This window comes from Vibrio sp. SCSIO 43153 (genome assembly GCF_023716625.1).
Lineage (GTDB): Bacteria > Pseudomonadota > Gammaproteobacteria > Enterobacterales > Vibrionaceae > Vibrio > Vibrio rotiferianus.
In genome coordinates this window covers 921,013-1,151,698 of the sequence record NZ_CP071855.1, presented here as the reverse complement: position 1 = coordinate 1,151,698, position 230,686 = coordinate 921,013, and the positions used below count along the sequence as shown (strand labels likewise).

Below are 230,686 nucleotides of genomic sequence, written 5' to 3'. Positions count from 1 at the left end.
AATGGCTGACATTTCTTACGAATACACTCCAAGCTCAGTTGATGGTTCGTTTTTACCCTCACCGAAACACGACCGACGAAACGATGATCGCAAGCATTGTAGAAGCACAAGATAAGCAGGTTGCGAAGACACTTTTAGCTATTGATAGGCAGCTTGAAAATAACCCGTATTTAGTCTGTGAAAAACTGACTGCATGTGATTATTTTCTCTTTATGCTAGCCGGCTGGTGCATCCCTTTAGAATTTGAGCCTTCCAAATACCCTCACCTTTTAGGCTATTTAATCCGCTTATCAAAAAATGCCTCTATTCAAGCAGCCTATAAGAAAGAAGGCCTCGATATTCCTCGATTTATGTACCCCAAGTACAGCTAGCTAGAGTAGAAATACATAAAAATAACAGAAGTTTAAAATACCCAAAGGTTGGAAAAGAGAATATAAAGAACTTTAGCTATAAATAAATCAGATATGATTTCAGCATTTGGAGTATTGTTGTTTAATAGCTAAATATTTGATATTTATCTTCAAGCAAAAAGTTGCCCCAAGTTGGTATTTTTTGTAATTTACGAGCAAATTTTTGCCCTGTTTTTTTGTATGTTAGACTGCACCTTTTAATTTCCCACTTAGACTTGAGATTTAAACATGCCAGTAGCTAATTTTAAAGGTGACTTTTGCAACATAAATTCATTTACGCCAAGCTCTCAGACACTTGACGGTATTAAAGAAATGAATAGAATCATTGATGTTACAAAAACACTTGAATCAGTTCTTCTTTCGATACCTGCCTTTCAGATATTTGCCTCTAGAGGAGCGAGTGGTTCTTTTATTTATAACGGGATGGCTACCGCTACTTCCGCAGGGTACAACATAACTACTTATAATTGGAAAGAATTTTCACAGGCTTTTAATGGTGTTGGCGAAGCTAGTAAAAGACAATTACATCAAACAGCAGAATTAATGGCGTATAGCTCAAGTGGAAAAGATTACGAGTTTTGGAGGTGCGTAGCTAATGCGATCTACTAGTTTCTTCTTCTTCATAGCCCTGATACAGCCCCAAATTACACACGCTGTCACATGGGAAGAGTCTCTTAAGCTTCATGTAACGAAAGCCTACGTATCTCTAGACAGAAAGATTGCAATATGTCGAGAGAACAAAAAGCCATTAAAAAAAATAGCTGATGATTGGTTCATCAACATGCCCAAAAATGAAAAGCTCGCTGCTGCTACGTATATACAATACTTAGCAGACAGGGATTGTTGGGGAGCTGAACTGTTAGCGTATGAATCAGCACTCCTTGCCTACAGTGCCGAAGTTGAAGACAAAACACTCTTAGAATCCTGGCTTTACTTATCCAAAGTACCGAAAAATATCGCTTTGAAAGATAGTTTTGAAAATATGGATGTGTCGAAACTTATATCTTGGTATCAATCGCAAGGTGGCGTTTCTCCTTTTGACTTCCAAGCTTTTCTAATGCAGTACTCTGAATTTCAAAGCCAATATTAGTACAGCAAGTCCAGCTAATAAGCTGGACTTTAAACATCTAAAATGCCCACTTACTGACCATATAGATTAATTAGTATTTGCCTTTTGGCGAATTACTACTGCTTAAGAATCTACTACAGTTCACTCTTAAATTATCTTTACAGTCAAAATCACTACTCGCCAAGAAGTAGTGATCCGCATCAGAGTTTAGATGTTCTGAGAAATTCTTGCTGGGCATTCCAAAAAAACTCTACTGGCTAGATGATAGGAGAAATAGCAAGTGATCATTCTCTCTTTGTCAGGCCCAGTTGGGGATAGATGAGGCTTACCATCAACTCTTAGATTCCAGCGGAACGAACAAACGCCTGTCCTACTGATAATGAGATAAAGAGATTTTTTAGAAGATAGCCTTTGATTCGATAACATGTGCTAGCTACAGTGTGGGCTAGCGTTATCTCAATAAGCCTTAAAAACGAAAAAAGGCCTGATAAATCAGACCTCTTAGAATGTGGCGGTGAGTGAGAGATTCGAACTCTCGATACGTTGCCGTATACACACTTTCCAGGCGTGCTCCTTCAGCCACTCGGACAACTCACCAAATCAAATTGTGGTTAGCATCATTGGCTAACGAGGCGCTAATTTAATGATTATGTGCCTGATGGTCAAGGCTAAACATGAAAAAAAGCGCCCTTTTGCGTTTGTTTGCTCACTATCTAGCTAAATTGTGCAAAACAGGGACAATTAGGCCTCTTGATAGTAGCCAGGAACGCGGAACCAACGACGGCACTGGTCTAAGAAGTAACCGTAAAGTACGCCCATACCACAAGACACAACCGCATTACTCGCTACTGCTGTAATGATTTGATCAGTAGAAGCGCCTACCGCGAATAAGATGCCAGCATAGACTGGTGATTGGAATAATACGTAGGCTACCAAGTCAGAGACATTCTTCATAAATGATGAAGGTGAAAGCTTGTTACCTTGGCGCAATACCCAATCACGGAACATACCATAAGGCCACGCAATCGCGATATTGACAGGAATAGACAATGTACGTGATGCCAGAGACTGCTCGAACGTCATTCCCGAGATCAAAATCTCGATGATCATCCCAGTGATAAAACAAAAAACCACCATAGCGAAAGTATCTGCTGCTGCATTACGAATACAGAATGGTCCACGAGCCTTCATTACAACCTCTAAAATCAAACACCAATTTAAGTGACATCTATAAAATCTTTCACTACATCAAAAGCGACATAGCAGTTCATATCGCCATTAGAGCACAACAATTGCAGTTTATGATCTCGTTTTTAAAATATAGAGGTAAATTAATGACTACTTTCAAAACCCAAAGTAGTCAAAATCACTAAAAACAGGAACTCTGGCCAAAAAACCGCACCAAAATGGAGTTAAATAACGTAATTTAATTACTTAATAAGAACTTAGATGAGGAAAAACACAAGAAAAGTAGTTGTTAATATGGCAGGTGAGCGGAAAAAAGATCGCCTCATGCTGCTTAGCATGAGGAAATCAGGATAATCACTATAAAGCGGGCATCCTTGTGTCTTACAGGTCTGCTAACAATACGGTTAAGCTGTCTATATCTTCTTGCTTGGGTGGCTGCGCTTGCGACAAGTAGGACTCGATACTTTCCGCTAATTCTGCGAGCTGTAGCTGCAAGCTCTGAGGAACAGAAGCATGAATCCTTGCCAGTGTTTGGCTAGCTCCCTCTAAATCACTGTCTTCTAGCGCAACGTAAAACTCAAGCAACAAAGACTCCGTGTTTAGTGGTTTTTCTGAAGATTGAATGCCTTCAGGGTGATATTGATAAAGCCGTTGAGAGTGACGATATAGCGCGTCGTCCAGTTCTGATTCAACAATAGGTTTCGCGATAATATGATCAGCGCCTACCCCCATCATTCTTTCTTGAGTTTCTTTGAACACATCTGCGGTACATCCAAAAATCAGCACCGACTTAGAAACGGATTGAGAGTTCCTAATGACAGATATTGCGCCAATACCATCAAGAACTGGCATATGGTTGTCCATTAAAATTAAGTCGAACTGTTGCTTCAGCGTAATATCGACTGCCTGCTGACCATTTTCTACAGCGGTACATTCGAAGCCTTTATCTTTTAAGAAGCTTTCCATGATAATGGTGTTCGTTCGATTATCTTCAACAATAAGGGCTCTAAGCCCCTCACAGTTGATTTTGTGTCGATTTGTCGTTTCAAGTTTACCGGGCTCACAGGACTCAAGCTTCAACTCAACGGTGAATTTGGTACCGACACCTTCCCTGCTCTGTACATAGACCCCACCTCCCATATGTTCAGCAATCTGTTTCACTATCGCTAAACCAAGGCCAGTACCACCATAGCGACGAGTTGTGGAAGATTCTGCTTGCTCGAATGGACGGAAGATCCTCGCTTGTGCATCGGATGAAATACCAATACCTGTATCTTTTACGCTGATGATCAGCTTGTTGGCGCCATCATCCTGCTTTTCGTCAAGTTCAACTTCCACATACCCGGAGTCGGTGAATTTCACTGCATTATTCAACAAGTTAAACAGAACTTGCCTTAATCGCGCTTTGTCATTGTTGTACCAACGACCATGAGGCAGGTTTGAGGTAATTTTGAACTGTAAGCCTTTTTCGGCGCAAAGTGTGTGGTAAACACTATTGATACTGCCCAGAATGGATTCTATCGGGAATGGTGTGTGCTCAAGTTCAATATGACCTTGCTCTATTTTCGAGTAATCCAAAATCTCGTTGAGCAGTGTCATCATATGATCACCAGAATCGTAAAGCGTATTGAGGTGCTTACGCTGCTCATCATTTAACGGCGTTTTAAGCAGGATTTGAGCGGTACCCAAAACACCGTTCATTGGTGTACGAATCTCGTGGGATAAGGTGGCCAAAAAAGCGGTTTTAGCGTTGGTTGACGCTTGTGCTTTCACGCGCTCTCGCTCTAGGTAAACCGTTTTTTCATTAAACTTACTGATCAGGTGACCAATCTCGTCATCACTTTCATAGTTGATATCGATAATGCCGCCTGTTTTAGAATCATCGACCTTTTGAGCAATTCGCACAATTGGTTCCACAACATACCGATTAAGCAAGTAATAGCCGACTAATACGCAAAGAAGTAGAAATGGAATAATCCCGCGTTCCACACTCATTACTTGTTCAAACACCTGATCCGCCACTTTCACTTTGGCGTTAACAACATCAAGCTGCCAGTTGAACTCACCAAAATCGAGCTCACTGATATAGATATTTTTGGATAGATTGAAGTTGTGCTCAACGATCACCTGCTCATCCGCGTCACGGATCACGACTCCCAAAGAGTACTGATTGGTGTGTTCACGGATAAATTGGAATAACGCTTCCAAAGAGAGGTCGACAGTCGCTACGCCTGCAAACTCACCATTGCGATAGTAAGGCGAAGAAGCCGTAATCATCTGTACTTGTGTAAACGTATCGATATATACGCTTGACCAGCTCACAGCCCCTGCTGGTGCTCCTGCCACAGATTGATACCACGGCTCATTGTCATACCCTCCGGTTTGAGGGTTATTGTAAGATTGGATTTGGTCGAGACCACCTGCATTGTTTTTATTGAAAAATAGACTGGTGTAACGCCATTCTTCATTGTCTAAGAATGGTTTAGGCCACAGCCCTCCGCTGACAATAATGTCATCGCTAACGGCAAGTAGTTGAGGAATGGTATCTACCAGACTGACTTGGTGTGAGCCTGTCTGACCGAGGCCGACTAAGCTTTGCACCAACCCAATAGAGCTAGTGAGAGGCTGCTCAATTTGTGAAGCGAGTAATTGAGTTCTTAAATCTAGATTTTGTTCGAGTTTGGAACGGACAGGAGGCTCCACCACTAAATAGGCCACACTACCAATAGTTGCGATGAAGAACCCCAAATACACTGTTAATGCGAGGATACTTTTCTTTCTTAACGAGGAGCGTATTTCCATAGCAGTTAACGAATCCATCCCTAATATCGATTTATCTAAAATTGATTGGTAAGATGTTCGCAATCAACCAGTCCATTAACAAATGGTATTCTATTTTGAAACTACAAGACATCCTTTCTCTTCCAGAACTTGATGGAAAACTACTAAACCTAGCGAAAACTCAAGGCTTCGTAACAGCAATGGCATCTGCGCCGAATGTTCTGAACCCTCAAGAATGGCTACCATTCCTGTGGGGTGGTGAAGAGACCGCACCTTTCTCTGATGGAGAGCAGCTAGAACAGTACATCGATGAGATTGTTCAAATGTGGAACCAAACTCGTCCTGCTTTATTGGAAGGCAGTTGGCAATGGCCTGAAGGCTGCGCTCTGGACGAAGGTGAAATCGTGACGGAAGCAACTCGTGATTTCTGTGAGGGTGTTCTTCAGGGGTGGCAGTTGGCTCGTGATGATTGGGAAACCTTAATGCCAGAAGATAGTGAAGACAGCGCATTACTTGGCGGTGTGCTGCTATCTCTAACCATGCTTTACGATCCAGAAACAACTATCACAACTCTTGCAGAACAAGGCATGGAAGGCTTAGAGCAATTTGAAGAGATCTTCAATGCGATGCCAGTAATGCTTTCTGGCCTAACGCAACGTGGCGTCACATTGGCAGAACAAGAGTAATCATAATTTATTAAAGCCACTGACTCTCAGTGGCTTATTCTATCAATTCATCTCTCCTCATTTCCTTTCTCAAACCCGCAGCAAAAACATTCGAACAATCCATTGGTGTCACCATTTTATAAAAACAACATTACAATTCCTTAATTTCTTTGTTAGTATCCGCGCCGAATTTAGTTAATTGAATGTTGCAATGCACACAGTAAGAAATCAGCATATAAAACAAAAAGTAATGGCAGTTTATGTCATTGCTGCTTTGCTGTTTCAGATTTACCTGTTGGCAACCGTAGCACTTAACCCATCACAAGTTCATAACAACAACTGGTTATCTGAAGCTCAGGATGAAAAAGTCCTACTCTGTACTGCAAAAGGCTTTAAGTGGGTCGACATTAAAGAGCTTATCGCCGACAACGCCATGTCTATTTCACCGGATAGTGAGATTCACGATCCATTAAAGTTCAGTTGCCCTTTACTGGATGTGTGCCAGTTCGTTATCGCTATCATGGCGATGATTCTAGCGGCTATCATTCTTTGGCTTAGTCGCGTTACTCCGCGCTTTAATACCGATTTACCTATTCAGTGCCAGCAAAAGCTTTACCTTGCTCTCGCGCCAAAACAATCCCCACCTCAGACTTTCCTTGCTTAATTCGACGATCCTACGTCGATAAAAATAATTCAAATAACAACACACCTAAGTAGCCTCGAAATGCTTGGGTATCAATGACCGCGTTTAACCAAAACAGCGGCACAAATTCGCACGTACTTTTTTTGGAATTCAAATCTGACTTGCGAAAATAATTAGAAAGGAAAGTCTATGTTCAACCGTATTTCAACTGCAAAGCCTCTATTTACCACAATCAGTTGCGGGTTACTCGCCGCATGTGGTGGCGGTTCTGACTCTAACTCAACGACAACCCCAGAAACCTCACTACAAAATGTCACGCTTGAATTTAAAGCTCGTGTTGGTCAACAAGACATTCAGTGTCAACTGATGGAAAATGCAATTGCAGGCACTGCCAATACAAACCCAGAGTTTAAAGATGTCCGTATGTACCTTTCTGAAGTCGAGTTACTTGACAACAATGGCGTAGCAACCCCTCTTGAGCTGATTCAAGATGGCAAATGGCAATACAAAAACGTTGCACTGTTAGACTTTGAAACTGGCTCGGACAGCTGTGCAAATGGTAATGCAGCACTTAACCATCAAATCAAAGGTCAAATACCCCAAGGTAACTATACTGGGGTTCGCTTTACCTTAGGCGTTCCTGCCGCGCTCAACCACTACGGGATTGACGGCGACGACGCTATCTCACCATTGGATGTAATGGGCATGAACTGGAGCTGGCAAAACGGGCATAAGCATCTGCGTATGGATGTGAATGGTTGGAATATTCATTTGGGAACCACAGGCTGTGAAGTCGTGGATGCGACACAGGAAACCATCGATTGTGCCTCGTCTCGTCCAAATCGACCAATCTACCAATTTGATGACTTCGACGCCGCAACCAATGTGATTGTGTTCGATTATCAGCGCCTAGTCGCTAACAACGACATTACCTTTAATACCCCAAATACGCCTCCTGGTTGTATGTCGTCTAGCACAGACCCTGATTGCCAAGGCATCTATGACAACTTAGGTCTAGATTTGGAGACCGGCGAATGCACTGCTGGTAACTGTAGTAGCTCTCAAGCTTGGGTTTCAGTGGAGTAATTGTTATGTCAGTAAACCAGAAGTGCGGTTTGCTGGCATCGCTCACGATTTTTGCCATCGTAGGCTGTGACAGCGAATCGGATTACACCGTGATACCACCCAACGCCGAAAATGAATTTGGCTTTGACTTTCAAACGGGCTCACTTCCACCACCTAAAGAGCCAGCAGATAACCCTGCGACAGAGGAAAAGTTTCAACTTGGACGCCATCTTTTTTATGACAAGAAACTTTCTGGCAACCAAACCATGTCGTGCGAATCTTGTCACCAACAAGCGTTAGCATTCTCAGACGGTGTAAAAGTGCCAACGGGCTCGACAGGAGAAGTGTTGCACCGCAACTCACAAACGCTCACTAACATCGCTTATAACGCTTCTTACACTTGGGCAAACCCCATCTTGAAAGAGATCGAACAGCAATTGGTGATCCCTTTATTTGGTGAGTTCCCTGTCGAGATGGGCATTAATGATGCGAACCGAGAAGAGATATTGAACCGATTCCGTCGTGAAACGGCTTATCAAAATATGTTCAATGCGGCTTTTCCCAACGAGCAAGACGCTGTCACGTTTCCTAATGTGATCAAAGCGCTTGCCGTCTTCAACCGAGCCTTGATCTCTAAAGACTCAGATTTTGATCGCGGCACCATGAGCAGCTCAGCGATGCGTGGTCAGGATCTGTTTAACAGCGAGAAAATGGAATGTTTCCATTGCCATAATGGCTTCAATTTTAGCGACTCAACCTTACATGATGACTCTGTATTTGTCTCACGCCCTTTCTTTAACACAGGGCTTTACAACATTGATGGCAAAGGCAGCTATCCCATTGCAGACAATGGCTTGTTCACCGTCACTCAAGATCCAAAAGACAAAGGGAAATTTCGTCCACCCACGCTGAGAAATATCGCCTACACCGCGCCTTATATGCATGACGGTAGTATCGCCACACTCGGCGAAGTGTTGGATTTCTACGCCAATGGTGGTCGCAACATCACTTCTGGTGAGCATCAAGGGGATGGCAGAAAGAACCCAAATAAGAGTGAATTTGTCAAAGGCTTCACCCTCAGTGCACGAGAGAAACAAGACATGCTGATGTTTTTACATGCTCTGAGTGATGAGACATTTATCTCTAACCCTCGCTATGCGAATCCGTTTACTCAAGAGGATAAGTCATGAAGCAAGTGCTAATTACTATGGGTAGCTTGCTGGTGACGCTCCCTTTACAGGCCAAGCAAGCTCAAACTGATTGGCTCGATGAGGTCGATATACAGTCAAACCTTTTTGCTCAAGTTGGCTACTATCAGACCGACAGAGAAACGGCATACTCAATTCCCGGTGTGGTGACGGATGCAAAAGCCTTTCACTACGAAGAAGGATTGCAGCTGATGCATGGCGAGCTTGGGTTCTTGGCAAGCCTAGATAACGTTCTAGCGGCAAAACTTATCATTGGTAGTCACCATGGCGAGTCTATAGAACTTGAAGAACTATGGCTGCAACCCCACCTGCATCAAGATTGGACACTACGCATAGGTCGTCAACTCAGCCCAATAGGGTTATATAACGGTGTTCACGAACACGACTGGCGTTTTCTTGATGCTTCACTAACCCAGCAAGCGTTTCTTGGTAGTCAATACAGCGATGATAGTGTTCAGTTGACCTTTGCTCAAAACCGTTACGACACCACTATTTGGCTTGGTCGTGGCAGCGAGTACCCTGCCCGATACGATAGTAGCTCCGCTTCGCCTGCCGCCTTTGGTTTGACTGCCAATTGGTATCAACTGAGAGCGGATTACCAACTGCAAGTGATGGCAAGTGCGGCTTATTTTAACGCGACTTCGCGAAAGCAAGCGGAAAATGATGGTCACAGTCATGCTCACACCGCCTCTAGCAACTTAACCTATGACGGTGATACTACCCTGTTGACCTTCGGCGCCGATCTAAAGTGGAACAACTTAAACTGGCAAGTGGAATGGATGGGCCAAAGGCTAAATGCCACTCTAACGGATTCACAGCAAATTCGAACTGAGCTAGATGCATTTCAACACGGTGTGTCTACACAGTTAAGTTGGCAGTACCAAAATATTGAGATGGGCGCACGTTATGACTGGTTAATAACAGACAATGAGGTAACCAAAACCAACGCTGAATTCGAACAGGTTTTAGATGCTAAAGGTCATGCTCCACAGCGTATCAGCGCTATTGCTAACTGGCACTTTGCTATGCATCAACTTTTGAGATTTCAAACCAACTACGAATCCATTCTTCAAACCAAGCAAACTGCATTTTGGCTCGTCTACCAAGGCAACCTCACTTGGTAAACCAACAACAATTAACGGAAATAATTATGAAAAAAGCGCTAAAAATCATCTCCCTATTTTTATCTGTTTGTCTCATCGCACCCGTGAGTGCTCATGAATATGCAAAGGATAGTATTCAAATAGATCATCCTTGGAGTCGAGAAGCCCCACCGAATGCGACCGTGATTGCTGGTTTCTTCCAACTAAAAAATGGTTCAAGCAAAGATGACTTCTTGATCGGTGCTTCTACCCCGATTGCCGAACGTGTGGAAATACACACCCACGAAATGAGCGACGGAATGATGATGATGAAAAAAATTGACAGCGTTCGAGTTGGCACAATGAAGACCGTGATGTTCCAACCAGGTGGCTATCACCTGATGATTTTCGATCCTAAGCAGTCCTACCAAAAGGGGGAACGATTTCCGATGACGCTGCAATTTAAACATGCCGGAACGATCGAGGTTGAGTTAGCAGTAGAAGCAAATAGCCACGTACATAGCCACTGATGAATCGTAGTTAATCACTGTCCTAAGCCTCTCATACTCGAGAGGCTTAGTTTTTGCGAAACAAATATTATGAGCAAACCAAGCCAACGCTACCACTCAAAGAATAATATGAGGAACATAGCGCGCCATATCTTGAGTCACTAAACTGCTGTCTTCTCGAATCGAGATCCCTGCTGCTTTGTCATTCACGAGCCAACTTCCAATCAAAGTATGGCTTGAGCCAAATTTCGGTAGCGGATGATATTGTTGAATGATGTTTTGGTTCGATTCGTATGGACCCGGCGTTTTCACTAATCGCTGACCATTTTTGACAATCTCAATGTTGGCACCTTCGCGAGAAAACAAAGGCTTAATAACGTAGTCTTTTAAACTAGCCGCTTTTGGATCATTGGCAAAATACGCGGGTAAAAGATTCGGATGATTTGGAAACCTCTCCCAAAGCAAGGGCAACAACGCTTTGTTAGACAGAATCGATTTCCACATTGGCTCTAACCAGTTCACACTCGATGTTGCGAGATACTGGCTGTATTCCTCTTCGAACATAAACTCCCACGGGTAGAGTTTGAACATCCAGCGAATCGCTCTGCCATCAGCATCCACAAATTGCCCATCTTGTGTCACACCAATATCTTCAACAAAAACAAAAGCGGTTGCTAACCCAGCCTCCCTTGCGCAGTCTTCTAGGTATTGCACCGTACCTTTGTCTTCTTCGGTGTATTTGCAACAACTAAAATGCAGCGTTTGACCCGGCTGCAATTTGGCAATGTCAGCAAAGCGTTCAATCAGAAAGTCCTGCAGAATATTAAACTGATCCGCACTTTGGTGAATACGCCCTTTATTGACAACATCCTCTAACCACACCCACTGCCAAAAGCCAGTCTCAAACAATGACGTTGGTGTGTCTGCGTTGTTTTCTAATAACTTTGCAGGAGAGGAGCCGTTGTAAGCAAAGTCCATCCTTGAATAGAGAGAAGGCTCTCTTCGTTGCCAAGAGGAAGCGACTTGTGACCACATTGCTTCGGGAATCGCACACTGTGTCAGTAACTGCTCACTTCGTACAACCTGATCGACGATTTCAAGACACATTTGATGAAGCTCTTCCGTTGGGTCTTCAATGTCTTTCTCTATCTGCTCAAGGGTAAATTGATAGTAAGCACTCTCATCCCAATACGGTTGGTCGTACATAGAATGGAAGCCAAAACCAAACTGGCGTGCCAATTCACGCCAGTTTTCTCTTTCTTGTATTTCTCGTCGAAACATTTCAGTTAACCGCCGCGACTGACTGACACAGCTTTACCAAAGCCACCGCGAGACATCGCACGACCAATCGTACCGCCGCCGCGCTTATTTAGGCTACTGGTAGCAACCTTAGTGGATTGATTGCGATAAGAGCCGTAAAACTGCCCTGCACCGTTGTAATACTTCGATTTATAACGATACATCGGCTCTGAGTAATAACTTTTGTTGTAACCCTTAAGCCCACTCACCGCGCGACTGAAGAAGTAACCACCAACAAATGGGACATATGAGTGATGACGAGAACTGTAGTAACAATCATCCTCGTAAAAGTCATTTTCGCACTCATATTTGTTGTTGTAGCGCGGCGCATTTTCTTCTGCACGCGCCATTGCTTCTTGGTAGGCGATGTCACACTGCTCACTGAATTCAGGCGCGGCAGATTTACACTCGTCAGCATCGACGTAGATATAGCCTTCCGTTTCTGATTCTTGAGTTGCGAGGAAAAAAATCCCACCGAAAGCAACGAATGGAATGATTCGCCCGACCTTAAAACTCTTGTCCATTGAGGAGCGTTTCACATTGGAACTGCGTTTCATCGAACCTCCTAGTAGGTCATGCAGGCTGCGTTAAGCACACCGACAGATACAGAGACGGCAGCTAAAACAATGCCTGCTGGTACTTCATCATTCTCAATACGCTCCGATACTTTCGGCAGCAGAATAAAACGCACAATACCGAACGCAATTATCTGTGCCAGCATCGCAACGATGCCCCACACCATAAAATCTACAATATTGACTGAGTTGGTTGCAGCACCCGCAATAGCGAGGCAGTAGCCAAGGAACGCCCCACTTAATGCGACTGCCGCCGCAGTATTTTTCTCTTCTTTGATCAGATGCCATTCATCGTACGGTGTCAGTTTTACATAGACGAATTTGAACGCCAGTACGAAAACGATCGAAACGGAGAAGTAGAGAAGAAAGTTAGGGAACCCCGCCAACAGGTCGGCAATCATATGCATTATTTATCCTTGTTCATGTCAGTCCAAGCGAAGTCATCAATTCGCTCGTCGGCAATATAAAACAGCTTAGTGCTTGGCGGCACTTGGGCATTTAAGTCTGGGTTGAGTTCAATCCCGTCGCCGAGATCGAATGCGATCAACGTTGCTTGGTGATGCTTCTTGATAAATCCGAAAATCTTTTCCACGCTGGTCGTCGGTTGCTCTTGTGGGTAAATCACTGAGTACTGCGTCATACCTCGTGTAGAAGCAAGTAATTCTTGGTGTAACGCGCTTGAACCTGGATCCACTGCAGCTTTGGCAAGCATCTCTGCGCCTACCGCTGGAATGCACTCTGCCTTAGGGCAATGCTGACTGAGCAATCGTCCCAACGCTTCATCTTTAAAGTAGGCGAGCAAGTGTGCATCAGGGTTGACCGAAGCACAATACAAGGCGGCCGAGAGAGTAATATCATCGCTAAGATTATCAACAATAATACAGTTAGCTCCGGTAATGTTGGCATTCTTCATCTCTTGCGCATCGGTGTAACTGTTCACCTTAATAAAACCAATTTCACCCGGTAATGGGTTTTCAATATCTGAACGACTGCATAACACGATTGGGCGTTTGCCCTCTTCTTCATGCTGTAACATGCGGATAAGGTGCATAGTGCGTGCGCCATTCCAACCCAGTAATACGATATGGTTTTCCACTCTTACTCTCCGTTTACCCAGTATGCCTGCTCGCCAATAGTCAATCGCCCCGCCTGCAACTCGTCCCAAAATGGCAGCAAATAAGCTCAAACCGCCAGGGATAATAAATAACACCACTACCCACTTACCCATATCACTTGAGGGTGATAAGTCGCCATAGCCAACCGTTGAAGCGGTCACCATGAGGTAGTAAATGAAGTTTGAGAAGTTATCGGTCAGTGCATGCTCTCCTGCAAGAGCCAGCAACAACCACGAGATGGCAATGTAGGCGCCACTAATGACGAGAAGATTTCGGTTGCTCAACTTAAAAAGATGGGTACTTAGCCACTTTTTCAGTACTAGCCATACAGCCATAAGTTTCCGATTCCTTTCTGATTGCTATAACTAAATACTAACCTATTGATTGTAAGAAATAAAAAAACCAGCCACATTCGGCTGGTTTTTGCGATTTGTCTTAGCAAGCTTTTGCCTAAACAGGACTGAACAACTAAGCGTTGCCTTTTACTTGCATGTTTAGTTGCTCTGCGAAGTCCAACATGCGGTTCAACGGGATGAGTGATTTCACACGCAGTGCTTCATCAACGAAGATTTCGTGCTCTGCACCACCTTCACTCAGTGCCTTTTCAATCGCTTTAAGACCGTTCATCGCCATCCATGGGCAATGTGCACAGCTGCGACACGTCGCGCCCGCACCTGCTGTTGGCGCTTCTATCAATTCTTTTTCCGGCACTAGCTGCTGCATCTTAAAGAAGATACCTTTGTCAGTAGCGACGATCATTTGCTGATGAGGTAACTCTTTCGCCGCTTTAATTAGCTGGCTAGTCGAACCAACTGCATCTGCAAGCTCAACCACACTTGCTGGTGACTCTGGGTGAACTAGGATTGCCGCATCTGGGTATACGCTCCTCATCTTGCGTAGTGCATCTGCAGAGAACTCGTCGTGAACCACACACTCACCTTGCCATAGCAACATGTCGGCGCCAGTTTTGTTCGCAATGTAAGAACCTAAGTGACGGTCAGGGCCCCAGATGATTGGTTTATCTTCCGCGTCTAGGTGCTCAACGATTTCAAGAGCAATACTAGAAGTCACAACCCAATCTGCGCGTGCTTTTACTGCCGCAGAAGTATTTGCGTATACCACTACCGTGTGGTCAGGGTGAGCGTCACAGAACTCGCTGAACTTGTCCGCCGGGCAACCAAGGTCAAGCGAACATTCCGCTTCTAGCGTTGGCATTAGAATGCGTTTTTCAGGCGTTAGGATCTTTGCTGATTCACCCATAAAGCGAACACCACCGATGATCAGTGTGCTTGCAGGGTGGCGGTTACCAAATTTCGCCATTTCTAGCGAGTCACCAACAAAACCGCCGGTTTCTTCAGCTAAAGCTTGAATTTCAGGGTCGGTGTAGTAGTGCGCGATTAATACCGCGTCCTTCTCCTTAAGCAGCTTTTTGATTCGCGCGATGTAATCGGCTTTTTCTTCTTGGCTTAATGGGATTGGTTTTGGTGGGAATGGGTAAACTGTATCGATTTTATCTAATATGTGGCTCATTGCTCTTGCTCTACGCAACTTCCTTTAATCCGAGTATTGTAACCTTGTTGATTTTCAAAAACCAACCCGTAACAGGAATTTGTAGCAGTCTAGCCGTATATCTTTGTTATACCTTGAAAAGAGCGAGCAAAGAAAAAGGGAGCTAGGCTCCCTTTTGACTTTGTTTACTTCAGCTTAGAGCTTGCGACTTTCGCCGAAGCACTGCCTGGATACTCATCCACAACTTGCTGATAGTATTTTTTCGCCTGCGCAGCATTGTTGTTACGCTCAGCGATATCACCTAGCTTAACCAATGCGTCTGCACGCTTGTTAGATTCTTTGTAAGAAACAACCGCCGCAAAACTCTTCACCGCTTCTTTGTCCTGCTTCTTAGCAAAGTACAGCTGACCTAGCCAGTAGTGTGAGTTCGCTGAATAGGTAGAATCAGGATAATCTTTCTGGAACTGCTGGAAAGCTGCAATCGCGCCGGTGTAGTCACGTTTTTTAAGGATAAGGTCAACCGCATTTTGATACGCGGTTTGCTCATCTACGTTAGAACTGTACTTACCACCTGTTTCAGCTGACTTTTTCTCTGCCGCAGCTGGAGCCGCTTTCATTTCACCACGAATACGATCAAGCTCTACAAACAACTCTCGCTGTCTCTTAAGCATTTGCTGCATTTCATAGCTGTTGCGCTCTAACTCACCACGAAGATCACTGATTTCCTGAGACATCTGATCAATCTGTCCCTGCATTTGTACTTGAACGCGATTGCGATTTTGTAGCAAACGCTCTAGACGTTCGATATCAGTTTCTGGACCCGAGCGAGTCTGTGATGCGGTCGATGAGGTGCTGTTGAGGTCTGATACTGGAGCTGGTGCAGCGAACGCGAAGTTCGCTGCACTTGCCAGTAACGTAAGCGTAACAGCGCGCTTAGTGTTACTGAACATGAGGTTTACCTCAGATTAGTACACTAGAACCGCACGACGGTTCTTAGCGTAAACTTCTTCAGATTGACCTAGAAGAAGTGGTTTTTCTTCACCGTAAGAAACGATAGAGATTTGATCTGCTTGTACACCTAGTGCTTGTAGGTAGTTAGCAACTGCTTGAGCACGACGCTCGCCTAGAGCGATGTTGTACTCAGGAGTGCCGCGCTCGTCTGCGTGACCTTCAACCGTTACTTTAAGCGCAGGGTTCTTGCTTAGGTAAGCAGCGTGAGCAGCTAACATCTCTTCGTAATCACCAGCGATTGTTGAGTTATCAAACGCGAAGTAGATTGTTTGAGTTTCACGTAGTGCTTGCTCTTTTAGCTCTTGCTCTGTTAGCTGACCATTTGGGTCAATTGGAGTTACTACTGTAGTCTCCGCAGAGTTGTTAGTTTCTGCGCCAGTGTTAGAAGCAGCGTCGTCACTAGAACTACACGCTGTAACAGCCATTACAGGAAGTGCGATTAGTAGTCCTTTTAGAACCTTGTTAAGTTGCATCTTATTTTCCTTCATTAATCAAACTTATTGCTACAAAAACGGAGACCATGCGGGAGCTCTGACACGCCCATTTGTTGCCGGTAATCTAGCTTTAAATCGACCATCAATAGACACCATCGACAGTACATTTTTCTTGTTGTAAATCGAGCTGTAAATCACCATGCCACCATTTGGGGCAATGCTCGGTGACTCATCAAGTAGGGTTTTAGTAAGTACTTGCAATGAACCAGTTTCCAAATCTTGCTTAGCCAGATTAAAGCCTGAATTGCTTCGATTCACCATAATAAGGAATCGGCCATCAGGAGTAATTTGACCACCCAAGTTTTGACTACCTTGCCACGTCAGACGATTAATTGAACTATCGCCCAAATTTACTTGATAAATCTGTGGTTTACCACCCCTATCCGACGTAAAAATCAACGATTTTCCATCCGGATGCCAGAATGGTTCTGTATTATTTGATCTGCCACGCGTAATTTGTGTCAGCTTGCGAGTTTTTAGGTCTAAAGTGTAGACCTGTAACGATCCCGTCTTAGACAACACTAACGCCAGCTTATTGCCATCCGGTGAGAATCTTGGCGCACCATTATGACGAGGGTATGACGTAACCTTCTCACGCTCACCCGTATAAATATTCATAATGAAGATTTCAGCTTGGCCGTTCTGGAAGCTTACGTATGCTAGTTTTTGACCATCAGGCGACCAAGCTGGTGACATCAACGGCTGCTTTGAACGAAGGACTAATCGCTCGTTAAAACCATCATAATCAGCGACTCGAAGCTGGTAAGGGAAGCGATCTTTATCATTCACCACCACGTACGCAATGCGCGTCATAAACGCACCGCGTTCACCCGTCAATTGCTCGTATACCAAATCGGAGATACGGTGAGCGTATTCACGCATTCGTGGGGCTTCAACCGTTGCAACCTTGTTGAACAGTACATGATCCTTAGACAGAACAAGTTCACCATCTTCACCAAGCGCTCGACTTTGCCCACCGGTCAACTGACCACGAACTACGTCAACTAGCTGGTAGTTGATAACAAAATTGCCTTGCGCATTTTGAGTAATGCTACCTGTTAACAGAGCATCAACGCCAAGACTGGTCCAAGCATCAAAGTTAACCTCAGATTCGTTAAAAGGCGTTTGAGGCATCTTGTTGGTAGGGATCGGGCTAAATTTACCACTACGCTGAAGGTCTGATGCGATAACAGCAGAAACATCTGTCGGCAGTGGTTGGCTTCCTTCCCATTTAAAGGGAACAACAGCAATTGGTCGTGCTGAATCAATACCATCAGTAATGACCAGCTCTAATGCAGCGTGAGCCACGTTCGTTATACTGCCAAGCAGTACAAACATTCCTAGTAAAAGGCGTTTAATCACGTCTTATTCCTTCTAGTCTAAAGCAACGGTTAAGTTGATATCTTTAAGTCTTTCGTTCACAGAAGCTTCGGTAGATTTTGGGAAAGTACCCACTTGAGCGATCGCACTTTTTGCAGCGGCGCACACCCTTGAATCTCCACCAAGGACCGTAACTCCTGAAACCATCATATCTGTCCCTGTCGGAATGAGTTTGATGTTTACCCTACACTCCTTTCCCAACAGGTAATCATCCTTAATCAGCCTTTGCTGTATGTTTTGAGTATAGATTGAAGACATACGCGCCAATTCATCATCAACGAACTGGTTTCGAGCTGCAGTATTCTGACTCGCTTCACTTTCTAACCCCGAGAAGATATCGTCAAGCGCAGCTTCTTGCTCTTTACGTTCACGCTCTAATCGCTCAAGACGCTCTTTTTCTTTACGCGCTTTTTCAGCTGCCTCTTTGGCTGCCTTTTCTTTAGCAATGCGCTCTTGTTCCGCTTTCGCTGCCGCTTCACGTTCGCGTCGAGCCTTTTCTTCCGCTTCTTTCGCGGCCTTCTCACGCGCTACACGCTCTTGCTCGGCCTTAGCGATTGCTGCTTCTTTGGCGATACGCTCCTGCTCAGCTTTTCGAACGGCCTCTTCTTTGGCCTTACGCTCTTTCTCCGCTTTTGCAGCTTGCTCTTTCTCTTTGCGAGTGCGTTCTTCTTCTGCCTTGCGTTCTTGTTCTTTCTTCTTACGAGCCGCTTCGGCTTCACGAGCTGCTTTGGCGTCTTTCGCCTGCTGTTCTTTCAGCTTGCGAATCTGTTCTTCTTCAGCTTTGCGGTTTTTTTCAAGCTGCTCAGCTTCTCGTCGTAACTTATCAAGACGATCTTGCTCTTTCTTCGCGGCTTTTTCGCGCTGCTGACGAATCTCTTTCGCCTGCTGCTGAACAAGTTTTGGATCAATCACCACCGCCTGAACCATTTGCCCTGTTGGCTCGGGTTTGGACATGGTGAAATCCGTCCCCCAAAGCAACGCCACGACTAACAGCGCATGCAAACCCACCGATATCGCTATCGGTTTGGTATATTCTTTGGCTTTTTTCTTGTTATCTTTCATAGATCTTCGATGTCTATTCCCTGATATCAGTCATCAGACCAACTTTTGGAATACCAGCACGACTTAGCTCATCAAGCAGAATTACTACGTCTGCGTAAGGCGTTGCCGCATCACCACCAACCGCAACTGGCGAATCCGGTTTGATTTCACGCTCCGCTTTTACTCGAACAATGACATCTTGCAGAGATAGACCGCGCTGGACTTCTTCATCATTCACGCTCAGTCCTAAATTACCGTCACGATCGATTTCAATGATGATGAAACTACTGTCAGTGTCACCCGCCAACTCTTGCATCGATTCTGCGGTTGACGTTTTTGGAAGATCAACGTCAACCCCTTGAGTAACAAAGGGCGCTGTTGCCATGAAAATAATCAACAACACGAGCATTACGTCTATATAAGGAACGACGTTGATCTCTGCTGTCATTTTACGCTTTTTAGGTTGATAGCCCGCCATCGACTATTCCTTATCCGAGCCATCTCTGCCTGCCATTGCTTGACGATGCAGGATACTGTGGAATTCTTCAGAGAAAGTCGCGTATGTGTGCTCAAGCTTACTCACTTTATTGCTTAGACGGTTGTACGCCATTACCGCTGGAATCGCCGCAAACAGACCCATTGCGGTTGCAATCAAAGCTTCAGCAATACCTGGTGCTACCATAGAAAGCGTCGCTTGTTTTACTTCACCCAAAGCAATAAAGGCATGCATGATGCCCCAAACCGTACCAAATAGGCCGATGTATGGGCTAATAGAACCGACTGTCGCAAGGAAAGGCAGGCTTGTTTCTAGCTCATCGACTTCACGAGCTACAGAAACACGCATCGCTCGGCCAGTGCCTTCCATGATGTAAGCAGGAGAGTTAGCGTTGCTCTTACGTAGTCGAGCAAACTCAGTGAAACCTGCGTAAAAGATTTCTTCTGTACCGCCAATCTCGTCTTTACGAGCTTTTACTTTCTGGTATAGCTGTGAAAGATCGGTACCAGACCAAAATTTGTCTTCAAACGACTCAGCGTCTTTTGATGCTTGAGATAATACTTTGCTGCGCTTAATGATCATCGCCCATGACGCAATTGACATGCCTAACAGGGTCAACATCACAAGCTTTACCAACAGACTGGCCTGAAGAAAGAGATCTAAAATGGAAATATCAGCAGTCACTATTTGTTAGCTCCGAATTGATAAAAGATGGGATAGCTATTGGTTTCATTTTCTTATTATCGATACATGCTACCTTAACAATTGTCTTGCACAATGTTTTGCCTTCATCATTGACTAATTCTTGACAGAATTGCAGAGATGCACGTTTTATTTCTGACACTCGGGTAAGAACGGTCAAATGCTCGTCCAGTCTCGCCCCTTGGTTGAAATCGATATCCATGTGTCGGACAACAAAGCCAATGTTTTGTTCCAATAACACATGCTGAGAAATGCCTTTTGCACGCAACATCTCAGTGCGTGCACGTTCAAAGAATTTTAAATAATTAGAGTGATATACAACGCCACCCGCATCGGTATCTTCGTAATACACGGTGATCGGCCAGCGGAAGGGATTTGATGTGCCTTGCAAGGGAGTACCAGTAATTTCAATTCTTTAAAGCAATTACTATAACTGAAGCGGCAGTAATTGGTACTGAACGAAGGGAATATTTTTGAATTTTGTAGAAAAAATAAAAGCCAGACAATAAGTCTGGCTTTTATTTCGATGATTTAATAACCGACTTTATTTCAGAACGTAACGCTTACATGAAATACAGTGCAGTTAGATAACTTAAGATAGCAAGTGAGAAATAAGGACTGAACAACACTTGCCAGTACCAGTTTCTCGGTTTGAAACCTACCCCATATACCATGCTGGAGCATAATGCCCAAATCAGCGCTGGTGCAATAAATGCGTTAAAGCCACCAATCTCTCGATGATACGCATTTGGGTCCCACATCACCAATCCAACATGCATAAAGCCGAGGATTAAGGCCAAGACTCTCAACAGAGTCTTGTCCATTGGTTCGTGAAGTTTTGCTACCTTGTCAGCGAGATTACTCACTGTCTTTATCCATCATTTCAGTATGCTCTAACCAAAGAGCATTGATGATACCGAATGCACAAGCAAGTAGTACACCTAGAATCCATGCGAAATACCACATAGTGATCGCTCCTTAGTAAAGTGAGTTTTTGTTTTCTTCAATAAACTTGTCATCCAAGCGACCGAACATCTTGTAGTAAGTCCAAGACGTGTAAGCCAGGATGATTGGAACCATAACAAACGCAACGCCTGTCATTAGGTTCAACGTCAGCTCAGATGAAGTTGCATCCCACATTGTCAGACTTTGGTTTGGCATTAGGTCTGAAGGCATTACGAATGGGAACATTGCAAAACCAGCAGTGAAGATAACACCAGCATTACCAAGGCTTGACGTTAGGAATGCAATACCACACTTCTCTAGGCGAGATGCTAATACCGCTAGAAGTGGCATTGCAACACCCAGTACAGGTGCAGCCCATAGCAGTGGGTAAGCTTCGAAGTTGTTCATCCAAGCACCAGCTTCACGGATAACCTCTTTGTTTAGAGGGTTAGAAGCTGCTGCTGTGTCGATACCACCTACGATTACGTAACCTTCGATGCTTTGGATCCAGAAACCCGCTACTACAAATGCAACCACTGTTAGTAGACCAGTTAGCTGAGCTACGTTACGAGCACGAGTATGTACTTCGCCAGTTGTCTTCATTTGAAGCCAAGTTGCACCTTGCATTAGGATCATAAACAAGCTCACTAGACCACATAGCAGAGCAAATGGGTTTAGTAGACCAAAGAATGAACCATGGTACGTTGGCATTAGGAAATCGTTCAATTGGAATGGTACGCCTTGTAGAAGGTTACCAAACGCAACACCGAAGATGATTGGTGGAACGAAGCCACTGATTGAGATACAGATATCCCAAGTGTTGCGCCACTTTTTATCTTCAATCTTTGAACGGTAATCGAGACCGATTGGACGTAGCCAAAGTGCCGCTAGGGTAACGATCATCGCTAGGTAGAAACCAGAGAACGATGTTGCGTAAACCAAAGGCCAAGCTGCGAACAATGCACCACCAGCGGTGATAAGCCAAACTTGGTTACCATCCCAGTGCGGAGCGATTGAGTTAATCATTACACGACGTTGAGTGTCGTTTTTACCGATAATAGGTACAAGCGCGCCTACACCCATATCGAAACCATCAGTAATTGCAAAACCAACTAGTAGAACACCGATCAGTACCCACCAGATGAATCGCAAGATTTCGTAATCAAACATCTTGTTGTCTCCTTGCCTTACGCTTCTACTTGGCGGCTAACTTTGTCTTCAACAGAGTCAGCATTCTGCTCGAAGTGGTAGCGACCAGTTTTCAGGCTGCTTGGACCTTTACGAGCGAATTTCACCATTAGGTATACTTCTGCAATTAAGAACGCAGTGTATAGCGCTAGGATTGCAAATAGTGAAGTCCAGATTTCACCAGCGGTTAATGCTGACGCTGCTACGTGTACTGGTAGGATTTCACCAACAGCCCACGGTTGACGACCGTATTCTGCAACAAACCAACCAGCTTCAATCGCAATCCAAGGTAGAGGGATGCTGAATAGCGCAGCTTTAAGAATCCATTGTTTCTGCTCAATTTTCTGACGACATGTCTGAACGAATGCAGCACCAAAGACGAATAGCATGATGAAGCCACACGCAACCATGATACGGAACGACCAGAATAGCGGCCACACTGTCGGGATAGAGTCATCCGCAGCAGCTTGGATTTGGTCTTCTGTCGCATCAACGACGTTGTCTGTGTAGCGCTTCAGAAGTAGACCGTAACCTAGATCACCTTTCACTTCGTCAAACGCAGTCATGTTTGCTTCAGATTTGTCACCTGCACGCAGTTTTTCAAGCAATTCGTACGCATACATACCCGTGCGGATGCGGTCAACGTGCTCCTCACGCAGATCATGTAGGCCTGTTACTTGCTCGTCAAATGAACGAGTCGCGATAATACCCATTACGTAAGGGATCTTGATTGCGTAATCAGTGTTCATCGTTTCTTGGTTTGGAAGACCAAACAGTGTAAATGCCGCAGGCGCTGGCTCTGTGTGCCATTCTGCTTCAACTGCTGCAAGTTTCACTTTTTGTACTTCACCAAGCTCGTAACCAGATTCATCACCTAGCACGATAGTAGACAGGATTGCTGCCATACCGAATGAAGCTGCAATCGCGAATGAACGACGAGCAAATGCGATGTCACGACCTTTGATTAGGTAGTATGAGCTGATACCCAACACGAACATTGCACCACACGTGTAGCCAGATGCTACTGTGTGTACAAACTTAACTTGCGCTACAGGGTTTAGTACAACTTCTGCAAAGCTCACCATTTCCATACGCATTGTTTCGAAGTTGAATTCTGCACCAACTGGGTTTTGCATCCAGCCGTTTGCGATAAGAATCCAAAGTGCAGAGAAGTTAGAACCAAGCGCAACCAGCCAGGTTACTGCTAAGTGTTGACGTTTTGATAGACGATCCCACCCGAAGAAGAATAGACCAACAAAAGTTGACTCCAGGAAGAACGCAACCAGTGCTTCGATCGCCAGTGGCGCACCGAAAATGTCACCCACGTAGTGCGAGTAGTAAGACCAGTTCGTACCAAACTGGAACTCCATGGTTAGGCCGGTAGCCACACCAAGTGCAAAGTTAATACCGAACAGCTTACCCCAGAACTTGGTCATGTCCTTATAGATTTGCTTGTTCGTCATTACGTACATTGATTCCATAATGGCCAAAAGGAAGGCCATACCAAGAGTCAATGGTACGAATAGGAAGTGATACATCGCTGTCAGTGCAAACTGCAACCGCGACAGATCAACTACGTCAATCATGATAACTCCTATGTGTCGGCTGAATGACACTCTCTACATATTGCATTCCATACACAAGTGTTATTCACACTTGAAAGATGTTGAATTATCACAGCATCTTGTTGCAAAAATGTGCTTCATTGGTTAGTTAATTGTTAAGCATCAGCTAATATAGCTAGGGCTAATATTACTTCTAAAAACAGATTGTTTCAAAAGGTTTATGGTGGGATTCCGCTTTGATGTATATCAATGTTTCATCTGTGAATTTGCACAAAAATCCATCACATTGATCCAGATCAACCAATATTCGATGAGTATGTTAACGGGAGGTAATCAGGAGAGTTTTGTCAGAGTTAGGTAAGAACATAGTATTAACAATCTATAAAATGCTCTTACCTAAAAAGTATTAGTTGGGATTTGATAAATGAGACTCTCATCACTCTTGGTGAAATATCAAGCGTACATTTGTCAAATATGGAATCTTACTTTTCAATTCCAAAATGCAGATAAGCACGATCGGTGGCAATTCTCCCACGCGGGGTGCGTTGTAAATAGCCTTGTTGGATTAGATATGGTTCAAGAACGTCTTCGATGGTGTCTTTCTCTTCACCAATCGCCGCCGCCATGTTGTCCAAACCGACAGGACCACCGCCAAATTTCTCCATGATCGCTAATAGCAGCTTACGGTCCATATAATCGAAACCTTCAGCATCCACATCGAGCATGTTCAAGGCTTTGTCTGCCGTTCCTGCACAAATATGCCCATTGCCTTTAACTTCGGCATAGTCACGAACGCGGCGTAGCAGGCGGTTAGCGATACGAGGTGTACCACGAGCACGGCGAGCAACTTCCAACGCCCCTTCCGATTCCATCGACAGCCCTAAGCAATCCGCACTACGCTGAACGATATCTTGCAAGTCTTTCACTTTATAATACTCAAGGCGTTGCGTAATACCGAAGCGATCACGAAGTGGCGAAGTCAAAGAACCAGCGCGCGTCGTTGCACCAATCAAAGTGAAAGGTGGCAAATCTATTTTGATAGAACGCGCTGCAGGACCTTCACCAATCATGATGTCTAACTGGTAGTCTTCCATTGCTGGATACAACACCTCTTCAACCATTGGGCTTAAGCGGTGGATCTCGTCAATGAACAGCACGTCGTTTTCTTCTAAGTTGGTCAACAGCGCTGCTAAGTCCCCTGCTTTTTCAAGCACAGGGCCAGATGTGGTGCGAATGTTCACTTCCATCTCATTGGCAACGATGTTCGCAAGCGTGGTTTTACCCAAACCTGGAGGACCAAAAATCAAAAGGTGGTCGAGCGCTTCATTTCGCAGCTGCGCGGCTTTGATGAAAATCTCCATCTGATCACGCACGTGATCCTGACCTTGGTAATCCGCCAGCTTCTTAGGACGAATCGCGCGGTCGATGACGTCTTCTTCACGAAACGAAGGATTTTCTGGCGCGATTAAACGATCGGCTTCAATCATATTGTTCCCTTGGACTTTCCGTTACACCATCGATTTTAGTGCTTCACGGATCAGTTGCTCACTGGTCATATCCGGTTTAGCGATCTGAGAAACCACTTTCGACGCTTGAGTCGGCTTGTAGCCTAGAGCAAGAAGCGCACTGATTGCTTCTTCTTCTGCGTTGTTAGAAGCCGCAGAACCAGCGTCTGCAGGTGCAGCATCGGTAAACGGCGTAAAGAGATCGCCAGCGCCCCAACCTTTCAGGCGGTCTTTCATTTCAACTACGAGGCGTTCTGCCGTCTTCTTACCCACACCCGGAAGTTTTACAAGCGTTGAAATGTCTTCACGCTCTACGCAAGAAACGAATTGGCTTGCCGTCATGCCAGAAAGGATACCTAGACCTAGCTTAGGACCAACACCGTTCGCTTTAATCACTTCACGGAAAAGTGCACGCTCTTTTACTGTGTTGAAACCGTAAAGCAATTGCGCGTCTTCACGCACAACAAAGTGAGTATAAATAATGGCTTCTTCGCCGACATTTGGCAGTTCGTAGAAGCAGCTCATTGGCATCTGAACTTCATAACCAATGCCATTAACTTCAATTAAAACTTCAGGTGGTTGCTTTTCAAGCAGAGTGCCGCGAAGACGTCCAATCACTATAAATACTCTTTGGAAATGAATTTGCGACAGGATAATAAAGAACTGGATAGACATCCAGTTCTTTATGCAGTGGGTTTAGATTTTTGAGACAACTTGATCAAGCTGTTGAGTAAGGTTACGCACTGCGACTACTTGGCCGTTCAGTTCAGCACCGTATTGCGCTACCGTCTCAGCGATGGTTTTGGTGTTAACTACGCCATTGGCGACCTCACTGCTCGCTTCATCCAACTCTTTGAGTGCCGTCATTTGTGTTGCCATGAGACTGGACAGGCTCTGTACATCATGAGAAATAGTGGTCACTTGCTGAATAATGGTGTTCATACGCTCGGTACTTGACGTCACAACACTTTGACCATGCTTTACTTCTTGCTCACTGCGATCAAGTAAGTTGCGAATCTCAACCGCGGACTCACTGCTCTTAGCAGAAAGATCGCGTACTTGGTCGGCAACGACCGCAAAGCCCCTACCTTGCTCACCGGCTCTCGCCGCTTCAATCGCCGCATTGAGTGCCAATAGATTGGTTTGTTCCGCGACCGACGTAATTAAGTCTGCCACTTTCATGATGTCTTCATGGCTGCTGATTATTTGGCTGATAGCTTGGGTGGAGTCTTCAAGCAACTCAGAGCTTTTCTCTGCCTGTTGGTGAACCTCTTCACTTTTCTCACGCAGCTCTTCAACGAACTTGCCCGACTCTTCAATCCCCGTCGCCATATGATGCACTTGCTGGCTCATCTGCTCTGCCGCGCTGGCTTGGGATTCACTGTTTACATTAAGTGCATTCACTTGAACATCTAACTGAGAAGATTGTTTATCGAGCACTTGGGAAACTTGCTTGAGCTCAGTCGAATTCTTATTTGCTTGCTCTAGTACCTCGGCCAAACGCAACTCCCCTTCTGTTGCCTTTTGCGCCACCAACTCACTCTCTGCTTTGGCTTTCTCTGCACTTTCAATCGCAATATCTCGCTGCTTGGCAGTAAAAGCTTGTGCAATACAAATCACCACCAGTGGTAGCACAGTACCCGACCATATCTCTACACGCTGCGCAGATTCAGACAACACGAGTTGAGGGAAACTAACACCAGACACATGCTGGAATGTCATGAACGCAGAAACCGCTATCACTAACGCGCTCCAAGAGATCGCTATGATGCGAGTGCCAGATAAGAAGAAAGCGACAACTAACAGAGGAACCCAATAGGTTTGCGTAGAATCAACCACACCACCACTTTGGTAAATGATATTGAGCGCGTGTACCGACATGCCGACAAAGCCAAGATTAAGCGACAATGCCGGTTGCTTGAACCACTTCAGGCTGAAAGCGGATACCAGTTCGAGTGCAATTAAGAGTACTGAGGTGAAGATTAAGCTTTCATGTCCATGTTTGGACCATTTGATCAGGCTGTAGATCCCGACGAGAAAAGCGATGAAAGTGAATAGAGAAAGGATGTCAGCTTGACGTTGTTGTGTTCTTGTCCATTGAGTTTGGCGCGGCATAAATGTACTGCGCCACAGCGTGGCTGGATTCATGTTCAATCTTCCTTGATTGATTTCTTATTAGACCTCTGACCACTATAGTTTTGTAACATTTTATCAACAAATCTAATCCTTAAATCTGTCTGAGATGTCTCATTTTTAATAATACAATTAACGGTAACGACCTTTTCTTGCACTGGTCGCTTTACCAGCGAGCGCCACCAGCGTCTTATTGGTATTGGCATGACAAATGGCGACGCCTAGCGCATCGGCAGCATCGGCTTGAGGCTTGGCTGGCAACTTAAGCATGTGTTGAACCATATGCTGTACCTGCACTTTGTCCGCACCACCCGTACCTACTACCGCCTGCTTGATCAGACGCGCAGCATACTCGTACACCGGAAGATCGGCATTTACCGCCGCTACAATCGCACTGCCACGAGCCTGACCAAGCTTTAGTGCAGAATCGGCGTTCTTTGACATAAAGACTTGCTCAATCGCAAACACATCTGGTTGAAACTGGGTGATGATTTCCGTTACACCTGCGTAGATTTGCTTGAGTCGACCTGGCAGCTCTTTTTCAGAAGTACGAATACAGCCGCTGCCTAGATATTGCAGATGACGACCTTGTTGGCGAATCACGCCATAACCAGTAATGCGAGAGCCTGGGTCAATGCCCAAAATAATTGACATGAAGAGTCCTAATCAATAACTCACTGTAAGTATTAGAATATATGTCATTAAAACAAAAACTCCCGCAGGTGCGGGAGTTTTTTCTTTAATTGTTGTGCGCTTATTCTGCGTCTTTTTCTTTCGCAACTGTTACTGCAATCGCTAGCTCTTCTAGAGCCGCTGGGTTTGCAAGGCTTGGTGCGTCTGTTAGTAGACACGCCGCCGCAGTTGTTTTAGGGAACGCGATAACATCACGGATGTTCTCTGTACCACATAGCAGCATTACTAGACGGTCTAGACCGAATGCAAGACCAGCATGCGGAGGCGTACCGAATTTCAGAGCGTCCAGTAGGAAACCGAATTTCAGTTGTTGCTCTTCAGCATTGATACCTAGGATATCGAATACTGCAGCTTGCATTTCTGCGTTGTGAATACGTACAGAACCACCGCCTACTTCGTAGCCGTTTAGAACCATGTCGTATGCGTTTGAGTTCGCCGCTGCTGGGTTCGCTTTTAGCTCTTCCGCAGTCACACCTAGAGGTGATGTGAATGGGTGGTGCATTGCGTGCAGGTTGCCTTCGTCGTCTTCTTCGAACATTGGGAAGTCAACAACCCATAGAGGAGCCCAAGTGCCTTCTTTCGTTAGCTCTAGGTCTTTACCAAGTTTAAGACGAAGTGCGCCTAGTGCTTCAGCAACGATGTTTGCTTTATCTGCGCCGAATAGGATGATGTCGCCAGATTCCGCTTGAGTGCGATCTAGAATACCGTTGATCACGTCTTCGCTTAGGAATTTAGCTACTGGAGATTGGATACCTTCCATGCCAGCTGCACGGTCGTTAACCTTCATCCATGCAAGACCTTTCGCACCGTAGATACCTACGAATTCTGCGTAGCCATCGATTTGCTTACGAGTAAGCTCAGCACCACCTGGTACACGGATAACTGCAACGCGACCTTTCTCGTCGTTTGCTGGGCCAGAGAATACTTTGAACTCAACGTCTTTCACTAGGTCAGCGACGTCTACTAGCTCTAGTGGGTTACGTAGGTCTGGCTTGTCAGAACCGAAACGACGAATCGCTTCGCTGAACGGCATTACTGGGAATTCACCTAGATCAACGTTCAGTAGCTCTTGCCACATTTCACGAACCATTTTCTCAGTCGTTGCACGAACTTGATCAGCCGTCATGAATGACGTTTCGATATCGATCTGAGTGAATTCTGGTTGACGGTCAGCACGCAAGTCTTCATCACGGAAACACTTAACGATTTGGTAGTAACGGTCAAAACCAGACATCATTAGAAGCTGTTTGAATAGCTGTGGAGACTGAGGAAGCGCGTAGAAGCTGCCTTTGTGAACACGGCTAGGTACTAGGTAGTCACGAGCGCCTTCTGGTGTCGCTTTTGTTAGTACTGGTGTTTCGATATCTAGGAAGCCGTTGTCATCTAGGAAACGACGAACAAAGCTAGACGCTTTAGCTCGTAGCTTGATGCGGTCGCTCATTTCTGGACGACGTAGATCTAGGTAACGGTACTTCAGACGTTGCTCTTCAGAGTTCTTTTGGTTGAAGTCTAGAGGCAGAACGTCAGAACGGTTGATGATTTCAAGACCTGTTGCAAGGATCTCAACTTCACCTGTTGCCATGTCTTTGTTTACTTGGCTTTCTGGACGAACGCGAACTTCACCAGTTAGCTTGATACAGAATTCATTACGAAGTGTGTTAGCCACTTCATACGCATCTGCCATGTCTGGATCAACAACTACCTGAACGATACCTTCACGATCTCGCATATCGATAAAAATAAGACCGCCTAAATCACGACGACGGTTAACCCAGCCGCAAAGTTCTACAGTTTGTCCTGCAAGGGACTTGTTCAGGTGACCACAGTAATGGGTACGCATAATGAAATTCCCAATCTCTCAAATATTGTTAACTACGCTCTGTCAGCCTCATTGCCGAGCAGAGTAAAGATCCATTTATACGCTGAAAGCCTATGAAAATCGACTACTCAACATACAATTAAGTGTGTTTTATCATTCATTGGTGGTTTTTAGTACAACAAATGTTCAAAAGCGCACCAAAGCGAAAAAATTGGGGGGGATTATAGCGTGAAATTACCCATTTCAGCAAAACTCTCGTAAAGTGGACTCAGGAAAAAACGTAAAGCAGAGATATGGATAATTTACCCCTTCGACTTGGATTGACCATGTGGTCGCACAACCAGTGGCAGCAAAGCTTTTATGGCAGTGGCACCAAACCCGCAGAGCGACTTGAAAAGTACGCGCAGGTGTTCCACACCGTAGAAGGCAACACCACCTTTTACGCCACACCGACGCTCAACACGGTGCAAAACTGGAAAGCCGCGACTCACGACGATTTCAAATTCACCTTTAAGTTGCCAAAAGCCATTACTCACGAACAGATGCTCAGAGGTTGCGACGAGCAGTTACGTGACTTTATGACGATCATGGAACCGCTTCATGAACGTGTTGGACAATGGACGATTCAGCTCCCTGCGGCATTTGGTCCAGAACACCTCGATAGATTAAAGAAGTTCTGTGCCAGCTTTCCGCCGAATTTCCCGCTTGGGGTGGAAGTTCGTCACATGGCGTTTTTCTCCAAAGGTGAAGAAGAACGTGCGTTGAATCAGTGGCTGTTAGAGAGCGGCATTGACCGAATTATTATGGACAGCCGCCCTGTATTCGCCGCGCAGCCGACGACTGAAGCGGTAATCGATGCCCACCAGAAAAAGCCTCGCGTTCCGGTTCATGCAATCGCAACCGCCAAGCACCCGATGATTCGTTTTATCGGTCATCCAGACATGGACGACAACCTGCGCTTTTTCGAACCTTGGTTAAAGAAGCTGCCGATGTGGATTGAACAAGGCATTCAACCGTACTTGATGATTCACACGCCAGATAACGTCTTAGCACCAGAACTGGCTGAAAAGCTATATAAGCAGCTACAACTTAAGCTCTCACTGCCAAATTTGTCTGTATTTCCTGCCAACGATGGCAACTCGCAAATACAAATGTTTTAGACAAGCTTATAATTAAGCAAATGACAGAGGCGCGAATTTCCCATAAAATACGCGCCTTTTTTGATGCCTGATGTTTCAGGCGGCTTGTATGCAGAGATTTGGTTATGAACCCTAAGAGCAATCCAGATACTATTTTTTCGGCTCCAATCGATAAAATTGGGGATTTCACGTTCGATGAACGCGTAGCGGAAGTTTTCCCTGACATGATTCAACGATCGGTGCCGGGTTACAGCAACATCATTTCTGCAATTGGTATGTTGGCAGAGCGTTTTGTTAAGCCTCACTCAAACATCTATGACCTAGGTTGTTCTTTGGGTGCTGCTACGCTTTCGATGCGCCGTCATATCAAACAAGAAGGTTGCCAAATCATTGCAGTGGACAACTCTCCTGCGATGGTTGAGCGCTGTAAGCTTCACGTCAACGCGTACCGCAGTGATACGCCAGTTGATGTGGTAGAGGCAGACATTCGTAATATCGAAATCGAAAATGCGTCAGTTGTGGTGTTGAACTTCACGCTACAGTTCCTTTCTCCAGAAGATCGCTATGCGCTACTAGAAAAAATCTACGCGGGCCTGCGCCCAGGCGGTATTTTGATTCTGTCGGAAAAGTTCGTGTTTGAAGATGAAGTATCCAACGAGCTGTTGATTGACCTTCACCACGACTTTAAACGTGCGAATGGCTACAGCGAACTAGAAATCAGCCAAAAACGCAGCGCGATTGAAAACGTGATGCGTCCTGATTCAAAGAAAGACCACAAAGAGCGTTTCGCAGAAATTGGTTTCTCAAGCTACGACGTTTGGTTCCAATGCTTTAACTTCGGTTCGATGTTTGCGATTAAATAAGCTTCGCGACACAGTTCGCTCTCATTAGGACGTCATCCTCAAGAGCGAGGAACGAGTGAGTTGGGATCCCTTATCAAAAACGATAAAAACCGAGATTCCCTATCACGTTCGTCCCTCACTGTAGGGAATGACACATTTAACTTTTACCCAGGGTCTGCTGACTCCATAAACTCAGTGAAAAACTATGTTTAATTTTGCTAATTTTTATCAGTTAATCGCTCAAGACACTCGTCTTCAGCCGTGGCTAAACGTATTACCTCAACAGTTAACAGATTGGCAAAATGCTGAGCATGGTGACTTTGGTCGCTGGCTAAAAGCACTGAACAAGATCCCACAAGGTGCACCAAACCAAGTGGACATCAAAAATTCAGTGACCATCAGCAACGATACGCCTTTCCATGAAGGTGAGCTTAAAAAGCTTGAGAGCCTACTGCGTACGTTCCACCCTTGGCGCAAAGGTCCGTACACAGTGCACGGTATTCATATTGATACCGAGTGGCGCAGTGACTGGAAATGGGATCGCGTTCTTCCTCATATCTCACCACTGAAAAACCGCAGCGTACTCGATGTGGGTTGTGGTAACGGTTACCACATGTGGCGCATGCTGGGTGAAGGTGCACGCTTAACGGTTGGTATCGACCCTTCTCATCTGTTCCTTATTCAATTCGAAGCCATTCGCAAGCTAATGGGTGATGATCAACGTGCGCACCTATTGCCACTAGGTATTGAGCAGCTACCTAAGCTAGAAGCGTTCGACACCGTATTTAGCATGGGCGTGCTTTACCACCGTCGTTCGCCACTGGATCACTTGGTACAGCTAAAAGACCAGTTGGTATCAGGTGGTGAACTTGTCCTAGAGACGCTAGTAATCGAAGGCGATGAGAACGCGGTATTGGTTCCGACGTCTCGCTACGCGCAAATGCGTAATGTGTACTTCTTCCCTTCTGCGAAAGCACTGAAAGTGTGGCTAGAGTTGGTTGGCTTTAAAGATGTACGTATTGTGGATGAGAACGTGACCTCGGTTGGCGAGCAGCGCACAACAGACTGGATGACGCATAACTCTCTACCGGATTACCTTGATCCAAACGACCCTAGCAAAACAGTTGAAGGTTACCCTGCCCCTCGCCGTGCGGTACTTGTGGCAACTAAGCCATAATTAACTGAGATTTCTGACATTGTCTTAACTCACTCCCTCCGTTAAGACATTAACCTCTTTTCAATTCCAGTTAAGGATGCATATCGCATCCTTAATTTTTTGCTATTTGTCGCTATTCCTCACTATATAAGACAATCGAAAAGATTCTTACTTGTGAGCCTTTAGCGATATACGCTAAACTCTTAAAAAACAAACAACTTAATCCAGCCCCAAGGTTTTCAATGTTTATACGATTGACTCCGATTGTTGTAGTTGCGCTACTATCCGGATGTACGCTTACCAAAGGTGAACAGTACCACCAAGAAACATTAGCGGCCATCCAAGCCTCAGAGACCAACTTTAACAACAAAATTAGTAATTTAGAGCTTCAACTTAGTAACCAGTCTGACTATATAGAAAGCCTAGAGGGTCAAGTTGACAAGTTAGAAGGTGAACTTTCCAGCTTTCGCAAAGAAGCGATGGATGAAGTAAGAAAGCCAAAAGATCCGATCATCGTCCAAGCACCAGCTCCAATTCAAGCTACACCAACTCATGACATCGTCCTTGGTTCTATTGAACGCGTTACGATTGATTCCATTAAACAAACCTTCGATGCGCGTGTTGACACTGGAGCAGCCACGTCTTCACTGAATGCCGTTGATATCGAAGAATTCGAAAGAAACGGAAAAAACTGGGTTCGTTTCCACCTAGAAGACAGCACTAAGTCAAAAGACGAGCAGCAAGCTTGGATTGAAGCACCTATCATCCGTTACGTAAAAATCCGTCAAGCGACCACTGAAGAATTAGAACGACGCGCAGTTGTAGAACTTTGGGTGCGCGTTGGAAAAATTCATGAAAAAGCGCAATTTACGTTGGCAGATCGCTCTCAAATGAACCATCCTGTGTTACTAGGTAGAGAGTTTATGCGTGACATCGCACTTGTTGATGTGAGCCGTAAATACATCCAAACACAAGAAGATAAAAAATAATAAGGTAGATTATGACGTCAAAAATACCGTTTTATCTGTCTGTCATCTTATTGGTGGCAGCAGGTATCGCTTTGAGTGTTTTCAGACACCAAAATTACGGCGTTCCTTGGACTCCAGGAGAAACACGCCAAATTTGGGATGTCGAGGCTCGAATCGAGTTCAATGCCAATGGTAATGAAGTTAAAGCTTCGTTAGCTGCACCTCATACTCAAAACGGCTACACACTTATTGGTGAATCCGCCTCATCTCCAGGCTACGGCGTATCATACGTTAATACAGATTCTGGTCGTCGAGCTGAGTGGTCGATTCGTCAAGCGACGGGGCCACAAACTATCTACTATAAAGCACAGTTTCTTGTTGACCCACAAGCGAAAGTGACTCCTATTCCACCAACAGGTGATATTGTCCCTCCTACGTTATCGGCACCACAGCAGGCAGCGGCCAACGCACTGATCGAAAGAGCAATGAGCCGTTCCGCAGACAATGTTACGTTCGCTCGTGAACTGATCAAAACATTAAACGATCCTGACAGTCAAAACGCTGCGTTAATCCTCAATGATTTTGACCGAACTGATGCTCTACACAAAATGTTACTCAGCGCTGGAGTGCAGAGTAAAATTGTTGGCGTTATTGAGCTAGAAGATGGGCGCCGTCGCCAAGCTATTCAACAAATGGTTCAAGTGTGGTCTGGAGAGGAGTGGGTTCTGTTCTCACCAAACTCCGAGCAAGCGGCAGCACAGCCTAACCTTCTAGTATGGGATGAATCCAACGTCTCGCTGCTTGATCTCATTGGTGGTCAAAATAGCCAAGTCCACTTCTCGATGATCAAACAAGAAGTGACTGCACAACAAGCAACTAACAACAAAGTCGAAGCAGACGGTCTACTCAACCTATCGATTCATAGCTTACCTCTTGAAGAACAAGCGATGTTTAAGACCATCATGCTGATTCCAATTGGTGCGCTTATCGTTGTGTTCCTACGTGTGATTATCGGCCTTAAAACATCCGGTACCTTCATGCCCGTCCTTATCGCAGTAGCGTTTGTACAAACGCAGCTTGTGACTGGTATTGTTGGCTTCCTATTGATTGTTGGTACAGGTCTCATAATCCGAAGTTACCTCTCGAGGCTAAACTTACTTCTGGTAGCCCGGATATCCGCAGTAATCATCACCGTAATCATGATTATCTCCGTGTTCACGGTTGTGGCCTTTAAGATTGGTCTGACAGAAGGCTTAACCATTACCTTCTTCCCAATGATCATTTTGTCATGGACTATCGAACGTATGTCGATTCTATGGGAAGAGGAAGGTGCGAAAGAAGTTGCCCTTCAAGGTGGCGGTTCACTCCTAACTGCGGTACTGGTTTACTTGGCAATGACTAACACCTACATCCAGCACCTAACGTTTAACTTTATCGGCCTACAGCTTATTGTACTGGCTGGCATTCTACTACTAGGTACATACACAGGTTACCGTCTAACTGAGTTACGTCGCTTTAAACCACTAGCGGAGGACTAAACGATGTTTGAACGTTTTACTTCGCCAGCCAAGCTTCGCCATAAAGGTATTATGGGGATGAACAAACGCAACCATAGTTACATTGGTCGCTACAATGATCGTTCCAAATACCCATTGGTTGATGACAAGCTGAAAACCAAAATTATTGCAGAAGCCGCAGGGGCAACTGTCCCTGCCCTGATTGGCGTGATCCACAACCAAGCAGAAGTAAAGACCATTCATAAGATGGTCGAAAAATGGCCTGGCTTTGTTATCAAGCCCGCACAAGGCAGTGGTGGTAAAGGTATTTTGGTCATTACGTCGCATAAAGACGGTGTATATACCAAACCATCCGGTGCTACCTGCAATAAAGAAGAGGTGGAGCGTCACATTAGTAACGCCCTAGCAGGCCTTTTCTCTCTTGGTGGTAAGAACGATGTAGCCGTAGTTGAGAACTTGATTAAGTTTGATGACTGTTTTGATGGTTTCAGTTATGAAGGTGTGCCAGACGTACGAATCATCGTGTTCAAAGGCTACCCTGTGATGGCAATGATGCGTTGCTCTACAGCAGCTTCTGATGGCAAAGCTAACCTTCACCAAGGTGCGGTTGGCGTTGGTATCGACATCGCGACAGGCAAAGCCATTCGTGCGGTACAGTTTGACCAACCCGTCACTCACCACCCAGATACTGGGAAAGACTTGTCTACACTGCAAGTGCCTCACTGGGAGCGTTTACTAGAACTTGCTTCCAGCGCGTGGGAGATGACTGGACTGGGATATATGGGTACCGATATGGTTTTGGACAAAGAAGAAGGTCCAATGGTGTTGGAGCTAAATGCTCGCCCAGGCTTGGCCATCCAAATAGCAAACGGTGCTGGTCTGCTTCCTCGTCTAAGACACATCGAAAATCTAGGCACTCCTGCCGAGTACCCAAAACCTAAAGAGCGAGTGGCCTATGCCGCAGAGCAGTTTGGGGTTAAATCTCAATTCTAACTAAGAGCCAGCCTGAGAGCTGGCTCTTTTTTTTACTAACTCTCTCAGTAACCCTTACAAAGCAAATGAGCTTATTTGCACACTTTTACTTTGTTAAATGATCAAGCTAACATTTTAGTCATTAATCATTTCTTTTTACCCTCGAAATTTGTCTATGATTATAGCTCCCCTAACTCAACTCAGAGAGGTTGGGCAATGCATACGACAAATGCAGATAATAATAATACCATCCCTGAGAATGACGATATTGATGAGCAGCTTCAACGTTTGTCAGAAATCTCATTCCAAGCACTTAATGAACTCGCTGAAATGATCGAAAAAGGAAAAGATTATTCAGACGAGTAGCACTTTGCTGCCATGCAATAAAATAAGCCGAGCCTGTTGCCCTACAGACTCGGCTTAATTCGTTTTACAAATACAAAAACGCCCGCGTTTCTTGCGGGCGTTTTATTAGCTTCGGAGTTTAGGACTCAAACTCTTCAATCATCTCTTGTGCTTCGGTCTTAGGCTTGTCCGTTTGACCAAAACCACGCAGACCCACTACGTGTACGTGCTCGTGGTCTTTAAACACCTTACGTACCAGTTTGTAAGTCGTACCTTTCTCTGGGCTGATGTTTTCTGGTGCCGCGATAAGAAGCTGCATATCCAGACGGTCACACAATTCGAACAATGTCGCGATCGATTTCGCATCCAGACGCGCTGCTTCATCCAAGAAGAGCAGACGACAAGGCACAATGTCTTTGCTGCGTAGACGACGAGATTCTTCTTCCCAGCTTTGCACTACCATCAGTAGGATTGACTGACCAGTACCGATCGCTTCACCTGTTGATAGCGCGCCAGACTCAGCCTGTAGCCAACCATCTGTACCACGGTTCACTTCTACACTTAGCTCTAGGTAGTTACGGTAATCCAGTAGCTCTTCACCCAGAACCTGAGGAGAACGTTGACCCATATCGATGTGTGGGTTCACACGTTGGAACAGTTTCGCCATTGCTTCAGAGAAGGTAAAGCGAGTCGATTCAAACAGATCTTTATGCTGCTCTTGTTGTGTCGCTAGACCGTTCAGTAGCACTTCGTGACTTTCGCGGATCTTCACATTTAGACGTACGCCCTTCACCTGACCGAACGAGATGTTCGACAAACCTTGGTTCAGCATACGAATACGGTTTTGCTCACGCTGAATCGTCTTCTTGATGATGCTCGCTACTGACTCAGAGCTGATCGCTAGGCGGTTTTCACGTTGCGTTAGCTCTTCCGTTAGACGCGCTAGCTCTACTTCCATCTCCTCGATTGCTTCCACTGGATCATCAGTACGGATGATATCCTGACGAATACGCTCACGAAGGTGTTGGTACACAGCAATGTAGAACAGAACTTTACGCTCTGGTCGTGCGTTGTCTTCTGATAGACGCAGCGCATCACGTAGGTCGTCATTGTTCGCAACCGCCAGACGCAGCGCACCCAATGATTTATCCGACATTGAACGCAGTTCATCCGCTGACATGTAAGCCAGTTCACGTTTGTGTAGACGACGCTCAACATCGTTCTCGCGCGCCAGACGAAGTACCGAGCACCAGCCGGCTTTCGCTGCAACCACGAAGGTACGCAGCTCAACGTATTCTTTCTGAACTTTCTTCAGACGTTTCGCCAAGCCTTTCATCTCTAGTTCAGTAGAGGTGATTGTGCGCTCGTATTCGCTCTTACGGCTACGAGACGTGTGTAGTCGCTCATGCAGTTCATCACGACGACGCATTGCACGCTCTTCTGCACCTTCGTCCGCGTTAACGCCAAACTCTTGAAGTTCTTGTTTGAACTCTTGAACCGTTTCCAGTTTCGCTTGGTGCGAACTCTTCAATGATGCCAATACTTGGTTGTATTGGTTCATTTGGCCTTGCGACTGTTTCAACTCTTCACGAGAGCGGGTACGCATTTGTTCAGCTTGAACCAGTTTTGCTTTTAGCTGCTCGCTCAGTTCGCTACTCTTGTTCAGTAGATCTACTGAATCTGCGTAAGCAAAGTAGTGGCGACGTTCAACGAGATCTGAGAGTGCAAAGATTTGCTTCTTAAGATCTTGTAGCTGTTCGTCTGCCGCTTTGTATTCTGCTTCTAGCGCATCGAATTGCTCTGGATCAGCATCTAGAGCAACCGCCACTCTTTCTAGTTCCGCCACTGCTTTCGCGTGGTTGGTTAGGAACGCTTTTGCTTCTGAAAGTTGAGCGATTTTCTCTTCCAACTCATCAAAGCGCGCTTGCAGCGACTCATCTTCAATCAACGCCATGTTTGGTGCTAGCTTGTCTAGAGAAGACAACGCTTGCTTGCTGGTTTGCAGTTGAGAACGTTGCTGCTGCTCTTTTGCATCCAGATCAGCCAGTACGCGAGCAATTTGGTTACGCTTGTCGCGAATGGTTGCCAATGCTTGCTCTGGGTCAGCTTCGAATGCTACTTGAATGTGGCTTGCCACAAACTGGTTGAACGCTTGGTACAGACGCTGCATTTTTTGCGAATCGAATGCTGCTTTCGCGTGCTTCTCAACCACTTCCTCACGTTCGTTACGTAGTAGCTCTAAACGCTGCTCACGTGCTGCACGACCAAACAATGGGATTTCAGGCAAACGAGAGTAACGCATTTGGCGATCGTTCATACGAACGCAAACCGCACCTTCTAGCTCTTCAGCGTCGAATGAGCTGTCATCAAAGGCATCGATGTCACCTTCAATGATGTACAAGTCTTCTGGACAGTCGTCTAGCTCTACCAGTTTCTCTTCGATACCAGAGAGGTCAGAAACAACGATAGCGTGACGAGCCGGACCGTACATCGCACTGAAGTAAGGCGCGTCATCAATTGTGATGTCATCGTAGATCTCAGACAGCAATACGCCGCCTAGAGTATCTGCCAAACCTTTCAGGCGAGGGTCGTTTGAACCACCAGGAGAAGCAAGACGCTCAATCTCAGTGTCAAGTTGGCTGCGACGCTCTGCCAGTTTGTCTTTTGCCAGAGAAAGGGTCTTCTCTTGTTCAAGCACCACTTGCATTTGGCTCATGACTGACTGGCTATCTTCTAGCTCAGCGCCACTTTGTTCACGCAATTTTTCTAGCGCATCGTTCGCCGCAATCCAAGTTGGAGCAATGGCTTCTAGCTTGTTGATTTCCGCAGCTGCATCTTGCTCTAGACGACGCTGTTCGCTGCGTTGCTCACGCACGTCTTCCTGCGTCATTTCTAGCGAGTCGATTTGCATCGCGTGACGTTCACGTTCTTGTTCAAACGTGATTTCGTCAGTCAGTTCAACATGGAATTGCTTTTGGTATTCATTCACTAGCTCGCGCGCTTGACGTTGCTGGTTAAGGCTACGGTCAAGGTCACGGTGCTGTGCACGCCATTGCTGTTCGTTTTGCGCAACTTGCTTAGATTCACGCGCTTTCGCAATTGCGGTTTTCGCATGTTCAGACGCGTCTTTACGCTCAACTTGACCAACGATGCTCTGTACCAGTTTAAGCGCCGTTTCGAACTGCTCTGCTGCTGCAGAAGACATATCCAGTTTGTGCTTAACCGATAGCAACGCATTGGTGCTTTCAGATTCTTTGCTCTTAAGCTCAGAGACAAGCGCTTGTGCCGATTCTGCCGTTAGGCTGTCATCGCCAAGTAGTTGCTTCGCTTTTTCCAGCGCTTGAACCGCTTGTTGGTATTGAAGTGCACGAGTTTGCTGAACGTCGAGTGCTTGTTGGTAGTCCGCCAGTTGCGTCTTAAGGCTATCCACCTCTTCTTCTGCAACGGTCGCTTGCTCTTCTACCATCATCACGCGTTCTTGCGCTTCTTCCACTACCATCATCTGTTCTTCAAGACGCTCACTTAGCTCTTCAAGATCTTCTTGGTAGCGTTCGATCTTCTCTTGCTGGCGCAGTGCGTTTTGCACCAGTTGCAAGTGATCCGAAGCCGCTTGGTAATCTTGCTCTAGAGCAGATTCCGACTCGATCAGTAGCTCTAGCTCTTCTTGAACGCGGTTAAGCAGGTTGTTTTGCTCAACAAGAGTTTCACGAGAGCCAAATAGCTCTGAACGCAGTGACAGCGTTTTATCCAGCTTGTTACGACGATCGTTCGCGTGACGCATGTAGTCCGCAGCCACGTAGTTGGTCGACTCAGTGATCAAGTGTTTGAACAAGTCACGGTCTGCTTGCGTGGTTTTGATCGCTTCTAGCGTCATGCGGTTTTCACGCAGTGCTGATTCCATATCTTGGAACGCTTTCTTCACGCCGCCGTTTTGTGGCAGAAGGTAGTCACGTAGCGAGCGTGTAATCGCACTTGAGATACCACCGTAAAGCGATGCTTCGATCAGGCGGTAGAATTTAGAACGGTCACCAGAGTTACGCAGTTTCTTCGGAATCACACCGAATTCAAACATTTGTGCGTGGTAATCCACGATAGAAGAGAACGCTTTGAATTGAACACCTTCAAATTCTGCGATCGATTCTTTTACTTCGTTGATTTGACGTACACGAGCTTGAGTCGCTGATACGCTTTCAATCAAGATATCCGTTGGTTTCACATGGCTTGGAAGACCTTGGATAACAAACGGTTTGATGTCTACTTTCTTATCACGACCCGCAACTTGCTGCAGTTTTACTGCGAACAATAGGCGTTGGTTACGTGAGTTCACCACGTCTAGCGCCGCATAACATGCGCCCGGCTGTAGCTTACCGTACAGACCTTTGTCGCGAGACGATTGGCTGCTGCCTGCTTCTGTGGTGTTACGGAAGTGCAGTAGCGTTTGGTCAGGAATCAATGCGGTGATGAACGCCGCCATTGTGGTTGATTTACCTGCACCGTTACCACCTGATAGCGTGGTGACGAGACCATCGATGTCAAACGTACGGGCAAAGAAGCCGTTCCAGTTGACCATGGTCAGCGATTGGTATTTACCGCGTTCAATCATGCTCATGCTTCACCCTCTTCTGTTGTTTCTTCTTGGGCTTGGTCGTCTTGCTCTTCTTCAGACAATAGGCTGCCTTGGCTTGGCTCTTTGGTGTGCACTACCGCTTCACCATCACGGATCAGACGCAGCTGCGCTTCACGCATGTCATCGCCAATACGTACATCGGCACCAAAACGGAATACCGCTTCACTGATGCTGAATTTACCGGTTTCACCGATGTTGATGATCATGCCTAGGCGACGCAGACGACGAAGTGACGTACGTACTTTTTCAAACAGCTTTTCTTTATCAAGGTCAGAACCAGTCGCACGGTTCGTCACTAGCTTCATCAGCTTGTTTTCATCTGCTAGAGCAAGCAGTTCGTCGTACAGCTCTTGGTTAGTGAAGATGCCTTCATGCGCAAGACGCTCTGGGCTTAGGTAAAGGAAACACAGTACCTTACCCACCAGCATATCCAGCTCAGAAAGCACACTACGACCAATCAGAGACGTTGAACGTGGACGCAGGTAGAAGAAGCCTTCTGGCGCTTTCACCAATTCGGTGTTGTAGCGCTGGTAAAAAGAAGAAAGCTCAAGTTCGAAGTCTGACAACAACGCGTGGTTGTCCAGGTCTTCACTTGAGATATGACGCCCTGCTCGAAGCATGCTATCTAGCGCTGGGAACAGAGGGTTAGAAATTGCTTTTGCCAGATTCTCTGACATGTATTCATTAGTATCGGTCGATAACATTCGCTTGTACCTTTGCCCCAAATTCGTTGATTGCTTTCCAGTCTGGCTGAACGGCTTGGTAGTCGGATTCGGAATATCCCATACGTACCGCCTGATCAACGACAATGCGAGCTAAATCAAAGTGATGAGTGTGAGGGTGTTGTGCAAGGTAATCTCGCAGTACCACGCTCAAGTCAATTGGCACGCCTTGGTCTTTATGCGCTTTCAGCATGTCACCAATACGCTCTGCCAACTCATCATTGACTTGTTGAAACTCTTCGTATTCCACTTCCAACGGAACTTGACCTGTTACCTCGTCATCACGCAGCACTAGGGCTTCGTCACGAAGGTCAGAAAGCCTTTCTGCATCTGCATAAGTCAGATACCAAGGCGAATCAAAGTAGTCTTTAACGGACTGACGCAGACGCGAGCTAAACGCTCGGTTCTTATCCATATCGATAGCGGTACGGATGAACTTGTGCACGTGTCGGTCGTAACCAATCCAAAGGTCGATCGCTTGCTGGCCCCAGCTTGTGATTCGGTCCAGCTTCATCTGCAGACCAAACAAGGCTTCTTCAATAAACTCAAGCTCAGGGTCACCATAGACAATCTCTTGGATATCTAGGATCTGAGTTTGCAGTTCATCACTGGCAGCTTGCAGCGTATCTTGAAGTTCACGCAACGTGCTGGATGTTTCTGACAGAAGCGCTTCACAGTTGTTGATTGCTTCACGCCAGTCTTTGTTAAGCAAGTCAGCAATCTGTTGTTTCACAGATTGTTGCTGCTCATCCATCACACGTTGGTTGAGGTCAATTTGATCGAAGATTTCGCCTACAGAATATTTCAAGATCCCGTATACGTTCTTCTTCCAGTGGCCTGGAGTGCCACCCTTTTGTGCTGCTTCAATCGCTTTCGCCATTTCGTCCGCTACCATGGATAGCTGGATAGAAAGACGCAGTTTCGAGAACTCACGATGACGCACGTAGTAGTCAGTAATTCCTACCGCTAATGGCGATAAGCGATAAATGCTCGCTCCGTCAGTAATTTCACTGACAAAACGGCTCATAAGACGCTGCTTAACCATCTCATTGATGGCATTGTTTGCGCGGAAAGCCGAAGCTTCGCCCGTCTCATCAAATAGTCGAGTGACGATGGCAAATGCGTCGTGCAATTCACCTTCACCCAATTCTTCATCGAACCTTTCATTACTTAATACAGCGATAGCAATCAAAAATGCCAGTCGCTCAGTGGTCAGGTTCAACGAGAAATCGTGCTGCTTTACCCAGCCAACCAACTCATCGATTGGTTGCTCTGCAGCATTGAGAGTCATCTCACTCATCGTTATTCCTGTTTATCGTTCTTCTTAGCCCACACATGAATATAGCGGCCTAATGAGAGGTATGGCTCTTGTCGACAAAGTTGCTTTTCTAGCGCCAACACATCTTCAAACTCGTAATCGCCCATGTATTCCATATTGCCTATGTAATCACTGAATGAACGAATACCAGATTTTCCACAAATACTAAAACCAGAATCTTCTATCCATTGATAGACCTCTTCAGGTTTTAGACCTTTCTGTGGCTGTAGTTTAAATCTTTTCCGATGAGGCATGCCGTCTAAAACATGAGGAATGTTGCCACAAACCACATTTTTATAGACTAAGCCGTGGTGGTTATAGAACATAACCGAAGCGATGCCCCCCGGCTTGACCTGTTCCAAAACGGTTTCGAGTGCGGTTTTCGGGTCTACCAACCACTCCATCACTGCGTGGAACATGACAAGGTCCACCTGCGCTTCCATATGTTCACCAATGGATTGGACAGGCGAATGAATCAGGCGATACTGCTCAAGCAAACCGTTTTTTTCAATATCCTGCTTTGCTAGTTGCAGCATTTCCGAAGATAGATCACATAAAGCAACGTGATGTCCGAGCTTAGCAAGCTTTTGCGACATTTGTGCTAAGCCACCACCTGCATCAAGTACCTGCAGGGCTTGCTGGTCAGCCTCTAATTCACTTAGAATCTGTAGAAAATCTTCCCATACAATGATTTGGCGGATCTCACCTTTATCGGATCCGTAAATATTTTTTGCAAATTTGTGGGCGATATCGTCGAAATTACGGTCTTCTGTCACGTCTACTGGGTTATCATATCGGATTGTGCCGCTATTCTGGCACAAGAAAAGCAGGAATAAAGAGGGTCTCCCTCATTTTTATAATCAATTGATGTTTTTTCGGACTATTTAAGTATGTTTGAGCTGAAAAAAGTAATATCAGCCTTGCTCATGCCCTTACCGGCCTTACTGCTGATTGGTCTATTTGGCCTATTTTTAATTAGTTTTACCAGCAAACGTAAAACTGGTTGTTTCATTGTTCTATTCACTTTTGCTGGCATTTTCCTTGCCTCATTTCAACCTATTTCGACCAAGCTGCTCATGCCATTGGAACGCGAATACAAAGCGTTCTTACCCGTGTCAGAATCGGTCGATTATGTGATGGTTTTAGGAGCTGGCCATGTGGTCGATGACGAAATACCACCTACCTCACAACTGAGTCGTGCTGCTTTAATGAGACTCACTGAAGGTATACGTATTCTTCGTATGTATCCAGGTGCAAAACTCATTTTGTCAGGCTACGCTGGAGGGTCAGAACTCAGCCATGCCCGTATGATGGCTAACGTAGCCCTTTCGCTTGGTGTGGCAAAATCTGACATCATCTTGCTTGAAGATGCGAAAGATACCTGGGAGGAAGCAAGGCAAGCAGCGGCATTCGTAAAACAGAAAGATATTGTGCTAGTGACTTCAGCAAGCCATATGAAGCGCGCAATGTACGAGTTTCGTGCAGCAGGGATTAAGCCCATCCCAGCGCCAACCAACTTCTTGGCTGTTGCCGATATCAACCAACCTTGGCATCGGTATGCTCCAAAAGCACAGTACCTAGAACAAACGGAACGATACTGGCACGAAACACTGGGTATTATCTGGCAGCACCTACGCGACAATATTGGCCAGGCGCCAGTCGAAGAAGCGAATTAAGCCGGCTTCAAAACTAAACCAACAGGCACAAAAAAGGAGAGCATTGCTCTCCTTTTTCTTTAACGCGTTGATTTAAGTCAGCAGACTCTAGTCACCTGCGAACATGTAGCCTTCACCATGAACGGTCACAAAGATTTGTGGGTTCTTTGGGTCAAACTCCATCTTAGCGCGCATACGTCGAATCAGAACGTCGATAGTACGGTCGTTTGGCGCATCCACTCGGTGGCTGATCATATTCAAAATACGTTCGCGGCTTAATACCTGATTTGGGTATGAAGACAAGGCAACTAACAGCTCATACTCTGCTTTCGTTAGTTTCACTGGCTCACCATTGCGACTTAGAGCACGACGCTGAATATCAAACGTCCACTCACCGAAGCGCACTATGTGTTCTTCATTCGTATCATTTGCTGCTTTTTGTGAACCGTTACGAGCCGCTGAGATACGCCACAGCAAGTTTTTAACGCGAACCAATAATTCCCTTAGTTCAAAAGGCTTTGTTACATAATCGTCTGCGCCCATTTCTAAGCCCACGATTTTGTCAATGCTATCCGTGCGTCCTGTCACTAATATGATGCCGATATCTGATTGGCTGCGTAATTCACGCGTAAGCATAAGGCCATCTTCACCCGGCAGGTTAATATCCAGCATGATCAAATCTACATCGCCTTCTTGAAGCACTTCGCGCATTTCAGCACCGCTTTCTGCTTCACTAACTTTGTAACCTTCATTTTGGAAATAGCCCGCAAGCTTACTGCGAGTTACAACATCATCTTCTACGACTAATACGTGATAGCTCATTTACACCACTTTCTGTCTTTTTTATCTTCCAAGACGTATTCTATTCATAACTAGTAACATATCTAGTAATAGTTACAATAAAAAGCAAGATTTTGTGGATTTATTGATGCAAAACAAGCTTATTTGCCGCCATTCATAAACATGCATATTTCCCAATAAACCATAACAATTATAGTTACTGCTATTCATTTTAATTGTTTACACTTAGGGGATAACTATTTGGGAGCAAAAAAATGCAAGAAGTGAAAGCTTTTAACGAAAAACGAGCTGAGATTTATTGGTGGTTTTCTAGCCTGTTCGCAAAAGAGCTAACAGACAAGGAGCTGGAATCTTATCATAGTGTTGAAATTCGAAGCTTTTTAGCTGGTTTGGGTGAAAATGAAACACTCAAACCATCGGTTGATACCCTTGTTGATGCGCTTAATCGCCTACAAGATCGTGAAGATGCTCAGTTAGAGCTAGCTGCGGACTTCTGTGAACTTTTTCTTAAAACAGAAAAGCACGGTGCGCTACCTTATGCCTCAATGTACATCGGTGAATCTGGTTTATTAAACGATAAACCAGCAGAAGAGATGGAAAAGCTGATGGCAGACTTTGGTGTGCAAGTTGACGAAAATCTAAAAGAGCCTGCGGATCATTTAGCAGTCGAGTTAGATTTTTTAGGCAATATGATTATCCGCTCAAATGAACTCGAGCAAGAAAAACACATGGAAGATGCGTTCGAAAAGCAAAATGAGTTCATCCAGCAACACCTTTTGACATGGCTACCTCAGTTTGCCGCTAAATGTAAGCAATTCGATGAATTTGGCTTCTATGTTAGTGTCGCGCAACTATTAATTGCATTTTGTAAACTGGACAGCACCTACCTTCTTGGTGAATAATTGCCGCCTATTTTGGGGAGTCTGTCATTCAGACTCCCTATTTTATTCGTTTGTTTTTAATCTGGCGCAGAGAAATACAATCCATTTAGCCGTTAAACTGTGACCTCCGAGGCACAAAACAACCACCTAAAACATTGCCAGCTTGCCCGCATCAGTCTAAAATGTGAGCGCAAACGATTAAATATGATTTATATGTAAACCGCTGAAATAAAGCGGTTTTTGTGTTTTCTTAACAGGATTGCTGACCAATTCCTCACTTAGTATAAGAAAGGAATATGAGACTCAGCGATAAATGTTGCTACAAACCTTTTTATACCGATTTCGGAACAACCGCTGCCAAATATCTCAGCAATGCCCCTATTCGCAGTTGCTCGGTTTGCGCAAGACCCTAAGCGTATGGTTGTCTTCACTACGGTATTTACAGTAGCTCGATACAGGACATCATTTATGGCCACTATTAAAGACGTTGCTCGCTTAGCCGGCGTTTCTACCACTACGGTTTCGCACGTAATTAATAAAACTCGCTTTGTTGCAGAAGCAACTCAAGAAAAAGTAATGAAAGCGGTGGATGAACTTAATTACGCACCAAGTGCCGTTGCGCGCAGTTTAAAGTGCAACTCAACTCGTACCATCGGTATGCTAGTAACTCAATCTACCAACCTGTTCTTCTCTGAAGTGATCGATGGTGTTGAGAGCTACTGTTACCGTCAAGGTTACACTCTTATCCTATGTAACACGGGCGGTATTTACGAGAAGCAACGTGACTACATCCGCATGCTCGCTGAAAAGCGTGTAGATGGCATTCTAGTAATGTGTTCTGACCTGACGGAAGAACTAAAAGAGATGCTTGATCGTCACTCAGACATACCTAAAGTTGTGATGGACTGGGGTCCAGAAAGCTCACAAGCAGACAAGATCATTGATAACTCAGAAGAAGGCGGTTACATCGCGACAAAATATCTGATCGACAATGGTCACACAGACATCGCGTGTTTAAGCGGTCACTTCGAAAAAGCTGCGTGCCAAGAGCGTATTGCGGGTTATCGCCGTGCAATGGCAGAAGCAAACCTTGCGGTTAACGAAGATTGGATTCTTGAAGGCAACTTTGAGTGTGATACCGCTGTGCTAGCGGCAGATAACATTACTGCAATGGAAAAACGCCCTACTGCAGTTTTCTGTTTCAATGACACTATGGCACTTGGCTTGATGAGCCGCCTTCAGCAGAACGGCATCAAGGTACCAGATGATGTTTCTGTTATCGGCTATGACAACATTGAGCTGGCAGAGTACTTCTCACCACCACTAACGACTATCCACCAACCAAAACGTCGTGTGGGTAAAAACGCGTTTGAGATTCTACTAGAGCGTATCAAAGATAAAGAACACGAAAAACGAGTGTTTGAAATGCAGCCAGAGATCGTGATTAGAAATACGGTTAGAAAGCTCAAGTAGTCTCTAGGTAGTACTCGTTTGCTCATCATAAAAGCACCCACATGGGTGCTTTTTTATTTCACAATTCATCCGCGGCAACGAGTTTGTATGTAAAACTTTTCATACTTGTTATTTCTTCGTGTATTCAACTCTCTAGCACTGACCTTTTTCGGGTAGACCACTTTGTTAATTTATGAAACTTAACTCACGAAAAAATAATTATTAATTGAACCGAGATCACATTTATAAGCGCAAAATGTGATATTAGTCCAATATAGCAAGTATGCTCTCAGTGTCACGCACAGGGCAAACCACTCTAAAGGGTGGGACGCAAAGCTTCCGGCCTAAACTATCGCATGAGATAGCATGGTAGCGGGGTTACCGATGGCAAGTATGCATATGACGAGTTTACCCTTTAATGACATTGTGTCTGCATGCGTTTGCTAATCTCTCGGACCTGATTTTTGGTGGCGTAATTTAAATTACACCGAGATAACACATCATGGATAAACCGATACTCAAAGACTCTATGAAGCTTTTTGAGGTGCTTGGTACGATCAAGTCACGCTCAATGTTTGGCGGCTTTGGCCTTTTTGCTGATGAAACAATGTTTGCATTAGTCGTTAACAACCAGCTTCATATCAGAGCAGATAAAAAGACATCTTCAGACTTTGAAACTCAGGGACTTAAACCTTACGTATACAAGAAGCGTGGATTTCCTGTTGTTACTAAGTACTACGCCGTTTCACCAGACCTTTGGGATACACCACAACACTTAGTGGAAGTAGCCAAAAGTTCACTCGAAACTGCAAAGCTTGAAAAAGAACAGCAAGCCAGTTCTAAACCAACGCGTTTAAAAGACCTACCGAATCTTAGACTAGCGACAGAGAGAATGCTTAAAAAAGCTGGTATTGACTCTGTCACTCAGCTCGAAGAACAAGGTGCGCTAAACGCCTATAAAGCGATCCAGGAAACGCATACCGCTTCTGTAAGCATCGAGTTACTGTGGGCCCTTGAAGGCGCTATTAACGGTACTCATTGGAGCGTTGTTCCTCAGTCTCGCCGAGAAGAGCTAATTAACCACCTCTCATAATACAAGTTTGAGCTCCAGGTATTCATAAACCGCAGTTTTACACTGCGGTTTTTTTTTTGAAATTTTTTCTCACTCCATTCTGTCTTATTATCTAAGAAGCAGAAATGGAATGATAGATATGAATAAGAAACTGATTTTAGGACTGATCCTACTCGCGACGATTATCTTTTTAGGTGTGAATTTTGGTCAATATCTAACCCTAGAAAATGCCAAGGCGCAGCAAGAGGCGTTGAATGCTTTTATTAGCCAAAACTTCGTATTTGCTGCAGCAACGTATTTCTTTGCGTATATAGCTATCACCGCTTTCTCCATTCCCGGAGCTGCCGTAGTAACGCTTCTGGGTGCTGCTCTATTTGGTTTCTGGACCAGTCTCTTATTGGTTTCTTTTGCCAGCACTATTGGTGCGACCATTGCTTTCCTTAGCAGCCGTTACTTACTGCGAGAGTGGGTACAAGGCAAGTTTGGTAATAAGCTAGGTGCGATAAACGAAGGCGTTGAGAAAGACGGCTCGTTTTATCTCTTCTCACTACGTCTTATTCCCGTCTTCCCATTTTTCCTTATCAACTTGCTGATGGGTTTGACACCAATGACCATTGCACGATTCTACCTCACTAGCCAAGTTGGTATGTTGCCAGGTACAGCAGTTTATCTGAACGCTGGTACTCAATTAGCCACCATAGATAGTCTTTCTGGCATTGTGTCACCCACCGTACTTGCGTCATTTGCCTTACTTGGTTTGTTTCCAATCATTGCCAAATGGGTTATGAGTAAGATTCGCCCAACTCAAGTTCAGCAAAATGGAAACGCTCAATGAAAATCTTCATAGCGAGAAACCCAGCTGAAGCTCACATAGTCTGTGAGCTTCTCAAGACCGAGAAAATTGGCTGTGAAGTTCGAGGTGAAGGAATGTTTGGGCTAAAGGGAGAATTGCCGTTTGGTGACGATACAGACCCCTATATTTGGCTTTTACACCCAGAGCAACAGTTAAAAGCTGCTGCTATTGTTGAAGATTACCAAAAACAAGCAAATCAGACTTATCGAGATTGGCGGTGTCCAAAATGTTCAGAGATAAATGAGGGGCAGTTTGGTGCGTGTTGGCAATGCGGGTATCAAATCGGGGAGCAGTGATATATCCCCTATTTTTTCTATTGCTTTGACCTAGCGTTGCGTTAAGCAGCTAAACTTTGCTGCTTAATGAACTCGATGGAATGTTGGTTAAAATCATCTGGTCTTTCTACATTGCATACGTGGCCACAATCGGGGATTTCGCGTAATACACTCTGCTTATGCACTGCGACCATCTCCTTAACTGGCTTGATGAACATATAGTCCCGATCACCCATTAAATACAGCGTCGGAATCGGGAGTTCACGATCCTTAAAATATTTCATCAACGGGTTAACGTCTGCGGCCAAGATAAACCATCGCTTGAACTCTTTTTGGCACAACTTTTTCGCTTCACGGATAAATAGATGACGCGACTCACGCTGATTTTTCTGTGGCATCACAATATAGGCAAACAACTTATACAGCCACATGTAAGGCAAAATGTGTTTGCCTAAATTACCCAATTTCACCAGAATTTGTGAACGCGTGTTCAAACGTGTCACCGCACCACCAAGCACCATAGAACGAACACGCTCAGAAGCAAGCTCCGCGAGGTTACGGACGATGATCGTTCCAAGTGACATACCAACAAAATGTGCAGATTGGATTTTCAAGTGATCCAACACTTTTAGAATGTCTTGCGTTACCTCCGTAAAGGTGTAGCGACTTGTCATCAATTCTTTGATTAACTGGTTTGACTTTCCATGTCCTCGAAGGTCAATTAAGAGCAAATTAAAATGTTCTTTATAAGCCTTAAGTTGCTTGAACCATATTGAAGAACTGCCACCAGCACCATGCACGAAAACGACCCACTCATTACTGGTAGGGTGTAAATAGGTTTTATGGAATAGAAGTGGCTGAGTCATTTATCAGTCTGGAAAACGTTCTGTATAAAAAGAGTGAGTAAATCGTACCACACTCTATAAGGGCAAGGTAATAAAGGCACCTCATTCGGTGCCTTTAGTTACATTTTTTAAAAATTTTGCGTTAATTTAACGCAGACCTATACAACTGCAAATATTCTTCTGCGGCTTTATGCCAGCAGAAATCCCTTTGCATCGCATGAAGCTGAACACGCTTTACTTCGTTCGGACTCTGTGCGTAGAGCAATAGAGCTCTTAGCATAGTCAGCAGCAATGCTTGCGGTGTCGGCTCATAGAACACAAAACCTGTGGCTTCTTCAATGTCCACATCGTAGTCATTAACGCTATCTTTCAAGCCACCAACCCCACGAACGATAGGCAAGGTGCCATAAGCCATACTGTAGATCTGATTCAAACCACAAGGTTCAAACTCTGAAGGCATCAGGAAGAAATCAGAACCAGCCTCAACAAGGTGTGCGAGTTCATTATCGTATGCTTCCACAAAAACAAACTTATTTGCAAACTGCGCTGCGACTTCTTTCAATTGAGCGGCAAGAATAGGGTCTCCCGTTCCCACCACCACGACTTGAACATCGTGTTTCAGAAAGTCTGCCAATACTGGTAGCAAATAATGCACACCCTTTTGCTGCGTTAGGCGGCACACCATACCAAACATCGCGCAATCTGACGCACCAAGCCCCAACTTATCTTGTAGGGCTTTCTTACAGGTATTCTTACCACGCACCATACTTTGCCGATTCGCTTTGTAGTTCAGTGGTAAACTAGGATCTGTTTCCGGATTCCATGCACTGTAATCGCAGCCATTTAGAATGCCCACTAAATCATCAGCACGTTGTTGAAACTCCCATGCCATGCCATGGCTACCGAGTTCAGTCTTAAGCTCTTCTGCATAAGTCGGACTTACTGCATTGATTTTATCTGCGTTCATCACGCCTGCTTTGAGCATGGTGATGTGTGTCGCACTTACCGCTGCGTCTGATACGTTTCGACTATGAAATTCAGGGAGGCACTGAACATCATCGTAACTAAATACCCCTTTAAATACCGCATTATGAATCGAGATTACACTGCGAGTATTTGCAAAAAAGGCGTCGTCGCCATAACGATGTTTGAGTAGGAATGGAACTAAGCCCGTATGCCAATCATTAGCGTGTACGATGTCTGGTTGAAAGCCTAGCTTTGGTAACATATCAAGGCAAGCAGCACTAAAAAATGCAAAACGTTCGCCATTGTCTGAATAAGCTTGGTTATTCTCCGCATACATAGAAGGACGATTGAAATACGGCGGACAATCAATTAAGTAAACCAGATTGTCCCCAAGCATCAGTTTTAGAACTCGATAAGCAGTATGAGGCCAACTCGTTAGTTCTGTCTCTAGAACCGTCTCAGCTTCTGACAGTTGCTCTATACCGGTATAAGCTGGAATAGAAATTCGTACATCTTGCTGAAGATTTTGAAGGGCTTCCGGCAGTGCCTTGGCTACATCAGCCAAGCCACCACTTTTAATCAGTCCTTCGACTTCAGACGCTACAAACAGAACAGACAAATTGTTAGTAGCCAACACGTGCTCCTTTTGGAATTACAACAATGCCATCATCTGACACATGGTAGTGTTTCTTATCTTCTTGTAGATTTACCCCAATTTGTGTACCTGGAGCAATATCTGCGTCTTTGTCGACAATCACGCGACGAAGCACACAACCTTCCCCGACTTTCACATCGCCCAACAAAATACACTGGCTAATGTCACACGCTGAAGCAATGTTGCTGCGGAATCCAAGTACTGACTTTTCAATACGTGAACCACGCACGTAGCTGCCGTTACATACCAAGCTGTCGATGATCTGCACTCGACCATTAACAGAGTCAGTAAAGGTCGCCGGTGGCAATGGTGGGTAATAAGTATGCAGTGGCCACTTTCGGTTGTATAGAGAGAACGGAGCGTCTTTCTCGAGAAGATCCATATGAGCTTGCCAGTACGCATCAATCGTACCTACATCGCGCCAGTAAACTTCTTCTTTCTCGCCAGTGATGCGGTTAGTACTGAAGTCATAAACAAACACATCGCCACGTGGGAACATCTTAGGAATGATGTCTTTGCCAAAATCATGCGTTGAAGCTTCATTGTCAGCATCTTCAATCAGTTCAGCGAACAAGGTCTGAGCTTCGAATACATAGTTCCCCATAGATACAAGTGCATGCTCTGGATCACCTGGGATAGATTTCGGACTTTCTGGTTTTTCTTCAAAACCGATCATACGCCCTTCCGCATCCACTTCTATCACTCCAAACTGGGATGCTTCCGAAAGTGGCATACGTAATGCGGAAACCGTTAACGAAGCTTCTTTCTCTTCGTGGAAAGCCAACATCTGTTTGATGTCCATTTTATAGATATGATCTGAACCAAAAATACATACCTGATCAGGCTCAGCCAACTCCATAAAACGCAGGTTTTGGTAGATAGCATCTGCTGTACCTTCATACCAACGCTTACCCGTACGCATCTGGGCAGGGATCGGGTCAATAAAACGATCTGTGATGCCATTGATGTTCCATCCCTTTTTCATGTGATGGAATAAAGATTGAGATTTAAATTGAGTAAGGACGTAAATGCGCATCAAATCCGCATTCACGAAGTTGTTCAAAGCGAAATCAATAAGTCGGTAACTTCCGCCAAAAGGGACCGAAGGTTTACTGCGGGATTCCGTTAAAGGCCTCAGACGAGAGCCTTCACCGCCAGCAAGAATCATTCCCAAAACACCAGCCATTCGTTGTTCTCCATATAGTTATAGCTTGGATTTCCATATCCACTCGATCATGATAAGCCTCAGGGGTAATCGAGCGGATACCTTATAGTATCTACTCCACCAACTCTAACCGTGAGTTAGCGAGCAAAATTAAGCTATTGTGCTTTCCTTTCTACTGCCGTATTTATTCGGTTTGTTTTTATACTAATTGGCAGCAATCGGTTGCACTTATTAGGTATTAAATTATCGAATTGGAATTAAATTACAATTTTAAATATGCCATTCTGTGTCGCGTACAGAGGTTACTTGCTCAAGACGATAATTCGGTCACACTAAGCAACGCAATCGTTTACATCATGAAAACAATTTACACACAGCAAGCGTACAAATAGGTGTGTTTAATAAAAATACGGCGTCTTGATGAAAGCTCTATGACAATCAAAAATTGAAGGGTTTTGAAAATAAAAAAGGCAGCTTGTTAGCTGCCTTTGTCGTTATAGAATCGAATTACTTCGCTTTTTTACGCTTATCAGTGATATCCCACTTGCCTTCGTTATAAAGAGCGGTCCACCCACTTGGTTTTCCGTTTTCTTCAGAACGCACATAGTTCTCCTTAGTTTTACGACTAAATCGAACTACAGCTGGGCGACCATCCGGATCTTCCTGCGGTGCTGTTGCTAAATATTTGAACTTTTCAGGCAAACGTTCTTCAAAACGCGCCAGTTCAGATACCAGCGGAGCACGAGTTTCACGTGATTTAGGGAAGTTACTTGCTGCCATAAACAGGCCAGAAGCACCATCACGTAGAACAAAGTACGCATCTGAGTTTTCGCATGGCAGTTCAGGGAAATGAACTGGATCTTCTTTCGGAGGCGCAACTTCGCCATTCTTCAGAATCTTACGAGTGTTCTTACACGTCTCACTCGTACAGTCCATGTATTTACCAAAGCGACCGTTCTTAAGCACCATGTCAGAGCCACACTTGTCACACTCAACAACTGGGCCATCATAGCCTTTCACTTTGAACTCGCCGTGTTCAACGATGTAGCCTTCACAGTTCGGGTTGTTACCACAAACGTGCATCTTACGCTTATCGTCGATCAGGTACGCATCCATCGCCGTTTCACAGATAGGACAACGCTTCTTCGCGCGCAGCGCTGCAGTTTCTACATCTTCTTCTAGAACATTGATGATGCCATCTTCATCACCCAAGTTAATCGTTGTCTTACAACGCTCTTTAGGTGGTAATGCATAACCAGAACAGCCCAGGAATACACCCGTAGATGCAGTACGGATACCCATTGGACGGCTACAAGTCGGACACTCGATGTCTGTCATCACGATGTGATTCAGCTTCATGCCGCCTTCGTTTTCGTCCTGTTCCGCTTTCTCAAGATCGCCAGTGAAGTCGGTGAAGAAGTTGTCTAGGACATCTTTCCACATCACATCGCCTTCTGCGATTTGGTCAAGCTTCTGTTCCATACGAGCTGTGAAGTCGTAGTTCATTAGGTCGTTAAAGCTGTCATCTAGGCGGTCTGTAACGATCTCGCCCATCTTCTCTGCGTAGAAACGACGCTGCTCAACTTTCACATAGCCGCGATCTTGGATCGTAGAGATGATAGAAGCGTAAGTTGAAGGACGACCAATGCCGCGCTTCTCAAGCTCTTTAACCAATGCCGCTTCTGTAAAACGTGCAGGTGGCTTAGTAAAGTGCTGTTTAGGCTCTAGTGACTCTAGGTCTAGCTTTTCGCCTAACTGAACGGCTGGAAGAATCGTATCTTCGTTTTTACCCATTGGGCGTTGTACGCGAGTCCAACCGTCAAACTTGAGGATACGGCCTTTCGCTTTTAGCGTGTATTCTGCCGCCTTCACACTGATTGTCGTTGAATCGTATTCTGCTGGCGTCATTTGACAGGCAACGAACTGATTCCAGATCAATGAATAAAGTTTGTGTGCGTCCGCATCAACACCTTGTAGGTCTTCTGATTTCACAGAAACATCTGAAGGACGAATCGCTTCGTGCGCTTCTTGTGCGCCCTCTTTGCTACCGTACGTTAGCGGTTTAGCAGGAAGGTACTTGTCTCCATACTCAGAGCCGATGAATCCACGAACCGCATCTACTGCTTCCGCACTCAAGTTGGTTGAGTCGGTACGCATATAGGTGATGTAACCCGCTTCATACAAACGCTGCGCGAGCATCATTGTCTTCTTAACGCCGTAGCCAAGACGAGTACTTGCCGCTTGTTGCAGTGTTGAAGTGATGTACGGTGCAGACGGCTTACTCTTTGTTGGGCGGTCTTCACGCTTACAAACTTCGTAGCTCGCTTTTTCCAGTACTGAAAGCGCTGCTTTGGTCTCTGTCTCGTTGACTGGCTTAAACGCAACGCCATCTTTTTGCGCAACAAGAAGTTTGAATGCAGTCTTGTCTTTAGTGTGCGTATTTGCGTTGATATCCCAGAATTCTTCTGGAATAAAAGCATTAATCTCACGTTCGCGCTCAACCAACAGCTTCACCGCTACCGACTGTACACGACCAGCAGACAGACCACGTGCCACTTTCTTCCATAGCAATGGCGAAACCATGAAACCAACAACGCGGTCCATGAATCGACGTGCTTGCTGTGCGTTAACACCATCCATATTTAGCTCACCAGGTGTTTGGAAAGCTTGTTGGATTGCATTCTTAGTAATCTCGTTAAAAACTACGCGTTTGTATCGCTCTTCATCGCCGCCGATGATCTCACGAAGGTGCCATGCGATTGCTTCCCCCTCGCGGTCCAAATCGGTTGCGAGATAGACGTGGTCAGCATCTTTGGCTAATTTTTGCAGTTCGCTTACAACTTTTTCTTTACCTGGAAGGATTTGGTAGTTCGCTTCCCAGTCATGATATGGGTTAATCCCCATTTTTTTGATCAAAGCTTTACGGTCTTTTTCTTTTTTGACTCGCGCTTTTTCTTCTGGGCTCATTCCTTTTGTAGAAATTGCCGCGGCTTTTTTCTCACCAGTGCTTTGACCGGCCGTAGGGAGATCACGCACGTGACCAACACTAGACTTAACAATAAAGTCTTTACCAAGGTACTTGTTTATCGTCTTTGCCTTGGCTGGTGACTCCACTATAACGAGTGATTTACCCATAACTGACTCTAACGTCCTTCATAATAATGCGGGTTAAAACTCCCAAAGGAAGCTACCCGCATAATGTTCTATTTCATTGCTTCTTTTTTTACTATTGTGCGAGATGAAAAGAAGATCAACTGCTTTTTTGAAATTCAGATCCGATTGGTTGACAATTCATCGCCTTTATACTTTGACAAGTCAGGGTTCTGCAAAAGGTCTTGAGCGGCATATACTAAGCAGGCAAAGTTTCCTCTCGCTAGTCGAATTCAATAAATTTTGTCTCTCATCACAAAATAATTTGTCATAAGCGATTAGAACGTAACCTTAAGTTATGGCAATGAAATATTGGCTATTTGCAGATGAGAATCGCTTCGCTACTCCCTCTATATTAACGTGCGATGTTCGTAAAACACGCAATCACAGTTTTTAGCCTGCAAACCTAAGACAATTGAGGGTATACTGCGCCCCATCAAGTTTCATTGAATGACGAGAGTGCTATGTCTGACAGAAAACACATTGAAGAATTTGACCTTCTTTTGATTGCAAACCAAATTATCCAAGAGCACGATGACTTTATCGAAGGGATGCGTGCAACAAGTGTTGAAGAAAAAGACGATGTTTTGGTATTTAAAGGTGAATATTTCTTGGATGAGAAAGGCCTACCGACACCGAAGACAACCGCGGTATTCAACATGTTTAAATACCTAGCGCATCATCTTTCTAAAGAATTCACATTGAATAAATAATTAAAATTCAATAAAAAAGCCAGAGCACTCACTCTGGCTTTTCTCTTTCAATACGATTAATTAACAGCTCAATGCTTTCAATTTATCGAAGTAGTCTGGGAATGTCTTTGACGTACACTTAGGATCGTTAATCGTCACCGGCGTATCACTTAGCGCCACCAGCGAAAAGCACATCGCCATGCGGTGATCATCGTAGGTATCAATCGCAGCATGCGTAAGCTGTGATACTGGCTTCACGATGATGTAATCTTCACCCTCTTCCACCTCTGCGCCAACTTTACGAAGCTCTGTCGCCATTGCAGATAAACGGTCAGTCTCTTTTACACGCCAGTTGTATACATTACGAATAGCGGTAGTGCCTTCAGCAAACAGCGCAGTCGTCGCAATGGTCATTGCCGCATCTGGGATATGGTTGTAATCCATATCGATGCCTTTCAATTGGCCAACACGAGAAATGACGTAATCATCGCCCCATTCGATTTCTGCACCCATTTTTTCAAGCGCATCAGCGAATTGAATATCACCCTGAATACTATTTTTACCAATACCAGTGACTTTAACTTCACCACCTTTGATCGCTGCGGCAGCCAAGAAGTAAGAAGCCGATGACGCATCACCTTCCACCAAGAAATCACCCGGAGCGACATATTGCTGGCCAGCAGGAATCACGAATTCTTGGTAATCATTGTTGATCACTTCCACACCAAACTGCTTCATGATGTGCAACGTGATATCGATGTAAGGTTTAGAAACCAACTCACCTTCGATATTGATACGAATTTCACCTTCAGCCAACGGTGCTGACATAAGAAATGCGGTAAGGAATTGGCTAGAGATTGAACCATCAATAGATACAGAGCCAGACTTAAGTCCCGTTCCTATGATTTTTAGTGGTGGATAATTTTCACTCTCTAGGTAAGTTACATCTGCACCCGCTGCTTTCAACGCAGTAACTAGATGACCAATTGGGCGTTCTTTCATGCGAGGCTCGCCGGTAAGAACATACTCACCTTCACCTAAACATAGAGCAGCTGCAAGTGGACGCATCGCTGTACCTGCATTGCCTAGAAAAAGCTCAACTGGTTCAGAAACAGAAAAAGGTCGGCCAAGACCTTCTACGACACATTCCGTTTTGTCTTCAGACAATTTGTATTGAACGCCAAGCTTAGTCAGCGCGTTCAACATATGACGAATATCATCGCTGTCGAGAAGGTTGGTCAAACGAGTGGTGCCTTTTGCTAGTGCAGCAAGAAGCAAAGCTCGGTTGGAAACGCTTTTTGACCCAGGAAGGTTCACTTCCCCTTGAATTTTATTGATAGGTTGTAACGTTAGGCTTTCCATTAAAAGTTGATAATCCTTTGTGCTCTCAACTTAACCGTTTTTGAGAGCTAAACAATTCTTCGTAAATTCAGACTAACGAAAAAACCGCCACAAAACCAGAGCAAACCTAAGCTATTTTTTGAATAATTAATCAGCCTTGCTTTTGTAACGCAAACGTTGGCTTAATAGGCAATGTCGACTCTAACGCCATCATCAAAGTACAAGATTCGAACATCATCACCTCGGGAAAACAACATAGTATTATCAACGTCTTGTATTACGTTGATAAGTTTGTTGCCATCAACCTTGATCAGCAGTTCTACCAACTTGTATTCCACGGTATATTCGTAATTGCCGCGATTTCTGACTACCGCAGCGCCAGCAAGCGCACCAACTGCAGTCGCTACTTCTTTGCCCGTACCACCACCAAATTGGTTACCAACTAAACCACCGATGGTAGCTCCGAGCAATGTTTCCCAGCCGGTACTTTGTGACTGTTTTATCTCTTGCTGCGTTATGTATCGCACAGAATCAACTTTACCATACACGACTTGATTCACGGGTTTTGCTACATTTCTTTCATAAGCTGCATTGGCGAAAAATGGCAAAAACAGTATGATCCATGCCCATCGTTTTATATTAAATATTACTCCGCTCATAATAAGCTCCTATAGGCTCTGATGTTGGTAATTTTATCTTTATGGCTATCTATCTAACTGAACTTGGTGATTCGCTCTCATTTCCATCACCTTACGAAGCATTGAGCGATCCAAACGGTTTGCTCGCTTTTGGTGGTGACCTGAATCCTGAACGTATTCTTAATGGCTACCATCAAGGTATTTTCCCTTGGTATGGTCCCGGAGAGCCGATTCTTTGGTGGAGCCCATCACCGCGCGCTGTATTTGCTCCTTTGACATTTAAGCCTTCCAAAAGCTTAAAAAAGTTTCAGCGTAAACAACAGTATAAAGTAACATTAAACAACGCAACTGAACGCGTCATTCAGCTATGCTCTTCAACTCGCCCAGCAGAAGAAACTTGGCTCAATGAAGAGATGCAAACTTCATATATTGAGCTAGCAAAACGCGGCCATTGCCACTCTGTAGAAGTATGGCACGATGAGAAATTAATTGGCGGTTTATACGGTATTAGCGTAGGGCAACTTTTTTGTGGTGAATCAATGTTCAGCCTTAAAGACAACGCCTCCAAAATTGCATTGTGGTATTTATGCGAACATTTGGCGTCAAACCAGGGTCAATTGATCGATTGCCAGGTAATGAACCCGCATCTTAAGTCACTTGGAGCAATTGAAATTGAACGTGACGAGTTCGTCCAAAAACTACTATCTTTAAGAGACAAGAAAACCAATCTGGGAACATTCGAACCACAAACTCTTCAAGGCGTCGTATCATGAGCACGGATCTGCAACAAATTCGTATCGGTTTAACGAACAATCATCCATGCAGCTACTTACCAGAGCGTGAAGAGCGCGTGGCCGTTGCGCTTGATGCTAGTCTACACAACGAACAGAACTATCAGATTTTGATGGCCAATGGGTTCCGTCGCAGCGGTGACACGATTTATAAACCTCATTGTGAAAACTGTAATGCTTGCCAGCCCATTCGTATTGCAGTGCAGGATTTTGTCGCCTCAAAGAGTCAAAAGCGGTTACTCAAGAAAGGCCAAACTTTTTATTGGGAAATGAAAAGTAAACTCGACGATGGTTGGTTTGAGCTCTACAGCCATTACATTTGCCAAAGGCACAAAAATGGAACCATGTACCCCCCAAAAGAAGATGAGTTTGAACGATTTGCTCAAACGACATGGTTAACCACTGGGTTCCTTCATATTTATGACGAAAGTCATCGCTTATTAGCCGTTGCTGTTACCGATATAATGGAGCATTGTGCAAGCGCATTTTATACCTTCTTTGATCCTGACTTTCCTTTATCTCTTGGTACATTAGCCGTACTGTTTCAATTGGAGTACTGTCAAAAACAGAGTAAAGATTGGTTATATTTGGGCTATCAGATCGATGAATGTCCAGCGATGAACTACAAAACTCGCTTTCAACGACACCAAAGGCTAGTAAATCAGCGTTGGCAAGGGTAGAATACGCTCCAACTTTACATAATTACTGTTTAGCGGCAAAATAAGCGCGCTAATACCGCCTAATTTCTAAAGAGGATTAAATGGCTAAAGAAGACGTAATTGAGATGCAAGGCACTGTGCTTGACACTCTACCAAACACTATGTTCCGCGTTGAACTTGAAAACGGTCACGTTGTGACTGCACACATCTCTGGCAAGATGCGTAAGAACTACATCCGTATTCTTACTGGTGATAAAGTAACTGTAGAGATGACTCCATACGACCTATCTAAAGGCCGCATCGTCTTCCGCGCTCGTTAATCATAGATTTTCGGATGCAAATAAAAAACGGAGCTTATTGCTCCGTTTTTTAGTTAATGCTAAAGCAATTCAGCCAGTTCCTTTGTGAGTTGCAATACCGGCCTGTTACCGACATCATAGTTACCTGCTGTCGCGACAATTACCGCATTTTTACTTGGTAGCATCATAATGTATTGCTCACCAATGCCTACCGCGGCAACAGCGTTATTGACATTTGATACTTGCCAAAAATGCAGACCGTACCCCATTTCATAGCCAGTAAATTGGCTCAATCTCAATTCATCAAACCACTTGTTGCCAACAACTCGTTTGCCCGCATATTCACCTTTATGCAGCCACATAAGACCAAATTTACCCATATCAGTTGAGGTTAAGCGTAAGCCCCAATCTGCCCCAGGCTCTCCACTTCCTAATTGAGTTAACCATTGATACTGAACAATACCGAGAGGAGAAAATAGCTTCTCTTTCATTACCTTTGTAAAAGGCTTTTCATAGACTTTCTCAATCACCTTAGAAAGCCCAATGGTTGAGAGCCCGCTATAGGCAAAGCGAGTTCCAGGTTCAAAAGAGAGAGGTGTAGACAAAAACTGCTCAAGCAAGTTTTTGGCATTATAGTGCCGAGCAAAAATATTGCCCTGCTTGTACGGAGAGCTCAATTCATCCAACGCAAAGCCAGTCGACATATTCATCACGTCTCGAAGTGTGATGTTCAGCTTCTTATCTCGATCGCTAGCTTGATATTCAGGAAAAAAGCTAAAAATTGGTACATCTAAGCTTTCTATTTTACCTTCATCAATCGCAATGAAGATAAGGGTGGCTACAAACGACTTGGTTACTGAGTGAACATTATGAAGGACATCGCGACCTACGGCTAAGTTAGCGGTGTGGTAATTACCATTTCTTCCGCTTCCCTCTCGATAAAGTTCGAGTACTAAACGATCATTCTGCCAGACTAACAAACTATGGATGTTTGCCGCTTTACCTCGTTCTATGCGAGCGACTATAGGCTCAAAAACTGCGGTATTTTTCTCTATATGCAAATGACTATTGTCACAAGCAACCAACAGCAAGCACAGCACGATTAATAGTCGTTTCATTGAATTGACGCTCCAGTCCATATCCTACCCATGACTAAAACAGAATTGGTTTGCGACGTCAGCGTGCTATAAGAATAAAAAAAAAGCGTGCGACTCGTCGCACGCTTTTACCAGGACTAACTGATAATGTTAGTGAAGCGCAGCTTCTTTCTCGCTCAAGTACTCAAACTTAAGCTCGTCTTTCACTAGTGTCACCTTCACTGTACCACCGTCAACCAATGAGCCGAACAGAAGTTCATTCGCCAAAGGTTTCTTAAGCTGCTCTTGGATAACACGTCCCATTGGGCGAGCCCCCATCGCTTTGTCGTAACCTTTGTGCGCTAACCAATGACGAGCATCTTGTGATACTTCCATCGATACGCCACGAGCATCCAATTGAACTTGAAGCTCCACGATGAACTTATCAACTACTTGATGGATAACTGCTTCATCCAAGCTATTAAACCAGATGATGTTATCTAGACGGTTACGGAACTCTGGTGTGAACACTTTCTTGATTTCCGCCATCGCGTCATGGCTGTTATCTTGTTGGATAAGACCAATCGATTTTTTCTCAGTTTCAGCCACACCTGCGTTGGTTGTCATCACAAGAATAACATTACGGAAGTCTGCTTTACGGCCGTTGTTATCTGTCAGCGTGCCGTTATCCATCACTTGAAGTAGCAAGTTAAAGATATCTGGGTGCGCTTTTTCGATTTCATCAAGCAGAACGACTGAATGAGGGTGCTTAAGCACAGCATCGGTCAACAGACCACCTTGGTCATAGCCTACGTAACCAGGAGGCGCACCAATCAAGCGGCTTACTGAGTGACGCTCACCGTACTCAGACATATCAAAGCGCAGTAGTTCAATACCAAGTAGTTTTGAAAGCTGAACGGTGACTTCTGTTTTACCAACACCAGTAGGACCAGCAAACAGGAATGAACCTACAGGCTTGTTATCTACACCAAGCCCTGCACGCGACAGTTTAATCGCTTCAGAGAGTGCATCAATCGCGTTGTCTTGACCGAATACCAACATCTTCATCTTGTCATCAAGATTCTTCAGAATGTCTTTATCAGAAGACGACACTGATTTTTCCGGAATGCGCGCCATCTTAGCAACCATCGATTCGATGTCTGCAACGCCAACGGTCTTCTTACGACGACTTGCTGGTGCTAGGCGGCTGCGAGCACCCGCTTCATCGATCACGTCGATAGCTTTGTCTGGTAGATGGCGTTCATTAATGTATTTCGCCGATAGCTCTACTGCTGCGCGCAACGCTTTGTTGGTGTAACGCACTTCATGGTGAGCTTCGTACTTAGGTTTCAAACCAATCAAGATCTTCGTCGTATCATCCAAAGAAGGCTCTACTACATCGATCTTTTGGAAACGACGCGACAATGCACGCTCTTTCTCAAAGATGTTGCTGTACTCTTGGTACGTCGTTGAACCGATACAACGCAACTTACCGCTGCTTAGCAGAGGCTTAATCAGATTAGCAGCATCGACTTGACCACCAGAAGCTGCACCCGCACCGATGATGGTATGAATTTCATCGATGAACAGAATCGCGTCTTCTTCTTTTTCAAGCTGCTTCAAAACAGATTTAAAGCGTTTCTCAAAATCACCACGGTATTTAGTACCAGCCAGTAGGGAGCCGATATCTAAGGAATAAATCACGCTATTTTGAATCACTTCAGGCACTTGGCCTTCCACAATTCTCCACGCAAGACCTTCCGCGATAGCCGTTTTACCTACGCCAGCTTCACCCACAAGTAATGGGTTATTCTTACGACGACGGCACAGTACTTGGATCGTGCGTTCTAGCTCTTTGTCACGACCAATCAATGGGTCGATATTACCTGCTTTCGCAACTTGGTTTAGGTTAGTTGCAAAGCTTTCCAGACGCTCTTCTGGGTTGGTTTCTTCAGGTGCTTCTGAGCCAAACGAATCAGACGAAGAAGAATCTTCACTTGAGCCCGATGCTTTAGTGATGCCGTGAGAGATAAAGTTAACAATGTCCAAACGAGAAATGTCGTTCTTTTTGAGCAGATAAGCTGCGTGAGATTCTTGCTCACTGAAAATGGCAACGAGGACGTTTGCCCCTGTTACTTCGCTGCGACCAGACGACTGAACATGGAAGACGGCGCGTTGAAGTACACGCTGGAAACTCAATGTCGGCTGGGTTTCGCGCGTCTCATCACTTTCTGGGATGAGCGGCGTTGTTTGGTCGATAAAAATATCGAGTTCATTTCGCAAAGCATCAAGGTCCGCTTTGCAGGCTAGAAGGGCTTCCTTAGCTGCATCATTTTCCAATAATGCAAGTAGGAGGTGTTCGACAGTCATGAACTCGTGGCGTTTATCACGTGCACGAGCGAATGCACCGTTAAGGCTTGACTCTAGTTCTTTATTTAGCATAAGTACCTCCCGAAAGAACAACTTGGGTTGCTCGAGCAAGTCTTCTTATTACGCTTGCTCCATAGTACATAGTAGCGGATGCTCATTTTCCCTTGAGTACATCGTCACTTGCGCTACTTTTGTTTCGGCAATTTCTGCGCTAAAAGTTCCGCAGACTGCCTTTCCTTCATAGTGAACCTTGAGCATAATTTGCGTCGCTTTGTCGATATCATGTGAAAAGAAACGCTCAAGTATCTCTATGACGAAATCCATAGGGGTATAATCATCATTATTTAGTACAACGTTATACAGCTTAGGAGGCTGAATTTTTGTACTTTCTTTCTCCAGAAGATCGGAGTCTGGAGTTACCCATTCAAAATTTTTACTCATGGCTATCTAAAAGTTATCGTATCAAAGGGTTGATGGTTTTACCTGCTTCGCAACAGACTACCATAAGCATACCGTGCGGTGTAGTGAGATAAGGCACCTAAATGCACTTTGATTGATAAAATTTTTCTCTTACATAGAGCCTAATCCACCAGTTCACTCGCTGCAAATAAAAGATTTTCTGATACGGACAAAAGTCGATTATTAAACCAGCAACTGAGTACTTTTCGTTGGTGGAATTTATCCCCCTCTCTAGTAAAAGGCAGAGATCACATTTACTCCACGAGCACCCTCTTAATTTCACTATTTATGCAGTTTCAACTCTTACCACACATTTTTCTAATATAAGCCTTGTGGATAGTATCTTTTACCACTCTTAATCACACTTATAGACCGATACTCTAATTCTCAGATTATATTGACAAAAGACATTGCAAAATTGTTAATCTCAAAAGTGATTTGTTTTCAAATATGTTGTTTTTTGTACATATTTGCTATTGACTGTCTCACCTCTTTGACTACAGTGGAATGTGTTGATGCATATTTTTTCAGTGGTGTTGTAGCTGGAGGCTTACTGCTTCGCTGAGAGTTTGCGCAACAATGACGTGTATTAGCATTATTGCTAAGAGAAGTACTTTGGCTAAAGGTATGGCCGAAGTGAAGAACAACATCAGTAAAAAATGCATGAGGGATGTAAACGCATGGCTACAGGTACAGTAAAGTGGTTTAACAATGCCAAAGGATTTGGGTTTATCTGTTCGGATCAAGAAGAGGGAGACATATTCGCCCACTACTCTACTATCCAAATGGACGGTTATCGTACACTGAAAGCAGGCCAACAAGTCTCATACGAGGTTGAAAAAGGTCCAAAAGGTTCACACGCAAGCAGCGTAGTACCAATAGAAGACCTAGCCAAATAAATAAAGCGCTGTCGGAAAGACAAACCATTTGCTCTCGTCAAAGCACAACATAACTTGCTTTTATGAAGAGAAAAATAAACCCGCTTAAAGCGGGTTTATTGTTTTTATCAGTCTTTGACACGCGCTACCTAAGTAGCGCGTACAGAGTTACTTGTTGATAATAGCGTTCAACGTCGCGCTTGGACGCATCAATGTCGATGCTAGAGCGTCATCCAGAGAGTAGTAACCACCTAACTCTCCTTTTACACCCTGGGCATTGTTTAGCTCAGAAACAATCGCGTCTTCTTGCTCTGCCAACGCTTTTGCTACTGGTGCAAACTCTGCCGCAAGATCGGCGTCGACCGCTTGCTCAGCCAAAGCTTTCGCCCAGTACGATGCCAAGTAGTAATGGCTACCGCGGTTATCTAACTCACCAACTTTGCGAGAAGGTGATTTGTTTTCATCGAGGAACTCACCTGTCGCTTTATCAAGTGCGTCGGCCAGAACTTGAGCTTTTGCATTGCCAGCAACTGTACTTAGATGCTCAAGAGACGCAGCAAGTGCAAGGAACTCACCTAGAGAATCCCAACGCAAGTGGTTCTCTTTCTCTACCTGTTGAACGTGTTTAGGAGCTGAACCGCCCGCACCTGTTTCGAATAGGCCGCCACCATTCATAAGTGGAACGATAGACAGCATCTTCGCAGATGTACCTAGCTCTAAGATTGGGAACAAATCAGTTAGGTAGTCGCGAAGTACGTTACCTGTTACCGAGATTGTATCTAGACCTTCTTTGATACGCTCTAGAGAGAATTTACATGCATCGATTGGTGCAAGGATCTTAATTTCTAGACCTGAAGTGTCGTGTGCAGGAAGGTATGCATTTACTTTCTTGATAAGCTCTGCATCGTGAGCACGCGCTTCATCAAGCCAGAACACAGCCGGTGCACCCGAAGCACGAGCGCGAGTTACAGCAAGTTTCACCCAATCTTGGATCGGCGCATCTTTGACCTGACACATACGGAAGATGTCACCTTCTTCTACAGCTTGCTCAAGAAGAACTGCACCAGAAGCATCTACAACGCGTACAGTACCTGCTGCATCTAGAATGAATGTTTTATCGTGTGAACCGTATTCTTCGGCCTTCTGAGCCATTAGGCCTACGTTTGGAACGCTACCCATTGTTGTTGGGTCAAACGCGCCGTGCTCTTTACAGAAGTCGATAACCGCTTGGTAAATACCTGCATAGCTACGATCTGGAATCATTGCTTTGGTATCTTTCTGCTTACCGTCTGGTCCCCACATTTGGCCAGAAGCACGTAGCATTGCAGGCATAGAAGCATCAACAATGATATCGCTTGGTACGTGTAGGTTAGTAATACCACGATCTGAATCCACCATCGCTAGTGCTGGTTGCGTTTCGTATACCGCAAGAATAGCCGCTTCGATTTCTGCTTTTTGTTCCGCAGGTAGCGCATCGATCTTCGCATATACGTCACCGATACCGTTGTTTACATCAACGCCTAGCTCTTCAAACAGCTTGCCGTATTTCGCAAATACGTCTTTGTAGTAAACCTTAACTGCGTGGCCGAAGATAACTGGATCCGACACCTTCATCATGGTCGCTTTCATATGCAGAGAAAGCAGGACGTCTTGTTGTTTTGCTTCTGCAATTTCTTTCTCGAAGAACTCAACAAGCGCTTTCTTGTTCATTACTGAACAATCGATCACTTCTTTGTCTTGCAGAGGGAATGCTGATTTAAGTTCTTTTACCGAACCATCAGCAGCAACAAATTCGATTTTTACGTCAGTCGCACCAGAAACAGTTGTCGACTTTTCACTACCGAAGAAATCGTTGTCCGCCATGCTTGAGACATGAGATTGGGAATCAGCTGACCATGCACCCATTGAGTGTGGATTCTTCTTCGCGTAATTCTTTACTGAAAGTGGCGCACGACGGTCTGAGTTACCTTCGCGTAGAACTGGGTTAACCGCACTACCTTTGATTTTGTCGTAAGTCGCTTTAATCGCTTCTTCTTCGTAAGTGCTCGGTTCTTCTGGGTAGTTTGGTAGTTCGTAGCCTTTTGCTTGTAGCTCTTTAATAGCCGCTTTTAACTGTGGAATAGACGCAGAAATGTTTGGAAGCTTGATGATGTTTGCTTCTGGTGTTTTTGCCAACTCACCAAGTTCTGTTAGCGCGTCACCGATGCGCTGCTCTTCTTTTAAATGCTCTGGGAAGTTAGCGATAATACGACCCGCTAACGAAATATCACGTGTATCTACATTAATGCCAGACGATGCGGTAAACGATTGAATGATTGGTAGTAATGAATAGGTTGCTAACGCCGGGGCTTCATCAGTGATTGTGTAGATAATTGTAGGTTTTTCTGTAGGCATGAAATTTCCCTATTTTTTACTCAACTAAGCTGAACAACTCAGCAACTGAGTTTGTTGAATTGACGCATTGCTAAACGTTAGTAGTGCATTTCTCCTCACCAACGCGACATGCGGTTTGCACTCTTTTTTATAGTTTGAAGCTCTATGGCTCTCTATCCATGAGTACACTTTGTGCCAAGTTTACTTTTATGCTGTGCTTATGTAGGAACACCGCCCTAAAAGCAACTTGGCTATATCATTAAACAAATAACACTAAATAGTCTATTATTCTGTGCGCTTTTGTTAGTTTTAGGCGCGCAAATGATAGCCGATCAGAAGAAAACTTAAAACTTTCAAACACAGTTCATTTACATTTTTGCAAGGTAGTTAACATGTCATCTCGCACGGGTCATGAGAAAGGTCGCCGCAGCAACCAATCTAAATCAAGCCATTTTAAACGCTCAAGTAAGCCAAACCATTCAAATGGACCAGCTAAAAATAGGCCAGGCCGCACAACCCGATCCTCAAAACCCGCGAGGCAACGCATTGCACCTGAAGATCGTAAAGTGATTATCTTCAACAAGCCATATGACACGTTAAGCCAGTTTACTGATGGGGATGGTCGCAAAACCTTAGCGGATTACATCCCAGTGAAAGATGTATACGCTGCAGGGCGATTGGATAGAGACAGTGAAGGTCTGATGGTGCTAACAAACGATGGCATCTTGCAGGCTAAGTTAACGCAGCCTCAATCGAAATCACCAAAAACCTATTGGGTACAGGTAGACGGTGCGCCTCAAGAAGAAGACTTAGAGAAGCTACGAAAGGGAGTGGAACTGAGAGACGGCATGACGTTACCTGCAAAAGTTGAAGTGATGCCTGAGCCAGCGATCTGGGACAGAACCCCACCCGTCCGGTTTAGAGCAAATATCCCCACGACTTGGTTATCCATTACCATCATTGAGGGTCGAAACCGTCAAGTTAGGCGTATGACAGCGCATATCGGCTTCCCAACGCTGCGTTTAGTTCGTTACTCAATGGGCGATATACAGCTTAATGATTTAACACCCGGAGAGTGGAAAGAAATCAAACTCTAACTTCAAACCTCAAAAAACATAAAAGCAGGCATTAGCCTGCTTTTTTAGCTTTTACTACTACAAATAACGATTATTGTTGAGCGACCCACTTCTTAAATGTTTCTTTTTCTTGTGGCGTTGCTTTGTTATACATCGTCTTTAAAAGATCAACCATTTGGCTGTCTTGAGTTGTGTGTTTCTGGCTACTCTTAATTTCCTGAGCTTTAGGCTCTATTTCGCTTACCGCTTGTTGGTGTTGGTTAACTGTCACGTAAGTAACCGCGACACTAGCAAGACCACCAGCGATATTGTAGTTGCGTGCCTCTTGAGAATAGTTACGACCGATTTGAACGCCATCAGATTCTAATACGTCTTCAACCAAATCAATTAGCTGCCCTTTAGAATCAAGTAACTGCCACGCCAACGGAGAAATGTTTGTTTGTGCTTGTCGATAAGTTTTGAATTTAGGTAACTCGAACGTTAGTTCTTCATCTGTTGCATCGAATTTGGCTATGATGACGTCACCATAAACGCCTTTAATGTCATCACCGATTTCAAACTCTGGCTGATATTTGAAAACAATCTGGTTTGTTCCGTCCGGGAGCTCCATCGTTTTCTCACCTGAAAATAAGCCGCCCTCTAACTTTGGCTTCTCCATATTTACAGACAATAATTTCACATCCTCAGGCACTACCAGAGTTGTCGCAGCGTACAGGTTTGCACTTGCAAACAAAGACAATACCATTGCTGCTTTTAGTGATAACTGCATAGACTTATATTCCTTATCTTCAATAAAAAAGACCCAGCATAAAGCTGGGTCTTACAATATCAAACTGGGTTTTGATTACCAGTAGAAACGTGCACCAACACCGAAGTCAGTCTTAGAATCTGTTGCTACAGTCGCTTTACCAGCTTCTAGCTTATCACCATCGAAGTTGTAACCAGCTTCAGCGAATACGCGAGCCCACTTAGAGAACTTGTATTCAACGCCAGCGTAAAACTTAGATTGGTCGCCGTCTTTCTTACCAGCTTTGTCAGAAGAAGATGCTACTAGCTCGTAACCAGAGTAAAGAGTTGTTTTAGGAGCAACTGCGAACATACCCGCTAGAGAAAGAGCGTGAGAGTCGATTGTTTCGCTTGCAGCTTTGTCATCGTTCTCGTTGTAGTAGTATGTTGCACCTAGAGTGTGTTCACCTAGAGCGTACTCAGCAGTTACTTCGAAAGATAGGTTTTCGCTGTTGTTGCCTTTAGAAGCGATCTTGTTCTCAGAAGATAGAACACCCGCGTGCATAGATAGGTCACCGAAAGACTTACCTACGAATACTTCGCGAACTTCTTCGTTCTTGTCATTTTCGCCTAGTGCGTAACCAGCTTTTAGCCAGAATGCATCGTTTTCGAATGCGTATTTGATTTGAGAAGAGTTGTTCCAAGCGTGTCCGTAAAGAAGTGCAGAACCGCCGAAGAAGTATGAGTAATCAGCACCGTAAACGTCATCCGCGAAAGTACCTTCTTTACCGAAGCGGATAGTACCCATTTCACCCATGTCGAAACCGATGATGTGACGACGAACGTATACTGTATCGTCTGTACGCTCGCTTGAGTTTTCTTCAGCGCCGTAGTTGTCACCTAGACCTACACCTAGCTCAACTTCACCTAGAACTTTTAGGCTGTCGTTTACAACGTAAACGCCGTTAACACCCATACGTGAAGAGCTAGTGTTTAGCTCAGCTGTGTGGTCGTTGCTATCTAGGAATAAAAGAGTTGGACGTAGTTGACCGTAAAAATCAACAGAACCGCCTTCAGCTTTGTATACTTCAGCTGCGTTTACTGAAGTTGCAGACGCAACTACAGCTAGAGCTAATAGAGTCTTTTTCATAATTAATCCACTGCCTTTTCTTAGTTTGGGATATCCTTGTCCGATTCCCTTTTTTTATTTTCGAAACCACTTGTTATCGAAGCGTAACAATGTTGGTTTACAAAATCTGGGCACTAGAGTGCAAAAGATTATTCTGCCTGTCAAATTTTCTAAATATCCACATCAAAAAACAAAAATACACTTTAAAAACAATAACTTGATTTTTTATATTTAAATTATTCGATGAAGTTCTAAACAATCGACTTGATTTTTATTAATTTATCTAACCATCAATAACCAGCCTTAAGTTTTGATAACCAATATAAAAAACCATTAATTTAGAATAAAATGCTACTGAAAAGGTATTTTTGAAGTTTTATATATTTCATTCCATGAAATTATTTTCATTTGAATTAGGTTCAATATTTTTTTGTGAACAAGATCTACATTCCATACAAAAGCATTCCATTTTGTGAACTACTGTACAGCTAGTGAAGTGTGCTACTATGCGCCACCAACGCATTTGAGGCCCGTATGCTAACCAGTAACATTCAAAAGTCGATTCGAAACAGCTATCAGAACTTACAAGCTCAACTGGACAACTTTGTGCCACGTCGAGCACAAAACTATCTAGTCGCTGAGATTGCAAAAACGCTATGCGGGCAATACCACAAATCAAATCGTATGCTAATTGCTGAAGCTGGTACTGGGATCGGGAAATCTCTATCTTACTTAATGGCGGCGATTCCCGTTGCGGTATATAACAACCGTAAAGTAGTTATATCGACTGCAACTGTGGCTTTACAAGAACAGTTAGTGAATAAAGACCTCCCTCTTTTCCGCCGAATTACAGATCGAGAGTTCTCTTTTATTCTGGCAAAAGGTCGTCAGCGCTACTGCTGCGCAGAGAAACTTGCAACAGCGAGCGGCGTTGATGGTGGCCAACTCGCCATGTTCGAGACTAAACCAAAAAAGAAAGACATCGATCTTCTGGAGACCATGTATCGTTCTCTTGCTCAAGGTAAGTGGGATGGCGACCGTGATTCTTGGCCAAAGCCAATAGATGATCGTCTATGGCAGCTTATTGTGAGTGATAAGCACAGCTGTAATAATAGCTTACCTGCCCATCGCAACTGCCCTTTTCAGAAAGCTAGAGCAGAGTTAGACAAGAATGATGTCATCATTGCCAACCATTCATTAGTGATGGCTGATGCAGACTTAGGCGGTGGCGTGATTCTCCCTGAGCCTGAAAACACGATTTATGTGTTTGACGAGGCCCACCACCTACCCCATGTAGCTCGCGACCATGCATCCGCATCTGCGAGCTTGAAAGGTGCGGCAGCTTGGCTAGAGAAGCTCAACCAATCGACCAGTAAGTTTTCATCCTTAGCTGATGAGAAGCGTGTCGCCCGTTTTCGCAATGATTTACAGGAATCGGTGCAAGAGCTCATCCCTGCACTGAGCCAACTAACCAAACAGTTCGATCCTGCACAGTTCGAAGAAAACATTTATCGCTTTGAACATGGCGAGCTGCCCACTTGGTTAGAAAATCAATCTAAAGATCTTAAGCAACTAAGTAAGAAAGCGAATCAAAGTGTGGCTAAGATCGCCGATCTTATAGCTGAGCGAGTGAAAGATGGTGAACTTTCATCAAGGTTAGCAGAACCAGCCCTCGCTGAATTAGGTTTTTATATTCAGCGCTTGGAAAACCTAGCACAGGTGTGGAACCTAATGGCAGAGCCCACCCGCGACAAAGGCGCTCCTCTGGCTCGATGGCTAGAAAAACACCCAGACCAAGAAGGCGATTATATTGTTAGTGTTTCGCCACTGGAGATTGGCTGGCAACTCGATCAACAAATCTGGAGCCGCTGCATTGGTGCAGTCCTTGTATCAGCAACGATGCGCGCACTAAACTCCTTCCATTACTTCTGTCATCAAGTAGGTGTCGATGCGAAACCTGAGTCAGGAACTCAATTTTTAGCATTAGCTTCTCCGTTCGACTATCAAAACCAAGCCGAGCTTTTGATTCCAGCGATGAAGTATGAGCCTCAAGCGCCGCAATTTACCGAATATCTTATTGAAATTTTGCCTAAGTATTTAGAAGACAACAAAGCAAACTTAGTATTATTCTCCTCTTATTGGCAAATGAACCAAGTAGCGGATGCGTTAAGTTCAGATTGCATAAAACGGGGCTGGGCACTACAAGTTCAAGGCGAAAGTTCACGCACAGAAATTCTAAAAAAACATAAAAAGCTCGTAGATCAGCAGAAAACTAGCATTCTTTTTGGTACAGGAAGCTTCTCGGAAGGTCTTGATTTACCGGGAGAGCTACTAGAAAACCTCATCATTACTAAGATTCCATTTGGTGTCCCTACTTCTCCGGTAGAACAAGCACACTCGGAATACATAGAGAAGAAAGGAGGGAATCCGTTTATGCAGATCACCGTGCCTGACGCGAGCAAAAAGCTGATTCAAAGTGTTGGTCGTTTACTGCGCAAAGAACGCGATTCTGGTAGAGTGACCATCCTTGATAGACGCTTAGTAACAAAACGCTACGGGCAAGCTTTAATTGACTCGCTTCCGCCGTTTAAACGCAAGATCGAATATTAGAAGAATAACTATTTATGGAAATGATTGAGCCAACCATGTTGTTGGTGCTGGCGCTCGTCGCTTTTGTTGCTGGATTTATTGATGCTGTAGCCGGTGGTGGTGGCATGTTAACCGTACCTGCTTTGCTATCGTTAGGCCTTCCGCCACATATTGCATTAGGTACCAACAAGTTAGCCGCATCTTTTGCTTCTTCCACTGCCGCTTTTACCTATTATAGAAAGCGCTTGTTCAAACCACAGTGCTGGGGACGAGCGTTTGTAGCAACACTCATTGGTGCTACATTAGGAACGCTGTTTGTTGATGCTATTAGTACAGAGTGGTTAGAGAAGGTTTTACCTCTAATTATTCTTGCGGCCGCCATGTACACCGTATTCCACAAAACACCGCAATCAACACATCAAAGCCCAACCCCTGAACCTTGCCCTATGCTCAATAAAAAGCAGTATATGCAAGGTTTTACGATCGGCTTCTATGATGGATTAGCAGGGCCTGGTACAGGCGCGTTTTGGACGGTAAGTTCGATGGCTCTTTATCGACTGAACATCTTGCTTGCGTCAGGCTTAGCCAAAGCAATGAACTTTACTAGCAACTTTACTTCTCTTATCACTTTTGCAGTTTTAGGTCATATCAACTGGGTACTGGGCTTAACCATGGGGGTCTGTTTAATGGCGGGCGCTTTTGTTGGTGCGCATTCCGCGATTCGATTTGGCTCTAAATTCATTCGCCCCGTATTTGTTACCGTAGTAAGTGTATTAGCAATTAAACTTGCTTATGACGCGTGGTTTGTGGGATTAGCATGAACATTAAACAACTTTCTGAAAACTTAGAACAGATGTCTAACCAAGCAGCGGCACTTGATCGCCAACGCGGTGAGCATCATGTCCCTCTCTTTGATGAACGTTTGTTCCACTGCCGTTCTCGGTTATTGGTTCCTTGTGTTAAAGAAGCAACTGCAACACTTGATTCTATTGTCCGTGAACAGAAAGAAGAAAAACTCACAGCACTTCGTGCAGAGTACCTGACCGAAAGACTTGTCGCTCAAATAACAGCTATTCAACGCGAAATTTCTACGACCAAAATCCGTAAAGGTGAAATCAAACACAGCAGCCATTTCAGAAAACCAATTAACGTTCTCTACCAAGAACTGGCTCAGCACCAAGAATGGGCTCGTCGTTTACGCGAAATGGTATTAGAAAAAGAACGGGCCGTCGAAATGGCACCAAGCTTTGCAAGGGCTGAAGCTCAGAAAGTCTTATTAGCAACAGAACAACGACTACAACGTTGCGAAGCTGCACTTCTTAAATTGGAAAACCAAATTACTCATAGGGAAAAAAACCAGTAATGCCTGAACAACCAAAATCCCCTCTTGATGACGCGCCAGCGGAGATCAAACTTGCTGTGGATTTGATTTACTTATTAGAAACCAATGAGATCGATCCAGAAACAGCGTTGAAAGCGATTAAGATTGTGCAAAGCGATTTGGAAAATAAGCTTAAAGCTGAATAAAGCGTTATCTGGAAACAAACACTTAAACACAATAAAGGGGAGCATCAATGCTCCCCTTTATATTGCGCGGACAAAAGTGGCTTAAAAGCCATTAGACTTGGAACTGCGCCATCAACGCTTGTTGTTGGTCAGACAACGATTCCATCTCTGAACCAGCACTCTCTGATGATTGAGCCTGATTGAGGATCTCGCTGCTAAGGTCTCGGATATTCGCTACACTTTGATTCACTTCATTTGATACCGATTGCTGCTCTTCGGCCGCTCTGACGATCTGACTGTTCATGTCATTGATAGCAGCAATAGACTCAAAAATACTTTGCAACTCTTCTACTGCCATATGGACTTGTTCAGCTGAAGATTGTGCTTTTTGATTACCCTCTGTAATAGCTCCCACTACCGCCTGTGTTCCAGTTTGGACACTAGCGATCACATCTCGAATTTCCCCTACAGAGCTTTGAGTACGACTTGCTAAATTTCGAACCTCATCCGCAACCACGGCAAAACCTCTACCTTGTTCACCTGCTCGTGCGGCTTCGATAGCAGCATTAAGCGCTAATAAATTGGTTTGCTCAGAGATGCCCTCAATGACCGTCAGAATTTCTGTAATGCTCGCATTGTTATTTGCCAACTCTTCCACCACAGGAACGGCTTTCATCATAGTAGAAAGCAGCGCTTGCATTTGTTGCTCAGACGCTTGAATCACTTGCTGCCCTCTCTCGGCTGATTTGCTTGCTGCTGAAGCTGCATTCACCGCAACTTCCGCATTTTGCACCACCAGCGCCGCGGTTTGCGTCATCTCTTCAGCGGCAGTGGCAACGAGATCAACCTCTTTGAATTGTGCATCACTACTGCTTCTTGTCGCCGCAACCACCAGCTTCGCATGTTCGGTTTTTCCCGCCATTTGTCGTGAAGTGTCAACCACTTGTTTTATCGTGCTCTGTAATCGCGCTAAAAATTGGTTAAATGCGTTTGATAACTGGCCAATTTCGTCCTGTGATTGCACATTCAAACGTTGGGTTAGATCCCCTTCTCCCGTTGCAATGTCTTCCAAGCGAAGCACGACTTCCCTAATTGGCCTTACAATGGTTTTTGCCAATAACGCTGTCGTGGCTAAGCCAATTAGTACTAGAACAACACCGACACTAACCTCGATGATGATCCCTTCTTCCATATTCGTCGTGATCAAGGTATCTAGCATGTCTGCATCAGCCAATACGGCCGAACGCGGCATTTCAAAGATCACCCCCCAAGTCTGGTTAGCAACTTGAATAGGAGAGAAAACCGTCATCCACTCACCTGAAGCGTTCCACTCTACTGCAGCTTCTCCCCCAAACAAGAAATCGGTTAGCTTATCATTGGATAGGTTTGAACTAACAAAAGGTTGACCAATGGTATTTGCTGAATCATCCGACGCGAGTAACGTGCCATCAAGGCTGATCATTGACACGCTTCCGACTCCTGCAAACAAACTTTGATCAGAATTGGTCGCAATCTTCGCCAGCTGATCCAAACGAAGTTCGATCCCTAAGAAGCCGATAGGAACGCCTTCCACAATTAAAGGAATAGAAATGGAAGTCGTGAGGAAACTGCCAGTATCATTGCTGTTCAATCGAGGTGAAGCAACACACGTTTGGCCAGAAGAAATAGGACAATAAAAACGTTCAGCGTTCTCATTCTGATTCAGCACTTTCTCACTGAGAGTCTTGGCGAGCACATTTTCGCCATTGTTTGCCTTTGACCAATAAGTTGCAAATCGTCCCGCTTCATTAGAACCTACATAGTCGGCACTTTTATAGTTTGAGTCTTCACTGTCTAGCATGTCCGGATTAAACACCAAGTACGCAGCTTGTATCGCATCAAAACGCAAAACTGCCTGTCGAATCATTTCATTCAGAGCTGACCGAAGATCTTCACTCGCACCAAAATTCTCCTCTGAATTAGATTTGAAGAATAACGCGTTCGCAGCCAACATTTCGGCTCTATATGTCGCTTCATTGAGGTACTCAGACACTTCCGTCGCATTCAATAGCGCACGGGTTTGTAAAAGTTGTTCCGACTTTTCAACAACAGACGCACTGCTCTCTTGTTGCAACAATTTTTGGTTGCCGAGCGCGTTGTAAACTGAAAAGCCAATCAAAGATAAAGAAGTAACAAGCAGGCAAAGCCCGGAAAGTAACGTGATTTTCCACTGCACAGATAGGGTTCGCATACAACATCCTTATTCAAGCAAACTCATTTTTGAGACTCATTAAACCATACGCAGGGACAATAGCAATTACATATTTAACAATTCCTTAAACTTAATTTGATTACATGAGAACCGTTTTCAGCTCGGCTTTGCGATGGTAACATCATGCTCAAACACGCCCTCTCAGAAGGATAAAAAATGAAAGTAATTAGCTTTAACATCAATGGACTTCGTGCGCGTCTGCATCAACTACAAGCGCTTATCGACAAGCATCAGCCAGACGTTATTGGCCTTCAAGAAATCAAAGTACACGACGAAGCTTTTCCAATCGAAGATGTCGAAGCGATGGGTTACAAAGTTTACTTTCACGGCCAGAAAGCGCACTACGGTGTGGCTATGCTATGTAAACAAGAGCCAATCAGCGTTCAAAAAGGTTTCCCAACCGACAATGAAGAACATCAAAAACGCATGATCATGGCGACATTTGAAGATGAGCATGGAGAAAAGGTAACGGTTCTAAATGGTTACTTCCCGCAAGGCGACAACATTGCTCACGAAACCAAGTACCCATACAAACGTCAGTTCTACAAAGATTTGATGACTTATCTAAACGATCATCACTCTAACGATGAACAATTGATTGTCATGGGTGACATTAACATCAGCCCAATTGACGCGGATATCGGCATTGGCGAACCAAACCGTAAACGTTGGTTGAAGACAGGTAAATGTTCTTTCCAACCAGAAGAACGTGAATGGTTGCAAACGTTGTTAGATTGGGGTTTCGAGGATACTTTCCGCAACTTGCATCCAGAAGTCAATGACCGTTTTTCATGGTTTGATTACCGCTCTCGTGGTTTTGATGACAACCGTGGCCTTCGCATTGACGTTATCCTAGCAACACCATCACTTGCGAAGAAATGCGTTGAATCGGACATTGATTACGAACTACGTGGTATTGAGAAACCGTCTGATCACGCACCGATCTGGTCGACATTCGAATAGTTCTAGGTTTTCTCCAAATCGAAAAGTCTTTAAATTGAAAAAGAGCGCCAATAGGCGCTCTTTTTGCTTGTTAGCTGTCTAAGGATTTAGCTCAACGGTCTTAGATATGCCAAGAAGCGCTTCTCTGCCATTTTAAAGCACCACAAAATGATGAAGGTCAGTGCCATATAGAATAATCCCGCAGTCAAGAATGACTCAAATGGTGCGTAATAACGAGAATTCACCAAACGAGCAGCCCCTGTCAGGTCCATAATGGTAATAATACCTGCAACCGCACTACCGTGGAGCATGAAGATGACTTCATTAGAGTAAGCTGGCAGTGCACGACGCAATGCACTTGGCAGAATAATGCGGCGATAAGTCATAAACTTGCTCATACCGTATGCTTTAGCGGCTTCCACTTCACCTTTAGGCAAACCATTAATTGCCCCACGAATAATTTCCGCCGTATAGGCTGATGTATTCAGTACGAAAGCCACTAGCGCACAGAACCAAGCGTTTTCCCATAGTGTGTCTTTCACCGGGAAGAATTGGTCCATACCGTAATAGATAAGGTAGAGCTGCACAAGCAAAGGAGTTCCACGGAAAAAGTAGATAAATGCCCATGATGGTAAACTCAAGGCGTAGTTTGTGCTATTACGTGCAACTGCGAGAGGGATCGACACACACAGACCAATCACCAGCGCTAAAGCAACAAGCCATACCGTTGTCCACAGCCCATCAAGGTAGACCGGGAAACTTTCAACGATCAATGAAAAATCCATGGTTTACCTCGCGTGAATACTGAATTTTCGTTCAACCAGCTTAAGTAAACCTGTTGAAACACTAGTAAAGAACAAAAAGATGATCGCAACCGCCATATAAAACGTGAATGGCATTTTGGTTGTACCCGCCGCCAACGAGCTCATGCGTACCATATCTTCCAAACCAATGATGGATACTAATGCCGTCGTTTTCAGTAGAACTAACCAGTTATTACCAAAACCTGGTAAGGCATGTCGAATCATCTGAGGTAATAAGATTCTGCGAAACGACATCACCGGGCCCATGCCATAAGCTTTTGCCGCCTCTAATTCGCCTTTGTCTACGGCCATGATCGCGCCACGAAACGTCTCAGCCATGTAAGCGCCAAAGATAAATCCAATAGTCAGCACGCCAGCAATAAAAGGACTGACATCAATATAATCCGGCAAGTAAGAAGTCCACTCATGGTTAGGATCACTGGCAGTAAACCAATCATTGAGTGTCTCATTTATCGAATAAAGACTGTTATTTAATAGAATTTGACCACCGAAGAAGATCAGCATCATCAGAACTAAATCCGGAATGCCACGAATGATGGTGGTGTAAAGTGTCGCAATAGCCCTCGCCCACTTGTATGGTGCTAGTTTTGCCAACGCCCCAAGCATACCGAGAATGACAGCTAACAGCAGAGAAAGTACCGCGACTTCGATAGTTACTAAAGCCCCTTTTAAGATCGAGGCTTCATATCCTTGTAGATCCAGCATAGGTGAGTTCCTAATCCCTAAACTCAAAAGATCGACCGTTGGCTACTTCTAGGAACAAGCCAACGATCGCTTAGTTACAGCTTACTCGCCGTAAACATCGTAGTTGAAGTATTTACCTGCAATTTCTTGGTAAACACCTTTTTCACGTAATGACAAGATAGCAGCATCTAGTTTCTTAGTTAGGTCTTTATCTTGCTTGCGAACCGCAATACCAAAGCCATCACCGAACCACTTAGGATCCGTCAGAGAAGGTCCAACGAATTCGTAAGCGTCGCCACCCGCTTTGTTTAGTACACCTTCTTCTAGTGCCGAAGCATCACCAAGTACTGCTGCGACACGACCGTTTGCAAGATCTAGGTAGGCTTCGTCGAATGATCCGTAACGAACGATATCAACTTTATCGCCATAGTTATCTGTCAGGTATTTATCGTGAGTAGTTGCGCGTTGAACGGCAATCTTTTGACCATCGAGGTTGTCAAAATCTAGATTTGCACCTTTCTTAGCAATAAATTTGTTTGGAATCAGAGCATATTTACCTGTGAAGTCCACTTTCTTCTTACGCTCTTCAGTGATCGACATTGCAGCGATGATCGCATCATATTTGCGAGCGAGTAGAGAAGGAATGATGCCATCCCAATCCTGAGCAACAATCTTACACTTTACTTTCATTTCTTCACAAAGTGCGTTTGCCATATCAACATCAAAGCCTTTCAAAGAACCATCAGTTTCTGTCCAGCTAAATGGAGGGTATGCACCTTCAATACCGAAGCGGACCGTTTTCCATTCCTTTGCTTGAGCTACACCAGATACCGCAGTAGCAGCAAGCGTCGCTGCTAATAACCACTTTTTCATTTCCATACTCCTGTGATTGTTATTTTGTATCGTTTTGTTTGCTTTGTTTATGTGGTGTGAACCACGATAGATTAGTAGATCGATGAAATAAATTGCTGTAATCGTTCTGAATCTGGGTTTGTAAATAGCTTAGCTGGATCTCCCTGTTCTTCCACCAAGCCTTGATGTAAAAACATCACATGGTTAGATACATCGCGTGCAAATGCCATTTCGTGGGTTACAACGAGCATAGTTCGACCTTCATCGGCCAAATCTCTCATTACACCCAAAACTTCACCGACCAACTCTGGGTCAAGAGCAGAAGTCGGTTCATCAAACAACATGACTTCTGGATCAACGGCAAGTGCACGAGCAATCGCCGCGCGTTGTTGCTGACCTCCGGAAAGATGCCCAGGGTAATAGTCTTTACGCTCGTACAACCCTACCTTCTTCAGCAGTAGCTCCGCGTTTTCAATCGCTTGCGCTTTAGGTACACCAAGTACGTGAACTGGTGCTTCAATCACATTTTCTAGAACGGTTAAATGGGACCAAAGGTTGAAGCCTTGGAAAACCATCGCTAAGCGAGAGCGAATACGTTGTACTTGTTTTTCGTTGGCAGGAACGGACTCCCCTGCTCGATTGTATTTCATCTGAATAAGCTCACCGTTTACCCAAATTTCACCGGCAGTTGGAGTTTCAAGAAGGTTGATACATCTGAGGAAGGTACTCTTACCGGAACCAGAAGAGCCAATGATAGAGATAACATCCCCTTTATGTGCGGCAAGTGAAATACCTTTTAGTACTTCATTCTGGCCAAATGTTTTGTGCAGGTCTTTTATATCTAGCGCTGGTACATCATTCATTGCGCTTTACTCCCTGTGTAATGTCACTGCTTAGAGGGACTCCGCCCTCCTTATTTGGGAACAAATTATCACCACACAAAAAAACATGCAACAAGTTATTAACTTTACCACCCAAGAGTAAGGCAACACAATATAAGCATATATATTCAAAATAAGGCACAATACCCTACATTAAGTGCATTAATAGTTTTTTGAAACATCTTTAGTCGTTAAAAATATGTTTCACTCCATTTCGTTATTTACTTCTAGAATGAGCCCCCAATCAGTCTAATTTTATGCAACTTGTGTAATCAAATTACATCAATAAAAACCAGCTCATTCGCATATTGGACACTTTCTGTAGTTTTCTTTCACATCTATTCTTAAAGTGATCTAAATCAATCACCCCAAAGGGCTATCTTGTTAGACTCCGCCTCAATGATGAGGAATTTTTTGTGCCTCAACACAACAGGTTATTAGCTATGCTTAGGCACGAGGTATACGTGCAACAAAATCCTAATAATAGCTAGCATAGGAAGTACCGCAGGACGCGGATTTTAAAATTCAATTCAGAATTAATAACTTTTTAAACATATGAGGAATCTATGTCAGACGCAGTAAATAAAGCGCACTCTGATTCAGATATTGAGACAAAGAGCTACAAAGAGCTTCATCGTCCATCTTCTGAGTTCGCAAGCCGTTCAGACTACCTAGACCACGAACTGCAAATCATGAAGCCACGTCGCTTTGGCTTGAACTTGCCAGGTCGTGATTTCCGCTTTGAGCTTGAAGACCTTGTTCCAGCACTGGCTGGTACTATCGGTATTATCGCAATGTACTCTGCGGTAATGATGTCTTGGGCTGAAGGCCTTACTGCAGCATGGGACCACGTAAACTTAGGCAAGGATTTTGCAATCGAAGTTGCGCGTGTAGAAATGCTTATCCCTGCACTCCTTTTCTGTGTACTTGCTTCTGGTTTTATTAACCCTAAAGCCAACCTTGCGGGTAACCACGGCCCAATGATCCCTCTTATTGGTACCATCGCTCTAGCTGGTGCTCACCCTCTTGCATTGGCAATTTTAATCGGTGTATTCGGTCTTTTATTGAGTGCCTTGAAAGGCGGCTCTAAACTGGTGAACCTCACCTCAGAAGGTACGGCTGGTGGCTTGCTTATCTTTTTAGGCTTAACGGGTACCATGAGCCAGATCACTTCGATTCAAGATTGGGCAGTTGGCCTACAATCTTCTACCGTTGAAGCTGGCAGCATGGGCTACGTTGGTCTTATTGTACTGGCAGTCACTATCGCGCTATACGCATTCCTTGCAAAAGTGAACAAGCGTTGGCTAGCAATCCCAGTGTGTGCTTTCACTGGCCTTGCAATCGCTTTAGTACTAGGTGCCGGTTTCGATATTAAGTTCGTAACTGAAACAGGTCTTCCTAACCTAAACCCTGTTTACTGGTGGGGCAGCACTGAAGAAGGTTGGATGCTAGGTCTTCCTAACATGGAACACTTCATCGCATCGCTACCATTTGCAATCCTTGCTGTAGCTATGTGGTCTCCTGACTTCCTAGGTCACCGTATCTTCCAAGAACTGAACTACCCTAAAAAGACTGAAAAAGTACTGATGGACGTTGATGACACAATGACAATGTGTTCTATCCGCCAAATGGTAGGTACAGCAGTAGGTGGTGGTAACATCACTTCATCTTGGGGTACTTACATGATCCCAGCAGCGATCGCGAAACGCCCTATCCCTGGTGGTGCTATCCTTCTTGGTCTTCTAGTAATGATCATCGCAATCCTTGGTTTCCCAATGGATATCGCGGTATGGCCACCAGTAATGCGTGTTGCTCTTCTTGTAGGTGTATCTCTACCTCTACTTGAAGCAGGTATGCAAATGGTGAAAGACTCAAAAGATTCTCAAGCAGCAGGTATCTGTATCTTTGGTTCAGCAGTTGTTAACCCAGTTCTAGCTTGGGCACTGACGATGCTTCTAGACAACAACGGTCTAATTGGTGATAAAGAGCGTGCATCTCGCCTATCATTTGTCGACAAGATTGTGATCCCTGTAGGTGTACTTGTTATCTGTTTAGTCGCTATGCTTGCAGTAGGTATGCTAGAAGGACAATATGGCATTAAAGCTTGGCTATAATGACATTCGTTCAAAAATTGTGTGGGTAGCGCTTGTCGCTACCCAATTTTTATCGAGATTTTTTAGTATTTATTGATTTAGTTTAAGGTTTGCAAAATTTTTTTAGTGTAGCCTTGAATTGTGGTTGGGAAGAACCCACATTGTTAGCAGTGACAATATTTATAGTTTTATGACCCACATTTTCTTATTTAAGACTATACATATTGTTATTCATTAAGAGTGTACTGTTCTCCATCTAACAGTGGAGATAGCTGGCTCAACGGCGAACCAGTACGTATTTTTTTCTACTACAAAGGTAGGTATGTCATGGCAGAGCAATTTGCTAAAGCTTGGGAAGGTTTTGCTGCAGGCGACTGGCAAAACGAAGTAAACGTTCGTGATTTCATTCAGAAGAACTACACTCCGTACGAAGGCGACGAATCTTTCCTAGTTTCTGAAGGTACTGAAGCGACTAACAAGCTTTGGGCTAAGGTAATGGAAGGTATCAAACAAGAGAACGCGACTCACGCTCCTGTTGATTTCGATACTTCAGTTATCTCTACCATCACTGCTCACGATGCAGGCTACATCGAAAAAGACCTAGAAACTATCGTAGGTCTACAAACTGAAGCTCCTCTTAAGCGTGCAATCATCCCTAACGGTGGTATCCGTATGGTTGAAGGTTCTTGCAAAGCTTACGATCGCGAGCTTGACCCACAAGTTAAGAAAATCTTCACAGAATACCGTAAAACGCACAACGCTGGCGTATTCGATATCTACACTCCAGATATCCTAGCATGTCGTAAATCAGGCGTTCTAACTGGTCTTCCAGATGCGTACGGTCGTGGTCGTATTATCGGTGACTACCGTCGTGTTGCTCTATACGGTATCGACCGTCTAATGCAAGACAAGCTAGCTCAATTCAAGTCTCTACAAGAGCGTTTTGAGAACGGTGAAGATCTACAGATGACTATGCAGCTTCGCGAAGAGATTGCTGAGCAGCACCGTGCACTTGGTCAAATGAAAGTTATGGCTGCTAAATACGGCTGTGACATCTCTCGTCCAGCTGAAACTGCACAAGAAGCTATCCAGTGGACTTACTTCGGTTACCTAGCAGCTGTTAAATCTCAAAACGGCGCAGCAATGTCTCTAGGTCGTACTTCTACTTTCCTAGATATCTACATCGAACGTGATATCGCTGAAGGTAAGATCACTGAAGTTGACGCACAGGAAATGATCGACCACTTCGTAATGAAACTACGTATGGTTCGCTTCCTACGTACTCCTGAGTACGATGATCTATTCTCTGGCGACCCAATCTGGGCAACAGAGTCTATGGGTGGTATGGGTCTTGACGGTCGTACGCTAGTTACGCGTTCAAACTTCCGTTTCCTAAACTCTCTATACACAATGGGTCCTTCTCCAGAGCCAAACATCACTGTTCTTTGGTCTGAGCAACTACCTGAAGGCTTCAAGAAGTTCTGTGCGAAAGTATCTATCGATACTTCATCAATCCAGTACGAGAACGACGATCTAATGCGTCCAGACTTCGAGTCTGATGACTACGCAATCGCATGTTGTGTATCTCCAATGATCATTGGTAAGCACATGCAGTTCTTCGGCGCTCGCGCTAACCTAGCTAAGACTCTTCTATACGTTATCAACGGCGGTGTGGATGAGAAACTGAAGATCCAAGTTGGTCCTCAAATGCCTAAGATCACTGACGAAGTTCTAGACTTCGACGATGTTTGGGGCAAACTAGACCACTTCATGGATTGGCTAGCTAAGCAGTACGTGACTGCACTAAACAGCATTCACTTCATGCACGACAAGTACAGCTACGAAGCTGCACTAATGGCTCTACATGACCGTGACGTTCGTCGTACTATGGCTTGTGGTATCGCTGGTCTATCTGTTGCTGCTGACTCACTATCTGCAATCAAATTCGCGAAAGTTAAACCAGTTCGTGACGAAGATGGCGTAGCAATCGACTTCGAAATCGAAGGCGACTACCCTAAATTCGGTAACAACGATGCTCGCGTAGATGATATCGCTTGTGAACTTGTTGAAGTATTCATGAACAAGATTCGTCAGCTTAAGACTTACCGTGATGCAATCCCAACTCAGTCTATCCTAACTATCACTTCAAACGTGGTATACGGTAAGAAGACTGGTAACACGCCTGACGGTCGTCGCGCAGGTGCTCCTTTCGCACCAGGTGCTAACCCAATGCACGGTCGTGACGAAAAAGGTGCTGTAGCGTCTCTAACGTCTGTAGGTAAACTACCGTTTGCTCACGCTAAAGATGGTATCTCTTACACGTTCTCTATCGTACCTAACGCTCTAGGTAAAGATGAAAGTTCACAACGCGCTAACCTAGCTGGTCTAATGGATGGTTACTTCCACCACGAATCTGGCATTGAAGGTGGTCAACACCTTAACGTGAACGTACTTAACCGCGAAACTCTAGAAGACGCTGTTAAGCACCCAGAGAAATACCCTCAGCTAACAATCCGTGTATCTGGTTACGCTGTACGCTTCAACTCTCTAACTGCAGAGCAACAAGCTGACGTAATCGCACGTACATTCACTGAGTCTCTATAAGACTCATTGAAGTAGCACTTTGAGTGATAACTGAAAGGCTGACGCAGCAATGCGTCAGCCTTTTTTATTATCTTGGTTCGAAGTTGTGACCCACCCTGAGATTTTCTAGCATAACTTGAGTATGATGCGGAAAATCCTCACAAAAATGCCTATGAAACTTAATAAATATATCATTGTGGCTTTGATAGCTTCTCCTGCCTTCGCTTCTTCTAAATCCACAGTTTCCTTCACGCTAGATAACGACGGAATATTTGGTGTGGACCAAGACTATACCAACGGTCTATTCCTCTCGTACGCTACCGAAAAGCTGCGTGAAGACTCAGAGTGGAAGTGGCTCACACTAAATGACAACAGCCAAAATAACGTAGACAAGATTGAAATCGTGCTCGGCCACAAAATGTATACTCCAAGTGACATTGAAGCTGACTACCCTCTCATTAATGATCGCCCTTACGCCGGTTACTTGCATACTGAAATCAACTATATCTCACTCACCCCTGACCAAGCGGTTCGCTATAACTTTACTATTGGCGCAACAGGTGAAAGCTCACTGTCTGAGAAAGCACAACAAATCGTTCACGGCATTACAGGCTCAACAGATCCTCAAGGCTGGGAGTATCAAATCGATGACGAAATTGCTTTTAGCGTTGGCTACCGTGCATTCAACAAACTGATGCGCAGTGAAGGTGAAAGCACACAGTGGGAGATCACCAATGTAAACGACATTAACGCAGGTAATTTCCGCAGCGATGTATCTCAAGGTGTAATGTTCCGTTGGGGCACAAACCTAGGCAACAGCATTGGCGCCGCGAATATCAGTGTTGAAAGCCCATTCCACGCAAGTATGCTGGCCAAAAGCACCTCTAGCTGGTTCTTGTTTACCGGATTCGAAGGTCGCTACCGTTTCAATGACATTACCATTGAAGGTGACCGTTCTGCTCTTCCAGAGCCCTCTGAACAATATGATGTAACGTTACAGAACTGGCAAGCTAGCGCGGTTGCTGGCGCGACTTGGTACAATCAAAACTATGGCGCAAGCTTAACGTTCACGGTAAAAACACCTGATTACAAAGAAGCTCAAACCGACGTTTATGGCACCGGTTCTCTCTCCTTATTCGCCTTCTTCTAAATAAAACTCTAGATGCGGCGTGAGTGCATTCTTTCGCCGCTTTCTTTCCCCACTATATAGCTATCGAAAGCCCTCTTAGACTGTTTTAACCCTTCAATTTGTAATAAAATAACGGTCAGAATTTATTAAAAATGAGAGCAAAAGATGTCAACAACTGGTCGTATTCACTCATTTGAGTCATGTGGTACCGTAGACGGACCTGGTATTCGTTTTATCGTCTTCTTGCAAGGTTGCTTAATGCGCTGTAAGTATTGCCATAACCGTGATACATGGGATACTCATGATGGTAAAGAAGTGACGGTTGATGAAATTATTTCTGAAGCAAAAACCTACCGTCATTTCATGAACGCATCAGGTGGTGGCATTACTTGCTCTGGTGGCGAAGCAATGCTTCAACCAGAGTTCGTGCGTGATTTCTTCCGAGCTGCTCAAGCCGAAGGGATCCACACGTGTTTGGATACAAACGGCTACATTCGCAAGCATACTGACGTTATCGATGAAGTACTGGATGCAACAGACTTAGTCATGCTTGACCTAAAACACATGAAAGATGAGATCCACCAAGATTTTATCGGTGTGTCTAACCGTCGTGTTTTAGACTTTGCTCGTTACCTACATAAGATTGGTCAAAAGACTTGGATTCGTTATGTAGTGGTTCCTGGCTACACAGACGAACCAGAAGCAGCACACATGCTGGGCGAGTTCATTAAAGATATGGACAATATTGAGAAGGTAGAGCTTCTTCCTTACCACAAACTTGGTGCACATAAATGGGAAGCGCTTGGTGTTGAATATCCGCTTGAGGGTGTAAATCCACCATCAAAAGAGACAATGGATGAAATCCAGTCAATCCTTTCCCAATATCACGCAAATGTGAAATACTAAGTCATATCAGGTTATTGAATAGATTAAAAATACCAGCAACTTGCTGGTATTTTTTTACCTATATGTCGGCATATGTGTCGTACAAACTAGTCGAACTAACTAACAGATTTTGTGCGCTATCCAACTCATGTTAGACGTATTAGGGATATTAAACAGTAAGTAAAGTTCACTGGAAAAGCGTTGGGACAACACATGGATTGGTTTAATTTCGTTTCGGTCATCATTATTTGCTGGGTCGCTGTCGTTTATTGTTTACCCGATTGGCGAAAAGTCATTTGGCCTAAAATGGAACAAGAAAAGCCATTTCAACACTTAGTCTTTGCAACTCTCTTCATTCTAAGTGTTTTATGGTCTGCGCAAGCAGGCATAAAGGAAGGCCTACAGATACATTTTCTCGCTCTCACCACACTCACCATGATGTATGGCTGGCGCATGGCATTTTTGCTCTGTATTCCTGCCATGTTTATTAATCACCTGATTCATGACATACCACTATTGATGTTACCGAGTACGCTGGTACTTTCAGCATTGGCGCCAATACTAATTAGCTACTTCATTTTTCTACTTAGCTATCAATACCTTCCTCGAAACATATTTGTCTTCATCTTTGTCGCTGGTTTTTTCAATGGCGCTCTTACTGGCAGTCTCCACCTACTGATAAACTCTTTTTATCATCTTTCTATGGGTCATTACGAGTGGCAAACTATCCAGCACAATTATTTCATTTTTGTCCCACTGCTTGCCTTCCCTGAAGGGCTTCTCAACGGAATGTCACTGGCTGTGTTGACGGTTTTCAAACCTGAATGGCTTAGGGTATTCTCAGACCGAGATTACATATACAACCATTACCATAAATAAGCTGTAATCACTCGTTAATACGGTGTTTGTAAACTGGCTAGATTCGATAATTCTTGCCATTTTTCATATTAAATATGTGTTGAGATCATGTTTCACCTTCGTCCGAAACGTTAACCTAAGCACATTAAAAATGTATTAGATTATTTAGTGAGGTCACCATGGAAATGTCAAACGCTCAACGTTTGATCCTATCAAACCAGTACAACCTAATGTCTCAGCTTGACCCTAACAACGCGGCTAAATACAAGCGTCTACAAATGATTGTGGAGCGTGGTTACGAGCTACAGATGCGCGAGTTGAACAAAGATTTTGGCTGCATAACTGAAACTGAATGTCGTGAAATCATCGACATCATGGAGATGTACCATGCAATGCAAGAGTCGCACAAAATGCTGGATGATGAAGAGCGCAGTAATGTAGATCAACGTCGTCTTCAATTTCTTGGCTTTGATATCGCAACGGAAGCACAACAAGTGCATTACGTACGCTTCCTAGTGGATTCAGAAGGACTTTACCCTCAATTTGATAAAGCAGATCATCACTTCAATAGCCAAATGCCAATGCTAGAAAAGTACCGCCGTATGTTAAAAACATGGCGTAACTGCCCTCGTCAATACCACTTATGTGCAAACGAATTGGCGCAAATTTTTAACGCCTAGTACAAAGGGGGGAGTTCCCCCCTTATCTTTTCTTAACCTTTTTATTTCCTTAAAAAGAATAAGTGACACCAACATTTGCAGAGGTATGAATACCGCTTTCAATCAAAGGGCTCTTCTCTATGTTTCCTTCATAGTTTGTGTACCTCACCCCTCCTGTCACGCGTAAATGGTTGGTCAAATTCATAAAACCTGATAATCCGATAAAGTACTGACCGTCCCAGCCAGCATTAAACTCAGAAATCGTAGATCCCACAGCCTGCGCTCTTACTGCTTCTTCTTTACTTACGCCATATAAGTGCTCATTGAGCCGTGAACTGTTATAGGCATAACCTACTGAAGGAATGACCGTCCATCCTCTCTGTCTAATTGGCAGTCGCCATGCAGCTTCTGCATACAATCCATTGTGAACAAAACCAACATCGCTCCCAACTGTGGCTTCGAGTAACCCTGCCAGCGTAATAAGTTGATAACTAACCCCGCCCAAAACCGTTGATTTTCTCTTATCCATCTGTTGGATTCCGACATCACCTGAATCCTGAGGCTTCAAAGTGCGAGGGTCATAAACCAATCGGAAAATAATATTTTGCGCGGATCTTACCGGGAAAAGTCGATATCCGGCACTAAAACCACGCATAAAAAATCGGTCACTTTCATAGCCAATAACTGGAATAACTATCTGGTTTGATGGTGTATCTTGATAGACAGCAGGTGAGTATGATGCAGCCGCACCAAATGACCACTGAGACGCTTGTGCCCATCCGGAACTAGCCAATAAGAACCAAATACAACCAATCGATAACCTTTTAACCATACCACCCTCAAAAATACATTCACATTACCAATGCAAGGTTACCGCACGACGTACATAAAATCAATTTACGCTTTTGCTACAAAAATGTTCAGCCTTCAATCACAAAATCAACCAAGTGCTCGTTCTATGACTAACTACTAGTCAATGTATTGTTTTTGTCTTGCCGCTCTCATTGATCTAGTGAATAGACATTCATCGTGTTCGTGATTCAAGTGTCAATTTTGCAATAAATTCATAATTGTTAAGCAAAATTGGAAATCCCCGACTAGGCTTAGAAGGAGAAAGGGAGTGATTGAAAGGTACTTATCCATCGTTCTCAGTTGTTGTGAAATTTGTCCATAAAGCAAAGTCTTTGGTGTTGTTTAGCTGACCTAGAGTACAAACCAAACGTGATAATAGGACGTATAAGCTCATACAACGAAGAGCATACTGAAGGTGGGTAAGCCTGCGTCAACGTTCGTCGGTAGACTGACTAGTTAAAGGGGAAAGCGACATGAGTATTTTCGACCACTATCAATCAAGATATGAAGCTGCAAAAGATGAAGAGATGTCGTTACAGGATTTCTTAGCCCTGTGTAAAGACGACAAAAGCGCTTACGCTAATGCTGCAGAACGCCTGCTTTTGGCTATCGGAGAGCCAGAAGTCATTGATACTGCCCAAGATCCAAGATTGAGCCGTATCTTCTCTAACCGTGTCATCTCGCGTTATGAAACCTTCAAAGACTTCTATGGCATGGAAGATGCGATTGAGCAGATTGTTTCTTATCTCAAACATGCTGCACAAGGTCTGGAAGAACGCAAACAAATCCTATACCTACTCGGCCCTGTCGGTGGTGGTAAGTCATCTCTTGCCGAAAAACTGAAAGCATTGATGGAAAAAATGCCTATTTATGTTTTGAGCGCAAATGGCGAACGAAGCCCAGTAAACGACCATCCATTCTGTCTATTTAATCCAGTTGAAGATGGGGAGATTCTGAAAAAAGAATATGGTATTGAACATCGGTACTTGCGGTCAATCATGTCTCCTTGGGCTGCGAAGCGTTTACACGACTTTGGCGGGGACATCACCAAGTTTAAAGTACTCAAGGTGCGTCCATCCATCTTGGATCAAGTTGGTATCGCAAAAACCGAACCGGGTGATGAAAACAATCAAGACATTTCGTCCCTAGTTGGTAAGGTCGATATTCGTCAGTTAGAGCATTACTCACAAGATGACCCAGATGCCTACAGCTACTCTGGCGCGCTATGTAAAGCGAACCAAGGCTTAATGGAGTTCGTTGAGATGTTCAAGGCGCCAATCAAGGTGCTACACCCACTCTTGACTGCGACTCAGGAAGGCAACTTCAACGGAACTGAAGGTCTATCGGCGATTCCATTCGACGGTATGATTCTGGCGCACTCAAATGAATCTGAGTGGCAAACCTTCCGCAATAACAAGAACAACGAAGCGTTCTTGGACCGTGTTTACATTGTGAAAGTGCCTTACTGTCTACGAGTGTCGGAAGAAGTGAAGATCTACCAGAAACTGCTTGAAAACAGTGAACTGTCTAAAGCACCTTGTTCACCAAGCACACTCGAAACTCTTGCTCAATTCAGTATTCTTTCACGACTGAAAGACCCTGAAAACTCATCCATCTTCTCGAAAATGCGTGTATACGATGGCGAAACGCTGAAAGACACCGATCCAAAAGCGAAGAGTTATCAAGAATACCGTGACTATGCAGGTGTTGATGAAGGAATGAACGGTCTATCAACCCGTTTTGCATTTAAGATCTTGTCTCGCGTATTCAACTTCGACCAAACAGAAGTAGCAGCGAACCCTGTTCACCTATTCTATGTAATTGAACAGCAAGTAGAGCGTGAGCAATTCCCTTCTGAAATTGCTGAGAAATACCTTGAATTCTTGAAGGGCTATCTAGTACCTCGTTATGTAGAGTTCATTGGTAAAGAAGTTCAGACTGCATACCTCGAGTCCTACTCTGAGTATGGTCAAAACATCTTCGACCGCTACGTCACTTATGCCGACTTTTGGATTCAAGACCAAGAGTACCGTGACCCAGAAACTGGTCAGCTATTCGACCGAGCATCTTTAAACGCAGAACTAGAGAAGATCGAGAAAACGGCTGGCATCTCTAACCCTAAAGATTTCCGAAATGAAATCGTCAACTTTGTGCTTCGTGCGAAAGCCAATAACAATGGTCAAAACCCAGTTTGGACCAGCTACGAAAAACTGCGTACGGTAATCGAGAAAAAAATGTTCTCCAATACTGAAGAGCTACTTCCGGTTATCTCGTTCAATGCGAAAACCTCTTCTGAAGATCAGAAGAAGCACGACGACTTTGTCGCTCGCATGATGGAAAAAGGCTATACCGAGAAACAGGTTCGCCTACTTTCTGAGTGGTACCTACGAGTACGTAAGTCATCCTAACTAGTTTGAGTTAGGTCGCTTGTGAAACATGAAGAGGGCTATTTCATGGCGCAATTTATAGACCGAAGGCTCAATGGCAAAAACAAGAGCGCTGTTAATCGACAGCGCTTCTTGAAGCGTCATAGAGAGCAGATTAAAGAGTCGGTAGCTGACGCAGTGAATCGACGCTCGATCACGAACACGGAAACGGGCGAAGACGTCTCTATACCGCACAAAGACATCAATGAACCTATGTTTCATCAGGGTAAAGGAGGCGTGCGCGACCGCGTACACCCTGGTAACGACCAATTTATCACTGGTGACAAGATCGAACGCCCGAAAGGCGGTGGCCAAGGCGGCGGTGCTGGTGAAGGCAATGCCAGCCCTGACGGCGAAGGCCAAGATGAGTTCGTTTTTCAAATTTCAAAAGATGAATACCTCGATATCTTGTTTGAAGATTTAGAGCTACCGAATCTTGAGAAAAACCAAATTGCCAAAATCACAGAATGGAAAACACACCGAGCTGGTTATCAAACGGCAGGTATTCCATCCAACATTGCCGTTGTTCGTTCACTGCAACAGTCGTTGGCACGTCGCACCGCCATGACAGCAGGTAAGAAACGCCTTCTTCATGAATTAGAAGAAGAGCTTGTCCGAATCAAAAACATCGAGCCAGCTCAACAGCTTGAAGAAAATCGTCTTAAGAAAGAAATTGAGGATCTGCGCAAGAAAATAGAAAGCGTACCCTTCATTGACACTTTCGACTTACGTTTTAAGAACTATGAGAAACGCCCTGTTCCGTCGAGCCAAGCAGTGATGTTCTGTCTGATGGATGTGTCCGGTTCTATGGACCAAGCCACCAAAGATATTGCAAAGCGCTTCTACGTGCTTCTGTACCTGTTCTTAACACGTACCTACGAGAACGTTGAAGTCGTCTTCATTCGTCACCACACCCAAGCGAAAGAAGTCGATGAGCACGAGTTCTTCTATTCGCAAGAAACGGGGGGCACGATTGTTTCGAGCGCGCTCAAGTTGATGAACGAGATCATCCAAGACCGCTATCCCGTGGGCCAATGGAACATCTATGCTGCCCAGGCATCTGACGGTGATAACTGGGCTGATGACTCGCCTCGTTGCCGTGATTTACTTGTGAATAAATTGCTTCCGAATTGTCAGTATTACTCATACATTGAAATCACACGACGCTCGCACCAAACGCTGTGGCATGAATATGAAAAACTTTCAGAAGAATTTCCAAACTTCGCCATGAAAAATATCCGCTCTGTGGAGGATATCTTCCCAGTCTTTCGTGAACTATTCAAAAAAGAAACGGCGTAAGGAGGTGGGCAATGAACACTGCAACAACAAACCTTTCGGGGAAAGCCTTGAAGAAGCGCAGAGAGAATATGCTGCCAGATGGTCCAGACTGGACCTTTGAGCTGCTTGAGCGTTACCACAAAGAGATCAAGCGTGTCGCGGAGCATTACCGTCTCGATACCTACCCTAACCAAATTGAGGTGATTACCTCAGAGCAAATGATGGACGCATACTCAAGTATCGGTATGCCCATCAACTACAATCACTGGTCGTTTGGTAAAAAGTTCATACAAACAGAGCAGAACTATAAGCACGGTCAGATGGGGTTGGCTTACGAGATCGTCATTAACTCCAACCCATGTATTGCCTACTTGATGGAAGAGAACACCATCACCATGCAGGCGCTTGTTATCGCTCACGCATGTTATGGGCACAACTCGTTCTTTAAAGGCAATTACCTGTTCCAAACTTGGACCGATGCAAGTTCGATCATTGATTATCTTCTGTTCGCAAAGAATTATATTGCGGAATGTGAAGAGCGATATGGCGTGCACGAAGTCGAACAATTGCTCGATTCTTGCCATGCACTCATGAACTTTGGTGTAGACCGCTACAAACGTCCGGAAAAGATTTCGATCAATGAGGAGAAAGCTCGCCAGGAAGAGCGTGAAGCTTACCTGCAATCTCAGGTTAACGAACTTTGGCGTACAGTGCCACAATCCAAAACCAAAGAAGAAGACATGAAGGTCCGCTTCCCTAGTGAACCCCAAGAGAACCTGCTCTACTTCTTTGAAAAACACGCTCCATTGCTTGAGCCTTGGCAACGTGAGATTGTTCGTATCGTGCGTAAGGTAAGCCAATACTTTTATCCACAGAAACAAACTCAAGTAATGAACGAAGGCTGGGCAACGTTCTGGCACTATACCATTCTCAATCATCTCTATGATGAAGGTTTGGTTTCTGAGAGGTTCATTCTCGAGTTTCTACACAGCCATACAAGCGTGGTCGCACAACCGCCATACAATAGCCCTTACTTCAACGGTATCAACCCTTATGCACTTGGTTTTGCGATGTTTCGAGATATCAAACGCATCTGTGAAGAGCCGACAGACGAAGACAAAGAGTGGTTCCCAGAATTGGCAGGAACAGACTGGTTAGATGCGGTTCACTTTGCCATGCATAACTTTAAGGACGAGAGCTTTATTAGCCAATACTTGTCACCGAAGCTCATGCGCGACTTTAAGCTCTTTGCGATTAATGATGATGACCGGAAAAACTTCATCGAAGTTGCCGCTATTCATGATGAAATGGGTTACAAACGCATTAGGGAAACCCTCGCTGCGCAATATAACTTGGCAAATCTGGAGCCCAATATTCAAGTCTTTAACGTTGACGTTCGTGGTGATCGCTCTTTAACACTGCAATATATTCCTCACAACCGAATTCCTCTTGATAGCAGTTATGACGAGGTATTAAAGCATGTTTATCGCTTATGGGGCTTTGACGTAATTCTCGAGGAAGTGAAAGACACCGGACACAGAGAGATCCTCTCAACTTGTCCAAAACGGAATCAGTACGATACCAATATCTAACCTATACGACATCTAAGCTAACATACCGACAAAAAAGGCTCCTCGATGAGGAGCCTTTCTAATTTGGAAAACAATACCGAGCTTATTGTGCTTGCTTAGCAACAATGGCGCATACCGCTTCTAAATCTTCTGGAGTATCCACACCGGCTGCTGGTGCTTCTTTTGCGACCTCAACGTGAATCTTTTCGCCATACCAAAGCACGCGAAGCTGCTCCAGACACTCAATCTGCTCAAGTGCACTTGGTTGCCAATTCACGTAAGTATTAATGAAACCCGCTCGGTAAGCGTAGATACCGATGTGGCGCATCAATGGGTTCGCGATCGTTTTGTCTTGTTTAGCAAAGTTGTCACGATCCCACGGAATCGTTGCTCGGCTAAAGTACATAGCATAGCCACGCTCATCCGCCACTACTTTTACCGCATTCGGGTTGAAGACTTCTTCTTCCGATTCGATCTCAACCGCAAGCGTTGCCATTGGCGCATCACAACCCGCTAAGTTGTCAGCCACTTGACGAATAATAGACGGTGGAATCAATGGCTCATCACCCTGAACGTTAACCACAATGTGGTCTGCAGGGATCGCCATCTTTTCTACCACTTCTGCTAGTCGCTCAGTACCAGACTCGTGGTTTGGCGAGGTCATACAAACTTTACCACCAAACTGCTCTACCGCTACAGATACGCGCTCATCATCCGTCGCGATAATCACATCTTCAGCACCCGCCTGTAGCGCTTGCTCATAGACCCACTGGATCATTGGCTTACCACCAATGTCCGCCAATGGCTTACCGGGTAACCGGCTCGACGCGTAGCGCGCAGGAATGACAACCGTAAAAGACATTAGCGTCCCTCATCCATGCTCATGGTTCGTGCTTCTGGCTCAAGCAGAACAGGAATACCTTCTTTGATTGGGTAAGCAAGGCGATCCAGTTTGCAGATCAACTCTTGATTATCTTTATCGTACGTCAGCTTACCTTTGCACACAGGGCAAGCTACAATCTCAAGCAGACGGTGATCCATAAGTCGCTTTAACCTCTTTTATTCGATTTAAAATTCGTTCTGCATCGTTTGATTCAAACTGTGCAGAAACGGGCAGATACCACCAATTGTCTTGCGCATAACTGTCGCATTTGACGGCATCTTTTTCTGTCATAATCACATTGGCTCCTTGTTGAGCCAATGCTTGTAATTCTTGCTGGTCAAAGTCTTGATGATCGGCAAAGCCTTTCGTCACTTTGACGTCTGCATTCATTGCATTAAGTGTATTAAAAAATCGTGGTGGATGCCCTATCCCCGCAAACGCAACGAGATCACGTAATTCACTGACCTCAACTTGTTGTTTTGTCTTCAGGTTTATCGCCTTTGATGGCGCTAAAGACATTGGCATTTCGCCTTGCTGAGCTTGACCGCCATTCGTGATGATAAAGTCGACTTCAGCAAGACGCTCTACCCCTTCACGAAGTGGACCAAGTGGAATAAGGCTTTCATTGCCAAAGCGGCGATTACCATCAACGATAACTAACTCGATATCTCGATCTAGAGCGTAATGCTGGAGGCCATCGTCAGTAATAATGATATCAACGCCAGTTTCAAGCAATGCTTTCACCGCATTGGCACGAACCGGGTCTACGGCGACAGGTGCACCAGTGCGGCGATAAATCAGCTTCGGCTCATCACCACAGTGTTTCGCTGGTGTATTGTCATCCAGAATGAGCGGATAATGCGGTGCTTTTGCACCATAGCCTCGAGATACCACTCCCGGTTTAAAACCAAGCTGTTGCAATTGCTCCACCAGCCACACTACAACAGGCGTTTTGCCATTACCACCAGCTGTAATATTTCCAACAACGACGACAGGTACAGGCGCTTTATACGCTCGCTTTTTACCGGATTGGTATTGCTGACGTTTAGACTTGCTAATCGCTCCAAACAACAGACTCAGTGGCCACAACAGTGGCCACAGCAGGTATTTTAGGGGATGGTTTTCGAACCAGATTTTTTCAACCACAGCGCTTAAGCACCAAATTGGATTCGATGAAGCTGAGCGTATGCTCCGTCTTTAGCAATCAAATCAGCATGGTTACCACGTTCAACGATCGCACCTTCATCCACCACTAGGATTTCATCAGCATTCTCAATCGTTGACAGTCGGTGTGCAATCACCAATACAGTTTTGTCTTTCTGTAGTTCATCCAGAGCAGATTGGATTGCACGTTCAGACTCGGTATCTAGAGCAGACGTTGCCTCATCAAGAATCAGAACTGGCGCGTCACGTAATAAAGCTCGAGCAATGGCTACACGTTGACGCTGACCACCGGAAAGGCTTGCACCGTTCTCACCAATCATGGTGTCCAAGCCGTTTTCCATTTTGCTGATAAATTCCATTGCATGGGCAAGCTTGGCTGCTTTTTCAATATCTTCACGAGTGTATTGCTCTTCCGTCGCATACGCGATGTTGTTTGCAATCGTATCGTTGAACAAATGCACGTTTTGAGAAACCAGAGCAAACTGCTCACGTAAATTTTTTAGTTCATAGTCACGAATGTCATGGTCATCAAGTGTTATAGAACCACCGCTAACGTCGTAGAAACGATTGAACAAATTCGCAATGGTACTCTTACCTGAGCCAGAACGACCAACCAAAGCCACCGTCTTACCACGGGGAATATCAAAGCTCACGTTGTCAAGCGCTGGTTTTTCCGCACCTTCGTATGTAAAACTGACGTCTTTCACTGCAACATCACCTTTCGCACGTTCTACAGTGAACTTACCTTCGTTCTTCTCAGGCTCTAGGTCTACCAGGGCAAACAAGGTTTGGCTCGCTGCCATACCGCGTTGGAACTGTGAGGTTACGTTTGTTAGCGCTTTAAGTGGACGCATTAGACCAAACATTGCTGAGAATACAACAGTAAACGTACCCGGAGTCAGTTGCTCTTTGATTGAATCAATACTTGCTAGGTATAGCACCACGACTATTGCAATAGACGCGATCATCTGAATGATTGGGTTTGCCGCCGCTTGGGCCGTTACCAACTTCATGTTTTGCTGTCGCATTTGATTACTTACAATATCAAAACGTTGACGTTCAATATCTTGGCCACCGTAGCTAAGTACGACTTTGTGGCCTTTCAGCATTTGCTCTGCGGAAGCCGTCACGTGCCCCATCATGGTCTGCATGTTTTTTGAAATTTTTCTGAATCGCTTAGAAACAACACCAATGCCCCAAGCAACTACGGGAGCAACAGCAAACAGCACCAATGATAGCTGCCAGCTGTTGTAGAACATCAACACAAGAAGACCGATGATGCTCGCACCTTCACGTACGATGCTCACCAATGCTTGGCTGGTTGCTGCAGACACTTGTTCAGAATCATAAGTAATGCGTGACAACAAGTTACCCGTTTTTTCTTTGTCGAAATACGAGACCGGCATATGCATAAAATGGTTAAAAACCATTCTACGAATATGCATCACAACATTCGACGACACCCAGCTTAAGCAATATGTGGAAACAAACCCACTCACACCACGAATAAACATCATCGCAAAAACGATAAGTGGAAGTGTGCGTAAGAAGTCAGACTCTGCGCTGCCAAAACCTTCGTCTAATAGAGGCTTAAGCAATGAAATCATATAGGTATCAGAAACGGCATTGATGACCAATGCAACAACGGCTACGGCAAGTCCTGATTTGTAAAGGCGAATAAATTGCCACAGACGCTTAAACGTCTGCCAGGTCGTTTCATCAGTATTTATCGACATAGAAGTGCTTTATTTTCTTAGATTAAGACTCTTATTCTACTCCCTTACGCAGCATCTGCCTATACCAAGGCTCAAACATCTTGTTACGTTGAGTTTTTAATCGCCAAAAATCCCGCCATACATAAATACTCACCTGCCCAGATTCTCCAGTATCAAACCATGATGTGCCCAAAGACGTGTAAGCCTGCTGTACAAGTGGGGATGGCATCCCCCACCGATTATTTTTAGCCAAAGAAGCGATGGCTATTTGAGGGTTTATTGCTTCAATAAACTTGGGATTAGAAGAACTTTTACTGCCATGGTGGGGGACAATCACGATATCACTATCTAACAGTTCTGGTCGTCTGATTAAAATCCATTCACTTATGGCCTCGATATCTCCGGTTAGTAAAATTCGAAAATTAGAAACAGGATCAACGACCCTAATGACGCACGAGTGAGGGTTAAAAGCACGCTTTACTAATTTAGGTGGCCAGATTGCTTCAAACTTCAAACCTTGCCAATACCAGACTTCACCCTCGATACAAGGAAGGTAATCCGGCAGAAGCTGACTACTGAACTTATCATTAGGTTCAAAATTCTCTTCTAAAAACCTCCTTCCTCCTGCGTGGTCATCATCCAAATGACTGAGGATCAAAGCGTCAATTTGAGAGTGCCCTTTTGAATGTAGGATAGGCGAGATAACTCTTTCAGCAATGCTCCCCCCACTCCATGATTTCCCCGTATCATAGAGCAATGCCTTACCGTCTTTCTCAAACAACACTGACAGACCATGGCCCACATCTAAAACATCAACACGCCAGTAGTACTGTTTAAAGGGAAAGACGAGATAGAGCGTGGCAATACCGATGATGAGTAGGATGCTATTCACAGTAAGAAAACGAAGCCCAAATGAGCAAAACAATATCAACGTTATAAGAATAAGTGAGTCATCACTAACAGCAAACCAAGTTTCCTCAGCCAATCCTAACGCCCAATTTAGAGGCCAAAGTACCCCATCGACGAATATCCATATCCAACTAAAAACATCTGCGGTCAAGCAGGTGAAAAGTAGCGCTATAAATATCATAGGAACCACAACCAGGCTAAACCAAGGGATAAAAATCAGATTAAAAAGGGGAGATACTGCGCTAAAACCTGAAAAAAAATAGCCGCTAATTGGCAAAATGAACAGCGACAGCGCAAGTTGAACTGCAATGATATGCTTCAAAATGTTAAGCCAACTATATTGGTTCATCCAAACAATGTTAAGTACAACAAGCACCGCAACTACCGATAAGTAAGACAACCAAAAACTGCTACCTAGGAAAGAAAACGGCTCGACTAAAAGCTGCCCACTAACGGCTAGCAGTAAAACCCTCCAATTTGGCCAATGCAGTTTATGGTACTTAAGAAACAAATAGATCGCGCATACACTTAGGGCGCGCACAGTTGGCAACGAAAAATCAGCAAGCCAAGAATAAGCAACAGCGAAAACTAGCCCAAAGATGTAGGGCAAATGATTAGCCCACGGAATTGCAAGACGAAACAAAAAGCCAAGAAAACAGCCAAATGAGAGCGCCATGCCAATGTGTAAACCAGAAATGGATACTAGATGAATAAGTCCACTGTCTCGCAAGCTTTTCCATAAGTCGGGAGTAAGTAATGAGCGATCGCTGTAACTCAGAGCTCTTATTAAAGGTTCATTATATAAACCTGCAATACTGGCGTTAATACGCGCGATGAGTGTTTGTCTGAGAGCGCTTTTTGAGCGAACAATCCAGCGACTGTCTTTCATCGAAGTCGCTCTTGCCACAATACCCTGACTTAAAGAAAAGTTTTCTGAATCAAAACCAACCTCGTTTTTTAAGCCCGTAATCGGCTTTAACTCTACTTCCGCCTTAATTTCACTGTTAACACCAAGTGGAATTGAGGTTATCAACCGAACTTTTGGTTTAAAAAATGGTAAGAGATATTGAGAATTTACGTGGCTAACAACGACAATTCCTTCATATCCGTGACTTATTTGCGTAAAAGGGCTGTCAACTTTGCCATTTATGGTAATATTCACCCCTGCTTTAAACAGGGCTTGTTTTTGTTGTTCCATGACATTGCCATGGGCAATAACCACCATACAGCCCCAAATTACGCCAATGCACATTAAGCCTCGACGTAGTTTGATTATTGAGCCAACGGCAAAAATACCCAGCAGCAACCAATGCCAACTCGGCATCATCGGCCACCACGCAGATGAAAAAACGCTTGCTACAAATAACGCCAAGGCCAAACTTTTTTCTGAGAGAGTCATGTCGTCCTATGCCTAGAAAGCTGATAAAACGCTTCATGCCAGATCATGAAATGATCAAGCGCCAAAAAGCACTGAAAGTCTTCGGCAACGTTTTATACAACCCAAACTTATGGTGTCTAAATCGTCGCTCTGCATCAGGTGCTTTTGCTGTTGGTCTGTTTATGGCGTTTGTTCCGCTTCCGAGTCAGATGATCATGGCTGCAGGTCTTGCCATCATGCTTGGTGTCAACTTGCCTCTATCCGTAGCACTTGTCTGGATCAGTAACCCAATTACAATGCCAGTACTGTTCTACTTTGCTTATAAGCTTGGTGCATTGGTCATGCACGTACCACCACAGCCTTTCCACTTTGAACTGTCGTGGGAGTTCATCATGGAGCAAATGAACACCATTGGGCCTCCATTTTTACTTGGTTGTGCCATTTGTGGTGTTGGTTCTGCCATTATTGGCTACTTTGGTATTCGCGGACTTTGGCGTTACTCAGTAGTAAGAAGCTGGCAAAAACGTAAGATACGATAAGTACTTATTCTTCAATTGGCAGGTTGCAAAGCATCGAATGGAAAATGCTTAACGTTCGGCGTGAAAGGTGTTGTAACTCAAGTATGAAAGCTACCGAGCCACAGCAGAGATGATAGTTAGATTGCAGATAAAAGAAAGGACCGAGATTCGGTCCTTTTTGTGTCAGTGAGTTACCAGCGCTTCGCTAAGTTCTATCAACTACTTTGAACTCAATACCGCAGCTGGATTAAGTTTCGCCGCGCGGGATGCAGGGTACCATGTCGCTAGCAAGCTGAGCACAATCGCCGTAATTGAAACCAAAGCAACATCAGGCCAATGCAATTGTGATGGTAAGAAGTCGACAAAGTAGATATCCCCCGAAAGAAATTGGTGACCAATCAAAGCTTCTAGCCCTTTGATGATTGGAGTGAGATTTAACGCAACAAGAACACCAACCACACTGCCAGCAAGACTGCCAAATACACCCGAGAACACGCCTTGCCACACAAAGATACGCTTAATCAAACCATCCTTTGCGCCCATAGTACGAAGAATCGCAATCTCGGCAGCGCGATCTTTCACCGCCATCATTAGTGTCGATACGATGTTGAAACACGCCACACCTATGACCAATACCATCACCAAGTACATGATGGTACGAACGAGCTGAATATCGCGGTACAAGAAGCCGAACTGTTGTTGCCAACTTTTCAGGTAAACATACACATCAATCAGGCTACCCACTTCACGCACAATGGAAGGCGCGTTAAGTACATCATCGGTCTTAAGCGAAATACCCGTGACACCATCACCCAAGCGCGCATAAGCTTGTGCATCCTCCAGAGGCACTAAAGCCAATGAGTGATCGATTTGACCATTAAGAGTCAAAAATCCAGCCACCTTAACGCGAACTCGTTTTGGTGCTTGAACCTTATTAGTGCTGCCAGTCTGGGGAATCATCAAAGTAATGTAATCACCTACATCTACTTTAAGCTCATTCGCCACACCACGGCCTAAAATCACTTGCTGTTGGCCCGCATAAAAGTTTTGCCATGCTTCTGGGTCAATGAACTCCGACATGCTCGACACCGCTTGTTCAAAAGCAGGATCCACACCGCGCACTTCAATCGCCTTAAGCTTACTGCCTTTCTCTGCCAAGCCAGTAAATCGAACATAAGGCGCCGCTGCGACAACGTGTTCATGCTTCAAGGCTTGGTTCATGGTTTTGGTGTAGTTATGTAGCGGACCGTTTACCCCTTCTAACTCCCCATGTGGGATTACCGATAAAACACGTGACTGTAGCTCACGCTCAAAACCGTTCATGGCGGATAGACCTATAATGATCACCGCAACACCAACCGCAATACCAATAGTGGAAGAGAGAGAAATGAACGACACCATCTTGTTGCGCTTTTTCGCGCGACTAAAACGGCCACCGATCATCAATGCTAAAGATGAAAACAAAATTAGCCCTCCGCTGTCGCTGTTTGAATAGTAAAGCGATCCACCAGCAACCCATCTTGCATGTGCATTTGACGGTCCATTTTCGCCGCTAACTCGTTATCGTGGGTAACCACCAAGAAAGCGATGTTCGATTCCTGGTTTAGCTCACGCATCAAATCGTAAATCGCCAATGCGGTATTGTGGTCTAGGTTGCCCGTGGGCTCATCCGCCAATACTAAATCCGGCTTGTTGACCAAAGCACGGGCAATCGCAACACGTTGGCGTTCGCCACCAGACAACTCTGAAGGACGATGATCCATACGGTGTCCTAGGCCAACTTTTTCAAGCAGAGCTTTTGCTTCCGCTTTTGCATCCGCGACTTTTGCGCCACCAATCAACAGTGGCATCGCAACGTTTTCTACTGCGGTAAAATCAGCCAACAAATGATGGAACTGATACACAAAACCGAGGTGTTTGTTTCGCAGTGCCGCTTGCTTGTTTGAACTTAGCGAAGACAAGTTCTGTCCCAGAAAATCCACCTCACCTTGAGATGCATCATCTAAAGCGCCAAGGATATGCAGCAACGTACTCTTACCTGAGCCTGATGAGCCAACAATAGAGACCAATTCCCCTTTGTCGATATCAAAACTCACGCCTTTCAACACTTCCGTATCTAACGAGCCTTCTCGGTAGACTTTACGAATATCACGACATTCTAATAGCTTATTCATAGCGAAGTGCCTCAGCAGGTTTAACAGAAGATGCTCGGTAAGACGGGTAAACAGTGGCAGCTAGACTCAGAGCAATCGCCAGCACTACCACTAATAAAATTTGGAATGAATCAATCACGATTGGCAAGTGACCACCGAAGCTAAACAAGGCAACACCTGCCGCTTCCAGAATGGCATTGAGATTGAGCGATAAAGCAACGCCGACCGCGCCACCAACAATCGCGCCAATCACACCACTACTCGCGCCCTGCACCATGAAAATCGCCATCACTTGAGATTGCTTCATACCCTGAGTTTTGAGAATCGCGACTTCCGATTGCTTCTCCATCACCACCATGATCAACGCAGAGATAATATTAAATGCCGCAACGCCAACAATCAGGCCTAGCATTAAGCCCATCATGTTCTTTTCCATTTTCACCGCTTGGAAAAGCTCGCCTCGCTGCGCTCGCCAATCGCTCCACTGCCAACCGTCAGGCATTGGTTTATCTGCAAACTCGGTCACCATAAATGGGTCAGAGAAGAATACGCGCCAGCCCGACACCGTATCTTTTGGCAAACGCATCAGCTTAGAAGCATCGGTCATATTGACGATCATGAGCTGGCCATCAACATCAGAGCCAGTATTGAAGATGCCCGCCACCGTAAAGTTACGTTGACTTGGGATTCGACCTAATGGGGTAAATTGCGTCGCATTGGTCACCATTAAGCGGACTTTGTCACCCATCGACACTTTAAGAGAGCGCGCCAAGCTGTGACCAAGGAAAACCTTATACTCACCCGCTTGTAGCGAGGATAAACGGCCAGCGATCAAGTGATTAGAAATAGGATCGCCAAGTTTAGGCTCGATACCAATCAAGTAACCAGCGGTTAGCTGCGCTGAACTTTGGATCACAGCCTCACCGCGAACAATCGGTTCAGGCGCAGCGATTGTCGACATGTTTTGGATAAATTGGGGCGCAGTCTCGCTAACGGGCGTTTTACCATCGTGCTGGGAAATCACCGCATGAGGAAGGACACCTAGGATGCGTTCCTTTAGCTGAGCCTCAAAGCCATTCATGACCGAAAGTACTGTCACCAACGCCATCACACCAATCGTGATACCTGCGGTCGACATGTAAGAAACGAATCGACTGAATCTATCCCCGGAGCGTCCCCGAAGATACCTTATGCCAATAAACAAAGAGATAGGATGATACATATAGGACAAACCAACTGGTTTTCTAATAATGGAGCCAATACTTAGCTAATTAATACCGGTTATCTTACCTTACTCTTACTATGAAGAAGACAAGATAATCGCTAAATTTGTCAACGACATGCAATAAGTCCATTTTTCTCTAAGAAAGTTCAGCCTGACAGAGCAAGGAAACTTGATAAGTTAAGTCAGTTAGCGATAATCAATGCCTTACCTTCCTCTTTCACTATAGGAAAGAGAAGTGCTCGTTTGGCAAAAGGACACTAAATATGACTGAGCAAGAATACTTCACCGTACACCACAACCTAACTATTAATGTTGAGGTGATGAGTGAAGATTACCTTTTGCCAAGTGAAGAATCATTTCTCGCAGAAATCCCTGCACCATTCATTGTGGCTAGCGAGTTTAGTCAACTGGATATGCTCGCTGATAGTGCCCGGTTAGAGCTACAGAACAAAGATCTTAAACACGTAATCAGCTTGTTGGATACGCAAAATTCAAAGCTTAATCTTTTGCTAAGCTTTATGCTTTCTCAGCAAGACGACCCCGCCCAGCGCTCTCAAACCACGCAATTTGGTGCCAGTCAATTAAGCTACCGCTCCAACCTTTTGGTAGAGGTAGGGCAATTGGTTCGGGTGAAGCTCTTCTTAGACCACCCAGCCGCTGCGATTTACTGCTACGCTCAGGTAATAGAATGCGAACCATCAGAACAAGGGCATCTGGTCACTCTCAAGTACAAATTACTTAGAGAAGCAGACCAAGATTTATTGATTAAAGCCGCGCTATACCAGCAGCAAAAACTACTCCGTCAGCGCTCACTAGAGCGAGATAACAAATAAGTACCATGACAAAAGCAACGATTCTCTCCGTCACGAATCCGTCTGAGCGTGGCGATAAAAAACAGCTGGGCAACCTACCCGGCGGAGCATTACCTATGGCAATCGCAGAGCTGGCGAAACAGCATGCTAGCCACTCTCTGCTTGTTGTACCAGATCCACAAATTGCGTTGAAGCTTCAAGCAGAAATTGAACAGTTCACCGATCAGCCAGTCAGTCTATTCCCTGATTGGGAAACGCTGCCTTACGATAACTTTTCTCCGCACCAAGAAATCATTTCTGATCGAATTGCACGCTTATACCAACTGCCAAACCAACGCAGTGGTGTAACTATCGTACCTGTCAGTACCATCTTACAACGCCAGTCTCCTCGCGACTTCTTGCTGCAACATACTTTGATGGTGAAAACAGGCGATCAATTCTCACTAGAAAAACTGCGTACTCAATTAGATAATTCTGGCTACCGTCATGTGGATCAAGTATTTGGGCCGGGGGAATACGCTAGCCGTGGTTCAATCCTTGATTTGTTCCCGATGGGCAGTTCCGATCCATATCGTATTGACTTCTTCGATGATGAGATCGATACCATCCGTACCTTTGATCCAGAAAATCAACGTTCGATCGACGACATTCAGCAAATCCAATTGCTGCCAGCGCACGAGTTTCCAACCACAAAAGAAGCAATCGAAGATTTTCGAACTCGTTGGCGTACGCAATTCGAAGCTCGTCGCGAGCCCGAGTCCATCTACATGCAAGTAACCAAAGGGACATGGCCTGCAGGTATCGAATACTGGCAGCCACTGTTCTTTGAGCACACAGAAACCCTGTTTGATTACTTACCAGATGATTCACAACTGATCGTTTATGGCGACATCGAAGCCGCTGTGGATACGTTCTTGAATGACGTCGACTATCGTTACGACCAAAAGAAAATCGATCCACTTCGCCCGTTATTAGCCCCTCATGAACTGTGGCTAAAAAAGGACGAGCTATTCAAGCAAATAAAGCAACTGCCTCAAGCCCTGTTAAGTCTAGATAAAGTTGTAAAACGTGCTGGTCGCCAAAACCTCGCAGTACAGTCTCTGGCTGAACTGGGTGTACAACAGCAGAACAAAGAACCACTTTCTCGTCTACGCCAGTTTAGTGAGCAATTCACAGGAAAAATCGTCTTTTCGGTAGAATCCGAAGGCCGCCGAGAAGCACTGACTGAATTACTACAAGGCATCAAAATTCGCCCTGTGGTACATGAATCAATTTACCAAGCCTTGGATTCCAAAGATCGATTCAGCTTGATCTTAGGCGCAGCAGAACATGGTTTTATTCACGAAGAGCTGAACTTCGCACTTATCTGTGAAAGTGATCTACTGGGCGATCGCGTAATTCAGCGTCGTCGTAAAGACAAAAAGACCGTCAACAGTGACACCGTCATTCGCCACCTCGCCGAGCTAAAACCAGGTCAGCCAGTGGTACACATCGACCACGGTATCGGCCGCTACATTGGCCTGCAAACACTTGAAGCCGGTGGAATGAAAACAGAGTACGTGACCCTTGAGTATCAAAACGATGCCAAGCTTTACGTTCCTGTGTCTTCATTAAACCTAATCAGCCGTTACTCAGGTGGTGCTGAAGAGAGCGCGCCGCTACATAAACTCGGTGGTGAAGCATGGGCGAAGGCTCGTCGTAAGGCCGCTGAAAAAGTCCGTGACGTGGCTGCCGAGCTTCTCGACGTTTACGCTAAGCGCGAGTTGAAACCGGGTTACAAGTTTGCTCTCGACCGTGGTCAATACGCGACCTTCAAAGCGACTTTCCCGTTTGAAGAAACTGATGATCAGTCGATGGCAATCAATGCTGTTCTGTCTGACATGTGCCAAGCGAAAGCCATGGACCGCCTAGTGTGTGGTGACGTAGGCTTTGGTAAAACAGAAGTCGCAATGCGCGCTGCATTTGTTGCTACTGACAACAGCAAACAAGTCGCAGTATTGGTGCCTACCACCCTGCTGGCACAGCAACACTTTGAAAACTTCCGTGACCGCTTTGCCAACTTGCCAATTCGCGTTGAAGTACTATCGCGCTTTAAATCGGCAAAAGAACAGAAAGTCATCCTCCAAGATGTTGCTGACGGCAAAGTTGATATCGTGGTAGGTACTCACAAGCTACTTTCTAGCGACATCAAGTTTAAAGACCTTGGGCTATTGATTGTTGACGAAGAACACCGCTTTGGCGTGCGCCAGAAAGAAAAAGTAAAAGCGATGCGTGCCGATGTGGATATCCTTACGCTTACCGCAACTCCGATTCCGCGAACATTAAACATGGCAATGAGTGGTATGCGCGACTTGTCTATCATCGCGACACCACCAGCCCGTCGTTTGGCAATCAAGACCTTTGTACGTCAACGCGAGGATTCCGTCGTTCGTGAAGCGGCATTACGTGAAATCATGCGTGGTGGCCAGGTTTACTTCCTCCACAACCAAGTCGAAACCATCGAAAAGACAGCAGAAGATCTGCAAAAGCTGATTCCAGAAGCGCGAGTGACCGTCGCCCATGGTCAGATGCGTGAGCGCGAGTTAGAACGCATCATGAATGACTTCTATCATCAGCGATTCAACTTGCTTGTCTGTACCACCATCATCGAAACGGGTATCGACGTTCCGACAGCCAACACGATCATCATGGATCGTGCTGACAACCTAGGCTTGGCGCAATTGCACCAACTTCGTGGTCGCGTTGGTCGTTCACACCACCAAGCATATGCTTACCTGCTGACACCGCATCCGAAAGCGATCACCAAAGATGCCATCAAACGTCTTGATGCAATTGCTTCACTGGAGGATCTTGGTGCAGGCTTCACTTTAGCAACACACGATCTTGAGATCCGTGGTGCTGGTGAGCTTTTAGGTGACGAACAAAGTGGTCAAATTCAATCAGTTGGCTTTACACTGTATATGGAGATGCTTGAACAAGCGGTTGAAGCATTGAAAGAAGGTAAAGAACCATCACTGGATGACCTGCTTCGCGAGCAGACAGAGATAGAAATGCGTATCCCCGCTCTACTGCCGGATGATTACATTCCTGACGTGAACACTCGTCTATCCATGTACAAGCGCATTGCAAGTGTTACTGATAACGAGGCTCTGTCTGAGCTAAAAGTAGAATTGATTGACCGGTTCGGTTTGTTACCAGATGCTGCGAAGAACCTTCTATCTGTCTCAGAACTGAAAATTGGGGCAGGAAGTCTCAAGGCGAAGAAGATTGAGGCGCATGATAAGGGGGGATTCATTGAGTTTTACCCTGATGCTGACATAAACCCAGCGTATTTAGTTAAACTCCTGCAATCACAGCCGCAAAAATTTGCAATGGAAGGTCCAACTAAGTTCAAGTTTAGCGTACCATTGACGGACCGACGTAAACGCATTCAGTTTGTTCAAGACTTACTGAATGATTTTAAACAGAATTTATTACCAACGAGCTAATAGTCGAATGAGAATACTGATCCCATTGTTACTTCTATGCGTTTCAATGCCATCTTGGGCTGCGCGTCAGTTTGATATTGAAGTAATTATTTTCAAGCGAGCAGTAGACGCAGAAAGCACCACTGAGTCTTGGCCAAATCAACTTCCAAAAATTGAGATGGATAATGTTGGCAGTTTAGAGAGTGATTCATATCGCCAAGCTAAAGGCGTTACTCTCCTACCTCGTTCAGCTTATCAATTAAACTCTCAGGAAGCCGCTCTACGTAACCACGCTGGTTTTAAAGTGCTTAAGCACGTAGCTTGGAGACAAGGCGACCGTGGTAAGGCAAGCGCTCCCGTATTTCGTATCGTAGGCGGCAAAGACTTTTCAGGAGTATACAACTCTGATGGCAGCCAAAGAAACGGTAACGCTCTGTCTTTACAATCTGATGGTTACACTGAAGAAAGTATTACAGGACCACTATACGAGTTGGATGGAAAGCTACAAATTTACGTTCAGCACTATCTATTTGCAGAAACTACGATGGACATTAGAGAGCCAAGTGTTCGTGAAGTTCGTTTCGAGGCACAGCCTCTAGAAGATCAATCAAAAGAGTTTGGTGAAGTTGAAGGGAATGTTCAAGTAGGAAACCTAGCTGAAATTTCACCTACAGTGACTGAAGAAACGTTCTTGAAGAGCTACCGTATGGATCAGAAGCGTCGTATGCGCAGTAGTGAGACTCACTACCTAGACAACCCATTAATGGGCATGATCATCCAAGTGCGTCGCGTTCAATAATCATTAAAAAATTAAAGCGTAGCATTTGCTGCGCTTTATTTTATCTAGAATCTAGCATGGAAGTTGTATTGGTTCATGAGCCCTGATTTTGAAATCATCACCCCTCGTTTAGCACTCAGGCTTATTCCTTCAGAAGAAGCACACATCCTACAACGTATACTGGCTGAGTCCCCTTCTCTGCACCATTGGCTCGATTGGTGTAATCAAGATATCACACTCAAAGAAGCCCAAGACTTTTTGCTGGCAACACGATTGAACTGGGTTAAGACAGAGGCTTTCGGTTTTGGTGTTTATGAACGTGAAAGTGGCAACCTCGTTGGCATGGCCGCTGTGAATGAGCTTTACCATACCTTCAATATGGCGAGTATTGGTTATTGGGTAGCGGACCGCTATCAACGCAAAGGCTATGCGCAAGAATCCATTCGCGCACTCGCGGAATTCTGTTTCGCCAAGCTCAATTTGACTCGCGTAGAAATCGTCTGCGATTTAGATAACACCGCTAGTCAGGCGTTAATTGAATCCATTGGAGCACAGAAAGAAGCGGTTGCCAGAAACCGTTTTATCTTCCATGGCAAGCCGAAAGATGGCGTAGTGTATTCACTGCTTCCTAGCGATTTAGAATAAAAAAAAGCCACCGATATACGGTGGCTTTTGTTTTGACCTTTATTTCGCTCTTTACCAAATCAGAGTAAAGAGCCAAATCATAAAGTATTAGTGTAGCTTCAAGTTTGGACGAAGTACGCGGTTGATACGGCCAACCAACATCATCAGGCCCGTCTTAATCACGCCATGCAGCGCCATTTGGTGCATGCGATATAGCGAAATGTAAACCACGCGAGCAATACGACCTTCAACCATCATCGAACCTTTGGTTAGGTTACCCATCAAGCTACCAACCGTAGAAAAGCGGCTTAGAGAAACCAAAGAGCCGTGGTCTTTGTATTCGTAAGCTTTAAGTTCACGGCCATTTAGCTTAGCAACGATATTAGTGAAGGCTTGGCTGGCCATTTGGTGCGCCGCTTGAGCACGTGGCGGTACAAAAGAGCCATCAGGCTGAGTACATTGTGCCAAGTCACCAATAACGAAGATGTCATCGTCACGCGTGGTTTGTAGCGTGTTTTTCACCACAAGCTGGTTGATACGGTTAGTTTCTAGACCAGCGATGTCTTTGATGAAATCAGGGGCTTTGATGCCCGCAGCCCATACCATGATCTGTGCTGGGATTTTCTCACCGTCTTTCGTCGTCAGACCGTCTTTATCCGCTTGCGTCACCATCGTAGCTGTGCGCACGTTTACGCCAAGCTTAACCAACTCTTGATGCGCCGCAGAAGAAATACGTGGTGGAAGTGCTGGAAGAATGCGCTCACCTGCTTCAACTAAGTTCACGTTTAGCTTGCTAGAATCTAAGTCGCCAAAGCCGTAAGTACGTAACTCTTTCACTGCGTTGTGAAGCTCGGCAGATAGCTCAACACCCGTTGCACCCGCACCAACAATAGCGATATCGACTGTGCCGTTACCGTTTTTCGCGTGCAGCTTTAGGAACTCATTGTTCATCTCGCTACGGAAACGGTGTGCCTGTTCAGGGCTATCTAGGAAGATACAGTTATCACGAACTCCAGGTGTGTTGAAGTCATTTGATGTCGAGCCGATAGCCATCACTAGAATGTCGTATTCTAGCTCACGGCTTGGCATTAGAAGTTCGCCGTGCTCGTCTTTAAGCTCACTTAGAATGATCACTTTACGCTCACGGTCAATGTCTTGAAGACTGCCCATTTGGAAGTCAAAGCTGTGGTTCTTCGCATGAGCACGATAGCTCAATGCATCCACGCCTTCATCCAAAGAACCTGTTGCTACTTCGTGCAACAATGGTTTCCACAAGTGGCTCGCTTTACGGTCTACCAGTGTAATTTTCGCTCGGTTCTTACGACCCAGAGTGCGGCCCAGTTTGGTTGCCAACTCAAGGCCACCAGCACCGCCGCCTACAACGATAATGCGTGTCACAATGTTATCCTCTACAAAAATGAATATATGGGTTCAGCTCGATGCTGACTCACAATCACATTGCGGTCATACATCCAACCGATGAATTCTTTGGTCTCTAGAGGTGAGCTCACTTTTGGATAAATGCCGATACCATATTATTTATGCTTAATTACGGATTAACGGTTATCGGTTTACTTGCCTGATACACACGATCTCAGACAACAAATGGGCAAGTTTTTTACTCGCTCTCAATTTTTTTTGATATTTATCAAATTATTTTTACCAAGTTCATTATATAGAGCAATACTTTGATGGCAACAAAAATCCTTACTAGAGATACGGATTGGCTAATTTTCGTCTGCTTTACGGTATCGTTTTCGTGCCACAAAAGGTTAAATCAATAAATCAAGATGATAAATCGATACAAAATGTAAAATCTTGCAGAATCAGTGTCGTTCGTTTGAGCACGAGTAGAAACAAAAACAGCACTTCGAAAAGTGCTGTTTAAACAAGATAAGTTTGTTCTCTCTAGGGCAAGTTAGGCGTTTTTGAATGCCTTCATCGCTTGCAGGTGATGTGAGATCTTCTTGAATTTATGGGTTTGGGTTTCATCCCAAATGATTTCGTAGTGTTTATCCAGTTCTGCCGCGGTTTTCGAGTTGTCGTGGATTTCATCCTCTTTCGACAAAATCACCAAACAGCGATCCTTGTTTTTCGTACGAAACTGCTCGACACATTTGGTCGCAATGTCTTCGTACTCTTCAGGACGGTCAATACGCCCTGCCATTGTATTCTCTGGATGCAAGTTCGGGTTGAACATCACTTGCTTAATGCCGCAAAGAAAACCGATTCGCTCTGACCAATATGCACCTAGACCTACACCACAAATTAGAGGCTTTGGATCATCAGACTGGTCGATTACTTTAGATACTTCTTTGAGTAAATGCTGCATATCATGCTTAGGATGAAGTGTACTATAGTTGATGAAACGAACATCATCATCGATAAACTGAAGTTGAAGAACTTTTTCGTGGTTACCTGGGCTTGTACTATCAAAGCCATGCAAGTAAATAATCATTTGTACCTCTCCCTGTGTATATCTGGTACTTCACTTTAAACTACCACTATTTCCATGTGGTGAAAGCGACAAATGTCATTATGTCTCAAAACAGTGATCTTCAATACATAATGAGTCTTTAAATTCATTCGCACTGTTTAAGTATTGTTCATCACCCCATAACTTATAAGCCAATAAATACCACAACATAGCCATCATGAGTGTTCTCGGTTGCCATGCTTTTACGCCATCAATCCAAAGCTGAACATCTTCTATCTCTCGAATAGCACAGTAGCTCTCAACACCTTGAACAATTGGAGCCTCTGCCAATTGGAGAACCAATGTCAGGTCTAAACGCGGATCGGCTAATCCAGCATACTCCCAGTCAATCACTTTTACCCCTTCCTGACCTCGAACAAGATTGTAGCAACCAAGGTCAAAGTGACATAAAGAGGCAGGCACAGGCGCAACAGACGGTTCAGAGCGCCACTTTTGGTATAGCTGCTCAAACTCAGTGTTCTCATAAACACCTTCCAACTGCATCCAATAATGGTCAACTCGTGAGATATATGAAAACGGCACCAAAGGAATTGCGCCAGCTGGATATTGGTGAATGCATGCAGCAATAGGTAACAGCTCTTTGAGTTCTATCCCCTTCCGAGTGAGCGTCTCTCCTTCTACCCACTCAACCAACAAGCCAAGCTCATGGACAAAAACAGGCTTTGGACCCAGTTGCAAAGGCTCTATAGTATTGAGAACTTGATACTCATTATGGCGAGAAATAGAAAAGGCCTTGCACACAACACTGGCTGGTCGCCAGACATATGCAAGACCCTCTGAAGTTTCCAATCGCCAACAACGATTAGTTAGCCCCCCAGTAACCGTTTGAACCTTTACTGGAGGGACAGCGAAGAAGCCGTCTAATACACTTAAACTCGGATCAAGTTGCTTTGCTTGTTGCCAAGAAAACCATGCCATTCATAACTTCTCCACTCAAGTTCCTACTACCTTACTCAGTAAATAGTCAGGTATTGGGAAAGATTAAAGGCCAAATAAGCTCTTAGATTGCTCTTTACGAATCTCTGTTTCGTCCGCCCATTCAATAAGACCGGTTTCTAGATCCATCAAGCGCATTGTCATTTTGTAGTACACGTCTTTGTCACTACCCGCGTTTTTCACGATGCTAGAAAGGTTACCGTAAAGCATGTATTGCGCACCCACCATTTTACCGAACTGAATCGCGGTACTCTGGTTCACAAGCTCATCATTATTTTGGAAGTTAAGTTGCTCACGGACAGACTCAACACGGTCCATATCTACGAAACGAAACTTACCAGAGTTTAGCATCTTAGTAGAGATAGTATCGGTGATAGACTCAGTATCAATGTGCTCACTCGTTTTATTTTTAATACGCTCTACAAATACGATTGGACGTTGGTCACGAGTAATCGCAGCAACAGATCCTGACATCATCATACTATCAACCATTTCACCGGCTATTTTTTGTAAATCCGTAGAACCAAAGTCAATCGTCGTTGTTTCTGTCGCCTGAGCATCGCCATATGAAACTTTATTTGAACAACCACCCAAAATGACGGCAAGACCTAAAAGAGCGATAATACTTTTTTTCATGAGAGTTCCTTAATTTGTATTTCTTACCAAGGTATCTCTACCTTAGTAAAGCAGCATAGCTGCCGAAAATGTGTTACTCGAACCGAGTTAGTTATCTTGTGCTTCGCGAATTTGTACGCGGAACTGAGTCCCGTTCGGATTTACTGTCACTTCGGACAAAGAGACTTGCTCAAAACCACGAACGATCATTTTTCGCCACGGGCCAGCTTTCGTGTTTACTTCCAAACCAGTATTGTCATACCAGTAGAATCGGTAAAGAATGTGCTGGTCACCTTTGTAGTTACTGCTCAACTGAACAACACCGCGCGGACGGTCATCGACATAAGTCGTGGTAATGTTGTCTACCAATAAACGACTACCCAAAACATTGTCGTTAAAGAAAACCTTCTGTGTTTGACCATCAATTCGGATACCGGCGGTGTTATCCGCACATCCCGCCAAACCAATGATCACAACCAAACCTATAAGCCATGCTCTCATTACAACCTCCCTAGTTGTTTATGCCAAACCGTGGAATGCAATCCCTGGCGGGAAACCCATACCAATGTTGTCTGCTGTGCTGGCACTTCAAATTGATACACCTGATCTCCGACATTTAAGCTCTGCTTACCCGGACTCACAACCTTTGACGCGGTTTTCACCGTTCCTGGTAGGGTCTGCCAACTTCTGGTATCAGGTTGTTCAGTTAATGTGTTCCATACGTTGAAAAGAAGATTGCCTACATCATCACCTTTGGCGGCTTCTTTTCGAATTCTGTCTTTTGCCCAAACACGAATCGCTTGGCGAATCACAATCGTGGTTAGACGCTCTTGCAAATCGTTCTGTGCCATCGCATTCACGTCGACTAATGTACTTGAAGGTAGCTTGTTACCATTCAGCGCAACATCGCCAAAGCGTTGCGTTCCGCGTTTCGGATAGTATGGCAGCGCAAGAGAATAAATTGCACCATCGCCTCGGCTGTCATAAATAGGTAAATCAATACGCCAACCTTGCAGTGCTTCCACCACACCTTGCTCATCAATCACAATCACGCGGCCTTGTGACTTGCTTAGCCCCGAAGGCGCTTTACCATAGCGCTTTTCCAACATACGCAGGTCTTGACGCATGCCAAGTTTCTTCGCCGCATACATCGTACTGTCAATGACTTGCTTGTTATCAGGCATCACAGCGAGTGCACGACGATAGTCTACGTACGCACTATTCAAATCTCTTGATGCTTCATAAAGCAGCCCTGAAAGGTAGAACAAGTAGCCATTTTGTACTGAGCTGAGCTTTTTGCCTGCGTCTGGGTAGTTTGCTAATACGCTACCTAAGTTTGCTGACATACCTTGCTTCTTAAGATCCTTCTCAGCTCGCTTTAGTTCCCTTTCACGTGCTTTCTTCGCCGCCTCTTGGACTTGGTTTGCACGGCGCATTTCAACCAACGCCCCCTCTAGATCGTTCTTTTGTAGATAATTCAAACCTAGATACAAATGCAAGAAACCGAGCTCGTAGTCGGCGGGTTGGTATTCGTTTAAATTGTCGTTAACAGCCAAAGAACCCACACTGGTCGCTGTTTCCGTAACAGAGATGGTTGCGCGATCTTGTTGTTTGCGTACCGCACGATCGCTGTCTTCGAGTGCACTCAAGCTTGTTGGATAATCTTGTGCAAGAAATGAGATTCGACCTTGCTCAAAATTACCAAGTATATCGCCACCAACATCACTAGATTGCAGTTGCTCAGCTTTGGCATAATCACCAGCAACCACCGCTTGATAAACTTGTTTATTTTGGTCGCTATAGTGGCTGAACAGATTGCCAGCGGATAGGTTTGCACATCCTGTAGCAAGCAGGATCCAGCTCATCAATCCAAATAGCTTCACACCATGTTTCAAATTCATCTCCGCAAATGTGTATAGACGAGAAATCATGGGTGGAATTACCCACCCACTTTTACCCAATTAGCTCAGAACCATTGGGCCTAAAGGGCGCCCGCCCACTAGGTGCATATGGATATGGTAAACTTCTTGGCCACCATGTGAGTTACAGTTAACAATCAAACGGTAACCGTCTTCTGCAATGCCTTCCTCTTTAGCCAGGTTTTTCGCGACAGTGAACATACGCCCCATCATCGCCTCATCTTCTGCTTCTACGTCATTCGTTGTTGGAATCAGCTTGTTCGGAATGATTAGAATGTGGCTCGGCGCACGCGGGTTAATATCTCGAAATGCCGTTACTAAATCGTCTTGATAAAGAACATCTGCAGGGATTTCTTTACGGATAATTTTGCTAAAGATGGTTTCTTCCGCCATGGGTACTCCATTTATAAGGTGTGTAACCGCTTTAGTATGCGCCAACCCTAGGCTTAGCTCAATAAAAAACAGTGTTCACTTAACATTATCAATATAAGCTGTTACATAGAAGTTTTTTTTGTCGTGTGCGTCATAAAACGTGCGTCTCAAACTCAATACAATTCAAGGAATTTTGTTAATTTTTTAAGACATAACTATTTTTTTGTCTTGTTTCTGGGAGAGGACGCTAATTATGCGTGGGTCAGTAATTAAACGGATGTATGCAGGCTTTGCACTGATCATAATTCTGTTTGCCATCACGATTACCATTATGATGAGTGGGATGAGTGATATTCATAACAAGTTTGAAACCGTTTCAAAGAATTCATTACCACTGGTTTCGTTATCAAACCAAACCAGTGTTGAACTTCTGTCAGCCGATAAGTCTTTTAAAGACTTTCTCACAACAGAGAATAAGCAACGAATGGATGAGATGCGTCAGGAGTTTGCTAAATCTCAAGAACAGTTTACCTCTACGTTAGGGAAACTAGAGACAGCCAGCCGTATCTACCCTTCTTTGGCACAACCTTTCGCCCAGCTTAAAGAAATTGAGCAGAGCTATTTCTCTGAAGCTAAAGAAGCCATGGACAACTATGAGGCGATGTTTGCTGCACAAGAAGAAGTGCAGAAGTCCTCTCGTCGCTTCCAAAAGCTAAACACTGAACTGTCGGTTGGTATGAAGGAGTATATTGCCGATCAATCGAGTATTTCAGTTAAAGTCATGGCCAAGAGCTATTTCATTAAGCTAAAAGACGCCGAAGTGATCACTTCAGATGCCTTAGCCAGCAATAACCCCGAGTTCGTAACTAAAGCTGTCGCGAAAAACCGTAAAGCGGTAACACACTTAAACTACGCATTCCGTGGCCTCGCTACGCAATTACCAGCTTTAAAAGATGCGTTTGGTGAATCCGTTGAACAATTTACTCGCGATGTGGGCCAACGAGGCGGGGTACTTGATCAGCATAATAGTTACTTAACCGCTCGTTCAGCTCTGTACGACAACATCGCCAACCTAGCCACTAAAGTAGATACAACAATGGGTATCCTCGAGCAATTTACCACAACAGCAACGGATAAATTGGAAGAGTCACTGTCAGAGGCTGGAAGTATCTACTCGAATGGTGTTACTAAAGCCATCGTTATCGCTGTTGTTGTCGTTCTGTTTGCAACCGCCATTGGTTACCACATTGCACATAGCGTACGTGAACCATTGACTCGTATTCTAAAGGTGCTAGAAGGCCTCACTGAAGGCGATATGACTCAACGCATTGATAATCGTTACAACAACGAATTCAGTCGTGTCAGTGGGCATATCAATACGCTAGCAGACAGCTTACACAACATTCTTGTGAAGCTAAACGACGCTTCTGACAACCTTTCCAATACTGCTTCTGAAAATGAACAAACTTCATCAGAGGCACAAATGCAGTTGAATAATCAACGTGAGCAAACAGCGAACGTAGCAACCGCAATGACTGAGATGTCTCATTCTGTTCAGGAAGTCGCTCAAAGTGCACAAGGTTCACTAGAAATGGTGCAGCGAGTAGAAACGGCTTCTGATCAAGGTAGAAATATCATGAACAGCAATATTTCTACTATCAATCAACTTGAGACGAGACTAAACGAGTCTGTATCGGCTGTTGCAGAGTTGCAAAAAATGAGCGGTCAAATTGGCTCGATCTTGGATGTAATTCGTAACATTGCTGAACAAACAAACCTACTTGCACTAAACGCAGCTATAGAAGCAGCGCGAGCAGGTGAACAAGGACGTGGATTTGCAGTCGTTGCTGATGAAGTACGTGTTTTGGCCTCTAAGACCACTCAGTCGACGACTGAGATAGAATCCATGATCAGCAATCTTCAAACGAGCTCACAATCAGCAAGCCAAGTCATTGAGAGTTGTATGAGTGACATGGAGATGTCGGTTGAACAAGCATCCAAAGCCAACAGCTCGATGGAAGAAATTCAAGCGTTAATCATCGAAATCAGTCAGATGAGCACACATATATCGCAAGCAGCTGTAGAGCAGAGTGAAACCTCTGCTGACATTGCTCGAAATATCGAAGACATCAATAACATTGCAGATAAGAGCTACCATGCGATGGCAAGCATTGCTGCGACGAGTGAATCACTAACGCATTTAGCTCATCAGCAAAATGAATTGGTACACCGCTTCAAGCTATAGATTAAGATATAATTTGTAACGATTTTAGATACCAACTGACTCTACAAGGGCGACTTTTTATAAGGTCGCCCTTGTTTTTTATTGACCTTGTCTACATATGGTTATTATGGCTTGCTCATCCCTTTTACTTTCTCTTTTCGAGCAAGCCAAATAAGAAGGAAAACCTATGGCTGTTCATGTTGGTATTATTGACCAAGACCCCGTTAGATTGGTCACTCCTCTATTGGATAATCGCACTGTCAGTACCCATATCGTCTTTATCGGTGATAAGAGTCAAGCTGACATCTATGAGCGACTGAGTGCCGTGTTGGAGCAGCGAGAAATTACGTCCGAGTTTTTTGAAATTCCTTCTGTTGTAAACACTTCTCTGATTAAACAATCGATTCATAAATTGGCAAAAGACCTCCATGACCGAGGCGAAGAAGTAAAGCTGAACGCAAGCTGTGGCCTTCGTCACCGATTGCTTTCTGTGTATGAAGTCTTCCGTACGTACCGTTGGCCAATCTTTGTGGTAGAGCCAAATAGTGACAAGCTTTGCTGGCTATATCCTGATGGCAAAGAAGACAGCCAAGTAGAAGACCACATTACGATTTCTGACTACCTTACAATTTTCGGTGCTCGAGGCGAATTCCACCACGTTGACCTCCCTCCTCAGTTAGATCAAAAACTGTATGAACTAGGCGAACGTTGGGCTTCCAATGCCCTTGAACTTGGCCCTGGCCTTGCGACTCTAAACTATCTTGCAACCACCTGCCGTAAAGAGCAAAAATTGGATGTAGAGCTCTCTGAGAAGCAACAAGGCTACCGTGAACTGAACATGCTACTAACCGACTTGGTTGAAGCTCAGATTGCTACGTATGAAAATGGCATTTTGACATTCGCTGATGAAGACGCCCGCCGCTTTTCAAATGGTGAATGGCTAGAGACCTTAGTTCATAGCACGGTTAAGCAGATTCAAGATACGATGCCAACCATCCAAGATCGTTCATTAAACGTTCAAGTCTATCGCAAGCTAGGTGAAAGTGAGGTTCGTAATGAACTGGATGTTGCGACCGTAGTAAACAACAAACTGCACATTATCGAATGTAAGACTAAAGGTATGCGTGATGATGGTGACGATACCTTGTACAAGCTTGAATCACTGCGTGACCTTCTAGGTGGCCTACAAGCACGTGCTATGTTGGTTAGCTTCCGTCCGCTACGCCATAATGACATCACACGCGCTGAAGACTTAGGCTTGGCACTTATCGGTCCAGATGAGCTGAAAGATCTGAAGACACATCTTAGTGCATGGTTTGAAGCCGCCGGCGGTTCTGACGAAATCTAATCGTCGATACCAATCAAAAAAAGCAGCCTCGGGCTGCTTTTTTATTGCGTCAGATTCACTGCCTTTAACACTCAACACAAAACCGACAGATAGAAAAAACCAGAGGCGAACCTCTGGCTTTTCCCGTTTGTTTAAATGCCAACTAACCGTTGTTATTAAAGCATCTTACGAGCCGCTTCAACTACAACCTTAATTGAGCGAGCTTCCGTTTCTTTCAGAGTTGAATGATCTGGAATCTCTTTTTGTGTACGGTTGATAATTACACCCGCCACACAACCTGCTTTTAGGCCTGAGCTTGCACACATAGTTAGCAGTGTTGCTGACTCCATTTCGAAGTTCAGAACGCCCATGTCCTGCCACTCTTGCATAGAACCTTGGAAACGCTTAACAACACGACCAGAGAAAGTGTCGTAACGTTCTTGGCCTGGGTAGAAAGTATCACTTGAAGCTGTCACACCCATGTGTACTGCAGCACCAGATTCTTCTACTGCCGCTTTCATTGCTGTAGCAATTTCAAAATCAGCTACCGCTGGGAACTCCATTGGAGCAAAGTGTAGGCTCGCACCGTCTAGGCGAACAGAACCTGTAGTAACGATCATATCACCTACGTTTACGTGCGGTTGGATCGCACCTGTAGTACCTACACGTAGGAAAGTACGAACACCAAGTTGCGCTAGCTCTTCTACTGCAATAGAAGTAGATGGGCCACCGATACCTGTAGAACAAACCACAACAGGTTTACCGTCTAGCTCTGCACGGTATAGCGTGTATTCACGGTGACTTGCTAGAAATACAGGGTTTTCCATTTCTTCAGCGATTTTTTGTACGCGTGCTGGATCACCAGGAATAATTGCTAGAGTTGCACCATTAAGATCAGCTTCAGTAATACCTAAATGGAATACAGCTTGAGACATAAGTTGCTCCTTGTTGTGGCTTATTTTGTAAACAATAAGCTCATTAATAAGTTGTTGGGTACAGATGCACTGTAGCGAACCTTTCACCAACATAGAGTGATCGCAATCACAATGAAACAATGTAATAAAACCACACTTTCAAATAAAAACGGTTTAGATCACACTTTAAGGAGCTAAAGATCATTTCGTTGCATAGGAATAAGTGATTTGCCAAACGAAACAAACACCAAAGCTGTATCGATTTAATAGGCATAAAAAAACCTGAGACACTTCTGCCTCAGGTCAGTTTTCATTTCACTTTAATGGTTATTTTACTTGCTTAGATTCAAAACGAAGTAATCTCAGAGCGTTCAAAGTAACAAGAGCTGTTGCTCCACTGTCGGCCAACACAGCTACCCACAAGCCTGTTATACCTAGCAAACTCGTTACCAAGAACACGCCTTTCAGTCCTAGAGCCAACGCAACGTTCTGACGGATATTATTGAGCGTCGCACGTGATAGCTCGATCATGCCTGCTAGCTCAATCAAACGGTTATGAGTCAGCGCGGCATCAGCCGTTTCGAGTGCAACGTCAGTACCACCGCCCATGGCAATGCCAATGCTGGAAGCTTTCATCGCTGGGGCGTCATTAATACCATCGCCCACCATCGCAACGGTGTGCTGCGCTGAAATCTCTTCCACGTAGTGCACTTTGTCTGCCGGTAACAAACTCGCTTTGTAATCAAGACCAATTTGGTTCGCAATTGCTTCGGCGCTGCGAGGATTGTCACCTGTTAGCATCACAGATGAAATACCCAGTTTCTTCAATGCAGCAACGGCTTGTTGAGCATCTTGACGAAGCGTGTCTTGCCAAGCAATCAAACCAATCACTTGTTCATCGTGACGAGCGATAACCACCGTCTTACCTTGGTCTTCCAACGCCACGACTTGCTGTTCGATGTCAGACGCGATGGCAAAATCGGCTTTCGATGGCGCAATCACTTGAACCAATTTGCCTTCAACAAGACCTGTCACACCAGAACCAACCTGTGCCGTTTTGTCTGCCGCTTCAGGAATGTTGATGCCCTGCTCTTGCGCTTTGTTCACCAAAGAAATTGCTAGCGGGTGACTTGAGCCAATCTCAATCGAAGCGGTCAAGCTCAGCAGTTGTTCTTCCGTCACATCAAACGGTACCACATCAGTTACTTGCGGTTTACCTTGTGTCAATGTGCCTGTTTTATCGAATGCTACAGATTCAACACGACCCAATAGCTCGAGCGCTGCACCACCTTTGATCAGTGCGCCTCGTTTTGCCGCTGCCGCCAAGCCAGAAGTGATCGCCGCTGGCGTAGAGATGACGAGTGCACATGGACATGCGATCAACAGCAATGCTAGACCACGGTACACCCACGTTTCCCAAGGTTGAGCAAACAACAATGGCGGTGTGATGATGACTAATAGAGAGACAAGCATCATCAATGGTGTGTACCAACGGCTAAACTTATCTAGGAAACGTTCAAGTGGTGCTTTGCGTGATTCCGCTTCTTCAATCAAATGTAGGATACGGTCAATTGCATTCTCACCTTGGCGAGAGGTAACCTTCACTTGCACGACTTTATCAACAACCACAGCGCCCGCCATGATTTTACCGCCTTCGTTGTGCTCTACCGGAACGGACTCGCCCGTCAATGCACTCTCATCGAAGCTGGCTGCTTGAGTCATAAGCAGACCGTCCGCAGGCATACGGCCACCAGGCGCAACTTCAATCACGTCACCTGGTTGAAGCTGTGACGCTGGCACTTCTTGACGTTCACCATCGACAATCAGGGTTGTATTCTCTGGTACGAGATCCATCAATGCTTGAACACCGCTGCGAGCGCGAGATGATGCATATGCTTCTAACTTTTCACCAATAAGGAAAAGCAATAGCACCATCGCCGCTTCCGCGGTTTCACCAAGGTAGAGCGCACCTAACGCCGCTACACTCATTAATGTTTCAATCGCAAATGGCGTACCTGTTCGGGCCAACTTAATGGCTTTCATCGCAACCGGATACAAGCCAAGCAAACAGGTCAAAGTAAACAACCAAGTACTTAGCGTTGGATTGAAATCAGAAATGATGCCAGCAAACGCCATCGCACCTGCAATAGAGAGGATCTGAACATTGTCTTTGATAACGCCAACCCAACCCTTTTTCTCGGCTTTTGGTTTTGGTGCATCTGTCGAAGTCAGTGGGAATCCGGTTTGCTGAGAAATTTGCTCGATAACAGGCGCAAGTGCTCGGTTATCAAAATCGACCACTAACTTTTCTGTCGCGAACAAGACTTTGGCATTTGTGACCCCTTCAACAGAAGAGATGGCCTTCTCTAGCTTTTGCGCACAGGCCGGACAATCCATGCCTGACACTAGCCAACTATGACGAATGGTGGACTCCAGGGGTCCGGCAGGACCTTCGTCGTCAACAGAATCCGAGCTACAGCTTCCGCCGCTACAACAAGATTCTTCTGAGACAGCAACGGTTGCTTGGGTAATGTTTAGCGTTGGCTTTGCTGGTGCGCAGCATGAGTCACTTGCACCTACTGCCACCGCAGATTTGATTTTGCCTGATTGGCAACCTTGATGTTTCGTACACATAATTCACTTTCCTTATTGGTGATAAACCTTTATCTACTGCTAAGAATAAACCTTGGAGCTAACTCCAAGGTCAAGTGCATTTATGTTCAATTGACGAAATTTATGCTTTTTCTTCTTCCAAAGCGGTTGCCACTTCATCAATCAATACCGCATCGTGAGAGCAAAAAGGTTGAGTATTAACGCAAGTGATCGCTGGATCGTCTTCTATATCTTCTTCTCCGAAGTTTTGCATCAGGTCTTTAATGTGTTTATTCAGCACAACTAACGCCAGCAACCCAAACACTATCGTACCCACCGCTTGTCCATATAACACGCCAAGTGCTCCGTACCATTGCGATCCAAAGTAAACGAAAGGCAGAGTGCCGATTGTTGCTTTACCTAAGTTCAATGCCGTGGAATAAAGCGGTTTACCGAGATTATTGAAAGAAGTGTTGGCGACAAACAAAGTCCCATTGAAGACAAATGTAATGGCAATATAGGTACAAAATGCGATAACAATAATCGCGGCATCACCCGTCAGGCTAAACATTGCTACGATGTAATCTTGCAGCACATAAAGCAAAGCACAGACACCTAGGGTGTAAATCGTGGTCACCAGTAAAGAATCGGTTAGAGTACGCTTAACACGATCCATACGCTCCGCACCAAAGTTCTGCCCAATGATAGGACCAACCGCACCAGAGAGCGCAAAAATCACCGCGAAACAAACTGGCGTTAAGCGCCCAATCACCGCAAACCCTGCGACGAAGTCTTCGCCAAATTGAGCGATATGAGTAGTCACAATTGCATTACCAATAGGCGTTGCAGTATTGGTAATAATCGCAGGCACAGCAATCGCTAAAATTGGCTTGAGGTTGTTTTTAAAGATATCGAAGTTTGGAAGAGAAACCAGTTTGTGCACTTTGATTAACGGATAAAGAGAGAATACTAACACGGTGAAACGAGCAATAACCGAAGCCGCAGCAGCCCCCTCCACATTCCATTTAAAAACGAAGATGAACAATGGGTCAAGAATCGCATTAACAATACCACCTGATAAGGTCGCCCACATAGAGCGTTTAGCATCTCCAGCAGCACGTAAACCTGCACCTGCTGACATACCCAACGCCAGTATCGGCGCACTTGGCAATAGAATGTTAAGATACGCCTCGGCACGCTCCGCGGCCACTCCCTCTGCACCGATTGCAGCTAAGAGTTCAGGGATATGGATGTACATACCAATAGTGATCACTAAACTGATCATAAAGGCGGTCAGCATAATACTACCGCTCATCAACCTCGCACGATCGAAGTCCTTTGCCCCAATAGACTTGGAGACCAAAGCCCCCATCGCAATCGACGTGCCGATAGACGCAGAAGTCGAGAAGAAAATCAGTGTTCCTGCGAAACCAACGGCAGCCGCCAACTCAACCTGCCCCAACATACTGATGAACAGCATATCGAGTAAGTCGACAACAAACAGGGCCATCAATCCTACTGATCCCGCACCTGACATCACTAAGATGTGGCGCATAGTGGAACCTTGGACAAACTTCGCGTCTTGGGTAGACATATTCTTCCTCAACGACAAAAAGACGCCGAGGCGCCTTTCGTCTTAGTTTTACCCTTCAAGTAACACCAAGAGCTGAAGTGAGCATCTTGAGGTAACTGGGGATCTAATTTGGGTTTTAAACAGGATGCTGGAAGCACTCGTTTAGAGACTTACCTATCGCTCGAAGTACATCACGTCTTGTAATCACGCCGACCAATTTTTCTTTGTCATCCACTACCGGATACATTTTTGGCTTGCCTATTTTCATCATATCGGCCAACTCAATGATCGACATTTCCGGTGACACAGAAAGTACATCGTCATGCATACACTCTTCAACAGTATGTGTATCCTGACAGTGGTAACTGGCTTTAACGAGTTTGTCTAAAAGGTCTTGCTCAGAAAGGAACCCTACGACTTTCTCGTTTTCGTCAATAACTGGTCCACCTAGAGTAACACTTTGCATCACCTTATCCAAAGCCGCTGTTAGCGACATGTTTTTGGTGAACGTCACCGCTTGCAATGTCATGTAATCTTTAACTTTTAGTGAGTGCATTCTTATCTCCTTAGCGGCACGTTTTTGCTGCCTTTAAGATAAGTGTCGTCTAATTTCTTGATTTTACTAAATGGAAATTAGCAATTTTATCTATAGATTTAGTCTATTGATCTCTATCCGAACTGATACATAAGACAAAACAATAAATACACAGTTGCATATTTATTTACCTCGGGTGCAAAACTCAGTCTGGTGATGAACAGTGAAAATGTACAGCGTGCGCAGAGGTCGAGATAAAGTCGAGTTAATAAAAACTCAAGTTAGAAATAATTAGCTATGCAGTGCAAACAAAAATGTATGGTCCGCCCCGTTATTGCAACTACAATTAAGTCATAACGGAGTTGGTTTGCGCTAATGTATTCGGAGTCCTTGTTGGGAGCACTAGCTTCCCAGCTCCACGATGATATCTGCGCCAGATTATCCTTAAAAAGCCCAAAGCGTTTAACGCTATTTTTTGTGTCAGGTTCTTAATCTGGTCGATTGACCGTTTTTGTCATCACGTTCATTGGCGTTGCAAACTTGGTTATAGCTATACAGCCTTAAAAGCTTGGCGGTGGTATAACACCGCCCAAGCTATTCTTGCTAGCTTGTTGGCAAGTGCTACGACCACAACATTAAATGGCTTCGTCGCCCGGAGCTTGATGAGCCACTCTCCAAACACTTTCCCTGTCGTTTCTAGCCTTGAGAGAACTGCTCTTGCTCCATGGATAAACAGAGTTCTGAGATGTTTATTGCCTCGTTTACTCATGCCAAGTAGCTTGGTCTTTCCTCCCGTAGAGAACTGTCTCGGCACAAGCCCTAACCATGCAGCCATTTCCCGACCATTGGTGAAGTTACTTGGGGAACTTACATCGGCAACACACAACGTCGATGTGAGGTCGCCAACGCCAGGGATAGTTTTCAGCAATTGTGCACTTTCGTTATTGTTAACAACGGCTTGAAGCTTACTGTCTTGAACTTTGACTCGTTCATTAAGGTATTTGTAATGCTCGTGGATAGACACTAATTCAACGAGTAAGCTTTCTGGTAAAGACGCTTTTTGCTCTGCTAGCCATTGGAAGAGAGCCTTCATCTTTGCATGCCCCTTTGGAAAACTTAGGCCGAACTCAAGCAAGATAGCCCCAATTCGAGACATGGCGGCCGTTCTCTCCTTGATATAACCATCTCTGACACGATGAATCGCTGCGATAACTTGGGCTTCTTCACTTTTTACCGCGATAAACCTCATTGTTGGTCGACCAGCGGCTTCTGCGATTGCTGATGCATCTATGAAATCATTTTTGTTGCCTTTGACATAAGGCTTAACGTACTGGGGAGGAATAAGTCGAACTTGATGACCGTATTCACCACTCTTGCGAGCAAGCCAATGAGCACCGCCACAAGCTTCGAAAGCAATGGTTGTTGGTTCGATTTTACAAAGGAAACGTTGGAGTTGGTTTCGACTAAACTTACGACGTAATACTTCTGCACCTGAACGGTTATGAGCGATAGCGTGGAAACAGTGCTTGCCTAGGTCGATACCTAAAATATGAATAGAAGACATATGGTTCACCTCATTCTGAGAGCCTACTCTAAGCTTAAGGGCTTGAGAGTGGGGCGGACCATATAATTAAGCCAACCTCAAATGAGGCTGGCTTTCGAAGTATTATTACTCGAATAAATTAAGCATTTTCCATCGCTTCAACGATATCACGCGCCACCGCTTCAGCCACTTTAATGCCATCGATACCCGCAGAAAGGATACCACCCGCGTAGCCTGCACCTTCACCCGCAGGGAAGAAGCCTTTCAAATTGATGCTCTGGAAGTCTTTACCACGCTTGATGCAAACTGGAGAAGACGTACGCGTCTCAACACCCGTCAGTAGACCATCTTCTGACGCAAAGCCTTTGATCTTACGATCGAATGCTGGGATTGCTTCACGAATCGCTTCGATAGCAAATGCAGGTAGCGCTTTTGACAGGTCAGTCAGTTTGATACCCGGAGTGAATGATGGCTCAACATCACCTAGTGCACTTGGATCGCGACCTTTCAGGAAGTCACCGATTTTCTGTGCTGGTGCATCGTAGTTCTCACCGCCGAGTGTGTAAGCGCCCGATTCTAGTTCACGTTGGAAACGGATACCCGCTAGAGGATCACCTGGGTAATCAACTTCTGGAGAGATACCCACTACGATTGCGCTGTTCGCGTTACGCTCTGCACGAGAGTATTGGCTCATGCCGTTGGTTACCACGCGGCCTTCTTCAGAAGTTGCCGCAACAACAGTACCACCAGGACACATACAGAAACTGTAAACCGTACGGCCATTCTTACAGTGGTGAACCAGTTTGTAGTCTGCCGCCCCAAGAATAGGGTGACCTGCATTTGGACCAAAACGTGCTTCGTCGATCATCGACTGTTTGTGCTCAATACGGAAACCAACTGAGAACGGCTTCGCTTCCATGTAAACGCCACGGTCGTGCAGCATTTCAAACGTATCACGAGCACTGTGACCTACCGCTAGTACAACGTGACGAGATTTGATCTCTTCACCATTTGATAGCGTTACGCCTGTGATTTGACCATCTTCCATATGCAGATCGTCAACACGAGTGCTAAAACGGATCTCACCACCTAGCTCGATGATTTTCGCGCGCATCTTCTCGATCATGGTAACCAGTTTAAAGGTACCGATGTGCGGCTTACTTACGTATAGAATTTCTTCTGGTGCGCCTGCTGCTACAAACTCAGTGATCACTTTACGACCGTAGAAGTTTGGATCTTTCACTTGGCTGTAAAGCTTACCATCAGAGAAAGTACCCGCGCCGCCCTCACCAAACTGCACGTTCGATTCTGGGTTTAGTGTGCGCTTACGCCAAAAGCCGAACGTGTCTTTAGTACGCTCACGTACTTCTTTACCACGCTCAACGATGATTGGGTTAAACCCCATTTGAGCCAAAACCAAGCCCGCAAACAGACCACAAGGACCAAAACCGATCACCACTGGGCGCTCTGTTAGGTTCTCTGGTGCTTTCGCAACAAACTTGTATTCCATATCTGGCGTTTGGCGAACGTGCGGATCTTTTTCAAATTTCGCTAGCAACGCTTCTTCATCACCTTCAACGATGATGTCTAGCGTGTAGATAAGATGGATATTGGTTTTCTTACGAGCATCGTAGCCGCGTCTAAAGACATTAAAAGAGATAACTTTCTCAGCAGCAATGCCAAGCTTTTTAGTAATCGCGTCCAATAGCGCGCCTTCCTCATGATCAAGAGGAAGTTTAATTTCATTAATACGAATCATGTGATGTCTCGTTATGGTAGGTGTCTTAGCCAAAGCCATGCATTTCTCTTCATATTTTTGAGGAGTTCTACAATGGTCAGCTCACAATGGCGCGCATTTTACGAGAAATTGAATTGTCTGTCATACTAAATCCAAGTTGCACGGCGGAATTAACGTAGCGAATGTTGAATTTTGCCTTGGGATGAGTATTATCCCCATTCTTCAATTTTGACTAACTTAAGAGCTGATTATCATGGCGTTTGTCGTAACCGATAACTGTATCCAATGTAAATACACTGACTGTGTCGCGGTATGCCCTGCTGATGCCTTCCACGAAGGCCCAAACTTTATGGTAATCAACCCGATTGAGTGCATCGACTGTGGTTTGTGCGTGGACGAATGTGCCGCAGCCGCCATCTTCCAAGAAGACGAGCTTCCAGAAGATCAAGTGATCTACAAAGAGCTCAATGCAGAACTTGCAGAAATCTGGCCGGTACAAACTGAGGTCAAGCCAGCAATGGATGAAGCGGAAAAGTGGAACGGCGTGCCAAACAAGTTAGACATGCTAGAAAAATAAGCGCATTAAAACGAAAAAAGCGTAATGAACCTCAACTTGAAAAAGTCTGGCTCGTTACGCTTTTTTTGTATCTATGATTCGTTGATGCGATTAGCTGTGTTGACGACGCATGTTGTCCAGAATAATACCTGTCGCCATTGCCACGTTTAGAGACTCAGCACCGCCAAACGCTGGAATGGTAATCTTGTCGGTCACAAACTTCGATGCGGCTTCACGCACACCATGAGATTCGCTGCCCATCAACAAAATACCTTCTGCTGAGAATTCTGTCTTGTGCACACTCTCGCCTTCAAGGAAAGCACCATACACTGGCAAGTTTGCCTCTTCTAGGTAGCTTGGTAAATCCACTAGGCTCACTTGCACGCGACCAAAGCTGCCCATGGTTGCACTGATGGTTTTTGGGTTGTATGGATCGGCACAATCTGTGCTCGCGATGATGTGCTTGATACCGTACCAATCTGCTACGCGAATGATCGTACCTAGGTTGCCCGGGTCAGAAACGCCATCCAATGCAATCATCAAGCCTTTTGCCTGAGGCACTGTTACGTTTGGAATTTCAACCACAGCAATGGCTGCATTGTTGCTCACCAAGGTACTTGCTTTAGTTAGGTCATCTAGTGACGCTTCAATACATTCGAAGCCATTTAGTTCTTGGCGATGCTCATTCAGAAACTCGGCCGTCGCAAAAATCTGCTTTACCGTGAGTGAGCTGCTCGCCAATTCCAGTACGTTCTTTTCACCTTGAACCAGAAATAAGCCGTGCGCTTTACGCTGCTTCTTTTGACCTAAAGCACGCAGCAGTTTTAGTTGGTTTTTTGAAATCATGAAAATATCCCAGATGAAAGTTGGTGAAGTACCAGATGAAAACGGGGGGATTATAGAGTAAACCTTCGCACAGCTAAAGAGATGCCTTGCTTGAGAGAAAAGAAAAGCCCGCCAAGCTATCACTCTCGGCGGGCTTTAGGCATCTGTCGCTTCCCTATGCTGAAAGAATCGACATCACCATTCTTAAACGACTTTTGTTTTCGTCATCTCTTTAATGCCAGACAAAATGAATGTCGGCAGTGAAGACACAAGAATCACACCAAATAGGTGACCAGCACTTAGTGCCTCTGTGTTAAAGATCAACTGACCAAGACCGGTGTAAATCACGCCAAGAGACAGCGTTGCCGAGACCGCGACAGCCCCCAACAGGTATTTGTTGGTGAATGGATTCTTACGGTATAGCGAGTTAAATGTACGCGAGTCAAACAAGTGCCATAGCTGAGCAAAAATCAGCATTGCGAATGCCATCGTTTGTGCATACTGCGCGCTTTGACCGCTGCTCAGTGCCCAATTGAACGCCAAGTAGCTCATACCGCCTAATGCCAAACCGCGTGTCACAATACGTGTACCCAGATGGTCGCTGAAGAAACTTTCGTTACGCTTACGCGGCTTACGCTCCATCAGATCTTTTTCTTCAGGTTCTACACCCAATGCCAGCGCTGGCAGACCGTCAGAGACTAAGTTAATCCATAGAATCATCAGTGGCGTAAGTGGCAGAATCGCTTCTGGCCCCATCATCAAGAAAGCAAACAAGATAACCGATACTTCACCCACGTTCGCCGTCAGTGCTTGGCGAATGAACTTACGCAAGTTATCGAAGATCTGACGACCTTGGCGTACCGCTTTCACGATCGTGCTGAAGTTGTCATCCAGTAGAATCAAATCGCCCGAATCTTTGGCTACCGATGTACCGGTGATACCCATTGCAACACCGATATCCGCACGGCGAAGAGCTGGCGCGTCATTCACGCCGTCACCTGTCATCGCTGCCACTTCATTATTGTGTTGCTGAGCTTGAACAATGCGCAGCTTGTGTTCTGGTGTTACACGAGCAAAGACGGCAACTTCCGGACAGATTTTACGTAGCGCTTCATCATCCATCTCATCCAGTTGTGCGCCCGTGATGACCAAGTCTTTTTCACTGCGGATAATACCGATTTCGCGTGCAATTGCCGCTGCAGTAAGTGCGTGGTCACCAGTGATCATCACCGTACGAACGCCCGCGTTATAACAGCTTTCTACTGCGTCGCGAACTTCTGGACGTGGTGGGTCCATAATTCCGTACAAACCAAGCACGGTCACATCTTTCTCTAGCTCAGCAGGATCACGCTTGAGATCATCTTCTGTCAGCTCTTTATAACCTACTGCCAAAGTGCGAAGCGCTTGCTCTGCAAAGTCCTGAATTGCCGCTTCGTAGTTCGCAATCACCTCTTCTGCAGGGCTTGCCGCTAACGCTAAGCTGCCTGTCGACATCGTTGGCGCTGTAGGTAGCTCGCCACCATCAACCATAAAGCCAGAGGCATTGCGTAACACCACATCTGGCGCACCTTTAATAGCAAGGAAGTGCTTACCATCCGGTCCTTTGACAATCACTGACGCCATCTTACGTGCAGAGTCGAACGGGAACTTCTCAACGATAGAGTAACCGCCTGTCGATAGCATGTCTGATTGCTCCAGACCCGCTTTTGCCGCTGCAACAATCAATGCGCCTTCGGTTGGGTTACCACGCACAGACGAGTTATCGCCATTTTTGATGTATTCCGCATCATTACATAGGGTCGCAACCACTAAACCTTTCATCATCTCTGGGCTTTGCTTTGCATCAACCGTGTGGCCTAGCGGCTTAAATTCACCCTCAGGGCTAAAGCCTTTGCCTGACACTTCCCAGTAACGACCACTTGCATCGTACGCTTTCATTACCTGCATTTGGTTTTGTGTCAGCGTACCTGTTTTATCTGAACAGATAACCGTGGTTGAACCGAGCGTCTCAATCGCAGAAAGCTGCTTCGCCAACGCGTTGTTCTTCACCATGCGCGTTGAGCCCATCGTCAAAACAATTGAGATAACTGTTGGCAGACCTTCTGGAATAGCCGCTACCGACAACGAAATACCCGTGTTCAGAATTTCCAGCCAAGGCATACCATGGTAAAGACCGATACCACAAACCACAGCCACTACACCCAAAGCCGCGATCATCAAGGTTTTCGCGATGGTATCCATACGCTCTTGCATTGGTGTTTTGGTTTCTTCGGTGTTTGCCATCATGTCCGCAATGTGGCCAACTTCGGTCTTCATGCCTGTGCTGACAACCACACCTAAGCCTGTACCAGTGGTCACAATCGTGGTCATAAAGCCCATATTACGCTGATCACCAAGGCCGACGGTTTCGTCTTCAATCACCTTAACGATTTTATCAACCGGCTCAGACTCACCAGTAAGCGCGGCTTCATCGACCGCAAGACGGTTCGCTTCAATGATGCGCACGTCCGCAGCAAGGATATCGCCCGTATTAATCTTTAGAATGTCACCCGGCACAATGTCACGTGCCAACACATCAACCCACTCGCCATTGCGACGAACTTGTGCGGTTGGCGCTGCCATTTCGCGCAGCGCTTCCATACCCTTCTGAGCTTTAAACTCTTGCCAAAATGCGATGATGGCATTGATGAAGATGATCACAGTGATGGCAATCGCATCCACAAGGTGACCAGTAAAGAAGGAAACAATCGCACCAATACCCAGAATGAAGATCAATGGGTTCTTAAATTGGTGTAGGAATAGCTCAAGGGCAGATTTGCCTTCTTGCTCTTGTAACTCGTTTTTGCCGTGTTCAGCCTGACGCTGCTCTACTTCTCCCGAAGTCAAACCTTGCTCAGTTGATACATTAAATTGAGTCAGTGTTTCTTCAACCGACTCAGTAAACCACTTTTTAGTCATGGGGGTCTCCAAAAAGCATTCAAGCGACATCAGTACAATTTCAAACTGATAAAAAGCATTCGCTGAATAGAATTGAGTTAAATCGCCTCGCTAGTCACCGTTGCACCGTTTATTTTCATTTTGAATATTTATCAAGAATCTATTCAGTGTTATGCCAGCGAGTAAAAATAACCTACCCGAACCGATGAATACTTGTAATTAACTTTCAGATAGGCAGATAGCGAATGCGGACGAATCTTTGACCCCAATCAATCTCGATTTTATTTTGTCATACAAAAGATCAATTAAGTGTAAATGAACATGAATAAGACCCCGATTAGACTGAACAAACACTTCATTTTTCCCGAAAAGTGTAATTTTTCTACAAGATGATTTTATTAAGAGTGGCTAACAAGCGTGACAAAAGTGCAAACTATCCGAAAAGATTTGCTAGGGAAGATAGAAAAATTGCTAATAAAGAATGACCAATTTTAGCTAGTCGAAATGCATCATTTTCGAGTTATACAATCAGCATATTTATTCACTCAAAAACAAAGGAGAAATCACAAGAGACACGGCTGAACACTGCATACAAATTTGGTTATGAGTAATGAGAAACCACCAGCCAGACGAATAGCCAGTTGAGAGAAAGGGAAAAGGTTTGAGAGAGTATTTGACAGCGCAGAAACGAAAAAGCCTCGCTGTATAAGCGAGGCTTTTAAAGGGTGGGACCCCAGCCACATCCCGGCACACAAGTCACACGCTGCGGCTGCTTCCTTCCGGACCTGACCGAGTTCACGAGCTATTGTTGCGAGAGGACCAGGGCCCCATAATTCTGTTTTGAGAGCGTGTCTCAAATGATGTGAGGATTATTCAGCATCGCCTCTCGGATTGCAAGGGCTAAAGCGACGATTTTGCCCATTTCATTTCTGTTTGAACAAAACTCGGTCAATTCAACAGTTAAACACGAATCTCATTGGCAGGCTTCGGTCTCGTCTCTTGTCGTGATGCTTGCTTTCTTTGATACATATCTTCATCGGCAAGATGGAGAGCGCTCTCTAGACTCAATGTCTTTTGACGATTCACCGAGCAACCAACAGAAACAGAGATAGGGTGAGCTTCATCTAACGTTCCATCTTGTAAAGTAATAGTTGCCAGCTTTTCTATTGCCAGCCCTAGCTGTGCTTGAGTCGGGTTACCAATAAGAATGAACTCATCTCCTCCAAGACGATAGCTTCTGCCATCCCACAAGGCTTTGATGTCATTTGAGAGCTGTTGCAAAACCATATCTCCCGCTCTGTGACCATATGTATCGTTGATTTGCTTGAAACGATTAATATCTAGGTAGAGGATTGCTAACTCTGGTGAGACTCCCTGGCGAAAACGCAATTGCAATGACCTGCGATTGCGTAACCCTGTTAAATTATCGGTATTGGATTGACGATAAAGGTAAATCGATACACAGATTGCAAATATCAGTACAAATAGGAATACAGCTTGAGTTTGGGTTGCCAGCCTTACCTCATATTCTAATGCCGTACGCCAATCTGGCCGTAAATCGTATCGAGCGACAATATTGTCCAAATTCAACATAGATATCGCTCTAGAAAAATATGGCGCCAACAATTCACCTTTAGTGGACTTTGCTAAGCCAACTGAAAGCTGCGATTGATAAAATTCACCAATCGCGTTGTCCTGCTCGATGGGCAATAACTCACTTAGACGAAGAAAATGGTTGAGCATCGCGGTATCCATCGCGATATAGTCCACCTCTCGCTCAAGTAGTGCATCGATGAGAGCTTGTTGGTTTTCATATCTTTTCAAACTTTTCAGCGGCAACATTTGGCTCAAAAGATGATCAAAAAAGTCTTCTTTCACCACACCAATACGTTCAGAGATTAGCTGGGAGACATGAGAATAGACATTAGGTTTGTATCCTAGGCGCCTTACCATGACCGAACTTGGCGAATAATGCGGCTGGGTAAAGTAACTAAATGCACGCCGGTCACGGCTTATCGTTAGCGGTGCTATCATGTCTATGTCACCTTGAATGAACTGGCTATACATACTTTCCCAGCTTTCATCCTTTTGACTCACAATCTCACAATTTAAGTTCAAGATATCGCAGCTTTTGTAGACCACCTCTGCTGTCATTCCCTCAATGGTTCCATCATCGTTGTAAACCACGTAAGGGAAGATAGGCTCAAGCTTAATGATTATTGGCTGCTTCAAATCAATTGGTAAGGTACTTAACCCTTCCCGTAAAGCGCTCTGACGAAGATCAAACTGATATTTTGCGACCCTTTCCCGAAGTAATTTTTGTACTTCTTCACTATGGATATACTCAGAAAAAGCCTCTAGCTCATGTAAATGCAGACCTTTAGGGCTAACAATGGAAACAGGCTTAATAGAGATTTGATCATTAAGTAACTGCGCATCAAACCCATCTAACAACATGGGTTTGAGTTGGTTGATGGCATCGACAACACCATCAACCCTACCACTATTCAGTAGTTCAACGGCTTCATCGTGGCCTTGATAAAACACCTGCTCGATATCCGGATAATAGTGCCTGATAAGCTCTGAGTATATTGTATCCTGAGGCACTCCAACGTTATGAATGTCATCCAAGGTTTTATCTGTGTGACCGAATAGGTAGGTGTATTCGATATTCGTTGGGCGGGAATAACTAAAGCGTTTAGCTCGCTTTTCGGTGAAGGTTATATTGGCGGCAAAGTCACTCTTACCTTCTGCTACAGAATCTAGAATGGCATCAAAGCTAGAGAAATTGACGTATTGTATTGATACATCAAACTCTGCTGAAATCGCATCAAACAAAGCGCGTGTAACAATATCATCCGCTTCTGTAGCAACTTTATATTCTTTCTGATGCACTGACTGAGCAAACAGGAATGGACTGCACTGCAACAAATAAGCAAATACCAGCCCTTTAAAAATCTTAACCATGACCAACTAATTATGCATACGGTTAGTTGGGCCATTCACCCAACAACATGTAATTGACATACCCTGTAAATATGAAAAGCCGAACATATACTATTCGGCTTCATTTTTCATCGATTGATGGAGAGACTGTAGAGAGTATCACTCTTTCTCGTTAAATTTCTGTACGTTACAATTCTGCCTGCTCGTCACTGCTTCTCAAGATATAGTCTGTCATCCAAGCCGTTCCCAACAAACAAATCCAGACTACAAATACCGGATTAGGGACATCAATATTTGGGTTAACAACCAACGCAGCAAAGCCTACGGTTGGTAATGTCCAACAGAGTAACTTTCCCCAACGCATTGAGTTTTTAATCTTAGTCAGCGCTTCCATAGAAGCTAGGATCCCGGTGACACTTAACGCAACTAATACAGCATAAGGCAAATCCGCCAACCATAATGGCAACAATAACAACAGTGACCACCAGCTATGTTTCTCTGAGGGTTTCCAATGGTTGGCAGCCCACCACATCACGACAACGGCCATCGTTTGAACAACGGTAATCCAAGGAGTCCCATCTAATTTACCAGCTTGCTGCGTTACCATGATGCCAACTTGTAACGTGAGCACAATGAGACCTGCGGTAAGCAAAACGCCCAGTGAACTGCGCCGCGAGAACACGACCATGAGTAATGGGAATAGAATCAACACTCCAATCGACAAAGCAATTGGCTGCATTGATAGCGTCAAGCCATAAACGGTCATTGCTCCTAGAAGTATTAATCCAGCGATACCACCTTGCGGTAGTATCCACAACGCAGGAATCATCAAAGCAAGAACGGGAATGTCTCCTTCGCTCAAACTGATGGCACGAGCGCACACCACGGCAAGAAGAGTCGTAACGAGAAATTGAAGTGTTGAAAAAATCATAGCGCCTCCTGGCTTCCCCAACCAACCTGGTAACTCAACGGCATATCAAACTGGGCCTTCAACGTCGTTGAGCGGGTCTATATAAACTAAGACTGAGCTTGTTTTTGTATTTCCAACTTACTCTTAGAGATCAGCTGCGGCTCACAAAAGAAACAACAAAACACGGTGAAGGAACATGAGCGGCAAATGATGTTAAGGAGCAAGAACTGATAGCGAAGTACAAGTCTTGTGTATTACCATTCCTTGGTAAACAACAGTGGACACTTTCAGTATGGACCAATTTCTAATGCAAATCTTTGCTGTAATTCACCAAATTCCTATTGGACGAGTTTCAACTTACGGCGAGATCGCAAAAATGGCAGGCTATCCTGGTTATGCAAGACACGTAGGTAAAGCATTAGGGAATCTACCAGAAGGCAGCAAACTTCCATGGTTTCGAGTAATTAATAGCCAAGGAAAAATTTCGTTAAAAGGTCGTGATCTGGAGAGGCAAAAGCAGAAGCTTGAAGCGGAAGGCATTGAAGTGTCTGAGATCGGAAAAGTCTCACTCAAAAAATACAAATGGCAGCCTTAGGCTGCCATTTTACAATCAATTGGACTAACGATTAACGTGTACCCACTAGACGAATATTTGCTTCGTGCGTTTGCTCTGCATCAGTAATAACTGGAATGCTTGTGTCATTGATAAAACGTAGCTTACCGTCCACTTCAATACGTGCACGTAGGCTGTAACGGTGGTTTGGTTTGATATCGTTGCTGTTGTAGCTTAGTTCAAACGATAAAGGTACTTGTTTACCCTCAGTCTCGAATGTCTGTTTCGCAAGAACTTTCGCTGGTGCATCGGCCAAAGACACATCCTCTAGGGCTACCGTTACTACTGCATGAGGAGGAAGCGCGATACGCTCACGGTAAGCCACTGTACCTGTAATTGTCTTCATAGACGCCTCAGCCGATTCCATTTCTGTGTTTTGAGAAGTTTGGCAACCCACTAGTGCAGCACCGAATAGTAAAGAAGTAACAAGTAGTAGTGTTTTTTTCATAGTTTCCTCAACGGGTGTATCATTTCGCGCTAAGTATAGAGGGAGATTATTAAACTGTCTGCTGTACGTTTAGCGATTTGACAATAGTTTGACTAAGTTAGAAATTACCAAACAGTTGATTTTGTTTCATAATTGAAGCAGCAATAAAAATAAGGTGAGGAGACATCATGAGTAAACCATTAAGAGAATTGCTCAGCCTACTACAACTCGAAAAACTAGAAGAAGGCTTGTTCCGCGGACAAAGCGAGAACCTAGGTTTACCTCAAGTTTATGGTGGTCAGGTTATTGGACAAGCGCTATCTGCCGCGCGATACACGGTAGAAGACGCACGTACCGTACATTCATTCCACAGTTACTTCCTATACCCTGGCGATCCTGAAAAGCCGATCATTTACGATGTCGAGAATCTGCGTGATGGCCGTAGCTTTAGTACTCGCCGCGTGAAGGCAATTCAGAATGGTCGTCCGATTTTCTACCTGACCGCTTCTTATCATGGTGACGCTCCGGGCTTTGATCACCAAAACACCATGCCAGACATTCCTGGGCCAGAGAACTTCCCCTCCGAGACGGAGCTAGCAAGCCACATTGCCGAGTTCTTACCAGAGCGACTACGTAAAACGTTCTGTGGTGAGAAACCCATTGAAACCCGCCCAGTTAACATAGTTAATCCACTAAAACCCAAAAAAACAGAGCCGAAACAGTATCTGTGGATTCGAGCCAATGGTGAGATGCCTGACAATCAATTGATCCACCAATATCTGTTGGCGTACGCATCGGATTGGGGCTTCTTGACCACTGCACTTCACCCACACGAAGTGTCGCTGATGACCCCCAACTTCCAAGTAGCTACTATTGACCATTCAATCTGGTTCCACCGTCCATTTAAAATGGACGATTGGTTGTTGTATGTAATTGAAAGTCCAACAGCGAGCAACACTCGCGGTTTAGTTCGTGGCGAGATATACAACCAACAAGGTCACCTAGTTGCAACAGCAGTACAAGAAGGCGTAATGCGCTTTACTAAATAACGAATACGTAAATTTAAAAAGGGGAGTGCGCTGCACTCCCCTTTTTTAATTCACTTTATAATTCATTTGAATAACGCCCCACTCATAGAGTGATTTATGCCATCCGTATTTAGATACCCCATAAATTACGTCAGGATCCGCATAAGAGCCACCAAAATCATCCGCTCGAAACTTACGAGCGCCCTTACGGTAATAAACTAATGGACTATCGATTTTATAGGTTTCTCCATCGTTCAATTGGCTATCATCAATCACCAAAAACCTTGTCATACGCAGGGTTCTACCGGTTTTGCAATAACCATCATCTAGATAACTGATCGCCTGAAACGGTTTAACATTATCTTCGTCTAGTAATGACAAGCAGTCATCAATACGAGCAATATGCATCCACATACCTTTTGGTGATGCTTCAGGGTTATCGATTGATTTCATTTGCAGCAAAACGACCTTTCCTTTGCCGTAGGAAGCTATCTCACCATCCGTAGGTTCTCTTACTCCACGCACACCCATGAGACCAAATTCGGAATCTTGCAGATTCGCAAACTCTGGCGCACTTAAAGTACTAACGACTACCGTTTGACCACCAGTTAACGTGTATTCACGATCAGCATCAGACTTGTCAAGAGTAACTGGTATGGAGATAGTTTTGTCGCTCATAGCCTTATAGTCTTCAGACTCTGCTTCAGAGACCTTCAATTTGATAGAATGAGCGGGTGAATATTCGTTCAAAGTAACAACGCCGGTTTGAGCATTCAACGTAGCCAGTTCTTGGCTGATCGTATTCTCAAACGCATAACTACGCATCCCAATAGCAGGACCTAGCTCAAGAGTAATAGCCTTAAACGGCTCAAAATTAACAGGCTGCGATGTACTCGATAACCCAGGGTGATCGGCTTTCGTAATAGAGCCATTAACAGATAGCGTTTTGGTTTTGTAGTTTCTCGCAGAAAGAGTCGCTTCGAGTTTATAGCTACCAGCATGAAGAACTGATACTTCACCCGTGTTTTTTGACTCCAGAGTAACGACAGGCCTAGTCTGGCTAAGCAACCTATAGCTCGTCTCAATATCTACAGCGGATACTTCTGGTACCACTTTCTTACCGTGTTGGAAATCTACCGTTGGGTATTTGATATCAACAGGGTTGTCTGCTTGAGTAATATTCACCGCAAAGCTACCATGACCTGGGTCATATTGGGCGCTACCAGTATCAGAGACTACGACCATTGTGCTGCCAGCGTTTAAGATTCGCATTTCTCCCGAATGAACGTCGACTGATACGACATCTTCATCTTCACCTTCGGCAATCTTATAAGATACTTCGCCGACTGTTCCTGTGATCTTTGGTAGAGACAAATATGGTTTGTTCGGCCTCCACACAGCATCGATTTTTGAATCTACATGGATTCGGCTAGGCGCATTTAAAATGTTGATCTTCACCTCTTGCTCTGGACCTGCCGTATAGTTTGTACTCTCAGCTCTCCTTAAAACAAGAGTTGTTCTGCCCGAACGGTATACATGGATCAGTCCTCGAGCAATCTCATTTGCTACCTCTGGGTTCGAGTTACTCAACACTTCAACGTGATCAAATGTTTTGTAAGCCTCAAAGTCACGCTCTAAGGTCAGTTGTAAATCCTTGCTGTAAACTTCTTCATAGTTGTGAACAGACAACTTCTCGCCCACAGCCTTAGCAACATCTATATCAACACTAAACCTAGCTGGCTGATATTCACTTCCACCGTTATCTTCAAGAGTGAGCAAATAATGCCCGGCCTGGTCAACTGCAATTTCATCATTAACCAAACGTAAGCCACTAGGTAGCTGTTCAACCAAACTGATCTGGCCTTTCTGCCCCGGAAACTCCAATGGAATTCTCAGGTCTGGATGATAAATGAGTTTCAATTCGACGTTTTCGATACGAGAATTTAATGCTCGTTTAACTTCTACATCAAATGTAGTTTTGCTGCTTGGATAGTTTCTTAGACTACTCTCACGCACTTCCACTTGAGCCTGACCTACACCAAGGATTTTGAGTTTCTTACCATCTTCGCTGACTGTGATTGCATCTTCACCACTCAGTACACGGTAAGAAAGGGCTCCTCGGGCATGAGAGACATTCGGATATACAAAACCATTTTCCGCATAAGTTACTGCAATGTTGCTAACCTGAAGTGGTTCACGCTTACCTTGAAGCACATCTAAGGTAAAGTAAGCAGTCTGTTGTTTATGATCGTAGGAATCTGAATAGTTGGCAACAGCTTCAATAGTCACACGCCCGGTATTACGCGCCAGAATCAAACCAGTTTCAGAGTTCAAAATTTTTGCTACATTATCATCAGGATAGCTATCTACAATTCGAAATGAGACACTATCAAGATCTGTTGTATCTAATCTCTTTGGCTCCAATGTGATTCCTTCACGATACTCAGTTTCTAACCAAGCATACTGAAGTTGATCTGCGCTGATTTCATGAACAACCACGCGCGCGTGAATGGTTTTAGGTTGGTAAAAATCATTACCACTATCAGCAACAATTACAGTAGCAACACCAGCTGGACCGACGGGCTGAACTGAGCCTTTTTGATCTACACGAATAAGGTGCTCATCTCCGGAAGCTACCGAGAATGTGAGATCACCCTTCTGACCTCGCACAGTTAGCGAGTTATCGCCTCTTTCTGTCGGGTTAATGTGTAAATCATTTACCATAAGCTCGGTGTTCGCACCTCTTTCTACAGTCAATGTAAACACTGACTCAGATTGCTCATAATAAGAGCTGGAATCCACTGCTTTTACCGTAGCTGTTCCTGGGCGCAGCACTTGAAGCTGATCGTATTCATCAATCGCGATTACATTTGGAGGAGTCGAATCTAAAATTTGATATGTAATCGTCCCATGAACATTGCGTAAAATGGCATGAGTTACGGTTCCAGAGCCATTGAAAATAAGTGAAGAGTCTTCACTTTCAAGCGCTGGACGAACCTGTTTGGTGACGGTAGCAGCTGGCGGTGCTGAAGGAGATGAAGTATCTCCACCTCCACAACCCGATAAAGCGGCAATAAAGCAAGCAGTTAAAAAGTAATTTTTCATTTTTTGTAATAATCAGTTACATCCCAAGGTGCAGCGATAATAATACGATGTTTTATTCATCAACAGCCTTTTATTCGATGGACAAATAGTTGAAAAGCCGATGAAACATCCCACAAAGGTCACTAACGTCGTCAAAAACACGGCATTCCACCAAAAAGCAAACGATTACCTATTTCCATTAGAAAAATAAAATGTACAAAGTACTGGTTAGATACTCAGAGGTTTTTCTGAATTATTTCTCAAAATTAAGACAAAAACAGTCGTGATATGTCGATTTTTTGTGGATTTTCCATCTGTTTAAATGGACTTTCATTACCAATGATATGGGGAATGAATATCAGTAGTCTCAACTTGTGGTAGGTAAAGCCATTTCTCAAAACTTGCAGAAGGTTACAAGCTAATACTTATCGGCAGTTCCGTAGTGTACTTAATCGGCTCCATTGCAAAGGTTGAGGTGACATTGGATAAACCTTTCACGCTGTTGACCAATCGCTTGTAGAACTCATCAAAGCGCTTCATGTCTTTTACGACAACTTTCATCATATAGTCGTATTCCCCAGCCATCCGATAGAACTCCATGACTTCAGGGAAATCACTTACGGTGGTTACAAAGTGGTGATACCACCCTTCTGAATGGTCGCTAGTCTTAAGTTGCACAAATGCAATAAAAGATAAATCCAGCTTCTCTGCACTAAGCAATGCAACGCGCTTCTCGATATAGCCTTCGTCTTCCAGCTTTTTCAAACGCTTCCAGCAAGGAGTGGTGGTCAGGTTCACTCGCTCAGCCAAGTCATTTAAAGACAAGGTTCCATCATTTTGGAGGAAAGAAAGCAACTGCCTGTCGATTTTATCTAAGCTCATTCCTAGATCACTCCCAATAAATAGAAAAATTTTCTACTTTTGATAATTAACAGAACAATAATAGCAAAGTTTTTCTCTAGGGTTATAGGTAGATTATCCCTATAGACAAAAACAACTACCCTACAGAATTTCGAGGAGTCACGTTATGTGTACTGACCACAACTGGATCAACAATGCTGTACGCAAAATCGAAGCAGACTTTCAACGCTCAGCAGATACTCACCTATTCAAATTAGATCTACCTTCTTTGGAAGGTATCGACATCTATCTAAAAGATGAAAGCACGCACCCAACCGGTTCATTGAAGCACCGTTTGGCTCGTTCACTATTCCTTTATGCAATTTGTAATGGTTGGGTCGGTCCAGAAACCACGGTGATTGAAGCGTCATCAGGCAGTACAGCAGTTTCTGAGGCGTACTTCGCGCGTCTTCTAGGCTTACCATTTATTGCGGTGATGCCAAAAACCACTGCACGTAAGAAAATTGAACAAATCGAATTCTACGGCGGTAAAGCGCACCTTGTTGACCGTTCAGACCAAATTTATGACGAGTCTCGTCGTCTAGCGAAAGAGCTAAACGGTCACTACATGGACCAATTTACTTACGCTGAGCGTGCAACAGACTGGCGTGGTAACAACAACATCGCGAACTCTATCTTTAGCCAAATGCAATTAGAAGATCACCCAATCCCAAGCTGGGTTGTGATGAGCCCAGGTACAGGTGGTACGTCTGCAACGATTGGTCGATTCATTCGTTACCAAAAATACGACACAAAACTGTGTGTAGTTGATCCTGATAACTCTGTGTTCTACGACTACTTCCAATCTGGCAACGCGGACATCAAGGGCGAAAACGGCAGCAAGATCGAAGGTATCGGTCGTCCACGCGTAGAGCCAAGCTTTATCGCTGGCGTTGTAGACGAAATGCGCAAAATCCCTGATGCAGCAAGCGTTGCAACGGCGCATTGGCTATCTGGCTTGATCGGTCGTAAAGTGGGTGCATCGACAGGTACTAACCTATATGGTGTGCTTCAGCTTGCATGTGAAATGAAGCAACGCGGTGAGACAGGTTCTATCGTGACACTGCTGTGTGATTCAGGTGAACGTTACCTAGACACTTACTACAACACAGAGTGGGTAAAAGAGAACATCGGTGACATTCAACCTTACCTTGCACAGCTTGAAATTATTCAGTCGAATGGCTGCGTTGAGCCAGCATGCTGCGGTCCAATCACTGAATAAAATCAGACTTCACATACAAAAACAGCCCGCTCATTCAGCGGGCTGTTTTTTATTATCTTTGCTCTGAGAAGCGTTACTTTTTCTGACGAGCCTCAAATGCAGCCAACTGCTCTGGCGTTGCTTTAGGTTGGTGGTTTTGTTTCCACTCATCGTAGGTCATGCCGTAAACACGCTCACGCGCATCATCAATATCGATCTCCACACCAAGATCTTCCGCTTCTGCTTTGTACCATTTACTGAAACAGTTGCGGCAGAAGCCCGCAAGGATCATCAGATCGATGTTTTGCACATCTTTGTTTGCATCCAAATGCGCCAACAGACGACGAAATGTTGCTGCGTCAAGTTTGTCTTGCTCTTCTTGGGTCAGATTTTTGTATTTGAATTCAGCCACTTTACTTTCCTTTATTTTTAGAATTGAGATCACTGCTAGTTGACTAACCGTCTATTCAGGCTGTTAATATACCCAACCTCTATCTCATTGATTAAACTCAACTGCTAGTACCACCAAAGGTTATAGTCATATTATGAAAAATGCCATCTTCTTGCTGTCTACAATCGCATTAAGCGCTTCTGCTTATGCAGCTCAACCAAAAGATCAAGACATGTACTTCTACTTAGGTAGCGGTAATATTGGTTACGAAACGCCTAAATTTGGCAGCAATACCGAAAGCGAACTTGCAAACCCGCATATCACTATCGGTTGGGGTAAGAATATCAATGAGTACTTTTCAGTAGAAGGTGTCGTACGTTACACACAAAGCGAACTGAAATTCCAACCAACCAGTGAAAAAATCAATCTACACTACTACCAATTTGGTGTGTCAGGTTTAGCTACTTCACCTTACCTTGGCGATACTCCATTTAAACTATTCGGTCGTGCTAGCGCACTACTAACTCAAGCAGAGATGTATATCGAATCACTCGATAACGTTGATGATAATTCCGGCGTGATGTTCAACGTAGGCGGTGGTTTACAATGGGATATTGACCAAAACTTTTGGCTAAAAGCAGAATACGTATACGGCTTTGCTGATGTGGAGCTGGATGATTTTTACGACAAGTATGACGGTTTTCAAATCAGTATTGGCAAGAACTTCTGATTTAAAATTCTGCAAAGAAAACCAAAGCCGAGGCATATGACCTTAATGCTGATCGGTTTAGAGACTTGAATGATCTTGGGATCGTATGACAATCCCCACTAACAACGTTAGTGGGGATTTTTTAGGTTCATCGCGGATAAGCGGGAACTGAAAACAAAAACGGTAGTAAGTGATAGAGTTTTATCGCCAAACAAAACCTACACAAACTACCGTTTTCATGTCGAATCATACTTTCCTATCTTCATTCTGGGAAGGCTTTCATATAGTAAAGTCTCATCAGACTCCATCATTAATAAAGCTCACTCTCAAACCTAACTCTATCGCTAGGTGTCCGTGCGGGCTTAAAGCTCAAGCCATACATGAGTATCAATGGCGCAACGTGAAGGAAGCCACACTGCTAGGAGCTCCCGTTGAACTGTCCGTTCAAACCCGACGCATCAAGTGCAGTCACTGTGGCATTAAAACAGAACGACTATCTTGGTTGGAACCTTATGCTCGTATCACTAACCGCCTACGAAGCTATATAGAGCAGTTGTTGCCCCTGCTACCAATTAAACATATAGCCCAAGTGACAGGCGTTCATTGGCACACAATCAAAGAGATAGATAAACGTCGGCTTCAACAAGTAGTACCACAAGTTAAATGGGGTGAATTAAGGCAACTCGTCATGGACGAGTTTGCCATTTTTAAAGGGCACCGTTACGCGACAGTCATTGCAGATGCGAAAAGTCATCAGGTTATCTGGATAGGGCTAGGTCGTAGCCGCAAGGATATTCGACCGTTCTTTGAACAATTAGGCGAGCACGGAAAAAATATCGAAGCAGTAGCAATGGATATGAATACGGCTTTTGACCTTGAAGTCCAAGAGCATTGCCCAAATGCCCGTGTCGTTTATGACTTGTTCCACGTTGTTGCTAAGTTCGGTCGTGAAGTGATGGATAGAGTCAGAGTCGACCAAGCCAATAAGCTAAAACAGGATAAAAAAGCAAGGCAATGGGTCAAACGTTCGCGCTGGGTATTATTGAAAAATAGGGATAATTTAAATACACAACAGGAAAGCTACCTCACAGAAATATTGAATATGAATCAGGACTTGATGACAACCTACTTGCTGGGTGCGCAATTAAAAGAACTGTGGCGTTGCGGCTCAGAACTTCAGGCTAAAAACCTGTGGCAGGTATGGTTGGGACAAGTGAATGAGAGTGAAATTAAGCCGCTCAAAGAGTTCGCTCGAAAGCTCCGTCCATACCTTCATGGGATCACTGCTTCAGCAAGCTATCCGCTGAATACCTGTACGCTTGAAGGGATAAATAACAAGATAAAGTTAATCAAGCGGATGGGATATGGCTATCGAGATACTGATTACTTCTTCTTAAAGATAAAAGCGGCTTTCCCCGGAAAGCCGCGATGAACCATTTTTTATGTTTGCTCAAGAGTTAGTTTTGGCTCATGAAACGATAGAGGATGGTAAAAACTACGAATCTGTAGTTAATGCCATTCAACTTGAATGGATAGAGCAAGCTTTGCTTGATACATCTAAAGCAAGTATTAGGAGACGAAGTTTACCAGCGCAACAAGCGGTTTGGCTTGTTATTTGGATGGGACTGCAGCGGAATAAATCAATTAAGGAAGTGTGTAGTTCTCTTGACTTAGCTCTTCAACCCGAACCTCAGAATAAATGGTCTCGTGTTGCACCTAGTGTGCTAACTGACTCTAGGCGACGTTTAGATAAGGCGCCTCTTGCCGCTTTGTTTAAAACCTCTGTGGCGGCTTGGGAGAGCGACGCACTAGTAAAAGACAAGGTGCTAGGGCTAAGCATCATGGCGGTGGATGGTACAACTTTTCGTTGTCAAGATTCAGAAGACAATGCGCAAGCATTTGGATTCATTTCTCAAAAACATAAACCTTACCCTCAACTTCGCTTGGTCGGCCTGATGGCGACCGAGACACGCTTTATGATGGGGGCTGCATTCGATGCTTGTCAGGTTGGCGAGGCAACGTTAGCACGCAGGTTATTAGCAGACGTGCCAGCCAACTCGCTAACATTGTTTGATCGTTGCTACTTTTCCGCCGACCTGTTGATATCGTGGAATGCAGCAGCCTCCAATAGTCACTGGCTAACCCCCGTAAAACGGAAATTAAGATATGAAGTTGTAGAGCACTTTGCTGAAAACGACATGCTTATTTCTATGCCTATCTCACCACAAGCTCAGCGTAATAACCCTAATTTACCGACGCATTGGCAGGCACGCCTCATCCTCTATAAAGACCCAAAAGGTGAAATTGAAGGCTTTATAACTTCCCTTGTTGACCCTAAGAAGTACTCATTAGAAGATTTATTAGCTGTCTATTGGCAACGCTGGGAAATAGAAGAAGGTTACGGTGAGATAAAGCAAACTCAGCTACAAAGCGAGGTTACCTTGAGAAGTCGTTTTGCTGTTGGTGTTAGACAAGAGCTCTGGGGAATACTGCTAGCGTACAATTTGGTGCGCCTAGAGATGATTCATATTGCTCAAGACGCCGATGTAAGCCCAACTAGAGTTAGCTTTACAGCGGCAATAAACTTAATAGATACCCAGTTACGTTGGTTGGCACTTAGTCCTGATGGAACTCTACCGAGCAAACTCAAGCAAATGAGGGAAAGCATAAGTCACTTCATTTTACCGGATAAAAGAAAGGACCGAACGTATCCACGTTCAGTCCTTTTTGTCCCTACAAAATATCCATTTAGATATAAGCATTAATGCTTATCCGAACGGCATTAAGGCATATGACCTCGGCTTTCTTTATTCTAAAGAACTATCTCATCGTGCTTTTGATCGACATGGACACGATGCTCAACAGATTGCAACGTTTTCTCACTTTTTGCTTTTAGAACGTTGGCAAACTGAGGTAAAACGGTTGTCGCAAACAATACAACCATCCCCATTACCGCAACCATTTCAATCAAATAACTACCACGACACTTTTTCAAGAAACACCTCATACCATCATTGGCACAGCATCATTCCTTGCGAATGCAGCACCCAAAAAGACCAAACGCTCAGCCAAACACGATGAGCAAATCCTGTGCCCCTCGAAGAAGTGGCGAAATAATAACCAACAATTATCATTAGATCTATAAATCATCAGACAAAAAATACAAAAAAGCCGAACAAAAAACGTTCGGCTTTTAATTTCAAAATCTTAGCAAGAATAACCTACGGATGCGCAATACGCCCTTTTGTATCGTGACTCAGTGCTTTGTTCAACTCAGCCTCGACATGACCAGGTGATCGAGTCTTCGCAGAGATCAATCGGTACATCGCAGGAATAACGAACAGGGTAACTAACGTCGCGAAGCCCATGCCGAAGAAGATAACCGTACCCACGGCCACACGACTTTCGTAGCCAGCTCCTGTAGACATAATCAAAGGGATTGCACCAGCAAGCGTCGTGAACGCCGTCATCATGATCGGACGAAGGCGACGCGCAGCCGCATCAATAATCGCTTTTTCAAACTCAATGCCACGGTCACGCAGTTGGTTAGCAAACTCAACGATCAAAATACCATTCTTGGTTACCATACCGATCAACATGATCATGCCGATCTGGCTGTAGATATTCATCCCTTGGCTCATCACAACTAAGCCAAGGAAGCCGCCAAATACCCCCATAGGTACAGTGAACATTACCACCAGTGGGTTAACGAAGCTTTCGAACTGCGCTGCCAGTACTAGGTATGCCACCAGCAATGCCAAGGCAAACACAACAGCAACACTGGCTTGGTTCTCTTTAAAGTCTTTTGACTCTCCCGAGTAACTTACTGAGATATCACCTGGTAGGTTATCAATCGCCTGTTGATCTAAGAAGTCGAGTGCTTCGCCTAAGGTGTAGCCTTCCGATAAGTTTGCAGTAATAGTGATCGACTTCTGTTTGTTGTAATGAGACAAACGAATTGATGCCGCGACTTCTTCTACCTTAGTAACGGTATCTAGAGTCACCAGTTCACCACTGTTAGTTCGCAAGTAGATCTGGCTTAAATCAGCCGCGTTGTTGAAGCTGTTTTCGTCACCACGTAGGTAGACATCATACTCCTCACCACGGTCAACATAGGTAGTTTCACTTTTACCACCCAGCATAATCTCCAAAGTATCTGAAATGTCTTTTACGCTAACGCCTAATTCTGCGGCACGGCGCGTATCAACCGATACAAGGAGCTCAGGCGTTTTCTCCGAATAGTCGATCTCTGCACCTTCCATCAGCGGGGATTCTTCGGCCTTGTTCTTCAGCATTTCCGCCCAGACTAAAAGCTCATCGTAGTCCGAACCACCTAATACAAACTGCACGGGTTCACTCGATCCACCGCGAAAACCCGGCATGAATGGGAACACACGCACATCTGGAATGCCCGCTAGTGATTTACGTACTTGATTCAAGGCATCTTGAGCGGTGACATCACGCTCATTCCAGTCTTCCAGAATCATGATCACGAAACCCGTTTGGTCACCAGCTTGCCCACCAAATGCCGGCGTTTGGATGCTGAATGATTTCAGGAAACCTTGGCCTAAAAGTGGCATCAAACGATCTTCTACAATGTCCATGTTAGCCGACATACGGTTGTAAGAAGTCGCATCCGCACCACGAACAAAGGCAAAGATAACACCACGGTCTTCTTGTGGGGTTAACTGTGCTGGTACTTGATTCATTAAGAAGTAACTGCCACCCATACAAGCAAGGATAACCAAAGGTGCTGCCCAACGAATCTTTAACGCTCCTTTAAGAGCAGCACGATAGCCGGCCTCTAGCTTAGCAAACAACTTATCAACCACTTGATTGAATCGGTTTGGTTTTACGTTCGCTTTTAGAATTTGACTGCCTAGCACTGGTGTCAGTGTTAGTGCAATCAACGAAGAAAAGATCACCGACATTGCCAGCAATACTGAAAACTCGGTAAATAACAAACCAACCATGCCATCCATAAAAGAAATCGGTAGGAACACCATCACCAGAACTAGCGTAGTTGCGATAACCGCAAAACCTACTTCTCGGGTACCTTTGTAAGCTGCCAATAGAGGAGACTCACCGCGTTCGATATGGTGGAAGATGTTCTCTACGACAACGATCGCATCATCCACTACCAGACCGATAGACAGGATAAGCGCCATTAAGGTAATCAGGTTGATAGAGAAGCCAAAGTAATAAGCGGCTATAAAGGAAGAAATGAGCGAGACTGGTACCGTTACAGCAGGGATCAATGTCGCACGAGCCTGACCGATAAAGATGTACAGCACCAGAATAACCAGGCCACCGGTAATAAATAGCGTACTGTATACCTCTGCAATAGAACGCTCGATAAATACCGTCGCGTCATAGTCAATCGCAAGACGAGTACCATCCGGCAAGAACTTCTGAATCTTATCGACTTCTGAGCGAACAGCTTTCGCCACTTCTAATGGGTTCGCATCTGATTGAGGGACAACGCCCAAACTGATGTTTACGACACCATCACTTTTAAAGGTCGAGTTCTCGTTCTCTGCACCGATGAAGACATCTGCTACGTCTTTTAAGTAAATTGGCGTGTTGTCGCTTGCACGTTTTACGACCAGATATTGAAAATCTTCTGGCGTGTTGTAAGTACGAGCTGTTCGCACTGACATAACAGTGGAGTCGTTACGTACCTCACCACCTGGGCTTTCCAAGTTCTCACTACGAAGTGCTGACGTAATATCTGAAGCGATCACCGAGCGCCCCGCCATCAAATCTGGTTTTAGCTTCACGTACATGACTTTGTACAAACCACCAGAAAGATCGATAGAACTTACGCCCGAGATTAGACTAAACCGATCCATGAGTACGCGCTCGGCATAATCCGTTAGCTGTGTTCGGTCCATCTCAGAAGAACTAAGGTTAATATAGAGGGAAGCTTCACCAGAGCCATTGTTTTTGTACACCACTGGGTCGTCAGCTTCATCTGGCAACGAGCGCTGAGCACGAGCAACCGCATCACGAACGTCACTTACCCCCGTATTGAGGTCATAACCTAACTCAAAAGTAATAGTGATACGCGACATACTGTTACGCGTCGTCGAACTGATTTCGTCTATACCACTGATGCCCGAAAGTTGGTCTTCCAACACTGAAGTGATTTGACTTTCGATAATGGTTGCTGAAGCACCTTCGTAACGTGTACTGATCGAGACCACTGGGCTTTCGATGTCTGGCATTTCACGTACTGCAAGTTTGGTAAACGACACAAAGCCGAATACACATAGCAGCATGCTCAATACCAGCGCGGCAACGGGGCGTTTTACGGAAACGTCAGAAAGTAACATTAGTTTGCTTCCTTAGCCGCTTTGCCTTGCGAGCCTTTCACACCTTGCTCACCACTTGCGTCAGCGGTTTTCACTTTGCCAGGTGCAACGATCTCTTTTACTTCTACGCCATCACGCATGTTCACAATGCCTTGCACGACGATCTTGTCACCGATATCAACACCAGATTCAATCACAACTTCATTATCTACACGTGCACCCAAGAGTACTTCTTGACGCTTCGCTTTGTTGTCTTCATCAATAACGTACACGAAACGCTTAGTACCTGAGTATTCCAGTGCTTGAACAGGGATAATTGGCGCTTCAATAGCAGGGAATACCAAAGACGCATTCATCAACATACCTGGTTTAAGGTGGCTTTCAGGATTGTCGAATTCAATACGAATACGTAGGTTCAGAGTTTCAGCACTGATACGAGTATCAATGCCTGTTACTTTACCGACAAAATCAACACCGTTCCAAGCGCTGGTCGTCGCGTGAACCTCCATACCAACAGATAACATCGATAGGTAACGCTCAGGTACTTGCAGGTCCAACTCCATTACCGATAGGTCATCCAAAGTCAGTAACTCAGAACCTGCACTGACCATTTTTCCTCGACTGAAATCAATAAAGCCAACCGTACCGGCAAAAGGAGCTGCAATATGAAGATCCGCTAAGTTGGCTTTTGCAGCATCAAGGCGCGCTTCTGCAATCTCTACACTGGCTTTTTGTGCATCAATTTCTGTTTGAGTGATCGCATTACGTTTCACCAGACGCTGAAATTCTTTTAACTTACGTTGCTCATCCTTTAAGTAAGCTTGTGCTTCTACTAAAGCCGCTTGTGCTTTATCGTCATTTAATAGAATAAGCAATTGGTCTTGCTGAACGTTTTGATTGGCTTTAACGGCGATCTGTTTCACCTTGCCAGCAACCTCTGAAGCAACAATGACTGATTCCGCAGCTTCAAGCTTGCCGATTAACGATAAAGACTGATTGATTTCATGCGTTTCTACTTGTTCAGTAACAACTGTTACTGCTGACGGTCCACGCTTTGCTGCGAAAGCTGCGGGTGAGGCCATCAATATAGAAAGCGTCAAAATGGATAAAGTGGCTTTCATGCTCATAATCGTAACTACTAAAGAATAAATGGATATTACTTAACTGCATACAGTTTATCAGTAGATACGTTGTATAACGTCAAGTAGTGTAAATTCCGGTAAATAGTAAGTTTCCTTTTTGTTTAAAGGACATACAAAACGCTGACTTTCTGCCATCTTTGCCCAAAAAGGCAGCATTCAACGTAAAAACGTAAGAAAAACGCTTTACAGCCGGAGCGAGTTTGCTATGATGCGCTCCGCACTTGAGAGATGTGTTGGGAAAACAAATCTTAAGTATAAAAATACCCTGGAGGGGTTCCCGAGTGGCCAAAGGGAGCAGACTGTAAATCTGCCGGCACTGCCTTCGATGGTTCGAATCCGTCCCCCTCCACCATATTCTTTCTTATGTTTATCCTTTGAACATGAGAACAACTTGGAAGCTAGGTTGGGAAACTAACATCTAAGTATAAAAATACCCTGGAGGGGTTCCCGAGTGGCCAAAGGGAGCAGACTGTAAATCTGCCGGCACTGCCTTCGATGGTTCGAATCCGTCCCCCTCCACCATATTCTTTCTTATGTTTATCCTTTGAACATGAGAACAACTTGGAAGCTAGGTTGGGAAACTAACATCTAAGTATAAAAATACCCTGGAGGGGTTCCCGAGTGGCCAAAGGGAGCAGACTGTAAATCTGCCGGCACTGCCTTCGATGGTTCGAATCCGTCCCCCTCCACCATATTCTTTCTTGTGTTTTTCCTTTGAACATGAGAACAACTTGGAAGCTAGGTTGGGAAACTAACATCTAAGTATAAAAATACCCTGGAGGGGTTCCCGAGTGGCCAAAGGGAGCAGACTGTAAATCTGCCGGCACTGCCTTCGATGGTTCGAATCCGTCCCCCTCCACCATATTCTTTCTTATGTTTATCCTTTGAACATGAGAACAACTTGGAAGCTAGGTTGGGAAACTAACATCTAAGTATAAAAATACCCTGGAGGGGTTCCCGAGTGGCCAAAGGGAGCAGACTGTAAATCTGCCGGCACTGCCTTCGATGGTTCGAATCCGTCCCCCTCCACCATATTCTTTCTTATGTTTATCCTTTGAACATGAGAACAACTTGGAAGCTAGGTTGGGAAACTAACATCTAAGTATAAAAATACCCTGGAGGGGTTCCCGAGTGGCCAAAGGGAGCAGACTGTAAATCTGCCGGCACTGCCTTCGATGGTTCGAATCCGTCCCCCTCCACCATATTGAATAAGCCAGCTCATTGAGCTGGCTTTTTTCGTTCTATCGCTATCGTTTTCAACTTTATCCCGGCGATCTCAGCTAAACTCTAGTCTCAGTAAAAAAGCTATGGTTCGTGATTTCCCGTTAAGTAATACGTTACCTAAGCACTCTTAGCTACCTCAATTTGAGAGAGCATTCAAGTCTGAGTCGATTTACTTCTGCCAATGGAATCAAGCTATTGCTCACCTTCATTAGTTCTATCTTCACTATTCCCTACTGCGTGGCTCTTCGTTTCCCTTATACCAACCCTATTTAGTTCGACTTCAACCGCTCACCATTCGTTTGATACGTTTAGATTCTCTGATCTACGGGCATAAAAAATCCCGCTCGAAAGCGGGATTTTATTAAGACTAAATTGAACGCTGTTGGTGATTAACCTTGAATACCAACAATCAACCAAGGTGCGTTTGGCACGGTTAGGTCACGCTCTAGGTGCCAGATATCTTCGATGTCTTCTTCGATACCTTCCTCAGCATCACGGTAACGACCACTGAACTGTAGGCTAAGCTGTGCTTTGTTCGCGTCATAATCAGCACGAACGATTTCAGCGTCTACATACATCACATCAGTGTGTTGCTCGCCTTCCAGCTTCGCACGCTCTGCCTTCAAGTCTTCAAATAAGCTTGGAGAAACGTACTCTTCAATGGTGTGCAGTTGGTTGTGGTTCCATGCACCCTGCAGAATTCGGTAATGCTCACGAGAGCCGTTAATGAATGCCGCTTGGTCAAAACCCGGTGGGAAGTTGTGTGGTACATCAGTTTGAGCACCGAAACCGCCAAAACCACCAGCGTTTGTGTTTGGTTGCTGCTCAAAGTTCTGCATGTTTGGTTGCTCGAACTTAGAAGCGTTACCGCCAAATGCTGGCTGTTGACGATGCTGATTCATACTGCCCTGCTTTGCGCCAAGCATGCCTCGCATCAGTTTGAAGATCACAAATGCAATCAAACCGATGATTAGGATATCCATGAACTGGATGCCTTCGAACGCACCACCAAAGAATGCGGCCAATAAACCACCAGCTAGAAGACCGCCCAGTAAACCACCCATCAAGCCTTTTTTGCTCGATGTCTTAGCACCTTGTTCTTTACCGATGGTATTTGTATTTTGTTGCTGCTGTTTAGGAGCAGGCGCGGTTTTGTAACTCTTACCAAAAGATTTACCACCACCGAACTTCTTCGCTTCCGCGATAGGCGTTACGGCAACGGTAAACATCAGTAAAGCAACAATCGAAAATAAACGTTTCATCGTTATCCTTAAAATTGACGATAAGTATCTAAGTATATGCATCCGACCGTCTGAGCACTTTGTAATCTCAAGCAGTAGCACGCCAAAGATGAATATGGAATCATCATACTCGCTATAATAAAACAATGAAACTATCTACATGATCCGACATGTATCAGAATATTGCCAAACTCATAGGTTTCTGACGCGATTGCCTTATTGACGCCTATTACCTAGCTGTCTATCATATTGAACAATGTTCAATATGTAGTATTAAATTATGGCGCGCAGAAACGATCACACCCGAGAAGAATTGGTAAATTTAACTCTTTCCACTGTCCAAGAATTTTTGGCGGAAAACTCATACCACGATCTCAGCCTTCGTAAGATCGCGAACATGATTGGCTATGTACCGAGTACCTTAGTTAATGTTTTTGGTAACTACAACCTGCTACTTTTGCATGTAGTGGCACAAACACTTGATGAGCTGCAGCAACAAGCAACAAAGGCAACTAAAAACAGCAAGGATTCACATCAGGCGCTTTTTCAGCTCGCTTATTGTTATCACGATTTTGCTCAACAGAACCCATACCGCTGGCAGTTAGTGTTCGAACACAATATGAATGGCGCCGAACTCCCTGAGTGGCATGCTAAACGCATCGACGGTATGACAGGCATGCTAGAAGCCTTGCTAGCTGCGATTGCTCCTCAAAGGACAGAGCAAGAAGTGCTACAAGCAAGCCGAGTATTATGGTCTGGTGTACATGGTATCACCCTACTTAGCGTGGATGATAAGTTCTTCTCTTCTGAGCCTATCGACGGAAAAGAGCTGATCGACAACTTGCTCTCTAATTATTTAATGAACTGGTAATAAAGGATTATTCATGTCACCTGACAGCCAGTCGTCTCTACTTAGACAGCAAAAGTTTCTTCCCTATTTTGTTACCCAGTTTTTTGGCGCTTTCAACGACAACATATTCAAAAATGTACTGCTGCTGTTTGTTGCTTTTGCTGGTTCTAGCGCGCTCCCGATCTCTAGCAACTTGTTCATCAACCTTGCTGCGGGGCTATTTATTCTGCCTTTCTTCTTATTCTCCGCATCCGCTGGGGTACTAGCAGATAAGTATGAGAAGTCGTGGTTTATCCGCAAAGTAAAGCTGTTCGAAATAGGCATCATGTTGTTGGGAGCGATTGGCTTTATTACTGAGAGCTACGGCGTGCTCCTTTTACTTCTGTTCTTGATGGGGACGCAATCTGCGTTCTTTGGTCCGGTCAAATACGCACTGCTTCCTCAGCAACTCAACGAAAAAGAACTGGTTCCTGGTAACGCCTTAGTCGAAGCCGGTACGTTTATCGCGATTTTGGTCGGTACGCTTGGCGCAGGTCTTATCGCATCTGCAGACAATGCCAAATATCTTGCCGCATTCTGCGTCGTTATCTTCGCTGTACTAGGCTATCTCTCTAGCCGCTTTATTCCCTTCGCCTCAGCTGGCGCACCAGATATTCAATTTAAGTGGCAACCCTACAAGCAAACCAAACTCACACTTTCTATTGCGAAGTCTGATCGAATTGTCTTCCAATGTATCATGGCTATTAGTTGGTTCTGGTTCTTAGGCGCGGCTTATCTGACTCAGTTCCCTAACTTCACTAAGGTGTATTTGAATGGCACCGAAAGTGCGGTTTCTTTCCTTCTAGCGCTATTCTCTGTAGGTATTGCGGTTGGCTCCATGGCGTGTAATTGGCTCTCCAATCATCGTATTGAAGTCGGCATAGTACCAATTGGTGCTTTGGGTATTACAATATTTGGTTTCTTGATGGCGACATCGATCCCAACCGACTTACCCCGCTTCCACACATTCGCTGAATTTGTTAGCTATGAGGCATTCTGGTCGCTGTTCTTTTACTTATTGATGATCGGGGTCTCCGGCGGTCTCTTTATCGTTCCGTTATACGCCTTAATGCAACACAGAGCAAAAGAAACTGAACGAGCGCAAGTCATTGCGGGCTTAAACATCTTTAACTCTCTCTTTATGGTGGGCAGTGCAGTTTTAGGCATTGTTTGTTTGAGCGTGCTTGAGATGAGCATACCTCAACTGTTCGCACTTCTGGCGATTCTTAACTTCCTCGTTGCAACATACATCTTTCTACAGATCCCTATCTTTGTAGTGCGCTTCGTGATGTGGGTGGTAACCCATACTATTTACCGAGTAAAACACAAGAACTTACACCACCTTCCAGAACACGGTGGGGCGTTGATCGTCTGTAACCATGTCAGTTTTATGGACTCGCTACTGTTAAGTGCAGTTTGCCCACGCCTAATTCGCTTTGTAATGGAAGAAGACTATGCCAACCTCCCTCCACTAAGACGCTTCCTTCGTCGAGCAGGAGTGATTCCTATCTCAGCCAGCAATCGAACCTCTATTCGCAGAGCTTTCAGCGATGTTGAAAAAGCATTGAGCGAAGGTCATATTGTCTGCATCTTCCCTGAAGGACGTTTGACAGCAGATGGAGAGATGAATGAATTTATGCGCGGTATTGATATCATTCTTCGCCGTAGCCCTGTTCCTGTCATTCCGATGGCATTGAAAGGCTTGTGGGGCAGTTACTTTAGCCGAGCGAAAGGTCGTGCATGTAAGGGGCTTCCAACACGTTTCTGGTCCAAACTGGAAATAGAAGCGGGAACGCCAGTCGATCCAAAACAAGCCAGTGCACAAGCCATGTTTGAGAAAGTAAAAGCACTCCGCGGAGACTGGCGTTAAATTCAAACAAGTATTTTCATATTCTTGAACATGCGTTTAGTTTTAGTGAACGCATGTTCAATTCATTAAGACTTTCTGACCCAAAGCGTTACTGTATACTCCACGCTTTAACTCACAACCACGAACGACACCCTTGAATACAAAGAATATCCCCTTTGGGTTGGCACTGCTGTTTTGTTTGACCCCTTTTGTGTCCTCTCCTATTGCGCTTGTGATCGGTTTTCTATTGGCGAGCTTCAGCCTAGTACCGACCGAACTTCCTATTGCCTCTTTTACTAAGAAGCTGCTTTCCTATTCGATCATTGGCTTAGGCTTCGGCATTCACTTTGAGCAGGCTCTCGCCGTCACCTCTGATGGCATTGGTCTGATCATTGCAACCATTCTCGGAACACTGGTGATCGGCATGATGATCGCGAAGGCCATTAAGCTAGAGCGCACCACAGCCTACCTAATCGCTTCTGGTACTGCGATTTGTGGTGGTAGCGCGATTGCCGCTGTCGCGCCTGCGATCAAAGCAAAAGATGAACAAATTGGCTTAGCTCTAGCGACGGTTTTTGTGCTCAACTCGCTGGCGCTGTTTATCTTCCCTGTGATTGGTCACGCTGTTGGCTTGGATCAGCACACGTTCGGAACGTGGGCCGCGATTGCAATTCACGATACCTCTTCCGTTGTGGGTGCGGCATCTGCCTACGGTGAAGAAGCATTGACTACCGCAACAACATTGAAGCTTGCTCGCGCATTGTGGATCATTCCTGTCGCGCTAGTGAGTGCTGTGATTTTTTCCCGTGGAAACGGTGAGGAAGGCAAGAGTAAGTTAGTGATTCCTTACTTCATTTTCTGGTACTGCGCTGCGATTGCATTCAGCGACTTCTTCCCACAATTTGAAGTGATGTACCAAGGCATTTTTGCCATTGCTAAGCAAGCCCTTGTGGTGTGTCTGTTCTTGATTGGTTGCAGTATTTCAGTATCGAAACTGAAGTCAGCAGGCGCAAAACCGCTGATGTTTGGTGTAACGCTATGGGTACTGATTTCAACAACCTCGCTTGGCTGGCTTCTTTTCAGCTAAACCTTGATTGATTTTATCTGGCTGAGTTGACTTCGCTTTTTGTACACTTTGGCTTCTGTGTACCAACACTAAAGCAATCGCAACCAGAAAGGCGGTTAACTCAGCCAACGAGCGCGTTAAGCCCTCAGTGCTGACAGCAACGCCGATTTGCAATAACACCGCTGCCGCTAACGCTAATTTGATCATCCTGAACCTTATGCTTTATTCCTTAACCTTTGAGCATGATTATAATTCAGAGTTATAAGGATACGAAATTCCCTTTTCGACTAATTCATTGCGAAATCAACTAAGTTGACTTTCTATCCAAGAGATAAAGGTTTTCACTTTAGGTCGGTGCTCGTAGCCTGAAGGGCAAATTAAGTCGTAACCCAACTGGGTATCCATCATCGGATAAGGGCTGACCAACTCACCTTTATCTAAAAAATCTTTCACGAATCGATAGCGCCCCATCGCGACCCCGACGTGATTTCTTGCCGCTAGCATCGCCATATCACGGTGACTTACGCAGTAAAAATGCTGAAAAATATCAATATCCAGCTCCATATAAGTAACCCATCGCTGCCATACATCCGAACCGAGAGCATGAATAAAGTTAATCCGTCGGAGTGACTTCATACCATCTTCCAGAATATTCAGTTCCTTCATGTACTGAGGCGTACAGACCGGAATGTACTTTTCGCCAAATAGTCGCTGACGATACACATCGACCAAATGGTCCGTATCGTAAAAAATGGCTACATCAATCTGGTTGGTCACCAAATCAAGTTGGTTTTCTTGCGCGAAAAGGTTGAGGTTAAAACCCGGGAAATGACGTTGGAAATCCGCAATACGAGGCATCAGCCACCCATTCAAAAACCCCGGTGATGCAGCAATGTTTAATTCACCCACCAAGTCCGTCGACTTAATCTCTTCAATCTCATTAAAAATGGTACTGAGTGACGTAGATAACGTTTTTTGAAATCGATGCCCTTCTGATGTCAGTTCGAGTTTGCGGGTGCCTCGAACAAACAGAGAGAAACCAAGCTCCTGTTCTAAGACTTTGATGCGATGGCTTACGGCTCCTTGAGTTAAGTGCAGCTCTTTTGCTGCCTGCGTAAAGCTAAGATGCTTCGCTGCGATGCTAAAGGTATGAAGGTTTCGAAGCAGTAACTGTTGGTTTGCCATGATCGACCATGCATTAAAAATATTAATTCATGATAGTAGTGAATTCGTTTGTTTGCGTCGATAATTAAGTTTCAAATAGCCCTTAGAAACTTAATAAAAACGTCACTTTCAAACATAGATCATGTTTTAGGTGGCATTAAAATTATAGGGGCAAATATGAATATACTCGGCTACATGCAAAAAGTCGGTAAGGCATTAATGGTTCCGGTAGCGACCTTACCCGCTGCGGCAATCTTAATGGGGATTGGCTACTGGATAGATCCGGTCGGCTGGGGTTCTGAGAGTGTTTTGGCGGCATTTCTCATTAAATCAGGCGGAGCCATCATCGATAACATGGCGATACTGTTCGCCGTCGGCGTTGCATTTGGATTAAGTAAAGACAAAAACGGCTCAGCAGCACTGTCTGGCTTCATCTGCTTTATGGTACTGACTACGCTACTAGCGCCGGGTGCCGTTACACAGCTAATGGATGTCGCTGCAGATGAAGTGCCGGATGCCTTCAACAAAATCAACAACCAGTTCATCGGTATCTTGGTGGGTATTATCTCCGCTGAAATCTACAACCGTTACTCCGGAGTCGAGCTACCAAAAGCGCTGGCGTTCTTTAGTGGCAAACGCCTAGTTCCTATCCTCACCTCTATCGCAGGTATGGCGTTGGCTTTTGTTCTGCTTTACGTATGGCCTGTGATTTACGATGCATTAATTATTTTCGGAACCAAACTTGAATCCATGGGGGCAGTTGGCGCGGGTTTATTTGGTTTCTTTAACCGTCTGATGCTAACAATCGGTATGCACCACGCACTTTACCCAGTCTTCTGGTTTGATGTGGTAGGTATCAACGACATTCCAAACTTCTTAGGCGGCGCACAGTCTATTGCTAACGGCACTGCTGTAGTTGGCCAGACGGGTATGTACCAAGCAGGTTTCTTTCCAATCATGATGTTTGGTCTGCCGGGCGCTGCACTTGCGATTTATCACTGTGCTGATAAACAAAACAAAACCAAAGTGTTCTCAATCATGTTGGCTGCGGCAATGGCGTCCTTCTTCACTGGTATTACAGAGCCTCTAGAGTTCAGCTTTATGTTCCTAGCGCCAGTGCTGTACCTGATTCACGCGGTACTGACTGGTATCTCAATGTACATTGCAGCAAGCATGCAGTGGATGGCGGGCTTTGGTTTCTCAGCAGGTTTTGTTGACTTCGTACTCTCAAGCCAAAACCCACTGGCAACCAAATGGTACATGCTGATCCCACAAGGTTTAGTCTTCTTTGCGATTTACTACAGTGTATTCCGCTTCGCAATCATCAAGTTCAACCTGCGAACACCAGGTCGTGGCGAAGACATGGAAAAAGAAGTGACTGAGAACGTTGGCGAGCTTGCAAAAGACTACATTGCAGCGATTGGCGGTGCAGACAACATCCTAGAAGTGGACAACTGCATTACTCGTTTACGTCTAACCGTTAAGGATTCATCGCTGGCTGACGAGGCAAAACTGAAACAACTCGGCGCAGCAGGCGTGGTTTGTATTGGTAAAGGCGGTTTACAAGTGATCATCGGTCTAGGAAAAGTAGATAAGGTAGCTGAGCAGATGAAACTCGCGCTCGCTAATTAAAGAATTGTGGTGACTCACCATCACCACATCCCCCTGAAGTGCAATAACGCTTAGTCACCGTTTTGCACTTCATTTTTTAACCAGTCTTTCACCGCTTTGCGCGAGATTTTGATTCCCCCACCCAACAGGGTTTGAGGCATTGCGTAATACGCCACTGGCCATTTGAATTTTTCTAGCTTAGTTTGCAAATGTTGTTCGTATTGCTCTTTGTCCAGTAACGACTCTGTTTGAATCACAGCCACTGGTCGGTGTCCAAACTCCACATCCTCTACTGGCACAACAATACTCTGTGAAATACTCTCAATTTGGTTCAGTACCGCTTCAATTTCTTCACAGTGAACATTCTCACCGCCAGAGATAAATTGATTGTCTGCTCGACCAATGATCTTGAGTTCGTCGCCTTGCCACTTTCCGAGATCCTTACTGTCGAACCAACCATTTTCATTCAGAAGTGAGGTAACTGAGCCTTGCTTGAAATAGCCCGCCGCTAGCGTCTGCCCACCGATATAAATACGCTCTTCCACCAGCTTAATATCGCGATTTCGTAATAGGTGGCCCGCGTTACTAATGCTATCGATTTGCTTTGCAGTTACAGTAGAAGCCGCTTCTGTCATACCATAGCCTAGCCAAGTTTCAATGCCTTGCTGCGTTGCTCGCAAAGCGAGTTCGTGCGCTACATGACTACCGCCCAGTAAGACATGCGTGAGAGACAGTTTGACTTCATCATCCAGTAAACGCTTAAGCTGGGTCGCGACTAAAGAAGCGTGAGAGACACCAAGAATATCATCAGCAAGATTTCCGCCCCCCACTTTGAGTGTTGCACCAGCAAATAGCCAGCGATAGACAATCGCCAAGCCTGACACGTGGTAAAGCGGCAAGGAAAGCAGCCAAGTACCTTGATGGTTGAATTGGAATTCGCTTAACAGACCTTGAGCAGAAGCCAGGTGCTGACGATGAGTATGCACCACGGCTTTAGGGGTGCCTGTCGAGCCAGAGGTAAACACAATAGACGCTAAAGCATCATGTGCGTAGCCTTCGTTTGAAGTGCCAACGTCACTTTGCGATTCGTTATCCAGAGTCGAAAGCTGGATGATACATAGTTGCGATAACTGCTGTTCAGAGTAGCCACTGGCAGCACCATCTGCAAACCACACAAAACGTTGTTGAGTTGGCTTATATAGCGTCGTTAGCTTACCTGAAAGCGCATCAAAAGGCTGCGGCATGGTCAACGCAGTGATTGCGCCGCTCTGCTGAGCGGCAAGATAAAACCACAAGGTTTCAACTTGGTTCTTACCGACTAGCGTCACCACGTCTCCACTCGCGACACCTCGTTGTTGAAGGTAGCGAGAATACAAGTCAACACGAGCAGTCAATTGCTGCCAGTTAACTTGCTCTTTGATTGTCTCAAGCGCAATAGAAAAAGGGCTCACTTGAGCCCAGTATTTCCATGGTGCAATCGCAATAGTATCTATGCTGAATGCCACACTAACTCCTGCTCTGAAAGCGGAATAACTGGAAGTTCACACTTCGGCCAACCCTGCTCTAGCTGCGCTTTGAACAAACCAATAGTATCCAGACCTGGGATCTCATTAGGTAGTTGCCATTGCGCTAAGCGAGCAAGCTGGTTCAGGCCAAGGCTTGATTCAATGCTCGAACTGATCACCGCTTTGATACCCAACGTCTTCGCCTTTTCAATCAGCTTAATACAGAAATCAACCGAGCCGATCAGCGTTGGCTTAATGATGATGGTCTTCACACCGGTAAGGTCTTCTAAGCTGAAGTCTTCACGGCGAACCGCATCTTGCAATGTTTCATCCCACGCGATTGCAATACCCGTATTGATTGCAAAAGACAGGCTATCACCCGGAGAGCGGCATGGCTCTTCCAAGAAGGTAATGCGCTGGCGTAATGATGGTGCAATGTACTTAGCAAACTGCTGTGCTTTTTCTGGTGTCCAAGCACGGTTTGCATCAAGACGAAGCGTCAACTGGGGAATCGACTCAAGGAACAAGTTCACCAGCATACCGTCGCGAATCGGTTCGTATAAACCCACTTTTACTTTCGCGACTTTTTCGCCTTCCATTTCGTTCAGTTTCGGGATCAGATCGTCTGGATCACCGTTACACAGAGGGGCGACTTGGTACTTACCTTGTGCAGGTAAACCGCCTTCAAGCTCCAACTGAGCCATAGACAGACCAAACGCAACCGATGGATACATGTGGTTGTAATCTAAAGGCAAGTTTGCCACCCAGCGCTCTGCTTGCGCTTGCAGCTGAATACCCGCTTCCTCAGTGCCTTCTAGGCTAAAGCCAACCAAAGGGGCAACTTCACCACGACCAAACTTGTCACCGTCCGTTAATTCAAGGATATAACCTTTACGTTCCGTCAGCTTGTTATCACGCAGTATTACGCCGCTGTCCATTGGTAGGCAGTAACGGTAAATCTTCGCTTTACGCATAATTCGAATCCTATGTAATGCCGTATATTCTGAGCTTTTTAACGAGAGAACCCGCCAGTCTCCCAGAGGGCGAGACGCTCAGGACGAAAAACGAAACAGAGGAGCACAATGGCTCCTCTTCTTATACGGATTATGGGTTACGAGGGAACTTGTCGAAGTCTGGGCGACGTTTCTCGTTGAATGCGTTACGGCCTTCTTGGCCTTCATCCGTCATGTAGAACATCATGGTTGCGTTACCCGCAAGTTCTTGCAGACCCGCTTGACCATCACAGTCCGCGTTCAATGCAGCTTTCAAGCAACGCAGTGCCATTGGGCTGTGTTGCAGTACTTCACGACACCAACGAACGGTTTCTTTCTCTAGATCCGCTAGTGGTACAACCGTGTTAACCAAGCCCATGTCTACCGCTTCTTGAGCATTGTAGAAACGACATAGGAACCAGATTTCGCGAGCTTTCTTTTGGCCTACGATGCGGGCCATGTAAGATGCGCCCCAACCGCCATCAAATGAACCCACTTTAGGGCCTGTTTGACCAAATTGAGCGTTGTCAGCAGCAATCGTTAGATCACACATCATGTGCAATACGTGACCACCGCCCACAGCCCAACCTGCTACCGATGCGATCACTGGTTTTGGACAAGTGCGAATATCACGTTGGAAGTCCAATACGTTTAAGTGGTGCGTACCTTGGTCGTCTTTGTAGCCGCCGTAGTCGCCACGGATCTTCTGGTCACCGCCAGAACAGAATGCGTCTTCACCGAGACCTGTCAGAATGATCACGCCAACACCAGAGTCGTAGCGTGCATCTGCCAACGCATCAATCATCTCTTTCACCGTTTGAGGGCGGAACGCGTTACGCACTTGAGGACGTGCAATAGTGATTTTCGCGATACCATCTACAGACTTGTGGTAATGAATGTCCTCGTATTTCTCGCTGCAATCTTTCCATTGAACCGGAGCGTAAAGTTCTTCTTCAGAAATGCCTACTGTTTTAGCCATGGTGATTCCCATTGTTCTCGTTGCTCTCACTCAAAGTGAGAATGAATTATTTGATTAACTTGCCTCGCAAATCGCTGTGGTTGCTCTTGGTGGACGTTATGTCCAGCACCTTCGATTTGTCGATACGCCAACCCGCTTGTCTCAGCCAGTTGGCTAAATTTTTTGTCTTTTTCGCCGCAGATATAATGCAGTGGAACCGCTTGCTGTTGCAGGGCCGGGAGCAAATAAGACTGCTTCGCTAATGACGTTGCAATCAGCATATCCGCTACCGCGGAACCAAGATTAGCACTTCGTTTCGCAATCAATGTTTGTCTTTGCTCATGGTTTAGTGAAGAAAAGACCAACTGTTGGTACCAATCGTTCAAAACACAGGCAAGAGGCTCCGTTTTGAAACGCTTTGCCCAGCGCGAATCGTTATCGAACCGTGCCTGTTTATCTGACTCACTTTGAAGCCCGAAGTTTCCTCCTTCAACAATGCTTCCACAAATATTGAGATCTGGAAAACATTGGTGAGCAAGGCCATGCATAGCAATGCGTCCACCCATTGAGTAACCAATCAGGATAAGCGGTTGTTGCGAGGGAAATAGTAAAGATAGTGCGGAATTGAGTAATTTGCAGCAATCATTCAGATCGCTGCAAAAAATAGACTGGCTGCGCCCGTGCCCGGGTAAGTCAATCGTTACTCGGTCATACTGAGGTAAAGCACTTAAGCACTGTTGCCAATCCTCGCCACTGCCGAGCAAACCATGCAAAAACACCAGAGTCGGCAAAGTGCTCCCTTGGTGTATTTCAGTTGCGGGAAAATGTTCAGAATAGAGCATGCAAATTCTTATTGAAGGCTCTTAAATGATCAGTCGCTTGATTTGGTGGCGTTTGTACTTCCAACACTAACGTACCTTGCCCTGAAGCAAAATGTTCAGAAACCAAAGATTGGTATTCAGCCAGTGTTTCAGGCTTACAGTATTGCAAACCGAATTGCTTCGCAGCATGTTCAAACTGATAACCGTGCGGCATTTGATAGAACTTTTCTCGATGTGAGACAGGTACTGGCAGCATATCGAAGATAGCACCACCATCATTATTGGTAATCACAATTACCGTTGGCTGCTGCGTATGCGTGAACAAAGCGAGCGAATTCGTATCATAAAGCGCAGATGTGTCGCCAATGTACATCAGCATTGGATTATTGCGATTACGCTGAACACCGCTAGCCGTTGCAAACAGACCATCGATGCCAGATGCACCGCGGTTAGTGAAGACCTCTGTGTTATCCACCTTGCCAAACATATCAACCAAGCGAACAAACAAACTGTTCCCCATAAACAGGTCGACACCTCGAGCACGTTCAGCCACATCGATGGCTAAAGCGATCTCATTAAGTTCACTATGAGGATCAGAAGCAAATAACGCTTTCGAATTTTGGCTTACTTGCTGAATATCTTCTGACAACTTCGCTGCCCAGCCCGCATGATGAGACTCACCACAAGGCGATTGGGCAACCCAATCGGAAGGCTCTATGACCCAATGAGATTGTGGCAGATGGCTTTGGTTGTCACGTTCCAAGCGTGGCGAAATCAACCAATAAGCAACTTTAGAAGCCGAAGCCTGTTTTTCTACCCACTGATTTAAGCGCTTAGAGATAATGCGGCTACCAAACTGAACAATGAGATCACAACATTCTATTTGTTTCGCAAACTTCGAGTGCTGCAGCCATAAGTCGTAGTATGCCCAATCAGAACTAATGCCGCTTTGTGGGTCAGATAAAATAGGCCACCCCATCTTGTCAGCAAACTGCTTGGCAGCTTGTGCTTGCTCTAAGGGTAAGCTGCCGATAATCACCAAACCTTTCTTGTCAAAGCATGCCGGATGCTCGTCGTTAGCCAGTGAGATAAAACGGCGACAATAAGTATCCGAGCTCTCCTGCCAAGATGCTACGGCATCAAGATAGCTTTGATACGTGCCCTTTTCTCCATTGGAGTACAAAGGCTCAGGAAAAGCAAAGTTGATATGGACAGCACTGCCTCTCAAGCGCTGAGTAAACATCACTTCATCAACCGACGTTAGTAACCAATTGAGTGGTGTTGTTAGCGAAGGACTCGGCAAGTTCAAACTGTCACAAACGTGCTGCGAAAAAATGCCAAGCTGGTTGATGGCTTGGTTAGCGCCACAGCCCACCAGCTCCACCGGGCGATCGGCGGTAAGCACCACCAGTTTTTCACCCGTTAGCTTTGCTTCTGCAATAGCTGGCAGTAAGTTCGCCACCGCTGTACCAGACGTCACGATAACGGCCACAGGATCTTTACTTGCCTTTGCAAGCCCCAACGCCATAAATCCCAATCCACGCTCATCAAAATGGGTGTGAATGGTAAAGTTTGGGTTATCTGCAGCTTCTAGCGTTAATGGTGTTGAACGAGAGCCCGGAGCGATACAAACGTGGTTCACACCAAAGCGGTTCAATTCTGTCAGGATGGTTTCAGACCAGATGCGATTTAAAACAGCTTGATCTGCACTCATGATGCAACCCCAAGCGGTGGGTGGTCTGAAATAAGAGAAAGTAGTGTCGACATTTTTTTATCCAACTCAGCCCATTCGTGTTCTGCAATAGACCCCGGAACAATACCAGCGCCAGCAAACAATTGAACTTGGTCCCCAAGAACTAACGCACTTCGGATTGCGACACAAAACTCCGCGCGTTCGTGACTGATGTAGCCCATCGAGCCAGCATACCAACCGCGTGCAAATGGTTCATTGTCTAGAATAAATTGCATTGATTCTTTACGAGGCAAACCAGCAACAGCCGCTGTCGGTTGCAGTGCAGAAAGCAATTGCACGCCGTTGATACCAGCCTTGAGCTCTGCATAAATATTACGCTTCAAGTGCTGCACTTTTCTCAGGCGAACCAAGCGAGGCTCTTGCTCCACTTCAACCACTTCCGAATGCGGAGTTAAACGGTCAATGATGTCATCAACCACATATTGGTTTTCATTGAGGTTCTTAGTGTCTTGCGACAACCAGTTTGCAAGCTCCATATCCTGAGTCGCGTTGCCACCACGACCAATGGTGCCAGCCAACGCTTCGGTATGAAGTTCATGACCTACACGCGAATACAAACGTTCGGGAGTCGACCCCATAAAACTGTGTTTGCTGTCCAAGCTCAGTAGAAAGTGAAAACTGTGGTGATTATTTAAATAGCTCGCTTTCAGAAGCTGTGCCGCAGAAAGCATGGAGTCTAGATGCACTTTCGAACGACGCGCCAAAACCACCTTCTTAAAGTCATCGTTATCGATGCCAGTCAGCACTTTTTCTACCAATGCATTCCATTGAGGCTCAGTTGGCGCATGATCAATAGAACGGATATGAGCAGAAATCGGCGCAAGCGTAGGCACATCACAAGCCAACTTTTGTAAGCCTGCTAATGTACGGGTTTTATCTTCTGAGATGTTTACCGCAAGCGACCATTGATCGTCAAAACGAATCAACTCGATTTGCGGAAGGAAAAAGAAGGACGGCATGCAGCGACGATTCTTCTCGTGCTGACCATCAAATGAGCGACCACCCCATACTCGTTGGCCTTCGCCAAGGATCGTATAGGCAGGGCCGGGCTCAACAAAAGAATGGAGTTGACCTAGGGCAACAACTTCTTCACGAGTATCACGGGACTGCCAGTAAAACTTGGGAAAAAGTGGTTGTGCTTCAAGCCAGTCAATAAACGCGAAACTCGGTTTCTCGCTGAGTGGCTCGACTAAACGTGTTTGATTGCCTTCCGTTTGCTGAACTCGCTCGATAATTCTCTTTACGGCTTGATGGAACTGTGACAAATCAACCTCGAAACATGTGAGGATAGTGGTAACTGACGGCTACTCTAAGTTTAGACCTTACGCAAATCAAGGTCGTATGCGATCTTTTGCAAAATCCTGTGATACCAACCGGACAAAAGATAGCCAGCAAACGGATAATTTACAGATTTTTATTCTATTAAAAATCAAATTATTGTATTTTAATAAAGAAATTAACGATTTTTTAGGAATTAAGCAATGCAAAATATCGGGATGTCGTCAAAACTCGACAATGTCTGCTACGACATTAGGGGTCCTGTACTCAAACATGCTAAGCGCATGGAGGAAGAAGGGCATAAAATCCTAAAGCTAAACATTGGTAACCCCGCCCCTTTTGGTTTTGACGCCCCGGATGAGATTCTGGTAGACGTGATTCGCAATCTACCGACCTCTCAAGGCTACTGTGATTCCAAAGGTATCTACTCTGCGCGTAAAGCCGTGGTGCAGCACTATCAACGTAAAGGCATCCGCTCCCTTGATGTTGAAGATGTTTACGTTGGTAACGGTGTGTCAGAACTGATCGTAATGGCGATGCAAGCGCTATTGAACAATGGCGATGAAATGCTCATCCCAGCGCCGGATTACCCGTTATGGACAGCGTCGGTTGCATTGTCTGGCGGTAAACCGGTTCACTACCTATGTGACGAGGGCGCAGACTGGTACCCAGATCTAGAAGACATCAAAAAGAAAATCACACCAAAAACACGTGGCATTGTTCTGATCAACCCGAACAACCCAACAGGTGCGGTTTACAGTCGTGACTTCTTGTTGGAAGTGATTGAGATTGCACGTCAGCACAAGTTGATCATTTTTGCAGATGAAATTTACGACAAAGTGCTTTATGACGGCGCCACACACACTTCCGTTGCCACGCTAACCGAAGATGTATTGGTAATGACCTTTAATGGTCTATCAAAAGCGTACCGTGTTTGTGGTTTCCGTGGTGGCTGGATGTTCTTAACTGGCCCTAAGCACTTAGCACAAGGCTACATTAACGGTCTTGAACTGCTGTCTTCGATGCGTCTATGTGCCAACGTTCCAATGCAGCATGCGATTCAGACCGCGTTGGGTGGCTACCAAAGCATTAACGAGTTAATCCTACCGGGTGGTCGCCTACTTGAACAACGAAACCGCGCTTACGAGCTGATCAACCAGATCCCTGGTGTTTCCTGTGTGAAGCCAAAAGGTGCAATGTATCTGTTCCCGAAAATCGATACTAAGATGTACAACATTAAGAATGACCAACAGATGGTGTTGGATTTCTTGAAGCAAGAGAAAGTACTGTTGGTGCAAGGTTCTGGCTTTAATTGGCCGAAACCAGACCACTTCCGCATCGTGACCTTACCACACGTGGAAGAGCTCGAAACCGCGATCGGACGCTTTGAGCGATTCTTAACGACATACAGCCAGTAGTAATTACTGCTGAACTCTCATATGCTTAGAGGAGCTCCCAGTGAGCTCCTTTTTCGTATTAAATGCCAAAACCGCTGACCGAATAGTTAGTGAGTTGGCGTTCAGGAGAGAGCAATGATAGAAAGCCATTTTTTCGCCCACCTCGCACGAATGAAACTGATCCAACGTTGGCCCTTGATGCGCTCCGTATCACCAGAGAACGTCTCGGAGCACAGCTTGCAGGTTGCTTTTGTCGCCCACGCACTCGCCCTAATCAAAAACAAAAAATTCGGCGGTACTCTTAACCCTGAGCGTATTGCAATTCTCGCCATGTATCATGACTCTAGTGAGGTTTTGACTGGCGATTTGCCGACACCCGTCAAATACTACAATCCGGAAATTGCCAAAGAATATAAAAAGATAGAAGCGGCTGCCGAGCAGAAACTACTGTCGATGTTACCTGAAGAATTCCAAGATGATTTCGCACCCTATCTGCTTTCTCACTCAGCCCATGCAGAAGACGCAAAAATTGTAAAACAAGCCGATTCCATTTGTGCCTACTTAAAGTGTCTTGAAGAGTTGAGTGCAGGCAATCACGAATTTGCCTTAGCAAAAAAGCGCCTCGACATTACTCTACAAGAGCGCAAAACACCTGAAATGGAATACTTCTTACATACCTTTGCCCCAAGCTTTGAATTATCGCTGGATGAAATCAGCTAATTGATGGAGAGAAAAGTGTCGTTTGAATTAGATGCCCTATGGCAAGAACGCCATGATGATGAGCACAAAATCCGCCGTGACGATCATCGTAGCCCCTACCAGCGTGACCGAGCGCGGATCTTACACTCCGCCGCATTCCGCCGCTTGCAGGCGAAAACTCAAGTGCATGGTAACAGCTTAGAAGACTTTCACCGTACTCGCCTGACTCACTCTCTTGAAGCAGCACAATTGGGTACGGGCATTGTCGCTCAACTTAAGAAGAAACAACCTGAGTTTCGAGACCTTCTGCCGTCTGACAGCTTGATCGACTCTCTCTGTTTAGCGCACGATATTGGTCACCCACCCTATGGTCATGGTGGTGAAGTGGCGCTGAACTATATGATGCGTGAGCACGGTGGATTTGAAGGCAACGCCCAAACCTTTCGCATTGTTACCAAGCTAGAACCCTATACTGAGCACTTCGGCATGAACCTGTCGCGAAGAGCATTGCTTGGGCTAATTAAATACCCCGCTCTACTCAGCCACACGCGTGCAGTTTGCTTACCTGAACCTGTTGAGCATCAGCGCAAATTGAAAGCTAAAGACTGGAGCCCAGCAAAAGGCATTTACGATTGTGATAAAGACTTGTTTGATTGGGTCATTGCACCATTAACCGACAGCGACAAAGCGCTGTTAAGCCAAATGCGTTGTCGCCCAGAATCGGATTTTGAGCACTGTAAAACACGATTCAAATCGCTCGACTGTTCGATTATGGAGCTCGCAGACGACATCGCTTATGGCGTGCATGACTTGGAAGATGCGATCGTGCTTGGCATGGTAACTCGTCAGCAATGGCAAGAAGGTGCAGCCAGTCAATTGGCAGATTGTGGCGACCCATGGTTTGAAGCACACATAGGTTCTATCGGACAAATGCTGTTTAGTGGTAAACACCATGAACGTAAAGACGCGATTGGCGGTATGGTAAATGCGCTATTAACCAGCATTTCAATCAAGGTCGTTGATGTACCATTTAATAACTCGCTACTCGCATGGAATGCTTGTTTAGAGCCACATATGGCTAAAGCACTCGATGTACTTAAAAGCTTTGTTAGCCAGTACGTGATCCAAGTACATCAGGTACAAATTGTTGAGTATAAAGGCCAGCAAATCATCATGGATTTATTTGAAGCTCTGAGCGCTGATCCGGAGCGTTTATTGCCAAAACACACTCAAGAGCTTTGGCGAACAGCAAGTAATGAGAGTGCCAAGATGCGCGTGATTGCCGACTACATCTCGGCCATGACGGATGGCCATGCGCAAAAGCTGCATCGTCAATTGTTCTCTTCTATCGTTTTGTAACGCAAGGAAGAGCTACTCACCTTTCAAATAGTTCTTTTCAAATACGCCCGGAGGCATCTGGGCGATTTGAAATTCAATCATCTTCTCAAACGCCGTCAGCAATGGCTCAAAATCTTTGTCTGGTTCTACCAAGCTCAGCGCATGGTATCCCGCTTCAACCGTCGATAAGCTGTTTTCAGATGGCGCTTTGCGAATCGTATAATGACCTTGCAGATTCTCTGGCAACTTCACTGTTGGTATAGCATGCAAGTTAGTCGATAGCTGCCACATCTTGTAGGCTTTCTTCCAGGTACCATCAAGCAAAATCAAACGTATTTTCTTAACGGAAGCACTTTCATCTGCAGATAGCGTAGAAAGACACAACGACTGCTCAGACGGGTAAAGAATAAAGTGTTGGTAAGCATCATCTTCTAGTAAAGCATTTAAGGCATCATTATCAGAAAAGTCTTCTCCGATCAGACAAGTACAATGATTTAAGCTCAAATTGAGAATTCTTGCCGTACCAAGGGGACGATGTTCTTCACTCATATGCTGAAGGATGATAAGTTCAACCTCGTTTGCTAGCGGTACAATCCATTGGCAAATACAAGCTTTGCGCGATTTTCCACACTGAGAACAATAACGAGACATAGAGTGAACCTTTATACATTGCTGAGCATCATCAGCGTTATCTGTTTAATACTACAATTCGAACCAATGGCAAGCCTAACCGAGTGGCACGCTTACAATATACGCCACGGCGAATGGTGGCGAATCGTAACAGGAAATCTCACGCATACCAACTTTGCTCACTTAGGTATGAATCTGGCTGGTTTATGGGTGATCGGATTTATCTTCCGCCCTACCGTGCGTAATTTCACCATCGTATTTCTGGTTTTGTGTACCTTCGTTGGTGCAATGAACTTGTTCACCAATATGTCGGTTTATGTCGGGCTGTCTGGTGTGCTGCACGGCTTATTCGGTTTCTGGGCTCTGGCTGAGGTTTTCGACGGCAGGAGAAGCAGTTTAGTGCTCGTAGGTGGTTTGATTGCTAAAGTCGCTTGGGAGCAGTTCTACGGTCCTTCAGCGAGTACAGCAGCCATGATTGGTGCTCGCGTAGCGGTTGATGCCCACTTGTTCGGCGCCATCGGCGGTTTGAGTATGGCATTGATTGAAAGAGGCCTGCACCGACGAGTGTTTGGTTAAGTAATCAACTGTCAGACAAAAACAAAAAATCCCGAGTCAATAAAAGTAGGCGACTCGGGATAGCAGGAACATTATTTTCTACGTTTATAACAAGATACGCTGAAGATTCTTTTCAACCGTAGCTGACCCTATACCTTTAACATTCGACAAATCAGCCGCAGTTTTAAATGGGCCGTTCTCTTGGCGATACTCAACGATATCATTCGCTTTCTTTAACCCGATACCTTTCAGCAGCGTCGCTAACTCCTCTGCCGAAGCTGTATTTACATTAACCGTAATTTCAATACCTTCATGTTTACTGTTGCTCTCAGCTGCGACTCCATGGCTAACTGGTGCAAGCACGCATAACAGTACTGATAGAATCCACTTCATTTTCATTGCCTTCTCCTCCTTCATCTTTGGCTTAAAAGCAATCTATGGGATATAGAAAGATCAAAAAAGTGAAGAGCGACAAAAATAAAACGGGCCGCTATTGCGACCCGTTTTTTTTAACATGCGAATTACACTCGTTTTGTTTAGTTGCTCACAACGAAGTATTCGATATCCGTGTTAGCACGAAGAACAGAAACGACAGAAGCAAGATCTTGTTGCGCTGAACTACGCAGCATTTGCATTGCAACTTGCTGTTCTAATTCACCGTCAAGCTCTGCAGTTACCGCATCTAGCTCAATGATAACGATGTTACCAGCAAAGTCTTTCGATTGACCAAACACAGGTTTACCTTCAGTAGGTTTTGCCATCGCAAATACTGTGCTTGCTAACGGAGAACGGCGATCAATTGATTCCTGCTCACCAAACGCTAGTTTGTTTTCTGCTAGGATTGCGTCATCGCCAGCTTGTAGAGATTCAACAACTTTATCACCTAGAGTCAGTGCTTGTTGCTCACCTTTAACACGTGAAAGTTCAGTAACAACTTGCTCTTTTACTTGCTCTAGAGGAAGAACCGTTTCATCACGAGCATCTTCAACTCGAACAACAATGATGTGCTCAGGCGCTACTTCGATTGCTTCAGAGTTCAGGCCATCTTCTTTCACTTCAGGGCTAAGAATCGCTTGCATTACTGCTGGGTTATTAAGAACTTCTGGCGCATCAACTTGAGAGATGAAGTCTGTTGTCTTCACTGTTTGACCAACAGCTTGTGAAGCATCGTCTAGCGAGTCTGGGTATTCAAATGCCACTTTTTCAAGTTCGCTTTGCAACTCGTAGAACTGATCCACTGCTTTTTGATCAACCATTTCTTTCTTGATCTCAGCTGCGACTTCAGTAAATGGTTTAGCAACCGAATCTTTTAGCTCTTCAAGCTTGATGATGTGGTAGCCAAAATCAGATTTCACTAAACCAGTTGTGTCGCCAACATTCTTAAGTGCAAATGCAGCTTCTTCAAATGCAGGATCCATAACATCACGTTCAATCCAACCTAGGTCGCCGCCGTTTTCAGCACTACCAAAGTCGTCAGACTTTTCTTCTGCCAGCTTAGCGAAGTCTGCACCACCGTTTAGCTCATCAAGAATTGCTTGCGCTTTCGCTTCATCATCACCTTCAACAAGGATGTGTGCTACGCGACGTTGCTCTTCTGAAGAGTACTTATCTAGGTGCTCGTCGTAGTATTGCTTAACGTCTGCGTCAGAAACTTGGATTTGCTTTTTCAGCTCTTCTGCAGATAGCTCGATGTAAGCAACTTTCACTTGCTCTGGGCGAGTAAAGTTATCTGGGTTTGCTTTGTAGTAATCTTGGATTTCTTCATCTGTTAGTTCTACATGCTTAGCGAAGTCATCAAGATTAATTGTGATTGTGCGAATATCACGTGTTTGTGTGAATAGCTTGCCTTCAGCTTGTACTTCCCCCGGTAGCGTAAACTCACTCAGTTGAAGTGCGTTTAGAAGCTGTTCACGTACAAGTTGGCTACGCATGTACTCAGCAAATGAATCTGGAGAGTAACCTGCGCGGCGTAATGATGCTTGGTAAACATCTTGGTCAAACTTACCATTTGATTGGAACTGAGGTAGTTCAAGAATCATGGTACGGATTTGGGCATCGCTAATACGAAGACCTAGTGATTCTGCTTGCTGATCCAGTAAAACGTCATTGATCATACGATCTAAAACAGATTTGCGGAAAGACTCAACATAAGCAGGGTCAGCTAGCATTTGAGCGAAAGAATCACCAAATTGAGCTTGCATACGGTTACGCTCGTTTTGGTAAGCCATTTCAAACTCGCCACGGCTGATTTCAGTGTTGCCTACTTTAGCTGCCGCGTTGTTGCCACCACTTGTTAGATAGCTCCCTACCCCTGCGAATACGAAAGACAGGATGATCAATCCAAGGATAATTTTGATCGCGATGCTGTTCACGCCTTCGCGTAATCGATCCATCATAATTTAACTGCTCTCCACAATTGAAGCTAAACGCTTCCAATAGAAAAATGTAATGACGCGATAATATCAGAAAAAGAAATGCGCATCAGTAGGATGCGCATAATTTCAAAAAGTTCGGCAGAGACTTTGTAAATTTTTGTTCAAAACAAGCATTTTGAACAAAAAACACGCAAAACGCGAAGGCTCAGAAACCGAGATAAGATCGCTAGTATTAGTTACAAGCGTCTTTTAGAGCTTTACCAGCTTTGAATGAAGGAACTTTCGCTTCTGCGATTTGGATCTCTTCACCAGTCTTAGGGTTACGGCCAGTGCGAGCTGCACGAGTGCGAACGCTAAAAGTACCGAAGCCAACTAAAGCAACTTGGTCACCTGATTGCAGTGTGCCACCAACAGCTTCGATGAATGCATCTAGAGCACGGCCAGCTGACGCTTTAGAGATGTCTGCATTTTCTGCGATTTTTTCTACTAATTGAGTTTTATTCACTGTGATTTCCCCTTTGTGTCATCTGTGATTATTTTTGTGATGACTTTTCGTTCCATATAAAAATAAAGTAGCTTCAGGCCTTATTCCTAAAGGGCTGACAGCTGTCGAACTTAACTTAGTGCCAAAAAAAAACGCTGACAAGCCTTTTTGGGCCTATCAGCGTAAAGTTTTACTTATTTTTGCTGCACATCACTATTTTTTAGCTTCAAACTCAACCCCTGTAGGGTCTCGCTCTAGTGCAACTTTCAGAACTTCGTCGATCCACTGTACTGGGATAACCTGCAGATCTGCGATAACATTTTCTGGAATCTCTTCCAAATCACGCTCATTGTCTTTCGGAATCAGTACCGTTTTGATGCCACCACGGTGTGCTGCAAGTAACTTCTCTTTTAGGCCGCCGATAGGTAGAACTTCACCACGTAGTGTGATTTCACCTGTCATACCCACCTCTGCTTTTACTGGGTTACCCGTCAAGCTAGAAACTAGTGCAGTACACATTGCGATACCCGCACTTGGGCCATCTTTTGGTGTCGCACCTTCTGGTACGTGCACGTGGATGTCACGTTTTTCGTAGAAGTCTGAGTTAATACCCAGCTTTTCAGCACGTGAACGTACAACCGTCATTGCCGCTTGGATCGACTCTTTCATTACGTCGCCCAGAGAACCAGTTTGCGTCAGCTTACCTTTACCAGGCATCGCTTCCGTTTCGATAGTCAGTAGATCGCCGCCAACTTGTGTCCAAGCTAGGCCAGTTACTTGACCAATACGGTTGCTGTCATCCGCCTTACCAAAGTCATGACGTTGAACACCTAGGTATTCTTTTAGGTTGTCCATTGTAACCGTCACAGACTTCAAGCTTGTATCAAGCAGGATGTTCTTCACTGCTTTACGGCAGATCTTAGAAATCTCGCGCTCTAAGCTACGTACACCCGCTTCACGCGTGTAGTAACGAATAATGCCGATGATCGCTGAATCTTCGATAGTAATTTCGTTTGGCTTCAGACCGTTACGCTTCACTTGTTTATCAACAAGGTGACGTTTTGCAATGTTCAGCTTCTCGTCTTCTGTGTAACCAGACAGGCGAATCACTTCCATACGGTCAAGTAGTGGACCCGGAATATCCATCGAGTTAGACGTCGCGACGAACATTACATCAGACAAATCGTAATCTACTTCTAGGTAGTGATCGTTAAACGCATTGTTTTGTTCTGGGTCTAAAACTTCTAGCAGTGCCGACGATGGGTCACCACGCATATCTGAAGACATCTTGTCGATTTCATCCAGAAGGAATAGTGGGTTTTTCACACCGACTTTCGACATCTTCTGAATGAGCTTACCTGGCAATGAACCGATGTAAGTACGACGGTGACCGCGGATCTCTGCTTCGTCACGCACGCCACCCAGTGCCATACGCGTGTACTTACGGCCTGTAGCTGCAGCGATTGAGCGACCCAACGATGTTTTACCAACACCAGGAGGACCAACAAGACAAAGGATTGGACCTTTCAGCTTGTTGATACGGTTTTGTACCGCTAAGTACTCCAGAATACGTTCTTTTACACGCTCTAGACCGTAGTGGTCTTCGTTTAGAATCTCTTCTGCTTTCGCTAGATTCTTCTTCACTTTAGAACGTTTGTTCCAAGGCACGCTTACCATCCAGTCGATGTAGCTACGTACCACTGTCGCTTCTGCAGACATTGGAGACATCATCTTAAGCTTTTGCAGCTCTTGTTCTGTCTTCTCACGTGCGTCCTGAGGCATTTTCGATTCTTCAATCTTTTGCTTCAGTGTTTCAAACTCATCAGGCGCATCTTCCATCTCGCCAAGTTCTTTCTGAATCGCTTTCATTTGCTCATTCAGGTAGTACTCACGCTGAGATTTTTCCATCTGTTTCTTAACACGGCCACGGATTCGCTTTTCGACCTGAAGCAGATCGATTTCAGATTCCATTTGCCCCATCAAGAACTCTAGACGTTCCGTGATATCAACAATTTCAAGAACTTGTTGTTTATCTACCAGCTTAAGTGGCATATGCGCAGCGATAGTGTCGGCTAAACGCGCTGCTTCATCAATGCCACTCAGCGAAGTAAGAACTTCTGGCGGAATCTTCTTGTTCAGTTTGATGAAACCTTCAAACTGGTTAATCGCACTGCGTACAATCACTTCTTGTTCACGCTCATCCAATTCAGGAGTCACGATAAACTCAGCTTCAGCCAAGAAGAAGTCGCTTTCTTTAAAATGGTTGATTCTGGCACGCTGTTGGCCTTCAACTAGCACTTTTACTGTGCCATCAGGCAATTTTAGAAGTTGAAGAATCGTCGCAACTGTACCGACCTCAAAAAGGTCATCAACGGATGGCTCATCAGTGTCTGCTTGCTTTTGCGCCACAAGCAGCACTTGTTTGTTCGTTTCCATCGCTGTTTCTAGACAGCTAATTGATTTCTCACGACCAACAAACAAAGGGATAACCATGTGTGGGTAGACCACTACGTCACGTAGAGGTAATACCGGGATCTCGATACGCTCGGAACGTTCCAAGTTCATATAATTCTCTCTTCCGCTTTCACGTTTAACGTATTACTTAAGGCAGTATATGGGGGCTAATTGTTTGGATTCAATAAGAGAAATAAAAAAAGGAGGTAATTACTTACCTCCTTTTTATTCATGGCTGAATTTATTCTGCTCCAGCAGCCTGGTTGTCGGCATTGCTGTAAATAAGCAGTGGTTCTGATTCACCGTTAATGACTGATTCATCAATCACTACTTTACTTACGTCCGTCGCTGATGGCAGTTCGTACATGGTTTCTAGCAGAACGCCTTCTAGAATTGAACGCAGACCGCGAGCACCAGTCTTACGCTCCATTGCTTTCTTAGCGATAGCACGTAGCGCATCTTCACGAAACTCAAGTTCAGCGTCTTCTAGCTCAAACAATGCTGCGTATTGCTTAGTTAAAGCGTTCTTCGGTTCACAAAGGATCTGAATTAACGCTTCTTCATCAAGCTCTGTCAGTGTTGTTGTTACCGGCAGACGACCAATGAACTCAGGAATCAGGCCGTATTTCACTAGATCTTCAGGCTCTACCTGCATAAATAGTTCACCGACCGTTTTGGTTTCGTTTTTAGAACGCACTTCTGCGCCAAAACCAATACCTGTGCCTGTCGCTACACGCTGTTCAATCACTTTATCTAAGCCAGCAAATGCACCACCACAGATGAACAGGATCTTAGACGTGTCCACTTGTAGGAATTCTTGCTGCGGATGCTTACGGCCACCTTGTGGTGGAACCGATGCAACCGTACCTTCGATAAGTTTTAGTAGCGCCTGCTGAACACCTTCACCAGATACGTCACGCGTAATTGATGGGTTTTCAGCTTTACGAGAAATCTTGTCAATTTCGTCAATGTATACAATGCCGCGTTCAGCCTTAGCTACATCGTAATCACATTTTTGCAGAAGCTTCTGGATGATGTTTTCAACGTCTTCACCTACATAACCCGCTTCGGTTAATGTGGTTGCGTCAGCCATCGTAAATGGCACATCCAAGAATCGAGCTAGCGTCTCAGCAAGCAGTGTTTTACCACTACCCGTTGGGCCGATTAGAAGGATGTTACTCTTACCAAGTTCCACACCTTCGCTCGTTGTATCACCATTGCGTAAACGCTTGTAGTGGTTATATACCGCAACTGCGAGCACTTTTTTCGCGTAATCTTGTCCGATCACATAGTCATCAAGATGTTCACGGATCTGTTTTGGCGTTGGTAACGCTTCAGATTCTTTCTTAGGGAGAACATCTTTAATTTCTTCGCGAATGATATCGTTACATAAGTCGACACACTCGTCGCAAATGTAAACTGACGGACCTGCGATTAGCTTGCGAACTTCGTGCTGACTTTTGCCACAGAAAGAGCAGTACAGCAATTTGCCGCTGCCGCTTTCTTTGCTTTTATCTGTCATTCGCTAACCTCTTAGCCTTTACTCTTTATGAATGAGTGTATATCAAATTTAGCCAAAATGCGCTGGCTAAATTACTCGCCGCGGTGGCTCAACACTGCATCCACAATACCGTATTCTACTGCCTGATCTGCCGACATGAAGTTGTCACGATCGGTATCGCGTTCAATCACTTCAAGAGGCTGGCCAGTATGTTCTGCTAATAGGTTGTTTAGCTTCTGCTTGATGGTCAGGATTTCCTGAGCATGAATTTGAATATCAGAAGCCTGACCTTGGAAGCCACCTAATGGTTGGTGGATCATCACTCGTGAATTAGGCAGAACGTAACGCTTACCTGGCGCACCACCTGCAAGCAGGAACGCACCCATAGAGCAAGCTTGACCCATACATACAGTACTTACATTTGGTTTGATAAACTGCATAGTGTCGTAGATAGACATACCTGCAGTTACGCTGCCGCCTGGTGAGTTGATGTATAGGAAAATGTCTTTATCTGGATTTTCAGATTCTAGGAAAAGTAGTTGAGCCACGACAAGGTTTGCCATGTGGTCTTCCACTTGACCTGTTAGAAAAATCACACGCTCTTTCAATAGGCGTGAGTAGATGTCGTAAGAACGTTCGCCGCGGGAAGTTTGTTCAACCACCATTGGCACTAGCGCGTCAATAATTGGCGACATTGCATTTTTTTCTTGGTAGCTCATATTCTTATGTCCCTAAAATAAATGGCCCGGATGATAAGTATCACACGGACCATTGTTAGCAGAATAGTCGACGTTAAGTCAACCTTCTACGCAAGATATTGCTTATTAAGCAGCAGGTTGTTGGTTAAGTAGCTCGTTGAAGCTTACTTCTTTCTCAGTAACCTGTGCTTTAGCGATGATCGCGTCGATAGCTTGCTCTTCTAGAGCAACGTTACGCATGTTGTTCATCATTTGCTCGTTTTGCTCGTAGTAAGCAACAACTTCTGATGGATCTTCGTATGCTGTAGCCATTTCTTCGATTAGCGCTTTAACTTTCTCGTCGTCAGCTTTTAGTTCTTCAGACTTGATTACTTCACCTAGTAGAAGACCTACAACTACGCGACGTTTAGCTTGCTCTTCGAACAGTTCACGTGGAAGCTGTGCAGCTGCTTCTGGGTTACCACCGAAGCGTTGTGCAGCTTGTTGACGTAGAACTTGGATTTCTTGTTCGATAAGTGCCGCTGGTACGTCAATGTCGTTTTGTGCAACTAGACCGTCGATAGCTTGCTCTTTGATGCGAGTCTTAATAGCTTGCTTAAGCTCACGCTCCATGTTCTTACGAACTTCAGCTTTAAGTGCTTCAACGCCACCTTCAGCAACACCAAACTTAGAAACGAACTCGTCGTTTAGTTCTGGTAGTTCACGAGCTTCAACTTTGTTCACTTTGATAGCGAACTTAGCTGCTTTACCTTTTAGGTTTTCAGCGTGGTAATCTTCTGGGAAGTTTACGTCGATTTCGAATTCCATACCTTTAGTTTTACCTTCGATACCGTCTTCGAAACCTGGGATCATGCGACCTGCGCCCATTTCTAGTGGGAAGTTTTCAGCTTTACCGCCTTCAAACTCTTCACCGTCGATAGAGCCAACGAAGTCGATGCTTACGCGCTTACCAGCTTCTGCAGCTTCTTCAACTTCAGCCCAAGTAGCTTGTTGCTTACGTAGAGTTTCGATCATCTCTTCTACATCTGCATCGTTAACTTCAGTTGTTGGTTTTTCAACTGTGATGCTTTCTAGGCCTTTTAGCTCAACTTCTGGGTAAACTTCGAAAGTTGCAGTAAATACTAGGTCTGCGCCTTCGTTGTTTTCAACTGGAGCGAAAGTTGGTGCGCCAGCTGGGTTGATTTTCTCTTTTACGATCGCTTCGATGAAGTGACGTTGCATAACTTCACCAAGAACGTCTTGACGTACTGCTTTGCCGTACATCTTAGCAACCATTTTTAGAGGCACTTTACCCTTACGGAAACCATCGAAACGACGGTTTTTAGCGATGTTGCGTAGTTCAGCTGTAACAGCATCTTCGATGTTTGCAGCTGGAACAGTAATGTTAAGACGGCGCTCTAGGCCTTCTAGCGTTTCAACAGTAACTTGCATTATATATAAACCTCTAAAGTGGCTCGGTGTTTCCGAGCGTATGAGCGAACTCTCTGGAGTTAACGCTTCATCCTTGTGTAGTGCTCTATCCGAACACTTAATTTAAAATCGAGTATCGACACTGAATTTCAGTGCCGGACTAATCAGTGATATCTTCAACAAACCTGCTAAAGGTATCTCCTATTAGCCTCAGGACAGAATTTTAGACGCGACATTCTAGCGATCTGTTGTAACCCTGTCGAGCCAATCGCCACTATCTGCGCATTGTCTGTGCTAAATTCTCAAACGCCGACCTCATTTTCACTCAATCGGGCTCTTATCTAACGCCTATATACGCTAGCCATATCTAGAATGGGGACAATAGCGACTTTTTCAAGAGAATCGACTGGTTTTTTTATCGAAAAGCCTAAAAAGAGATCTTGCTCTTGTTTTACTCCACAGAGTTGGAAACTATTTCGCCATTCGTTCAAACAAACCATTAACATTTCTTTACATGGACTTATGAAGAATTAGGAGCATGAAAGGATGTCACAGCGTCGCCGTATTTTGCTGTTTTTTTTCACCTCATATTTCTTCTGCGCACTACTTGGCGGTAGGTGGGTTTGGCAGCACAGTTATCAAGACCTACTCGACGAACACCAATCACAACTCGAACGCTTTTCTAGTCATATTCAGAACAAGCTCGATAAATACGCGCATATCCCTCATTTATTAGCAAAAGACGCCCCCCTGATTGACGCACTGCTCACCCCAAACAATAGCGCTCAGCTTGAAATCACTAATCGTTACCTTGAATCCGTAAATGAGGTTATCGAAGCCGCTGATACCTATTTAATTGACCAGTATGGCACGACCATTGCCGCGAGTAACTGGCGCAAACCGCGATCATTCGTCGGTCGAAATTTTGCCTTTCGTCCTTATTTCAAACAAGCCATCGTCGGCAGTAATAGTCAGTATTATGCACTTGGTTCAACCTCGGGTAAGCGGGGTTATTACTACTCCTACCCCATTATCTATGCAGGCGGTGCTATTGGTGTAGTGGTGGTAAAAATGGATCTAAGTAAAATAGAAGACATCTGGCAACAAGCGGCAAGCGTATTTGTTGCAAGCGATCCTGCCGGGATTATTTTTATGAGTAGCCGCGCTGATTGGTTATTTAAAAGCCTAAAACCGCTCAGTGAATCACAGAAAGCACAGGTTTGGGCAAGCAAACAGTATTTAGATACCGAAATCGTCAGCCTTGATTTAGTCGGTAACTTAGAAGAGCAACATACTGAAGCAAAACAGGGTTATCCGTACAATAAAGGAACCCTGGTTATTTCCTCTATGCCATTGCCTCAGTTGGGGCTAACAATCCGAGTGATTTCTCCGCGTCATTCTGTGTTATGGACAACAATGAGCTATCTGCTCGTGCTCACGCTGTCCTTTACGATCTTGTTCCTCATCGGACAGCTTATCTACCACCGCCAACAACGCCACATCCAACTAGAACGAGTGCAGCAAGAGGCCAATCAAAAGCTGGAGTTTCAAGTCATGGCACGAACCGCTGAGCTTCAAGCCGAAATTGCCCAACGAGCAGAAACAGAGCAAGTATTACGCCTCACACAAGATGAGCTAATACAGGCCGCTAAACTGGCAGTATTAGGGCAAATGTCAGCAAGCATTAGCCATGAACTAAACAACCCTCTCGCGGCAATTCGTAGCTTTGCTGAGAACGGTAAACTCTTTCTACAAAAAGAGAAATTTGATCGCGTTGAAGACAACCTGACACGCATTTCTGCACTCACCGACAGAATGGCCAACATTAGTCAACAATTACGCTCCTTCGCGAAGAAAACCAGTGGTAATGAACTGATTCGTGTTCACCTTTTACCTGTTGTGGCCTCAGTCAAAGAGTTAATGAAACCTGCATTCAAATCGGCTCGCGTAACGTTAGAAACAAATTTGATAGAACAAGATGTTGAAGTGCAGATTAATCCCATTCAGCTCGAACAAGTGCTGGTGAACTTACTGACCAACGCGTTAGAGGCCCTTAAAGAAAAAGAAGACAAACAGGTTGTGCTATCCGTTGAGCAAGACGAAGAGTCCCGGCTCGTATGGATTCATGTTGACGATAATGGCGCTGGACTCGGTGAGTTCACACTTTCAGAACTGTGTGAGCCATTCTTAACCACCAAACAAAATGGCTTAGGTTTGGGGCTTTCTATCTCACAGCAAATTTTAGCCAGCATGAACGGTAAGTTAAGTGCACAGAATCGAGAACAAGGTGGTGCTCGATTCTCTCTTTGCCTACCAATGACATCAACCAGTGCCAAACTTTCAGAAGGATGAGACCATGTGCCAGGTGTTTTTTATTGATGACGAAGCAGATCTCAGACTTGCAATCGAGCAAACTTTTGAACTAGCCGAAATCGATGCTTGCTTCTTTCCTGACGCTGAATCGGCCCTAATTGCGATGCAACAAGGTGAAAAGGCAGGTGTTGTAATCACAGATATCTGTTTGCCAGGCATTTCTGGTATGGATTTGCTGACCACACTTAGTCAACGCGATGAGGATTTGCCTGTCATCATGATCACTGGCCATGGTGATATTTCTACGGCCGTTCAAGCCCTTCATCAAGGAGCTTATGACTTTATTGAAAAACCTTTCGCACCTGAGCATTTGCTTGAAACCGTTAAACGCGCCATTGAAAAACGTCAACTAACCAATGAAAACCGTAAGTTACGCCAATCACTCAAAGCCAGTAAAACACTTGGACCAAGAATCATCGGGGAAACTCCAAGTATTCAAATGCTACGCGAAACCATTGGCCACATCGCTGATACGAATGCAGACATCTTGTTGTTTGGTGAAACAGGAACAGGTAAAGAATTGATCGCCCGCTCTCTGCATGAACAGAGCTCCCGCCGCAATCATAACTTCGTCGCGGTAAACTGCGGTGCGGTGCCTGAAAACCTGATTGAGAGCGAGTTGTACGGTCATGAAAAAGGTGCCTTCACAGGAGCAGAAAGTCGCCGTATCGGTAAGTTTGAGTTTGCTCAGGGCGGAACTCTATTTTTAGATGAAATTGAATCGATGCCAATTCAGGCACAAATACGTTTACTCCGAGTGCTTCAAGAAAGAGTGATTGAACGTGTTGGTTCTAACGAGCTTCTGCCACTGGACATTCGGGTTATTGCTGCGACGAAGGTCGACTTAAAGCAGGCTGCCGAAGAAGGTACATTTAGACAAGACCTCTATTATCGCCTTAATGTTGTCACCCTCGATTTGCCGCCAATGCGGGAACGTAAAGAAGACATCCCTGCTCTGTTCCACCACTTCTTATTGGTCGCCGCATCACGTTACGGAAAAACCTCACCCAGTCTATCTCCCCAAGATTTGGCCCAGTTGATCGCACACGACTGGCCGGGCAATGTGCGTGAATTACGTAATGCGGCAGAACGATTTGTTTTGCTAGGCAAACTCTCTCAATTAAGCGAAGCACCATCCGCCCCCCCAACCATTTCAAGCCTATCTGAGCAAGTTGCTGAGTTCGAGAAGGCTGCAATAGAGAACGCATTGCTGGAAAATAGCGGTAGCATTAAGCAAACCATGGAACAATTGAATGTGCCTCGAAAAACTCTGTACGACAAGATGCAACGTTATCGGATAGATAAAGACATATATAAAGAAAATGGCAGTTGAGCTTTCTTCACTCACCTAAATTGAACCATACTTTTTAGACGAACAAGCAATCATGGTTTCTTTGAGTATGAGTGAAAAAATCAGAGTACCGTTCATCAGTGACACCGTCATAATTGACGGCCACTATCAAGAGGAGAGGCGTTCAGGAGAAGAACGCCGTAAAAGTAATAAGAAGTGGAATGGATATGAACGAAGAGTCAACCCAGATCCTCGCTCATCGATCCACAAATCAATAGATGAAGAGGTTTAGTTCACCTCCTCATCTGTAGTTTTCCATTTACTTAGTAATAATCTCTGGCCCCATTAATGTTGTTGGTAACCACGTCGATACCCATGGCACATAAGTAACGATTATGAGGAACAAGAACATCACGGCCACCCACGGTAAAGCAGCTTTCACTACATTCATCATAGACATTTTCGCGACCCCAGCAGTCACAAACAAGTTGAGCCCAACTGGTGGGGTTATCATACCTATCTCCATATTGACCACCATCATGATGCCCAAGTGAATAGGATCGATACCGAGTGCGATTGCAATCGGGAATACCAAAGGCGCAACGATGATGAGCAAGCCTGATGGTTCCATGAACTGACCACCAATCAGCAGCAGAACGTTTACTACGATCAAGAAAGTGATTGGTCCGAGACCCGCTGACAGCATGGATTCGGTAATCATCTGCGGAATGCGTTCTTCAGTAAGTACGTGCTTTAGAATTAAGGCATTGGCGATGATAAACAATAGCATGATTGTCAGCTTACCCGCTTCATAGAGGGTATGCTTAGTGTCTTTATGTACAAAGGTTTGAATCACTTTTACTATCGCTGGTTTGGTATTTTGTTTATCAGCAAATGGTCCCATGTCTTTGTAGATAAAGTTCGCGATAAAGAATGAGTACACTGCCGCAACCGCCGCAGCCTCTGTTGGTGTGAAAATACCGCCATAGATACCACCAAGAATGATCACCACCAGCAACAAGCCCCAGCTCGCATCTTTGGCTGCATCAAACGTTTCTTTCCATCCCACAAATGGTTGCTTAGGTAGATTCTTAATCCTCGCGGCAATGTAGATGGCGATCATTAACATGACACCAGCAAGCAAGCCCGGAATCACACCACCAAGGAACATTCGTCCTACCGACACATCCGTTGCCGCAGCATACACTACCATTACGATCGAAGGTGGAATCAAAATACCCAACGTTCCGGCGTTACAAATGACGCCCGCAGCAAACTCTTTCGAGTAACCATTTTTGATCATACCCGCGATAACGATACTACCAATCGCGACCACGGTCGCTGGAGACGAACCTGATAGCGCGGCAAACATCATACACGCCACTACCGACGCCATGGCTAAGCCACCACGGAACCAACCCACAATGGCAATCGCAAAGCGAATGATGCGTTTAGCAACACCACCAGTAGACATAAAGCTTGAGGCCAAGATAAAGAAAGGAATCGCTAACAAAGTGTAGTGGCCAGCAAACGCATTAAATAAAGTTTGTGCAACGGATGCTAAAGACGCGTCTGAATGCATTAATAGAAATAGAATACTGGAAAGACCCAGCGAGACAGCAATTGGCACACCGATCAACATGAAGCCAATAACCATCAAGAATAAAAACAGAATATCCATGATTTATTGCTCCTTACGATCTGATGATGACGTTGAACCACTTGGAATCGCATCGGCGGCTTCGCTCAACTCTTCTTTCAGAGCTTCTAGCTCTTCTTCTGCTTCATGACCAGCAATTAAACGATCCAGCTTCCCAGTCGCAATTTGCCAAGTAATTTGTACAAAACGGAAAGTGAGTAACGCCATCCCAAGTGGCAAAGCAAAGTAAGGAATAAATCGTGGTAGCTTCTCGTAGCGTTCGCCTTCATTGAGCCATTCAGCTAAAAACTGAAACACTTCAGGCATAGGAATATCATCAGTTTCATACCAAGCACGCTCAGTGACAAATGGATACCAGTAGTTCCAAGAGCCGATCAAAAGCAAAATAGAAAACGCCAAACAGCAAGCAGAGGCAAGAAGTGCAAAGATTTTACGTTTTGGCTCTGAGACCATATTGATAATCACATCGACACCAATATGAAAGTGCTTCTTCACACCATAAGACGCCCCGACCAAAACCATCCATGCAAACATGAATACCGTTAATTCTAGAGCCCAAAGAATATTGTCATTAAAGACGTAGCGAAAGATCACGTTGGCAAACGTCAGCAGGGTCATAGCACCAAGAAAGAACGCTATCAACGTCTCTTCTATGGCATCGGTGATTCGCCCGGCCTTGGCAAAAAATGTCTGTTCCATAATTACATCACGTTATTATTTGGAAAAAGAGGCCCTCTCCATATGTTGGAACGTACGAGGGCCGGTCTAATGTTGTTATTGCTGGTTAGAAGCTAGCGCAGCATCGATTAAGTCAGAACCAATGTCTTTCTCAAACTTCTTCCACACAGGCTGAAGCGCCGTTACCCACTCTTGGCGCTGTTCTGCACTCAGAGAGCGAACCACACCACCTGCTTCAATAATGTTGCTCTTGTTAGCAAGGTTCACTTTGGTTGACTCTGCGTTACGCTGAGCGGAGACCTCTTGAATGATGGTATTTAGCTGTTCACGCTGGTCATCAGGTAGATTTTTCCAGAAGTCATTCGACGTCACTACGAGGTAATCCAGAATGCCGTGATTGGTCTCAGTAATACCGTCTTGTACTTCGAAGAACTTCTTACCGTAGATGTTTGACCACGTGTTTTCCTGACCATCGATGACTTTGGTTTGTAAACCGCCATACACTTCTTTAAACGACATTTTTTGTGGGTTTGCGCCAAGCTGTTCGAACTGGGCGACCAAAACGTCCGATGCTTGCACGCGGAACTTCAGCCCTTCGGCATCGCTTGGCAACATTAATGGCTTGTTGGCGGACATCTGCTTCATACCGTTGTGCCAGAACGCCAGGCCTTGCAAGCCACGTCGCTTCATTGCGTTCTTCAACTTCTCGCCAGATTCTGAGTTTTGAAAACGGTCAACAGCTGCAACGTCTTCAAATAGGAATGGAAGGTCGAAAATGCGGTACTTCTTGGTGAATTTCTCAAACTTTGAAAGAGAAGGAGCAGCGAGTTGAACATCACCGTTAAGCAGCGCTTCCAGTACTTTATTGTCATCGTAAAGCGTCGAGTTAGGGAAAACCTGCATGCAGACTTTACCGTTCATTTCTTCATTGACGCGCTTTTCCAGTAGCGAAGCAGCAATGCCTTTCGGGTGTTTGTCCGTGTTGGTTACGTGGCTAAACTTAATCACAGTTTCACCAGGGTCACAGTTTGCAGCAGCATTAAAGCTAGTGATTGCCAGAGCAGAGACAGACAGTAGGGTTAGAGGCTTAAACATTATTATTCTCCTTGTTGAATCACATCCCATCCTTTCCATGAGTACCTAAATGGGTAGAGGGTGATGGGTACGGATGTTCTACAAGGAGCAAGTTGCAGACCAAGTTAATTATTAGTTATTAATCAACAACTTAAAATTAAAAGAAAGGTTATTTGAAAAGATAAAGGGTCAAATCCACCCATACGAATGAACGAGATGGGTGGAAAATGACACATTTAAGAGGAACAGCTGATTTCCATCTTCTTGCCCCAACCTGGAGGCAGCTTGGCATAATCATCGAACTCAGGCTGTTCATCATACGGACGCTTGAGCAGTTCAGCCAGTCGATTGACTTCACTGAAATCCCCCTCCTCAGCCTTATCAATGGCAAGTTGAGCAAGGTAATTGCGTAAGATGTACTTCGGGTTCACTTGGCGCATGCGCTCACAACGTTGCTGCACAGTGACATGCTCACCGTTCTCGTCGACTTCTAACTCACAACGCGCAAGATATAAGTCTACCCATGCACTTGCCGCCTCTCGGTCAATAAACAGGTCTATCACAGCTTGGGAAGGTTTAGCATCAAGATTAGAGAGTTCGCGGAAGAAGCGGGAATAGTCTGTTTTGTTTTGATTCAACAGCTCAAACATGGCTTCAAACAAGCGGCCATCTTCGTCAACTTTGGTATGAAGGCCGAGCTTAGCACGCATCAACTCACTGAACTTTCGACTAAGGCGCACTTCAAATTTGCCAAGCGCCATTTCGAGATCTTCTCGCGCCACAAGAGGCGACAAGGAGTGCGCCAAGGCAGAAAGGTTCCAAAGCGCGATGCGAGGTTGCTGCTCAAAGGCATAACGACCTTGGTAGTCCGAATGATTACAGATGTAATTTGGATCGTAGTCGTCGAGGAAGCCAAACGGCCCGTAATCAAAGGTTTGCCCAAGTATCGACATGTTATCGGTGTTCATCACGCCATGTGCAAAACCGTAAGCCTGCCAGTAAGCAATCATCACGGCAGTTTTGTCTACAATAAGTTCGAACATTGCTGTGTATGGCTTCACCGCTTTTAAGCATTCAGGGAAATGCCACTCAATGACTTTGTCTGCAAGCAGCTTTTGCTCAGTGAGTTGATTGGTATAAAAAAAGTGCTCAAAGTGGCCAAAGCGGATGTGTGTTTCTGCAACACGAATCAGCAGCGCACCATATTCCATCTTCTCGCGATACACTGGCGTGTCACTGTCCATCATGCCTAGCGCTCTGGTGGTAGGAATCCCTAGCCCTGCCATCGCTTCGCTACACAGATATTCGCGCACCGTAGAGCGCAACACCGCACGGCCATCACCCATTCGTGAATACGGCGTCAACCCTGCCCCTTTGAGGTGAATATCAAACCAAGTGCCATCTTGGTGCTGCATTTCTGCCAGCAGCAAACCGCGACCATCACCCAGATCTGGGTTGTACACCCCAAACTGATGGCCCGCGTATTTCATTGCCAAAGGAGCAAATGGAGCAAAGTCCGCTTGCCCAGCAAACACATTTAACACCTCATCATTTGCAGCAACTGGTAAACCAAACTGCTGCGCGAACTCGCCATTCCAAACAACCCAACGAGTGTTGTCTAGCGGTTGTGGGGCAACATGGGTGAAAAATGCTGACGGTAGCGCACTGAATCGATGAGTGAAATTCACCCCTTCCCAAATGGACATTGCAGTTCCTTAACGAAGACTTCCTGTTAAAGAGTATACGCCGTGAACGTGGTCTCCTTCAGCCATGAATTGTGCATGGGTATTTGTGCTTACCAAGACGGCGGAACAACCCGACAAAAAAGCCACTCAATCGAGTGGCTTAACTTTATGAGTCATAATTTTAACTACGGCGACGCCAACCTAGCAGCCCTAGAAGTGCCAGCGCCCAGAATGAAGTGCTACCACCTGAGTCACCAAACGAAACCCCTGACGATTGAGAAAGCACATTAATATTCACAACCGCTGCCGCTGTAGAGCCTTTTTCATCCATAATGCTGTAAGTTAACATTACAGATTGCCCTGTACCTGATGGCGCTGAGTAACGGATTTTCCCATTTTCAATTACTGCGCTGCCTCCACCACTCGTGATGGTCACTGATTTAATTGTCAAATCATGACCTTCAGCGTCAGTGTCATTTGCAAGAACATCAATGACAACCTCCTCACCAGCAGTCACTGTTACGCTATCTGTGTTCGCTTCTGGTGACGCATTTTGCACCTCGACACTCACTTGGGATGTCGATGTTAAGCCGCTCGGATCGGTAACGGTCAGCTGGAATGTCAATACATCACCTTGTTTACTGCCCTGTGGGATCGCAAAGCTGGCTTCTGCGGTATTGGCATTTTCAATGGTTGTCGCTAGGCCATTAATTTGCTCCCACAAATATTCCAGATCGTCACCATCTGGATCAGAGCTCCCCGCAGCAGATAGCGTTACCTTTCCGCTGTTTTCTAGATCCCCTGTATCTGCGCTCGCATCCGCTAATGGTTCATCATTGTCTCCCGTTACTGTCACCACTACCTCTACCGTGTTTGAGGTGATGCTGCCATCTGAAGAGACAAGACGATATTTGAAACGGTCTTCACCTACAAAGTTCTTCTTCGGCGAGTAGACATCACCTTGAACACTGCCATAAGTTGGATGCTCAGCAATAACGACATTAAATAAGTACCCTTGAGCAATGTCGTCGTTGGCCATCAAAGACAGCGAATAGTCAGTGTTTTTTGCCGTCTCAAATGCATCAGGCTTTGCCGTCACTACACTAGCAACATCTAAATCCAGCAGAGCCACAAATGGAATTGTCGAAAAGGCGGTATTGATTAAGCCTTCAGTCGACTTATCTGCACTTTTACCAACCCACAATGGTCGCTCGCTTTGCAGAATATCCGAGTGAAGTGCACCGAAATTCACACTGCCTTCATAAGTGCCTCCTTCTATCTCAACCAATAGAACATGTTCACCCGCAGGTAACTTAGTAGGCTGAGAGAACAGCACTCGATTAGGAGGCTGCACACTGCCTTGTTGGAGTAACTCCGCGTTTGCATCATCAAACGTCATGGTGGAAAACACTTCGTTAACTGAACTGTAGCGCCAAACTTTGTAACTAACGGCGCCACCTTTACTCGTAGGCACAGCAAATAATTGAAGGCCATCTAACTCAGTTGGGTTAGCCAAGTTCATTTTAAGTGCGAGCGCATTGTCTTGAGTCGGGAAAACGTAGCCACGGTTAAGGTTGTTCAACCAAGCAAATTTGTTTGGCTCGTCAGGACGACTCATCACGAAGCTAGCAGAAGACGATGTGCTTGTGATTCCAGTAACAGAAACATTGGTATCAAAGCCAGCAATTGCGCTCAAGCTAGGATTAGTGTTATCACCAATTGAAGTGTTACCTTGCGGGTACAAATCGTTTTCATCAGCGTAGGAGCCTTGCTCAAGCTCTTTTAAGCCATCAGCCTGCATGATCTGAACTTGCATTTCACCAACATCATTAAAGGCATTGCGAATATTCACAGAGCTAACGAGAACACCTTCTCCTTGAAGCGCTCTGTCATAATCTGTCAGCGTGCGGTTCTCTACGTATAAACGAGGCCCCATTTCTTTTAGGTATGAATCCAGATAAACCACACTTGATTCACCATTTGGCACTACAATATTGGTATTCGCGTCTAAAGAAACCGATGGATTAGTAAAACCAGCAGCATGCTTACTCCAAGCACTCATGTTGACCGGGGTCTCACCAGCATAGTTATCGCCTGGCTTTTTCCCCCAAGAGCCACCAGCCATCACTCCCCACATACCAATAGAACCATCATGGTGATATGAGTAAAGATCCGGCAGACCAAGCATTAAGTGGCCGAGTTCATGAACAATCACCCCCATGGTCGATTGATGCGTGGTTTGGTAATCACCAAAGACACAATATTCCGTGATATTTTTACCATCAACTTTCACCGTGCTGTGGCTACCTTTGTGCGGCCATATCGCGGGACGGTCTAAATAACCCGTTGAGCGGTCACCTCCAGCAAACACAAACATTACAGAGAGTTCATCGGGATCAAGCTGACCATCTCCATTACGGTCATACGCTGCAAAATCAACAGAGTCCTCAATACGCCCGTATGCTTCAGCAATAACAGAGTCAATTTTAGTCGAACAGCTCAAATCCGTGCTTGTATGACAGTTTGGCTGCTTTTGATTAACAAAAACGTTAATAATGCCATCGTTTGTTGTCCCAACACTTTCTCTAGCAGGCACCACTTGGTATTTACCACCAGAGTTTTTGTCATAGAAGTCCACAACGCTTTGACCAGACTGACCAAACACAAGGGAATAAAAATCGTGCTCCATTTTTTGGTCAGTAAATGAAACTTGTACGACCAAAAGCGGCTGCTCAAAATTAGACGAAGCGCTCATGGCTTGAATTCCATAACTTCGCTTTAGAATATTATGCCGAGCTTTCGGAGATATCGCTTGCATCGACTCAAGTGATGCTTTGTAGAGGAGGTCTGGTCGTTCTAGTGAAGCACTGGGCGCGTCTTGGTTGGAAAGCTTCTTGACGCCCGTTGATTCTAGTTTAGGGATGTTTCCATCTTGGGTAATCTTGGCAAAAAACCAATCTTTGTCTTGCTTAACAAGTGCATTACCCTGCTTGTCCTCAAACCAATGGAAATCAGCTGAACCTCGTAAGATGACCTTACTCTGGCTGCCATCATCTAACTGCACGGTATGCCAAATTGGTGCCGGTGGAGTGGTTGCAAACACCGTCGAGGCGGTTAACATACCGATTACGGATAAGGCTATTGTTTTTATTTTCAAAATTCTGCTCCATCTGACGTTTCGCGCTTGGGCACGCGATCCTCATGCATAAATATAAGAACAAGTTCATGCATCAATTAATCAAATGAATAGTAACCAATTATTTATAAAGTTAAATACCTTTCAAATACATTGACTATTTTTTGAGTGTCACTACACGTTCGCTATAAGAAAGCGAGAGACATCATGGTGACATTCTCTCGCTTGTTCACAGTGCGTTACTGGCTCTCTCAACCTAACCCGTTAAGACATTGTCTTCTGGGTACTTGATCAACGTTGGTTCAGGACGCGCTAGCATATACGCCAACGTCAAAGGTCCAATACGTCCGATGATCATCACCACAATCATGATGTATTTACCCGGCTCAGACAGTTCTGCCGTCAGACCCGCAGTCAAACCTACGGTTGCAAAAGCTGAGATGGTTTCAAACATCACCTTATCAAAGGCCGCTTTCTCAGTGATCATAAGTAAGAACATCGCGGTTGTTAAGATAGCGCCACTGACCACAATGATCGCCAACGATTTAGTTACCGTCTGCCAGTTCACAGTGCGTTTGAAGATCACCACGTGTTTCTTCTGACGCAAGAATGCCCACGTTGCCATGAATGCCACAGCAAAGGTCGATACCTTAATACCACCACCGGTTGAGGTAGAACCCGCACCGATAAGCATCAATACAATCATTACCAGTAACGCTGGTTGAGTGAACTGTGCCAAATCGACACTGTTGAAACCCGCAGTACGCGCACTGGCTGATTGGAAGAAGGCTGCGAGCCACTGCCCCGCAACTGGTAGAGACTCCATCGTATTTGAATTGTGTCTTTCCAATAACCAGAACATGATTGTGCCCACAGCGAGTAATGCTGGTGTGGCAATCAGCATGATTTTGGTATGCAGGTGCAAGAAGTGGAAACCTCTGCGCCAATGCAGCCACAAATCACCGATGACCGTAAAACCCAAACCGCCAAAAATGAACAAGCCCGCCAGCGTAAAGATAACCACTGGGTCATTAACAAAGCTCATCATGCTATCGGAGAAGAGCGCAAAGCCCGCGTTGTTGAAGGCCGAGATAGAGTGGAACAGCGCATAGAACATGCCTGTTTGCCAACCCATTTCTGGAACCCAACGGAACGATAGAAAGATAAAGCCAATTGCCTCTGCAATCAGGGCAAAGATGACTATTTTCTTCACTAACTTACGCAAGTTCACTTGGCGATCTTGGCCTAATGCATCCTTCGCAAGTGCTTGTTGGCGCAGACTTAACCGCACACCAAACATGTATAGCAAAACGGCTGAAAGGGTCATTTGCCCTAACCCACCCACTTGCATCAAAAACATCAACAGGATTTTGCCCGCCAATGTGAAATGTTGGCCCGTGTCTACCACGCCAAGCCCCGTCACACTGATGGCTGACGTTGCAGTAAACAACGCATCCGTCAGTGATAAGCCGGTAACAGAAAATATAGGCAAAGTAAGCAGTACAGCAGAAGGCAATAACACACCGAGAAAGCTCAGCAATATAATGCGCGGCTCACCGCCTTTCGCTTTATCTCGCTTGCCATCTGGGACGTAAAAAACGCCTCTCTGATGAAATTGCTTCATAGTGATTTCAACTTGCTCGCAAGTTTGTCTTGAGGACCAACGACAATGATGAGGTCGCCGATTTCTAGCGTTGAATTTAAATCAGGTGCTTTAGTGATTTCTGGGCCGCGCTTAAAGCCAAGTACCTGTACGCCTTCGACTTTACACAAAGCCAAATCGCCCAAGGTTTTACCCATCCAACGAGAACCGATAACAAACTCTGTCATCGCCAAGCCGCTGCCTAGTGGGTGAAACTCAAGAACACGTTTATCGAGCATCTTACGTGCAACACGAATACCCATATCACGCTCAGGCATGATGATGTGGTCTGCGCCGATTTTTTGCAGCACTCGGGCTTGGAAGCGGTCGTTCGCTTTTACCCAAACCGATTTCACACCCGCCTCTTTTGCGATCAGCGTTGCGAGGATGCTGGCATTCACATCGGCACCAATGGCGATCATGACCATGTCATAATCGTCGAGTTTTAATTCAGCTACCGTATCTTCTTGAGTACAGTTCGCCACGATGGCTTGGCTAACAAATCCTGCCGCTTCTTTCACACGGTCTTCATTAACGTCTACCGCCAAAACTTGTGAACCGGAATCCTGCAGTTCTTTACAAACGGCCAAGCCAAAACGACCCAAGCCAATTACAGCAAATTGCTTATCACCAGTTTTCATTCGTGCCTCATTTATGCGTTGAATAGCAGGCGCGAAAGTCTGCGCCTATTCCTCATCATCTGCAAACAAGACGACAAAAAATTGACAAAACCCTAACTCAAACCTTCGCGTACGATCTGTGTAAAGCGTAAGACACATCTCTCAAGTTTTCCTGATTATTGGCAATTAAATCAAAAGAATAGCCACGGACTTCACACTTCACCTATCGACAAATTTATCGATGCATTTTTTTGACAAATGATTTGTGCAGCTTGCTTATCCACACCAAAAATTATTTCGTGTTCTTTGCTTTTTATATGCATAAAAACTGACATTACTGATCTATTAATCAGCAAATTAGCCATTTAATCTGAGTTTTGTTATAGTGCGCGCCGACAAATTAGTTTGTACTCTAAGTAGTTTGAGAGGGATGATGTCTACAACTAAGGATAAGTACAGTATCGAGAATACTGACTATACGGTCGGCCAAGACAACGTACAAAAATGGGGCTTTGATGTTCACAACCCTGTTTTTGGTACTAGCGCGGGTCTGATCATTGTTTTTTTAATCGCACTTCTTTTAGTCGATCCTGCCACGGCAAAAGCTGCCCTTGATGGCGTCAAATGGCAGATCATCGGTTCTTTTGATGATCTCTTCATGTGGGCTGGCAATATCTTTCTGATCTTCTGTATCGGTCTTGTTTTTTCTCCTTTTGGTAAGATCCGTATTGGCGGTGAAGATGCCAAACCTGAGCACTCGAACATCTCGTGGATTGCTATGTTGTTTGCCGCGGGCATGGGTATCGGTTTGATGTTTTGGGGCGTCGCAGAACCAGTCGCCTACTTTACCGGTTGGTATGAAACACCACTTGGCGTAACGCCATTTACCGAAGAAGCCAAACAAGTTGCGTTAGGCGCAACCATGTTCCACTGGGGTCTACATCCTTGGGCAATTTACGCAGTGGTTGCACTCTCTATGGCCTTCTTCGCCTTTAACAAAGGTTTGCCGCTGTCTATTCGCTCCGTGTTCTACCCTATTTTAGGCGATCGCACTTGGGGTTGGTTTGGTCACGTGATCGATGTGTTGGCCGTACTGGCAACCTTGTTTGGTCTCGCGACTTCTCTTGGTCTGGGTGCACAACAAGCGGCAAGTGGTTTGGGCCATGTATTTGGTATCGAAAGTGGCTTGGGTATGCAGTTGGCGGTCATCGCCTTCGTAACCACTCTGGCAATTTTCTCTGTTGTGCGCGGTATTGATGGCGGCGTAAAGGTATTGAGTAACATCAACCTCACTGTTGCATTTGCTCTACTAGTGTTCGTGATTCTGGCTGGCCTTGCCGCAGCATTGAGCACGCTCCCAACCACACTGATGGGATACGTAGAAAACATTCTTCCACTGAGCAACCCTTATGGTCGTGAAGACGAAGCTTGGATGCACGGCTGGACGGTATTCTACTGGGCGTGGTGGATTTCATGGTCACCATGTGTCGGTATGTTTATTGCGCGCGTCTCTAAAGGTCGTACCGTACGCGAGTTCATTACCGCAGTTATCTTGATTCCAACCACTATTACTTTGATTTGGATGTCAGCATTTGGCGGAATCGCGATTGAGCAAGTCATGAATAAAGTCGGTGAGCTGGGCACAAACGGCCTAACAGACATTACGCTGTCTCTGTTCTACGCATACGAAGCGATGCCAATGAGCACTGTGCTATCGGTTATCTCTATCGTTTTGATCATGGTGTTCTTTATCACGTCTTCAGATTCTGCATCACTGGTTGTTGATAGTATTACCGCTGGCGGTAAAGTCGATGCGCCCGTTCCACAACGTATTTTCTGGGCAAGCGTAGAAGGTGCAATTGCAGCGGTGCTACTTTGGATTGGCGGGACAGAAGCGATTCAAGCCCTGCAAGCAGGTACGATTTCAACCGGCTTACCTTTTACCATCATTCTATTAGTGATGTGTGTGAGCTTGGTGATGGGCATGCGCACTGAGCCTCAATATGTTCAGCAACGTTTAGCCAAAGCTAAGGCGAGCTAAACTGAACTGCACTATATACTAAAGCGAAAAACAAAGAAGCCGCATTCAAATGCGGCTTCTTTTTTATTCAAGTTTATACGCTAGGGTTCAAGCGTAATTACTTCGCGTTGCGCTTATCACCGTCGTCACGACGAGGACGCTGATCTTGCGGTTTACGCTTGTTCTTCGGCACGTAGTTCAAGATAGAAATCGGCACTGGTTTTCTTGGTGCAAAACCTTCAATTTCTACACGCTCTAGCAAATGGCCAAGACGGCTTTCAATCATGCACAGATTTTTGAAGTCATCTTTCGATACCAATGAGATCGCTTCACCCTGAGCGCCAGCACGGCCAGTACGACCAATGCGGTGTACGTATTCATCTGCTGGGAACGGCAAATCGTAGTTGATCACCACTGGCAAGTTGTCGATATCGATACCGCGTGCGGCAACACCCGTTGCAACCAAGTATTGAATTTCACCCGCTTTAAACTGTTCAATCAGCTCTTGGCGAACGCGTTGGTTACGACCACTGTGGAACGCTTCTGCCACAATGCCGCGCTTCTCTAACTGAGTAACCAGTTTCGCTGCGCCGTGCTTAGTTTCGATGAATACTAATACTTGTGACCAGTCGTTCTCGTTCAGCATGTGGCTTAATAGTGAAGACTTCATGTCTTTATCGACTGTAGTGATCCACTGCTTGATGTTTGATTTCGATGCACTGTGTTTCGCGATCGAAATTTCTTCAGGATCGACAATCGCGTTCTTCGCCAAATCACGCACTGGGTTAGATAGCGTCGCAGAGAACAACAAGCTTTGAATGTCTTCTGGCATGCAATCGACGATCTTATCGATTGAATCGATGAAGCCCATATCCAACATTTTGTCGGCTTCGTCCAGAACCAGCATTTCTACTTCATCAAAATGGATCGCGCGTTGGCCGTATAGGTCAATCAAACGTCCCGGCGTGCTCACCACAATGTCGACACCTTCGATCAACGCTTGTTTCTGCGGTGCGTAATCCACACCACCAAACATCGCCATAGAACGAAGTGACAGGTTCTTGCTGTAGGCCTCAATGCTTTGGTGAACTTGAAGAGCAAGCTCACGGGTTGGCGTTAGGATGATCGCACGTGCACGCTTTTTACGTTGCGTTTCACCTTGGCTCAGTTTTTCTAAGATTGGCAATACAAAGCTGGCAGTTTTACCCGTACCGGTTTGTGCTGCGGCAATCAGGTTGCTACCACGCAGAACAATTGGAATGGCTTTTTGTTGGATAGAAGTCGGTTTTTCATAACCCAGCGCCTTCACAGCATCTGTGATAGGAGCGCTTAAACCAAGCTTAGAAAATGGCATAGAAACGTCTCAACGAAGAAATGGGCGCGTAGTGTATCAGAATCCGCCCTAAGTAACAGAATCAATCATCGCGTAGGCAAAAGCAGGTTCGATAATCAAATTCTATCCTTTTCATTACGTATTTCATTGTTACAGCGTGATGAATTATTCGCCACTTCACGTTTCTCTCCTGCAAAGCTCGTTATGCTGCTAGCGTGTGCATCACTGGAAAACTTCATGGACATTTTATTACTGGTTGGATTAATCGCTCTCAATGGCGTGTTTGCCATGTCTGAGATTGCGTTAGTCACCGCCAAAAGCGGCCGACTGAAAAAGTTTGCCGAACACAGCGCTTCTGCCCGCCTCGCTCTACAACTGAAAAATAATCCCACGCAATTCCTCTCTACTATCCAAATCGGCATCACAGTGATCGGTATCCTTAGCGGTATCTTTGGTGAAGCTACGCTTTCGGTTCCGTTTAAACACTGGCTCGTGACTCAAGGTATTGAGCGCGAAGTTGCAACTGTACTCGCAACCGCGATTGTCGTTGTCGTCATCACCTACTTCGCCATTGTGATAGGCGAATTGGTCCCAAAACGCTTTGCTCAGAACAATGCCGAGCGCATTGCCGTTATCGTTGCCTACCCTATTCATTGGTTAGCCAAACTGACCACGCCGTTTGTTCTATTGCTGACCTTATCGACCGATGCTTTACTCAAGCTATTGCGTCAGAACAACACAGGGGAAGTCGTCACAGAGGAAGACATTTTTGCCGTGATGAGCGAAGGGTCTGAATGCGGCGCTATCGAACCGCAAGAACAACTGATGATTCGCAATTTACTGCACCTTAATGATCGCCTTGCGCTTTCGCTGATGACGCCTCGCTGCGATATGCATTACCTCGACCTCGATTTACCCCTTGAAGAAACGCTTAGAAACTTGCGCCAAACGCAGCATTCCGTTTGGCCAGTGTGTAAAGGCGGGCTGGATAACATCATAGGTACGATTTCTTCCAAGGTCTTGTTGGATGAATATGACGAGCTGTCGATTTCTCGCTTGGCCAAGTTGCTCAAACGTTCACGCTTTGTACCAGAGTCTATGAAAGGCTTACCGCTGCTCAATTACATGCAGCAAACCAGTACAGAAATGGTCTTCATTGTCGATGAGTATGGAGATGTGCAAGGCTTAGTGACTCACCACGATTTACTCAAATCCATCGCCGGTGAATTAGGTATGGCACCCCAGCATGTCTGGGCGAAAAAGCAAAAAGATGACAGTTGGTTGATGGATGCGCTTATCCCGCTTAACGAGCTGAAATACAAGCTTGAGCTCAATACCATTGAAGGAGAAGAGAGCGAAGGTTTTCAAACCTTAAACGGCTTTTTGACGTGGTTAATTGGTCGTGTACCCACTCAAGGAGAAATCATGACATATCAATACTGGCGGTTTGAAATTCTGCACGTAAAAAGCAATCGTATTATGCAAGTTAAAGTGACAAAAGTGAAAGAATAGGCTTAAAAACTCATTGTGACTTACAGTAAATATTATGAGGTCGTAGAGATTAGATAAAGAATGCGATCTCATAATTATAAATGTACTTATTATCCAGCTGGGCATCAAAAATATTTCCCTCCCTTACTTTGCTTTTTATCTGTTAGTAGTTATCTACTCCTCCTACTTATCTACTAATAATCACCACTCCCATTTCAAACACTCAAAAATTTATTTGTAGCAATACGAAATTTTACAAATATAATAACGTTCTATAATTATGGCCACTTCTGGCTAAATAAGAATTAACTAAAATAAAGACGGACCTTATTTAATTTAAAAAAATAACCATAAGAATAGATATCGATCCAAAAGGAATTGAATTAATGGTCGCAGAGCCTTAACGATAGCTATCACTATACAAAGGCGTTTTATGGAACAAACGACCATAACTTTAACTGCGCTTGCATTTCCCGGGGGGCCGGCCACTTCAATTACTGGGCCAATTGAAGTGTTGACTACAGCAGCCTACCTTGCAGGGGTCACTCCTCCTGAAATTAATATCGTAACCCAGGACAATAATCCTGTTGTTGCACATGGAGGAATAACTCTCACTCCTACAGCAAAAATAGAGAGCATTAAAAGTACGGATATCTTACTGATAGGATCTTTGGGAGAACCTGATAGCGAGCTGACTGCCTGTTCAGAGAAAGCGCTTAAGTGGTTAGAGGATTTTGCAGATACAGATATCCCCATTATTTCTATTAGTACAGGATCATTTGCGTTAGCTAAAGCTAATTTACTTTCTAAGCGAAATGCAACAACACACTGGCGTTACGCTAACCTATTTCGAGATATGTATCCCGATACAAAATTGCGTGTTGAGAGAAAAGTGACCTGTGACGGAAATTATTATTGTACCTCATGCACCAACGGCTACAATGACGTCATGATGCTCGTCGTGGAGCAATTATTTGGTTTATCTGTACGTGATAGATGCCAGCAGCATATTTTTGGCAATACCGATAAAGTGCAGCAACAATCATTGGCAAAATTTCTCCCATATCGTCAGCACAGTGATGCTCTTATTCATCAGTTGCAGGACTGGATGCATAATCATCATAGCTTACAGTTTTCTGTATTTGAGTTAAGTGAACGTATTCATTTGAGCGAAAGACAAATGAAACGCAGATTTAAACTGGCAACGGGACAGACACCGATACAGTATATTCAACAGATTCGTCTTTCAGCAGCGAAAGATAAATTAGAAACGACCAAACAGACTGTCGAGGAAATTTCTAGAGTCGTTGGATATGAAGATGTGCGTTACTTTAGAGAGTTGTTTAAGAAGTTTGTGGATATGACTCCGCTAGAATATCGCAAAAGGTATCAACATTAAGTTTGACTTATAGCAATATCAAGAATGGCGGGACATCCCGCCATTCTTGGTTGTTTAGCTTAGTTATTAAGGTTTGACCGCTAGTAATCCCATCGTTGGATTCATAACATTCATTCCTGCTAAAGCTAGCCCACCAGAGAGTGATTTAGTTCCTCTCTTCGAAGCCGCTTTCTTCGCTTGCTTTAGAAGCCTCTCTTGCGATTGATTAAAGCGCGCTTGATTATCAATATCAACAGCGGCTTGAGTAATGTCCTCAGGGCTCATATTGATAGCATCATTGACGCCAAGCGTTTCTAGGTACTTATCCATCACATTTCTATCAGGACTAGCGATACGATCATGCATCGTGGTGACTTCATCCTTCGTAGACATGTTGGTAAAAGTTGGAATACGCCAGATCTCTTCCGCTAAGACTCGGTAGTCCGCTTCTATCATGTTCAACGACGACATGATGCTCTCTTCACAACGACTCAATGCAACCTGGTTAACGTTTCTGTTGTATTTAATGCCCGTTCTACGTTTAGTCTGCTTCGAACGTAGGTGCTTACCAAACGAATCCCACAGCAGCACTTTGAGTAGCATCGGGTTAACCATAGTTCCAAACTCTACGTTGGTTCCTACCCCCATCGTTGCACCTGCACCCGCTTTAAATGTGAAGTCTCCAGAGCCTTTAACAATGGCTTCCAAAGCAGCGGATGCGCCCAAGCCAACTGACGCAGAACCAGTCACACTACCAGACAACATATTCATGCCGCGAGCTTTCAGGGTAAAAGTGCTTGTTCCACTAGCCTTAGCACCAACAAAGGCACTTGCACCAATTTTAGTTTTAATGACTTCATCACCGGCAAAGATATTGGCACTGTTTAGTGTGCTGGTAAATTGCACTTTAGCGGTCGCACCAACAAATAGCTCACCTTCACTCTTTAGGGCCATAAACTCGGCCACAGAAAGCTCGTGAGAGACCGTTAGCTTCATACCCATTTGAGCAGCAAGTACCGCATCAATTTCTAAATCAATACCCGGTATCAGTTGCATTGCAGCAAACGATCCGTCGTCCGCTTCCTCTTTTTTATTAGTCTCCCAAGCTTTACCTGGTGACTTATCTAGAGTGAACTTCGTACTGGTCTTCTTACCTGCTTCCTCTCCAAGCTTCTTCTCGCGGAAACCAGCAGCACCACCTTGTCCAAATTTAGCATGAGCACTAAATTTGCTGCTCTCACGGGCACCAATTTCAGCGGATGCTTTGATTTGGTTTTTCATTTTTCCGAAGTCCCAAGTTTTTTCAAACTCGACTTTTGCTTCGGCAAATAGTGCTTGTGAGGCTTCAAATGTCAGTGAACCGTCTTCAAGGTTTACTTTGCCCTCAACAGAGCGGGTATTTCCTTTTTGGAACAGATCATTGATAGCAGGCCAAAGTTCAGCATTGCATTTTGCATGATTAAAGTAAGCATCTCGCAAAGCATTAACTTGCGCATCAAGAATTTCCACCTTGGCTTGGCCAAGCTCACCGGATGCTAAGATACTGCTATGAGAACGCTTCAAAACTTCATGCTTGTTATGCAGCATTTGGAAGAAAGTACGGTTAATCAGTTTCGAACGGACAGATTCCGTTGGTGAACGGTGTGGTTGAATCACCTTAACGACACTACCAAACTTTTTCGTCACTCGTTCTACAAAAAACTGCCATACTGGATGCTTAGTCACTGCGCTAGCTTCGTAGGCGCTACTGTTGTTTCCCGACTGGCGATACAATTCCGCCTCAACCTCAGAATAGATAACATCTATCGCTTTTTCTAAATAAGGTAAGGCTCTGTTCGAGTGCCTTCTCCCGCATGCGAGAGACAGTTTTTTCAACCATTGCTCAATTTCTATCGCGCATCCTAAGTTAGGGATTAATTTTCCATCCGTCCCTTTGATTGATGACACATCGAAGTCGAGATTGGCCGCAGCAAGCTGTTTTTTATTCATTAGCTTTCCTTCTATCTAAATCTCAAGGCTCAGGGCTTTTCGCCACTGGATAAGCGTTGAGTTTATTGAGTAGTCATGCGCACATGGCATGACCTGATCGATGATTTTAATCAGTGAAAACCAGTCGTCCCCCGTTTCGACCAGACCTTCCCCACCCTTTTGATTTGGCGAAGCAAACATAGGCGTTGCTTGCCACTCGGAGAGTGCTTCCCGAGAAGTTCCAGTCCGACAACTGGCACCGAAATCGATCAATCGAATATGTTGTAATTGAGGCACATAAAGCAGGTTAGATGGCTTGATATCGCCATGTACCCACCCCTTGCTATGACAGTGTTTGATCGCCTGAACCACACTAGGCAAAAGCGAAGCAAATAACGCTAGATCCTTAGGCTCAAACTCAATCAGCGGTATCGCACTTTGATCAAAGTCCAGCGTTAGCTGCAATTTGCTCCAGTCGACATCCACTACTTTTTGTATTTGAGCACCCTGACACTCTTGCAAAGCAACCCATTCTCTTTGCAGGCTCTCTGCCGAATCAAAATGCTTAGTGTAGTGGGTCAAGTCGTTACTGATTTCGTGCACACGGGAGTGAGTCGCCAAAACTTGGCAACACACTCGTTCCTGCGGTTCAATCACTGCTTTCAACATCGACAACCTTAAAGCTGCTTAGGCAACGAGAATTGAACAAATAAAGATTTATCCAATGGTTGATTGGAATCACGCAGCGTGTAATCCAATACGATGTTGTTTTGGTTAATTTTGTAGTTGAGCTTACGAATCAAGCGGCTCGATGTAGCACTGCTCTTGTTCGCAAAAATAGCGCGCAACAACGCCCACTGACCGGTAAATGATTGTTGTGCGACTCGATTCTGACCGCTGTAGAATTCTGCACTCAAATAGCCATCCACTCCTGCGGTTGGCCAAGTTATCTCGCGCCACACTCTTGGACCATGTTTGTAGTCGTAAATCGTTTCAGCCTCTCGTAGGCGGAATTCCGTCACGTCGGTACTCATTGAGCTCGCTTTTACTTCAAGCCTTAACCCAAGATCATCCCCTGAAGAACCAAAGAAAATGCCACTCAGCTTTTGAACTAATTCAAGTTGCTTACGAGTGTTTGAGTTTATTGGTAGCGTTAGGCCGTCAACTTCGTTTAGCTTGAGCCTGCCGTTATCCCAGTAAACAAACGGCTTCAAGGTTTCTTCTATGTAGCGAGCCACACGGCCACTTGGTTTAAAGAATTGAGAAAAGTCATCTAAGCTCACTTCTCCACGACCATGTTGATCAAATGGGAATCGCCCTTCAATGGCAGACACATAAAACTGGTAAACTTGCTCATCCCACTGTGTATTTAGATACACCACGCTGCCATTCACCACTTGTTTCCACACTTGTTCACTGAGACTCTTCGTCCAAGACGCGACGATGTTCGGAGCCTTGCTGCCTGCTTGACGGAAGTTCACGATAGGGTCGCTACTACCTTGCGCATGGGCGATGGCATAAGCATGGAATGATTTACCGGGGTTTGAACTAGACAATGCGGCATCGAAAAACGAGTTAACCTCATCAACTTGAACGATCAACTGCTCCAGTGGTGTATCCTTGTCTTTACCATTCCCATTCACAAACCTAGAAAAAGGCAAAAATGCTTCATTTACGACGAATGAAGGTTGCAGCCTCAACAGGTTATCGCCAACTGCTCGATTCACTTTGTCGGCTTTGTTCAACACCTTTTTCGCTTTCTTCAGTCCTAGTTGACCGGCTGCACGCTTCTGTCCTTTCGTATCCGGTTGATCGGCGACAGCCAATGTTGTGTTCACCACAACCGCATCTAATACATCAAGTAGTGGACTCGTAGCCGGAGAACGTGTGTTTCTTAGCGCATAGCTAAGTACCGAAGCATCGCCAAACTGTTTGATTTGAATGTTGTTGACTAGGTCTTTCCAGTAGTAGATGTAATCAGCAAAATACAGACGTTGAACCTGTTTGCTCAGTTCTCTAAGCTCAATGACTGATGCGCCAGACATATCACCTTGAATCGCTTTAAACTCGCTCATCAAGCTTCTAAGCAGAGGCGACTTTGCCGTCAAATCAATTTGGCTGTAGCCCTGCTTAGTAAAGATTTCAGGGATCAGATAGCCATGGAAATCATTAGTAAATTCAAACAAGCTATCGAACTTCTCACCGAGCTGGCTTCGGAGATCCACTTGAGTACGGTACTCTGGCATCTCTTTAATACGCGCATAAATCAGTCGCTCTGGTGACAAGCCTTCAAGGTTGTTCGTTGCAACAGCTATAAGGTCTAGGTTCGGTTGTAGCTGCTTGTCGTACTGACTTTTAAACAAGTCTTCGATTAAAAGAGAAAAAGAGTAAAGCTCGTCTGGTGAAAGCTCACCTTGGTCTTTCAAGTTATCAAGCAAGTAAGTTTGTAGTTCCGCAAAGTTCAGTTGCTCTCGGTCAAACAACATCTGGTAGTAACGCAAAATCTCAAAGATTCGGCTTGGATTACCAAGGTTCACATAAACATACAGCTCGCTGCTGATCAGCTCTTCGAGCTTTGGTAGCATTATCTGGTGCAACTGTTTTTCATAAGCAGAGTAAACACTCTCGGCCGTATCTGTTTGCTTAATACTGACTTTCTCATGCCACGGTTTAGGTTGAACGCCCTCAACAACCACATCGCCAAGTTCTCTTAATACCGCCACAACCTCCGACATAGAATTGTCATTGCTCAGCTTTTGAACATCGTTTTGATAAAAACGAATTTGAGATAGAGCCGTTGTGCGCCAATCTTCATCAACATTCCAGTTTTCCTGTAACTTCAGACCTGCAACAGAAATCAGCCCAACTACGGATACTAAAACAGCGGTTCGAAATACAAGATAACCCGCATGACGCCATTCATTGACACCGACGATATTCTTCTCCGGCAAGATGACCTTATTGAACAAACGTTGAGTAAAGAAACCACGACGATTTGGCTGCTGTTCAACTTGGTTATTGGTGTTGAACTCAGCACGTTCGGCCACAACCTGCGTTAGTAGATCATGCTCAATGCCTTTTTGTCCGGATGACATTAAATAAGCGCCGCGGATCCATACGGCTTCTCGGACACGGTTCTCGCGACCAATGTCGCTCAAAAACTCGTTGACCCGCTCTAGGAAAATTCTTAACTGATAAGGCCAAGCGATTATAGAGCCCGACTTGTCACTGCTGACGTTTCTCAGTAACTCAAACTGCTGCCCCGCAATGGATTGAATCAACGCGTGGCTTTCTGCCTCAAACTGCTGTTTGTCATAACGGCGCGAAACATCGCACTCAAAGGTGATACCAAAAGGATTTTCTGAGTCACATGCAGTGAAGCTCTCAAAGAAACCAGTGAAGTCTGCAATCGAGTCAGCTTTAGAGAAAGCGGCGTAAACAGGCAAGTTTAAGCTAAGCTCTGCGCCCATCGACAACACAGCCTCCTGATAGATGCCTGAGAGCCTAGTGCGTTCTTTTTTGTCTCCTGTCATTAGGCGATCACACCCAATAACCGTCACAATGCCGTTCAGCCCTTGCCTCGGACGGTATTTAAGTAGTTGCTTCGCCAGTACTTGCCAAAGCGACTCGTCAATACCGTCGTTATCAAATATACGATGGCCGACTTCCACAACGACTGCGTTATCGTTGCTCCAAAAGCGTAGGTACTGTTCCGTATCACTTTCATCCAAGTAGCGCTCGTTAACTGGCTCAAAACCATTCTGTAGCAATATGGCACTTTTCGCGTCTTTTTCACCACCTAGAACTAGGTACCAAGGCAGACTGTAAAGACTTTCTAGCTTGTTACGAGCTTGTCCTTGTATCTTTTTCGTTGCGATACGAAACAGCTGCTGGATCACGCGTGTGTCTTGTTTAAGCAGTACGTGTTGATCATGCTCTTCTTTCTCTGTTTGATTAAGCTTGCGTTGTTTCCACCACCAAACACATGTAAAGAAGACAATAACGACGGTGACAGCGAGCATTCCCCACTTTATCCAGACTGGTTGCTCTTCTGATGCCGTTATCCAAAATGCGAGCGTCCCTAAAATGGCAGTAATCACCAAGAAAATAGAAAATATCTTTTTAAACATCTTATTTCAGCGCTCTTTTAATCGTGGCGTTCAAACCAAAGCGAACATTGAGTTCATTTTTCAACTTACGAATGGTGTTTAAGTCGTCACCTGCGTGAAGATAAAGCTCAACACCATGTTCCGTCTCACGAGTAAAAGACTCATAGCCTGCTTGTTTGAGTTCTGTCGATAAACGAAGTGCGTCGCTCGCCCGAGAAAATACCGCGAGAATGATCTCCCATTGCTGAGTGACCACTTTTCCTTTCATTCCCGTTTCTTCCTCTAGGCTTTCACTCTGTCGCCCCAAATCCGCATCGGAACTTAAGTACACTAAGTCACTGCTGTTTTTCTTCAGGTTAACGTCTGACATATCGATCGCGCTAAACTGTGCCAACAACGGCTGCACGCGGCTGTTGTACCAATATTCAGTAAAGCCATACCCGGATGCCAGAACCAAACAAGCCAAGCCTAACGTTTTGCCCATACTGATCATTAGCCACGGGCGTTTACCTTCGATTAACGTTGGTGTTTGCGGTACCGGAAAAGGACTTTCACTGCGATAGTGGCGAATGAGGCCGTACGCACGAGCGGTAATATCATGCAATTGGCTCTCGTCTTCATGGCGAAAGCGCCCTTTGAAACCCAAAGCCAAAAGCACGTACTGAAGCTCAATAAAATCAACAAGTTTATTCGGCTGCTGGCTGGCCTTATCTAGCAACACAAAAAAGGCCTCTCCGCCATCGCGCTGTGAAAACACCTTGCTCAACAACGAATGATTTTCCCAACGGGCACGCTCTCCCCAAGCGGTGTACAGCACAGCTTCATCAAATGCTGCGCACAACACAAAGCAGCTTTTTTCAATCACGCTTGGGTGGTAATCCAAGTGCAGACCACGCAAACGAAACGCATCAATGGCGTACAAAAGTTTTTGACGAAAACGGTTGATGTCTCTCGGTGCACCTTGACGCTTAATCGTCACTAAAATACCCAACAGTTCCGTTGCCGCATTCATCAAAGGGCTACCATAAATGGCAAGATTCTCAATCAATCGCTCTGTACCCGAAGTGTCCGCTTTGGGTGGCAACTGATGCTGCTTTTGAGGTGATTCGGTCGATGTCACTCGTCGAATTTGAACCGTCGGTTCTTCGTTAAATAATCCGCCCATCCGTTACCTACCTGATCACATGAAAATCGACGTGGATATCATCAATTCTTTCATCAATATGAAGAGCGATCGCCTCATCACGTTTGATCAACGCTTGCCACAATTCAGACTTAGTATCGATTTCGAAGTAAGCGGCGTCATTCAAAGACTTCAGCTCAGAAGGTGCATAAGGAAGATGGCGCAAAGGAACACCTGAAAGTGCATTACGTACTAAACCGGCAATATCACTGTTCCCTGCTAGCTTCGCAGCACGAGGAAACTCTTCACTAAGTCGAGTAGCACCGATAGACGAGGAAACGGCCAACACAAAGCGCCCTTGATTGTATAGGCTGCGATCATCGACCAGTGTGCGTAGCAAGCGACGGCTCACGAACAGCTGTTTGTCCCAGTTCAATGTTGATACGTTGTCTATCTGAACCTCACGCAGTAACACCAATAACTCAGAAAACACGGTCGAGAAAATGCTGTATAGCGCATCTTGGTTCCATGCTGGGAAAGACTTTGGCATCTTCCCTTCTAAACCCTGCATCTGCCCCGCCATCGAAACGCACTCTAAATAGAGGTGACGTGTCAGCAACGAGCCATCTAGGCTCCATTGTTCAAGCTTTGGCATCCAAGCACCCAGTACTTGCAGCCACAAGTAGTCACGCATCAACGACTGATAGCTTTTACTGCTGGACTCCGCTTGTAAACGAGTATGTATCGCTCGGGAACGGTATTGTACTTGTGCAAATAGATCAGCAACGTTATCGGTTAGGTAGCTAGATACGGCAAACTGCAAGCATTGGGGAACGAATGCTTGGTTCAACACAACAACACCTTCAGACTTGTGTTCACTGATTTCAGCAACGGATATCAATACAAAATCTTTTAGCTCGTCACCTTCTAAACGCAGCTGAATGTTCAATGTTGCTAGCTCTAACTGAACTGGGTCACTGTGCTCTCGGCTGGTATCGTAAACGGGGTGTTCTTGTGAAGAGTGTCTAAGACGCGCATCTTCTCCAACATCAATAGTGCCCGGTCTTGAAACCGGAAGGGCCAGATACACTTTCTTATGACTGGTATTTTTCGGCACATCGAGCACGAGTGCTTGCTCAATTTCAAATGGCGTTCCATCAGGGAAAATACCTTTAGCACGACGCACCGAAACCTTACCAATGTTCAACATCGAGCGGTCAAGCTCTAGCGAGGTCAATCCATAAGCATTAGGGCTAATTTGTCCGGCGAACTCGCGAGTAAAATGTTCAACATAGCGCTCTTGCTGTTGAAAGTGCTGAGGGGAAAGGAACATCCCCTCACTCCACACGACTTTATTATTATCCATTATTATTCTTCTTCCCCTGACACAGACAGATTAATGCCATCAATTTCAATACTGATAACCGCTGAATTCACAATTAGCGGCTTATAAATCACCTTGTTCTTCGCCTCTCTGTAATCAGCAAAACCCGCAATCACACCGATGTACTTAACGCCACTACCAAGTGGGATAATTTCCTGACGAGTTTCACCCGGCAAAATGCTTGGTAACTGGCGAGAAACGGCCAACTCGGCCTTCAATACGCCTTGGTCATCATTATAAATTTGAATAAAATCAGAGAGTTCAAACGCATTATTATTCGTCAATTGATAGATTCGGAGCTCTACCGGAGAAGGCTTACCTTCAACATTAGGGTTAATATTGGTCGCAGCTTTAATATCAACGACCAGTTTTGGCTCAACCAGCTCATCGCTCCATAAACTGCACCCTGACATCATAAGGGCGATACACATTAGGCATAAACGACGTACCATTACTGATCCCCTTCGAAGTTTTTTTGCATACGCATTGCATCTCTGAAGTACGCTTGAAACTTAATTTGCCAATCGCGATTCTCCACTTGTCGGTTGAAATAGCGTTTGTACATATCCCAGTACTTCGGTTTACGAGACCAAAAGCCGTTGCCCGACAAATCATCAAACATCGACTCCATCGCATTCGGAGAAATGTCAGACAGCAACCTTGCCAATGCCATTTCTAATGCTTTGTCCGTGCATTCCTGTAAGCGCTGCTCATGCTTCTTAAACTCAGTAACCGCAAACTGAGATTGGTTAACTGGTGACTCTTCTTGAGCGAAAGAGGGAGGCGCCATCACTTCATGGTTTGGAAATGACGCACGAAAATCACTGTCTTTCAGCGGGTCATCCTCATCCGTCTGAAAATCAAGATTAAAGTGAGGCGCTTGCTCTTGCTTAACTGAAGCATCATTCGCAAATGGGTCATCCCCCACCACATCTGTTGCCGAGATGGTGAACTCTGGCGCTTCGTCGACTTCAGGAATACTTTGAATAAAAGGTGTTGATTCAGCACTAAACGGATCATCACCTAGTCGAGAGCTATCAGAGTGATGCTGCTGGGTTTGCGCTTTCGCTGATTCAGGGAAGAAACAAGAAACCAGCAATCGGTAACGGCCAATATCAAGAACATCACCATCACTTAATGTCGATTGGTTACCATTGCCCAAAGGCGCATCAGAGCCATTGATGTAAAGGCCATTAGTGCTGTTGTCCATGATTTGGTATCCACGCGAGGTCTTACGAATCGTCGCATGGGTACTTGAAATCTCACGACTTGCGTCATTAAGTTGTAGCGTCGCGCCAAACGCACGCCCGATATCTCCACCATCTTCTGGAAATGCTTGATTCCATTGGGCGATGCTTTCACCATCTGGAGAGCTAATAATTCTAATCGATAGAGGCATTTGACTGACCTTCAATAAATTCAATATTTGGAGTTAACGACACTGAGAAACCGCCTCGTTAAATTCATTTAGAAAGTTGGGGTATTTCTTAGTAAATGCTTTGGAGAAATACACCCCCAATGGATTCGATTTGACCCGTGTTCGAGAAATCGCTCGATAACTGATACCCATTTTTTTTATCGTCTCGTCAATGACAGCGTCATTGCCCAATACCGCTCCGACTTCCCCGTTCAGCATTAACTCAATGAGGGCTTTTGGCGTCCTTGGTTTTTTACTCACGCGGTAACCGTTTTTCTGTAGCCAAAACCATTTATTTGAGCCAAATAGTGCCGCAACTTCGACCTGAGATTTGAACATAGCGTTGTCTAACTCTGTTGAATCAGAGAGCGAGAACCAACTCCAATTCTGTTGATCAAGTGGCGCAGAATAATCGGCATACTCATCACGCTTACTGTTACGAGACGCAAGGAAGAAACCATGTTGTGAGCCAACCTCTGTCATGAGCTGAGCTCTATCCCACTTAGTCATCGTGAGCTGATACGGCTGGTCCATCACTCTCATGACACACTTCACTCGTTCTATCCCCGGCCCTTTCATTTCCCCGTTTTCTTGGTACTGATAAGGAAACCATTCTTGGGTTGCGAGTAGTAACCGCTCAGGGCGCTGATAGGCCAAAGCAGGTTGGCTAAGCACGGTCAACATAACGGCAATGAAAACGACACGAATCATGGTTAATGGCTCTCCATGCTCATGCCAGCAGAACGCACTAGCTTGCCATCTTGCGAATAGATATCGCTGGCCATTTCAATCAATACAAACGGAAGCTGCGTATCAACGCGGCCTGCTTGTTTAAAGCTAATCGAGATGTCTGGTGGCGACAGCACGCCCACAGGCAGAGAGGCAGGTGCTGCGCCCTTTTTAAGTACTTCAATGCCGTAAAGTGCCGCTTGGTGAGCGTTGTTCTCAAACCCTACGCCAACAGACATCAGCGCACTTTGTTGCGTGCCATTAACCGCATCAGGCACTGCGGTTAGCAGAGGAAGCTGCTCTGAATACAGGTTGATCTCATCAAGTCGGTTAAGAAGACTTGAGCTACCCGTTAGCCACAGCAAGGATTGATGTAAATTGCCATCGTTGACCTTCATCGATTCAACGGTGGTTTGCATCACGTGCTGAAGGGCAAGCTCAGGATTATTCTCGTCAACTTCGATAGGAAAGACTGTCACTCCTTGCTTCTCAGCCTCTTTTTGAAGTGGCAAAAACTGAGTGAGATAAGCACTGGTGTTCGACTTAGCGTACAACACACCAATTTGAGTCAGACTTGGTTTAAAGCGACGTAAAAAGCTCAGCGTAATATCAGCAGGCAAATTCAAGGAGGTGTAAGCAAAGTTGTTGCCGCTTGAGTGATAGTTATCCGTCAGGCCCAGTAACACCGGATCTTTTGCGTTCACCGATACAACCGGCAGCTTACCTCCAGCGTAAACCTTATGCAGTGAGACGGTCGCACGAGATCCAACCGTGTAGACCATGTTCGCCTTTATATCGGCAGCTTTCGTCCAAGCGACCAGTTCCTCTTGGCTTTTAGGTAAAAGGAAAGCGCGAAATGAAACGTTAGGCATTTCTCTGCGAAACACTTTTAAGATGGTCGACAACGCGACATCATACGAGTCCGCTTTTCGAGAAACTAAAACCCAAACCATCGGATGTTCACCACGTGGGGCGAACAATACATCGCTGTCATTAGCATTAATTTCCCACTGTACCGCCTTCTCAGCTTGTAAGTGTTCACCCAACCACTCAGGCCAATCCGCCAAACTCACCGATGAGGATGCAGCCAGTAACAAAAGTAAAATCAATCGAATCATGCTTTCGCCTCCTTTTGTGCACCACGGTCAAACAACCACATCAACAAGCCAGCTAAGGTAAAGAATGCTGAAAGCGCAAAGAATGCGTAGTCCGTTCCAAGGTGAGTAAGCAAAGCACCGACAACGACCGAACCCAACACATGACCTAGCCTTTCCAAAAAGCGATAAGTAGAAGCAACTGAGTTGGCATTCACACCTTGAGTGGTGGTCACCACATGAGTAACAACTGGGGCATTAATAAAGCCGTGTGAAACGCCCATGACTAGCATTGCGAACGTTGCGACGAGGACAAGATAGGTTATGTCTTCAAATAAGAAGGCAGCAGAAAGAATGGCCAAAGCAACAGCGCCAACGATGCTTCCTAAGCAAAGCGCCCATTTTGCAGAGCCAATACGGTCAATCATTGGCGAGACCTTGCCACTAATGAAAAGCACAGAGAATGCATAAGCCATCAGCACCTGACCGATACTTTCACGCTCGACACCGACATCTGAAAGAAGGATTGGCACAGCAAAGAATACGACACCTGTTAGCATCATTTTGGTTGGGATACCAACAAGCAACATGGTGCGCATGAATGACGGTACACGCATCAAAGCAGCGGAATCTTTTAGCATCATCGTCAGGTTATCTTTGAGTGAGCCTTGAGCATTCCCCTGAGGAATCATCGACGGTAGCGACAACGCGAACAGATACATCAGGCCACCAACTAAGGCTGACAACATGAAGATACCTTGCACGCCTACGGTATCAGCCAACAAGGCACCGATTGCCGCACCAGAGATAAATCCAGCATTAAAGCAAAATACGATGATGCCTGCGGCTTGTGTCTTGTTAGATTGATCACTGCAACGCAGAATATAACCTTGAACGGCAATAAAGATCGTCGCTTGCCCAACGCCAGAGGTGAATCGCGCAATCAGCACCATCGCTAACTGGGACTCGTACGCTAGCAACAGGCAGCCAGCCGCAGATAACAGAATACCCACGCCAAGTACTTTTCGAATATCAAACACTTCAACTAGACGCGAAACAGGCAATAGCGTTGCAGCAAAGCCGACAAAGTAGAGTGTAAAGAAGTAAGACGACCAACTTTCACCCGCGCCATTCTCTACCGCGATTTGCGTTAAGTACTGAGGTAAAACCGGCGCCATTAACGATTCCATCAGCACCGTAACCAAAAGCAACGGCTTAACCTGTGCCAGTACGATATCGTTTTTTGGCTGTTGCTCTGAGTGGCTCAGCAAGCGAATAAAAGCAAAGCAAATGAACGCACAACCAGCAAATAGAATGGCAAAGTTCTTTAGTGTACGTACCAGCTGCGCAAACAGTACTTTAGGGAAAAAAGCGACCGTCACCTCGTTCCCTTTCGGATCGCTGACCAGAAATTCGGCCATCTCATCGACTGACATACTGTTCTGCGCTTTACTTTTGGCGATCAACTCAGATCCCTGAGCAACAGAAATGGAAGAGACTTCTGGGTTTGACTGACGAAAACTGTCTAGCATCTCATCGATGCCACTCACTTGACGATAGCTGATCCCTGCATTCAGTACTGGTGCCAAACGTTGAGTAACAATGTTCGCCATGGAATCCGCCTTGTGCTCCAAGCCGGATTTGTACAGTGCACCGACCATCAACAGCACGCTCGCCGACATGGCTAAGAACACCCCACCAAATGCAGTGAAGTAAATCTTGGGGTTTTGGCTACGCAACACAAAGAAAATAAACGCAGCGGTCAGTAAAACCACCAGCAGCACCATCGGCTGGAAGTGCCTATCGATGCTCCTTTCGATTTCTTCATCACTCAGCCAAATCTCCAAAGCACCAACTTGAGCAAATTTATTGTTCAAAGGGATGGTGACTAAGCTGCCAACAAAGTTGTCATCGGTGTAGCGATATAGCTCTTGCTGCCCAGAAATCACTCGGATATCAACCACAGAAGAATCCGCTTTCGCGATTGGCGATAGCACTTTCTCAAGACCAGCAAAGTCCTGAAGCGGCACACCCGAACTCAGAACTTGTTCTATACCGATTCGAGCGGCTTCTGTTTGGGCTAAAATCGCATCACGGCTCTGCTGTTGATAGCTTTTCAATGCTTGTGCATACCCAACAACAAAGATCAGCATTAGCGATAACAGAACCAGTAATGCTCCGAGCAACAAGCGGCTATATTGCTTAAAAGAGTTCAAAGTTCACTCCTAACCCACGCTTAGAGCGTCGAATTGCTCATTGAGGCAATGCGCAACCGACATTGGTCGTTTTTGCTTGAGGAAAGATAATCGGTTAAACACCAACGACTGAACTAGGTCTGTGTAATCCATACCTTCACGAGCCAGATCATGGCAAACCAAACTTACCTTTTCTCCCTCCGGACGTTTTAGATCCGGTTTTGGATTGGTTTCCAGCACATAAAGGTTGCCTTCTTTGTCCATTCGTAAGTCCACTCTCACTAAGGTTTGAAGGCCAAGCTGGCGATAAATCTTCTGACCGATCAGTGCTAACTGATTGCGTAGCCCCTCTTCATTAACAGCAACCAAACGGTCTTGAGTGATCGGCTTTACATCCATAGAAGTAAAAATCGGCTCGTCAGCGTCCAGTACACGTTCAGTAATTGAGAAAGCCATCGGCATTTCAGACTGCGTCAGTTTGCCTTCTTTAAACACGTACTCTCCCGCAACAGCAACAACAAACTCTCGGCCACCAAGGAAAGGTTCAATCATTACAGTGTTCCCCGTCGCTTGACGTACATGCTCTACAACACCCGCGAGATCACTACGATTAAAAACAGGATAAACATGGATTGAAGCTCGGCCAGACACTGGCTTAACAATGAAACCATCTTTGAACTGCGCTTCAATTTGATCGATCGCATCTTGCTTTGCTACATCTTCAAAATGTTCATCAATACCAATGGTGATAAATGGTGCAGTCGGCAGTCCAGCGGCTTTAATTTCATGCTTAAACAGGTGCTTGTTATCCAAGATCCCTGCCGTCATTGGCGAGTGCCCAACATAAGGCACGCCCAGCATTTCCAATGTAGAAGGCAAATGACACATGGAGTCAAAACCTTGCAAACCACCACTGTTCGTGATCACCAAGTCAATACCTTTATCTTTCAGGCACTGCGCTAAGTTGATGTCTTCAGCTAACACCTCAACGAACTGGAAATTAGATTCACGCAGTGCATTAGCAATATCGTGTGCAACAGGTGCATACGTTTTGGTTGAGCGAGGGCTCAAGTTTTCAAAGATAAAACTGCCGTCCTGCTCTTTATCCCCACCGTGAATCACTGCGATTTTTAAGTTCTTGCGAATCCATTCCAATTGTTGCGTAGAAAAGACTGAATGCATCATCTGTTAGTACTCATAATGTTGTGCTGCGAAAAGGTCGCGTTAAACACGGCCCGCAACAAAAAGCGTTAATAAAATTACGTTATTGTTTTAGTTGGGTTGACATACAACCCATTGTTTTTTTGAGGTCTATTGCCTCTTAATGCTATTGAATCTGAATCTTAAATTTGCCTTCTTCAACGTGAACAGTGACCGCTTCTACCGGCTTGTTCTCACTCATGCGAACAATGCATTGATTCGCTAAATCCGGCATAAGTTGACGATTGATCAGTTGCTCAACGGCACGAGCGCCTGTTTCAGGTGAATCGTTCATATTGACCAGCAGATCAATCACATCAGGGTGAAATTCAAAACTTGCTTTGTAGTGGGATTGAACGCGCTTGCGAATGCGGTTCAGAGACAAGGTTGCAATTTGCGCCATTTCTTCATCGTTCAAAGGGAAGTAAGGCACGATGGTCGCACGGCCAAGAAATGCTGGTTTAAAGTGTTTTTGCAGCTCAGGGAAAATAGACTGAGTCAGAGTCGGAACATCCGGTCGACCATTTTCACATGCATTAACAACAGCGCTGTCTGCCGCGTTTGATGTCATGATGATGATCGTATTACGAAAATCGATGTGTCGACCTTCACTGTCCGAGATAGAGCCTTTATCAAAGATTTGATAGAAGATGTCGTGCACACCAGGGTGGGCTTTTTCCATTTCATCCAGCAGCAGTACAGAATATGGGTTCTTACGTACCGCTTCTGTTAAGACACCGCCTTTACCGTAGCCAACATAACCTGCAGGAGAGCCTAAAAGCATCGACACCTTGTGCTCTTCTTTAAACTCCGTCATGTTGATGGTGGTGATATTTCGCTCACCACCGTATAGCAAGTCGGTAAGCGCCAATGCAGTTTCGGTTTTACCCACACCACTTGGACCACACATCAGAAATACCCCAACAGGTTTGCGTGGGTCGGTTAAACCTGCACGCGACAAGCGAATTGCTTGTGAAAGCTCTGCTATCGGCGTTGTCTGACCAATCACTCGCTCACCGATACGAGTCTCTAGGTGCATCAACTTCTCAACTTCTTGGCTAAGCATGTTGCCCACTGGAATCCCCGTCCATAGCGCCACCACTTCAGCGATGGTTTGCTCTGTTACCTGTGGCAGGACTAATGGTTGCTCACCCTGGAGCTCTCGCAGGGCTGCCATTTTGTCTGCTAACAGGATTTTCGCTTCATGCGATATCACCGAGCCATTTTCTTTTAGCTCAGTGTCTAAGCCAGACTGCAACTCAATGATCTCTTCCACCAAGAGGCGCTCTGCGTTCCAAGAGCACTCAAGTGACTGATGCTCTTGTTCTAAAGCCGCCAATCGTTGTTTTGCTTCTTCCAAGCGTACGTTTTCAATCGACCACAATGCCGACTCATGATGTAACGTTTCGATCTCGTTGTTGGTATAGCGGATTTTTTCTGCAATGGCTTCCAACTGTCTTGGTGCCGCACTTTGGCTCAATCCAATGCGTGAACACGCTGTATCTAACAGACTAATTGCTTTATCAGGTAACTTACGCTCAGGAAGGTAACGAATAGAGAGAGCGACGGCGGCATCGATGGCTTCTTGCATGACTTTAACGCCATGGTGCTTTTCAAGGCTGCGCTTCACGCCGCGAAGCATGTGGATAGCATCTTCTTCATTAGGTTCATTAACCGCAACAACTTGAAAACGACGAGTCAGCGCGGCATCCGATTCAAAGTACTGTTTGTATTCTGCCCATGTGGTCGCTGCAAGTGAACGAAACTCGCCACGCGCAAGTGCTGGTTTCAGAATATTAGCTGCATCATTCTGGCCCGCTGTGCCCCCCGCCCCAATCAGCGTATGTGCTTCATCGATAAACATGATGATTGGCGTCGTTGACTGCTTGATCTCATTGATCACATCTTTAAGGCGGTTTTCAAACTCACCTTTGATGCTCGCACCAGCTTGCAAAAGGGACAAATCAAGGCTGCGCAGCTCAACGTTCGCAAGCGCAGGTGGGACATTGCCATTCACGATTTCTTGGGCAAGACCTTCAACAATGGCCGTTTTACCTACACCTGGGTCACCAACGAGGATCGGGCTGTTTTGACGGCGGCGGCACAAAATATCAATGGATATGCGAATTTCATCTCCGCGCCCTGTAATAGGATCCAACTCGCCATTACGCGCGGCCTCTGTCAGGTTTTGCGAGAACTTGTCCAAAGCTGGCGTCGCTGAGTCACCACGGGTTGGGACCATGCTCTCGGTAGACGATGAGACTTCACTGGGTCCGCTGATCACCATCGACTGACTGCGTAACCATTCAGAAGACAATACTGACACCCACGAGCTCAACACGCCGTTGTACGCACTTTGGTCCAGACGCTGCTTCAGCACCATCAACAGATGAAATTCATTCACCACCGATTGCTGATTGTTTAATGAAGCAAGCATCCATGCATCTTTAAGCAACTCAACCAACTCAGGCGACAAAGAAGGTGAAGAGTCATTACCACGAGCCAAGTGCATCAGACGGTCATTGCAACGCTCCAACATCGACTCTTTGGCCATTGATGCTTGCTGCAAAGCGGCCTCCCAGCCTTTGGACTGCTGTAACAACTGAACAAACCAATGCTCAGCTTCTATCGCAAAGTGTCCTTTACTTACACAGTCTCCAGCAGCCGTTTCCAGGGCACTTTTTAGTAACGGAGTAAGCCTTTTGACCAAGCTTTGTAGTTCAATATTTATCATTCTGTTTCCTAACTTTTCGTCAGTGGCATTTCAACAAACTGTTGATGACCTGATTGATGACTCATCCACGCGGATTGGCCAATTCTTAACGCTTTTTGGTGACTGCCTGATAGCCTCACTCTCGGCAGATACTGGCTATTTACCTTCATATAGAGTGCATACTTGGTATTCACTCCCATATAGCTTCTAACCATATGGTCCAGCGCAAGAACCATCTCTTTGTCACTGCGTATTTTTAAGTAATGCTGATAGTCTTGGGGGCAAATTTTTATGTTGAGTTTCTGCCCCGTCATTGGCGTCGACATCCCGACCAATGCGCCCATTCCCAATTGATGATTGTTTCCAGCTTGGCCAATTTGAGTTAACGAACACTCTGTTAGAGGCAAATACTCTAGGCCACTGCGTTCAACCTCAAACTCCGACTCGAAGTAATCTTCTAGCATCGACTTAAGCGCCAATGGGCAGGTTAATTTCAACCCTAATAAGCCGGTGTATTGCACCAAATGAGATTCCGGCATTGGTGCCTTATCTCCAGTCTGTCCAGCCAAACTGGAAAGCATTTCAGTAATAGATTGACGGTCACGATTCCAATGAAACGCCTCTTCCTCAATCTGATACGTCAGCTCGTGCTTTTGCTTTGTTTCGCAGTACAAGCGGTAGTAACGGTTATTAAACATGTCGAAGAAGTCGAGTGGTGCTTCATCACCAAGTTCAAAACGCGCTTTTAGTGCATCGCCATACATCGCTCTTGGCATCGAACCAGAGTTACCAGACAAAGCCGCCAATGATGTCTTTACCGTAAATTCACCCTCTCGCTCCGAAGTAACCATAGAAACTTCTGCTTGATAGTAAGCTGGGAGAATTTCCGCACTGAACCTCACCTCAGGTCGCTGACCCTTTAAATGAGCCTGATGCTTGAAGATCTGCCACGCTTTTTCTAGCTGCCCTTCAAACGCACCATAAGCGAAACGGCTTACAACAAACTCTTGCACCCAGTTCTCCTCGGGAAGGACAGGTAAACACCGTCTTGGCCTTCCAAATAAATATCCACTTGAGTAAAGCTGTTGAAGCCTGCGAAATAAGCAAAGAAGTGGTCAAGCAAATGACCAAAGAGCGACACGCCTCCGTTGACATTGCTTGCGTCTAACGTCACCGAAATTTTTGTGCCGTAAGCAAAACATGTTTTTCCTGACACACGGATCGGAGCCACCACTTGCTCCTGCTCGATATTTTGTAGGGACTCGATATAGATGTGGTTTTGCACCGCTTGGTTGTGGTTATACAAATCAAACACATTTTTCAGCGTAGCGGTTGGGTCATCCGTCCCTAGAATCGCGTGATAGTTAAAGTGCAAATGGCAAAGCAGTGCCCATACATTCTTATTTGCGTCACGACTACGCACTGGCAAGGTTGGGCGGCGCAGCAAGTTCATAGCCGCTGGAATCGTAAGAGATTCCCGACATGTCACTTGGCTGTTTACAGGCAATGAGCCTGCTCGAATGCCGTCAGTCGCGGTTGTCGTCACCGACCAAACTCTGGACGACATCGTGGCACTAACATGCCCAATATCAGCCACTTTTAAGCCACTGCGAAGCACGCCTCTTTCGTGGGTATCCTGTACGAGCTGCCAACGAAGTGCAGTCTCTGTGCTGTTGTACTTGTCTCCGTAGATCTGACAAACCTTAAACGGTTCACCTTCCGTTACGTCTAGCACTTCATCAACAGAAAACACTTCCAAATCATTACCCTGGCTTGCATCAAGATAAATTGGGTACTGCTTTTGAGTGAAGTCGATTTGCAGAGGTTCTGACACTTTAGTTTGCAGGTTCACCAATGGTGTACAAAACAGAGAAAAATGTTGTGCTTGAATGCTACGAGCTTGCACCACACTCATCTCATTCAAGAAAATCTGAATACGAAACTCTGAGCCGATTGCATGTTGCATGACATTGCCAAGGTCTAATTTGAATCCTTGAAATCTTTCAGGGAACATGAAGAACTCGGTCAGCAACTTAAAGCCGCCAAAGCTTGCTGCTTGATACGGTAAAATAGTGTCATTCACATCGAAGCCAATTGGCTGTAGTGCAGACTTACCTAATGAGTAGCTCTTGCCATTATTCTGGATACACACCTGACAGCGCCCGTGGGCGAGTACATCATACAAACGCAACGCAAAGTGGCTTTCACCTTTGAGATGCAGTTTCAACTGGTCAATATCCAGATCACGCAACTCGATGCCGCTGTCGGTTGCCTTAATCGTCAGCTCCAACATCGCTTTTGCGTTTTCTGCACCCGCAGGCTTAGCCAGTTCAAATGGCGCAAACAGCACTTCAGCCGAAGCAACTTGAATTGGAAGCAGCGCTATATCTTCGGAAGTGCGAAACACCACTGGCTCACCAGATTCGCTCGCGATATCGAATTCTGTGCCTTTAGGAATACTGTGCTTTGCATTCGCTTCTTCAAAAATAGCGAAGTCCAACATGCTGTATGACGGCACTGGCCTTAGATAATGCGGGAACAACAAGTTCACCAAGCTTTCTGTCAGCTCTGGGTAAGACTCATCCAAGCGCTGTTGCAGTTTGCCGTTCATCAAGGCAACACTTTCAATTAAACGCGCGATCTGAGGATCATCAATACTGTCTTTACGCATTCCCAACGCACGAGCCGTCCCCGGATGACGTTCCGCGAACTGAGAGGCTTCATTGCGAATAAAGCGCAGTTCCTGTTCAAAATAGGAAAGCAATGAATCAGACAAAATTCGACTTCCTTACATCTAGTTTGTTGCTGCTCAAATCCAAAAAAGAATCCAGTACGATCGCCTCATCACCGAGCTCTGAATGCACCACGGCGGAAAGGCGAAAACTCAATTGGTTGCTACCCAATTCCCCTTCTTGAACATCAATCTCTACCTGGCTCAGGCGAGGTTCGAAGTTTCGGATCAGCACTTCAATTTCTGCGACAATGTCACTGGTGTTGTTTTTACTTTTAGCGCGAGCCATGTTGCGCATACCGAACTCGGCAATCGTTCCTTTTTCCGATAAAAACATCTCTGAGCACAGAGGTGCTCGGCTGGAAATAAGATCACAGACGTTATCGACAATCGCATCTCGAACACTGTCGATATCGTCATTCCAGCTTTGGGTTAACTTAGCCATTAAGCTCATGATGTCTCTCCAACCTCACTGCCAGATACCGAGGTAGTTAACACCACTTTCGCATCCATCATTTCGTATTGATATTGAGGCTGAAGCATGATCTCGCATAAGTAGCGGGTTATATCATGAGGAGCCTCTTCAATACGTACATAGCAAGACCTCAGCGGGTATCGGGCAAGTACGGCATCCTCACCATAATTGACGTTGCTAATGAACTGCTCTAGCCATCGCTCTAGACTGCGTCGACAACTTTCTGCGCTGTCATATCGACCAACTTGGTCACGAATTTGAACCTTGATGTAATGGGCAAATCGGCAAGCCATTAGGTTGGTTTGGAGCATACCGAGCTGACGTTGAGCTTCATCAGGCGCTTGCCAAACAGATTGATTGCTAAAGAAACCTTTATGGCCACTCAAGTAAATACTGGTTAAAGGCATGAACCCTTGAGACGACCAAAAGCCATCATCTTCACTGTAGATGTCTACCTTGGTCTTAAGCTCTTTTGAGTCCTGAACGATCGCCCCATACGAACCTGTCTCATCGTAAGAACGCAGGAATCCAAACCAGCTGATTCGGTCAAACTCCCGCATCACATTACCGAGCAAGAGGTAAGCGCTGCTGCCCCATAAGGCATATTTCTCTTGCTGGCGTTCGTTAAAAACAAACCCAGCCTGATATTGACGATATGGTTGACGAATCAAATGCTCTGGCATCACCAAGTGCAAAAATCGTGATGAGCTTTTTTCTCGTAGCAGCTGCCAAGAAACAAAATCTCGACTAGTAAGAATGCGATCAATCCTCGCACTGTCGTGAAGCAGCCTTCTCGGTTCATCACCAAAGAAAAACTCGTCGGTTCCGAGCACCATTGGGCAAAAAGAGAGCTCCCCTAGCTCAGAGAGCAGTTGAAGGGTGTAGAGATCGTCATACTCCTGATCATCGGCGTAATCAGCCGAGACCTTGTGATCGACCATCACCATGCCAAATGGACTACCACCGGCGGTATCCAGCTCATTTGAATACAGTTTTCGGTATAGGGATGACTGCTTTAGATCGAAAGAGTAATTGAGATCTGCCGAAACCATACTCCAACTTAAGTCGAGCATTTTGATTTTGACTCGACGTTGGGATACTTGCAGCTGCGCTAACGATTTGAGCCCCGTCCAAGAGGCTTCTAACTGCTTATAGTTAGGGTGTTGGATAACGTCCGACAACTGTTCACTTATTGACGTATCAATCTCGGAGATCAAACGAACCAACAATGCTTTGAATTGAGCCACCGACTGACTTTTCGCGCACAGTAACAGCTCCTGCCAGGCAGGATTCTCAGCTAAAATGCGGTCAAATTCGGAATCTGTATACATCAGCGACTCAGTTCAAAACATTCGGGGACTGCGCCCCCGAATAGAATTAGCCCGGAATGTTCGCAACCATTCGTAGTGAAGTGGTTAGCTCTTCCATTTGCAGCCAAGGGCGTAAGTAAGCCACTGCAGAGTAAGCACCTGGGCGTCCAGCTTGCTCTTCTACTGTCACTTTCGCTTCAACCAATGGATGTGTTGCTTTCGCATCGTTACCAATCGCATTTGGGTTAACGTATTGGTTGATCCAAGAGTTCAACTCTTTCTCAACGTCGTTTGGATCTAGGTTTGAACCAATACGATCACGGCCCATTACTTTTAGGTACTGTGCGATTCGGCTGCTTGCCATTGTGTATGGAAGACGTGCTGAAATTGCCGCGTTTGCCGTTGCATCTGGGTCTGTGTACGTTTTTGGTTTATGCGCAGTCTGAGCACCCATAAACACCGCGTAGTTGGTGTTTTTGTAGTGAACCAGTGGCAAGAAGCCAAGATCACTCAGCTCTTTCTCACGCTCATCCGTTAGGTTAACTTCTGTCGGACATTGCTGTAGCAAGTCACCGGCATCAGAGTAGTGAGTGAAGTTTGGCAGGTTCTCAACTTTACCGCCGTTCTCAGTACCGCGGATCGCCGTACACCAACCGTACTTGGTGTAAGCTTGAGTCATTAGAAGACCAAACTCATACGCCGCATTGCTCCATACAAAATCGCTGTCTGAAGACACAACTTGCTGACCATTGTCGCGAGTTTGAAGCTCTTCAAATGCAAATGATTTAACTGGAACAGTTTCTGCACCGTAAGGAAGGCGAGCCATCGTTTTCGGTAGAGTCAGAGCAACGTAGCGTGAGTCATCGCTTTCACGGAATGCATTCCAGCTTGCGTATGCTGGCGAATCAAAGCCTGCCGCAACTGGCTTGCCTTCAGAAAAGCTACTGAATGCGTTGAAGTCGAACATGCTTGCATTCGCGGCAGCAACGAAAGGGGCGTGAGACGCTGAAGCAACTTCACCCATGTAACGTAGCAGAGCAACGTCTTCATCACCGTAACCAAACTCGTAGTCACCTAGCAGTGCACCGTATGGCTGACCACCCGCTGTACCAAATTCTTCTTGATAAACCATATTGAAGAAACGGCTGCGATCGATCGCTGGTGCATCTTCAAACTGCTCTAGCAATTCGTCTTTGGTGTAATCCGCCAGTTTGATTTTCAGATCTGGGCCTAGCTCGCTGTTTTTCACAAGCTTTTGCAAACCTAACCATGAGCCTTCCATTTTTTGGAACTCACCGTTTTGCATCACCGTTGACAGCTGCTCAGAGATTTTGCTGTCTAGCGCGCTGATTGCTTTTTCAATCGTCAACGTTAGGTTCTTATCCCAAGTCACTGTACCTTCCAGCGCTTGAGAAGCCATGATGCTCAATAGCTCTTTTGTCGTATCTACTGGTGTTTGTGCTGTTGCGTTGATCGCTCGGTCAAGAAAGCTCTGCGTTGCTTCTGCTTCGGTAGCACCTTGTACTGCTTGTTGTTCTACAGACATTATTCCGCTCCCTCTTTGCTCAAACCTAGTTCTTGAGCTAAACCATTGATGGCATCTGCGCTTTGCAGAACTTCTTTCAGTAGACGCTCAAGATCTCTCGAACGATCGGCTTTGCTTAGCAGTACTTTTAGCTGGTTACGTGTTTCAACCAACTGCTTAAGCGGCTCAATTTGATCAACTAAGTTCTCTGGGTGGAAATCTTTCATCGAACGGAAGCTTAAGTTCACTTCAAACTGGCTATCATCATTAGCTAGCTTGTTATCAACCTTGTACGAAAGACGCGGGTGAATTTGACCCATCACTGTATCGAAGTTGTCTTTATCGATACCCGTGAACTCTCGCTCTTCTAAATCAACTTTTTCTGATTCTGGTTTGTGGCCTGAAAAGTCGCCAATTACGCCAACAACAAACGGCAGCTCTTTCGTCTCTACAGCGCCGTTCGTTTCAACGTCATAAGTGATGCTGACACGGTTCTTACTAACGCGCTTATGTTGTGAGTTCAATGCCATAACGGTGTCCTAAAATGAGATATTCATGAAATAGACATGCCACTGAACGTGGCATGTCTAATGAAAGAATTACTTACCAGAAGTCATTTTTCCGGTCGGTAGGTCGTAAGTCACAACACCACCGCTTTGTAGTTCACCACCTTCTTTCTCGTAGTGATGTTTCTGAGAAATAGAAGTGTAAGAAAGAGATAGGCTTTCGTACGGTTGAGAACCGTCAGTGCCGCTCACGTTGTAAGAAACTAGACGTGCTTTTTCTAGCTTAACTTGGAAGTAAACGTCTGCACCTTGGCCATCGTTAGAAGGCTTAGTAAATGCAATCTCAACTGTTTTACCTTCTTTACCTGGGTTGAATAGGTAAGACAGTAGATCTTCAGAAGCACCATCGACTTCTTTAGTTACGCTAACTTCGCTTACGCCAACCATGCCTGAATCCGCATTGGTGCCGTTACCGATGTCCATAGCAACGTTACGAACGCCACCCCAAGAGTAAGAGTTGATTGCAAACCAACCGTCATTTTTACCTTCAGCCGTTTCTAGCTGACCGATAGTCGCTGCGCCCTCAACTTGAAGACCGCTTACACGCATGTAAATACTTGCCATGATTTTTCCTTATTTTTTAAACACAATTACCAACTCAGAGCCGACGTAGCGGATGATTGTGGTTTTTCATCTTGCTTAGA

General features: G+C 45.1%; 193 protein-coding genes, 7 tRNA genes, 1 other RNA gene and 1 riboswitch (2 of these 202 running past the window's edge). Of the genes, 76 read left to right on the top strand and 125 right to left on the bottom strand.

Translation table 11 applies throughout. The features are described from left to right. From J4N37_RS05295 to J4N37_RS05285, 3 genes are all read left to right on the top strand, one after another. On the top strand, positions 1–371 hold the 3' portion of the coding sequence (locus tag J4N37_RS05295; protein ID WP_045388060.1) for a glutathione S-transferase family protein. Its footprint begins 283 nt before the window's first position; only the last 371 of its 654 coding nucleotides appear in the window; the start codon falls outside the window, past its left edge; it ends in the stop codon at positions 369–371. 267 nt (positions 372–638) lie between these two features. Beyond that, the gene (locus J4N37_RS05290) at positions 639–1,019 is read left to right on the top strand and encodes a hypothetical protein (RefSeq protein WP_052447940.1); all 381 of its coding nucleotides are present in this window, start codon (positions 639–641) and stop codon (positions 1,017–1,019) included. Continuing rightward, positions 1,006–1,500 carry a hypothetical protein gene (locus J4N37_RS05285; RefSeq protein ID WP_045388063.1) on the top strand — a complete coding sequence of 165 codons (495 nt, stop codon included), beginning with the start codon at positions 1,006–1,008 and terminating at the stop codon, positions 1,498–1,500. Before J4N37_RS05290 ends, J4N37_RS05285 begins: the two co-directional genes overlap by 14 nt. A 488-nt stretch (positions 1,501–1,988) precedes the next feature. Here J4N37_RS05285 and J4N37_RS05280 read toward each other — a convergent pair. From J4N37_RS05280 to J4N37_RS05270, 3 genes are all read right to left on the bottom strand, one after another. Then, positions 1,989–2,076: transfer RNA gene (locus tag J4N37_RS05280), tRNA-Ser, on the bottom strand. Between the two features lie 144 nt (positions 2,077–2,220). Continuing rightward, positions 2,221–2,670 (bottom strand): L-alanine exporter AlaE, encoded by a 450-nt coding sequence (locus J4N37_RS05275; RefSeq protein WP_038887190.1) that lies wholly within the window; start codon positions 2,668–2,670, stop codon positions 2,221–2,223. Between the two features lie 378 nt (positions 2,671–3,048). Continuing rightward, a complete protein-coding gene (locus J4N37_RS05270) occupies positions 3,049–5,469 on the bottom strand; it encodes a hybrid sensor histidine kinase/response regulator (RefSeq protein ID WP_252042109.1) in 2,421 nt (806 codons plus the stop codon). Positions 5,470–5,522: 53 nt separating this feature from the next. On the opposite strand from J4N37_RS05270, the gene J4N37_RS05265 reads away from it, so the two are divergent. The 6 genes from J4N37_RS05265 to J4N37_RS05240 all read left to right on the top strand — a co-directional run bounded on the left by J4N37_RS05265 (position 5,523) and on the right by J4N37_RS05240 (position 10,641). Beyond that, on the top strand, positions 5,523–6,134 hold the full coding sequence (locus J4N37_RS05265; protein WP_088881063.1) for a YecA/YgfB family protein: 612 nt from the start codon (positions 5,523–5,525) through the stop codon (positions 6,132–6,134). 190 nt (positions 6,135–6,324) lie between these two features. Then, positions 6,325–6,777, top strand: a complete 453-nt coding sequence (locus J4N37_RS05260) for a hypothetical protein (protein WP_373417611.1) — start codon at positions 6,325–6,327, stop codon at positions 6,775–6,777. A gap of 168 nt (positions 6,778–6,945) precedes the next feature. Beyond that, a complete protein-coding gene (locus J4N37_RS05255; RefSeq protein WP_252041828.1) occupies positions 6,946–7,842 on the top strand; it encodes an MbnP family copper-binding protein in 897 nt (298 codons plus the stop codon). 5 nt (positions 7,843–7,847) lie between these two features. After that, positions 7,848–9,011, top strand: a complete 1,164-nt coding sequence (locus tag J4N37_RS05250) for a methanobactin export MATE transporter MbnM (protein WP_252041827.1) — start codon at positions 7,848–7,850, stop codon at positions 9,009–9,011. Then, positions 9,008–10,153, top strand: a complete 1,146-nt coding sequence (locus tag J4N37_RS05245; protein WP_252041826.1) for an OprO/OprP family phosphate-selective porin — start codon at positions 9,008–9,010, stop codon at positions 10,151–10,153. Before J4N37_RS05250 ends, J4N37_RS05245 begins: the two co-directional genes overlap by 4 nt. A 26-nt stretch (positions 10,154–10,179) precedes the next feature. Further along, positions 10,180–10,641: a copper chaperone PCu(A)C gene (locus tag J4N37_RS05240; RefSeq protein ID WP_252041825.1), complete on the top strand. Its 462-nt coding sequence runs from the start codon at positions 10,180–10,182 to the stop codon at positions 10,639–10,641. A gap of 96 nt (positions 10,642–10,737) precedes the next feature. On the opposite strand, the gene J4N37_RS05235 is transcribed toward J4N37_RS05240, so the two are convergent. The 21 genes from J4N37_RS05235 to aspS all read right to left on the bottom strand — a co-directional run bounded on the left by J4N37_RS05235 (position 10,738) and on the right by aspS (position 30,111). Further along, positions 10,738–11,901, bottom strand: coding sequence for a glutathionylspermidine synthase family protein (locus J4N37_RS05235; protein WP_252041823.1), 1,164 nt, complete (start codon positions 11,899–11,901; stop codon positions 10,738–10,740). 5 nt (positions 11,902–11,906) lie between these two features. Beyond that, entirely contained in the window at positions 11,907–12,476 is a 570-nt protein-coding gene (locus tag J4N37_RS05230; protein WP_049535761.1) for a DUF1190 domain-containing protein, read from the bottom strand. 8 nt (positions 12,477–12,484) lie between these two features. Then, positions 12,485–12,901, bottom strand: a complete 417-nt coding sequence (locus J4N37_RS05225; protein ID WP_182025721.1) for a DUF350 domain-containing protein — start codon at positions 12,899–12,901, stop codon at positions 12,485–12,487. Beyond that, positions 12,901–13,944, bottom strand: coding sequence for a potassium channel family protein (locus J4N37_RS05220; RefSeq protein ID WP_252041822.1), 1,044 nt, complete (start codon positions 13,942–13,944; stop codon positions 12,901–12,903). The genes J4N37_RS05225 and J4N37_RS05220 overlap by 1 nt, the downstream gene beginning before the upstream one ends. A gap of 133 nt (positions 13,945–14,077) precedes the next feature. Next, the gene (gene nadA, locus J4N37_RS05215) at positions 14,078–15,139 is read right to left on the bottom strand and encodes a quinolinate synthase NadA (protein ID WP_252041821.1); all 1,062 of its coding nucleotides are present in this window, start codon (positions 15,137–15,139) and stop codon (positions 14,078–14,080) included. 164 nt (positions 15,140–15,303) lie between these two features. Continuing rightward, complete coding sequence (gene ybgF / locus J4N37_RS05210; protein WP_252041820.1) at positions 15,304–16,068, bottom strand: tol-pal system protein YbgF; 765 nt, start codon at positions 16,066–16,068, stop codon at positions 15,304–15,306. A 15-nt stretch (positions 16,069–16,083) separates the two neighbouring features. Continuing rightward, positions 16,084–16,602, bottom strand: coding sequence for a peptidoglycan-associated lipoprotein Pal (gene pal / locus J4N37_RS05205; RefSeq protein WP_010447301.1), 519 nt, complete (start codon positions 16,600–16,602; stop codon positions 16,084–16,086). A gap of 30 nt (positions 16,603–16,632) precedes the next feature. Next, complete coding sequence (gene tolB, locus J4N37_RS05200; protein WP_252041819.1) at positions 16,633–17,985, bottom strand: Tol-Pal system beta propeller repeat protein TolB; 1,353 nt, start codon at positions 17,983–17,985, stop codon at positions 16,633–16,635. Positions 17,986–17,997: 12 nt separating this feature from the next. After that, a complete protein-coding gene (gene tolA, locus J4N37_RS05195) occupies positions 17,998–19,065 on the bottom strand; it encodes a cell envelope integrity protein TolA (protein ID WP_252041818.1) in 1,068 nt (355 codons plus the stop codon). Between the two features lie 13 nt (positions 19,066–19,078). Beyond that, positions 19,079–19,522: a protein TolR gene (gene tolR / locus J4N37_RS05190; protein ID WP_038885846.1), complete on the bottom strand. Its 444-nt coding sequence runs from the start codon at positions 19,520–19,522 to the stop codon at positions 19,079–19,081. Between the two features lie 3 nt (positions 19,523–19,525). Then, positions 19,526–20,224 carry a protein TolQ gene (tolQ, locus tag J4N37_RS05185; RefSeq protein ID WP_010447293.1) on the bottom strand — a complete coding sequence of 233 codons (699 nt, stop codon included), beginning with the start codon at positions 20,222–20,224 and terminating at the stop codon, positions 19,526–19,528. Beyond that, complete coding sequence (ybgC, locus tag J4N37_RS05180) at positions 20,214–20,633, bottom strand: tol-pal system-associated acyl-CoA thioesterase (protein ID WP_010447291.1); 420 nt, start codon at positions 20,631–20,633, stop codon at positions 20,214–20,216. Before ybgC ends, tolQ begins: the two co-directional genes overlap by 11 nt. Positions 20,634–20,805: 172 nt before the next feature. Next, positions 20,806–21,108: a cyd operon protein YbgE gene (gene ybgE / locus J4N37_RS05175; RefSeq protein WP_010447290.1), complete on the bottom strand. Its 303-nt coding sequence runs from the start codon at positions 21,106–21,108 to the stop codon at positions 20,806–20,808. After that, positions 21,101–21,208: a cytochrome bd-I oxidase subunit CydX gene (gene cydX, locus J4N37_RS05170; protein ID WP_000270285.1), complete on the bottom strand. Its 108-nt coding sequence runs from the start codon at positions 21,206–21,208 to the stop codon at positions 21,101–21,103. Before cydX ends, ybgE begins: the two co-directional genes overlap by 8 nt. Before the next feature lie 12 nt (positions 21,209–21,220). After that, positions 21,221–22,357 carry a cytochrome d ubiquinol oxidase subunit II gene (cydB, locus tag J4N37_RS05165; protein ID WP_010447280.1) on the bottom strand — a complete coding sequence of 379 codons (1,137 nt, stop codon included), beginning with the start codon at positions 22,355–22,357 and terminating at the stop codon, positions 21,221–21,223. A gap of 17 nt (positions 22,358–22,374) precedes the next feature. Continuing rightward, entirely contained in the window at positions 22,375–23,961 is a 1,587-nt protein-coding gene (gene cydA, locus J4N37_RS05160; RefSeq protein WP_010447279.1) for a cytochrome ubiquinol oxidase subunit I, read from the bottom strand. A gap of 461 nt (positions 23,962–24,422) precedes the next feature. After that, on the bottom strand, positions 24,423–25,427 hold the full coding sequence (gene ruvB, locus J4N37_RS05155; protein WP_252041816.1) for a Holliday junction branch migration DNA helicase RuvB: 1,005 nt from the start codon (positions 25,425–25,427) through the stop codon (positions 24,423–24,425). A 21-nt stretch (positions 25,428–25,448) separates the two neighbouring features. Then, the gene (gene ruvA, locus J4N37_RS05150; protein ID WP_010447275.1) at positions 25,449–26,063 is read right to left on the bottom strand and encodes a Holliday junction branch migration protein RuvA; all 615 of its coding nucleotides are present in this window, start codon (positions 26,061–26,063) and stop codon (positions 25,449–25,451) included. Between the two features lie 78 nt (positions 26,064–26,141). Beyond that, complete coding sequence (locus J4N37_RS05145) at positions 26,142–27,593, bottom strand: methyl-accepting chemotaxis protein (RefSeq protein WP_252041815.1); 1,452 nt, start codon at positions 27,591–27,593, stop codon at positions 26,142–26,144. 117 nt (positions 27,594–27,710) lie between these two features. Further along, positions 27,711–28,232 carry a crossover junction endodeoxyribonuclease RuvC gene (gene ruvC / locus J4N37_RS05140; RefSeq protein WP_010447272.1) on the bottom strand — a complete coding sequence of 174 codons (522 nt, stop codon included), beginning with the start codon at positions 28,230–28,232 and terminating at the stop codon, positions 27,711–27,713. A 100-nt stretch (positions 28,233–28,332) separates the two neighbouring features. Continuing rightward, positions 28,333–30,111, bottom strand: a complete 1,779-nt coding sequence (aspS, locus tag J4N37_RS05135) for an aspartate--tRNA ligase (protein ID WP_114321558.1) — start codon at positions 30,109–30,111, stop codon at positions 28,333–28,335. A 272-nt stretch (positions 30,112–30,383) separates the two neighbouring features. On the opposite strand from aspS, the gene J4N37_RS05130 reads away from it, so the two are divergent. The 7 genes from J4N37_RS05130 (at position 30,384) to J4N37_RS05100 (ending at position 37,050) form a co-directional block, all read left to right on the top strand. Next, complete coding sequence (locus J4N37_RS05130; protein ID WP_029789010.1) at positions 30,384–31,250, top strand: DUF72 domain-containing protein; 867 nt, start codon at positions 30,384–30,386, stop codon at positions 31,248–31,250. A 104-nt stretch (positions 31,251–31,354) separates the two neighbouring features. After that, entirely contained in the window at positions 31,355–32,092 is a 738-nt protein-coding gene (cmoA, locus tag J4N37_RS05125) for a carboxy-S-adenosyl-L-methionine synthase CmoA (RefSeq protein ID WP_005426299.1), read from the top strand. Positions 32,093–32,276: 184 nt separating this feature from the next. Then, positions 32,277–33,248 carry a tRNA 5-methoxyuridine(34)/uridine 5-oxyacetic acid(34) synthase CmoB gene (gene cmoB / locus J4N37_RS05120; protein ID WP_010447263.1) on the top strand — a complete coding sequence of 324 codons (972 nt, stop codon included), beginning with the start codon at positions 32,277–32,279 and terminating at the stop codon, positions 33,246–33,248. A 221-nt stretch (positions 33,249–33,469) separates the two neighbouring features. Further along, complete coding sequence (locus J4N37_RS05115; protein ID WP_010447261.1) at positions 33,470–34,216, top strand: ATP-dependent zinc protease family protein; 747 nt, start codon at positions 33,470–33,472, stop codon at positions 34,214–34,216. An 11-nt stretch (positions 34,217–34,227) separates the two neighbouring features. Continuing rightward, positions 34,228–35,733, top strand: coding sequence for an inactive transglutaminase family protein (locus J4N37_RS05110; protein ID WP_010447259.1), 1,506 nt, complete (start codon positions 34,228–34,230; stop codon positions 35,731–35,733). 3 nt (positions 35,734–35,736) lie between these two features. Further along, positions 35,737–36,705: an alpha-L-glutamate ligase-like protein gene (locus J4N37_RS05105; protein ID WP_010447257.1), complete on the top strand. Its 969-nt coding sequence runs from the start codon at positions 35,737–35,739 to the stop codon at positions 36,703–36,705. A 195-nt stretch (positions 36,706–36,900) separates the two neighbouring features. After that, complete coding sequence (locus J4N37_RS05100; RefSeq protein ID WP_088881076.1) at positions 36,901–37,050, top strand: hypothetical protein; 150 nt, start codon at positions 36,901–36,903, stop codon at positions 37,048–37,050. 118 nt (positions 37,051–37,168) lie between these two features. On the opposite strand, the gene mukB is transcribed toward J4N37_RS05100, so the two are convergent. Genes mukB through cmoM form a run of 4 tightly spaced genes read right to left on the bottom strand, consistent with a single transcriptional unit; the run spans position 37,169 to position 44,472 of the window. Continuing rightward, positions 37,169–41,632: a chromosome partition protein MukB gene (mukB, locus tag J4N37_RS05095; RefSeq protein WP_252042107.1), complete on the bottom strand. Its 4,464-nt coding sequence runs from the start codon at positions 41,630–41,632 to the stop codon at positions 37,169–37,171. A gap of 2 nt (positions 41,633–41,634) precedes the next feature. Next, positions 41,635–42,360: a chromosome partition protein MukE gene (gene mukE / locus J4N37_RS05090; RefSeq protein WP_252041814.1), complete on the bottom strand. Its 726-nt coding sequence runs from the start codon at positions 42,358–42,360 to the stop codon at positions 41,635–41,637. Further along, positions 42,341–43,678: a chromosome partition protein MukF gene (mukF, locus tag J4N37_RS05085; protein ID WP_252041813.1), complete on the bottom strand. Its 1,338-nt coding sequence runs from the start codon at positions 43,676–43,678 to the stop codon at positions 42,341–42,343. The genes mukE and mukF overlap by 20 nt, the downstream gene beginning before the upstream one ends. Positions 43,679–43,680: 2 nt before the next feature. Then, on the bottom strand, positions 43,681–44,472 hold the full coding sequence (gene cmoM / locus J4N37_RS05080) for a tRNA uridine 5-oxyacetic acid(34) methyltransferase CmoM (RefSeq protein WP_045388300.1): 792 nt from the start codon (positions 44,470–44,472) through the stop codon (positions 43,681–43,683). A gap of 114 nt (positions 44,473–44,586) precedes the next feature. On the opposite strand from cmoM, the gene elyC reads away from it, so the two are divergent. Next, positions 44,587–45,372, top strand: coding sequence for an envelope biogenesis factor ElyC (gene elyC / locus J4N37_RS05075; protein WP_045388164.1), 786 nt, complete (start codon positions 44,587–44,589; stop codon positions 45,370–45,372). A gap of 87 nt (positions 45,373–45,459) precedes the next feature. Here the strand turns inward: elyC and torR are convergent, their stop codons facing one another. Beyond that, positions 45,460–46,173, bottom strand: coding sequence for a two-component system response regulator TorR (torR, locus tag J4N37_RS05070; protein ID WP_010447235.1), 714 nt, complete (start codon positions 46,171–46,173; stop codon positions 45,460–45,462). A gap of 233 nt (positions 46,174–46,406) precedes the next feature. Between torR and torD the strand changes: the two genes are divergently transcribed. The 5 genes from torD (at position 46,407) to J4N37_RS05045 (ending at position 50,706) form a co-directional block, all read left to right on the top strand. Continuing rightward, positions 46,407–47,054, top strand: a complete 648-nt coding sequence (torD, locus tag J4N37_RS05065; protein WP_038885829.1) for a molecular chaperone TorD — start codon at positions 46,407–46,409, stop codon at positions 47,052–47,054. 447 nt (positions 47,055–47,501) lie between these two features. Next, positions 47,502–48,506: an HTH-type transcriptional repressor PurR gene (gene purR, locus J4N37_RS05060; protein WP_010447231.1), complete on the top strand. Its 1,005-nt coding sequence runs from the start codon at positions 47,502–47,504 to the stop codon at positions 48,504–48,506. 274 nt (positions 48,507–48,780) lie between these two features. Continuing rightward, positions 48,781–48,871: riboswitch (cyclic di-GMP riboswitch) on the top strand. A 116-nt stretch (positions 48,872–48,987) separates the two neighbouring features. Then, positions 48,988–49,578 carry a TfoX/Sxy family DNA transformation protein gene (locus J4N37_RS05055; RefSeq protein WP_010447229.1) on the top strand — a complete coding sequence of 197 codons (591 nt, stop codon included), beginning with the start codon at positions 48,988–48,990 and terminating at the stop codon, positions 49,576–49,578. A gap of 118 nt (positions 49,579–49,696) precedes the next feature. Beyond that, entirely contained in the window at positions 49,697–50,392 is a 696-nt protein-coding gene (locus tag J4N37_RS05050) for a TVP38/TMEM64 family protein (RefSeq protein ID WP_010447227.1), read from the top strand. Then, positions 50,389–50,706 (top strand): putative signal transducing protein, encoded by a 318-nt coding sequence (locus tag J4N37_RS05045; RefSeq protein WP_171306177.1) that lies wholly within the window; start codon positions 50,389–50,391, stop codon positions 50,704–50,706. The genes J4N37_RS05050 and J4N37_RS05045 overlap by 4 nt, the downstream gene beginning before the upstream one ends. A 41-nt stretch (positions 50,707–50,747) precedes the next feature. Here the strand turns inward: J4N37_RS05045 and J4N37_RS05040 are convergent, their stop codons facing one another. From J4N37_RS05040 to topA, 4 genes are all read right to left on the bottom strand, one after another. After that, on the bottom strand, positions 50,748–51,551 hold the full coding sequence (locus J4N37_RS05040; protein ID WP_038885824.1) for an alpha/beta fold hydrolase: 804 nt from the start codon (positions 51,549–51,551) through the stop codon (positions 50,748–50,750). 121 nt (positions 51,552–51,672) lie between these two features. Further along, positions 51,673–53,130: a glycogen synthase GlgA gene (gene glgA, locus J4N37_RS05035; RefSeq protein ID WP_252041812.1), complete on the bottom strand. Its 1,458-nt coding sequence runs from the start codon at positions 53,128–53,130 to the stop codon at positions 51,673–51,675. Then, complete coding sequence (gene glgC, locus J4N37_RS05030) at positions 53,120–54,337, bottom strand: glucose-1-phosphate adenylyltransferase (protein WP_010447217.1); 1,218 nt, start codon at positions 54,335–54,337, stop codon at positions 53,120–53,122. Before glgC ends, glgA begins: the two co-directional genes overlap by 11 nt. A 486-nt stretch (positions 54,338–54,823) precedes the next feature. Then, positions 54,824–57,451 carry a type I DNA topoisomerase gene (topA, locus tag J4N37_RS05025; RefSeq protein ID WP_010447216.1) on the bottom strand — a complete coding sequence of 876 codons (2,628 nt, stop codon included), beginning with the start codon at positions 57,449–57,451 and terminating at the stop codon, positions 54,824–54,826. A 479-nt stretch (positions 57,452–57,930) separates the two neighbouring features. On the opposite strand from topA, the gene J4N37_RS05020 reads away from it, so the two are divergent. Then, positions 57,931–58,179 (top strand): YciN family protein, encoded by a 249-nt coding sequence (locus J4N37_RS05020; protein ID WP_010447215.1) that lies wholly within the window; start codon positions 57,931–57,933, stop codon positions 58,177–58,179. 60 nt (positions 58,180–58,239) lie between these two features. Here the strand turns inward: J4N37_RS05020 and aroA are convergent, their stop codons facing one another. Continuing rightward, complete coding sequence (aroA, locus tag J4N37_RS05015; protein WP_038885820.1) at positions 58,240–59,520, bottom strand: 3-phosphoshikimate 1-carboxyvinyltransferase; 1,281 nt, start codon at positions 59,518–59,520, stop codon at positions 58,240–58,242. Between the two features lie 161 nt (positions 59,521–59,681). After that, positions 59,682–60,158, bottom strand: a complete 477-nt coding sequence (locus J4N37_RS05010; RefSeq protein ID WP_252041810.1) for an outer membrane lipoprotein — start codon at positions 60,156–60,158, stop codon at positions 59,682–59,684. Between the two features lie 41 nt (positions 60,159–60,199). On the opposite strand from J4N37_RS05010, the gene aat reads away from it, so the two are divergent. The 3 genes from aat (at position 60,200) to infA (ending at position 61,907) form a co-directional block, all read left to right on the top strand. Continuing rightward, positions 60,200–60,910, top strand: coding sequence for a leucyl/phenylalanyl-tRNA--protein transferase (gene aat, locus J4N37_RS05005; protein WP_252041809.1), 711 nt, complete (start codon positions 60,200–60,202; stop codon positions 60,908–60,910). Further along, a complete protein-coding gene (locus tag J4N37_RS05000) occupies positions 60,907–61,608 on the top strand; it encodes an arginyltransferase (RefSeq protein WP_010447211.1) in 702 nt (233 codons plus the stop codon). The genes aat and J4N37_RS05000 overlap by 4 nt, the downstream gene beginning before the upstream one ends. An 80-nt stretch (positions 61,609–61,688) precedes the next feature. Beyond that, on the top strand, positions 61,689–61,907 hold the full coding sequence (gene infA, locus J4N37_RS04995; RefSeq protein ID WP_001040192.1) for a translation initiation factor IF-1: 219 nt from the start codon (positions 61,689–61,691) through the stop codon (positions 61,905–61,907). A gap of 59 nt (positions 61,908–61,966) precedes the next feature. Here infA and J4N37_RS04990 read toward each other — a convergent pair whose 3' ends face one another. From J4N37_RS04990 to clpS, 3 genes are all read right to left on the bottom strand, one after another. Beyond that, a complete protein-coding gene (locus J4N37_RS04990) occupies positions 61,967–63,004 on the bottom strand; it encodes a serine hydrolase domain-containing protein (protein ID WP_252041808.1) in 1,038 nt (345 codons plus the stop codon). A gap of 129 nt (positions 63,005–63,133) precedes the next feature. After that, positions 63,134–65,404 (bottom strand): ATP-dependent Clp protease ATP-binding subunit ClpA, encoded by a 2,271-nt coding sequence (clpA, locus tag J4N37_RS04985; protein WP_038885816.1) that lies wholly within the window; start codon positions 65,402–65,404, stop codon positions 63,134–63,136. 48 nt (positions 65,405–65,452) lie between these two features. Next, positions 65,453–65,773, bottom strand: coding sequence for an ATP-dependent Clp protease adapter ClpS (gene clpS / locus J4N37_RS04980; RefSeq protein WP_010447208.1), 321 nt, complete (start codon positions 65,771–65,773; stop codon positions 65,453–65,455). A gap of 698 nt (positions 65,774–66,471) precedes the next feature. On the opposite strand from clpS, the gene cspD reads away from it, so the two are divergent. Then, positions 66,472–66,690: a cold shock domain-containing protein CspD gene (gene cspD, locus J4N37_RS04975; RefSeq protein ID WP_010447207.1), complete on the top strand. Its 219-nt coding sequence runs from the start codon at positions 66,472–66,474 to the stop codon at positions 66,688–66,690. Between the two features lie 147 nt (positions 66,691–66,837). On the opposite strand, the gene J4N37_RS04970 is transcribed toward cspD, so the two are convergent. Next, positions 66,838–69,063 (bottom strand): NADP-dependent isocitrate dehydrogenase, encoded by a 2,226-nt coding sequence (locus tag J4N37_RS04970; protein ID WP_252041807.1) that lies wholly within the window; start codon positions 69,061–69,063, stop codon positions 66,838–66,840. 371 nt (positions 69,064–69,434) lie between these two features. Between J4N37_RS04970 and J4N37_RS04965 the strand changes: the two genes are divergently transcribed. Then, a complete protein-coding gene (locus J4N37_RS04965) occupies positions 69,435–70,139 on the top strand; it encodes a pseudouridine synthase (RefSeq protein ID WP_252041805.1) in 705 nt (234 codons plus the stop codon). A gap of 70 nt (positions 70,140–70,209) precedes the next feature. On the opposite strand, the gene J4N37_RS04960 is transcribed toward J4N37_RS04965, so the two are convergent. Both J4N37_RS04960 and J4N37_RS04955 read right to left on the bottom strand, forming a co-directional pair. Then, the gene (locus J4N37_RS04960; protein ID WP_503048339.1) at positions 70,210–70,863 is read right to left on the bottom strand and encodes a DUF2057 family protein; all 654 of its coding nucleotides are present in this window, start codon (positions 70,861–70,863) and stop codon (positions 70,210–70,212) included. 99 nt (positions 70,864–70,962) lie between these two features. Next, a complete protein-coding gene (locus J4N37_RS04955) occupies positions 70,963–71,994 on the bottom strand; it encodes a porin (protein WP_071235711.1) in 1,032 nt (343 codons plus the stop codon). 513 nt (positions 71,995–72,507) lie between these two features. Between J4N37_RS04955 and dinG the strand changes: the two genes are divergently transcribed. From dinG to rsmS, 4 genes are read left to right on the top strand one after another with little or no spacing between them, the layout of a single operon-like run. Beyond that, a complete protein-coding gene (gene dinG, locus J4N37_RS04950; RefSeq protein WP_252041803.1) occupies positions 72,508–74,583 on the top strand; it encodes an ATP-dependent DNA helicase DinG in 2,076 nt (691 codons plus the stop codon). A gap of 14 nt (positions 74,584–74,597) precedes the next feature. Then, the gene (locus J4N37_RS04945; RefSeq protein ID WP_252041800.1) at positions 74,598–75,383 is read left to right on the top strand and encodes a sulfite exporter TauE/SafE family protein; all 786 of its coding nucleotides are present in this window, start codon (positions 74,598–74,600) and stop codon (positions 75,381–75,383) included. Continuing rightward, positions 75,380–75,925: a primosomal replication protein gene (locus J4N37_RS04940; RefSeq protein ID WP_071235714.1), complete on the top strand. Its 546-nt coding sequence runs from the start codon at positions 75,380–75,382 to the stop codon at positions 75,923–75,925. The genes J4N37_RS04945 and J4N37_RS04940 overlap by 4 nt, the downstream gene beginning before the upstream one ends. Next, positions 75,925–76,089 carry a pleiotropic regulatory protein RsmS gene (gene rsmS, locus J4N37_RS04935; RefSeq protein ID WP_010447195.1) on the top strand — a complete coding sequence of 55 codons (165 nt, stop codon included), beginning with the start codon at positions 75,925–75,927 and terminating at the stop codon, positions 76,087–76,089. Before J4N37_RS04940 ends, rsmS begins: the two co-directional genes overlap by 1 nt. 91 nt (positions 76,090–76,180) lie before the next feature. Here rsmS and J4N37_RS04930 read toward each other — a convergent pair whose 3' ends face one another. Then, a complete protein-coding gene (locus tag J4N37_RS04930; protein ID WP_252041799.1) occupies positions 76,181–78,298 on the bottom strand; it encodes a methyl-accepting chemotaxis protein in 2,118 nt (705 codons plus the stop codon). A gap of 177 nt (positions 78,299–78,475) precedes the next feature. Here J4N37_RS04930 and xthA point away from each other — a divergent pair, with 177 nt between their 5' ends. Then, positions 78,476–79,282, top strand: coding sequence for an exodeoxyribonuclease III (gene xthA, locus J4N37_RS04925; protein WP_045388207.1), 807 nt, complete (start codon positions 78,476–78,478; stop codon positions 79,280–79,282). Positions 79,283–79,368: 86 nt separating this feature from the next. Here xthA and J4N37_RS04920 read toward each other — a convergent pair whose 3' ends face one another. The 4 genes from J4N37_RS04920 to J4N37_RS04905 form a co-directional block, all read right to left on the bottom strand. Next, a complete protein-coding gene (locus J4N37_RS04920; RefSeq protein ID WP_010447189.1) occupies positions 79,369–80,046 on the bottom strand; it encodes an ABC transporter permease in 678 nt (225 codons plus the stop codon). A 3-nt stretch (positions 80,047–80,049) separates the two neighbouring features. Then, complete coding sequence (locus J4N37_RS04915; RefSeq protein WP_171358599.1) at positions 80,050–80,790, bottom strand: ABC transporter permease; 741 nt, start codon at positions 80,788–80,790, stop codon at positions 80,050–80,052. A gap of 81 nt (positions 80,791–80,871) precedes the next feature. Further along, complete coding sequence (gene aotJ / locus J4N37_RS04910) at positions 80,872–81,642, bottom strand: L-arginine-binding protein AotJ (protein ID WP_252041798.1); 771 nt, start codon at positions 81,640–81,642, stop codon at positions 80,872–80,874. Between the two features lie 71 nt (positions 81,643–81,713). After that, entirely contained in the window at positions 81,714–82,484 is a 771-nt protein-coding gene (locus J4N37_RS04905; RefSeq protein ID WP_252041797.1) for an ABC transporter ATP-binding protein, read from the bottom strand. 584 nt (positions 82,485–83,068) lie between these two features. Between J4N37_RS04905 and J4N37_RS04900 the strand changes: the two genes are divergently transcribed. From J4N37_RS04900 to J4N37_RS04875, 6 genes are all read left to right on the top strand, one after another. Further along, positions 83,069–84,616 carry a DUF3360 family protein gene (locus tag J4N37_RS04900; RefSeq protein WP_010447182.1) on the top strand — a complete coding sequence of 516 codons (1,548 nt, stop codon included), beginning with the start codon at positions 83,069–83,071 and terminating at the stop codon, positions 84,614–84,616. A 306-nt stretch (positions 84,617–84,922) separates the two neighbouring features. Further along, on the top strand, positions 84,923–87,199 hold the full coding sequence (gene pflB / locus J4N37_RS04895) for a formate C-acetyltransferase (RefSeq protein WP_252041796.1): 2,277 nt from the start codon (positions 84,923–84,925) through the stop codon (positions 87,197–87,199). A gap of 151 nt (positions 87,200–87,350) precedes the next feature. Beyond that, a complete protein-coding gene (locus J4N37_RS04890; protein WP_029560949.1) occupies positions 87,351–88,328 on the top strand; it encodes a lipid A deacylase LpxR family protein in 978 nt (325 codons plus the stop codon). A gap of 144 nt (positions 88,329–88,472) precedes the next feature. Continuing rightward, positions 88,473–89,213: a pyruvate formate lyase 1-activating protein gene (gene pflA, locus J4N37_RS04885; RefSeq protein WP_252041795.1), complete on the top strand. Its 741-nt coding sequence runs from the start codon at positions 88,473–88,475 to the stop codon at positions 89,211–89,213. A 192-nt stretch (positions 89,214–89,405) separates the two neighbouring features. Beyond that, positions 89,406–90,071, top strand: coding sequence for an energy-coupling factor ABC transporter permease (locus J4N37_RS04880; protein WP_252041793.1), 666 nt, complete (start codon positions 89,406–89,408; stop codon positions 90,069–90,071). Between the two features lie 158 nt (positions 90,072–90,229). Next, positions 90,230–90,730 carry a YfbU family protein gene (locus J4N37_RS04875; RefSeq protein ID WP_252041792.1) on the top strand — a complete coding sequence of 167 codons (501 nt, stop codon included), beginning with the start codon at positions 90,230–90,232 and terminating at the stop codon, positions 90,728–90,730. Positions 90,731–90,779: 49 nt separating this feature from the next. On the opposite strand, the gene J4N37_RS04870 is transcribed toward J4N37_RS04875, so the two are convergent. After that, positions 90,780–91,541, bottom strand: coding sequence for a MipA/OmpV family protein (locus J4N37_RS04870; protein WP_252041791.1), 762 nt, complete (start codon positions 91,539–91,541; stop codon positions 90,780–90,782). 493 nt (positions 91,542–92,034) lie between these two features. On the opposite strand from J4N37_RS04870, the gene J4N37_RS04865 reads away from it, so the two are divergent. From J4N37_RS04865 to J4N37_RS04855, 3 genes are read left to right on the top strand one after another with little or no spacing between them, the layout of a single operon-like run. After that, positions 92,035–93,969, top strand: coding sequence for a PrkA family serine protein kinase (locus J4N37_RS04865; protein ID WP_010447168.1), 1,935 nt, complete (start codon positions 92,035–92,037; stop codon positions 93,967–93,969). Positions 93,970–94,014: 45 nt separating this feature from the next. Next, on the top strand, positions 94,015–95,286 hold the full coding sequence (locus tag J4N37_RS04860) for a YeaH/YhbH family protein (protein WP_252041790.1): 1,272 nt from the start codon (positions 94,015–94,017) through the stop codon (positions 95,284–95,286). Positions 95,287–95,297: 11 nt separating this feature from the next. Continuing rightward, positions 95,298–96,857: a SpoVR family protein gene (locus J4N37_RS04855; RefSeq protein WP_045388224.1), complete on the top strand. Its 1,560-nt coding sequence runs from the start codon at positions 95,298–95,300 to the stop codon at positions 96,855–96,857. Positions 96,858–96,939: 82 nt separating this feature from the next. On the opposite strand, the gene kdsB is transcribed toward J4N37_RS04855, so the two are convergent. The 5 genes from kdsB to J4N37_RS04830 are packed head-to-tail and all read right to left on the bottom strand — an operon-like array spanning position 96,940 to position 102,906. Then, on the bottom strand, positions 96,940–97,698 hold the full coding sequence (kdsB, locus tag J4N37_RS04850; RefSeq protein WP_252041788.1) for a 3-deoxy-manno-octulosonate cytidylyltransferase: 759 nt from the start codon (positions 97,696–97,698) through the stop codon (positions 96,940–96,942). Next, a complete protein-coding gene (locus J4N37_RS04845) occupies positions 97,698–97,877 on the bottom strand; it encodes a Trm112 family protein (RefSeq protein WP_005378451.1) in 180 nt (59 codons plus the stop codon). Before J4N37_RS04845 ends, kdsB begins: the two co-directional genes overlap by 1 nt. Then, positions 97,858–98,865 (bottom strand): tetraacyldisaccharide 4'-kinase, encoded by a 1,008-nt coding sequence (lpxK, locus tag J4N37_RS04840; protein ID WP_252041787.1) that lies wholly within the window; start codon positions 98,863–98,865, stop codon positions 97,858–97,860. Before lpxK ends, J4N37_RS04845 begins: the two co-directional genes overlap by 20 nt. Positions 98,866–98,870: 5 nt before the next feature. Next, the gene (gene msbA, locus J4N37_RS04835) at positions 98,871–100,619 is read right to left on the bottom strand and encodes a lipid A ABC transporter ATP-binding protein/permease MsbA (RefSeq protein ID WP_010447147.1); all 1,749 of its coding nucleotides are present in this window, start codon (positions 100,617–100,619) and stop codon (positions 98,871–98,873) included. Between the two features lie 31 nt (positions 100,620–100,650). After that, positions 100,651–102,906 carry a DNA internalization-related competence protein ComEC/Rec2 gene (locus tag J4N37_RS04830; RefSeq protein ID WP_252041786.1) on the bottom strand — a complete coding sequence of 752 codons (2,256 nt, stop codon included), beginning with the start codon at positions 102,904–102,906 and terminating at the stop codon, positions 100,651–100,653. A gap of 8 nt (positions 102,907–102,914) precedes the next feature. Between J4N37_RS04830 and J4N37_RS04825 the strand changes: the two genes are divergently transcribed. Then, entirely contained in the window at positions 102,915–103,424 is a 510-nt protein-coding gene (locus J4N37_RS04825) for a DUF2062 domain-containing protein (protein WP_010447143.1), read from the top strand. A gap of 198 nt (positions 103,425–103,622) precedes the next feature. Here J4N37_RS04825 and lolE read toward each other — a convergent pair whose 3' ends face one another. Genes lolE through lolC form a run of 3 tightly spaced genes read right to left on the bottom strand, consistent with a single transcriptional unit; the run spans position 103,623 to position 106,778 of the window. Beyond that, complete coding sequence (gene lolE, locus J4N37_RS04820) at positions 103,623–104,867, bottom strand: lipoprotein-releasing ABC transporter permease subunit LolE (protein ID WP_010447140.1); 1,245 nt, start codon at positions 104,865–104,867, stop codon at positions 103,623–103,625. A 2-nt stretch (positions 104,868–104,869) separates the two neighbouring features. Then, the gene (gene lolD, locus J4N37_RS04815; RefSeq protein WP_071235724.1) at positions 104,870–105,577 is read right to left on the bottom strand and encodes a lipoprotein-releasing ABC transporter ATP-binding protein LolD; all 708 of its coding nucleotides are present in this window, start codon (positions 105,575–105,577) and stop codon (positions 104,870–104,872) included. Next, the gene (lolC, locus tag J4N37_RS04810; RefSeq protein ID WP_071235725.1) at positions 105,570–106,778 is read right to left on the bottom strand and encodes a lipoprotein-releasing ABC transporter permease subunit LolC; all 1,209 of its coding nucleotides are present in this window, start codon (positions 106,776–106,778) and stop codon (positions 105,570–105,572) included. The genes lolD and lolC overlap by 8 nt, the downstream gene beginning before the upstream one ends. 266 nt (positions 106,779–107,044) lie before the next feature. Here lolC and J4N37_RS04805 point away from each other — a divergent pair, with 266 nt between their 5' ends. From J4N37_RS04805 to J4N37_RS04790, 4 genes are all read left to right on the top strand, one after another. Then, complete coding sequence (locus tag J4N37_RS04805; RefSeq protein WP_010447134.1) at positions 107,045–107,614, top strand: PilZ domain-containing protein; 570 nt, start codon at positions 107,045–107,047, stop codon at positions 107,612–107,614. A gap of 5 nt (positions 107,615–107,619) precedes the next feature. Then, positions 107,620–111,081: a transcription-repair coupling factor gene (gene mfd / locus J4N37_RS04800; protein ID WP_252041785.1), complete on the top strand. Its 3,462-nt coding sequence runs from the start codon at positions 107,620–107,622 to the stop codon at positions 111,079–111,081. Positions 111,082–111,088: 7 nt separating this feature from the next. Further along, complete coding sequence (locus tag J4N37_RS04795; protein WP_252041784.1) at positions 111,089–111,859, top strand: peptidoglycan binding protein CsiV; 771 nt, start codon at positions 111,089–111,091, stop codon at positions 111,857–111,859. A gap of 75 nt (positions 111,860–111,934) precedes the next feature. After that, on the top strand, positions 111,935–112,483 hold the full coding sequence (locus tag J4N37_RS04790; RefSeq protein WP_038883814.1) for a GNAT family N-acetyltransferase: 549 nt from the start codon (positions 111,935–111,937) through the stop codon (positions 112,481–112,483). A gap of 87 nt (positions 112,484–112,570) precedes the next feature. Here the strand turns inward: J4N37_RS04790 and J4N37_RS04785 are convergent, their stop codons facing one another. The 7 genes from J4N37_RS04785 to hinT form a co-directional block, all read right to left on the bottom strand. Continuing rightward, a complete protein-coding gene (locus tag J4N37_RS04785; RefSeq protein ID WP_045389329.1) occupies positions 112,571–113,860 on the bottom strand; it encodes an NAD(P)/FAD-dependent oxidoreductase in 1,290 nt (429 codons plus the stop codon). 520 nt (positions 113,861–114,380) lie between these two features. Then, positions 114,381–114,920: an alpha/beta hydrolase YcfP gene (gene ycfP / locus J4N37_RS04780; protein ID WP_038882762.1), complete on the bottom strand. Its 540-nt coding sequence runs from the start codon at positions 114,918–114,920 to the stop codon at positions 114,381–114,383. 78 nt (positions 114,921–114,998) lie between these two features. Continuing rightward, a complete protein-coding gene (gene thiK, locus J4N37_RS04775) occupies positions 114,999–115,877 on the bottom strand; it encodes a thiamine kinase (RefSeq protein ID WP_045389333.1) in 879 nt (292 codons plus the stop codon). Positions 115,878–115,940: 63 nt separating this feature from the next. Beyond that, positions 115,941–116,531, bottom strand: coding sequence for a penicillin-binding protein activator LpoB (lpoB, locus tag J4N37_RS04770; protein ID WP_038882760.1), 591 nt, complete (start codon positions 116,529–116,531; stop codon positions 115,941–115,943). Between the two features lie 87 nt (positions 116,532–116,618). Then, a complete protein-coding gene (locus J4N37_RS04765) occupies positions 116,619–117,011 on the bottom strand; it encodes a YcfL family putative periplasmic lipoprotein (protein WP_010447119.1) in 393 nt (130 codons plus the stop codon). Further along, on the bottom strand, positions 117,011–118,405 hold the full coding sequence (locus J4N37_RS04760) for a COG3014 family protein (RefSeq protein WP_252042106.1): 1,395 nt from the start codon (positions 118,403–118,405) through the stop codon (positions 117,011–117,013). Before J4N37_RS04760 ends, J4N37_RS04765 begins: the two co-directional genes overlap by 1 nt. Positions 118,406–118,471: 66 nt before the next feature. After that, positions 118,472–118,822, bottom strand: a complete 351-nt coding sequence (hinT, locus tag J4N37_RS04755) for a purine nucleoside phosphoramidase (RefSeq protein WP_045389338.1) — start codon at positions 118,820–118,822, stop codon at positions 118,472–118,474. Positions 118,823–119,054: 232 nt separating this feature from the next. Here hinT and J4N37_RS04750 point away from each other — a divergent pair, with 232 nt between their 5' ends. Then, positions 119,055–121,046, top strand: coding sequence for a methyl-accepting chemotaxis protein (locus J4N37_RS04750; protein ID WP_045389342.1), 1,992 nt, complete (start codon positions 119,055–119,057; stop codon positions 121,044–121,046). Between the two features lie 166 nt (positions 121,047–121,212). Beyond that, positions 121,213–122,373 (top strand): DUF1887 family protein, encoded by a 1,161-nt coding sequence (locus J4N37_RS04745; protein WP_010447109.1) that lies wholly within the window; start codon positions 121,213–121,215, stop codon positions 122,371–122,373. A 155-nt stretch (positions 122,374–122,528) separates the two neighbouring features. On the opposite strand, the gene udp is transcribed toward J4N37_RS04745, so the two are convergent. From udp to J4N37_RS04715, 6 genes are all read right to left on the bottom strand, one after another. Then, positions 122,529–123,287, bottom strand: coding sequence for a uridine phosphorylase (gene udp, locus J4N37_RS04740; protein ID WP_010447108.1), 759 nt, complete (start codon positions 123,285–123,287; stop codon positions 122,529–122,531). 306 nt (positions 123,288–123,593) lie between these two features. Continuing rightward, a complete protein-coding gene (locus tag J4N37_RS04735; RefSeq protein WP_252041783.1) occupies positions 123,594–125,900 on the bottom strand; it encodes a zinc/cadmium/mercury/lead-transporting ATPase in 2,307 nt (768 codons plus the stop codon). Between the two features lie 100 nt (positions 125,901–126,000). Next, entirely contained in the window at positions 126,001–127,452 is a 1,452-nt protein-coding gene (locus tag J4N37_RS04730) for an MATE family efflux transporter (RefSeq protein WP_045389348.1), read from the bottom strand. 115 nt (positions 127,453–127,567) lie between these two features. Then, positions 127,568–127,987: a CBS domain-containing protein gene (locus tag J4N37_RS04725; RefSeq protein ID WP_010447101.1), complete on the bottom strand. Its 420-nt coding sequence runs from the start codon at positions 127,985–127,987 to the stop codon at positions 127,568–127,570. Between the two features lie 529 nt (positions 127,988–128,516). Beyond that, positions 128,517–129,530: an IS110 family RNA-guided transposase gene (locus J4N37_RS04720; protein ID WP_252040496.1), complete on the bottom strand. Its 1,014-nt coding sequence runs from the start codon at positions 129,528–129,530 to the stop codon at positions 128,517–128,519. Between the two features lie 118 nt (positions 129,531–129,648). After that, positions 129,649–131,268 carry an NAD(P)/FAD-dependent oxidoreductase gene (locus tag J4N37_RS04715; RefSeq protein ID WP_045389351.1) on the bottom strand — a complete coding sequence of 540 codons (1,620 nt, stop codon included), beginning with the start codon at positions 131,266–131,268 and terminating at the stop codon, positions 129,649–129,651. 232 nt (positions 131,269–131,500) lie between these two features. On the opposite strand from J4N37_RS04715, the gene fdxA reads away from it, so the two are divergent. Next, positions 131,501–131,824 (top strand): ferredoxin FdxA, encoded by a 324-nt coding sequence (gene fdxA, locus J4N37_RS04710; RefSeq protein WP_005431654.1) that lies wholly within the window; start codon positions 131,501–131,503, stop codon positions 131,822–131,824. Between the two features lie 90 nt (positions 131,825–131,914). Here the strand turns inward: fdxA and J4N37_RS04705 are convergent, their stop codons facing one another. From J4N37_RS04705 to J4N37_RS04685, 5 genes are all read right to left on the bottom strand, one after another. Further along, a complete protein-coding gene (locus tag J4N37_RS04705; protein WP_252041781.1) occupies positions 131,915–132,649 on the bottom strand; it encodes an RNA methyltransferase in 735 nt (244 codons plus the stop codon). Positions 132,650–132,832: 183 nt separating this feature from the next. After that, a complete protein-coding gene (locus tag J4N37_RS04700; RefSeq protein WP_252041780.1) occupies positions 132,833–135,586 on the bottom strand; it encodes a cation-translocating P-type ATPase in 2,754 nt (917 codons plus the stop codon). A 707-nt stretch (positions 135,587–136,293) separates the two neighbouring features. Beyond that, an RNA gene (gene ffs, locus J4N37_RS04695) (signal recognition particle sRNA small type) lies at positions 136,294–136,390 on the bottom strand. 135 nt (positions 136,391–136,525) lie between these two features. Continuing rightward, entirely contained in the window at positions 136,526–138,532 is a 2,007-nt protein-coding gene (locus tag J4N37_RS04690; protein ID WP_252041779.1) for a GGDEF domain-containing protein, read from the bottom strand. Between the two features lie 166 nt (positions 138,533–138,698). Continuing rightward, positions 138,699–139,442, bottom strand: a complete 744-nt coding sequence (locus tag J4N37_RS04685) for a VP0952 family biofilm-associated protein (RefSeq protein ID WP_088881110.1) — start codon at positions 139,440–139,442, stop codon at positions 138,699–138,701. 271 nt (positions 139,443–139,713) lie between these two features. Between J4N37_RS04685 and J4N37_RS04680 the strand changes: the two genes are divergently transcribed. Then, a complete protein-coding gene (locus J4N37_RS04680) occupies positions 139,714–140,016 on the top strand; it encodes a DNA base-flipping protein (protein ID WP_010447086.1) in 303 nt (100 codons plus the stop codon). A gap of 31 nt (positions 140,017–140,047) precedes the next feature. Here J4N37_RS04680 and J4N37_RS04675 read toward each other — a convergent pair whose 3' ends face one another. Continuing rightward, positions 140,048–140,482 (bottom strand): YbaY family lipoprotein, encoded by a 435-nt coding sequence (locus J4N37_RS04675; RefSeq protein ID WP_252041778.1) that lies wholly within the window; start codon positions 140,480–140,482, stop codon positions 140,048–140,050. 167 nt (positions 140,483–140,649) lie between these two features. On the opposite strand from J4N37_RS04675, the gene tesB reads away from it, so the two are divergent. Further along, positions 140,650–141,510: an acyl-CoA thioesterase II gene (gene tesB / locus J4N37_RS04670; protein WP_045389370.1), complete on the top strand. Its 861-nt coding sequence runs from the start codon at positions 140,650–140,652 to the stop codon at positions 141,508–141,510. Positions 141,511–141,555: 45 nt separating this feature from the next. Here tesB and J4N37_RS04665 read toward each other — a convergent pair whose 3' ends face one another. Together J4N37_RS04665 and J4N37_RS04660 are read right to left on the bottom strand one after the other, a co-directional pair. Beyond that, positions 141,556–144,594 carry a cadherin repeat domain-containing protein gene (locus J4N37_RS04665; protein ID WP_252041777.1) on the bottom strand — a complete coding sequence of 1,013 codons (3,039 nt, stop codon included), beginning with the start codon at positions 144,592–144,594 and terminating at the stop codon, positions 141,556–141,558. Between the two features lie 390 nt (positions 144,595–144,984). Beyond that, entirely contained in the window at positions 144,985–145,455 is a 471-nt protein-coding gene (locus tag J4N37_RS04660) for an Lrp/AsnC family transcriptional regulator (protein WP_010447078.1), read from the bottom strand. Between the two features lie 145 nt (positions 145,456–145,600). On the opposite strand from J4N37_RS04660, the gene J4N37_RS04655 reads away from it, so the two are divergent. Continuing rightward, positions 145,601–146,695 (top strand): PLP-dependent cysteine synthase family protein, encoded by a 1,095-nt coding sequence (locus tag J4N37_RS04655; protein ID WP_252041776.1) that lies wholly within the window; start codon positions 145,601–145,603, stop codon positions 146,693–146,695. Positions 146,696–146,768: 73 nt separating this feature from the next. On the opposite strand, the gene J4N37_RS04650 is transcribed toward J4N37_RS04655, so the two are convergent. Then, positions 146,769–147,086 (bottom strand): DUF1244 domain-containing protein, encoded by a 318-nt coding sequence (locus J4N37_RS04650; RefSeq protein ID WP_252041775.1) that lies wholly within the window; start codon positions 147,084–147,086, stop codon positions 146,769–146,771. Between the two features lie 133 nt (positions 147,087–147,219). Here J4N37_RS04650 and J4N37_RS04645 point away from each other — a divergent pair, with 133 nt between their 5' ends. The 3 genes from J4N37_RS04645 to J4N37_RS04635 all read left to right on the top strand — a co-directional run bounded on the left by J4N37_RS04645 (position 147,220) and on the right by J4N37_RS04635 (position 150,539). Next, positions 147,220–147,795: a porin family protein gene (locus tag J4N37_RS04645; protein ID WP_010447071.1), complete on the top strand. Its 576-nt coding sequence runs from the start codon at positions 147,220–147,222 to the stop codon at positions 147,793–147,795. 217 nt (positions 147,796–148,012) lie between these two features. After that, positions 148,013–149,206, top strand: coding sequence for an ISL3 family transposase (locus tag J4N37_RS04640; RefSeq protein ID WP_252041651.1), 1,194 nt, complete (start codon positions 148,013–148,015; stop codon positions 149,204–149,206). Positions 149,207–149,216: 10 nt separating this feature from the next. Further along, positions 149,217–150,539 (top strand): IS4 family transposase, encoded by a 1,323-nt coding sequence (locus tag J4N37_RS04635; protein WP_252041773.1) that lies wholly within the window; start codon positions 149,217–149,219, stop codon positions 150,537–150,539. Between the two features lie 47 nt (positions 150,540–150,586). On the opposite strand, the gene J4N37_RS04630 is transcribed toward J4N37_RS04635, so the two are convergent. From J4N37_RS04630 to J4N37_RS04620, 3 genes are all read right to left on the bottom strand, one after another. After that, entirely contained in the window at positions 150,587–150,769 is a 183-nt protein-coding gene (locus tag J4N37_RS04630) for a type II secretion system protein (protein ID WP_128826809.1), read from the bottom strand. A 226-nt stretch (positions 150,770–150,995) separates the two neighbouring features. After that, positions 150,996–154,109 carry a multidrug efflux RND transporter permease subunit VmeF gene (gene vmeF / locus J4N37_RS04625; RefSeq protein ID WP_010447066.1) on the bottom strand — a complete coding sequence of 1,038 codons (3,114 nt, stop codon included), beginning with the start codon at positions 154,107–154,109 and terminating at the stop codon, positions 150,996–150,998. Beyond that, positions 154,109–155,215: an efflux RND transporter periplasmic adaptor subunit gene (locus J4N37_RS04620; protein ID WP_252041772.1), complete on the bottom strand. Its 1,107-nt coding sequence runs from the start codon at positions 155,213–155,215 to the stop codon at positions 154,109–154,111. Before J4N37_RS04620 ends, vmeF begins: the two co-directional genes overlap by 1 nt. A 282-nt stretch (positions 155,216–155,497) precedes the next feature. On the opposite strand from J4N37_RS04620, the gene J4N37_RS04615 reads away from it, so the two are divergent. The 6 genes from J4N37_RS04615 to J4N37_RS04590 all read left to right on the top strand — a co-directional run bounded on the left by J4N37_RS04615 (position 155,498) and on the right by J4N37_RS04590 (position 156,432). Then, positions 155,498–155,582: transfer RNA gene (locus tag J4N37_RS04615), tRNA-Tyr, on the top strand. Between the two features lie 85 nt (positions 155,583–155,667). Continuing rightward, a tRNA-Tyr gene (locus J4N37_RS04610) sits at positions 155,668–155,752 on the top strand. Positions 155,753–155,837: 85 nt separating this feature from the next. Continuing rightward, a tRNA-Tyr gene (locus tag J4N37_RS04605) sits at positions 155,838–155,922 on the top strand. 85 nt (positions 155,923–156,007) lie between these two features. Continuing rightward, positions 156,008–156,092, top strand: a tRNA-Tyr gene (locus J4N37_RS04600). A gap of 85 nt (positions 156,093–156,177) precedes the next feature. After that, positions 156,178–156,262, top strand: a tRNA-Tyr gene (locus J4N37_RS04595). Positions 156,263–156,347: 85 nt separating this feature from the next. Continuing rightward, positions 156,348–156,432: transfer RNA gene (locus J4N37_RS04590), tRNA-Tyr, on the top strand. A 411-nt stretch (positions 156,433–156,843) separates the two neighbouring features. Here J4N37_RS04590 and J4N37_RS04585 read toward each other — a convergent pair. Further along, positions 156,844–157,716 (bottom strand): Tim44 domain-containing protein, encoded by an 873-nt coding sequence (locus J4N37_RS04585; RefSeq protein ID WP_010447046.1) that lies wholly within the window; start codon positions 157,714–157,716, stop codon positions 156,844–156,846. 259 nt (positions 157,717–157,975) lie between these two features. On the opposite strand from J4N37_RS04585, the gene J4N37_RS04580 reads away from it, so the two are divergent. From J4N37_RS04580 to J4N37_RS04570, 3 genes are all read left to right on the top strand, one after another. Further along, positions 157,976–158,566 carry a TetR/AcrR family transcriptional regulator gene (locus J4N37_RS04580; RefSeq protein WP_010447044.1) on the top strand — a complete coding sequence of 197 codons (591 nt, stop codon included), beginning with the start codon at positions 157,976–157,978 and terminating at the stop codon, positions 158,564–158,566. Positions 158,567–158,579: 13 nt separating this feature from the next. Continuing rightward, on the top strand, positions 158,580–160,454 hold the full coding sequence (locus J4N37_RS04575) for an MFS transporter (RefSeq protein WP_252041771.1): 1,875 nt from the start codon (positions 158,580–158,582) through the stop codon (positions 160,452–160,454). Between the two features lie 133 nt (positions 160,455–160,587). Further along, entirely contained in the window at positions 160,588–161,520 is a 933-nt protein-coding gene (locus tag J4N37_RS04570; RefSeq protein ID WP_503048310.1) for a YeiH family protein, read from the top strand. Here J4N37_RS04570 and J4N37_RS04565 read toward each other — a convergent pair. Beyond that, complete coding sequence (locus tag J4N37_RS04565; protein WP_252041770.1) at positions 161,485–161,706, bottom strand: hypothetical protein; 222 nt, start codon at positions 161,704–161,706, stop codon at positions 161,485–161,487. The two genes, J4N37_RS04570 and J4N37_RS04565, sit on opposite strands and share 36 nt — an antisense overlap. Positions 161,707–161,802: 96 nt before the next feature. After that, positions 161,803–162,684: a LysR substrate-binding domain-containing protein gene (locus tag J4N37_RS04560; RefSeq protein ID WP_252041769.1), complete on the bottom strand. Its 882-nt coding sequence runs from the start codon at positions 162,682–162,684 to the stop codon at positions 161,803–161,805. 156 nt (positions 162,685–162,840) lie between these two features. On the opposite strand from J4N37_RS04560, the gene nagE reads away from it, so the two are divergent. Continuing rightward, the gene (nagE, locus tag J4N37_RS04555) at positions 162,841–164,295 is read left to right on the top strand and encodes an N-acetylglucosamine-specific PTS transporter subunit IIBC (RefSeq protein WP_252041767.1); all 1,455 of its coding nucleotides are present in this window, start codon (positions 162,841–162,843) and stop codon (positions 164,293–164,295) included. A 50-nt stretch (positions 164,296–164,345) separates the two neighbouring features. On the opposite strand, the gene menE is transcribed toward nagE, so the two are convergent. The 6 genes from menE to J4N37_RS04525 form a co-directional block, all read right to left on the bottom strand. Continuing rightward, a complete protein-coding gene (gene menE / locus J4N37_RS04550) occupies positions 164,346–165,779 on the bottom strand; it encodes an o-succinylbenzoate--CoA ligase (protein WP_252041766.1) in 1,434 nt (477 codons plus the stop codon). Then, entirely contained in the window at positions 165,764–166,753 is a 990-nt protein-coding gene (gene menC, locus J4N37_RS04545) for an o-succinylbenzoate synthase (RefSeq protein WP_252041765.1), read from the bottom strand. The genes menE and menC overlap by 16 nt, the downstream gene beginning before the upstream one ends. A 130-nt stretch (positions 166,754–166,883) precedes the next feature. Next, the gene (gene menB / locus J4N37_RS04540) at positions 166,884–167,750 is read right to left on the bottom strand and encodes a 1,4-dihydroxy-2-naphthoyl-CoA synthase (protein ID WP_009707163.1); all 867 of its coding nucleotides are present in this window, start codon (positions 167,748–167,750) and stop codon (positions 166,884–166,886) included. Between the two features lie 26 nt (positions 167,751–167,776). After that, positions 167,777–168,571 carry a 2-succinyl-6-hydroxy-2,4-cyclohexadiene-1-carboxylate synthase gene (menH, locus tag J4N37_RS04535; RefSeq protein WP_252041764.1) on the bottom strand — a complete coding sequence of 265 codons (795 nt, stop codon included), beginning with the start codon at positions 168,569–168,571 and terminating at the stop codon, positions 167,777–167,779. Further along, positions 168,558–170,264, bottom strand: coding sequence for a 2-succinyl-5-enolpyruvyl-6-hydroxy-3-cyclohexene-1-carboxylic-acid synthase (menD, locus tag J4N37_RS04530; protein WP_252041763.1), 1,707 nt, complete (start codon positions 170,262–170,264; stop codon positions 168,558–168,560). Before menD ends, menH begins: the two co-directional genes overlap by 14 nt. Next, on the bottom strand, positions 170,261–171,568 hold the full coding sequence (locus J4N37_RS04525; protein WP_252041761.1) for an isochorismate synthase: 1,308 nt from the start codon (positions 171,566–171,568) through the stop codon (positions 170,261–170,263). Before J4N37_RS04525 ends, menD begins: the two co-directional genes overlap by 4 nt. A gap of 216 nt (positions 171,569–171,784) precedes the next feature. Here J4N37_RS04525 and J4N37_RS04520 point away from each other — a divergent pair, with 216 nt between their 5' ends. The 3 genes from J4N37_RS04520 to J4N37_RS04510 all read left to right on the top strand — a co-directional run bounded on the left by J4N37_RS04520 (position 171,785) and on the right by J4N37_RS04510 (position 175,036). After that, a complete protein-coding gene (locus J4N37_RS04520) occupies positions 171,785–172,999 on the top strand; it encodes a pyridoxal phosphate-dependent aminotransferase (protein WP_010447021.1) in 1,215 nt (404 codons plus the stop codon). 114 nt (positions 173,000–173,113) lie between these two features. Beyond that, positions 173,114–173,698 (top strand): 5'-deoxynucleotidase, encoded by a 585-nt coding sequence (gene yfbR / locus J4N37_RS04515; RefSeq protein WP_010447019.1) that lies wholly within the window; start codon positions 173,114–173,116, stop codon positions 173,696–173,698. Positions 173,699–173,701: 3 nt separating this feature from the next. After that, positions 173,702–175,036, top strand: coding sequence for an anti-phage deoxyguanosine triphosphatase (locus tag J4N37_RS04510; RefSeq protein ID WP_050541114.1), 1,335 nt, complete (start codon positions 173,702–173,704; stop codon positions 175,034–175,036). A 12-nt stretch (positions 175,037–175,048) separates the two neighbouring features. Here the strand turns inward: J4N37_RS04510 and J4N37_RS04505 are convergent, their stop codons facing one another. Then, complete coding sequence (locus tag J4N37_RS04505) at positions 175,049–175,666, bottom strand: tRNA-uridine aminocarboxypropyltransferase (protein ID WP_010447014.1); 618 nt, start codon at positions 175,664–175,666, stop codon at positions 175,049–175,051. A 3-nt stretch (positions 175,667–175,669) separates the two neighbouring features. Here J4N37_RS04505 and rrtA point away from each other — a divergent pair, with 3 nt between their 5' ends. Further along, positions 175,670–176,221: a rhombosortase gene (rrtA, locus tag J4N37_RS04500; RefSeq protein ID WP_038887521.1), complete on the top strand. Its 552-nt coding sequence runs from the start codon at positions 175,670–175,672 to the stop codon at positions 176,219–176,221. Positions 176,222–176,305: 84 nt separating this feature from the next. Here rrtA and J4N37_RS04495 read toward each other — a convergent pair whose 3' ends face one another. The 7 genes from J4N37_RS04495 to tig form a co-directional block, all read right to left on the bottom strand. Then, complete coding sequence (locus J4N37_RS04495) at positions 176,306–176,593, bottom strand: ComEA family DNA-binding protein (protein ID WP_029560945.1); 288 nt, start codon at positions 176,591–176,593, stop codon at positions 176,306–176,308. Between the two features lie 143 nt (positions 176,594–176,736). After that, positions 176,737–178,596, bottom strand: coding sequence for a peptidylprolyl isomerase (gene ppiD, locus J4N37_RS04490; RefSeq protein WP_252041760.1), 1,860 nt, complete (start codon positions 178,594–178,596; stop codon positions 176,737–176,739). Between the two features lie 211 nt (positions 178,597–178,807). Next, positions 178,808–179,080, bottom strand: coding sequence for an HU family DNA-binding protein (locus J4N37_RS04485; protein WP_010447007.1), 273 nt, complete (start codon positions 179,078–179,080; stop codon positions 178,808–178,810). 192 nt (positions 179,081–179,272) lie between these two features. Next, on the bottom strand, positions 179,273–181,624 hold the full coding sequence (lon, locus tag J4N37_RS04480; RefSeq protein WP_252041759.1) for an endopeptidase La: 2,352 nt from the start codon (positions 181,622–181,624) through the stop codon (positions 179,273–179,275). 130 nt (positions 181,625–181,754) lie between these two features. Then, positions 181,755–183,035, bottom strand: a complete 1,281-nt coding sequence (clpX, locus tag J4N37_RS04475) for an ATP-dependent protease ATP-binding subunit ClpX (protein ID WP_010447003.1) — start codon at positions 183,033–183,035, stop codon at positions 181,755–181,757. A 71-nt stretch (positions 183,036–183,106) separates the two neighbouring features. Continuing rightward, positions 183,107–183,733, bottom strand: a complete 627-nt coding sequence (gene clpP, locus J4N37_RS04470) for an ATP-dependent Clp endopeptidase proteolytic subunit ClpP (RefSeq protein ID WP_005430931.1) — start codon at positions 183,731–183,733, stop codon at positions 183,107–183,109. Positions 183,734–183,838: 105 nt separating this feature from the next. Next, positions 183,839–185,143 carry a trigger factor gene (gene tig, locus J4N37_RS04465; RefSeq protein WP_010446997.1) on the bottom strand — a complete coding sequence of 435 codons (1,305 nt, stop codon included), beginning with the start codon at positions 185,141–185,143 and terminating at the stop codon, positions 183,839–183,841. A 525-nt stretch (positions 185,144–185,668) separates the two neighbouring features. Between tig and J4N37_RS04460 the strand changes: the two genes are divergently transcribed. The 3 genes from J4N37_RS04460 (at position 185,669) to J4N37_RS04450 (ending at position 189,078) form a co-directional block, all read left to right on the top strand. Continuing rightward, the gene (locus J4N37_RS04460; protein ID WP_252041758.1) at positions 185,669–187,474 is read left to right on the top strand and encodes a sensor histidine kinase; all 1,806 of its coding nucleotides are present in this window, start codon (positions 185,669–185,671) and stop codon (positions 187,472–187,474) included. Positions 187,475–187,478: 4 nt separating this feature from the next. Further along, on the top strand, positions 187,479–188,828 hold the full coding sequence (locus J4N37_RS04455; protein ID WP_252041757.1) for a sigma-54-dependent transcriptional regulator: 1,350 nt from the start codon (positions 187,479–187,481) through the stop codon (positions 188,826–188,828). Between the two features lie 67 nt (positions 188,829–188,895). Further along, positions 188,896–189,078, top strand: coding sequence for a hypothetical protein (locus J4N37_RS04450; RefSeq protein WP_081641268.1), 183 nt, complete (start codon positions 188,896–188,898; stop codon positions 189,076–189,078). Between the two features lie 27 nt (positions 189,079–189,105). Here J4N37_RS04450 and J4N37_RS04445 read toward each other — a convergent pair whose 3' ends face one another. The 7 genes from J4N37_RS04445 to J4N37_RS04415 form a co-directional block, all read right to left on the bottom strand. After that, a complete protein-coding gene (locus J4N37_RS04445) occupies positions 189,106–190,467 on the bottom strand; it encodes a TRAP transporter large permease (RefSeq protein ID WP_045392838.1) in 1,362 nt (453 codons plus the stop codon). 3 nt (positions 190,468–190,470) lie between these two features. After that, complete coding sequence (locus J4N37_RS04440; protein WP_010446973.1) at positions 190,471–191,145, bottom strand: TRAP transporter small permease; 675 nt, start codon at positions 191,143–191,145, stop codon at positions 190,471–190,473. A gap of 75 nt (positions 191,146–191,220) precedes the next feature. Next, positions 191,221–192,219, bottom strand: coding sequence for a DctP family TRAP transporter solute-binding subunit (locus J4N37_RS04435; RefSeq protein WP_010446971.1), 999 nt, complete (start codon positions 192,217–192,219; stop codon positions 191,221–191,223). 215 nt (positions 192,220–192,434) lie between these two features. After that, positions 192,435–193,904 carry a protein adenylyltransferase SelO gene (locus J4N37_RS04430; RefSeq protein ID WP_252041755.1) on the bottom strand — a complete coding sequence of 490 codons (1,470 nt, stop codon included), beginning with the start codon at positions 193,902–193,904 and terminating at the stop codon, positions 192,435–192,437. Positions 193,905–194,064: 160 nt separating this feature from the next. After that, entirely contained in the window at positions 194,065–197,040 is a 2,976-nt protein-coding gene (locus J4N37_RS04425) for a M6 family metalloprotease domain-containing protein (protein ID WP_252041754.1), read from the bottom strand. 235 nt (positions 197,041–197,275) lie between these two features. Then, on the bottom strand, positions 197,276–198,643 hold the full coding sequence (locus tag J4N37_RS04420) for a TrkH family potassium uptake protein (RefSeq protein WP_252041753.1): 1,368 nt from the start codon (positions 198,641–198,643) through the stop codon (positions 197,276–197,278). After that, positions 198,640–199,302 carry a potassium channel family protein gene (locus J4N37_RS04415; RefSeq protein WP_005437626.1) on the bottom strand — a complete coding sequence of 221 codons (663 nt, stop codon included), beginning with the start codon at positions 199,300–199,302 and terminating at the stop codon, positions 198,640–198,642. The genes J4N37_RS04420 and J4N37_RS04415 overlap by 4 nt, the downstream gene beginning before the upstream one ends. A gap of 412 nt (positions 199,303–199,714) precedes the next feature. Between J4N37_RS04415 and J4N37_RS04410 the strand changes: the two genes are divergently transcribed. Next, positions 199,715–201,322, top strand: a complete 1,608-nt coding sequence (locus tag J4N37_RS04410) for a BCCT family transporter (RefSeq protein WP_252041752.1) — start codon at positions 199,715–199,717, stop codon at positions 201,320–201,322. Positions 201,323–201,419: 97 nt separating this feature from the next. Here the strand turns inward: J4N37_RS04410 and J4N37_RS04405 are convergent, their stop codons facing one another. Then, positions 201,420–202,655, bottom strand: coding sequence for a DEAD/DEAH box helicase (locus tag J4N37_RS04405; protein ID WP_252041751.1), 1,236 nt, complete (start codon positions 202,653–202,655; stop codon positions 201,420–201,422). 183 nt (positions 202,656–202,838) lie between these two features. Between J4N37_RS04405 and J4N37_RS04400 the strand changes: the two genes are divergently transcribed. Both J4N37_RS04400 and J4N37_RS04395 read left to right on the top strand, forming a co-directional pair. Then, positions 202,839–204,146 carry a hemolysin family protein gene (locus J4N37_RS04400; RefSeq protein ID WP_252042103.1) on the top strand — a complete coding sequence of 436 codons (1,308 nt, stop codon included), beginning with the start codon at positions 202,839–202,841 and terminating at the stop codon, positions 204,144–204,146. A gap of 412 nt (positions 204,147–204,558) precedes the next feature. Then, complete coding sequence (locus tag J4N37_RS04395) at positions 204,559–205,524, top strand: GlxA family transcriptional regulator (RefSeq protein WP_171357967.1); 966 nt, start codon at positions 204,559–204,561, stop codon at positions 205,522–205,524. 66 nt (positions 205,525–205,590) lie between these two features. Here the strand turns inward: J4N37_RS04395 and J4N37_RS04390 are convergent, their stop codons facing one another. From J4N37_RS04390 to J4N37_RS04295, 20 genes are all read right to left on the bottom strand, one after another. Continuing rightward, entirely contained in the window at positions 205,591–207,492 is a 1,902-nt protein-coding gene (locus J4N37_RS04390; RefSeq protein ID WP_045392854.1) for a hypothetical protein, read from the bottom strand. Positions 207,493–207,507: 15 nt separating this feature from the next. Then, on the bottom strand, positions 207,508–208,140 hold the full coding sequence (locus J4N37_RS04385) for a protein kinase domain-containing protein (RefSeq protein WP_197697129.1): 633 nt from the start codon (positions 208,138–208,140) through the stop codon (positions 207,508–207,510). A gap of 8 nt (positions 208,141–208,148) precedes the next feature. Continuing rightward, positions 208,149–211,601 carry a type VI secretion system membrane subunit TssM gene (gene tssM / locus J4N37_RS04380; RefSeq protein WP_252041749.1) on the bottom strand — a complete coding sequence of 1,151 codons (3,453 nt, stop codon included), beginning with the start codon at positions 211,599–211,601 and terminating at the stop codon, positions 208,149–208,151. 1 nt (position 211,602) lies between these two features. Then, positions 211,603–212,745: a type IVB secretion system protein IcmH/DotU gene (gene icmH / locus J4N37_RS04375; RefSeq protein ID WP_010446946.1), complete on the bottom strand. Its 1,143-nt coding sequence runs from the start codon at positions 212,743–212,745 to the stop codon at positions 211,603–211,605. Positions 212,746–212,752: 7 nt separating this feature from the next. Beyond that, complete coding sequence (gene tssK, locus J4N37_RS04370; protein ID WP_029560942.1) at positions 212,753–214,069, bottom strand: type VI secretion system baseplate subunit TssK; 1,317 nt, start codon at positions 214,067–214,069, stop codon at positions 212,753–212,755. Between the two features lie 2 nt (positions 214,070–214,071). Next, on the bottom strand, positions 214,072–214,539 hold the full coding sequence (gene tssJ / locus J4N37_RS04365) for a type VI secretion system lipoprotein TssJ (RefSeq protein ID WP_010446941.1): 468 nt from the start codon (positions 214,537–214,539) through the stop codon (positions 214,072–214,074). Next, positions 214,539–215,486, bottom strand: a complete 948-nt coding sequence (locus tag J4N37_RS04360; RefSeq protein ID WP_252041748.1) for a type VI secretion system-associated FHA domain protein — start codon at positions 215,484–215,486, stop codon at positions 214,539–214,541. The genes tssJ and J4N37_RS04360 overlap by 1 nt, the downstream gene beginning before the upstream one ends. Before the next feature lie 33 nt (positions 215,487–215,519). Further along, entirely contained in the window at positions 215,520–216,215 is a 696-nt protein-coding gene (locus J4N37_RS04355) for a substrate-binding periplasmic protein (RefSeq protein WP_010446937.1), read from the bottom strand. 2 nt (positions 216,216–216,217) lie between these two features. Continuing rightward, complete coding sequence (locus tag J4N37_RS04350) at positions 216,218–217,351, bottom strand: ABC transporter substrate binding protein (protein WP_252041747.1); 1,134 nt, start codon at positions 217,349–217,351, stop codon at positions 216,218–216,220. Beyond that, positions 217,348–219,543, bottom strand: coding sequence for an MFS transporter (locus J4N37_RS04345; protein WP_252041746.1), 2,196 nt, complete (start codon positions 219,541–219,543; stop codon positions 217,348–217,350). Before J4N37_RS04345 ends, J4N37_RS04350 begins: the two co-directional genes overlap by 4 nt. Before the next feature lie 9 nt (positions 219,544–219,552). Further along, a complete protein-coding gene (locus J4N37_RS04340; protein WP_252041745.1) occupies positions 219,553–220,707 on the bottom strand; it encodes a D-alanine--D-alanine ligase family protein in 1,155 nt (384 codons plus the stop codon). 142 nt (positions 220,708–220,849) lie between these two features. Next, entirely contained in the window at positions 220,850–223,456 is a 2,607-nt protein-coding gene (gene tssH, locus J4N37_RS04335; RefSeq protein WP_252041743.1) for a type VI secretion system ATPase TssH, read from the bottom strand. A gap of 8 nt (positions 223,457–223,464) precedes the next feature. Next, a complete protein-coding gene (locus tag J4N37_RS04330) occupies positions 223,465–224,448 on the bottom strand; it encodes a type VI secretion system baseplate subunit TssG (protein WP_252041742.1) in 984 nt (327 codons plus the stop codon). Beyond that, the gene (gene tssF, locus J4N37_RS04325; protein WP_252041741.1) at positions 224,430–226,211 is read right to left on the bottom strand and encodes a type VI secretion system baseplate subunit TssF; all 1,782 of its coding nucleotides are present in this window, start codon (positions 226,209–226,211) and stop codon (positions 224,430–224,432) included. The genes J4N37_RS04330 and tssF overlap by 19 nt, the downstream gene beginning before the upstream one ends. After that, on the bottom strand, positions 226,204–226,620 hold the full coding sequence (tssE, locus tag J4N37_RS04320; RefSeq protein WP_252041740.1) for a type VI secretion system baseplate subunit TssE: 417 nt from the start codon (positions 226,618–226,620) through the stop codon (positions 226,204–226,206). The genes tssF and tssE overlap by 8 nt, the downstream gene beginning before the upstream one ends. Next, on the bottom strand, positions 226,617–227,972 hold the full coding sequence (locus J4N37_RS04315; protein WP_252041738.1) for a type VI secretion system contractile sheath domain-containing protein: 1,356 nt from the start codon (positions 227,970–227,972) through the stop codon (positions 226,617–226,619). The genes tssE and J4N37_RS04315 overlap by 4 nt, the downstream gene beginning before the upstream one ends. 46 nt (positions 227,973–228,018) lie before the next feature. Further along, a complete protein-coding gene (tssC, locus tag J4N37_RS04310; RefSeq protein ID WP_138955987.1) occupies positions 228,019–229,497 on the bottom strand; it encodes a type VI secretion system contractile sheath large subunit in 1,479 nt (492 codons plus the stop codon). Beyond that, on the bottom strand, positions 229,497–230,006 hold the full coding sequence (gene tssB / locus J4N37_RS04305) for a type VI secretion system contractile sheath small subunit (protein WP_008219012.1): 510 nt from the start codon (positions 230,004–230,006) through the stop codon (positions 229,497–229,499). Before tssB ends, tssC begins: the two co-directional genes overlap by 1 nt. Positions 230,007–230,075: 69 nt before the next feature. Continuing rightward, positions 230,076–230,606: an Hcp family type VI secretion system effector gene (locus J4N37_RS04300; protein WP_008219014.1), complete on the bottom strand. Its 531-nt coding sequence runs from the start codon at positions 230,604–230,606 to the stop codon at positions 230,076–230,078. 26 nt (positions 230,607–230,632) lie between these two features. Beyond that, on the bottom strand, positions 230,633–230,686 hold the end of the coding sequence (locus J4N37_RS04295; RefSeq protein WP_252041737.1) for a type VI secretion system protein TssA. Its footprint extends 1,338 nt past the window's final position; 54 of the gene's 1,392 nt are visible here — the last part of the coding sequence; its start codon lies off the right edge, out of view; its stop codon occupies positions 230,633–230,635.

Excerpts from the sequence above, each read along its gene's own strand:
- J4N37_RS05260 (WP_373417611.1), top strand. The coding sequence starts at position 6,325 with ATGCACACAGTAAGAAATCAGCATATAAAACAAAAAGTAATGGCAGTT.
- ppiD (WP_252041760.1), bottom strand. The coding sequence starts at position 178,596 with ATGATGGATCGATTACGCGAAGGCGTGAACAGCATCGCGATCAAAATT.
- ruvB (WP_252041816.1), bottom strand. The coding sequence starts at position 25,427 with ATGATTGAAGCCGATCGTTTAATCGCGCCAGAAAATCCTTCGTTTCGT.
- J4N37_RS04620 (WP_252041772.1), bottom strand. The coding sequence starts at position 155,215 with ATGAGCATGAAAGCCACTTTATCCATTTTGACGCTTTCTATATTGATG.
- J4N37_RS04315 (WP_252041738.1), bottom strand. The coding sequence starts at position 227,972 with ATGTATACAGATTCCGAATTTGACCGCATTTTAGCTGAGAATCCTGCC.
- lolC (WP_071235725.1), bottom strand. The coding sequence starts at position 106,778 with ATGTATCATCCTATCTCTTTGTTTATTGGCATAAGGTATCTTCGGGGA.
- J4N37_RS04970 (WP_252041807.1), bottom strand. The coding sequence starts at position 69,063 with ATGCCTACAGAAAAACCTACAATTATCTACACAATCACTGATGAAGCC.
- J4N37_RS04955 (WP_071235711.1), bottom strand. The coding sequence starts at position 71,994 with ATGAAAAAGACTCTATTAGCTCTAGCTGTAGTTGCGTCTGCAACTTCA.
- pflA (WP_252041795.1), top strand. The coding sequence starts at position 88,473 with ATGTCAACAACTGGTCGTATTCACTCATTTGAGTCATGTGGTACCGTA.
- menC (WP_252041765.1), bottom strand. The coding sequence starts at position 166,753 with ATGCGTAAAGCGAAGATTTACCGTTACTGCCTACCAATGGACAGCGGC.
- cmoB (WP_010447263.1), top strand. The coding sequence starts at position 32,277 with ATGTTTAATTTTGCTAATTTTTATCAGTTAATCGCTCAAGACACTCGT.
- J4N37_RS04575 (WP_252041771.1), top strand. The coding sequence starts at position 158,580 with ATGTCACCTGACAGCCAGTCGTCTCTACTTAGACAGCAAAAGTTTCTT.
- J4N37_RS04855 (WP_045388224.1), top strand. The coding sequence starts at position 95,298 with ATGAACACTGCAACAACAAACCTTTCGGGGAAAGCCTTGAAGAAGCGC.
- J4N37_RS04880 (WP_252041793.1), top strand. The coding sequence starts at position 89,406 with ATGGATTGGTTTAATTTCGTTTCGGTCATCATTATTTGCTGGGTCGCT.
- J4N37_RS05245 (WP_252041826.1), top strand. The coding sequence starts at position 9,008 with ATGAAGCAAGTGCTAATTACTATGGGTAGCTTGCTGGTGACGCTCCCT.
- J4N37_RS05105 (WP_010447257.1), top strand. The coding sequence starts at position 35,737 with ATGTTTGAACGTTTTACTTCGCCAGCCAAGCTTCGCCATAAAGGTATT.
- J4N37_RS04390 (WP_045392854.1), bottom strand. The coding sequence starts at position 207,492 with ATGAATAAAAAACAGCTTGCTGCGGCCAATCTCGACTTCGATGTGTCA.
- cspD (WP_010447207.1), top strand. The coding sequence starts at position 66,472 with ATGGCTACAGGTACAGTAAAGTGGTTTAACAATGCCAAAGGATTTGGG.
- menH (WP_252041764.1), bottom strand. The coding sequence starts at position 168,571 with ATGCTCTATTCTGAACATTTTCCCGCAACTGAAATACACCAAGGGAGC.
- J4N37_RS04355 (WP_010446937.1), bottom strand. The coding sequence starts at position 216,215 with ATGATTCGTGTCGTTTTCATTGCCGTTATGTTGACCGTGCTTAGCCAA.
- J4N37_RS04360 (WP_252041748.1), bottom strand. The coding sequence starts at position 215,486 with ATGCCTCTATCGATTAGAATTATTAGCTCTCCAGATGGTGAAAGCATC.
- nagE (WP_252041767.1), top strand. The coding sequence starts at position 162,841 with ATGAATATACTCGGCTACATGCAAAAAGTCGGTAAGGCATTAATGGTT.
- J4N37_RS05250 (WP_252041827.1), top strand. The coding sequence starts at position 7,848 with ATGTCAGTAAACCAGAAGTGCGGTTTGCTGGCATCGCTCACGATTTTT.
- icmH (WP_010446946.1), bottom strand. The coding sequence starts at position 212,745 with ATGGGCGGATTATTTAACGAAGAACCGACGGTTCAAATTCGACGAGTG.
- J4N37_RS05055 (WP_010447229.1), top strand. The coding sequence starts at position 48,988 with ATGGATAAACCGATACTCAAAGACTCTATGAAGCTTTTTGAGGTGCTT.
- J4N37_RS05290 (WP_052447940.1), top strand. The coding sequence starts at position 639 with ATGCCAGTAGCTAATTTTAAAGGTGACTTTTGCAACATAAATTCATTT.
- aspS (WP_114321558.1), bottom strand. The coding sequence starts at position 30,111 with ATGCGTACCCATTACTGTGGTCACCTGAACAAGTCCCTTGCAGGACAA.
- menD (WP_252041763.1), bottom strand. The coding sequence starts at position 170,264 with ATGAGTGCAGATCAAGCTGTTTTAAATCGCATCTGGTCTGAAACCATC.
- J4N37_RS05100 (WP_088881076.1), top strand. The coding sequence starts at position 36,901 with ATGCATACGACAAATGCAGATAATAATAATACCATCCCTGAGAATGAC.
- mfd (WP_252041785.1), top strand. The coding sequence starts at position 107,620 with ATGACAAAAGCAACGATTCTCTCCGTCACGAATCCGTCTGAGCGTGGC.
- clpS (WP_010447208.1), bottom strand. The coding sequence starts at position 65,773 with ATGAGTAAAAATTTTGAATGGGTAACTCCAGACTCCGATCTTCTGGAG.
- J4N37_RS05000 (WP_010447211.1), top strand. The coding sequence starts at position 60,907 with ATGAGCACGGATCTGCAACAAATTCGTATCGGTTTAACGAACAATCAT.
- ruvC (WP_010447272.1), bottom strand. The coding sequence starts at position 28,232 with ATGTCAATTATTTTGGGCATTGACCCAGGCTCTCGCATTACTGGTTAT.
- cydX (WP_000270285.1), bottom strand. The coding sequence starts at position 21,208 with ATGTGGTATTTCGCATGGATTCTAGGTGTACTACTTGCTTGTGCATTC.
- J4N37_RS04640 (WP_252041651.1), top strand. The coding sequence starts at position 148,013 with ATGTCGAATCATACTTTCCTATCTTCATTCTGGGAAGGCTTTCATATA.
- J4N37_RS05255 (WP_252041828.1), top strand. The coding sequence starts at position 6,946 with ATGTTCAACCGTATTTCAACTGCAAAGCCTCTATTTACCACAATCAGT.
- J4N37_RS04725 (WP_010447101.1), bottom strand. The coding sequence starts at position 127,987 with ATGCACTCACTAAAAGTTAAAGATTACATGACATTGCAAGCGGTGACG.
- J4N37_RS05010 (WP_252041810.1), bottom strand. The coding sequence starts at position 60,158 with ATGAGCGGAGTAATATTTAATATAAAACGATGGGCATGGATCATACTG.
- J4N37_RS04510 (WP_050541114.1), top strand. The coding sequence starts at position 173,702 with ATGGAGAGAAAAGTGTCGTTTGAATTAGATGCCCTATGGCAAGAACGC.
- cydA (WP_010447279.1), bottom strand. The coding sequence starts at position 23,961 with ATGATTGACGTAGTTGATCTGTCGCGGTTGCAGTTTGCACTGACAGCG.
- J4N37_RS05275 (WP_038887190.1), bottom strand. The coding sequence starts at position 2,670 with ATGAAGGCTCGTGGACCATTCTGTATTCGTAATGCAGCAGCAGATACT.
- J4N37_RS04920 (WP_010447189.1), bottom strand. The coding sequence starts at position 80,046 with ATGGATTTTTCATTGATCGTTGAAAGTTTCCCGGTCTACCTTGATGGG.
- J4N37_RS04505 (WP_010447014.1), bottom strand. The coding sequence starts at position 175,666 with ATGTCTCGTTATTGTTCTCAGTGTGGAAAATCGCGCAAAGCTTGTATT.
- lolD (WP_071235724.1), bottom strand. The coding sequence starts at position 105,577 with ATGAATAAGCTATTAGAATGTCGTGATATTCGTAAAGTCTACCGAGAA.
- lon (WP_252041759.1), bottom strand. The coding sequence starts at position 181,624 with ATGAACTTGGAACGTTCCGAGCGTATCGAGATCCCGGTATTACCTCTA.
- J4N37_RS04420 (WP_252041753.1), bottom strand. The coding sequence starts at position 198,643 with ATGAAGCAATTTCATCAGAGAGGCGTTTTTTACGTCCCAGATGGCAAG.
- J4N37_RS04750 (WP_045389342.1), top strand. The coding sequence starts at position 119,055 with ATGCGTGGGTCAGTAATTAAACGGATGTATGCAGGCTTTGCACTGATC.
- tssE (WP_252041740.1), bottom strand. The coding sequence starts at position 226,620 with ATGAGCTTAATGGCTAAGTTAACCCAAAGCTGGAATGACGATATCGAC.
- J4N37_RS04635 (WP_252041773.1), top strand. The coding sequence starts at position 149,217 with ATGTTTGCTCAAGAGTTAGTTTTGGCTCATGAAACGATAGAGGATGGT.
- J4N37_RS04735 (WP_252041783.1), bottom strand. The coding sequence starts at position 125,900 with ATGTGTACGAAACATCAAGGTTGCCAATCAGGCAAAATCAAATCTGCG.
- J4N37_RS04455 (WP_252041757.1), top strand. The coding sequence starts at position 187,479 with ATGTGCCAGGTGTTTTTTATTGATGACGAAGCAGATCTCAGACTTGCA.
- J4N37_RS04675 (WP_252041778.1), bottom strand. The coding sequence starts at position 140,482 with ATGAAAAAAACACTACTACTTGTTACTTCTTTACTATTCGGTGCTGCA.
- J4N37_RS04440 (WP_010446973.1), bottom strand. The coding sequence starts at position 191,145 with ATGGAACAGACATTTTTTGCCAAGGCCGGGCGAATCACCGATGCCATA.
- tssJ (WP_010446941.1), bottom strand. The coding sequence starts at position 214,539 with ATGGTACGTCGTTTATGCCTAATGTGTATCGCCCTTATGATGTCAGGG.
- tssB (WP_008219012.1), bottom strand. The coding sequence starts at position 230,006 with ATGGCATTGAACTCACAACATAAGCGCGTTAGTAAGAACCGTGTCAGC.
- tolR (WP_038885846.1), bottom strand. The coding sequence starts at position 19,522 with ATGGCGGGCTATCAACCTAAAAAGCGTAAAATGACAGCAGAGATCAAC.
- tolA (WP_252041818.1), bottom strand. The coding sequence starts at position 19,065 with ATGAAAGATAACAAGAAAAAAGCCAAAGAATATACCAAACCGATAGCG.
- J4N37_RS04705 (WP_252041781.1), bottom strand. The coding sequence starts at position 132,649 with ATGATTTCAAAAAACCAACTAAAACTGCTGCGTGCTTTAGGTCAAAAG.
- topA (WP_010447216.1), bottom strand. The coding sequence starts at position 57,451 with ATGGGTAAATCACTCGTTATAGTGGAGTCACCAGCCAAGGCAAAGACG.
- J4N37_RS05045 (WP_171306177.1), top strand. The coding sequence starts at position 50,389 with ATGAAAATCTTCATAGCGAGAAACCCAGCTGAAGCTCACATAGTCTGT.
- ycfP (WP_038882762.1), bottom strand. The coding sequence starts at position 114,920 with ATGATTATTTACTTGCATGGCTTTGATAGTACAAGCCCAGGTAACCAC.
- J4N37_RS04870 (WP_252041791.1), bottom strand. The coding sequence starts at position 91,541 with ATGGTTAAAAGGTTATCGATTGGTTGTATTTGGTTCTTATTGGCTAGT.
- J4N37_RS04495 (WP_029560945.1), bottom strand. The coding sequence starts at position 176,593 with ATGAAGTGGATTCTATCAGTACTGTTATGCGTGCTTGCACCAGTTAGC.
- J4N37_RS04830 (WP_252041786.1), bottom strand. The coding sequence starts at position 102,906 with ATGACTCTCTCAGAAAAAAGTTTGGCCTTGGCGTTATTTGTAGCAAGC.
- J4N37_RS04860 (WP_252041790.1), top strand. The coding sequence starts at position 94,015 with ATGGCGCAATTTATAGACCGAAGGCTCAATGGCAAAAACAAGAGCGCT.
- nadA (WP_252041821.1), bottom strand. The coding sequence starts at position 15,139 with ATGAGCCACATATTAGATAAAATCGATACAGTTTACCCATTCCCACCA.
- J4N37_RS04875 (WP_252041792.1), top strand. The coding sequence starts at position 90,230 with ATGGAAATGTCAAACGCTCAACGTTTGATCCTATCAAACCAGTACAAC.
- J4N37_RS04945 (WP_252041800.1), top strand. The coding sequence starts at position 74,598 with ATGGAAATGATTGAGCCAACCATGTTGTTGGTGCTGGCGCTCGTCGCT.
- clpP (WP_005430931.1), bottom strand. The coding sequence starts at position 183,733 with ATGAGCTACCAAGAAAAAAATGCAATGTCGCCAATTATTGACGCGCTA.
- J4N37_RS05020 (WP_010447215.1), top strand. The coding sequence starts at position 57,931 with ATGTCTGACAGAAAACACATTGAAGAATTTGACCTTCTTTTGATTGCA.
- J4N37_RS04890 (WP_029560949.1), top strand. The coding sequence starts at position 87,351 with ATGAAACTTAATAAATATATCATTGTGGCTTTGATAGCTTCTCCTGCC.
- J4N37_RS04930 (WP_252041799.1), bottom strand. The coding sequence starts at position 78,298 with ATGCGAACCCTATCTGTGCAGTGGAAAATCACGTTACTTTCCGGGCTT.
- thiK (WP_045389333.1), bottom strand. The coding sequence starts at position 115,877 with ATGGCATGGTTTTCTTGGCAACAAGCAAAGCAACTTGATCCGAGTTTA.
- J4N37_RS04965 (WP_252041805.1), top strand. The coding sequence starts at position 69,435 with ATGTCATCTCGCACGGGTCATGAGAAAGGTCGCCGCAGCAACCAATCT.
- J4N37_RS04865 (WP_010447168.1), top strand. The coding sequence starts at position 92,035 with ATGAGTATTTTCGACCACTATCAATCAAGATATGAAGCTGCAAAAGAT.
- J4N37_RS04700 (WP_252041780.1), bottom strand. The coding sequence starts at position 135,586 with ATGACTAAAAAGTGGTTTACTGAGTCGGTTGAAGAAACACTGACTCAA.
- J4N37_RS04435 (WP_010446971.1), bottom strand. The coding sequence starts at position 192,219 with ATGTTTAAGCCTCTAACCCTACTGTCTGTCTCTGCTCTGGCAATCACT.
- rsmS (WP_010447195.1), top strand. The coding sequence starts at position 75,925 with ATGCCTGAACAACCAAAATCCCCTCTTGATGACGCGCCAGCGGAGATC.
- aroA (WP_038885820.1), bottom strand. The coding sequence starts at position 59,520 with ATGGAAAGCCTAACGTTACAACCTATCAATAAAATTCAAGGGGAAGTG.
- pal (WP_010447301.1), bottom strand. The coding sequence starts at position 16,602 with ATGCAACTTAACAAGGTTCTAAAAGGACTACTAATCGCACTTCCTGTA.
- cmoA (WP_005426299.1), top strand. The coding sequence starts at position 31,355 with ATGAACCCTAAGAGCAATCCAGATACTATTTTTTCGGCTCCAATCGAT.
- J4N37_RS04460 (WP_252041758.1), top strand. The coding sequence starts at position 185,669 with ATGTCACAGCGTCGCCGTATTTTGCTGTTTTTTTTCACCTCATATTTC.
- J4N37_RS04520 (WP_010447021.1), top strand. The coding sequence starts at position 171,785 with ATGCAAAATATCGGGATGTCGTCAAAACTCGACAATGTCTGCTACGAC.
- J4N37_RS05110 (WP_010447259.1), top strand. The coding sequence starts at position 34,228 with ATGACGTCAAAAATACCGTTTTATCTGTCTGTCATCTTATTGGTGGCA.
- J4N37_RS05235 (WP_252041823.1), bottom strand. The coding sequence starts at position 11,901 with ATGTTTCGACGAGAAATACAAGAAAGAGAAAACTGGCGTGAATTGGCA.
- J4N37_RS05240 (WP_252041825.1), top strand. The coding sequence starts at position 10,180 with ATGAAAAAAGCGCTAAAAATCATCTCCCTATTTTTATCTGTTTGTCTC.
- J4N37_RS05040 (WP_038885824.1), bottom strand. The coding sequence starts at position 51,551 with ATGACTCAGCCACTTCTATTCCATAAAACCTATTTACACCCTACCAGT.
- yfbR (WP_010447019.1), top strand. The coding sequence starts at position 173,114 with ATGATAGAAAGCCATTTTTTCGCCCACCTCGCACGAATGAAACTGATC.
- torR (WP_010447235.1), bottom strand. The coding sequence starts at position 46,173 with ATGAGCTATCACGTATTAGTCGTAGAAGATGATGTTGTAACTCGCAGT.
- glgC (WP_010447217.1), bottom strand. The coding sequence starts at position 54,337 with ATGGCTGGTGTTTTGGGAATGATTCTTGCTGGCGGTGAAGGCTCTCGT.
- tesB (WP_045389370.1), top strand. The coding sequence starts at position 140,650 with ATGAGTAAACCATTAAGAGAATTGCTCAGCCTACTACAACTCGAAAAA.
- xthA (WP_045388207.1), top strand. The coding sequence starts at position 78,476 with ATGAAAGTAATTAGCTTTAACATCAATGGACTTCGTGCGCGTCTGCAT.
- J4N37_RS05115 (WP_010447261.1), top strand. The coding sequence starts at position 33,470 with ATGTTTATACGATTGACTCCGATTGTTGTAGTTGCGCTACTATCCGGA.
- J4N37_RS05225 (WP_182025721.1), bottom strand. The coding sequence starts at position 12,901 with ATGCATATGATTGCCGACCTGTTGGCGGGGTTCCCTAACTTTCTTCTC.
- J4N37_RS04585 (WP_010447046.1), bottom strand. The coding sequence starts at position 157,716 with ATGAAACGTTTATTTTCGATTGTTGCTTTACTGATGTTTACCGTTGCC.
- J4N37_RS04720 (WP_252040496.1), bottom strand. The coding sequence starts at position 129,530 with ATGTCTTCTATTCATATTTTAGGTATCGACCTAGGCAAGCACTGTTTC.
- J4N37_RS04685 (WP_088881110.1), bottom strand. The coding sequence starts at position 139,442 with ATGATTTTTTCAACACTTCAATTTCTCGTTACGACTCTTCTTGCCGTG.
- J4N37_RS05270 (WP_252042109.1), bottom strand. The coding sequence starts at position 5,469 with ATGGAAATACGCTCCTCGTTAAGAAAGAAAAGTATCCTCGCATTAACA.
- J4N37_RS04660 (WP_010447078.1), bottom strand. The coding sequence starts at position 145,455 with ATGAGCTTAGATAAAATCGACAGGCAGTTGCTTTCTTTCCTCCAAAAT.
- J4N37_RS05145 (WP_252041815.1), bottom strand. The coding sequence starts at position 27,593 with ATGAATCCAGCCACGCTGTGGCGCAGTACATTTATGCCGCGCCAAACT.
- J4N37_RS04450 (WP_081641268.1), top strand. The coding sequence starts at position 188,896 with ATGAGTGAAAAAATCAGAGTACCGTTCATCAGTGACACCGTCATAATT.
- torD (WP_038885829.1), top strand. The coding sequence starts at position 46,407 with ATGCAAGAAGTGAAAGCTTTTAACGAAAAACGAGCTGAGATTTATTGG.
- menB (WP_009707163.1), bottom strand. The coding sequence starts at position 167,750 with ATGGCTAAAACAGTAGGCATTTCTGAAGAAGAACTTTACGCTCCGGTT.
- J4N37_RS04410 (WP_252041752.1), top strand. The coding sequence starts at position 199,715 with ATGTCTACAACTAAGGATAAGTACAGTATCGAGAATACTGACTATACG.
- clpA (WP_038885816.1), bottom strand. The coding sequence starts at position 65,404 with ATGCTAAATAAAGAACTAGAGTCAAGCCTTAACGGTGCATTCGCTCGT.
- J4N37_RS04580 (WP_010447044.1), top strand. The coding sequence starts at position 157,976 with ATGGCGCGCAGAAACGATCACACCCGAGAAGAATTGGTAAATTTAACT.
- J4N37_RS04565 (WP_252041770.1), bottom strand. The coding sequence starts at position 161,706 with ATGATCAAATTAGCGTTAGCGGCAGCGGTGTTATTGCAAATCGGCGTT.
- J4N37_RS05220 (WP_252041822.1), bottom strand. The coding sequence starts at position 13,944 with ATGGCTGTATGGCTAGTACTGAAAAAGTGGCTAAGTACCCATCTTTTT.
- J4N37_RS04805 (WP_010447134.1), top strand. The coding sequence starts at position 107,045 with ATGACTGAGCAAGAATACTTCACCGTACACCACAACCTAACTATTAAT.
- J4N37_RS05230 (WP_049535761.1), bottom strand. The coding sequence starts at position 12,476 with ATGAAACGCAGTTCCAATGTGAAACGCTCCTCAATGGACAAGAGTTTT.
- tssM (WP_252041749.1), bottom strand. The coding sequence starts at position 211,601 with ATGTTTAAAAAGATATTTTCTATTTTCTTGGTGATTACTGCCATTTTA.
- fdxA (WP_005431654.1), top strand. The coding sequence starts at position 131,501 with ATGGCGTTTGTCGTAACCGATAACTGTATCCAATGTAAATACACTGAC.
- J4N37_RS04405 (WP_252041751.1), bottom strand. The coding sequence starts at position 202,655 with ATGCCATTTTCTAAGCTTGGTTTAAGCGCTCCTATCACAGATGCTGTG.
- hinT (WP_045389338.1), bottom strand. The coding sequence starts at position 118,822 with ATGGCGGAAGAAACCATCTTTAGCAAAATTATCCGTAAAGAAATCCCT.
- aat (WP_252041809.1), top strand. The coding sequence starts at position 60,200 with ATGGCTATCTATCTAACTGAACTTGGTGATTCGCTCTCATTTCCATCA.
- mukB (WP_252042107.1), bottom strand. The coding sequence starts at position 41,632 with ATGATTGAACGCGGTAAATACCAATCGCTGACCATGGTCAACTGGAAC.
- J4N37_RS04990 (WP_252041808.1), bottom strand. The coding sequence starts at position 63,004 with ATGAAACGACTATTAATCGTGCTGTGCTTGCTGTTGGTTGCTTGTGAC.
- J4N37_RS04765 (WP_010447119.1), bottom strand. The coding sequence starts at position 117,011 with ATGAGAGCATGGCTTATAGGTTTGGTTGTGATCATTGGTTTGGCGGGA.
- tssK (WP_029560942.1), bottom strand. The coding sequence starts at position 214,069 with ATGGATAATAATAAAGTCGTGTGGAGTGAGGGGATGTTCCTTTCCCCT.
- J4N37_RS05050 (WP_010447227.1), top strand. The coding sequence starts at position 49,697 with ATGAATAAGAAACTGATTTTAGGACTGATCCTACTCGCGACGATTATC.
- J4N37_RS04900 (WP_010447182.1), top strand. The coding sequence starts at position 83,069 with ATGTCAGACGCAGTAAATAAAGCGCACTCTGATTCAGATATTGAGACA.
- vmeF (WP_010447066.1), bottom strand. The coding sequence starts at position 154,109 with ATGTTACTTTCTGACGTTTCCGTAAAACGCCCCGTTGCCGCGCTGGTA.
- J4N37_RS04690 (WP_252041779.1), bottom strand. The coding sequence starts at position 138,532 with ATGGTTAAGATTTTTAAAGGGCTGGTATTTGCTTATTTGTTGCAGTGC.
- J4N37_RS04940 (WP_071235714.1), top strand. The coding sequence starts at position 75,380 with ATGAACATTAAACAACTTTCTGAAAACTTAGAACAGATGTCTAACCAA.
- J4N37_RS04730 (WP_045389348.1), bottom strand. The coding sequence starts at position 127,452 with ATGTCTACCCAAGACGCGAAGTTTGTCCAAGGTTCCACTATGCGCCAC.
- aotJ (WP_252041798.1), bottom strand. The coding sequence starts at position 81,642 with ATGAAAAAGTGGTTATTAGCAGCGACGCTTGCTGCTACTGCGGTATCT.
- J4N37_RS04715 (WP_045389351.1), bottom strand. The coding sequence starts at position 131,268 with ATGATTCGTATTAATGAAATTAAACTTCCTCTTGATCATGAGGAAGGC.
- clpX (WP_010447003.1), bottom strand. The coding sequence starts at position 183,035 with ATGACAGATAAAAGCAAAGAAAGCGGCAGCGGCAAATTGCTGTACTGC.
- mukE (WP_252041814.1), bottom strand. The coding sequence starts at position 42,360 with ATGTTATCGACCGATACTAATGAATACATGTCAGAGAATCTGGCAAAA.
- tig (WP_010446997.1), bottom strand. The coding sequence starts at position 185,143 with ATGCAAGTTACTGTTGAAACGCTAGAAGGCCTAGAGCGCCGTCTTAAC.
- pflB (WP_252041796.1), top strand. The coding sequence starts at position 84,923 with ATGGCAGAGCAATTTGCTAAAGCTTGGGAAGGTTTTGCTGCAGGCGAC.
- ybgF (WP_252041820.1), bottom strand. The coding sequence starts at position 16,068 with ATGTTCAGTAACACTAAGCGCGCTGTTACGCTTACGTTACTGGCAAGT.
- J4N37_RS04395 (WP_171357967.1), top strand. The coding sequence starts at position 204,559 with ATGGAACAAACGACCATAACTTTAACTGCGCTTGCATTTCCCGGGGGG.
- J4N37_RS04340 (WP_252041745.1), bottom strand. The coding sequence starts at position 220,707 with ATGATGCATTCAGTCTTTTCTACGCAACAATTGGAATGGATTCGCAAG.
- J4N37_RS04745 (WP_010447109.1), top strand. The coding sequence starts at position 121,213 with ATGGCTGTTCATGTTGGTATTATTGACCAAGACCCCGTTAGATTGGTC.
- J4N37_RS04560 (WP_252041769.1), bottom strand. The coding sequence starts at position 162,684 with ATGGCAAACCAACAGTTACTGCTTCGAAACCTTCATACCTTTAGCATC.
- J4N37_RS04300 (WP_008219014.1), bottom strand. The coding sequence starts at position 230,606 with ATGGCAAGTATTTACATGCGTGTAAGCGGTCTTCAAGTTGAGGGCGCA.
- J4N37_RS04680 (WP_010447086.1), top strand. The coding sequence starts at position 139,714 with ATGGACCAATTTCTAATGCAAATCTTTGCTGTAATTCACCAAATTCCT.
- J4N37_RS04665 (WP_252041777.1), bottom strand. The coding sequence starts at position 144,594 with ATGAAAAATTACTTTTTAACTGCTTGCTTTATTGCCGCTTTATCGGGT.
- infA (WP_001040192.1), top strand. The coding sequence starts at position 61,689 with ATGGCTAAAGAAGACGTAATTGAGATGCAAGGCACTGTGCTTGACACT.
- J4N37_RS04430 (WP_252041755.1), bottom strand. The coding sequence starts at position 193,904 with ATGTCCATTTGGGAAGGGGTGAATTTCACTCATCGATTCAGTGCGCTA.
- msbA (WP_010447147.1), bottom strand. The coding sequence starts at position 100,619 with ATGTCGATAAATACTGATGAAACGACCTGGCAGACGTTTAAGCGTCTG.
- J4N37_RS05285 (WP_045388063.1), top strand. The coding sequence starts at position 1,006 with ATGCGATCTACTAGTTTCTTCTTCTTCATAGCCCTGATACAGCCCCAA.
- J4N37_RS04915 (WP_171358599.1), bottom strand. The coding sequence starts at position 80,790 with ATGCTGGATCTACAAGGATATGAAGCCTCGATCTTAAAAGGGGCTTTA.
- J4N37_RS04825 (WP_010447143.1), top strand. The coding sequence starts at position 102,915 with ATGCCTAGAAAGCTGATAAAACGCTTCATGCCAGATCATGAAATGATC.
- J4N37_RS04400 (WP_252042103.1), top strand. The coding sequence starts at position 202,839 with ATGCTGCTAGCGTGTGCATCACTGGAAAACTTCATGGACATTTTATTA.
- mukF (WP_252041813.1), bottom strand. The coding sequence starts at position 43,678 with ATGAGTGAGATGACTCTCAATGCTGCAGAGCAACCAATCGATGAGTTG.
- J4N37_RS05130 (WP_029789010.1), top strand. The coding sequence starts at position 30,384 with ATGGATAATTTACCCCTTCGACTTGGATTGACCATGTGGTCGCACAAC.
- J4N37_RS04645 (WP_010447071.1), top strand. The coding sequence starts at position 147,220 with ATGAAAAATGCCATCTTCTTGCTGTCTACAATCGCATTAAGCGCTTCT.
- J4N37_RS04845 (WP_005378451.1), bottom strand. The coding sequence starts at position 97,877 with ATGGATCACCGTCTGCTTGAGATTGTAGCTTGCCCTGTGTGCAAAGGT.
- J4N37_RS04905 (WP_252041797.1), bottom strand. The coding sequence starts at position 82,484 with ATGAATGATGTACCAGCGCTAGATATAAAAGACCTGCACAAAACATTT.
- J4N37_RS04445 (WP_045392838.1), bottom strand. The coding sequence starts at position 190,467 with ATGGATATTCTGTTTTTATTCTTGATGGTTATTGGCTTCATGTTGATC.
- J4N37_RS04415 (WP_005437626.1), bottom strand. The coding sequence starts at position 199,302 with ATGAAAACTGGTGATAAGCAATTTGCTGTAATTGGCTTGGGTCGTTTT.
- J4N37_RS04655 (WP_252041776.1), top strand. The coding sequence starts at position 145,601 with ATGTGTACTGACCACAACTGGATCAACAATGCTGTACGCAAAATCGAA.
- J4N37_RS04795 (WP_252041784.1), top strand. The coding sequence starts at position 111,089 with ATGAGAATACTGATCCCATTGTTACTTCTATGCGTTTCAATGCCATCT.
- elyC (WP_045388164.1), top strand. The coding sequence starts at position 44,587 with ATGTTTGAGCTGAAAAAAGTAATATCAGCCTTGCTCATGCCCTTACCG.
- purR (WP_010447231.1), top strand. The coding sequence starts at position 47,502 with ATGGCCACTATTAAAGACGTTGCTCGCTTAGCCGGCGTTTCTACCACT.
- tssC (WP_138955987.1), bottom strand. The coding sequence starts at position 229,497 with ATGTCTGTAGAACAACAAGCAGTACAAGGTGCTACCGAAGCAGAAGCA.
- J4N37_RS04350 (WP_252041747.1), bottom strand. The coding sequence starts at position 217,351 with ATGATTCGATTGATTTTACTTTTGTTACTGGCTGCATCCTCATCGGTG.
- udp (WP_010447108.1), bottom strand. The coding sequence starts at position 123,287 with ATGTCTCAAGCTGTATTCCATTTAGGTATTACTGAAGCTGATCTTAAT.
- J4N37_RS04790 (WP_038883814.1), top strand. The coding sequence starts at position 111,935 with ATGAGCCCTGATTTTGAAATCATCACCCCTCGTTTAGCACTCAGGCTT.
- cydB (WP_010447280.1), bottom strand. The coding sequence starts at position 22,357 with ATGTTTGATTACGAAATCTTGCGATTCATCTGGTGGGTACTGATCGGT.
- kdsB (WP_252041788.1), bottom strand. The coding sequence starts at position 97,698 with ATGTCTTTTACGGTTGTCATTCCTGCGCGCTACGCGTCGAGCCGGTTA.
- J4N37_RS04385 (WP_197697129.1), bottom strand. The coding sequence starts at position 208,140 with ATGTTGAAAGCAGTGATTGAACCGCAGGAACGAGTGTGTTGCCAAGTT.
- J4N37_RS04960 (WP_503048339.1), bottom strand. The coding sequence starts at position 70,863 with ATGGTATTGTCTTTGTTTGCAAGTGCAAACCTGTACGCTGCGACAACT.
- dinG (WP_252041803.1), top strand. The coding sequence starts at position 72,508 with ATGCTAACCAGTAACATTCAAAAGTCGATTCGAAACAGCTATCAGAAC.
- lpoB (WP_038882760.1), bottom strand. The coding sequence starts at position 116,531 with ATGAAAAAAAGTATTATCGCTCTTTTAGGTCTTGCCGTCATTTTGGGT.
- J4N37_RS05265 (WP_088881063.1), top strand. The coding sequence starts at position 5,523 with ATGTTCGCAATCAACCAGTCCATTAACAAATGGTATTCTATTTTGAAA.
- tssH (WP_252041743.1), bottom strand. The coding sequence starts at position 223,456 with ATGATAAATATTGAACTACAAAGCTTGGTCAAAAGGCTTACTCCGTTA.